Genomic DNA, 225738 nt, shown 5'->3' with positions numbered 1-225738 from the left:
GTGGTGGCGGCCGCCGGGGTGATGAACCCGTAGCCGATGATCTCGGCGTTCGGCGAGGTCGCGGTGATCTGCGCGTCGAAGTCGGCGAGGTTCGCAGCGGTGTTCGCCGGTATGGTGCCGACGGGTGCGGAGCTGAGCCAGCGGCCGTTGCCGTCGACGAAGTCGCCGTCACCGAAGTCCGCGGGGCGGAGCGTGGTGAAGTTCGTGTCCGCGCCCGCGGCGCCGCCGGTGTTGAGGAACATCGGGATCTGGAAGTCGACCGAGCCGGTCGACACGAAGTCCGCCGAGGTGACGAGCTCCTGCAGGTCGACACCGGGCTCGCTCGTGGCCGTGAGGAGCTGCGTCGGGCCGGTCAGCGTGACACCGGACGGGGAGAACGCCGGGACGCCGGAGGTCGCCGGAGCGGTGTCGCCCGTGAACCAGCCGGTGGCGGGGTAGCCGGCGGAGGTCTCCTGGCCGAGGTCGGCGGTGGAGTTCACCCACTGCGCGCCGACGGAGACGGGGGCGGCGGTGGCCATGCCGGCCCCGACGAGGGAGGAACCGACGACGACGGCGGAGGCCGCGACGACGGTGATGATGCGGGAGCGCTTCACTGCAGATCCGATCGTGGTGGGAGGTCGGCCCTGGTTCGGGTCGACGGACGGCTCGTCAGGGTGGTGCTGCGAGCGACTCCCCCGAAGATGCTTCCACAGCTGAACCTATACGAATTCGTGGGATCCTCAAAGAGAAGACCCGGAACTCGTCCTCAGCGCACCTGGAACGGGGTGCCGAGGGGCAGCAGCTTCGCGAGCGCGGTGATGTCGGCGTTGTGCATCCGGACGCACCCGTGGGACGCCCCCGTGCCGATGCTGGACGAGTCGTTGGTGCCGTGCAGACCGATCTGCCCCGGTCCGCCGCCGAACGAGTTGAGCACGTTCGAGAACGCCGTCGTGCCGTACGCGTACGGCCCGTAGCCGCCGTTCGTCGGCGCGACGAGTTCGGTCAGCGCGAACCGGCCGGTGGGGGTCGGCGTCCCGCCCGTCCCGGTCGCCACGGAGTAGCTGTGCAGGACCGAGCCGCCCTTGTACAGGTCGAGGGTGTTGGACGCCTCGGTGACGACGATGGCGTACGGCGTCGTCGACAGCTTCACCGCGCTCGTCGGCACCCACCCGGTGCTGCCGTTCGGGCGCTGGGCGAGTTGGACCCGCACCCACCCGTCCTGCTGGTCGACCACGCGGAAGACGAGCGGCGCGCCCGACGACTGCGGGTTCGGCAGCGTCGTGGTCACCGCCCCGCCGGGAGTCGCGCTCACCGGGACGCTGCTCCCCGACGCGGCCGCGACCGTGGTCGACGCCGGGGCGTCCACCGCGTCGGTCGGCCCCGCCGGGGTCGCGGTCGGCGTGCTGGTGGCCGGCGCGGGCGTCGGGGTCGACTCCGGCGAGAGCGTGCCGGCGGCGACGGTCATCGTCGGCGACGGTGTCGGCGCCGGGGACCGTGTGCTCAGGCCGAGGGCGACGACGCCCCCGGCGCAGACGGCGGCGAGGACGCCGGCGATCACCGCCACGCGGCGCCGGGGATCGGTCGGCAGGAACGGCATCGGGTCAGCCGGTGAACGTGGCCTTCGCGGGGACCGCCACCGCGACGGTCGCGAGGTCCGCGGTGATGGTCAGGTCCGCGGCGGCGCGCTGCGCGGACGACTGGCCGAGGAGCACCAGGCGCTGGGAGCCCGGGACGGCGAGGTCGGCGGGGAGCACCACGGTGCCGGTGACCGTCCCGGTGGCGTCGGCGACGAACGTGACCCCGGGGACCTCGTCGGCGGAGTTCCCGGCGCCGATGCCCACGGAGACGGTCTCGCCGGGGGCGAAGCCGGTCCCCGAGACGGCGACGCCGGTGGTGGTCGCCCGCGTGACGCTCACCGACGCGCTGCCCAGGGACAGCGCTGCCGTCGGCTGCGGCGTGAGGTAGGTCGTGGTGTCCGCGAACGTGATGCTCGCGATGCTGGCCGGGGCGGCGGCGACCGCTGCGGGGGCGGCGGCCGCGTCCTCGGCGGCGGGCGCTGCCAGCGTGGAGAACTGGTCCGCGGCGTCGTCGGACGGCGTGGACTCGTCGGTCGGGGTGGACTCGTCGGTCGGGGCCACCGACTCCTGCCCGGCGGTGCTGCCCTCGATCGACAGCCCGAGGTACTCGCCGTAGCCGACGACGGTCGCCCCCTGCTGCTCGAGCTGCGCGACGAAGTCCGCCGTGGTGTTCTCCGTGCCGTCCGGGCCCCAGAGCGTGTCGACCCCGTCGAGACCGGAGGGGACGTCGGACTGCGCGAAGCGCGCGAGTGCCTCGTCGGAACCCGGGTACTGCACGAAGACGGCGAAGTTGGTGTTCCCGGTGGCGTCGACGTGCGCGTCGCGCAGGGCGGCGGGCAGGGCGGCCGGCTGCAGCGGCGTGTCGAAGCCGTGCGCCAGGGCGACCGGCGCCTGCTGGTCGAGGGTGAACCCGTCGGGTCCGAACGTCCCCGCAGCGTCCACGGGTGCGGTGGTGACCGTGCCGTTCCCGTTGAACGCCGTGTAAGCGGCGCCGTACCAGCGGTTCCCGAGCGCGTCCGCGGTCGCGGTCGCGGGCAGGGCGGCGAAGTCCGCAGCGCTGTCGGTCCACAGCACGGTGCTGCTCGCAGCCGGGACGGTGGCCGCCGGAGCAGCGGAGGAGACCGACGGGACGAGGGCTGCGGAGAGCCCCAGGACGGTTGCGCCGACGGCGGCCGCGGCGATGCGGGAACGAAGCACGGGGGCTGGATCCATTCGAGTGTGGGCGCAGGGGACCCTGCGTCCCCGCTCCTGAGTGGTGCTCAGTGCAACGAACCTAGCAGCGTCAGACGTCGAGGTGGTCGACCAGCTCGTCCGCCAGGCCGGTGTAGGTCGCCGGTGTGAGGTTCGTCAGTCGTGCCTTCGCGCCGTCCGAGATGTCCAGGCCGTTCACGAACGCGACGAGGTCCTGCTGCCCGATGCGCTTGCCGCGCGTGAGCTCCTTGAGCATCGCGTAGGGGTCCTCGATGTCGGACTGCCCGGCGGTGACCTCGGCGCGGATGACCGTCTGGATGGCCTCGGCGAGCACCTCCCAGTTGCCGTCGAGGTCCTCGGCGAGGCGCTCGACGTTCACCGCGATCTCGCCGAGGCCGCGACGCAGGTTGTCGAGCGCGAGCAGGGAGTGCCCGAACGCGACCCCGACGTTGCGCTGCGTGGTGGAGTCGGTGAGGTCGCGCTGCAGCCGGCTCGTGACGAGGGTCTCGGACAGGGTGGAGAACAGCGCCGTCGAGATCTCGAGGTTCGCCTCGGCGTTCTCGAACCGGATGGGGTTGATCTTGTGCGGCATCGTCGACGACCCCGTGGCACCGGCCACCGGGATCTGCGTGAAGTACCCCATCGAGATGTAGGTCCACACGTCGGTCGCCAGGTTGTGCAGGATCCGGTTCGCGTGCCGGACCCGGTCGTACAGCTCGGCCTGCCAGTCGTGCGACTCGATCTGCGTCGTGAGCGGGTTCCACGTCAGGCCGAGGCCCTCGACGAACTCCCGCGACAGCGTGGGCCAGTCGGCCTCGGGGTCGGCGGCGAGGTGCGCCGAGAAGGTGCCCGTCGCGCCGGAGAACTTGCCGAGGTACTCGCTGCCCTCGATCTGGGCGAGCACGCGCTCCAGGCGGTACACGACCACCGCGAGCTCCTTGCCGAGCGTGGTCGGCGTCGCGGGCTGACCGTGCGTGTGGGAGAGCATCGGGACGGCGCGGAGCTCGGTCGCGACCTCGCGCAGCCGGGCGACGACCGCCGTGAACGCGGGCAGCCAGACGTGCTCGGTCGCGTCCTTGATGGTGAGCGCGTACGAGAGGTTGTTGATGTCCTCGCTGGTGGCGGCGAAGTGTGTCAGCTCGGCGATGGCGTCGAGCCCGAGCTCGGACAGCCGGCGGCGGACGAAGTACTCGACGGCCTTGACGTCGTGACGGGTCGTCGCCTCGATCTCCGCGAGTTCGGCGATCTGCGCCTGGCCGAAGTCCGTGACGATGGCGCGGAGGGCGGCCTTGTCGTCAACGCTCAGCGGCGACGTGGTGAACATCGCGTGGTCGGTCAGGAAGATCAGCCACTCCACCTCGACGGTGATGCGGGCACGGTTCAGGCCGGCCTCGGAGAGGTGCTCGCCCACCGTGTGCACGACCGGGTAGTACCGCCCGTCGAGGGGGCTGATCGGCTGCGGGGGAAGGGGGGTCATGGTGCTCCCTGGCGGACGGCCGGTTCGATCTGGTGGAAGAGTGCTCGGCAGGCCCGTTCGACCGTGCTGAGGACCCGGTCGAACTCGTGGCGGTCCGCGTAGTACGGGTCCGGCACGTCGGCCTGCTCTGGCCAGGCGTCGTCGTACCGCAGCAGGAGCGTCACCTTGGCGGCGTCGTCCATCGTGGGTGCCCACGATCGCAGGATGCGTTCGTGGGAGCGGTCGAGTGCGACCACCAGGTCGAGGTCCGGGAACCGGTCCGGGTCGAACTGTCGGGCGCGATGCCTGCTGCCATCGTATCCGCGCGCCGCGAGTGCTGCGATCGTGCGCTCGTCCGCGGGTTCGCCGACGTGCCAGTCGCCGGTGCCGGCGGACTGCACCTGGAAGCGGTCGGTCATCCCGGCGTCGTCGACCATGCGCTGGAAGACGATCTCCGCCATCGGGGAGCGGCAGATGTTGCCGCTGCAGACGAACGACACGCGGAAGGGCGACGGGGCGCCGACGTCCGTGGTCATCTCCACATCATGACGCATCGACGCGCCGCACCGCTGCCCGGTGCGTGCACGCCCCGCCTCACGCGCGCGGGCGGTTCAGCACGGGCCGGGCCACCAGCCCGATCAGCCACGCGAAGACGGCGAGCACGAGTGCGCCGACGATGCCCCAGCCGAAGGACGCCACGTCCAGGCCGAAGCCGATGGCAGAGGAGATCCCGGCGACGATGAGCAGCAGGATCGCGTTCACGACGAGCGAGATGAGCCCGAGCGTCAGGATGTAGATCGGGAACGCCACGATCCGGATGAGCGTGCCGATGACGGCGTTCACGAGCCCGAAGACGAAGGCGACGAGCAGGTAGGTGAGGACGGTCGCGACGGTGCCGCCGTCCCCGAAGGCCGTGACGGAGACGCCGCTGACGATGAGCGTGGTGAGCCACAGCGCGACGGCGTTGATGACGAGGCGGACGAGGAATCGCATGCCCCCATGATGCCCGTCGGGCCCGGGCGGCGTGCGGATACGCTTGCACCGTGACTGAGCAGCCCGTGCACATCCGGCCCGAGATAGCGGTCCTCCCCGCCTACAAGCAGGGCCGGCAGGCGGAGGCGTCCGCGTTCAAGCTGTCCAGCAACGAGAACCCGTTCCCGCCGCTGCCCGGCGTGATCGAGGCCGTGCAGGCGCAGACCGCGTACAACCGCTACCCCGACGCCACCGCCCTCGCGGTGCGCGCCGTGCTCGCGAACCGGTTCGGACTCACGGTGGACGAGGTCCACGTGGCCCCCGGCAGCGTCGCGATCCTGCACGAGCTCGCGAAGGCCACCTCCGGCCCCGGCGACGAGATCGTCTACGCCTGGCGCTCCTTCGAGGCCTACCCCGGCGTCGTCACCGTCGCCGGTGCGACGAGCGTCCAGGTCCCGAACCGCGCCGACGGCGGTCACGACCTCGACGCGATGTCCGCCGCGGTCACCGAGCGCACCCGCATGGTGATCGTCTGCACCCCGAACAACCCGACCGGGCCGATCGTCACCGGCGCCGAGTTCGACGCCTTCATGGCGACGGTGCCGAGCACCGTCCTCGTGGTCCTCGACGAGGCCTACGCCGAGTTCGTCACCGACGTCGACGCGGTCCGCGGGGCCGCGCTCCTCGAGCGGTACCCGAACCTCGTCGTGCTCCGGACGTTCTCGAAGGCGTACGGCCTGGCCGGCCTCCGCGTCGGGTACGCGCTCGGACCGGCATACGTCCTGGACGCCGTCCGCGCCTGCGCCATCCCGCTCAGCGTCACGGCGCAGGGACAGGCCGCAGCGCTCGCCAGCCTCGAGCGCGAGAGCGAACTGCTCGCCCGCGTCGCCGAGCTCGCTGCACTCCGTGACCGCATCGTCGCCGAGCTCCGCGGCCAGGGCTGGGCCGTCCCGGACGCGCAGGGCAACTTCGTGTGGCTGCCGACCGGGGAGCACACCGCGGCGGCGGCCGAGGCGTTCGAGCGCGCCGGCATCATCGTCCGGGCCTTCGCACCAGAGGGGATCCGCATCTCGATCGGCGAGCACGAGGCTGTCGAGAAGCTCCTCGAAACCGCGCGTTCGCTTGTCGGGGGACTCACAACGACCGCTGACGCCCGGCCGATACGCTGACCCGCATGTCCTTCCACGCCGCGGCTCCCGCGACGACCATGATCCGGCTCCTCGACTCCGAGGGCCGGTTCGTGGAGACCGACGAGAACGCCGAGTTCGCCGCCGCCGCGCGGGCGATCCCCGACGAGACCCTGCTCGCGATGCACCGCAGGATGGTGATCACGCGTCGGTTCGACCACGCGGCGCACAACCTGCAGCGCACCGGCCAGCTCGGGCTCTGGGTGCCGAGCCACGGACAGGAAGCCGCGCAGGTGGGTTCCGTGTTCGCGCTCCGCCCGCAGGACCACGTGTTCCCGTCGTACCGCGAGCACGCCGTCACCATGACCCGCGGCGTCGAGCCGATGGAGATCATCAGCCTGTACCGCGGGCTGACGCACGGCGGCTGGGACCCGGACGAGCGCGGCAACACCCACATCTCCACGCTCGTCATCGGGTCGCAGACATTGCACGCCACCGGGTACGCGATGGGCATGCGCCTCGACGGCGACGTCGGGACCGGTGACCCGGACCGCGACGCCTGCTCGATCGTGTACTTCGGCGACGGTGCGACCAGCCAGGGCGACGTGAACGAGGCGTACGTCTTCGCCGCGTCCTACAAGGCGCCCGTCGTCTTCTTCCTGCAGAACAACCACTGGGCGATCTCGGTCCCGGTGTCCGTTCAGTCGCCGACCCCGCTCGTCGACCGCCCGCGCGGCTTCGGGATCCCGAGCATCCGCATCGACGGCAACGACATCCTGGCGTCGTACACGGCGAGCGTCGTGGCGACCGACCACGCGCGCTCCGGCCAGGGCCCCGCGTTCGTGGAGGCCGAGACGTACCGCATCGGCGCGCACACCTCTTCCGACGACCCCACCCGGTACCGCGGCGACGACGAACTCGCCAGCTGGGTGGAGCGCGACCCGATCGCCCGATCTGAGGGCTACCTCCGCAGCCGCGGTGTCACCGACGCCCAGCTCGCCGAGTTCGAGGAAGAGGGAGAGGCCGTGGCCGCGGACATCCGCACCCGGACGCCGCAGCTCGTCGCCCCGCCGATGGACCTGATGTTCGACAACGTCTACCGCGAACCGCACCCCCGGATCGACGAGCAGAAGCAGTGGCTCGCGAACTACGAGGCCGACCAGGACGGAGCTGCCGACGCATGAGCACCACCGAGCAGCTCTTCGACTACACCCTGCGCTCCCACCCGGGCGCCGGGCAGGTCCCGACCGACCCCACCCCCACCCTGCCGATGGCGAAGGCCCTGAACGCCGGCCTCGCCGCCGCGATGGAGTCGGACGACAAGGTCCTGCTGATGGGCGAGGACATCGGCCGTCTCGGCGGGGTCTTCCGCATCACCGAGGGCCTGCAGGAACGCTTCGGCGACACCCGCGTGATGGACACCCCGCTCGCCGAGTCGGGCATCATCGGCACCGCGATCGGCCTGGCCCTGCGCGGCTACCGCCCGGTCGTCGAGATCCAGTTCGACGGGTTCGTCTGGCCCGGCTTCGACCAGATCACCTCGCAGCTCGCGAAGATGGCGAACCGCCTGCCCGAGCACATGTCGCTGCCGATCGTCATCCGCATCCCGTACGGCGGGCACATCGGCGCCGTCGAGCACCACCAGGAGAGCCCGGAGACGTACTTCGCGCACACCCCGGGCCTGCGCGTGGTCAGCCCGAGCACCCCGAACGACGCCTACTGGATGATCCAAGAGGCGATCGCGTCGAAGGACCCCGTGATCTTCATGGAGCCGAAGTCGCGGTACTGGCCGAAGGGGCAGGTCGACCTGGTCGACGGGCACGTCCCGATGCACACCACCCGCGTCGCGCGCACCGGCACCGAGGTCACCCTCGTCGGCCACGGCGCGATGGTCGCCACGCTCATGCAGGCCGCCGAGCTCGCCGAGTCCGAGGGCACGTCGTGCGAGGTCGTCGACCTCCGTTCGATCTCGCCGATCGACTGGGAGCCGCTGCTCGCATCGGTCCGGAAGACCGGCCGCCTGGTCATCGCACAAGAGGCCTCCGGCTTCGTGAGCGTCGGCAGCGAGATCGCCGCGACCGTCGCCGAGAAGTCCTTCTACACGCTGCAGGCACCGCCCCTGCGGGTCTCCGGGTTCGACATCCCGTTCCCGGTCTCGAAGCTCGAACACCTGCACCTGCCGGACGCCGACCGCGTCCTCGAGGCCGTCGACCGCGCCCTCGCCTACTGACCACGGTCCACCAGGACCACCCCCACCACAGACCGACCGAACCGCCGAAGGAGCCGACGTGGCCGTCGCCGAATTCCCCCTCCCCGACGTGGGTGAGGGCCTCACCGAGGCCGAGATCGTCCAGTGGCGCGTCGCGATCGGTGACGACATCACCGTCGACCAGGTCCTCGTCGAGATCGAGACCGCCAAGTCGCTGGTCGAACTGCCGTCGCCGTTCGCCGGCAAGGTCACCGGGCTCCTCGTGTCCGAGGGCGACACGGTCGAGGTCGGCAAGCCCATCATCCGGGTCGAGTCCGATGCGCACGTCGCCTCAGCACAGCCGGGAGGCCCGGCTCCCGTCGCCGACGCCGCTCCGGTCTCGCCTGACGTCACCTCCACCGCCCCGGTCCAGCCCGCCCCGCCGGTCGCGTCCGCGACGCCGGTCCCGCCCGCCGTCGCCCCGAAGCACGTGGCCCCGGCTGCCGTGGCCCCGGCATCGGCCCCCGCACCGGCCGAGGTCCCCGCGTCGCTTCCCGCGGCCGAGGGCGTCTCCGTCATCGGCACCGACGAGTCCTCCGGGGCGGTCCTGGTCGGGTACGGCTCCGCGACGAGTGCACCCTCGCGCCGGAAGCCGGGTGCCCGCCGGGCCGCAGCCGCCGCGGCGGAGGCGAGCCGGGCCTCCAGTCGGGAGGCCGACCTCGACATGGTCACCGACGACGGCGAGGCGAGCACCGCCGACGCCGTCGCCGAACAGGGGAAGCGCCCCGCGCGCCCCTCGACCGTCCCAGCCTCGCTCGCCCTGCCGGTGATCGCGAAGCCGCCGATCCGGAAGCTCGCGAAGGACCTCGGTGTCGACCTGACCACCGTCGTCGCGACGGGCCTGGCCGGCGAGGTCACCCGTGACGACGTCATCCGGCACGCCACGCAGGCCACCGTCTTCCGCAACATCGAGACGCCCGAGTGGGGCGACGTCCGCCAGGAGACCATCCCGGTCAAGGGCGTCCGCAAGGCGATCGCGACCGCGATGACCACTTCGGCGTTCACGGCGCCGCACGTCTCGCTCTTCGTCGACGTCGACGCGACCCGCACGATGGAGTTCGTCAAGCGGCTCAAGGCCTCGCCGACGTTCGCCGGTGTGAAGGTGTCGCCGCTGCTGATCATGGCGAAGGCCGTGATCTGGGCCGTCCGCCGGAACCGGTCGGTCAACTCGTCGTGGACCGACCGCGAGATCATCGTGCACCACTTCGTGAACCTCGGGATCGCGGCGGCCACCCCGCGCGGCCTCATCGTGCCGAACATCAAGGACGCGCAGGACATGTCGCTGTTCGAGCTGGCGAAGGCCCTCGAGCAGATGACCCTGACCGCGCGTGACGGCAAGACCAGCCCCGCCGAGATGGCCGACGGCACGATCACCGTGACGAACATCGGTGTGTTCGGCATGGACACCGGGACGCCGATCCTCAACCCGGGGCAGGTCGCGATCGTCGCGATGGGCACGATCAAGCCGAAGCCGTGGGTCGTCGACGGCGAGGTCCGGTCGCGCATGGTGACGACCATCGGCGCCTCGTTCGACCACCGCGTGGTGGACGGCGACGTGGCGTCGCGGTTCGTGCACGACGTGGCCTCGGTGCTCGAGGAGCCGGCGCTCCTGCTCGACTAGCCGCGCCTCGGCCGGCGCCGCTGTGCCGGGTGGCGCCGCCGTGTCCGCTCGGCGCCGCCGTGTGCTCGAGACGCCCCCGGATTCGGCGGCGTCTCGGCGTCCGAGCGGTGTCTCGCGGGGAGAACGGCGCCCGCGGGGCGAACGGATCCGCCCGGATGTCGCGTGGTGTTCACGCGGATGTCGGTGGTCGGCGGCATGATCGGTGCATGGTCCACCAGCTCCTGATGCCGCCGCAGGAGATCCGAACGGGTCGCCTGGTGCTCACCCCCGTCACGCCCGCCGACATCGACGCCGCGCACGCCCTGTTCTCCGACGCGCGCACGTGGACGCACCTGCCCGCCGGCCGGCACACCGACCGCTCGGAGACGCAGGACCTCGTGCAGCGCAAGATCGGCGGCCGGGTCCGGCACGGCCTCGGCTCCTGGGCGATCCGGGTCGCCGGTGCTCCGGAGCTCATCGGCATCGGCGGCGTCGACATGACCGCCGGCGGGGTGTGGAACCTCGGGTACCGTCTGGCACCGAGTGCGTGGGGCAACGGCTACGCGACCGAGACCGCACGGGCCGCAGTCGCCGCCGCGCACGACGTCGCGCCGACCGTGCCGGTCACGGGTCGCGTGCTCACGAACAACCCTGCCTCCGCCGCCGTGCTCGCCCGGGTCGGCCTGTCGCTCGTCTGGCAGGGCACGACCGCGGCAGCGACGCCCGACGGTGTCGAGCGCCAGGTCTGGGCAGACCGCGCGCTCACCACCGAGCAGCACGACTGGCTCGTCGCCAACGCCTGACCGACGACGCGCCGCCGCTCGTGGCGGTGCGGTCAACGCCGTCGTGCCCTGACCATCGCGGCGAGGACACCGGCGACGGGCACGCTGAGCAGCAGCGGGATCGCAGCGACCCAGCACACGTCGGCCGTCGCGAACGTCAGCAGCAGGGTTGCCACGAGCACGACGACACCCATCGTCGCGAGTCGGATCGAGGTCATGCCCCCATCCCAGTCGGATGCGGCGCGGCACGCATCGGCCGCAGGGATGAAGCGTCACAGACATCGACGTCACGAGTGCGACTCGCTAGTGTGATGGGCACTGGTCATGTCCGCCCATGACCAGCGGACGAACCACGCCATCCCAGAGCGACGGAGCACGAGGAACCGATGACGACCCGCATCACCGAGGGAGCCGAGCCCAAGCACCAGCAGCTCCGACGCATCCTCCTCGAGCTCGCCACCGTCCGCCTGGCTCCCGGGTCCGCGATCCCGTCCGAACGCCAGCTCATCGCCGAGTACGGCGTCTCCCGGATCACCGTGCGGGAGGCACTCGGGCAACTCGTGAACGAGGGCTACCTCGAGCGCGTCCGCGGCAAGGGCACGTTCGTCGCGCACCGTCCGGTGCAGTCCACGCTGCACCTGGCGTCCTTCACCGAGGAGATGCGGGCGATGGGGCACGTCCCGACGACGGTCGTGCTGGTGCGTGAAGAGCGCGTGCCGCCGTCCGACACCGCCGCAGCGCTCCGGCTCGACCCCGACGTGACGGCCTTCCACGTGAAGCGTCTCCGGATGGCCGACGGCGCACCGGTGTCCATCGACGACGCCTGGCTCGTCGCGGACGCGTTCCCCGGGCTCCTGGACCACGACCTGTCCGGCTCGGTGTACTCCATCATCGCGTCGGAGTACGGCACCCCCATCGACCGCGCGCAGCAGACCGTGGCGGCGAACCCCGCGGCCGACGACGTCGCGACCCTGCTCGGCACGAAGACGGGTGCGCCCGTCCTCGAGTTCGACCGGGTGTCCTACGCGGGGGACCGCCCCGTGGAGCACACGCGCAGCTGGTACCGGTCGGACCGCTACCGCGTGCAGATGGAGGTCACGGCGACGAAGGCGGTCGCGTAGCGCTGCCGTCGCGTGCGCTCGATGCGCGCGCAACGAGCGACACCCCGCTGCCGTCTGCGTTGCGCGGACGGCCGCGGGGTGTCGCTCCTGGCGGGCCGTCGAGGGCCGAGCGCGTCAGACCTCGAAGAGGGTGTCCCCGGCGGCGACCGTGGTGCCGACCGTGCCCTGCGCGATCGAGTCCGGCGCGGACCCGAGCACGACGACGGGGCACACGGGGGAGTAGCCCGCCGCGAGGATCGTCGCCGGCGTGAACCGGACGACCGGGTCCCCGGCGGCGACGGCGTCACCCTCGGCGGCGAGCAGCTCGAAGCCCTCGCCCGCCATCTTCACGGTGTCGATGCCGACGTGCACCAGGACGTCCGTGCCCGCCGAACCCTGCAGCGCGAACGCGTGCGGGTGCAGCTTCACGATGGTGCCGTCGACCGGCGCCACCGCGGTGATCGACTCCGTCGAGGCGGTGGGGTCCACGGCGACGCCCGCACCCACGAGCTGCCCGGCGAACACCGGGTCCGGGACGTCGGCGAGCGCGACGACCGGGCCCGCGAACGGGGTGAGGACCGCCGTCACAGCTCGTCCTGGATGTCCTGCGCGAGGTTGTCGGCGATCGGTCCGACGATGACCTGCCAGCCGGTGCCCCCACCGACGACGGCCTGCGCGCCGGCGGCCTGGAGCGCGCCCTTGTCGACGAGGTCACCGTCCTCCACCTCGACGCGGAGCCGCGTGATGCAGCCCTCGACCTCTTCGATGTTGTCGGCACCGCCGAGCGCGGCGATGATGTCGGCAGCCTTGATGTCGGCCATCTGTTTCCTCCTCGTTGCGGGTGCGCGTCCAGGTTGACATGCCGTGCGCGGTCATCGACACTACGTACTGGTCATGACCGGACAGGACCGGACCTGGCGATACCGCCGAGGTTACCTGCGCTGGCTGGACGACTCAACTCACCCCGACAAGCTCCACCCAATGACGAGAGGAACTCCGATGAGCACGACTGCTGCCACGGATGTGCCGGAGAAGAAGACGCCGAAGAAGCAGAGCCGGCTCTTCGCCAACGCCCAGCGGCTCGGCCGGAGCCTGCTGCTCCCCATCGCGGTCATGCCCGCCGCGGGCATCCTGCTCCGACTCGGCCAGTCCGACATGCTCGGCGCCATCCCCGGCTTCGAGAAGGGCGCCACGATCATCGCGGCCGCCGGCAACGGTGTGTTCACCTGGCTGCCGCTCCTCTTCGCGGTCGGCATCGCGATCGGCTGGGCGAAGAAGTCCGACGGCACGACGGCGCTCGCCGCGGTCGTCGGCTACATGGTCATGTACCAGGTCTTCGCGGCGATGTCGCCGATCGTGCTCGCCGGGGTGAAGGACGCCAACGGTGACCAGGCGACGATCAACTTCGGTGTCCTCGGCGGCATCGTGATGGGTCTCGTCTCGGCGTGGCTCTGGCAGAAGTTCCACCGCACGAAGATGCCCGACTTCCTCGGGTTCTTCTCCGGTCGGCGCCTCGTGCCGATCCTGACCGCCGTCGCCGGTCTGATCATCGCCGTGCTCATGTCCTTCGTGTACCGCTACTTCGACATCGCGCTGACCGCAGCCGGCCAGGCCGTCGCGGACAACGCCGTCATCGGTGGTGGCATCTTCGGGTTCGTCAACCGCATGCTCATCCCGATCGGCCTGCACCAGCTGCTCAACTTCTTCCCGTGGTTCCAGCTCGGCAGCTTCACCACCGATGGTGTGACCTACCACGGTGACATCGCGCGCTTCCTCGCGGGCGACCCGACCGCCGGCATCTTCCAGACCGGCTTCTTCCCGATCATGATGTTCGCGCTGCCGGCCGGCGCGCTCGCGATCTGGCGCAACGCCAAGCCGCAGAACCGCAAGCTCGTCGGCGGCATCATGCTCTCCGCGGCGCTCACCTCGTTCGTGACGGGCATCACCGAGCCGCTCGAGTACTCGTTCATGTTCGTGGCGTTCCCGCTCTACGTCATCCACGCGGTGCTCACGGGCACCTCACTCGCCCTCGTGAACGCGCTGGGCATCCACGACGGGTTCTCCTTCTCGGCTGGTGCGATCGACTTCGTGCTGAACTTCGGCAAGGCGGACGGGGCGATCTGGCTCATCCCGATCGGCCTCGGCTACGCGGCGATCTACTACTTCCTGTTCGGCTGGGTGATCAGGAAGTGGAACCTGCGCACGCCCGGTCGTGAGGAGGACACGATCGCGGAGAACACGATCGAGGCGGCCACCAAGGCCTGACGCGACCACGTGACGGACGGGAGGCACGGTGCCAGCTGGCACCGTGCCTCCCGTCCGTCTGTCCGCACCATCCGTCGGACTGATACCGGTTTTGACAATCGTTATCAACAACGACTACCGTCGAGGACATGCACAACCGCCTCATCGCCCTCCCGCTCATCGCGGGTGCCGCCGCGCTCGCCCTGACCGGCTGCGCGACCTCCTCAGCGTCCACGAACGACAGTGACGGCACGATCAAGGTCGTCGCCTCGACGAACGTGTACGGCTCCCTCGTCGAGACGATCGGCGGCGACCACGTCGACGTGACGAGCATCCTGAACGACCCGTCGCAGGACCCGCACTCGTTCGAGTCCAGCGCGAAGACGCAGCTCGCCGTGTCGAAGGCCGACCTGCTCATCGAGAACGGCGGCGGCTACGACGACTTCATGACGACGCTCGCGGACTCGTCGAGCACGAAGGCCGACACCATCAACGTGGTGAAGCTGTCCGGTCTGGACAAGGGCGGCGACGCCGAGTTCAACGAGCACGTGTTCTACAGCTACCCGACGATGGTGCAGCTCGTCGCCGACGTGTCGAAGCGACTCGGCGCCCTCGACAGCGCCGACAAGGCGACCTTCCAGGAGAACGCCGACGCGCTGACGACGAAGCTCGAGGACCTCGAGTCGCAGACCGCCGCGCTCAAGAAGCAGTACGACGGAGTGAAGGTCACGTACACCGAGCCGGTGCCGGGGTACCTGTTCGACGCGATCGGGCTCGACAACGTGACCCCCGAGGACTTCTCCGAGGCGATCGAAGAGGGCGACGACGTCCCGCCGGCCGCGCTCAACGACACGCTCAAGCTCTACACCGGCGGCACGGCGAAGCTGCTGGCGTACAACACCCAGACGTCGAGCCCGGAGACCGAACAGGTCAAGAAGGCGGCCGAGGACAACGGCGTACCGGTGGTGGGTGTCACCGAGACGCTCCCGAAGGGGAAGAATTACGTCTCGTGGCAGCAGGCGAACATCGACGCGGTGTCGGCGGCACTGGCGAAGTGACCACCGTCCAGGAACCGACCCGGACCGCCACCGCCCCTGGCGGTGGCGGTCCGGCCGTGCTCGCACTCCGCGACGCGGGCCTGTCGTACGGCGAGCGGAAGCTCTGGGACGGCCTGGACCTCGACGTCCGGCCCGGCGAGTTCCTCGCCGTGCTCGGCCCGAACGGGGCGGGCAAGACCAGCCTGCTGAAGACCGTGCTCGGCCAGCAGCGCCTGACGAGCGGCACGATGTCGTTCCTGGGGCAGCCGATCCGCCGCGGGCACCGCCGGATCGGGTACATCCCGCAGCAACGCCTGATGGAGTCCGGCACGCCGCTCCGCGCCCGGGACATGATCGCGCAGGGCGTCACCGGCCACCGGTGGGGTGTCCGTCCCGAGCGGAAGGCCGAACGGGAGCGCATCGACCGCATCATCGACGAGGTCGGCGCCACCGCGTTCGCGAACGCCCCGGTCGCCGAGCTCTCCGGTGGCGAGCAGCAGCGCACCCGCGTCGGGCAGGCCATCGCCGCGGACCCGTCGCTGCTCCTCTGCGACGAGCCGCTCATCTCCCTCGACCTCCGGCACCAGCGGGGCGTGACCGAGCTCATCGACCGCCAGCGCCGGCAGCGGGACGCCGCGGTGCTGTTCGTCACCCACGACGTGAACCCGATCCTCGACGTCGTCGACCGCGTCCTCTACATCGCGGGTGGTCGCTTCCGGATCGGGTCCCCGGACGAGGTGCTCCGTGCCGACGTGCTGAGCGACCTGTACGGCACGCCCGTCGACGTGGTCCGCACGATGGGCCGGATCGTCATCGTCGGCGCGAACGAGGCCCACGAGCACCACCACGGCGAGGTCGACCCGCACGTGACCACGCCGGACGAAGGGCGCATCTGATGGACGTCTGGTCGACGATCTTCTCGTTCCAGGACTACGGCGAGCTCGTCGCACTCGTGCAGAACTCGATCTTCGCGGGCGCGGTGCTCGGCATCGTCGGCGGGCTGATCGGTCCGTTCGTCGTCGCCCGGAACATGCCCTTCGCGGTGCACGGCATCAGTGAGCTGTCCTTCGCCGGTGCGAGCGCCTCGCTGCTCCTCGGGGTGAACGTCGTCACGGGCTCGCTCGTCGGGTCCGTGATCGCCGCGCTCCTCATCGGGCTGCTCGGCTCCCGCGCACGGGACCGCAACTCGATCATCGCCGTGCTGATGCCGTTCGGGCTCGGCCTCGGGATCCTCTGCCTCGCGCTCTACAAGGGCCGCGCGGCGAACAAGTTCGGGCTGCTCACGGGCCAGATCGTCTCGGTGGACAACCCCCAGCTGACGTTCCTCGTCGTGATCAGCGCGATCGTCGTCGTCACGCTCGTCGTGATCTGGCGGCCGCTGATGTTCGCCTCGGTCGACCCGGACGTGGCCGCTGCCGCCGGCGTCCCGGTGCGGACCCTGGCGCTCGTCTTCATGCTCGCGCTCGGGCTGGCCACCGCCGTGTCCGTGCAGATCGTCGGCGCCCTGCTGGTGCTCTCCCTGCTCGTGACCCCTGCCGCCGCCGCACTCCGCCTGACGGTGCACCCCGTGCTGGTCCCGGTGCTGTCGATGGTCTTCGCGGTGGTGTCCGTGGTCGGTGGCATCCTGCTCGCACTCGGTGGCGGGCTGCCGATCAGCCCGTACGTCACGACGATCTCCTTCGCGATCTGGGTGGTCTGCCGGATCGTCGGAGCACGGAAGGAACGACGCGGCCGGGACCGGGTCGCGGTCCGTGACCAGCACGTCACGACCGGCACGTCCGAACGGCAGCAGGCAGGAGCCACAGCAGCATGACCGCACCGGAGAAGCACGCCGCGGCCTCGAAGCCCAAGCGCAACACCTGGCAGCGAGAGGCCGTCCGTGGTGCCCTCGACGGCACCGAGGGCTTCGTCAGCGCCCAGGCACTGCACGCCCACCTGCGCGAGGGTGGCTCCACCATCGGCCTCGCGACGGTCTACCGCGCCCTGTCGGACCTCGCGACGGAGGGCGACGCCGACTCCCTCCAGCAGGACGGCGAGTCGCTCTACCGGGCGTGCACGACCGACAAGCACCACCACCACCTGATCTGCCGGAACTGCGGTCGCACCGTCGAGATCCAGGCCGACCCGGTGGAGCGCTGGGCGCAGCAGGTCGCCGCGGAGCACGGGTTCACCAACGCCAGCCACGTCGTCGACATCTTCGGCGAGTGCGCCGACTGCACGGCCGCACGGGCCGACGCGTAGAGTCCCGGCCATGCACGTGATCCTGGTGCCGGGCTTCTGGCTCGAAGCGGACGCGTGGGACCAGGTCGTCCCGGTCCTCCGCGATGCCGGGCACTCCGTCGAGGCACTGACCCGCGACGGAGACACCCTCGACGAACAGGTCGCCTCGGTCGTCGCCCGCCTGGACGACGTTGCCACCCCAGAGGATCCGGTGGTCCTGGCCGGACACTCCGGTGCCGGCCCGATCGTGTACATGGCAGCCGACCAGCGTCCGTCGCTCGTCGCGCACCTGCTCTACGTCGACACGTTCCCCGGCCCGACGGGCGGGTGCGTCAACGACGAACTCCCGGTCGTGGACGGCGTCGTCCCGCTGCCGAGCTGGGACTTCTGGGAGCCGGCGACGCTCCGCGGCCTGACGGACGCCGACAGGCGCGCCTTCGAGCACCGCGCCGTCCCCGAGCCCGCCGCGCTGCCGAGCGACCGGTTCCACTACGCGGACGCGGCGCGGCACACGATCCCGGCCACGATCATCTCCTGCGAGATCCCGGCCCCCGAGCTCGCCACGATGGTGGCCGACCACCAGGCGTGGGCGACGGAGCTGGTCGCGACCGAGGACCTGGCCATCGTCGGCCTCGACACCGGCCACTGGCCGATGTTCACCGCACCGCGGGAGCTGGGTGCGCTGATGGTCCAGGCCCTCGCGCCGCGCCCGTCCGTCGGTCACTAGCGACACACCCGGTCTGGAGGCCGGACCCGCGTCGTCGACGCGTGTCCGGTGCTGCAGGTGGCCGTCTCCGGGGCCGCGCGTGCGGTGCGGGGGCGAGCCCGGCCTCCAGGCGGGTGTGGACCGCGCTCCGCGCGTCCGGTGACGAACCGTGGGGGCTGTGGGGTTTGCGACACGCCCGGCGTTCTTGTAGTGTGGGTGGCTGGCCCGCGTCTGCGCGGGCCCGTTGTTCAGCCCTCCGACCGTCGCGAACGCCGCGGTTGCGCGGTGTCCGGGTTCCCTTCGACAGGGTCCACGGGCCTGGGCGGTGTGCACAACCCCCTCGCGACGTGGTCGCGCGTGTGCACCAGGCAAGTGAACTTGGGTGCGGCCGTCCGGTCGCACGGTACCTCAGGAGGAAACCATGGCAGCAGTGTGCCAGGTGACCGGAGCCACCCCCGGCTTCGGACACAACATCTCGCACTCGCACCGCCGGACGAAGCGTCGCTTCGACCCGAACGTGCAGAAGAAGACGTACTATGTGCCCTCGCTTCGTCGGAACGTCACGCTCACGCTCAGCGCCAAGGGCATCAAGGTCATCGACGCACGCGGCATCGAGTCCGTCGTCAAGGACCTCCTCGCCCGTGGGGAGAAGATCTGATGGCCAAGAAGGGTCAGGACGTTCGTCCGATCATCAAGCTCCGCTCGACGGCGGGCACCGGGTTCACCTACGTGACCAAGAAGAACCGTCGCAACAACCCGGACCGTCTCGTGCTGAAGAAGTACGACCCGGTGGTCCGCAAGCACGTCGACTTCCGTGAGGAGCGCTAAGCATGGCGAAGAAGAGCAAGATCGCGAAGAACAACCAGCGTGCCGTCATCATCGCGCGCTACGCCGAGCGTCGTCTCGAGCTGAAGAAGGCCCTCGTGGACCCGAACGGCACGGACGAGTCGCGTGAGGCCGCTCGCGTGGGGCTGCAGAAGCTCCCCCGCGACGCCTCGCCGATCCGCTACCGCAACCGCGACGCCATCGACGGCCGCCCCCGTGGCCACCTCGGTGAGTTCGGCATCAGCCGTGTCCGTTTCCGCGACATGGCGCACCGTGGCGAGCTCCCCGGCATCACGAAGAGCTCCTGGTAAGCATCCGCTTCCCCGAACGCCCCGTCACCCTCACCGGTGGCGGGGCGTTCGTCGTGTGCGGCGTTGGTCGTGTGCGGGTGTTCGTCGTGCGCGGGGGACAACTTCGTCACTTTGTTCACATTCGTCACTCCTCTCCCTCGACAACCCCGGAAATCCGGGCGAGTCGGCAGGTTTCGCCCCACCCGGCTGGTAGTTTCAAGTCCGGTTCCGCTGGGCTCCGGTCCGCTGATCCGATGCACCGGGCACCCGCCCGGAACACCGGACGCCTCGTGCGTCCGACCGATACGCAAGAAGTCCGAGGAGGACATCCAATGGCTGACAAGTCACTGAACCGCACCGAGCTCGTCGCTGCCGTCGCCGCCGAGTCCGGCCAGAGCCAGGCCACCGTCAACGGCGTCGTCGACGCCCTCTTCAGCGTCGTCTCGGGCTCCGTTGCCGACGGCACGAAGGTCACGATCCCCGGTTGGATCGCCTTCGAGAAGACGCACCGCGCCGCCCGCACCGGCCGCAACCCGCAGACGGGTGAGGCCATCGAGATCGCCGCGAGCGACTCGGTCAAGGTCAGCGCCGGCTCGAAGCTCAAGGCTGCGGTCAAGTAAGACTGCTCCACTGCACGGAGGGGACGGCTTCGGCCGTCCCCTTCGTCGTTCCCTCGCCGTTCCGCTGTCCGTTCGGCTGTCCGTTCCGCTGTCCACAGGGTGGGCCGGACGATTCTGCTGGCGCGGGAGCAGCGCCTAGGCTTGACGGGTGAACCGGATCGCGCGCATCGCCGGGCCAGCAGTCCTGGTCCTCGCCGCGTTCGTGTCCCTCCTGATCGCGCTCGTGATCGGCGGTGGGGCGAACGCCGCGCTGATCGCCGACCCCGGAGCCGCCGTGCGGTTCGGCCTGCCGATCGCCCGCGTCGTGGTCGACCTCTCGGCAGCCGCCACGATCGGTGGGCTCGCCCTCGCGACGATCGGCCTGTCGCGGACCGCGCCGGAGTGGAACCGTGCCATCGACGTCGCGGCTGCGGCCGCCGGGGTCTGGACGGTGGCGTCCGCCGTCACGACGTTCTTCACGTTCCTCAGCGTCGCGGGGTCCAGGGTCTCCCTCGACGAGCAGTTCGGCCAGTCGATGGGCGTCTTCCTCACCGGCACGGACCTCGGGCTCGCGTGGCTGGTCACCGTCCTCGTCGCGGCAGCCGTCACGGTCCTCTGCTTCGCCGTCCGCTCGCGGGGCATGGTCGCCCTGACCGCGGGCGTCTCGATGATCGGCCTGATCCCGCTCGCTCAGCAGGGGCACGCGGCGGGCACGGCCAGTCACGATGCCGCCGTCACCGCGCTCGGTCTGCACCTGATCGGCGCCGCGCTCTGGGTCGGGGGGCTCGTGATGCTCGTGCTCGTCCGTGGCGTCGTCCCGGGGGACCGCCTGGCGCTCGTCGTCAGCCGGTACTCGAGCATCGCGCTCGGCTGCTTCGTCCTGGTCGCGGTCTCGGGCGTCGCCTCGGCGCAGATCCGCGTCGGGGCGCTGTCGAACCTCTTCACCCCCTACGGCGTCCTGATCCTCGTCAAGATCGGTGCGATCGTCGCGATGGGCGTCCTCGGCGCGGTGCAGCGTCGGCGGGCGATCGTCGCGCTGTCCGCGGCTCCCGCCCGGCACCGGCCGTTCTGGACCCTCATCGTGCTCGAGCTCGCGGTGATGGGCGTGGCGTCCGGCTTCGCGGCGGCACTCGGGCGGACGGCCACCCCGGTGGACCAGATCGCCCTGAGCAAGACCACGAACCCCTCGCCGGCCGAACTCCTCACCGACGACACCCTGCCGCACGCACCCGGTGCATGGGGGTGGCTCACGCACTGGAACATCGACCTCTTCTGGCTGATGGCCGCCGTGCTCCTCGCCGCCACGTACGTCGCCGGGGTGGTCCGGCTCCGGCGGCGCGGCTGGTCCTGGCCCGTTCGCCGGTCGGTCGCCGCCGCCCTCGGGATCCTGTGCCTCGTCGTCGCCACCTCGGGTTCGCTCCACGACTACGACCGCTTCCTGGTGTCCGCCAACGTCGGGGCGCACGTGCTGCTCGGCCTCGTGGTGCCCGCGCTGGTCTGGGCCGCGGCACCCGTGCAGCTCATCCGCGCTGCGGTGCACCCGCGCGACGACGACAGCACCGGGGTCCGCGAGTGGACCGACGTCCTCGTCGAGAACCCCACCGTGCGGTACCTCGTCCAGCCGTTCCCGTCGATCCTGCTGCTCGCGGCGGTGTGGTGGGCGTTCTACGGCACCCAGGCCGTGCGCTGGTCCGTCAGTGACTCCATCGGCCGGACGGTGATCGACGCCGTCTTCCTGCTCGTCGGGCTGCTCGCGCTCCCCACCCTGTTCACCCCGATCGCCGCCGGTGCCCGGGCGGCTTCGCGGGCGGCGTTCCTCGTCCGGGTCGTCGGCGGCCTCGTCGTCGCTGCCGGCACGGTCTCGCTCGGCATCGCCATGCGGGGACCGCTCGGGCTGCTGCAGGCGTCGTGGTTCGGGGCGATGGGACGCACCTGGGGACCGGACCCGCTCGTCGACCAGGCCCGCGGGGGCACCGTGCTCGTGGTGGCCGGCGTGCTGCTGTTCGTCGCCGTGGTCGTCGTCGGTGCCGTGCGGCTCCGTCAGGGCGCGGACCCGGCCGGGGTGGCGCCGGCCGCCCCCGCTCCGGGCCCGACCGCGCACCAGGACGACCGCGACCAGGTCAGCGTCGACGCCGCCGGCTCCGGGGCGAGCACCTCGTGAGCATCGAACTCAGCGCCGAGCAGCGCGCCGTCTTCGAGTACATCGAGTCGACGCGCGACCACGTGTTCATCACGGGCCGTGCCGGCACCGGGAAGTCCACGCTGCTGAACCACCTGTCGTGGAACACCGAGAAGCAGGTCGTGATCTGCGCCCCGACCGGCGTCGCCGCGCTCAACGTCGGCGGACAGACGATCCACTCGCTCTTCCGGCTGCCGATCGGGCTCATCGCGGACGCCGAACTCCGCCAGGGCCCGGAGACCCGGAAGCTCCTCAACACGATGGACACCCTGGTGATCGACGAGGTCTCCATGGTCAACGCCGACCTGCTCGACGCGATGGACCGCTCACTGCGCAAGGCCCGCGGGCGGCAGTTCGAGGCGTTCGGCGGCGTCCAGGTCGTCATGTTCGGCGACCCGTACCAGCTCCCGCCGGTCCCCGGAGACGCCGACGAACGCGCGTACTTCACCGACCACTACCGCTCGCTGTGGTTCTTCGACGCGAAGGTCTGGCTCGAGGCCGAGCTCAACATCATCGAACTCGCGACCGTGCACCGGCAGCGCGACGACGCCTTCGCCGCCATGCTCACCGCCGTGCGGCACGGGCGGGTCACGGCGGACATCGCCGACCGGCTGAACGAAGCCGGCGCCCGGCCCGCGCCCGACGACGCGATCACGCTGGCCACGCGGAACGACACCGTCGCGCGCATCAACAAGGCAGCGCTCGAGCGGCTCCCCGGCAAGCTGAAGACCGCGCGCGCCGACGTGAACGGCGACTTCGGCGGCCGGAACTTCCCCGCCGACGAAGCCCTCGAGCTCAAGCCGGGCGCGCACGTGATGTTCCTCCGCAACGACCCGGACCAGCGCTGGGTGAACGGCACGCTCGGCATCGTGCAGACCATCCGCGACACCGTGTGGGTGGACGTCGACGGCGAGTCCTTCGAGGTACAACCGTCGGTCTGGGAGAAGTTCAAGTACTCCTACGACGCGGACAAGAAGGAGCTCAAGAAGGACACCGTGGGGGAGTTCCAGCAGTTCCCGCTGCGCCTGGCCTGGGCGGTGACGATCCACAAGTCGCAGGGCAGCACCTACGACCGGGCGGTGATCGACCTGGGGAACCGGGTGTTCAGCGCCGGCCAGACCTACGTCGCGCTGTCGCGGCTGACCTCACTCGACGGTCTCTTCCTGACCCGGCCGCTGCGCCCGTCGGACATCATCGTGGACCTCGACGTCCGGCGCTTCATGTCCGAGGCGCCTCGCGTCGTCGCCACCCAGCTCGAGGCGCCCAAGCCCGACGCCTGAGGCCCGCAGTCGCGCTGCGCTCGCGCTGGCGCCGGCGCGCTGCGTGCGTCCGCAACGTTCGACACCGCAGAAGTCGATCGACTCGTGCGGTGTCGAAGCCTGCGAATGCATCGGATGCGTTCGCAGAGTTCAACACGGCAGAAGTGGATCGACCGCTGCGGTATCGGAAACGCCATGCGACCGGATCGGACCGGCCGCGGCGCGCGTCAGGCGCGCGCGGCTCGCAGTGCGCGGATGTTCTGCTTGTCGGCGCCGAGTGCGGTGAGCAGCAGGACGACGCCGACGATGGCGTTGAAGACGTTGTCGGTCGTGTTGAGCGCGAAGACGTTGGCCGAGGTGTTCACGAACACGAAGCCGTACACCGCGAGCACCACGAGGACGATCCCCACCAGGACGTTCACGTTGCGCGACCCGATCGTGTTGCCGAGCCCGACGATGAACAGCGCCGCGGCGAGCAGGGTCCAGACGGAGGCGAGCGCCGGGTTCACCAGGAAGGCGTTCCACAGCAGGCCGCCGCTGTCACCGAAGAAGGCGTGCCCGTTCTCACCGGCGAAGAAGAAGCCCAGGATGCCCCAGATGGCGAGCAGGGTGCCGACGGTCAGCGCGAGCGCACGGTTCGGCGAAGCGATGATGCTCGGTTCCTTGACGGCCACGTCGGTCTCCTCCTGTGGGGCCACGTCCTGCGCGGCGACTGGTGTGCTCCGAGCGGGCCTGACGCTCCGCTGGACGAGGCCGATCGGGCCCTGGTTCCCAGGATTCGACCGGCCGCCCAACGGTATCGTGTCGGACCCCGAGCGACCCAATCGAAGCGCCGTCACCAGGCGCACGACGAGGCCGGCGACGACGACACCGAGGAGGACGATCCCCGTGACCCGCACGCCCGATCGCAGCGCCCTGCCCTCGCGTGACGACGCACGCGGGCCGAGCGTGTCCCGGCGGCTCCGGTGGGGGGTGCTTGCGGGTGTGGGGTTCGTGATCGTGCCTCTCGTCTACGCGGTCGCGGTGCTGACGCCGTTCGGGCAGCGGCTCGAGGACTCCGCACTCGGCGGGGTCAGGGAGACCGACCTGTTCGGGTCGGACACCGCGCTCAACGTCATCTCGGTCCCGGTGATCCTGTTGCTGGTGGTCGTGATCGCCGCCGTGGCCTTCGCCCGGAGGCGGCTCGCCGTCGGACTGGCGGCGGGTCTGGTGGTGCTCGCCTCGGCCGGCACCTCGACGCTGCTCAAGCGTATCGCCGTGCGCCCGGAGATCGCCCAGTCGACGACGCCGAACTCGTTCCCGTCCGGCCACGCGACCATCGCCCTCGCCGCGCTGTTCGCCGTCCTGATGGTCACCCCGCGTCGTTTCCGACCCGTCGTCCTGCTCATCGGGGCGGCCTACGCGGTCTTCGTCGCGAACCAGACCGTGGTCTACGGGTGGCACCGGGTGAGCGACATCGTCGGGGCCTGCGCGATCGCCCTGTTCTGGCTCGGCATCGTCCGGGCGTTCGGGCCCGCCGTGGACCGCGGCGCCCGGGGTGACCGGGACGGCCGTCGCGGCCCGCGCCGAGTGGTCACCGCCGTGCTGCTGGTGTCCGTCGGGGTGGTGCTCGCGGTCGGCGTGACCGCGCTGGTCGTCGCCCTCGCGAGCGGGTACGGGTCCGGCAGCTACGACCACGACGCCCTCCTCGTCGCCGGGCGGATGGCCTCGTCGGCGGCCGTGCTCGTCGTCGTCACCGTGGTGTGGCTCGCGGACGGCATGCACCACGCGGCTGCGACGACGGACACGAAGGGTGTGCCTGCGCCGGCATGAGCCCCCGGTGACAGGAGTGTGACGGCCGCGGACGGGGGCTCGTCAGCGCGAGGGTGACGTCGCTTCCGGGTCTGCGTCGCCGGCGTGCATCGTCCGGAGGATCCGGCGGGCGATCCGAGCCTCCTCGTCCGAGCCGACCTCGTCGCGGACCGCTCGGACGGAGAGCCCGAGGATCTCCGCGATCTCCGACGGCGCCACGTGCAGCTCGGTGAGCCGCTCGACGAGCGCCTCACGATCACGGGCGACGGAGTCCTCGAGCGCCCGCGCCGCCGCCCGCATCGCCCGGGCCCGCTCGCTCGCGTCCCGGACGGCCGCGATCCGGGCCGCAGTGGACTCGTCCCCGACGGCGAACTCGATGCGCGGGAGCGACCCCGCGAAGTCCTGCACCATCGTGCGGTGCCGAACGACGACGTCGTCGAGCCAGGCACCGTGGTGCTCGATGGCGGGGTAGTCGACGCAGCGGAGCACCCACTCGTCGTCGACGAGCGCGGCTGTCGAGGAGATGGTCGGCACGGTGGAACCTCCGCGGAGTCCTGATCGGTGAGCCTGGTGAGGGTTCCACGGCAACGCTACGCGTGTTGCTCAGGAACGGCCGTCGGCACTTCGGTGGACGTCGCGGAATAGTCTCCGGTGCGTTACGTTGTACTCGTCAGTTCGATGCAAACGCATAGAACGATCACGCAGGAGGCGGACACCATGCAGTTCGGTATCTTCACGGTCAGTGACGTCACGACCGACCCCACCACGGGAACCACGCCGGACGACACACAGCGCGTCCGCGACATCCTCACCATCGCCGAGCACGCGGACCAGGCCGGCCTCGACGTCTTCGCCACGGGCGAGCACCACAACCCGCCGTTCGTCGCGTCCTCGCCGACGACGATGCTCGGGTACCTCGCCGGTCGCACGAAGAACATCACGCTCTCGACCTCGACGACGCTGATCACCACGAACGACCCCGTGCGCATCGCCGAGGAGTACGCGATGCTCCAGGTCATCTCCGACGGCCGCATGGACCTGATGATGGGTCGCGGCAACACCGGCCCGGTCTACCCGTGGTTCGGGCAGGACATCCGGCAGGGCGTCAACCTGGCGATCGAGAACTACGCGCTCGTCCGCCAGCTCTGGGAGAACGAGGTCGTCAACTGGCAGGGCAAGTTCCGCACGCCGCTGCAGGGCTTCACGTCGACCCCGCGTCCGCTCGACGGCGTCGCGCCCTTCGTGTGGCACGGCTCGATCCGCACCCCGGAGATCGCCGAGCAGGCCGCGTACTACGGCGACGGCTTCTTCCACAACAACATCTTCTGGCCGATCGAGCACACCGCGCAGATGGTCGGGCTGTACCGGCAGCGCTTCGAGCACTACGGGCACGGCACCGCGGACCAGGCGATCGTGGGCCTCGGCGGGCAGTTCTTCGCCCGGAAGAACTCGCAGGACGCGATCGACGAGTTCCGGCCGTACTTCGACAACGCCCCGGTCTACGGCCACGGACCGTCGATGGAGGACTTCACGCAGCAGACCCCGCTCACGGTGGGGTCCCCGCAGCAGGTCATCGACCGGTACGCGGCGATGAAGGATAGCGTCGGGCACTACCAGCGCCAGCTGTTCCTGGTCGACCACGCGGGGCTGCCGCTCAAGACGGTGCTCGAGCAGATCGACATCCTCGCCGAGGACATCGTCCCCGAGCTCCGCAAGATCAACGACGAGGGCCGTCCGGCGGGCGTGCCGTCGAACCCGCCGTCGCACGTGGAGCGCGTCGCGGCCGCCCGTGCGGCAGGTACGGCCGGCGCCGACCACGTCGCCGCGGTCGACGAGTGGACCGGCGCGTCGGTCTGAATGTGACCCGGCGAGGGGTGGTTTCCACCCACGCCGCGTGACGGGAGGGTGGAATCGCGCGTAGGGGGTCGGAACTTCTGACCCACTACGCGCGATTCGACTGCCTACGCGTGATCGCGCGCGGCGCCGGGTGCGGCAGCGCGCGGCGCTCGCGGCGCTCGCGGCGCGCGCGCCGGCAGCAGCTTCAGGCCGACCACGCACCCGACGATGCCCGCGATGAACACCAGGCGGAGCACCGTGACCGGCTCGGCGCCCGTCGCCATGCCCCAGAGCACCGTGAGGGCCGCCCCGGTCCCCGTCCACACCGCGTACGCCGTGCTGATCGGGATGTGCCGCAGCACGTACCCGAACGCGACCAGGCTGATCACGATCGTGATCGCGAAGACGATCGTCGGCTGCAGGCGGGTGAAGCCCTGGCTCTCGCCGAGCGCGGTCGCCCAGACGGTCTCGAGTGCGGCGCTGACGAACAGCACGATCCAGGCCATCTCAGTTCACCACCTTGAGGCCGACGACGCAGGCGACCAACCCGAGGACGAGCGCCACCCGGCCGAACGACGCTGCCTCCTGCTTGCGGGCGATCGCGACGAGCACCGTCAGGGACGCGCCGATGCCGACCCACACCGCGTAGGCCGTCCCGACCGGGATCGCCGTCATCGCGAACGCCAGGCCGGCCATGCTCGCGGCCATGCCGACGACGAAGACGATCGTCGGCACCACCTTCTTGAACCCGTTCGACGCGCCGAGTGCGGTCGCCCACACGGCTTCGAGCACGCCGGACATGACCAGGACGATCCACGTCATGCTGTTCCTCCCGACTTGTGTTCGCACGACTGTGCGACAACGATCCCAGTTCTAGCACGAAGTCGTACAGTCGTGCCAGAATGATCGGGTGGCTCGCAGCATGAACGTCGAAGAGCGCCGCCGGACCGTGTCCGAGGCGGCGTGCCGTGTGCTCGCGCGCGACGGCCTCGGCGCGCTGAGCGTCCGGAACGTCGCCGCCGAGGCAGGGCTGCCGCCGAGCACCGTCCGCTACACGTTCCCGACACAGGCCAGCGTGCGGGAACACGCGCTCACCCTGGTCTTCGACGGCACCGCGGCGCGCATCGACGCGCTGCCGCCCGACCTCACCGGGACGGCCTACGCGCACGCCGTCCTGGTCGAGCTGCTGCCCCTCGACGACGAGCGGCGCATCGAGCTCGACGTCTACCTGGCGCTCGGGACTGCGGCGCTGACCGACGCCGAGCTCCGCCCGTTCCACGACCGCGTCGTCGAGGAGATGCGGCAGTGGTGCGCGCGGATCCTCGGGGCGCTCGGGGTGCCGGCGGCCGACACGGAGTACGAGACCCAGCGGCTGCACGCCATGGTGGACGGCCTGGCCCTGCACGTGGTGCGACTCGATCCTGGCGGGGACGCGAGCTGGGCGATCGACCTGCTCGACCGGCACGTCGCAGGGCTCGCCCAGGGCTGACGCCGGAGCCCGCCACCGGCGTCGCCTATCCTGGCCCGGTGACGACGCGCACCACGACGCCGCCGCAGCAGCGCACCCGGAGCCGCACCGGCCCGGGACTCGTGCTGCTGGCCGTCGTCGTCCTGCTCGGGATCCGCCTGGCCACACCGAGCATCGGCAGCGCCGGGCTGCCGGACGTCGTGCAGGACTTCCTGACGCTCGCGATCAGCGTCGTGGTGGAGTCCCTGCCGTTCGTCGTGCTCGGCATCGTCCTGTCGATCGTCGTCGAGGTGTGGGTCCCGCAGGGCGCACTCGAGCGGGTCCTGCCGAGCCGCCCGATGCCCCGTCGCGCCGTGATCTCCCTCATCGGCATGCTCTTCCCGGTCTGCGAGTGCGGCAACGTCCCGCTCGCCCGCGGCCTGATGCTCCGCGGCTTCACCCCGGCCGAGGCGGTCACCTTCCTCGTCGCCGCCCCGATCCTCAACCCGCTCGTCATCGTCAGCACCGCGCAGGCCTTCGGGTGGTCCGGGTGGATCCTGCCCGTCCGGATCGTGGGCGGCTTCGTCGTCGCCAACCTCGTCGGCTGGATCGTCGCCGCGCACCGTCGCCCGACGGACCTGCTGCTGCCCGCGTTCGAGGCCCGCTGCCGCGCCGCGGTGGGTGCCCCCGTCGGCCGGAACCGGTGGCGGGAGAGTGCTGCGCAGTTCGGCGGCGAGACCGCGACGATGATGCCCGCCCTGTTCGTCGGGGCCGGGCTGGCTGCCGCGATCCAGGTCGCCGTCCCGCGGAGCACCCTCGTCGCGATCGGCAGCAACCCCGTGCTCTCGGTGCTGGCGATGATGCTCCTCGCGATGACGGTCTCGCTCTGCTCCAACGTCGACGCGTTCTTCGCGCTGTCCTTCGCCTCGACGTTCCTGCCGGGTGCGCTCACCGCGTTCCTCGTCATCGGCCCGATCATCGACGTCAAGATGATCGCCCTGCTCCGCACGACGTTCCGCACCCGGTTCCTCGTGCTGCTGAGCGTCGTCTGCGTCCTGTTCGCCGCCGCTGTCGGGTTGGTGATGAATGTCCTCGTCTGAGCACACGGGTCGCCGCCGGGCCCTCCTCGGCCTCGGGTCGGTCCTCGCCGTCGCCGTCTGTACCCTGTGGCTCGCAGCCGCGGGGCACCTCGACCTGTACATCAACCCGCGGTACTCGGTGTTCACGGTCGTGCTCGCCGCCGTCGCCGTGCCGGCATCGATCGCCGGCCTCGTCGTGACCGCACGGGGAGCCGGCCACACGCACGACCACGCGGGTCCGGACGACGAGACGGTCGCCTCCACCAGGACAGGAGGCCCCACTCGCCGCATCGGGTCGGCCCTCGCCGGCGCGGCGGCGCTGGTCACGGTCGTGGTCACCGTGGCGATGCTGGTCCTGCCCCCGACGACCCTGTCCGCGCGGACCGCGCAGCAGCGGGCCGTCGACTCCGCCACGCTGTCCGACGCCACCGGGTCCGCGGGTGTCTCCCTCCTCGGCAGCGACTCGGTCGACACGTCCGGCTACGGCGTGAAGGACTGGGCGGCGCTCATCCGGCAGACCACGGACACGTCGTCCCTCGTGGGCAAGCGGGTCACCCTGACCGGGTTCGTCGTGCCGGGGAACGACGGCTCGTTCACCCTGACGCGCTTCGTGATCAGCTGCTGCGCGGTCGACGCCCAGCCGGTCGGCCTCGGGGTGACCACCGACGAGACCCCGCCGGACGAGAACCAGTGGGTGCGCGTGACCGGGGCGCTCGCGGCGAACCCGGACCAGTCCTCGGACGCGCGGATCGTCGTCAAGGCCGCCGCCGTGCAGCGGATCGCACAGCCGGAGGACCCGTATGAGTACTGACACGGGACGACCATTGGCGACACGCTTCCGCCGGCGCTTCGTCGCCGTGGTGCTCGTGCTCGTCGTCGTGGCCGCGCTCGCCGCGGTCGTCGGGTCGCAGCAGGGGCCCCGGCTGCGCTCGGTGTCGTACGACGCGACCGACATCGTGTCCCGCCCGGCGCAGCGCGTGATCCTCACCGCGAACCAGGCGCTGCAGCGCGTGTCCGCCGGGGACGTCCGGGTCAGTCCGGCGGCCGCGCACACGGTCACGTCGAGCGGCAACACCGTCGCGGTCGAGTTCGCCGGACCGCTCGAGTACGACCGCGCCTACACGGTCACGGTCTCCGGGGCTCGGGCGCCGGGGCAGGCCGCGACCGCCGAGCTCCGCGCGACGATCCGCACCGGCACGACCGACGTGCTCGCGCTCGTGCCGGGTACCGGCGGGACGACGGACCGGATCGTGCGCCGCGCGATCGACGCCTCGGGCGCGACCACCGTGTACCAGGGCAGCGGGATCGCCGAGTACGTGCGACTGAGCCGGTCGCTCGTGGTGCTCCGGAACTCCGGCGCCGGGAACTCCACGATCGACATCGTGTCCCTGCGCGACGGCGTGGAGGACCAGGACGCCCCGGTCGAGCACATCACCCTGCCGAGCAGTCGCGGGCACGCGTCGGCGCTGCACGCGTCCGACGACGGCGCCTCGTTCGGGTTCGAGTACGCCGACACGTCCACCGGGGAGTCCCGGGACGTCGGGCTGTACGTGGTCGACATGACCGGCACCCACCTGCCGCAGCCCGTCACGGCGGACGGCGGGCCGACGACCGGTGCCGTCCCGATCACGGTGAGCCAGTGGGCGTACGTGCCGCGCACCGAGAGCGCGCTCGTCCGGACGGGCACCGACGAGCTGTTCCTCATCGACATGAGCGGCACCGTCGACCCGATCCGGCTGGGATCCTCGACGTACCTGCACGGCTTCGTCGGGACCGGTACGACGGCCGTCGTGGAGTCCGGCACGGGGATCGAGCGCGTCGACCTCACGGACGGGGAGCGGACCCCGATCGTCGCACCCGCCGGGAGCACCGATGCGCCGTACCTCGGGCGGATCGCCCAGCTGACGGACGAGACGTACCTGCGGACCGTGGGGGAGGTCCGTGCAGACGGGACGATCGCCAGCCGCATCGTGCGTGTGGACGGCAGCCGAGCCTCCCGGCTGCCGGTGACCATCCCGGCGGACGCGACCCTGAACGCCCTGTGCCCGTCACCCAACGGACAGTTCGTCGCCGTCGTGACGAAGTCCGACGGCGGCGCCCTCGTCAGCATCGTCGACGCGACGTCCGGTGCGCTCGAGGCGAGCCTCACCGGCGAGGCGATCGACTGGTGCGGAGCCCTCCCGAGCGGCGACGAGGTCAGCTGACACCGGCGCAGGACGACGAATCGCGCGTCGACGGTCGGGATTCCCGACTGCCGACGCGCGAAACGACCCCCTGGTTGGCCCCGGTGTGGGACTACGCCAGCGTCGCCGCGTCGATGACGAAGCGGTAGCGCACGTCCGACTTGAGGACGCGCTCGTAGGCGTCGTTGATCTCGTCGGCGCTGATCAGCTCGGTCTCCGGCAGGATCCCGTGCTCGGCGCAGAAGTCGAGCATCTCCTGGGTCTCGCGGATGCCGCCGATCGCCGAACCCGCCCAGCTGCGACGGTGTCCGATGAGCGCGAACGCCGGGACCTCGAGGGGCTCGGACGGTGCGCCGACGTTGACGATCGTGCCGTCCACGGCGAGCAGGCCCAGGTACGACCCCATCGGGATCTTCGCCGACACCGTGTTGATGATGAGGTCGAACGAGCTGGCGAGCTCCTCGAACGTCGCGGCGTCCTTCGTGGCGTAGTGCGCCTTCGCGCCGAAGCGGAGCGAGTCCTCCTGCTTCGAGGTGGTCTGCGACAGGACGGTGACCTCGGCGCCGAGCGCGACCGCGATCTTCACGGCCATGTGGCCGAGGCCGCCCATGCCGACGACCGCGACGCGGGTGCCGGGGCCGGCCTTCCAGTGGTGGAGCGGCGAGTAGGTCGTGATGCCGGCGCAGAGCAGCGGCGCGACCTTCTCGATGTCGAGCGACTCCGGCACACGGAGGACGAAGTCCTCGTTCACGACGACGGCCTGGGAGTAGCCGCCCTGCGTGATCGTGCCGTCGGCGGGGTCGACGCCCGCGTAGGTCTGGATGTTGCCCTTCAGGCAGTACTGCTCCTCGCCGGCGACGCAGTTCACGCACTCGCCGCAGGAGTTGACCATGCAGCCGACGCCGACGCGGTCGCCGACCTGGTGCTTCGTGACGTTGGCGCCGACGGAGGTGACGTGGCCGACGATCTCGTGGCCGACGACCTGCGGGTACTGGATCTCGCCCCATTCGCCACGGACGGTGTGGATGTCCGAGTGGCAGATGCCGGCGTAGGCGATGTCGATCTCGACGTCGTTCGGGCCGACGTCACGACGGGTGATGGTGGTCTTGACGAGCGGCTCGGTCGCTGACGGTGCCGCGTACGCGTTGACGGTGCGCAATGATCTCCTCGTGGGGTCGCATGTGGGCCGGATCCGGCCCGCATCCATCTTGCTGGAGCGCTCCCGTGTGTGGGAGGCACCATCAGGGCACCCCGGGGAACGCGTCGAGCGGTCCGGTTCGCGCATTCGCTTTGGCGGCGCGGGTCGGCCGACTTACGGTGGGTGAACCGAGTCGACACCGAATCCGTCGCCACGATGCCGTCCGCGCCCTGCGGATCCCTGGCACAGCGGAACGACACGGGCAGCACGGGCTTCGCCGCCCACGAAGGGCTGGTCCTCATGACCGCCGACAACGTCACTGTCCACCCGTACGAATGGCACCGCCGGGGCCTGCGCTCACCGGCCGAGATCCAGGCGCTCGTCGAAGCCCGTCTGGTCCACCACACCGATCTGCACGAGCCGACCTACGCCGACTTCCTCGGGGAGCAGGTCGCCTGACCCCGGCTCGTCACTAGCTCCTGGGTGTCCTCGCGAAGAACAGCGCGAGTGCTCCGAGTGCGATCGCGGCCACGATGAGCACCCATGCGACGGCGCCGACCGCCCCGTCCCACGGGCTGATCAGCAACCCGATGCCGACGAGCAGGAGCACGAGCGCCCCGACGAGTGCGAGCACGTGCGGTCTGCCGGTCCAGGTACGTGCCATGGTCATGACGCTACGCGCCGCTCGATGTCGTTCGCACTGGTTCGGACGTACCCCGTCAGTCTCCGGCGCGGGCCGCCAGACGCTGCCCGGCGATGCGGGCGAAGCGCATCGGGTCGGCGAGCGCGTCGGACGGCTCCCCGGTCGTCTGCGTGGCGATGACGGTCAGGGACGCTGCCGCGTCGAAGTCGTCGACCGGCGCGTCGATCGCCCCCGCGACGAGCATCCTCCGGCGCCCGGCGGCGAGTGACCCCACCACGGTCGGGACCTTGCCGGCCGCCGTCTGTCCGTCGAAGCGCCCCTCGCCGGTGACCACCACGTCCGCGGTCGCGAGCACCGCTGGGAGCCCGAGGACGTCCGCGACACCCGTGGCACCCGGCGCCAGCGTGGCACCCCACACGAGCAGGCCGAACCCGGTGCCACCCGCCGCACCGGCACCCGGGGTGGTCGGGTCGACGTCGGGGAACCGGGCGGCCCAGCCCTCGAGTCGTGCCTCGTGCGTGGCCAGGCGGTCCGGCGCGACGCCCTTCTGCGGCCCGAAGACGGCCGCGGCACCGGTCGGACCCAGCAGGGGCGACGTCACGTCGGTGAGCACCGTGACGCCGAGCGGCGGCAGTGGCCGCACGGTGGCGACCGAGACCGTGGTGACGTCGTCGAGCAGCGACCCCGCGGCGGTCGGGGCCACGCCCGTCAGCCCGAGCGCGCCGAGCATCCCCGCGCCACCGTCGGTCGATGCGCTCCCACCGATCCCGAGCACGAGTCCGGTCGCGCCGGCGTCGAGTGCGGCGGCGATCGCCTGGCCGAACCCGGTCGTCTGTGCGCGATCGGGCTCGGGTGCGTCGAGCAACGGGAGGCCGCTCGTCGCCGCGAGCTCGACGACCGCGCGACCGTCCGGCAGCGACAGCCACCACGTGGCGACGGGCGCACCGGCGGGCCCGGTCACCGTGACGGGGACCCGGCGGGCGTCGGGGAACGCCGTCGCGAAGGCGTCGAGCGTGCCCTCGCCGCCGTCCGCCATCGGCATCAGGGTCAGGGTGTCGAGCGGCCGTTCGGACTGCCAGCCCGCGGCGATCGCGGTCGAAACCTCGGCGGCGGTGGCCGTCCCCTTGAAGGAGTCGGGCGCGATCACGACGTGCACGCCCCCACGCTAGCGGGCCGCCGTGGCACCGCCCGCCCGTCGAGACACCGCGGTCGCGCCGAGACACCGCCGAAAACCGCGGCGCCTCGAGCACACGGCGGCGCCTCGGACGGACGGCGGCGCCTCGGACGGACGGCGGCGCCTCGGACGGAGCGCCCGGCGCGACGGAGCGCGTCAGCCGGGGAGCGCGAACCGCGGGTGCGGCGCCCCGCCGGTCGCCAGGTCGGCCAGCATCTCGCCGAGGAGCGGCGCGAACTTGAACCCGTGCCCGGAGAACCCGGTCGCGACGGCGACCGGGCCGCGTCGGTCCATCACGAAGTCGTCGTCGGGGGAGTTGTCGTAGAGGCAGCTGATCGGCTCGGGGGCGGTCTGGTCGACCCCCGGCACGAACCGCGCGGCGTACGCCTGCAGCCGCTCGAGCTCCTCCGGCACGGAGGTGAAGTCCCGCGCGTCGGGGTCGACCACCGGCCCGGTCCCGTGGAACCCGACCTTGACGCCCTCGCCCGGCGTGAGGAGCCCGTACACGTCGGGTCCGTCGAGCTGCCAGTGCACGAAGCTCGGCCATGCCCCGTCCGGCAGGTGGCTCGGGAAGTGGGCGGGCTGCTCCTGGGTGACGCGGATGGCCGGGAGGCTCGCCCCGCGTCCCCGGAACAGGTCGCCGACCAGCGTGGGGGCCCACGAGCCCACCGCGGCCACGACGCCGGCGGCGGTCACCGACGTGGTGCCGTCCTGGCCCTCGACGGCCAGCGTCACCGAGTCGCCGTGGTCCTCGACGGCGGTCACCCGGGTGTCGAAGCGGAGCTCGGCGCCGTCCGACGCGGCCAGGTCGAGGAGTGCCTCGATCGTGTCGGCGGAGCGGATGCGGCCGGCGGACGGGTGCGTGAGGACGTGTCCCTCGAAGGCCAGCCCGGGCCAGCGCGCGGCGGCCTCGTCGGTGTTGAGCAGTTCGTGGTCGATGCCCGCGCGGGTCAGTGCGGCGTGGATCGCCGCGATCTGCTCCGGTCGGCCGTGGTCGACCGCGCCGGTGAGGTCGAGGAGCGTCCGACCGCTCGCCCGCTCGAGTGCCCGCCAGGCGTCGAACGCCCGAAGGCAGAGCGCGACGTACTCGGCGTCCGCGTAGCCCATGCGGAAGATGCGGCTGGCACCGTGCGAGGAGCCCCGGTCGTGCCCGCGCGGGTGCTGCTCGACGAGCAGGACGCGTTCCCCACGGGCTGCGAGTGCGCGGGCCGTTGCGGCGCCGACGACCCCGCCCCCGACGACGACCTGGTCGAACACAGTGGACATCACGCGATCGTACCGGCGTCGCGCGACTGGGGGAAACGGAGCGAGTGACGGGAATCGAACCCGCGCTACCAGCTTGGGAAGCTGGAGTTCTACCATTGAACTACACTCGCGTGCCCGCTCAGCGGGACTCGACAACCATACCGGATTCTCGCTTGGAAGCCAGCCGACCGCGCGCCGAGCGCCGACCGTCGGAGCCGCCCCGAGCCTCCCGTGTCTCTTCTGTGAGCCGCGCCGCCTGACGGACAGGTGTCGGGCGTGTGTGTACCGTCCAGGGAGTTCCAGCGACCCCGACCCGAGGAGGACACGGATGGTCAGACATCCCCTCATCGACGACGTGGTCGGCCGCGCGATCGTGGTCGACTCCGGCTCGCAGGTGGTGTGGCTGACCGAAGCGCTCGGCTCGCTGCTGCGGCGTGCTGCCGCCTCCGACCGGATGGTCGTCCTGCGGACCGGCCCCGACGCCGCGATCACGCCGGCGCTCCGGCACGCGCTCGGTGCGCACGGTGCCGCGTGGGCCGTGACCGACGCGGACGGCACCATGCGCGACGGCCGCACGGGCGTCGTCGCCGACGGGATCGACGACTTCGTGCGCAACGGACCCGAACTCCTCGGCGTCCCGTCTCCGGGCCTCGATGTCGCCACGCAGTCCGTCCGCCAGATCAGCATCGACCTGACGCTCCGGCACCACGCCGAGCGGGCGGTCGACATCGGTTCCGCGATCGAGGCGCTGTGCCACACGGTCGGCACCTGCCCGGATCGCTGGGGCACCGCCGAGCCGCTCGCGCTCCCGTGGGACCGCTGGGTCGTGACGCAGTACGCCAAGCACGAGTCGCCGGGCATCAGCACCTCGTACGCCGTCGGCGACGGCTTCTCCGCGACCATGACCGCGCACCTCGACGACGGTGTCGTCGTCGAGACGATGTCGGCCGTCCTGACCGTGCCCGACGAGGGCACCGACCCGCGGCTCGCCGAGCGGATGCTCGAGGCCGTGCACCGTGTCGCCGAGGACGTCGTCCCCGTCTTCGGGGTCGTCATGCAGCGTCGCGGCGATGCGGACCACCTGGTGCGCGCGGTGGCCCACGCCGAACCGTCGCCGCTCGCCGTCGTGGTCGGTCCGGAAGCCGTGTCGTTCCTCGACCGCGGCGACGTCTGGCCGCCGCCGCACACCTCGACCTCCCCGTTCGGTGGTCGCGGGCTCGCCCCGGGCGACGCTGACGACCAGGGGCTCATCGTTCGGCTCGAGGACGGCTGGACCGCGCTCGAGTCGTTCCTCGACCGCATCGACGAGGACCGCTTCCTGCAGCTCGTCGGCGGTGCCCCGCTCGACCCGGCCCACGACGAGGGCACGCTCGACGGACACGTCGCGGCGGGATCCCACGGTGGTCACGGTGCCGCGTGACGTGACCCTGCTCTGCCGCGGCGAGGTCGAGGTCCGGGAGATCGCCGAGGCGCTCCTGCTGCACGACGACGCCTGGGGCGTGCGGGCACTCGACGACGGCCCGATGATGCAGGTCTGCCGCGACGCGACCCACCCGGTGATCACCGTGCTCGGGGTCCGGCGGGTCGACACCCTGGAAGAGATCGAACGGATCCTGCCGGAGGCCCCGGCGCTCGCGACCCCGCTGTGGTGGGTCGACACGGTGACCCCGGCCGGCGCGGACGGGGAGTCCGGCATCGCCGCCGCACTCGAGGCAGCGCTCGACCTCGACGCGGTCTGCATCGTCCACGGGGACTGAGCCCGTCTCTTCGGAGATCCTGTGGGAAGCCCTTGTCCCCGGACCGCCGGGCGTGTCCCCAGTTGTGGTGCAAGCCGGTCCTCCCACCCCCGACGAGGGGATACCGGCCAGTACTGTGTGAGCACCCGAGCCGCGTGAGCAGGGCGCGTGCGCCCCTCCCCGGCAACACCTTTCACTGAACAGGGCTCCAGTGCGAACACCACTCATCGGGCGCGTTCCCGCGCGCTCTCGCTTCCTCCTGTCCGGCCTCGTGGCCGTGGGCATCGTCGGCATGGCGCTGGCCGGCACCGGCGCGACCGCCGCCGTGGCCGACGCTCCGGCGCAGACCACCTTCGTGCAGGAGGGCTTCACCGGCACCACCGCCGGCACCAGCTACATCCTGCCGTCGACGCAGTCCGGCGCCGCCAACGTCGCCTGCCTCACCGCGAAGGGCGCGGCGAACACGGGGACGATCCCGACCTGTGCCGGTGCGACGGACGCGGCCGGCAACGGTGCGCTCCGCCTCACCCCGGCCGACAACAACGCCGCCGGCGGTGTCGGTGCGGTCCAGTCCGTCCCGATCACCAAGGGCATCGACGCGACGTTCAACAGCTACCAGTACAACGGCACGGCCGCTGACGGCATCGTGTTCTACCTCGCGGCGACCGACCCGTACAACCCGACGGTCCCGGAGAAGATCGGGTACCTCGGCGGCTCGCTCGGGTACAGCGCGAGCACGGCGAACAACGCACAGGGACTCTCGCACGCGTACCTCGGCATCGGTCTCGACCGGTACGGGAACTTCGCGAACCGTCAGTTCGGCGGCTCGGGCTGCGACACCGACCAGGGGACGAACGGCACGCTCGTCAAGGACGCCGTGACGGTCCGTGGGCCTGGGAACGGCACCGTCGGCTACTGCGTGCAGTCCAAGACCACGGTGAACGGCACGCTCAGCACGACCGGAGTCACCGATCGCGCGGCCGCGAACGTACCCGTCGAGATCGTCATCAACCCGACGGCGTCCGCCCTGTTCGCGCAGCAGAACTCGTCCGTCTCGGTCGCCGCCGGGCACTACGCGGTGATCTTCACCTCGATCGGGGGCACCCAGCAGGTCGTGGACGGGACGTTGCCGAAGCTGACGTCGAACAACGCGGCCGCGATCGATCCGTCCTGGATCGACCCGGCGACCCAGTACCCCTACAAGCTCACCTACGGATGGGTCGCGGGGACCGGCGGACAGAACGACGTGCACGAGGTCAACTACCTGAAGACGACGACGGCCGCCGGTCCGGTGCCGGTGCTGTCCGCCCGGACGGGAGGCTCGGCGAGCGTCGCGCACGCCGGCAACGGCAAGTACACGGTCACCCCGACCGTCTCCGCCGACGGCGGCTCCGAGTCGCAGCCGATCCGCACCACGACGACGTTCCCCGCGAACGTGACGCCGCAGGTGCCGGGTGGCACGGACGTCGGGACCGGCTGGTCCTGCACCGTCGCCGGACAGGTCGCCACGTGCGACTACACGCCGACCACGACCATCGCCGCCGGCACGGTCCTGCCGACCCTGTCGATCCCGTACTCGGTCTCCGGCGCCGCTCGCACCGCGACGGTCTCCACCGTCGTCGCCTCCACCGACGCCGAGGCCGTGACGGTCACCGGTGCGGTCGTGGTCGAGCAGCAGAAGACCGCGATCGCGACCTCGGACGTGACCGCCGTCGTCGGGACGACCGCGAAGTTGACCGCAACGGTCTCGTCGACCGAGAAGACCGGCGCCACGGTCCCCGGCGGCACCGTCCAGTTCCGGAGCGCTTCGGCGTCGAACGAGCTGCTCTGCACGGCGACGCTCGTGAACGGCACGGCGTCCTGCGACGTGCCCGCCAGCACCGTCGGCACCAGCGGCTTCGTCGTCTCCTACGCCGGCGACGCCGACCACGCCGCGGCTGCGGACGCCTCGGGTGCGCTGGTCGTGACGAAGGTCGCCACGGCGATCGCGCTGTCCGCCTCGCCGTCCCCGTCGACGTACGGCTCGCCGGCGACGCTCACCGTGTCCGGCCTGCCGTCCGGCGCGACCGGCACGGTCCGGTTCCGCGAGGGCGACACCCTCCTGTGCACGGCGACGCTGAGCGCGACGAGCTGTGACGCCCCGGCCGGGCTCGCCGCGGGGACCCACACGCTCACCGCGGTGTACTCGGGCGACGACACGCACGACGGCGCCACGGCGGCCGACGTGTCCCTGACGGTCCAGAAGGCGACGGCGTCCATCGGGACGGGAACCGGCACCGGGAACGGCGGCGGCTCGGGCGGCGGCTCCGGCGACGGCTCGGACCAGGGCGGGTCCGACCCGGACACCACCGTCACCGTGACCCACGGCGAGTCCACCACGCTCGACACCCCGAACGTGCCCGAGGACGCCACCGGCACGATCGAGTACCGGACCGAGGACGGCACCGTCCTCTGCACGGCCACCCTGCCGGACACCACGTGCGCGGTCCCGGACGACCTGGCCGGCGGGGAGTACGTCGTCCGGGCGTACTACCTCGGTGACGACAACTACGAGCCGTCCGCGGGCGACCCGTTCGACCTCGTCGTCGCGGCCCAGCCGACCGAGCTCGTGGCCGGCACCGACACCACCACCGCGACCGTGGGCTCGAAGGTCCGGCTGACCGCCTCCGGCATCCCGACGGGCGCCACCGGCACGATCACCTTCACGAACGCCGACGGTGACGTCCTCTGCACGGCCACCCTGCCGGAGACGAGCTGCGAGACCGACGCGCTGCCGGTCGGCTCGAACGAGGTCACGGTGACCTACGACGGTGACGCCTCCTTCGCCGCGTCGAGCACGACGCTCACGGTCGACGTCACGAAGCGGCCGACGACGCTCGCCGCACCGACGACGGCACCCACCGCGGTCGTCGGGTCGAAGGTCCGCCTGACGGCGACCGGCCTGCCCGAGGGCGCCACCGGCACGGTGACGTTCACCGCCGCCGACGGCACCGTCCTCTGCACCGCGACGCTGCCGGAGACGAGCTGCGAGACGGACGCGCTGCCCGTCGGGTCGAACACGGTGACGGTGTCCTACAGCGGTGACGACACGTTCGCCGCCGCGACCACCACGCTCGAGGTCGTCATCACGGCGGCCCCGGTCGCCGACGAGGACCCGACGCCGACGGCCTCCGCGACCGCCACGCCGGTCGCCGGCACGGGCGGGGAGCTCGCGTTCACCGGCGCTCCGATCGCCATGGGCACGGGCATCGCCCTCGCCCTGGCGCTGCTCGTCGGTGGCCTGGTGCTGCTGGTGGCACGTCGCCGCGCGGCCCGCACGGCAGCGCCCACGCAGGAGTAGCCACGCACGACCAGCACGACCAGCACGACCAGCACGACACGAAACACCCCGCACCACGGGATCCCGTGGTGCGGGGTGTTTCGTCGTGTGTGGAGGACCGCCGCGTCAGTCGCGCTCGCGCATCGCGGCCAAGCGGTCGTTGTACGCCTTGAGTTCCGCGTCACCGTCGCGCTCGGCCTGGCGGTCCAGGCGCTTGGCGTCACGGGTGTCCGACTTCACCCAGTTGCGGACCACGAGCAGCGCGACGAAGACCATCGGCAGCTCCGACGCGCCCCACGCGATGCCGCCGCCGGTGTGCTGGTCGTCGAGCAGCGCGGCGTCGTTGGTCTGCCCGAGGGCGTGGAACCAGTCGATGGCGTACACCGACTCCGAGGTCATCACCGCGACGCCGAAGAACGCGTGGAACGCCAGGGTCGCGAGCAGGGCGATGATCAGGATCGGGTACTGCGGCCGCTTCGGCCCAGGGTCGATGCCGACGAACACCCAGAAGAACAGGTAGCCGCTCAGCACGAAGTGCACGACCATCACGACGTGCCACTCGTGGGACTGCATCGCGAACTGGAACGCCGGCGTGAAGTAGAACACCACGAGGGACCCGGCGAAGACCACCCCGGCGACGGCCGGCTTCGCCATGAACTGCATGTACCGGGAGTGCACGAAGAGCATCAGCCACTCGCGGGCGCCCCGTGAGCCGTCGTTCCGGACCGGCAGGGTCCGCAGGGCGAGGAGCACCGGGCCGCCGAGGACGAGCGGCAGCGGCACGAACATCATCAGCAGCATGTGCTGGATCATGTGCGACGAGAAGTGGATCATCCCGTAGACCGACGGGCCGGCCGAGGTCGTCCAGATGAACACGGCGCAGCCGAGCAGCCACGAGATCGTCCGTCCGACCGGCCACTTGTCGCCACGCTTCCGGAGCTTCCTGACGGCGAACAGGTACCAGCCGGCACCGACCACCGCGAGCGCGAGCCACACCCAGTCGATGTGCCACTGCGTCAGGAAGGTGTGCAGCGTCTGCGTGGGCGGATACGGGTACCCGATCAGGCCGGAGCGGGTGTCCTCGCCGGTCTCCGGTGTCTGCGGGATCGGCGGCTGGCTGCGCGAGACGGCCACGGAGACGCCGATCGCGACGGCCATGAAGACCACCTCGGCCAGGGCGAACCGGGTGAAGGAGCGGCGGTCGAGCGGTGCGCGGAGCAGCGCCGGCACGAGCTTGCGGCGCTGGACGACCCCGGCCAGCCCGAGCAGGATCAGGATCGACGCCTTGACGGTGATGAGCCACCCGTACGTCGTCGTGAACAGGTCGAGCGGGCCGGTCAGCCGGAGCGACGCGTTCACGATCCCGGAGAACGCCACGGCCGCGAAGGACCACCCGGCGAGCGTCGAGTAGCGGGCGACCACGCGTCCGGTGGCGCCCTTCGTCCGGGTGCGCAGGAGCAGCACGGCCACCAGGCCACCGGCCCACACGCACACACCGAGCAGGTGGATCGCGAGCGAGTTCACCGCGTTGGCGTGCTCGAGCGAACCCGCGGCGTGGCCGGAGAGCGCGAGGGGCAGCAGCGCGAAGAGCCCGAACACGGTGGCGACGGCGAGCGTGGTCACCCGGGTGGCGAACGCGGCGAGCACCGTGGCGATGAGGATGGCCGCGGCCGAGACGACCAGGGACTGCCCGATCTCGACCTGGAACGCGAAGAGCATGAAGTTCCGCGCGAACAGCGGCGACGTGATGGACGAGCCGAGCGTGTTCGCGCCGGTGAACACGATCCCGACGACGGCCGCGAGGAACCAGATCGCCCCGGTCGTCGCCGCCCACCGCACGGCTCGGTGCTGCACGCTCGACATCGCGCCGTGGTCCTTCTTCTGCGCGGGGAGCGCGAACGCGGCCACGATGAGCAGCCCGACCGTCAGCGCCGCCATCCCGTCGTGCACGGCGCGCGCGACCGGCAGGCCGTACTGCACGAGGTCGCCCGCGGACACGAGCTGCTGGTCCGCGGAGAAGGCACCGGTGACGGTCATGCCGAGGATCGAGCACGCGACCGCGAGCGGCAGCGCGATCGCGAGCACGGTCGCGACGGTGGACGTGCGAGCGGTGACGGGCGCGGATTCCGGCGCCGGGCCTCCGGACTGGGCCTGGGCTGGATCCGGCAGGGGGGACGTGACGGTCATCAACCTTGTTCCAGGGACGATTCCGTCCGCGAGTCCGCGGACCCTCCATGGTAGGCGCCTCCGTCTGGTCAGATCCTGCGTTCCCAGATGCCCTCGCTGCCGACGGGGACGAAGCCGACCGCCTCGTTGACGTCGAGCATCGGCCGGTTCTCCTCCGCGTTGAACGTGATGATCGACGGGTGCCCGGGGTGGTCCCGCTCGATGGTCTCGATGCCGACCACCTTCAGGAGCCGACCGAGCCGGTGCCCGCGGTGCTCCCGCAGCACGAGCGTGTCGCCCTGCATCACCGGCTGGGCGACGTCGTGCGGCACCGCCAGCTGCGTGAAACCGGCCAGAGTGTTGCTCGAGACGTGTTCGACGGCGATCGTCACCATGGTCCGCGGCGACTCCGCCAGGTGTGCTTCGTGCTCGGCCAGGCGTTCGACGGTCCAGACGTCCTCTGGCTCCTCCATGTCACCATCGGGGGCGTCCGTGCTCATCCGCGTCTCGAGCAGCGCGATGCCCGCGCGCCACTCGGGCGGGGTGGGGCCGGCCCAGGCGTGCACGCGGTGGTCCGGACCCGCGGCGGCGGACGCACGGTGGTGCAGGTCCGCGACGACCGAGGGGTCGGCGGGGAGCGTCAGACGGCTGATCCGGTTCACCTGGCCGAACCGCCATCCGCGGCCGGTGAGGAACCGGACGGCCGCCTCGTCCTCGGGTACCGCGCCGTACCCGGTCGGCGCCGGCCGGTACCCGTCGCCGACGGCCGGGCCGACCTGCCGGGAGACCGCGTACGTCTTCCACTGGGTGCGCCCGTCCGCGCGCGCGATGCCCTCGAGGTGGTCGGCGAGGAGCGTCCCGAGCCCGCGGCGCTGGTGGTCCGGGTGCACGGCGACCGAGATCCAGCAGTTCGGGGTGTCCGGCGCCTGCTTGGTGTCGTACGACCCGGCGGCGACGATCGTCCCGTCCGGCGAGCGGAGGGCGACGAGCCGGCTCGGCGCCTCCGGGTCGAGCAGGTAGGGGAGCTGCTCCTCGGGCGTCCACAGCAGCTCGGGCAGGCCGGTGACGGCGACCTCGGCGGCGTTCTGCACCGCGACCCATTCGCGGAACGCCTGGACACCGGCCGGGTCGGCGTCCATCGTGGCGGGCACGTCGACTTCGATGACGCGGTACACGGTCGTCCCTCCGCCGCCGAGCACGGTGCCCGGGCAGCCGAGCAGCATATCGGGACCGTGCCCGCTGCCGCTAGGATTCCGTACCGTGCTGCTCTCCGACCGCGACATCACCGCCCAGCTCGCCGCAGGCCGGATCGGCCTCGATCCCCACGACGCCTCGCTCGTCCAGCCCTCGAGCATCGACGTGCGACTCGACAAGTACTTCCGGCTGTTCGACAACCACAAGTACCCGCACATCGACCCCGCGACCGACCAGCCCGACCTCACCCGCCTGGTCGAGACCGACCCGGACGAGGCCTTCGTGCTGCACCCGGGGGAGTTCGTGCTCGGCTCCACGTACGAGGTCGTCACGCTCCCCGACGACATCGCCGCCCGCCTCGAGGGCAAGAGCTCCCTCGGCCGGCTCGGTCTCCTGACGCACTCGACGGCCGGCTTCATCGACCCGGGCTTCTCCGGGCACGTGACGCTCGAGCTCTCGAACGTGGCGACCCTGCCGATCAAGCTCTGGCCGGGCATGAAGATCGGCCAGCTCTGCTTCTTCCAGCTGTCGAGCCCCGCGGAGAAGCCCTACGGCTCCGCCGAGTACCAGTCGCGGTACCAGGGCCAGCGCGGCCCGACGCCGTCGCGTTCGGCGCAGAACTTCCACCGGGCGGACGTCTCGCAGCGTCCGTGACCTGACTCGCCGCCGCGTCTCGTCACAGAACCTTACGAAATTTCGCATGTTGTGTATCGTGGCGACATGTCTGGAGTCATGTCACGGCCCGCGCCGATCCTGTCCGCGGCCGAGCTCATCCGTGACGCCCGCCACCGGGCCGAGCTGACCCAGGTCCAGCTCGCGCAACGGGCGGGTGTCACGCAGAGCGTCATCAGCACGTACGAGAACGGTCGCCGTGAGCCGTCGCTCGCCGCGTTGCAGCGACTCCTGTTCGCAGCGGGGTTCCTGACGGTGATCGACCTCGAGCCGGTCGCCGACCCACCGTCACTGCGCGACCGTGTCACGGCGCACCGCGACGAGCTGCTCGAGGCCGTCGTCCGGCTCGGCGGCCGCAACCCCCGCCTGTTCGGCAGCGTCGCCCGCGGGGACGACGGCTCCGACAGCGACGTCGACCTGATGGTCGACCTGCTGCCGGGCCTCGGCATCTTCGCGCTGATGCGCATCCAGGACGCGGCCGAGCAGGTCCTCGGCGTGCGGGTCGACGTCGTGGCCGCGGACGGCATGGCCCCGGAGGTCGTCCGGACGGCGGTGCCGCTGTGAACCGGGACCTGGGGGAGCGACTCGACGACGTCATCCGGGCGTGCGGGGTCATCGCCCGCTACGTGTCCGAGCCGTCCCTGCCGGAGGACCTGGTCTACGACGCGGTCCGGATGCGCCTGGTCGAGATCGGTGAGGCGGTGCGGATGCTGCCCGTGGCGGTCACGGCGGCCGAGCCGGGCATCCCGTGGTCCCGTGTCTCGCTGCTCGGGGAGCGGCTCACGCGACGCTACTTCGACACGACGCCCGCGATCGTCCTCGGGACGGCCCGCGTCGACGTCCCCCACCTGTGCGACGCTGCGCGGCGCTTGCGCGCGCGGCTCGCGTAGCGCGCACCCACCGGTCCGGAGGCTCGGTGCGGGCCCGACCCGAGCCTCCAGGCCGCAAGACGGGCCCGTCTGCGCGAGACGCCGCTCGTTGCGCGAGACGCCGCTCGCTGCGCGAGACGCCGCCGAAAGCCGCGGCGCCTCGCGCACTCTGGGGCGCCTCGCGCGCCGCCGCGCCGCCCACCAACGGGAGAGGGCCCCGTCCGCGATGCGGACGGGGCCCTCCTGAGGGTGACGCGAGGGTCAGCTGCCGGCCTTGGCGAGCTTCTCCAGGGTGTCGTTGCCCTTGTAGGCCTCGACCGCGTTCTCCTTCGTGACGAGCACCGGGGTGAGCTCGATCGCGGGGACCGTCTTCACGCCGTTGTAGTTGTTCGTCTTGTCGATCTTCGTGTCGGGCTTGTTGCCCTTCGACAGGTCGGTCACCAGGTCGACGGCCGCCTGGGCCTCTTCCGTGGTGTTCTTGTAGATCGTCGAGTACTGCGTGCCGGCCATGATCAGCGGGATCGAGGCGGTCTCGGAGTCCTGACCGGTGACGACGGGGTTCTCCTTGCCGGCGGCCTTGGTGGCCGTCAGGATGGCGCGGGCGAGCGTGTCGTTCGGGGAGAGGACGCCGTCGAGCTTGGTGTCACCCGAGTAGTACTGCGAGATCAGGTCGGTCATGCGCGACTGGGCGTTCTGCGCGAGCCAGCCCTTGGTCTGCACCTTCTGGAAGGTGGTCTGACCCGAGACGACCTTGATGGTGCCGTCGTCGATCTTCGGCTGCAGGACGTTCATCGCACCGTTGAAGAACACGGTGGCGTTGGCGTCGTCGGCCGAACCGGCGAAGAGCTCGACGTTGTACGGTCCGTCGCCCTTCTTCTCCTTCAGGCCCTTGAGGAGCGCCTGGGCCTGCAGCTGGCCGACCTTGTAGTTGTTGAACGCGACGTAGTAGTCGACGTTCTTGGTGTTCAGGATGTTGCGGTCCCAGGCGATGACGACGGCGCCCGAGGACTTGGCCGACTTGACCTGCGAGGTGAGCTGCGAACCATCGGCGGCACCGATGATGACGGCCTTCGCACCCTTGGTGATCATGCCCGAGATCTGCGACTGCTGGTCCGGGACGGGGCTGCCGGCGTTCGCGTACTGGATGTCGGCCTTGAAGCCGGCGTCCTCGATCGACTTCTTGAACGCGGCACCTGCGAGGACCCAGTTCTGCGAGGTCTTCGCGGGCAGTGCGACACCGATCAGGTCGCCCTTCTTGATGGTCGCGTCCGAACCGCTGCCGGAGTCGGAGCCACGGGACGAGCAGCCGCTGAGGGCGAGGCCCGCGATGAGCGCCAGGCTGAGGCCGGCGACGATCTTCTTGCGCATGTGATTGCTTTCTCTTCGTTGAGGAGGGGTGGGGCCGGAGCCCCGCTGTGGGAGGTGAGGACTAGGGGAGGGTGATCTTCTCGGGCTGGTCTTCGATCGACCGCGGCTGCTGGGCGGCCACCGTGTTCTGCTCGGTGTCCTTCCGCTGGAACTGCCGCATCATGCCGCCGATCAGGGACGGACGCCCCTGCGACTTCGAGTAGACGTCGAAGGCCACGGCGATGAGCAGGACCAGACCGCGGATGATCTGCACCTTGTTGGACTCGAGGCCCATCAGCTGCAGGCCGTTGGACAGCAGCGCCATCACGAGACCACCGATGATCGACCCGGAGATCGTGCCGACACCACCGGCGACCGCTGCACCACCGACGAAGACGGCGGCGATCGCGTCGAGCTCCCAGCCGGTGCCGTCTGCGGGGCCGGAAGCACCGGAGTAGGCGACGAACACCATGCCGGCGACGGCGGCCAGGACGGACATGTTCATCATGACGAAGAAGTTGACCTTCTTCGCGGAGACACCGGACAGGACGGCGGCGCTGGAGTTGCCACCGACGGCGTAGACCTGGCGACCGAAGATCGTGTTCTTCGTGACGAAGCCGTAGACGATCGTCAGGACGCCGAGGATGATCGCGACGATCGGGACCGAGGTGCCGACCGGGCCGGCACCGAAGAGGTACGTGGCGACGAGCGTCACGGCGACCAGGATGCCGGTGCGGACGACCGAGACCCACAGCGGCGGGACCTCTGCCTGCATCTTGCGACGACGGGCACGGCCGCGGGCCTCGATGATGATGAGCGCGGCGATCGTGACCAGGCCGATCAGCAGCGTGCCGTTGCTGTAGCCGAAGTCCGGGCCGAAGTCGCCGAGGAAGCCGGCGCCGATCGGCGTGTAGCCGTTCGGGACGGGAACCGACGTCGAGTTGCCGATGATCTGGTTCACACCGCGGAAGATGAGCTGACCGGCCAGCGTCACGATGAACGCGGGCACCCGGACGAACGCCACCCAGAAGCCCTGCCAGGCGCCGATGACGGCACCGACGGCCAGACCGAGCAGGATCGCTCCCCAGACCGGGAAGTGCCAGACCGCCATGGACTGCGCCACGATGATGCCGACGACCGCGGCGACCGAACCGACCGACAGGTCGATGTGGCCGGCGATGATCACCATGACCATGCCGAGCGCCAGGATCAGGATGTACGAGTACTGCAGGAACAGGTTGATCACGTTGGTGGGCTGCAGGATGAGCCCGTTCGTGGTGAACGCGAAGAACGCGAGCAGCACGACGAGTGCGATGACCATGCCGTACTGGCCGATGCTGTTGCCCTTGCCGAACAGCAGTTTCAGGTTGTTCATGAGACGGTGGCGCCCTTCCGCGCGGAGGTCATGCTGCGCATGAGCGATTCGGGATCGGCCTGGTCGGCCGGCAGGTCAGCGGTGATCTGACCCTCGAAGATGGTGTAGATGCGGTCGGAGAGACCGAGGAGCTCCGGCAGCTCGGAGGAGATCAGGATGATGCCCTTCCCCTCGGCGGCGAGCTGCTGGATGATGCCGTAGATCTCGAACTTGGCGCCCACGTCGATGCCGCGGGTGGGTTCGTCGAGGATGAGCAGGTCGGGGTCGGTGAACATCCACTTCGACAGGACGACCTTCTGCTGGTTCCCGCCGGAGAGCTTCCCGACGTTCTCCTCCACCGTCGGCACCTTGGTGCGGAGCATCTTGCGGTACTTCTCGGCGACCGAGTACTCCTCGAGCGAGTCGACGACGCCGCCCTTGGAGATCTTCTTGAGGTCGGCCGACACGGTCGAGCGCTTCACGGTGTCGAGCAGGTTGAGGCCGAGCGCCTTGCGGTCCTCGGAGACGTACCCGATGCCGGCGTCGATCGCCTGCTGGACGTTGTTGAGCTTGATCTCCTCGCCGTCCTTGAAGACCTGACCGCCGAGGAATGTGCCGTAGGAGTGACCGAACAGGCTCATCGCGAGCTCCGTGCGACCGGCGCCCATCAATCCGGCGAACCCGACGATCTCGCCACGCTTGACGTGGAAGTTCGAGCCCTTGCAGACGAGCCGGCTCGAGTCGAGCGGGTGCTGCACGGTCCAGTCGCGGACCTCGAAGAACGTCTCGCCGATCTTCGGGGTGCGGTCCGGGAACCGGGACTCGAGCGAGCGCCCGACCATGCCGCGGATGATCCGGTCCTCGTTGACGCCGTCCGCCTTGACGTTGAGCGTCTCGATGGTCTTGCCGTCACGGATGATCGTGATGCTGTCCGCGATCTGCTCGATCTCGTTGAGCTTGTGGCTGATGATGATGCTCGAGATCCCGCGCGCCTTGAGCCCGACGATCAGGTCGAGCAGGTGCTGCGAGTCGTTCTCGTTGAGGGCCGCGGTGGGCTCGTCGAGGATGAGCAGCTTGACGTCCTTGTGCAGCGCCTTCGCGATCTCCACGAGCTGCTGCTTGCCGACGCCGATGTTCTTGATCTGCGTGTCGGGGTCGTCGGCGAGGCCGACGCGGGCGAGCAGGTCCTGGGCGCGCAGCTGGGCCGTGGTCCAGTCGATCGCCCCGAAGCGGCTCGGCTCGTTGCCGAGGAACAGGTTCTCGGTGATCGAGAGCTCCGGGATCAGCGCGAGCTCCTGGTGGATGATCACGATGCCGGCCTGCTCGGACTGCTTGATGTTGGCGAAGCGGACTTCCTCGCCCTCGTAGACGATCTCGCCGGTGTAGGTGCCGTACGGGTAGACGCCGGAGAGGACCTTCATCAGGGTCGACTTGCCAGCGCCGTTCTCGCCGCAGATCGCGTGGATCTCGCCGGCACGGACGTTGAGTGACACCTCGGACAGTGCCTTGACACCAGGGAACTCCTTGGTGATCGACCGCATCTCGAGGATGGTTTCGGGTGCGGTGATCGACCGGGTCTCGAGTCCGGTGTCGATCGGGGTTGACGCCACGGTGCATCTCCTTCTGCCGCTGCGATGCGGCAGTCCTTCGGGTGGTTCTGCTGCGGCAACGAAGGGCACGGGAGGCTGTGCGGACTTCGTTGTCGGGTCCGGTGTCCCCGCCGGTGTGACGGTGATGTGAACGGTCACATCGGCTGGAACGGAGGTAATACTACGCACGGCGTCGGCACGGGTGTCAATTCCGTATGGTCGCGTTTCGGTAACGGACCGCATCTCCGCACGGATGGGGGTGTCCGGTGGCCCCCGGGCTGGGGTCGCGTGGCCCGCGTGTCGGCCGCTCCCGGGGTGGGCGCCGTCGCCGCGGCGTACGGGTGGCGCCCCAGTCCCGGCACGGCGCCCGCGTCCTCGCGAGGCGCCCCCGTTTTCGGCGGCGTCTCGCGCGGCGAGCGGTGGTTTGCGCGGCGGGCGGTGTTTCGCGCAGCGAGCGGCGTCTCGCGCTGTGGGCGGCGTCTCGCCGAGACGCCCCCGCTCACGGGACGGGAGGCCCGGGTCGGCCCCGCACCGAGCCTCCCGTCCGCCCCGTGGGCACCCTGCCCAGGCTCGTTCCCGCTCCCCACGCACCTTTGTTCCCATCGCACCCGCGCTGAAAAGTCGAATCGCGCGCAGGAGGTCGGAAGGAACGACCTCCTACGCGCGATTCGACCTCCTCCGCGGGAGAGGGCACCAGCCCGGGGTCAGCCGCGGGTGCGGGGAGCGCCCGTCGAGGCACGGACCACCAGCTGCGGCACGATCTCGACGGGGCGGAGCAGGTCGTCCTCGCGGGGGAGCAGCAGGTCCACGCAGCGTCGCCCGAGTTCGGCGAAGTCGACCTGCACGGTGGTGAGCGGTGGCCAGAAGTGCTTCGCCTCGGGGATGTCGTCGTACCCGACGACCGAGAGGTCACCCGGCACGTCGAGCCCGTAGGACCGGGCGGCGTGCATCACCCCGAGCGCCATCGCGTCGTTCGAGCAGAACACCGCGGTGCAGTCGCGCCACCGCAGGAGCTCGCGGCCGGCGTGATACCCGAAGTCGGCCGTCCAGTCCCCGAGGATCGGCGGCTGCACCGGCATGTCGCGGTCGGACATCTCGCGCAGGAAGCCCTGCATCCTGGCGTCCGCCTCGATCCAGTCCTGCGGCCCGGCGATGTGCCGGATGTACTCGTGCCCGAGGTCCAGCAGGTGCGCCGTGGCCAGCCGGGCGCCCTCCATCTGGTCCACCCAGAGCGCGGTCGGGTCCTCGTTGATGCTCGAGCGCAGCGTCACGTACGGGGTGCGGACGCCGAGCTCCTCGATGAGGTCGAACACGCGCTGCTGCGGGGCGAGCACGATGATGCCCTCGACGTCCTGGTCGAGCAGGTGCCCGAGGCCGTCCCGCACCGCGGTGTCCGTCGGTTCCGCGATGTTCGCGGTGGTGACGGAGTACCCGCGACCGACGGCGGCGTCCTCGATCGACTGCAGCGTGACCGCGGGGCCGTAGTGCGACCGTCGGGCGGTGAGCACGCCGATCGTCCGCGTCCGGCTGGTGACCAGTGCCCGCGCGGCCCGGTTCGGTCGGTACTGCAGTTGCTCCATCGCGGCGACCACCCGGTCCCGCGTCTCGGCGCGGATCGCGTCCGAGTTGTTGAGCACCCGCGACACGGTCTGGTGCGACACGCCGGCGACCCGCGCGACATCGCGGATGCTGGGCGATCGCGGTTGCTGTGCCCGCGTCGACGCCATTGCTGCTCTCTTCCGCCCGGGACCACGGCACGCCCATGTGCACGTTCACATTCCGAGCCAGATCATTATGCACGTCCGCCGCCCCGACACCAGCTGAGTGCACCGAACCCGACGGCTGCCGAGACACCGCTCCGCTGCCGAGACACCGCCGGATCCCCGAGGCACCGCAGGAAACTGCGGCGTCTCGGCCAGACGAGGGCGCCTGGTGCCCCGAGGGGCGCCTCGTGCACAGAGGGGCGCCTGGCGCACCGAGGGGCGCCGGGGCGCCGGGGCGACGCCGGGGCGGCGCGGCCCCGCGCGCCCGTGCGCTACAGCCAGTCGCGCTTCCGGAACACGACCCAGAGCACCCCGGCCAGCGCGAACATGCCGGCGATCGCCGCCGGGTACCCGTACCGCCAGTGCAGTTCGGGCATGTGGTCGAAGTTCATCCCGTACACGCCGGCGATCAGCCCCGGCGCGAAGAGGATCGCGGCCCACGACGAGATCTTCTTCACCTCCTCGCCCTGCCGGTGCGCGGCGCGCGCGAGCTGCCGGCTCTCCTCGCCCTGCGCCAGGCTCGCGCTGGTCATCCGGCGCATCGCCTCGTTCTGCTCCTGGGAGACCAGCGTCGAGTACAGCGTGAGGGCGTTCTCGAGCAGCGCCCGGAACGAGTCGACGCGTTCGGTGACCCGGAGAGCGTGGTCGAGCACGTTGCGGAGGCGGTGCTGCACCTCGTCGTCGACGCCGTACTTGTCGGCGCCGCGGAGCAGCCCCTTCACCATCGCGGGCACCGGCTTCGTGGCGCGCTGGAACGCCAGCACCTCGCTCAGCAGCTGGTAGATCCGCTTCGAGACGTCCGCCGCGACGTGCCCCGCGAACAGCTGGTCCTCGATCTCGTCGATCTCGTCCTGCAGCACCTCGACGACGGGCGCGTAGCCGTCCACGACCTCGTCGAGCACCGCTGCCGTGACGGCTTCTGAGCCCTTCGCGAGGAACTCCGGGTCCGCCTCGACACGGGCGCGCAGGGCGGCGAGGTCCGGCCGGTCGGCGTGCCGGACGCTCACCACGAACCGGTCGCCGACGAACAGGTGCACTTCGCCGAACTCGACCGTGCCCTGGTCGGCGTCGTACCAGGCCGGACGCAGCACCACGAAGAGCGTGTCGCCGTAGCGCTCGAGCTTGGCGCGCTGGTGGCCCTTCATCGCGTCCTCGACGGCGTTCTCGTGCAGGTCGAACTCCGTCGCGACGGACTCGAGCTCGCGCGGATCCGGGCGCAGCAGCCCGATCCACGCCAGGTCGCAGTCCCGTCGTGCATCGAGCGACAGGTTCGATGACGACTCGACGCGACGTCCGTCGACGTAGATCGCGTTGTCGATCATTGCCATGCTGTGCTCCTCGTGGTCGGGAGCAGGCAGGCGCGAGTCCGCGAGGCTGTGCCGTCGCGGGGGCGGTTCAGGACACGGGCGCGGCGACGACCTGCAGGGGCAGCCGGCCCGCACGAGGATGGTCACCCGACATCGCGCCTCACCTGCCCAACTGGTTCGTCCTGCGGCGCGGAGTGCGCCGTCGTCCTGTGGCGCGATGCGCGCCGGGCGGCGCCGTGGCGCAGCCGATCGCCGAGCGTACGCCTCACGAACGCGATTCCCAAACCGGGACCGGTGTGATGGTGTTCCAATGTGACATTCGGGTCACATGGATCGAAGGAGATCGAATGAGTGCATCACGAGTCCGGGTCGGGATCGTCGCGTCGGCGCTGTCGGCGGTCCTGCTCGCAGGGATGGCTGCGGCGCCGGCGTCAGCGGCACCCGCTCCGAACGCCACCGGCAGCTTCGAGGTGAACTGCGGGAGCCCCGGCGGCGGCGCGAAGGTGTCGTGGGAGCGGAACGGCACCACCTACCGGGCGACCATCGACCAGTACCGGCTGACCCCGGCGCACGGTGACACGAACACCAACGGCGAGGTCACGTTGCAGGTCAACGGTGGCGCCTACGTCCAGAAGACGAAGCTGACGTCCGACGGCGGTTGGCACGCCCTCGGCGCGGTCGTCACCGCGAACGTGCCCAGCGGAGCGTCGATCGAGAACGTGTTCACCTTCGTGTACCAGGGGTTCCCGAGCTACCCCTCGTGCACGGCGACCAAGTGGCTCTGAGACCGTCGGTGGTGCCCGGGGCGCGAGCCCCGGGCACCACGTCGTCCGGGGTTCGCGGACCTCGGTCGACGGATCAGTCCAGCGCGCGCACCGGGAGTTCGGCGAGCTGCCAGCCGAGCCACGGGCTGAACGCGAACGGCGCTGCCGAGACCGCGGCGCGGAGCTTCTCCTCGGAGAGCCACACCCACTCGGACACCTCGTCCGCCGCGGGCTCGGGGTCGTGGTCGGCCACCGCGCGGAACACCGGGCAGACCTCGTTCTCGACGATGCCGGACGCGTCGACGGCGCGGTACCGGAAGTCGGGGAGGACCTCTTCGATGGCGTGCACCGTCAGGCCGAGCTCGCGTGCCGCTCGGCGGGCGATGGCGTCCTCGAACGACTCGTCCGGACCGGGGTGGCCGCAGAACGAGTTCGTCCAGACGCCGGGCCAGGTCTTCTTCGCGAGCGCGCGACGGGTCACGAGGATGTCGCCGTCCGCGTTCGTCACGTGGCAGCTGAACGCCAGGTGCAGGGGCGTGTGGTCTGTGTGCACCGTGAACTTGTCCGCCGTACCGATCGGGGTACGGTCATCGGCCAGAAGCACCACGGTTTCCGGGAATTGGCTCATCTGTCTCGATAGATTAGGCCAATGACGGACGAAGCGGCCACCGTGGCGCACATCGACCTCGCCCTGGTCGACGAGTGCCTCGAGCGGTTCTTCGCCGTGTCCTCGGCCCGGGCGCAGGCGTTCGGACGCCCCTCGGAAGAACTCTGGCGCGTGCTCCGCAAGGCGAGCATGGGCGGCAAGCGGTTCCGCCCGCGCATGGTCATCACGGCGTACGCCGGGCTCGGCGGCTCTGACGTGCACGCCGCCGTCAACGTCGCCGCGGCCTACGAGCTGCTCCACACCGCACTCGTCGTGCACGACGACGTCATCGACCGTGACTGGTCGCGCCGCGGCATGCCGAACGTTGCCGGGTCCTTCCGCGACACCGGCACGACGGGCGGCCTGCCGCTGCCGACGGCCGAGCACCGGGGGATGAGCGCCGCGGTGATCGCCGGGGACCTCGCGCTCGCGGGTGCACCGCGCTTCATCGAGTCGAGCGGGGTGGACGGCGAACGTCGCACCCGGCTGCTCGACCTGTTCGACGACGCGGTGTTCGCCAGCGCCGCCGGGGAGATGGCGGACGTCGACCTGACCCACGGCGTGATGCCGACCGTCGACGAGGTCCTCGCGATGGAGCGCGCGAAGACCAGCGTCTACTCGTTCGAGGCGCCGCTGCAGTCGGGCGCCGTGCTCGCCGGGGCCCCGGAGCCCGTCGTCGCCGCACTCGGTGCCTTCGGCCGGGAGATCGGCATCGCGTACCAGGTCGTGGACGACCTGCTCGGGGTCTTCGGTGACGAGGCCGCGACCGGCAAGACCGCGATCGGCGACCTGCGCGAGGGCAAGCGCACGATGCTCATCGCCTACGCCGCAACGACCGCGTGCTGGCCCGACCTGGCCCCGTACCTCGGCGACCCGCACCTGACCGAGGAACGCGCTGCCGAGATGCGTCGCCTCCTGGTGGAGTGCGGCGCGCACGATGCCGCGCTCGCCCGCGTCCAGGAGCACACGGCACTCGCCCGAGCCGAACTCGCCGCGCTGCCGTACGAGCTCGCGGACCGTCTGGAGACGCTCGTGTCCGAGCTGGTGGAGCGCGTCCGGTGAACTCCAGCACCCCGGGGAGCACGCACACCGCGCGGCTCCCGCTCTACGACGCCACCGCAGAGGCGGCGTCCTCGGTCGTCATCGAGCGGTACTCGACGTCCTTCGGCTTGGCGAGCCGGCTGCTCACCAAGGACACCCGTGAGCACATCCGGAACGTCTACGCCCTGGTGCGCGTCGCCGACGAGGTCGTGGACGGCCCCGCGACCGAGGCCGGCCTCGACCCCGCACTCGCCCGCACCGTCCTCGACGAGCTCGAGCAGGACACCGAGCGGGCGATGGCCCACGGCTTCTCGGTCAACCCCGTCGTCCACGCGTTCGCCCGGACCGCGCGGACGACGGGCTTCGGCGCCGAGCTGACGCGGCCGTTCTTCGCGTCGATGCGGATGGACCTCGACCAGACCGAGCACGACGACGCCTCGTTCGACACGTACGTGTACGGCTCGGCCGAGGTCGTCGGGCTGATGTGCCTCCGGGCGTTCGTGTACCGCGCCGGCCGGCCGTCCTTCGACGACGCCGTGCTGGTCGACGGTGCCCGCGCGCTCGGGGCGGCGTTCCAGAAGGTGAACTTCCTCCGTGACCTGCACGCCGACTTCGAGGTGCTCGGTCGCTCGTACTTCCCGGGCGTCGACGTCCGGAGCTTCGACGAGGCCACGAAGGACCGACTCGTCGCGGACGTGCAGGCCGACCTCGACACCGCCGCCCGGACGGTCCCGCTGCTGCCGAAGGACGCCCGCCACGCGGTCGGCCTCGCACACGCCCTCTTCCAAGAGCTGAACGACCGCATCGCGGTCACCCCGGCGAGCCGCCTCATCACCACGCGCGTCCGCGTCCCGAACCCGGTGAAGGCCAAGCTGGCCGCACAGGTGCTCGCCGGGCGCGCGCCGCTGCGGTCCCGCACCGCGACCAAGGACCACACTGGAGGCTCCTCATGACCCCGCCACGAGCCTCCAGTCCGAAGGTCCAGCAGAGCACCCGCAAGGTGCCCGTCCGACGCGCCGTCGTGATCGGCGGCGGCATCAGCGGACTGGCGTCCGCCGCGCTGCTCGCGCGGGACGGCTTCGCCGTCACCGTGCTCGAGCAGCGGAGCCAGCTCGGCGGCCGCGCCGGGTCGTGGGAGCGGGACGGCTTCCGGTTCGACACCGGCCCGTCGTGGTACCTCATGCCCGAGGTGTTCGATCACTTCTTCCGGCTGCTCGGCACCAGCGCCGACGAACAGCTCGACCTGGTCAAGCTCGACCCCGGGTACCGCGTCTACAGCGAGGGCTACGACGAACCCATCGACCTCCGGGCCTCGCGCGAGGACAACCTGGCGCTCTTCGAGTCGATCGAGCCGGGTGCCGGCAAACGGATGGCGAAGTACCTGGACTCCGCGGCGGAGACCTACGACATGGCCGTCCGCCGCTTCCTCTACGGCACGTTCCAGGACTTCCGGAAGCTCGCAGCGCCCGACGTGCTGCTCCGGATGGGCAAGCTCGCACGCCTGCTCATCGAGCCGCTGTCCACCTTCGCCGAGAGCGCCGTCCGGGATCGTCGGCTCTGGCAGGTCCTCGGCTACCCCGCGGTGTTCCTCGGGACGAGCCCGTATGCCGCTCCGAGCATGTACCACCTGATGAGCCACCTCGACCTGGCCGACGGGGTGCTCTACCCGAAGGGCGGCATCACCGAGGTGATCGGTGCCGTCGAGCGGGTCGCCCGGGCCGAGGGCGCGCAGATCATCGCCGGCGCGAAGGTCGAGCGCATCGTCGTCGAGGGCGACCACGTCACGGGGGTCGTGCACCGGGACCGCCGTGGCGTGCAGCACGTCGCGCCGGCGGACGTCGTCGTGAGCGCCGCGGACCTCCGGCACACCGAGATGCAGCTCCTCGACCGTGAGCACCGCACGCACGGCGAGTCGCACTGGAAGAAGCGCGACCCCGGCCCCTCCGCCGTGCTCGTGTACCTGGGGATCGACGGACCGGTGCCCGGCCTGCTCCACCACACCCTGGTCTTCACCGCGGACTGGAAGGCGAACTTCGGCGCGGTGTTCGGCGACGACCGGCACGTGCCGGACCCGGCGTCGATCTACGTCTGCGCGCCGTCGGAGACCGACCCGACGGTCGCGCCTCCCGGGTCGAGCAACGTCTTCGTCCTGGTGCCGCTGCCCGCCGACGTCGGCATCGGCAAGGGCGGCATCGACGGTGCGGGCGACTGGGAGGTCGAGCGCATCGCCGACCGCGCGATCGACGTCGTCGCGGAGCGGGCCGGCGTGCCCGACCTCCGCGACCGCATCCGGGTCCGCCGCACGGTCGGCCCCCGGGACTTCGCGGACGACTTCAACGCCTGGAGCGGGTCCATGCTCGGGCCGGCGCACACCCTGAAGCAGAGCGCGTTCTTCCGAGAGGGCAACGCCTCCGAGAAGGTCGACGGGCTCTACTACGCCGGCTCCTCGACGATCCCGGGCATCGGTCTGCCGATGTGCCTGATCTCCGCCGAGGTGCTGCTCAAGCGCATCCACGGCGACACCTCCACGGAGCCGCTCCCCACGCCGCTCGAACGCGCCGCCGGAGCACCGCCGCTGCCGGCGAAGCGTGCGCCCCGACGGACGACCGCGGCCGCAGGCTGATGCCGGGGCTGTACCTGCTCGGGCTGCTCGTGGCCCTGACCGGCATGGTCGTCCTGGACCGACGGTTCACGCTCTTCTTCTGGCGGGCACCGTGGCGAGCGGCCGCGGTGATGGTGATCGGCGTCGCGTTCTTCCTGCTCTGGGACGCGGTCGGCGTGGGGCTCGGCATCTTCTTCATCGGCGGGACGCGCCTGCTCACGGGTGTGCTGCTCGCGCCGGACGTCCCGCTCGAGGAGCTCTTCTTCCTGCTGCTGCTCTGCTACACGACGATGAACCTGTTCGGCTTCGTCCGGCCCCGGGTCGCCCGTGCTGCCGACGTCGCCACGGATCGGGCAGACCGGTGACGGGCCCCGGCGCGTACGCGCTCCTCGCCCTGCCGTTCTTCGCGGTCGTGGCCGTCGTCGGCGTCGTCGCCGCGGTCGTCGGCGCACGCCGGGCCAGGGGGACCGGGCGCTCGGTGCACCGCACCCGACGGATCGGGCTGCTCACCGGACTCGTGACCGGGGTCGCGCTGCTCGTGATGACGATCGTGTTCGACAACGTGATCGTCTCGCTGCGGATCGTCGCCTACGACCCGTCGCTCATCAGCGGCGTGAAGATCGGCGCGATCCCGATCGAGGACCTCGCGTACTCGATCGCGGCGGTCGTCCTGCTGCCGGCGCTCTGGGTGCTGTTCAGCCGCGACCACGCGGGCCCGCCCCGCGACCCGGCGGACCTGCCCCGCGACTCGGCGACCCTGCCCCGCAACTCGGCGGGCCTGCCCCGCGACCCCGCGGGCCTGCCCCGCGACCCCGCGCGGTCGGAACCCGACCCCGCGACCCGCATCGTGTCCGAGAACCGGCCACGTCCCCGACCGGAGGACCCGCGATGACGGCGACCCCTGCCTCCCGGCAGTCGACACTCGGCGCGCTCTTCGTGTCGTCCCGACCCATCAGCTGGGTGAACACCGCCTACCCGTTCGGTGCCGCGTACCTGCTCGGCAGCGGCGTCGGCGTGGACGGCGGCGGCGGGTTCTCGATCGCGGCGTTCCTCATCGGCGTCGTGTACTTCCTGGTGCCCTACAACCTCGCGATGTACGGCATCAACGACGTCTTCGACTACGAGTCGGACCTGGTCAACCCGCGGAAGGGCGGGGTCGAGGGCGCGCTGCTCGACAAGAGCGTGCACCGCACCACGCTCTGGGCGGTCGTCGTCACGAACGTGCCGTTCCTCGTCGCGCTGGTGCTGCTCGGCGGCCCGTGGTCGTGGCTCGTGCTGGCCATCAGCGTCTTCGCGGTCATCGCGTACTCGGCTCCGGGGCTCCGCTTCAAGGAGAAGCCCTTCCTCGACTCGCTCACCTCGAGCACCCACTTCGTGTCGCCGGCGGTGTACGGCCTCGCGCTCGCCGGGCCGCACTGGACGGGGCAGCTCGTCGCGGTGTGCATCGCGTTCTTCCTCTGGGGCGTGGCCTCGCACGCGTTCGGCGCCGTGCAGGACGTGCTCGCCGACCGGGCCGGTGGCATCGGCTCGGTGGCGACGGTGATCGGCGCACGGGCGACGGTCCGGCTCGCCTTCGTGGCGTACGTCGTCGCCGGTGTGGCGCTGCTGTTCTCCGCGTTCCCCGGACCGATCGCCGCCGTCGTGGTGATCCCGTACGCGCTCAACGTGCTGCCGTGGTGGAACGTCACCGACGCGGGCGCGGAGTCGGCGAACGCGGGGTGGAAGCGCTTCCTCTGGATCAACTACCTGGCGGGGTTCATCGTCACGATGGCCCTGATCGCCTACGCCTTCACGCACTGACGCCGGCGCCGAGGCAGTCGAATCGCGCGTCGGTGGTCGGAACTTCCGACTGCCCACGCGCGATTCCTCTTCCCACTCCGCACGCAATGGGAACGAAGGTGCACCTCCCTGACAGACTGATCGCGCGCAACGACCAGCGCAGTCGAACACGAAGGAGTGCACGCATGACGGTCCGCATCATCCACGTCGGTCTCGGAGGGTGGGGCGGCAGCTGGGCCCGCGTCGCACTCCCCGCGGTGTCGGAGGTCGAGGTGGTCGGGATCGCCGACCCGAGTGCCGCGACGCTCGAGGCCGTGCGGACGGACCTCGGGCTCCCCACGACCGCCGCGTTCCCCTCCCTGACCGAGGCGCTCGCCGGCGTCGAGGCCGATGCCGTCGTCATCACGGCGCCCGCCGTCACCCACGTGCCGCTCGCGCTCGAGGCGCTGGACGCCGGCAAGCACGTGCTCGTCGAGAAGCCGTTCGCGAACTCCGCTGCCGAGGCGGCCGAGGCCGTGCACCGCGCCGAGGAACTCGGGCTCGTGCTGCAGGTCAGCCAGAACTACCGCTTCTACCCGGCGCCCCGCGTGGTGCAGGACCTGCTCGCAGCCGACGCCGTCGGGGAGCTCTCCGCGATCAACATCGACTTCCGCCAGTGGGACAACGACCGCGCGTTCGAGGACCACCCGCACTACCGGTTCCCGCACGCGATGATCAACGACATGGCGATCCACCACTTCGACCTGCTGCGGATGGTCACCGGCAAGGAAGCCGTGCGGGTGTTCGCCAAGGCCACCTACCCGTCGTTCAGCAAGTACCAGGACGAGGCGGTCGCGTCGATGCTCATCGAGATGGAGGACGGCCTGGTCGTCAGCTACCGCGGCAGCTGGCTCAGCCGCGGGGAGCACACCCCGTGGGCCGGCGAGTGGAGCATCCAGGGCGAGGACGGCGAGCTCCGGTTCACCAGCCGCGGCGGCGAACCGGGCGACGTCAGCTGGGACCTCGTGACGGTCCGTCGTCCCGGCGACACGAGCGAGGCGCCCGTCGAACTGCCGACCGCGGAGCACCACGACCGGCAGGGCGGGCTGCAGGCCTTCGCCCGGGCGGTGGCCGGTGGGCCCGCGCCCGAGACGAGCGGTCGCGACAACCTGCGGAGCCTCGCGCTCATGGAGGCGGCGACGCGCTCTGCGGCCTCCGGCTACCCCGAGGACGTCGTCGTCCCGGCATAGCGGGACCAGCGGCCGGCCCGGCGGCGGAGCCGGCGGCGGGACCGGCCGCGAGCCGGGCGCAACCGACGGCGGACGGGAGGCCCGTGGCGGGCCGGCACCGGGCCTCCCGTCCGGCCGTGGTCGCCACCACGGCCGGACCGGACCGGTCCCACGCCCGGCGAGCCGGGTGTGCGCCGGGCCGCGAGCGTGTACGAACGATGTATGGCGAACGACAGTCTCCCCGAGCTCGAGCTCGCGAACGTCCGCACGCGCGAACGCATCACCGACACGGTCGAGCGGATCCGGCACAAGGTCGACGTGCCCGCACGCACGCGCCTCGCCGTCGCGAGGACGAAGCAGCGCTGGCACCGCGACCCGACGCCGCTCGTCGCGTTGGCGGCCACCGCTGCCGCCGGCGTCGCCGCGATCGTCGTGGGCATCCGGATCCGCAACCACCCCGGCGCCCGCCTCGACGCCCTCCGCACCCCCGCGCCCGTCCCGGTGTTCAAGCCCGTGAAGGTGGGCAAGGACGGCAAGAGCAAGGGCGTCCCGGCGTTCTCGCGCAAGGACGACAAGCACAACCCCGTCCTGCAGGACCAGCAGGCCGCCGAGAAGCGCCGCAAGAAGGTCCAGCAGCAGGCGAAGAAGGCCGGCAAGCAGGCAGCCAAGCGCGCGAGGAGGATCTGAGCATGGCACGCGACCAGTCCAAGCCCGCCCCGGACGACCCCCGGAAGCCGGACAGCCCGACCGACCTCACGAAGCCGTCGGTGGTCTACACGCTCAAGAAGACGCTCCGTGAGTTCTCGAGCGACCAGTGCACCGACCTGGCCGCGAGCCTGACGTACTACTCCGTCCTGGCGCTCTTCCCCGGCCTGCTGGCGGTGGTGTCGATCCTCGGTCTCGTCGGCCAGGCGGACACGACCATCAAGACGCTCCTCGACATCGTCGGGAACATCGGGTCCCCGCAGGTCGTCGAGCTGATCCGCGGGCCGATCGAGAACCTCGTCCGGTCGCCCGCCGCCCCGGTCACGTTCATCGTCGGTATCGTCGGCGCGATCTGGTCCGCCTCCGGCTACGTCGGAGCGTTCGGCCGCGCGATGAACCGCATCTACAACGTCCGCGAGGGCCGTCCGATCTGGAAGCTCCGCCCGACCATGCTGGGCGTGACGCTGTTCACGGTGGTCCTGCTGGTGCTCGGCCTGCTGGTGCTCGTCAGCGGTCCGCTGGCCCGGAGCTTCGGGGACGTCATCGGCCTCGGTGACGTTGCGGTGACCGTGCTGTCGATCGTCCAGTGGCCGGTCCTGCTCGTCATCGCGATCGTCGTCGTCGCGGTGCTCTACTACTGGTCGCCGAACATCAAGCAGCCGAAGTTCACCTGGGTCAGCGGCGGGTCGATCCTCGCGCTCCTCATCTGGATCATCGCGAGCGTCGGCTTCGGGTTCTACGTCGGGAACTTCTCGAACTACAACGCGACGTACGGATCCCTCGGTGGCGTGATCGTCTTCCTGCTGTGGATCTGGATCACGAACAACGCGCTGCTGTTCGGTGCGGAGTTCGACGCCGAGCTCGAGCGCAGTCGCCAGCTGCAGGCCGGCATCCGCGCGGAAGAGGACATCCAGCTGCCCGAGCGTGACACCCGGCAGATCGAGAAGCAGGACGAGAAGCACGCCAAGGACGTCCTCGAGGGCATCAAGATCCGACAGAGCTCGGGCAGCGACTGATCGGTTACGGTTCGGGGGTGCCCTCCTTCATCGAGGGGCTCCCGTTCCGGTGGCTCGTCCTGTCGCTCTTCGTGATCGTGTTCTGCCGCGCGCAGGCCACGTACTGGATCGCGCGCGGAGCCGTCGCGGGGGCGTCCCGGTCGCGGTGGGGTCGGTGGCTCGACTCGGGGGCAGTCCGGCGTGGTTCGGCACTGCTCGACCGGTTCGGCCTGCCGCTGCTCACGCTGAGCTTCGTGACGGTCGGACTCCAGACGGTGATGAACGCGGCGGCCGGGCTCGCCAGGGTGCCGTGGTGGCGGTACCTGGTCGCGATGGTGCCGGGCTGCGTGGCCTGGGCCTTCCTCTACGCCACCGTCGGGCTCGCCGTGTTCTGGGCCGTGGTCGCCGCCCTCGCGGGCTCGCCGTGGGGCATCGCCGCGGTCGCGGCCCTGGTGGTGCTGCTGGTGGCGACGGTGGCGGTTCTCCACAACCGCAGGAACCGGTCTGGAGGCCCGGCTCGCCTTCCGTAGGCTGACTCGCGTGACGCATGCACAGCCTCCAGCCCGTCCGGTCGCCCTGGTGACCGGAGCCACCCGCGGCATCGGCCGCGCGATCGCGGCCGACCTCGGCCGCACCCACCACGTGCTCGTCGGCGGGCGCTCCGCGGACGCGGTCGCCGCCGTCGTGGCGGCGCTCCCGAGCGCGGCGCCGTTCGTCGGCGACCTCGGCGCCGGTGACGTCCCGGACCTGCCGGACCGCCTCGACGTCGTGGTGCACTCCGCCGGTGTCGAGCAGGGCAACCGGATCGCGGACACCCCGCGCGCCACATGGGAAGCCGTCTTCGCGACGAACGTGTTCGCCGTGGCCGAGCTCACCCGCCTCGCGCTGACGGCGCTCCGGGCATCGCGCGGGTTGGTCGTGACGATCAACTCCGGCTCGGGGTTCCTGTCCGGGCCGGGTGGCGGCGTGTACGGCGCCTCGAAGTTCGCCCTCCGCGCGCTCACCGACGCCCTGCGCGAAGAAGAGCGTGCCAACGGCGTCCGGGTGTCGAGCGTGCACCCGGGGCGTACCGACTCGGACATGCAGCGGGCGCTCACCGAGAAGCTCGGGGAGTCCTACGACACGGCGTACTTCCTCGCCCCGCAGGACGTCGCCGACGCGGTCCGCACCGTCGTCGACCTGCCGGAGCGCGGCACGATCGAGACGCTGTCCATCCGTCCTACTCGCAGGCGTGAGTCAAATATGTAATGTAAAATACGGCATGATGAAGGTTCCCCGTCCAAGGAGTCCTCGTCATGCGTTTCCCCCGTCCGAAATCGGCGCTCGCCGCGGTGTGTGTTGCCGCGGTGGCCACCAGTGCCCTCCTCTTGACCCCGGTTGCGATCGCTGCCAAGGCCGACGACGGGATGATCACCGGCCCGCTGCAGAACCGGTCGAAGACCACCTTCGTGGGACTCTCCGGCAACTCGTGGCGGGACACCATCGCCACCCCGTCGGACGTCGAGTACCCGGCTCCGGGCGAATCCGGCGTCGTCACCGTCGACGGGACGTGCGTTTCCCGCACCACGTCCCCGAGCGACGCCGCGCTCGCTGCGATCCCCACCGGTGACGGCAGCGGCTGCCTCGTCTTCAGTGCGAAGATCACCTCGGAGGGCTTCTTCACCTTCGTCGTCGACACCCCGGGGGCCCCGGCGAACGGTCGGTACCTCGGCGACGGGAGCGCTGGCGGTGTGCTCGACCTCATCGCCTCGACGCCGCTCGTCCTCTTCGCCATCCCCGAGCGCCCCGACGGCACCGCGGATCTCAGCGGAACGATCACGGACACCGACGACGACGGCCGGATCGGTGCCGGCGACGAGCTCGTGTGGACGGTGACGCTCGAGAACTCGGGCAACGTCCGGCTCCGCGACCTGCAGTCGACGCTCGCGGACGGCAGCCCGGTCTCCTGCTCCGCGCCGGACATCGACGCGGGCAAGACGCTCGAGTGCACCGCGCGCCGGGCGCTCACCCAGGCCGAGGTCGATGCCGGGTCGGTCTCGACGACCCTGACGGCCACGGCGAAGACCCCTCGGGGGACTGCGTTCGACCTGGGCACCGCGGAAGCCGAGGTCTCGGTGACGGGTGCCCGAGGTGTCGGCGCCTCCGTGACCTCCGACCTCGGCGCGGCCCCGGCCTCGGGCGACACGGTGACCTACACGGTCCCCATCACCAACACCGGGACCGTCACGCTCACGGCCCTCTCCGTCACGCCGTCGGTCGGCCGTGTCGACGGCTGCGACGACGTCGTGCTCGCCCCCGGCCAGTCGGTGTCCTGCCGCGTGGTCCGAACCCTCACCCAGGCCGAGGTCGACAGTGGCAAGGCCGCGTTCTCGGCCGACATCACCGGTGCCACCGCGAACGGTCCCGATGCGAAGACGCGCGTCGCGCTCGAGCAGGACATCGCCACGTCCGCGACGGCGTCCGTCGCGACGACCTCCGACGCCGGCGCCTCGGTGCAGGTCGGCCAGACGATCCGCTACACGACGACCGTCACGAACACCGGGACGGTGACGCTCTCGGGCCTCGCCGCCCAACCGGCCATCGGCACGGCGGCCGCCTGCGAGCAGACCTCCCTCGCCCCCGGCGCGTCGACGACCTGCGCCGTGACCTACACCGCGACCCGGGCCGACGTGGACGCGGGCGCGGTCGAGCAGTCCGTGGCCGTCGTCGGCGCAGCTCCCGGCGCGGATGCGGCACGACTCGGCTCGGCCGACGTCCGCGACGTCGCCGTGGCCGCGCCCGACGTCGACGCGTCCGTCGTGACCGATGCGGCGGATGTGCCCGCCGTGGGCGACGTCGTCACCGCGACCGTCACCGTGACGAACACCGGCAACGTGACGCTCTCCGACGTGACCGTCGACCCCGCCACCGGCGACCCGGTGACCTGCGTCGACGCCACCCTGGCGCCCGGCGCGACGACGACCTGCACCGTGGTCCGCGCTCCGCTGACCCAGGCGGACATCGACCGCGGTGCCGTCGACTTCTCCGGGGACGTCCTCGCGACCACTCCGGCCGGTGTGCGATCCGTGCTCGGCGGGGTCCGTGTGACCGACCCGGTGCCGGCGACCCCGTCCGCCACTGCTTCGATGACCTCCGACGCCGGCCCGACGCCGAAGGTGGGGCAGACCGTGAGGTGGACCACCTCGGTCACGAACACGGGCAACGTGACCCTGAGCGAGGTCGTGGTGGACACCGCGGACGGCACGGGAGTGTGCGACGTCGACGGCCTCGCCCCCGGCCAGCGCGCGACCTGCACGACGTCCGCCGAGGTCACCCAGGCCGACGTCGACCGGGGTACGCTCGACCGCCAGGCCATCGTCAGCGCCGCCGCGCCCGGCGCCGCCCCGGCAGAGGTCACCCGCGCCACGAGTTCGGACCGCATCGCGCCGGTTCCGGCCCTCTCGACGTCGACAACCTCCGACGTCACGGAGCGCACCGGCGCCGGCGACCAGGTGACGTGGACGACCACGGTCACGAACACCGGGAACGTCACGCTGTCGGCGCTCGAGATCGGGGCCGGTACCTGCGACACCGCGGTGCTCGCACCCGGGGCCGAGACCCGCTGCGTCGTGAGCCGCGTGCTCACCCAGGCCGACGTCGACGCCGGTGTCGTCCGGGTGGACGAGGCGGTGTCCGCGACCACGCCGGCGGGGGTGGCGTCCGGCCTCGCTCGTGCCACCGCCGAAGCACCGATCGCCCAGCACCCCGGTCTCACCGCGACGAGCACGTCCGACGCCGACGAGCAGCCCGCCGTCGGGGACGTCGTCACGGTCGTCGTCGCGATCGAGAACAGCGGCGACGTGACCATCCGCGACCTGGCACTCCGTCCGGACCGCGGCGACGTCACCGACTGCGCACCGGCACCGCTCGTCCCCGGCGCACGGACCGAGTGTGTCGTGACCACCACCCTCACGCAGGCGGACGTGGACGCGGGCGGTCTCGACCTCGGCACGTCGGTCCTCGGGTCGACGCCGACCGAGGAGGGCGTCGACCTCGCCGAGACCTCGGTCCGGGTGGACGTCCCGGCCGAACCCGCGGCCACGCTCGCGCTCGCCGCGGCGGTGCGGGAGCGGCTCGACCCGGGCGTGGAGCTGCGGGTCGAGGCGACGGTGACGAACACCGGCAACGTGACCCTGTCGGACGTCGAACTCGGCGCGGCCGCCGACCAGCAGGTGACGTGCCCGGACGGTGCGATCGCACCGGGCGAGTCCGCCACGTGCACGATCACCGTGACGGTGACCCAGGCCCACGTCGACGCCGGCGGGATCGAGTTCCACGCGGACGGCACCGCCGCGGTCCCGTCCGGAGCCCGTACGACGATCCCGACCGCGGACCTGACGGTACCGATCGACGCCGAGCCCGGTGCCACGCTGACCCTGGAGGTCGAGCCCGGAGCCGATCTGTCCGTCGGCGGCACGGTCGGGTTCCGCGCGACCGTGGCGAACACGGGGAACGTCACGCTGAGCGACCTCACGGTGAGCCGGTTCGTCGCGTTCGCGGCGAAGCGTGGCGACGCCGAGGGCCCCGCGGCACCGGAGTGTGCGGACGAGACCGTCCCGGTCGGTGGGTCGGTGGTGTGCTCGTTCGAGCGGACGCTCACCCAGGCCGACCTCGACAGCGGCTCCGTGCGCGAGACCGTGACCGCGTCGGCCGAGGTCCCGTCCGGTGACGACCTCGCGGTCGCTCCGGCGTCGGTGACCATCGCCGTGCCGCGGGCTGTCCAGGGCTCCACCGCGCTGTCGGCGAGCACCGACGGTCCGGTGTCCGAGGGTGACCGGGTGACGCTGACCACCACGGTCCGGAACACCGGTTCCGTGACGCTCCGCGATCTCGTCGCTCGTGAATCCGACGACGGTGATCAGGAATGCCGTGCGACCGATCTCGCCCCAGGCGAGGAGACCAGCTGCGCGAGCGAGCGCACGGTGACCGCCGCCGACGTGGAGCGCGGTGCGTTCGAGGCCGTCGTCACGGTGACCGCGACGGATCCGCAGGGCCACGGGGTCGACCTGCCGGACGCCTCGGTGAAGATCGCGGCGACGGCACCGGCGGAGCTGGCGTTCACCGGTGTGCAGGGGATCGCGCTCACCACCGCGGTCGCCCTGGCGCTGCTGTCGCTCGGCGTGTTCGCGATGGTGCTCACGGGCCGCCGTCGCCGGGCGGAGACCGGATCGCACTGACCGGCTCGGTCCCGGTTCGGCCTGTCGTCCTCGCTCACCGCGACGGCGACAGGTCGAGCCGCGTGTCGGGGCCCAGTCGATCCAGGAACGCCTCGTCGTGGCTCACGACGACGACCGCGCCCCGGTAGGTGCGCAGCGCGTCGACGAGCTGGTCGACGCTCGTCATGTCCAGGTCGTTCGTCGGCTCGTCGAGCACCAGGAGCTGGGGCGGTGGGTCGCTCAGGACCAGGCTCGCGAGCGCCACCCGGAAGCGCTCCCCGCCGGAGAGCGACCCCGCCACCCGGTCCACCGCGTCGCCGCGGACCAGGAACCGGGCCAGGCGGTTGCGGAGCACGGCGTCCGCGACCTGCGGAGCCCCGCGCCGGACGTTCTCGAGCACCGTCAGGTCGTCGTCGAGCGAGTCCTTCCGCTGCGGCAGGTAGGCGACCTGCTCGACGTGCGGCTCGGCGTGCGTGCCCGGGAGCGGGTGATCGCGCGCCGTCGGCGAGCCGACGAGCTGCTCGAGCAGGGTCGTCTTGCCGACGCCGTTGTCCCCGCCGACCGCCACCCGCTCGGGCCCCTGCACGATGGTGTCCCGGTCGCGCACGGTGATGGTCGCGATGCGACGCGACGCCGGGACGTGCGGATCGGGCAGTTCGACGGAGATGGACTCGTCGTCCCGCAGGTGCTGCTCGGCCTCGCGGATCGCGGCCAGGGCGTGGGCCTCGTCACCGGCGGCACCGCGTCGGAGTCGCCCGGCGGTCTCCTGCGCCTTCTTCCGCTGCTCGTTCGCCAGGATCTTCGGCATCGAGCGGCCGGCCTTCTCGCCCGCCTTCGCACGGCGGGCGATCTTCGTCTCCGCCTCGATGCGCTGCCGCTTCTCGGTGCGGTGCCGCTGTTCGGCGACCCGGACCTCCCGCTCCACCGCGGCCTGCTGGACGCCGACGTACTCCTCGTACGCCGAGAACGTGCCGCCGAACACGGTCATCGCCCCGGTCCGGAGCTCGGCGACCTCGTCGACGTGCTCCAGGAGCTCCCGGTCGTGACTCACGACGACCACGGTGCCGCGCCAGCTGTCGACCATGTCGAGCAGCATCGTCCGCGCCCGCCGGTCGAGGTTGTTCGTCGGCTCGTCGAGGAACGCGATCGGCAGCCCCCGCAGCCGGATCCCGGCGACGGCGGCCAGGACGGCCTGCCCGCCCGAGAGCGTGCCGACGGGACGGTCGAGGTCGAGCCCGAGCGGGTCGACGGCCGCAGTGGCCCGCTCCTCGACGTCCCAGTCGTCCCCGAGCGCGTCGAAGTGCGCGGGGGACGGGTCGCCGCCGAGGATCGCGCGCAGGGCCGTCAGTGCGTCGCCGACACCGAGCAGGTCCGCCACGGTGTCGTCCGCGCCGGTCTGCAGGCGCTGGGGGAGGTGGTCGACGGGACCCGACGTCGTGATGGTGCCCGACGTGGGGGAGAGCCGACCGGTGACGAGCCGGACCAGCGTGGACTTCCCGGCCCCGTTCCTCCCGACCAGGCCGGTCCGGCCCGACCCGAAGGCGGTGGTGATGTGGTCGAGCGCGACGACGCCGTCGGGCCAGGTGAAGCTGAGGTCGTGCAGGACGACCGAGGGGTTCGCGGGCATGGAGGTGCCTTCCGGTGTGATCGTGCGGGCGCACGACACCGGACAGCCGCGGGAGCGGCAGGTGCCCACTCGACGGCGGGCGTGATCACGGTGTCAGCGCAGGGGCAGCTGCTGCGAGGACGCAGTACCGGTGATCACGCGCAAGGCGACTTCTTCCGTCGGTTGACCCCCGTTTCCGTGACCCGAGCCGGCGGTCGGTCTCCCGCCCCGCTGCTCCGCGGTCACGACGGAGTGACGTCCACGGTAAGCCCGTTCCCAGACCGCCGCAAGGGATGACAGGGTGGAGGCATGCCCGAGAACCTGCTGCCGACCCCGTCGTCGAACCCCGAGACCCTGCTCCCCGCCGACCCGGAGGTCGACGCCGCGCTCGCCGCGGACGCCCCCGTCGCGAGCGTCGTCGTGTCGCACCCGTCGTCGAGCCTGGCGTGGGCGCTCCTCGCCGACGAGGCCTGGGACCGTGGCGCCACGCTCGAGTCCTACGCGTACGCCCGCGTCGGGTACCACCGCGGGCTCGACTCGCTCCGCAAGGCCGGCTGGCGGGGGGCCGGTCCGGTCCCGTGGTCGCACGAGCCGAACCGTGGCGTGCTGCGCTCCCTGTTCGCGCTCCGGCGCGCTGCCCAGGCGATCGACGAGCCGGGCGAGCCCGAGCGCCTGACCGAGTTCCTGAACGGCGCGGACCCGGCGGCGCTCCCCGCGCTCGAGGCGTAGCGCGGAGCGCGCCCGCGGCGCCCGCGGCGCGGCGCCCGCCTGCGGCGCGCCCGCCTGCGCCTGCGGCGCGCCCGCCTGCGCCCGCGGCGCGAGCCGGCACCGCACAACCGAAACCGGCTCGCACCACGGAAGTCCGTGGTGCGAGCCGGTTTCGGTTGTGCGACGCCGATCGGCACCAGCCGCGGCGCGGCGCAGCCGCGGCGCGGCGCAGCGGCGCCGCGGCGCCGCGCTCGCGGCGTCACGCCAGCAGCACGCTCCACGTGGTCGTCGCCGGCCACAGCTGGTGCTCCGGCAGCACGTCGAGCCCGCAGGCCCGCGAACCGAGGCCGTGCTGCGCCGCGTCGAGGTACAGGTACGTCGCGTCCGGCGTCGGTAGCTCGTACGGGTGCCCCGCCCGCGCCACCTGCTGCGCGGTCCACGGCGACAGGGTGAACCCGGTCCGCCTGACACCGACCGACGACACCGTGAACGGCCCCACCGTCAGCGTCCGGAGCCCGGGACGGTGGCCGGTCTCCTGCGGCCGCGAGTAGTTCACGGTGAGCAGCGACACCGGGGAGCCGAACCGCCCGACGTGCGCCGCGTGCGACGAGTCCGCGTACGACTCCAGCGGCCCGGTCCCGAACCACTCAGCGGACTCCGACAGCAACGACGCGGGCAGGTCGATCCGCACGCCGATGCGCGGCCACGTCACCTCCCAGGCGCCGAACGGGATCGCAGTCGTGTCGAGCAGCAGCCCGGCCTCGGTCAGGGTCCAGCGGTGCGTGACCTCGACGCCGGCCCCGCTGTTGGCGGCGGCGACCCGGACCCGCTGCACGAGCCCGTTCGCCGTCCGCTCGACGTCGATCAGCCGGTGCGTGAGCCGGTCGAGTCCGGCCCGCTCCCACTTCGTCGCCGACGCCGGCGCGTCCGGGTCGCCGACGCCGTGCGTGAGCACCGGGTCGGCAGTCTCGTACCCGCCCTGCGACGCCAGACGGTCGTTGTCCGTCGGCGCACGCCACAGCTCGAGCCGCGGTCCGGCGACGGGCAGCCCCTTCCAGCTGGACAGGTCCCCGCGCTCGGTGAAGGTCGCCTCCCCGAGGCGGTCACCCTCCCACCCCTGACTGGAGGCTCGCATCGCCTCCGCAGGTCGGCTCGCGACGAGCGTCTGGGTGCGTGCGACGACGTGGCCGGTGTCCGCCCACGCCGTCGGCCCGGCGAGCTCCGCCACGATGTCGAGCCAGAGCTCCTCGCCGGGGGCGATCGGGCCGGCGGCGGCCTCGAGCACCTCCTTCGGGACCGGGACGGTCGCGGACTCCCGCGCGGCGACGACACCCGGTGCCAGGCGTCCGGTCGCCTCGGGGGCGCCGTTGCGCGTCAGGGTCCAGGTGAACCGGAGCCCGGCGGTCGACGCCGAGTGGTACCGGTTCTCGACCAGGACCGTGCCGCCACCGGCGACGACCGACACGGCCAGGCGGATCGGGGCGACAACGGCCGCGAACTCCGCGAGCCCCGGTGTCGGGACGTCGTCGGGCAGCACCAGCCCGTCCATCACGAAGTTGCCGTCGTGCACGACCTCGTGGAAGTCCCCGCCGTAGGCGTAGTAGGGCGTGCCGTCCGGGGTGTGCGCGAGCAGCCCGTGGTCGCGCCACTCCCACACGAAGCCGCCGTGCAGGCGCGGGAAACGGTCGACGAGCGCTTCGTACTCGGCGATCTGCCCCGGACCGTTGCCCATCGCGTGCACGTACTCGCAGTGGATGAACGGCTTCGACCGCTGCCGCGCCGCTTCGGCCGGACCACACCCGAGCAGCGGCGTGGGGGTCCCACCACCGATCGACTCGGTCTCCTGCAGCGACGGGTACATCCGCGAGTACACGTCGGTGTACTCGCCCGTGTAGTCGCCCTCGTAGTGCACCGGGCGTTCCGGGTCGCGGGCGTGCACCCACGTCGACATCGCCGCGAGGTTCCGCCCGGTGCCGGACTCGTTCCCGAGCGACCACATCACGATCGACGGGTGGTTCTTGTCGCGCTCGACGGTCCGCGCGATGCGGTCCAGGTACGCGTCCTCCCACGCCGGGTCGTCGGAGGGGTTGCCCTGCCAGTCGAGGAACACGAAGCCGTGGGTCTCGAGGTCGCACTCCAGGATCACCCAGAAGCCGAACTCGTCGGCCAGGTCCAGCACGCGCGGGTGCGGCGGGTAGTGCGAGGTCCTGATGGCGTTGACGCTGTGGCGCTTCATGAGCGCCATGTCCGCGCGGGCGTGGGCCTCGTCGAACACCCGGCCCCGCGACGGATGGGTCTCGTGCCGGTTCACCCCGTGGAACACGACGCGCTCGCCGTTGACCAGGAACCGGTCGCCCTCGATCGAGACCGTGCGGAACCCGAGCCGGAGCGACACCGTCTCGCCGCCGGACGTGCCACCGGCGTCCGTCCCGGTGGACACCGTCGCGTCGTACAGCCGGGGGAGTTCGGCGCTCCACGGTTCGACGCCCTCGACCGCGATCGGCTCCACGTCGGAGGCCGACGCCCACACCACGTCGACGCCCAGGTCCGGTACGGCGAACCGCACCGGGAACACCGCGTCGAGCGTGGGGAACGAGATCGTCCCCGACCCGGTCGACGGCCGTCCGGACGCCGCGGTCCCCGCGCTGGCGGCCGAACCGAGCGTGGCGGACCATCCGGCACGGACGAACACGTCGTCGACCGGTGCGGTGGGCCGCGCGAGCAGCGTCACGTCCCGGAAGATGCCGGGCAGCCACCACTGGTCCTGGTCCTCCAGGTACGAGGCGGCGGACCACTGGTGCACCCGCACCCGGATCTCGTTCGGCCCCGGGCGGAGCACACCCGTGACGTCGAACTCCGTCGCGAGCCGCGACCCGGTCGACCATCCCACCAGCGAGTCGTTCACCCACACCCGGAAGTGCGACTCGACACCGTCGAAGCGCAGCAGCACCCGGGCCGCCGCGTCGAACGACGACGGCACCGAGAAGGTGCGCCGGTAGTCGCCCGTCGGGTTCTCCTCCGGCGGGTGCGGCGGGTCGATCGGGAACGGGTACTGCAGGTTCGTGTAGCTCGGCGCGCCGTGTCCGTGCAGGACCCAGTGCGCCGGGACGGGCAGCGTGCCCCACCCGTCCTCGTCCTCGAAGGACGCAGCCGCCGCCACCGGCGACCAGCGGAAGTCCCACTCGCCGTCGAGCGACAGCGCGGGTGCATCGGTGTGCAGCCACGCGCGGGGCGCCAGGCGGGACGCCGAACCCGGCGCGGTGGAGTGCAGGTCGTCGATGGCGGTGGAGGTCAACCCTTGACCGATCCTTCCGTGAGGCCCCCGCGCCAGAAGCGCTGCAGGACGATGATGGCGATGACGAGCGGGATGACCGAGACGAGCACCCCGCCGGTGGTGAGCTGGTAGAACTCCGGCAGCCGGTCGACCTGTGCACGCCAGTTGTTCAGCCCGAGCGTGATCGGGTAGAGCTTCTGGTCGGCCAGCATGATCAGCGGCAGGAAGAAGTTGTTCCAGATGCCGACGACCTGGAACAGGAACACCGTGACGAGCGCCGGCGTCATCTGCCGGAGCGCGATGGTGTGGAAGATCCGCAGCTCGCTTGCACCGTCGAGTCGCGCGGACTCCATGAGCGCCGTGTCGATCGACGCCGCCGCGTACACCCGGCAGAGGAACAGCCCGAACGGGGAGACGAGGCTCGGGATGAGCACGCTCCAGTACGTGTCGGTCAGGCCGAGCGTCGAGAACAGCAGGAACAGCGGCAGGGCCGTCGCGGTCCCCGGCACGAGCACGCCGCCGAGGATCGTGCCGAACACGAGCTGGCGCCCGCGGAACTCGTACTTCGCGAGCGCGTACCCACCGGCTGCGGCGAAGTAGGTCGCCAGGACCGCGCCGACGCCGGAGTACAGCACGCTGTTCGCGATCCAGCGGACGAAGATCCCGCCGTCGTACGTGAACACGTCCGCGATGTTCGAGAACAGCGAGAACTCGCCGCCGAACCAGAACCCGTTCGTCGAGAACAGCGCTCCGGTGGTCTTCGTCGCGGCGATCACGACCCAGTACAGCGGGACGAGGAAGTACACCGCGACGATCACCAGGATCCCGGTCACCACGATCTGCGACTTCGGGGAGCGGTCGAGCTTGCGGCGCTGGTGCGCCGAGATGGACGTGGTGTCGACCGGGACGGCCGACTTCGCCGTGGCCGGCGCTTCGATGGCTTCGCTGGTCATCGGTCTGTCCCTTCGGTGGTCGCGATGCGACCGGACGGGAGGCCCGGGTCGGCTTGGGTGGTGACCGTGCGGACGGCGGATGCGCGCGTCTGGAGCGCACGCCGGGCCTCCAGGCCGTCCTTCTTGGCCCGCTTGCGCTGGTCGCGCTCGTTCTTCGGAGGCCGGTTCGTCAGCGCGAGGAACGCGAACGACAGGATGAACGCGGCCAACGCGATGATGACCGCCTGCGCACTCGCGACGCCGTACTCGTTGAACGCGAACGCGTTCGTGTATGCGGCGTAGTTCGGCGTGTACTCGGTGTCGATGGCGGGGGCGACCGTGGACAGGATCTGCGGCTCCGCGAAGAGCTGGAGCGTGCCGATGATCGAGAAGACCGTCGTGAGCACCAGGGCCGGTGCGATGAGCGGGATCTGGATCCGCCACGCGACCTGGAACGGGCCGGCGCCGTCCATCTTCGCCGCCTCGTAGATCTCACCGGGGATCGACTTCAGCTGCGCCACGATGATGAGCATGTTGTAGCCGGTGTAGGTCCACGTGACGATGTTCGCGATCGACCACAGCACGCTGTTGGCGCCGAGGAAGTCCGGCTGCAGCCCCATCGACTGCAGCAGCGACACGATCGGCGACAGGCCGGGGACGTACAGGAACGACCAGAGGATCGTCGCGATGACGCCGGGGACGCCGTACGGCATGAAGTAGATCGCCCGGAAGAAGCCCGGCCAGCGGGCGCTCGCCGACTCGAGCAGCAGCGCCAGGATGGTGCAGGCGATGATCATCACCGGCACCTGGACGATGCCGAACAGCAGCATCCGCCCGATCGAGGCGACGAAGCCGTTGTCGCTCAGGGCCGTGACGTAGTTGTCGAAGCCGGCGAAGCGGCCGGTGACGCCGTCCTCGCCGAAGAGCCCGGCTCGGTCGACGGTCGTGAAGCTCTGGAAGAGCGCGCTGATGATCGGGATGATGAACGTCAGCACGAAGAGCGCGAGGAACGGGGCGAGCAGGATCCACGGGGCGCGCTTCTGCGCCCGGGTGGCCTTGGTGCTCGTGCGGAAGGTGGTCGGCTGGCTCATCGTGCCGTCCTGACGCTGAGGCCCTTGTCCTTGAAGGACTGGACGATCTCCCGCTGTGCGAGCTCGACGGCGTCGCTCAGCTTGAGGTTGCCGGTGATCTTGCGGCGGAACTGGTTCTGCAGGGACGTGAACGCCGACTGCGTGACCGGCGACCAGGACCAGTCGATGTTCTGCTCCTGCGATGCCGGGACGAAGACGTCCTCGTTGTAGTTCTGCCCGGAGAACCACTTCGACGGCTGCTGGCGCTGCTTGCCGATGTAGTCCTTCGCCGGCGACCAGCCGATGCCGCAGTACTTGATCATCGCGTCGATGCCCTCCTTCGAGGTGGTCATCCACGTGATGAAGTCGAGCGCTTCCTTCGGGTGCTTCGCGTTCGCGAGGACCGCCGCCGTGGACCCGCCGATCGCACTCGAGCCGAAGCCCGTGTCACCCCAGGTCTGCATCTCGGCGACCTTCCACTTGCCCTCGCCGCCCTGCACGGACTCGATCAGGGCGTCGCCCCAGCTCGCGCTCGTGACGGCCGCGATCTTGCCGCTCGCCGCCGAGGCGTACCACCCGGGGGAGTAGGCGCCGGCGCTCGTGTCCACCAGCTTGTCGTCGATGCAGCCGTCGAAGAAGTCGGCGACCATCATCGTCTTGTCGTCCGTCATGTCCACGACCCACTCGTCGCCGTCGACCTTGAACCACCGCGCGCCCGCCTGCTGCGCGTACGCGGCGAACGGCGAGGCGTCGGCGACCGGGAAGACCTCGAGGTAGTTCTGGCTGCCCGTCTTCCGGACCTTCTCGGCGAGCTCCTTCCACTCGTCCCAGGTCTTCGGCGGTTCGCCGCCCGCCTTCTCGAGGAGCTCGGTCTGGTAGTAGAACCCCATGGGGCCGGTGTCCTGCGGGATGCCGTAGACGCCGTCGACGAACGACACCTGGGCCCACGCGGCCTCGTCGTACCGGTCCTGGTACGACTTGGCGCCGTAGCGGGCCAGGTCGACCAGGCCGTTCGCGAGCATGAACTCCGGGATCTGGCGCAGCTCGACCTGACCGATGTCCGGGCCGCCGCCGGCCGCCAGCGCGGAGTACATCTTCTGGTACCCGCCGCTGTTGCCGCCGGGGATCCAGTTCGCCTGCACCTGGACCTTCGGGTTCTTCGCGTTCCAGATGTCGCAGACCTTCTGCAGGTCCTTCAGCCACGCCCAGTACGTCAGCGTGATGGTCTCGCCACTCGCGGCGGCGGGGATGACGGCGGCACGGTTCACGTTGGTCGAACCGGGGACCGCGCAGCCGGCGAGGAGGCCGGTGGCTGCCGCGCCGATCCCGAAGCCGAACAGCTGGCGTCGTGTGATGGGGCGTCGTGGTGATGGGGGCGTCATTGCCTGCACTCCGGTTCGTCGTTGGATCGGGGTTGCGCTTCAGCCAACCACAAAACCGAGCGTCAGTACACTTTCGCGCGCGGTCTGGGCGTTCGCTCCGATCTGCGAACGCGATCTCCGGTCGCGGTGAATGGTGGGGTCCACGTGAGAGCGCAGGGGCTCGACCGAGCTCCGGTGATTCGCCTTCCGAGAGGAGCTGCCATGACGTCGACCAACGTCACGAACGAACTGCACCGGGTACTGGGACAGCGGCTTGAAGGTGGTGGGACGTGGGCGTGGGCCTACGTCGACGCCTCCGCCAACGTCGAGGACCCGCGCCGCCAGGCCGCGCTGAAGCTCCGCGCGGTCGAGGAGGCGCTCCGGGCGCAGGGCTCCGATCTCGACGCGGTCGACGTCATCGCCGGTGAGCTCGAGGACACCCCGGGGATCCCGGCGCCCGTGGCCCGCTACGTGCTCGTGCACGACGGCGAGCTCGTCCTGAGCGAGGTACTCCCGGGCCCGATGCACGCGGCCGAGTCCATCGGCGCCGGAGCCGTGCCGGACCTGGTGCCGCTCGTCGCACACCGGCCGATCGACCTGCCGTTCCTGGTGGTCCAGGTCGGCAAGGACGGTGGCGGCTACCGGGCGTACAAGCTCGGGCACCCCGGGAACTCGGACGACGAGGAACGCATCCAGGGCGAGACGTTCGACCAGCACAAGGTGAAGGGCGGCTTCGGCGACTGGAAGCAGCCCCGCTGGCAGGGCCGCACCGAGGAGATCTGGCGGCAGAACACCACCGAGGTCGCGAGCGCCATCGACAAGGCGGTCGAGCGGCTCAGCCCCGCGCTCATCGTGGTGTCCGGTGACCTGCAGGCACGGCCGATGCTCATCGACCGGCTGTCGTCCGACGCGCGTCGACTCGTCAGCGAGGTGCCGGGCGGCGGGTTCGACGAGGCCGTCGTCGGGGACCACGTGCGCGTCGCGCTCGCCCGGGTCATCGCCGGGCACCGGCACGACCTGGAGGACTCGCTCCGCACCCACGTGGGACGCGGCGACAACCAGGCGGTGACCGGGCTCGGCCCGGTGGTGGAGGCCCTGCAGCAGGCGCAGGGATCGACCATCGCACTGGACGCCGTCGCGATCGGCGACCGGACCCTGCTCGCGCTCGGGACGGCCCCGTGGGTGGCGACGGCGCCCGAGCAGGCGGCCGGTGCGCCGGTGATCGGGCCCGTGCCGGCGGTGTGCGCGCTCGTCCGGGCCGCGGTCCTGACGGACGCCGAGCTCGTGCTCGTCAACGCCGCGTCGTTGCCCGGTGGTGCGGCCGCTGCTGCGCTGCTGCGCTGGCCGGTCGGCCCGACCGTCCCGGCCTGAGTCGCGGGCGCGGGCCGCGGGTTCGCGCGGGTTGCGTGGGTGGGTTGTCGAATCGCGCGTAGGTGGTCGGAAGTTCCGACTGCCCACGCGCGATTCCACTTTCCAGAGCGGCTGCTGTGGGAAGGATCGCGCGTCAGTCGTGGGAACGATCGGCGTGCGGGACCAACGGCAGCGCCAGTAGGGGCAGCACCGCCACGATCCCGAACGACGCCGCGAAGCCGAGTGCCCCGACGAGCGCGCCGATGCCCGGGCCGACGGCGCTCGCCGCGATGAACTGCCCGGTGTTCTGCGCGCCGAGTGCGCGGCCCGACCAGAACGGTCCGGCCGCCTCGGCGACCGAGGTGTAGGCCAGGCCGTTGTCCGCCACGGTCACACTCGTCGCGATCACCAGGAACACCGCGGCCCCGGCGAGGTGCGACACGTCGACCAGGGCCAGGACGGCCATCACCACCGCAGCGCTCACGGCGACGATCCGCAACGGCCCGACGCGGGAGCCCGCTCGGTCGCTCCACACGCCGACCAGGATCCGGCCGATGGCGCCGACGAACTGTGACGCGCCGACGAGGAGTCCCGCAGCCGGCGTCGACCACCCCAGTCCGACGAGCCACACCAGCCCGTACGTCGAGAGCGTGAACTGCGGGACGACGAGCAGGATCGACACCGCGTGGATCCGCCACAGGAACCCGTTCGCCCGGTACGGGTTCGCCGTGACGGCCTGCGGCGCGGTCGATCGTGCCGGACGCGGCGGGTTCGCGATCCCGATCGCGCAGAGCACGGCGAGCACCGCGCACAGCACGATCGGCAGGACGAGCGCCGCCCGGATGCCGGACGCCTCGGCGAACTGCGGGACCGTGACCGCGGCGAGCGTCACCCCGAGCGGCTGCGACATCTGCCGGATCCCCATCGCGAGGCCGCGCCGCTCCTTCGGGAACCACCCGACGACCACGCGGCCGCTCGCGGCGTTCGTCGAGGCGCTCGTCATCCCGCCCGCCAGGAATGCGAGCCCGAGCAGCACCGGGTTGCCGGCCGCTGCCCAGGCGCCGACGACCGCCAGCGTGGTGAGGACCAGGCCGCCGGCGATGACGACGCGCTCGCCGAAGCGGTCGGTGATCGCTCCCCAGGCGATCAGCGTCAGGACCATGCCGAACGTCGGTGCCGCCGCCAGCACCCCGGCGAGCGTGAGCGAGGTCCCCTGGGCGTGCAGGTAGGGGATGAGCAGGGCCGGCGCGGACACGACGAGGGTGCCCGCCGCCTGCGCCGCGACACCGAGCGCGAGCATCGTCCAGGCGCGGGCGGTGATCGCGGGGGCGGGTGCAGGTGCTGTCGTCGTCACGGGGATCGTTTCGTCTCGGAACTGATTGGTATACCAAAACGGTATACCATCTGGGACCCCGCGCCGATAGGGTGGTTGGCCGTGACCGATTCGATCGACGCAGCAGCACCGGTGTCGCAGACGGCGCAGCTCTACGACAACCTCCGAGCCGCGATCCTCACGCTCGACATCGCCCCGGGTGAGCGCATCTCGGAGCGCGGACTCGAGGCGCGGTTCCACGCGTCGCGCACTCCCGTCCGTGCGGCGCTGTCCCGGCTCGAGCGCGAGGGGCTCATCCTGCACGAGGGCCGCTCGTGGACGGTCACCCCGATCGACCTGGACGAGATCGCGTCCCTCGCTGAGCTCCGCGGCGTGCTCGAGCCCGCTGCCGCCCGGCTCGCGGTCGCACGCGCGTCGGTGGACCAGCTCGCCGAGGTCCGGGCGCACCTCGACACCCTGCGGCCGACGCCGGACCAGCAGTCCGGCATCCGGATGGGCTCGACCTTCCACCTGGACCTCGCCGCGCTCGGCGGCAACCGGTTCATCACCGAGGCCATCGCCGACGCGCTCACCCGACTCGAGCGCACGCGGTGGATCGAGGTGCGCACGCCAGAGGCGCGCGACGCCGCCTGGGCCGAGCACAGCGAGATCATCGACGCGGTGCAGTCCGGCGACGCCGATCGCGCCGCCGAACTGCTCGCCGCGCACGTCGCCGGGACCAACGACCGCCTGCTCGCCTGGATCGCCCAGGAGCGCCGTCGCCTGCGTGGTGCAGGCATGGCGATCGTCGGCGCGACCGACCGCTGAGCCGAGCCTGCTCGCAGTGGTGAGCCGGGCCTCCGGTCCGAGACCGCGTCAGCGGCTACTCGAGGCGCTCGCGCCCTTCTGCGGCGTCCAGCTGGGCGAAGATCCAGCCGTTGTACTTCTCGTCCGAGTGCTCGAGGAGCGCGTCGCGCACCTCGGCCTCGTCGCGGTTCAGGCGGTGCGCGTCACGGCGCCCTGACTGCGTCGACTGTGACATCTGGTCGTCCTTCCCGAAGGCGGGCCGAGGCCCGCGATGACGCGGACACCGTCCGCTGGTTGCGCTTCCCCACGGGACGTACTGAGGTCGCCCCAGTGTGGTCCGGCCCGCCCGCCGAACGCAAGGGTCGGTGCCGGTCTGTGGAGAAGTGTGTCGGGGACCGGTGCCTAGGATGGTCCGCTGTCGGGGCGGCTCACGCCCGGCGTCGACGAACACGCGGACAGGAGGCCGGGTTGAGCGAGCAGCGCACGGCACCTCCCACGGTCTACGACGTGGCCTCGGCGGCGGGTGTCTCCATCGCCACCGTCTCGCGGGTGCTCCGCACGCCGGACGCCGTCCGGGAGGGCACGCGGGACCGCGTCCAGGCCGCGATCCGGACGCTCGGGTACGTGCCGTCGGGCAACGCCAGGGCGCTCGCGGGGAAGCGCACCGGCGTCATCGGACTGCTGCTGCCGGGGTTCGACGTGGTCCCCGACGAACGACCGGGGCTCGTGACGGACGGCGGGGTCCGTGTGGTCGACGACCGTCGGCACGTGACGCAGCCGTTCGCCTCGAACCTGTACTTCGACGAGGTCCTGCGCGGCGCCGAGACCGAGGCGTGGCAGCGCGGCCTCGCCCTCATGGTCGCCGCCGGGCGGGGTCCCTCCCGAGACGTCATCGTCAACGACGTCGCCGGCCGCGTGGACGGACTCGCGGTCCTGGCCCAGACCGTGCCCGACGAGTTGCTCGAACACGTCGCCCGCCGGATCCCCGTGGTGGTGCTCGCCGACGACCGGCGCTCGCACGGCTTCGACTCGGTCAGCGTGGACAACGCCGCGGGCATGCGCACGCTGGCGTCCCACGTGATCGGCCGGCTGGGCATCCGCTCGATCGCGTACGTCGCCGGGCCGATCGACTCGCCGGACGACATGGAGCGGGCCACGGGGTTCGCCGCGGCGCTGGCGGACCACGGTGTCGCCGCGTCGTCGGTCCGGACCGTGCACGGCGACTTCGGCCGGGTCCGGGCGCGGGAGCTCGCGACGGCCCTGCTCGCCGACGCCGCACCGCGGGCGATCGTGTGCTCGAACGACCAGTCGGCGCTCGGGGTGCTCGACGCGATCGCGGCGCGGGGGTTGCGCGTGCCGGAGGACGTCGTCGTGACCGGCTTCGACGGCATCGACGCGGGGCGGTTCTCGTCGCCGCGCCTGACGACCGTGCACCAGCCGATGGGGGAGCTCGGGCGTGCGGCGGTCGCGGCGATCGTCGACCGGCTCGAGCGCACCGAGGGCCCGCCGCGCGCGATGCGGCTCCCCGTCGAGGTGCTCCTGCGGGAGAGCTGCCCCCCGGCGCTGTAGCGCGGCGCGGGCGGGCGCGCGGGCGCTCGCCGACGTGTGGTGAGTTGTTTCGCGCGTAGGAGGTCAGAACTTCCGACCACCTACGCGCGTTTCCTCTTCCCACAGCGGGCGCGATGGGAAGGATCGCGCGTGGTCAGTCGTACCGTCGGGCCACCGCCCGCCCGCAAAGGCCCCCGCCCGCCCCTGCCGCAAAGGCCCGACCGCCCGCAAAGGCCCCCGCCCGCACACCGCGCCCGGCGCCCAGTTGCAATGCGCGATGTAAGCGCATACATTGTCCCGGTACCCACTCGACACGGAGGTCGACCGAGCAATGACGCTTCCCCCACAGCGCACGCGCTCCCCGCGCGTCCCCGGCTCACGCCGCGGCCGGCGCGGACGCCTGATGGCGGCCCTCGCCGGGCTCGCCGTCGTGGCCCTCACGGCCACCGGCTGCAGCATCCAGGTCCGGTCCCAGCCGGACCCGAGCATCGGCAAGGACACGATGCTCATCAACGCGGACCACGGCAACCCGCTGTTCGACCGCAACTTCAACCCGTACATCGCCAACGCCCGCACGGCGTCGAAGTGGATGTACGAGCCCCTCATCGAGGTGAACCCCCTCGACGGCAAGCGCAACCCGTGGCTCGCGAGCTCGTGGACGCAGCCGGACGCCAAGACGATCGACATGACGATCCGCAGCGGCGTCAAGTGGTCCAACGGCGACGCGTTCAGCGCGAAGGACGTGGTCTTCACGTTCGACCTGCTGAAGAAGTTCCCCGCGATGGACGTCAAGGGCGCCTGGCAGCACATCGCCAGCATCGAGCAGCAGGGGCAGCACGTCGTCTTCCACCTGAAGTCGGACGACGTCCCGAGCCTGACGATCATCGGGCAGACGTACATCCTCGGTGAGCAGCACTGGAAGGACGTCAAGGACCCGACGACCTACCGCGACCCGAACCCGGTCGGCACCGGCCCGTTCGTGCTCGGCAACTACACCGACCAGCAGTACTCGATGGACAAGAACAAGTCCTACTGGCAGGCCGACAAGATCGCCATCAAGCACCTCATCCTGCCGGCGACCAACACGCAGCTCGACACGGTCACACGCGGCTACGACTGGGCGTACGCGTTCATCTCCGACGTCCAGGGCACGTGGGGCGCCGCGTCGAAGACGAACACGTACTGGTTCCCGCCGGGGGGTGTGATCGGCCTGATCCCGAACCTGACGAAGGCGCCCTACAACGACGTCAACGTCCGCCGTGGCATCTCGCTCGCGCTGAACCGCGACGACATCGCCGAGACCGCGACCGAGGGCAACCTCAAGGCCGCGGCGCAGACCGGGCTGATCCTGCCGAACCAGGAGCAGTACGTGAACGAGCAGATCCCGAACAGCGGCGTCGTCACGCAGGACACGAAGGCCGCGATCGCCGCCTTCGAGAAGTCCGGCTACACGGTCCAGGGCGGCAAGATCGTCAAGGACGGCAAGCAGCTCGAGATCAACATCATGACCGCGAACGGCTACTCCGACTGGCTCCGCGCCGCACAAGAGGTCCGCCGCAACCTGACGGCCATCGGCATCAAGGTCACGATCAGCGCACCGCAGCCCGCCGGGTACCAGCAGAACATCAACAACGGCACCTTCGACATGGCGATGGGTGGCATGGGCAACGGCGACGTCTACCAGGCGTTCAACTCCCTGCTGAGCTCCGACTTCTACCAGCCGGTCGGCAAGTCGACGGTGAACAACTACGAGCGGTACAAGAACGCCGACACGCAGAAGCTCCTCGACGAGTACAAGGCGACGACGGACACCGCGAAGCAGCAGGAGATCCTGGACCAGCTGCAGGAGATCGTCTACGACGACCTGCCCGTCATCGGCATGTACTACGGCGGCCTCTGGGGTCTGTTCAACACGAGCAAGTTCGTCGGCTGGCCGAGTGCGGACGACCCGTACATGGCGCCGCAGAACTACGACTCGGCTCCGCTGCTCATCTTCTCCAAGCTGCGTCTGCGCGACAGCGCCGCCGGCCAGGAGATCCTGAAGGAACAGGACGAAGCCAAGTGAAGTACATCCTCCAGAAACTCGTCCTCTTCGTCCTGACCCTCTGGGCCGCGATCACGCTGAACTTCGTGCTCCCGCGCCTCATGCCGGGCAGCCCGACCGACGCCGCCCTGGCGAAGCTCAGCCAGAACGGCCCGGTCACGGACGCCACCAAGAAGGCCATCGAGGCCCAGCTCGGCGTCCCGACCGGCAACCTCTGGGACCAGTACGTCAGCTACCTGCACCAGGTCGTGACGCTCGACTTCGGCGTGAGCTACACGTTCTACCCGCAGAACGTCGGGGACCTCGTCGCCAGGGCACTGCCGTACACGCTCATCCTGGTCGGCCTGGTCACGATCATCGCGTTCGTGCTCGGCACCCTGATCGGCGTCGGCGCCGCGTGGAAGCGCGGCACCTGGCTCGACTCGCTGCCGACGCTGTCCGGCTCGTTCATGTCGACGTTCCCGTACTTCTGGACGGCGCTCCTGCTGCTGTTCTTCCTCGGCTACGTCCTGCACTGGTTCCCGACCACCGGCGCGTACTCCGCGACGACGACCCCCGGGCTCAGTGGAGCGTTCATCGGTGACGCACTCCAGCACGCGATCCTGCCGGCCGTGACGATCCTCGTGACGAGCCTCGGTGGCTGGATCATCGGCATGCGCAACGCGATGATCAACACCCTCGGCGACGACTACGTGACCTTCGCCGAGGCGAACGGCCTCCGTGGTCGCACGGTCGCCGTCCGGTACGCCGCCCGCAACGCGATCCTGCCGAACCTGACCGGCTTCGGTCTGGCCCTCGGTGGTGTCGTCGGCGGCTCGGTGCTCGTCGAGCAGGTGTTCGGGTACCCGGGCATCGGCTACCTGCTGTTCAACGCCGTCATCGGGCAGGACTACCCGCTCATGCAGGCACTGTTCCTGATGATCACCGTGTCGGTGCTCATCGCCAACTTCATCGTGGATGTCCTCTACGGCATCCTGGACCCGAGGACGCGTCGATGACCACGATCGCAGTACGTACCCAAGAAGAAGCCCAAGCACCGTCACGGTGGAAGAGTGCAGCCCGCCAGTTCGGCGTCGTCTGGGGCAACACCAAGGCCCGGATCGGCATCATCATCCTCGCGGTCTTCGTGATCGTGGCGGTCTTCGCGCCCCTCCTCGCCCCGTACGGCGCGAGCCAGAACGGCTTCGCCCGGTCCGCCGACGCGACCGCCGCCCACTGGATGGGGACGACCGCCGCCGGCGAGGACGTCCTCTCCCAGATCATCTACGGCGCCAGGATCTCGGTCCTGGTCGGCGCGGTCGCGGGCATCCTGTCCACGCTCGTCGCCGTCGCGATCGGCCTCAGCTGGGGCTACGTCCGCGGCTGGATCGCCGAGGTCATCGGGTTCATCGTGAACCTGTTCCTCGTCATCCCGGGCCTGCCCCTGATGATCGTCATCGCGGCCTACCTGCAGAACGGCGGCATCGCCGTCATCATCGCGGTCATCGTGGTGACCGGCTGGGCGTGGGGCGCTCGCGTGCTCCGCTCCCAGACGCAGTCGCTGCGCGGTCGCGACTTCGTGACGGCAGCGCAGTTCTCCGGTGAGGGCGCGACCCGCATCGTGTTCCGCGAGATCCTGCCGAACATGACCTCGCTCATCGTCGGCTCGTTCTTCGGTGCCGCGACGAGCGCGATCCTGGCAGAGGCCGGCCTGGAGTTCCTCGGCCTCGGCGACTCCTCGATCGTCAGCTGGGGCACGATCCTCTACTGGGCGCAGAACTCCAACGCGCTGCTCACCGGTCAGTGGATCCTGCTGTTCGCACCGGGTCTCTGCATCGCGCTCCTCGCGATGAGCCTGACCCTGATTAACTTCGGCGTCGACGCCGTGTCCAACCCGCGACTGCGCGAGGGCGCGCGGCCCCGTAAGGAGCGAAAGAATGCCTGAATCCACCCTGGAGGCCCGGCCCGACTCCGCCCCGCAGGCTGCGGACGTCCTCCTCGACGTCCGCGACCTGTCGGTCGTCTACGAGTCGGCCGGCCAGACCGCGGTCCAAGCGGTCGACCACGTGTCGTTCTCCCTGAAGAAGGGCGAGTTCGTCGGTCTGGTCGGTGAGTCCGGCTCCGGCAAGTCGACGCTCGGCTACGCGCTGACCCGACTGCAGAAGCCGCCGGCCCGGACCAACGGCGGCAGCATCGTCTTCGCGGGCAAGGACATCCGCGACCTCGACGAGGAAGCGCTCCGGCAGCAGCGCCAGGGCGGCTTCGCCATGGTCCTGCAGTCCGGCATGAACGCGCTCAACCCGGTGCGCACCGTCCGGAACCACTTCATCGACATCTTCAAGGCCCACGGTCACGTCCCGCGCGAGCGCTGGGACAGCCGGATGCGGGAGCTCGTCGGCAAGGTCAAGCTGCCCGACTCGATGCTGGCCCGGTACCCGGGCGAGCTCTCCGGCGGCATGCGGCAGCGCGTCTCGATCGCACTGGCGCTGTCCCTCGAGCCGCAGCTCATGGTGTTCGACGAGCCGACCACGGCGCTCGACGTCCTGGTGCAGCACGCGGTGATGGACACCATCATCGAGCTGCAGCGGTCCGAGGGGTTCACCGCCGTGCTCATCTCCCACGACCTCGGCATCGTGCTCGAGGCCACCGAGCGCGTCCTGGTGATGCACGAGGGCCGGATCGTCGAGGACGGTGGTTCCCGCGACATCCTGCGCGACCCGCAGGACGAGTACACGCAGATGCTGCTCTCGCACTACGCGGACCCGCGCGCCGAGGTCGTCTCGCTGCCCGGGTTCCCGGACCGCTCCCTCCGCGGGGCGTCCGGTGCCAGCCGGCAGGAGACGACGACCTCGCACGCGACCGTCGGGACGCGCGAGCGCACGGCCGCGAAGAACCCGATCGTCGTCGAGGGCCTGGTGAAGACCTACGCCCCGCCGCGTCGTGGCGAGGACCCGGTCCGCGCCGTCCTTGACGTGTCGTTCACGCTCGAGCCGGGGCAGTCTCTCGCGCTCGTCGGCCAGTCGGGTTCCGGCAAGTCGACGATCGCGAAGATGCTCACGGGCGTCGAGAAGCCGACGTCGGGCACGGTCCGCTTCGGTGACCTCGACGTCGCGAAGCTCGGGCGCCGCGGCCTGCGGGACCTGCGCTCCGAGGTGCAGATGGTGTTCCAGGACCCGTACGCGGCGCTCAACCCGCTGCACACCGTCGAGTACACGCTCACCCGCCCGGTCGTGAACTACACGGGCCTGCGCGGGAAGGACGCCCGACGTCGGGTGCTCGAACTCCTCGAGACCGTCGGCCTGTCCCCGGTGGAGCAGTTCGCGCAGAAGCTCCCGCACCAGCTCTCCGGCGGGCAGCGGCAGCGCGTCGTGATCGCCCGGGCGCTCGCGAGCGACCCGCAGGTGATCATCGCGGACGAGCCGGTGTCGATGCTCGACGTGACGCTCCGCGCCGGGGTGCTCGCGCTCCTCGAGGACCTGCGCGAGCAGTGGGGCGTCTCGCTCCTCTACATCACGCACGACCTGTTGAGCGCCCGGCTCATCACCGACGACATCATGGTGCTCCACGACGGCGCCGTGGTGGAGCGGGGCCGGACCGCGGACGTGCTGCAGCACCCGCAGGACAGCTACACGATCGACCTGCTGGACGCGGTGCCCAACCCGCGGAGAAGGCTGACCGCATGAACCTGCACGCGTTCCCCACCGTCCCGCCGTTCGGCCACCTGCCCACGCCCGAGGGCGTCGACGTCGTCGGCATCGACGTCCCCGTCGGCCGCCTGACCGCCTACCGCGTCGTCCCCGAGGGTGAGAGCAAGGGCGTCGTGCTGGTCGTGCCCGGGTACACCGGCTCGAAGGAGGACTGGCGCACCTTCATGCCGCTCCTCCGCGACGCCGGCTGGACCGCCGTCGCCATCAGCCGGCGCGGCCAGGCGGACTCGGCGGCACCCGACGCGCCGCGGGACCACACGCTCGAGGAAGAGGCCGCGGACGTCGTCCGGGTCGCGAGGCTCCTCGACGACGGTGCCCCCGTCCACCTCATCGGTCACTCGCTCGGCGGGGTGATCGTCCGCGCCGCCGCGATCCAGGACCCATCTGCGTTCCGCGACGTCGTGCAGTTCTGCTCCGGTCCGTACGGCTGGCCCTACCGCAAGGTCGCGGAGCTGACGATCCTGCACGACACCGCCGGGGACCTGCGCCAGCTGTTCGACGCCACGAACCCGCTCTGGGCACACCGCCCCGACGAGGAGCTGCCCGACGACGTCCGGATGGTCCGCGACCGGTTCGGGGCCACCAGCCCGCTGAGCGTCGTCGCCGGCGGACACATCCTCGAGGACCACACCGACACCTCGGACGAGCTCCGCGCGACCGGGCTCCCCGTCCTCGTCACGCACGGGGAGTGGGACACCGCGTGGCCGATCCCGTGGCAGCGGCAGATGGCCGAGGACACCGGCGCCGAGTACGTCGTCATCCCGCACAGCTACCACGGCCCACAGGTCGAGAACCCCGCCGGGACCATCGAGGTCTTCGACCGGTTCCTGGCACAGCACTGAAAGGCACCATCATCACCACGCTCAGCTTCCCCGACGGCTTCCTCTGGGGCGCGGCGACCGCCGCACACCAGATCGAGGGCAACAACGTCAACAGCAACTGGTGGGTGCACGAGCACGAGCCGGACACCACCATCGTCGAGCCCTCCGGCGACGCCGCGGACAGCTACCACCGGTACCGCGAGGACATCCGCATCGCGGCCGAGCTCGGGCTGAACTCCTACCGGTTCAGCATCGAGTGGGCGCGCATCGAGCCCGAGCGCGGGTTCGTCAGCCGCGCCGAGATCGACCACTACCGGCGCATGGTCGAGACGTGCCACGAGTTCGGCATCGAGCCCATCGTCACGCTCATGCACTTCACGGTGCCGCGCTGGTTCGAGCGCGACGGCTTCTGGCGCGCCCCCGACGCAGCGGACCTGTTCGCCCGCTACACCGAGGCCGCGCTCCCCGTCGTCTCGGACGGCGTCCGCTACGTCTGCACCATCAACGAGCCGAACATCGCGGCGATGCTCGCCGGAGGCGAGGACGCCCGGAACCTGGTGGCCTACGGCCTGCCGAACCCGGACCTCGGCGTCGCCGACGCCCTGCTGGCCAGCCACCAGCGGTCGCGAGCGGTGCTGGGACAGGTGTCCGGCCTCCGGTCCGGGTGGACCGTCGCGACCCAGGCGTTCCGCTCGAACGGCGAGCCCGGTGCGGACGAGATGCTCCGCGAGTACGGGTACCCGCGCGACGACTGGTACCTGGAGAACGCCGCCGGCGACGACTTCCTCGGCGTGCAGGCGTACACGCGCACGTTCATCGGGCCGAACGGTCCGCTCCCCGTCGCCGACGACGTCGAGACCACCCTGACCGGCTGGGAGTTCTACCCGGAGGCCTCCGCCGACGGACTCCGCAGCGCGTGGGAGCTCTCCGGCCACGTGCCGCTGATGATCACCGAGAACGGCATCGCGACCGCGGACGACACCCGTCGCCGGGCGTACACGCAGGGCGCCCTGGAGGGGATCCACCGCTGCATCGAGGACGGCATCGAGGTCCTCGGGTACCAGCACTGGTCGCTCCTGGACAACTACGAGTGGGCGTCCGGCTTCCGGCCGACGTTCGGGCTGGTGTCCTGGGACCCGGTGACGTTCGAGCGCACCCCGAAGCCGTCCGCGCACTGGTACGGCGGAGTCGCGAAGGCGAACGCGCTGGAGTCCTGACCCGCCGGCTGCCCGTCACCGGGCAGCCGGCGCGCTCCTGGTGTCCGCCGGGATCGTGAACAGCCGGCTCGTCTCGGTCCGCCCGTTCGCGGTCTGCTCGATGGCGAACCGGAACTCCGTCACGCCTGCCGGGACGGTCAGGGCGAACGCCCACGTGCCGTCGGCCAGCACGGCGTGTGCGCCTGGGGTGATCGGATCGCCGGCGGCATCGAGGACACGGAACGTCGCGTGGGGTGTCGCGGTGCCCGTGAACCGGTTCTCGAAACCCGGCTGCACGGTTGCCGGACCGGTCACCGTGACCGGGTCGAGCGCCGGCGGGTCCAGCACGACCCTCAGGGGCACCCGGTCGTACTCGACGCCGTTGATCTTCTGGATCGCGATGAGCGGGTTCGTGCCGATGGACAGCCCGGCGACCGTGATGGACCACGTTCCGGTGGTCGTGTCGACGGCCGTCTCCTGACCGCCGATCGACACGCGAGCACCCTTCGTCGCCGTGCCGGCGATGACCGCGGACCTCGAGATGAGGTCGACCGATCGGATCTCGGCGATCAGCTTCGTCCGCGCGGGGCCCGGGCGACCCACGTACGGATCGCCGCCGCCCCACCGCTCCACCCGGCCGCCGTTCCGGCCGTACGCGACCGAGGTGAAGCGGACCGTCATGTACTCGCCGGGTTGCACCCAGGACGGCCAGGGCTGGGTCCCGATCGCCAGGGGGCGGAGTTCCCTGCTGCTCGGCGTCACACCGGCGGCGGTGACCTCGCAGCGGATGGCCTCTTGGCACTCGGGCGTCGCGGTGACGGTGACGGTCGTCGCGGTGCCGGACACCTTCTTGTCGATCGGCGGGTAGGCGAACGGGCCGGCCAGGACCGAGCCGCCAGCGTCGTTCGGGATGTCTGCCGCTGCACGTGCCGGGCTCGCAGCGGCGAGTCCGCCGGCGGCTGCCACGACGAGCGTGGTGGCGAGGACGGTCAGGAAGCGTGATCGCGTCGTCGAGGAACCCATGTGCTGGACAGTAACCGATGTACTGCATCCAGAACAGGAATATCGACAAGCCGGTGTGGTCAGGCTCCGTCCGCGAGGACCTGGGCCACGGTCGGCTCACGGAGCAGGTCGGCGCGGTCTGCGGCGGTCGAGCCCTCGTCGTCCTGGGCGTCCCGGTCCACGTCGAGGTCGAGCGCGGCACGCACCGTGTCGACGTCCCCGGAGTCGACCGCGGCGATGAGCAGCGTCGCGCCGCGCGACCCGCGCACACCGGGGTCCGCACTCGCCTCGGCGAGGGCACGCACGATGGCCGCGTGGCCACCCCATGCAGCGCGGACGATCGGCGTGTTGCCGTCGGTGTCCCGGGCCTCCAGGTCCGCGCCGGCAGCGACGAGGACCGCGACGGCACGACGCGCGTCGCGGTCGATGGCCAGCGTCAGCGGTGTGCGGCCCTCGACGTCGAGCAGCTCGAGGGAGGCTCCGCGGCCGATGAGCTCCTCGAGCATCTCCGGCCGGTCGAACCAGGCCGCGGCGTGCAGCGGGGCGAAGCCCCACCGCGGGTCCAGGTCGTCGACGTCGCTGGCGTCGTCGGCGAGGTGCAGGCCGCCCAGGTCGCCGTGCGCTGCGGCGCGGACCACCTCGTCCGCCCACTCCACCCAGCCGTCCGGCACCGGGCCGTGCCAGCCGCGTGCCGGACGCGACTCGAGGTCGGTGAAGTCTTGTTCGTTGACGCTGCGGACCTCGATCGTGACGTCCGTGAAGCGGATCGCGACCTCGCCGATGGGGGAGACGAGGAGCCGGAGCTCCCAGGCGTCCCGACCCGCGTGCTCGATCTCACCGCGGATGACATGCGCGTCACCGGCGAGGAGGGTCGCTGCGTCGAGGAGCGGCGGCTCGATCACGGCGTCGTCGAAGCGGACACGGACGCGGGCGTGGTTCCAGCGGCGCCAGAGCCCTTCGGGAGTGTCCAGCACCTCGTCGTTGCGGACCAGCACGTCCGCGTGCAGGACCACGGGGTCCGGTTCGCCGTGATCGGGCAGGGCCGCGGTGTCATCATCCGCGGGCGCCTGGTGCCGGTGGCCGGCCTCGACCGTCCACCTGGCGATGCGGGAGTCGGTCCACCGGACCGTGGCGAGGGCGGCGACCGGCGGGGGTGCGTCCTGCACCAGCCGGGCGAGGTGGTCGGTCTTGCCCTCGAAGTCCTCGAGCGACACGTAGCCCACTGACGGCCAGTTCACTCGACTCCATCGCACGGGGTCGAGACTAGCCGAAGTTGCGTCACTCAGACGCAACTTTCAGCTCCCGGAGTTGACGTGCCTCCAGTCCGGAGTAGAGTTGAGTCCATCGGACGCAAGTCCGCAGACTTCAGCAGCATCCGCACCAACAGAAGGAGCACCAACACATGGGACGTGCAGTAGGCATCGACCTCGGAACCACCAACTCCGTCGTCTCCGTTCTCGAAGGCGGCGAGCCCACGGTCATCGCGAACGCCGAGGGCATGCGCACCACGCCGTCGATCGTCGCGTTCACGAAGGACGGCGAGGTCCTGGTCGGCGAGACCGCCAAGCGCCAGGCCGTCACGAACGTCGACCGCACCATCGCCAGCGTCAAGCGCCACATCGGCACCGACTGGACGACGGACATCGACGGCAAGAAGTACACGCCGCAGGAGATCTCGGCGCGCATCCTCGGCAAGCTCAAGCGCGACGCCGAGCAGTACCTCGGCGAAGACGTCACCGACGCGGTCATCACCGTGCCGGCGTACTTCAACGACGCCGAGCGCCAGGCCACCAAGGACGCCGGTGAGATCGCCGGGCTCAACGTCCTCCGCATCATCAACGAGCCGACCGCGGCCGCGCTGGCCTACGGCCTCGACAAGGGCAAGGAAGACGAGCTCATCCTGGTCTTCGACCTCGGTGGCGGTACGTTCGACGTCTCCCTGCTCGAGGTGGGCAAGGACGACGACTTCTCCACGATCCAGGTCCGTGCGACCTCCGGTGACAACCGCCTCGGTGGTGACGACTGGGACCAGCGCATCGTCGACTACCTGATCAAGAAGTTCAAGGACGAGCACGGCGTCGACCTGTCCACGGACAAGATCGCCAAGCAGCGTCTCAAGGAAGCCGCTGAGCAGGCCAAGAAGGAGCTCTCGAGCCAGCTGAGCGCCAGCATCCAGCTGCCGTACCTCACGCTGACGGCCGACGGCCCGCTGAACCTGGACGAGACCATCTCGCGCGCCCAGTTCGAGCAGATGACCTCCGACCTGCTCGACCGCACCAAGAAGCCGTTCAACGACGTCATCAAGGAAGCGGGCGTGTCGGTCAACGACATCGCGCACGTGGTCCTCGTCGGCGGCTCGACCCGCATGCCCGCCGTGGCCGAGGTCGTCAAGTCGCTGACCGGTGGCAAGTCGCCGAACCAGGGCGTCAACCCGGACGAGGTCGTCGCCGTCGGCGCCGCACTGCAGGCCGGCGTGCTGAAGGGGGAGCGCAAGGACGTCCTGCTCATCGACGTCACCCCGCTGTCGCTCGGCATCGAGACCAAGGGCGGCCTGATGACGAAGCTCATCGACCGCAACACCGCGATCCCGACCAAGCGGAGCGAGACCTTCACGACCGCTGACGACAACCAGCCGTCGGTCGCGATCCAGGTCTTCCAGGGCGAGCGCGAGTTCACCCGCGACAACAAGCCGCTCGGCACGTTCGAGCTCACCGGCATCGCGCCGGCTCCCCGTGGCGTCCCGCAGGTCGAGGTCACCTTCGACATCGACGCCAACGGCATCGTGCACGTGTCCGCGAAGGACAAGGGCACCGGCAAGGAGCAGTCGATGGTCATCTCCGGCGGCTCCTCGCTGCCGAAGGAGGACATCGAGCGCATGGTCCGCGAAGCCGAGGAGCACGCGGCCGAGGACAAGGCCCGTCGCGAGGCCAACGAGCGTCGCAACCAGGCCGAGCAGCTCGTCTACTCGATCGAGAAGCTCATCAAGGAGAACGACGAGAAGCTCCCCGCCGACGTCAAGTCCGAGGTGCAGGCCGACGTCGACGCCCTGAAGTCCGCCCTTGCTGGTGAGGACGAGGACGCCGTCAAGACCGCCTTCGACAAGCTCAACGAGTCGCAGGGCAAGCTCGGCCAGGCGATCTACGCGCAGCAGGACGCGGGTGCGGCCGCCGGTGGCGACCAGCCCACGGACGAGCAGCCGGCCGACGACGAGGACATCGTCGACGCCGAGGTCGTGGACGACGACGAGAACGACAAGAAGTAGCCGATGACGGACTCCACGAACGACGACAACGTCGAGAACAACGAGGAGCCCCAGGTCGAGGGCGACGCCACGAACGCGGCGGAGCCCGAGGACCTGATCGAGGCCGAAGGCCCCGACGTCGAGGTGCCGACCGACGCGGCGAACGACCTCAGCCCCGAGGACGAAGCGCTGCTCGCCGACGCGGCCCGCGGCATGGCCGAGGACAAGCTGTCCACGGCCGACCGCGACCTCGTCGCCGAGATGCGGGCGGACATGCTCCGTGCGCAGGCCGAGCTGGTGAACTTCCGGAAGCGCGTCGAGCGCGACCGTGAGGCCAACCGAGAGGTCGCGATCGCCGAGGTGGTGCGCGCACTCCTGCCGGCCCTCGACGACCTGACCCGCGCCGAGGCACACGGCGACCTCGCCGAAGGTCCGATGCTGGTCATCGCGCAGAAGATCCGTGGCGGCTTCGGCAAGTTCAAGCTGGAGCAGATCGGCGAGAAGGGTGAAGCCTTCGACCCGAACATCCACGAGGCGATCGTGCAGCTCCCGACACCGGGCGCCACCGGCCAGACCGTGGCGGACGTCGTCGAGCCGGGCTACAAGCTCGGTGAGCGTGTCCTCCGTGCGGCCAAGGTCGCGGTGGCGGTCCCGGCCTGATCCGGGCAGGAAGGTAGGTATCCGTGGCCAGTCAGGACTGGTTCGACAAGGACTTCTACAAGGTCCTCGGCGTGTCCAAGGACGCGTCCGAAGCCGAATTGAAGAAGACCTACCGGAAGCTCGCGCGGCAGTTCCACCCGGACTCCAACCCGGGTGACACCGCGGCCGAGAACCGCTTCAAGGAGATCAGCGAGGCGTACTCAGTGCTCTCCGACAAGGAGCAGCGTGCCGAGTACGACCAGGTCCGCGCCATGGGCTCCGGCGCTCGCTTCACGGCGGGCGGCGGAGGCCAGGGTGGCGGCTTCGAGGACGTCTTCGGAGGGATGTTCGGCCAGCAGGGCGGTGGCGGACAGCGTGTCCGCTTCGGCCAGGGTGGCGGTGGCGGCTTCGAGGACATCCTCGGCGGCATGTTCGGCGGCGGTGCCGGGGGCGGCTTCGGTCAGCCCTCCGGCGGCTACCGCGGCTTCGGCGGTCCGACGAAGGGGCGCGACGTCACCGCGACGACGACGCTCGACTTCACGACGGCCATCGCCGGCGACACCGTCAAGCTGTCGCAGGGCAACGGCCGTCCGGTCAACGTCCGGATCCCCGCGGGGGTCGCGGACGGCCAGAAGATCCGGCTCCGCGGTCGCGGTGAACCCTCGCCAGACGGCGGCGAGTCCGGTGACCTGGTGGTGACCGTGCACGTCCGCAAGCACCCGGTGTTCGAGCGCGACGGGCAGAACCTGCGCCTGGACGTCCCCGTGACGTTCGTGGAGGCAGCGCTCGGCGCGACCATCCAGGTGCCCACCCTCGGCGGCGACCCCGTCAAGCTCCGGGTCGCGCCCGGCACGCCCTCCGGTCGTGTCCTGCGCGTCAAGGGACGAGGCGTCGCGACCAAGAACGGAACGGGCGACCTGCTCGCCACCGTCCAGGTGGCGGTGCCGTCGCACCTGTCGGACAAGGCGAAGGAAGCCGTCGAGGCACTCGCGGCGGCCCTGCCGGACGAGAACCCCCGCGAGGACCTCCTCGCCAAGGCGCGCAGCTGACGCTGCGCACACATGCAGTAGACCCGGCCTGGAGGCTCGGCGCGGCTCCGTCAGGAAGCCGACCCGAGCCTCCAGGCTGTTTCCAGACCACGCGGACGACGGAAGGAGCACTCGATGACCGACATGGACGAGAACTCGCCCGTCTTCGCGATCGCGGTCGCGGCGGAACTGGCCGAGATGCACCCGCAGACGCTGCGGCAGTACGACCGGCTCGGCCTGGTCGTGCCGGGGCGGACCCGAGGCGGGTCCCGCCGGTACTCGATGCGCGACATCGCGCAGCTGCGCGAGATCGCGCGACTCGGTTCCGAGGGGGTGTCGCTGGAGGGGATCCGGCGGGTGCTCGAGCTCGAGAACGAGAACAAGGAACTGCGCGACCGGGTGCGTGAGCTCGAGACGGCCCTGGCCGACCAGCTCATCAACCGGCCGGGCGCCCGGGTGTTCGCGGCCACCACGACGGGAGCGGCGGTCTCCCTGCGAGCCGGTGCACGGCCGCAGCGGAACACCCAGATCGTGCTCTACCGCGGGCCGCGCTGACCGGGATCTGAGCGCCCGACCACGACGAACTCCCCGGACCGACGTGAAGTCCGAAGCGTTCCGTATGCAAAATACGAAAATCTGGTACTGAAGTACTGGTTCCCGATACGCTTCCCACGACGGCAGGGGCCGTCGTGGGAAGCGGGGACATGCACATGTGCGAACACCAACCGGGACGGGGTCCGACGGCGTCACAAGCCGCGGCGATAGCGCCCACCGCCTCGATCGGCCCGGGCGTCCGGGTCTGGGACGGCAGTCACGTCGAGGCGGACGCGGTCGTCGGTGCGGAGTCCGTCGTCGGCCGTGGCGTCACGATCGGGCGCGGCGTCCGCATCGGTGTGCGGTGCAAGATCCAGAACGCCGCCCTGGTCTACGGTCCTGCGGTCCTCGGTGACGGGGTGTTCGTCGGCCCCGGCGTGGTGTTGACGAACGACACGGTGCCGCGAGCGGTCCTCCCGGACGGCACGGTCAAGTCCGGAGACGACTGGCAGGCATCAGCGGTCGTGATCGACGACGGTGCGTCGGTCGGCGCGGGGGCGGTGTGCGTCGCCCCGGTCCGGATCGGGCGATGGGCGATGGTCGCAGCCGGCGCCGTGGTCACGAGGGACGTCCCGGACCACGCACTGGTCGCGGGGGTGCCCGCGCGCCGGATCGGTTGGGTCGGCCGCAGCGGTGTCCGGTTGGTCGAGGGCACAGACGCCCTGGTGTGCCCGCGCACCGGTGAGCGCTACACGGTCCACGGCGACGTGGTCGGACTGCTGCGATGAGCGTCGAGACGGTCGACGTGATCCCGGCCGCACGGCCGCTCATCGGCGTCGAGGAGCGCCGCGCCGTCGACGCCGTCCTGGCGAGCGGTCGTCTGACCCAGGGCCCCGAGGTCGCGGCGTTCGAGCGGGAGTTCAGCACCACGCTCCTCGACAGGCGGCCGGTGGTCGCGGTGAACAGCGGCACGGCGGCACTGCACCTGGCACTCATCGCGCTCGGCGTCGGACGGGGGACGAGGTCCTCGTGCCGTCGTTCACGTTCGCGGCCACGGCGAACGCGGTCCGGCTCGTCGGCGCGACACCCGTCTTCGTGGACGTGGATCCGGACTCGTTCTGCGTCGCGCCGACGGCACTACAGCGTGCGGTGACCGCGCGGACGCGGGCGATCGTCCCCGTCCACCTCTACGGACACCCCGCTGACATGACGGCGATCGCGGCCGTCGCCAGGGAGCACGACCTGCTGGTGGTCGAGGACGCCGCGCAGGCGCACGGCGCACGGTGGGCCGGCCGGCGCGTCGGGACCTTCGGGGATGCCGGGGCGTTCAGCCTCTACCCGACCAAGAACATGACGGCGGCGGAAGGCGGCATGGTCGCGACGGCGTCACCGTCGTCGGAGCGCGTGCTCCGGCTGCTCCGCAACCAGGGGATGGCTGAGCGGTACGCGAACGAGATCGTCGGGTTCAACGCGCGGATGTCCGACCTGCACGCCGCGATCGGCAGGGTGCAGGTGCGCAAGGTGCGCGCATGGACCGCGCAGCGGCAGGCGAACGCGGCGTACCTCGACGGAGAAATCCGCGGCGTCGTCACGCCGATCGTGCACGCCGAGGCGGAGCACGTGTTCCACCAGTACGTCATCCGGGTGCCGGACGACCGCGACGGCTTCGTGGACGCGCTCCGCGACGAGTACGGGATCGGTGCAGGCGTCTACTACCCGACACCGGTGCACCGTCTGCCGTCGTTCGCCGACGCCGCGGTGTGCGGATCCGACCTGCACGAGACCGACCGTGCCGCCGCAGAGGTGATCGCCCTGCCGGTCTACCCCACGCTCACCCTCCGTGAGCTCGACCGGATCGTGGCCGCCGTGAACACGCTCGCCGCGGCCGGGGGCTCCCGGTGACGCGGTCGCTGCGCGTCGGCGTCGTCGGCCTCGGCATGATGGGCCGGCACCACGCCAGGGTCCTGCGCGACCTCGGCGGTGTCGAGCTCGTGGGCGCGGCCGACGCGCTCGGTGACGTGCACGGAGCCGCTGGCGGGGCGCCGGTCGTCGCCTCCGTGGCGGAGTTGCTCGACCTCGGGCTGGACGCCGCGGTCGTCGCGGTGCCGACCGCCGCCCACGAACCCGTCGCCATCCGGCTCGCGGAAGCGGGCGTGCACGCGCTGATCGAGAAGCCGGTCGCCTCGTCCGCCGCCGGCGCGGCACGACTGGTCGCCGCGTTCGCGAGCGCAGGACTCGTCGGCGCGGTCGGCCACGTCGAGCGCTACAACCCCGCACTCCAGGAGCTGCGCAGGCGGCTCGACGACGGGCAGCTCGGCGAGGTCTACCAGATCGCGACGCGACGGCAGGGCCCGTTCCCGGCACGCATCGCGGACGTGGGCGTGGTCAAGGACCTCGCGACGCACGACATCGACGTCACGACGTGGCTCGCGCGGTCGCCCTTCGCCCGGCTCGCCGCGTTGGCGTGCCACAGGAGCGGGCGTCCCCACGAGGACCTGGTCACCGTGACGGGCGAACTGGAGGACGGCACGCTGACGACCCACCTGGTGAACTGGCTGACGCCGTTCAAGGAGCGCGCCGTCGTGGTCACCGGTGAGCACGGCACGTTCGTCGCGGACACGGTGAGTGCTGACCTGACCTTCCACGAGAACGGCACCGTCACGACCGGGTGGGACCAGGTGGCTGCCTTCCGCGGTGTCGCCGAGGGGCCGAGCACGCGGTTCGCGATCCAGAAGCGCGAGCCGCTCGTCGTCGAGCACGAGGCATTCCGTGACGCCGTGCTCGGGAAGCCGACGGACATCGTGTCGCTCCGCGAGGGGCTCGGGATCGTGCGGATCGCCGAAGCGGTGCTCGAGTCCGCCCGGACCCGCAGGACCGTCGAGGTGACGGCATGAGGGTCGCCGTGGTCGGGCTCGGCAAGATCGGCCTGCCGCTGGCGGTGCAGTACGCGTCCTCGGGGGTGCGGGTGACCGGCCTGGACGTCGACCAGCGGGTCGTCGACGCCGTGAACGCGGGGCACGAGCCGTTCCCGGGCGAGCACGGTCTGGGCGAAGCCCTGACGGCCGCGGTCGGGGCCGGGGCGTTGCGGGCGACGTGTGACCCGGCGTGCGCGATCGAGGACGCCGAGGTGGTGGTGGTCGTCGTCCCGCTCGTCGTGACGGGGGACGGCGAGCCGGACTTCCGGGCGATGGACGCGGCGACCGAGTCGGTCGGCCGCGCACTCGCGCCGGGGACCCTCGTCGCCTACGAGACCACGCTGCCGGTCGGCACGACGCGTCACCGGTGGGTACCTCGCCTCGAGGCCGCGTCCGGGCTGGTGCAGGGGGACGACTTCGACGTCGTCTTCTCGCCGGAACGAGTCCTGACCGGCCGGGTGTTCGCGGACCTCCGTCGGTACCCGAAACTCGTCGGCGGGCTGTCGGCGCGTGGCGCGGACCGGGCTCGGGCGTTCTACGAGCGCGTGCTGCAGTTCGACGACCGGCCGGACCTCGGGCGTCCGAACGGCGTCTGGGACCTCGGGACCGCAGAGGCGGCCGAGCTCGCCAAGCTCGCGGAGACCACGTACCGCGACGTCAACATCGCCCTGGCGAACGAGTTCGCGGTGTTCGCGGGACGGAACGGCATCGACGTCGACGTCGTGATCGACGCGTGCAACTCGCAGCCGTACAGCCATCTCCACCGCCCCGGCATCGCGGTCGGTGGGCACTGCATCCCGGTGTACCCGCAGCTCTACCTCTGGAACGACCCGGATGCCTCGGTCGTGTCGACCGCTCGCCGGCGCAACGCGGCGATGCCCGAACACGCCGTCGACGTGCTGGAACGGTTGCACGGTGACCTCGCCGGTGAACGGGTGGTCGTGCTGGGGGCGTCGTACCGCGGGGGTGTGCAGGAGACGGCCTTCTCGGGGGTCTTCGGCACGGTCGTGGCTCTGCGCGCGCGGGGTGCCCTCGCGTCCGTGTCCGACCCGCTGTACACGGACGCCGAGCTGGTCGGCCTCGGGCTGGTCCCGCACCGCGCGGGCGCGCCGGTGGAGGCGGTGATCGTGCAGGCGGACCACGCGGAGTACGCGACGCTCGGCGAGGACTCGTTCCCCGGCGTGCGCACACTGCTGGACGGGCGGCGGGTCATCGACACGGCGCGCTGGCCGTCGACGACGGTCGGGTCGATCGGCGCTCCTCCGGTTCGCCCCGTGCAGCGCCCGTGATGGAATGCAACATGTGAAGAACTGGTGATCTGCGCGCGGAGGCACCTAGCGTCGCAGCATGCACTCCCGCCCTCGCCCGTTCGACATCGTCCACGTATCGAGCGCACACCCCTGGACCGACAACCGGATCCACACCCGGGCGGCCACGACCGCGGCACACGCCGGGTACCGGACGGCGCTCGTGGCGGTCGACACCGGCGGTGGCAGCGCCGAGCGGGCTCCGGCCGACTGGGATCGCCCGGACGAGCGGAGCGGCGTGTGGGTCCGACGCCTTCCGCGGCGCGGGCGGCCCGGACGCCTGGTCGTCTCGACCGTCCAGGCGGTGCTCGCCGCGTTGTCGTCCCGGGCACACGTCGTCCACCTGCACGATCCGGAGCTGGCGTGGGCCGTCCCGCTCCTCCGCCTCGCGCGGCGCCGCGTCGTGTACGACGCGCACGAAGACCTGCCGGCGCAGGTCGCCGGCAAGGAGTACCTCGGGCGGATCCGCAGGGTCGCTGTCCCGGTCGCCCGTGGCGTCGTCCGGCTGGCCGCCCACGCGGACGCCGTCGTCGCCGCGACCCCGACCATCGCGTTGCGGTTCCCGGCTGCTCGCACGACGGTCGTGCAGAACCTGCCGGTGCTCCGGGAGTCGGACGCCACCCTGGCGGATGCGTCCGGACGTCCGCCGATCGCGGTCTACCTCGGGGCGCTGAGTCATGACCGCGGCATCGGCGTCGTCAGCGGCGTCGCCGGGTCGCCGGCGCTGCCGTCGGGGTGGCGCGTGTGCACGGCCGGGCCGATCGACGGGGCGGTGGATCGCCGCGCGTTCGATGCCCTCTGCGGCACCGGTCGGATCGACCACCGCGGCGTCCTCCCGCCGGACCGGGCACGGGACCTGCTGCAGACCGCGCGGGTCGGACTGCTGCCCCTGCTGCCGACGGTCGCCTACGCGTCGTCCATCCCCACCAAGCTCTTCGAGTACCTGGCTGCCGGCCTCGCGGTGATCGCGACGGACGTCCCGTACTGGCGGGAACTCCTGGACGACGCCGAGTGCGTGACCTGGGTGCCCGCGGGCGATCCAGACGCCGTCGTCCGGGCACTGCAGCGGTACTCCGCCGATCCCGATCTGCTCGACGCGCACGGGCGCGCCGGCCGTGCGCTGGTCGATGCGCGCTTCCGGTGGGACCACGAAGCGCCCGAGCTGCTCCGGGTCTACCGACGGCTCTGCGGTGCGGCACCGTTCGACGGGTACCTTCCCAGTTCGTCGTCGGACGCCGACCAGAATGTAGTATCCAAGTGACCGCTCACTGGCCCTTGAACCTCACGAACGGCGGGTACCGTGCGCCGACCCCGACCCCGACCCCGACCCACGCGGGCGATCCTCACGATCCTGTTCGGGACGCTGCTCGGCCAGGGCCTGGTCATCGTCGTCTCGCCGCTGTTGACCCGGCTGTACGCCCCGACGGATTTCGGCGTGCTCGCCGTCGTCACCGCGATCGCTTCCGTGCTCGGAGCGGGAGCGACCATGGGGACCGATCGCGCACTCCCCGTGGCGCAGGACGCCACGATGCGCCCGCTCGTGCTGATCGGCATCGTCTCGACGGCGTTCGTCAGTGGTGCGACGGCAGTGGCCACCTGGCTCGCGCGCGATGCGCTCGCTGCACAGTTCTCGGCGCCGACGTTCGCCGACCTTTGGTGGATCGTCCCGGTCTCGACCGGGGTGGTCGGACTCCACCGGGTGGCCACCGCAGTGCTCGCCCGGGCCCAGCGTCACGGCTCGATCGCGATCCGGAACGTGTGCCAGGGCGTGGGGCAGACCGCGTGGAACCTCGTGATGGCCTCGACCGGAGCCCTCGGGCTCGCCGGTGGACTGGCTGCCGGGCGACTCGCGGCACTGCTCGGGATGTTCCGTCCGGCGTCGCTCCGAGCCAGCCCGTCACCGTGCTCCGTCCGGGCCGTGCTGTCGGTGCACCGGCGCTTCCTCTGGATCACCCCGTGGTCCTCCATGCTCAACGTCGTCGGGCAGCAGGCACCGGGGGTGCTCATCGCCGCGGCGCACGGCAGTGCGGCGGCGGGACTGGTGGCCCTGACGATGCGGGTCCTCGGCTCACCGGTCGGGATGCTCGCGGACGCCGTCGCGCAGACGGTCGCCGGGGCGATGGGACGGCGGATCCGCGCCGGAGCGTCGGTACGAGATCCGCTCCGGCGGGTCGTGGGTCGTCTGCTGGTGCTCGGGGCTGCTGCGACCGTCGTCGTGATCGTGTCCGGGCCGTCGGTGTTCGGTGCGGTGTTCGGGCCGGACTGGACACGGTCGGGCGAGTACGCCCGCATCCTGGCGCCGGCGTTCGCGCTGCAGGTCGCGGTGTCGCCCGTGAGCCAGGTACTCGGGATGCTCGGTCGACAGTCCTCGCAACTCGCCTGGGACGCCGGACGCTTGGTCCTGACGTCCGGTGCGGTGGTCGTGCCGACGCTGCTCGGTGCGCCCGTGCCCGTGATGCTGGCGGGGCTCTCCGGCGCGATGATCGCGGCCTACCTCGTGATGCTCGGGCTGGTGGTCGCCGCGACCCGGTCCGTCCGCGACTGACGGACTCGGACCAGTGCACGGCCCGGTGCGACGGACGGACGGGGTCCGACGATGCGCATCGGTGACGCCACCCACACCCTGACCCGGCGCGCGGCGCTGTTCGGCGCGGCAGCGGCTCCCGGCGCGGTGTTGATCGGACGCACGCCCTCCGCCCGGGCTGCGTCCGTGCCGCCGCCGACGTCGGCGCCACGGTCCGCCTCGGACATCGACGCGACACGGCTGCAGGACGTCCTCGACCAAGCCCGCCCGCACGCCGTCGTCGACGTGACGCGTCGGTGGACGCTCGCGGAACCACTGGTCGTCGACCAACCGCTGACGCTCCGGTTCGCTGGGGGATCCGTTGCCACGGACCGGGACATCGACCTCGTGCACATCCGGTCGAGCCTGGTGCGCGTCGTCGACGCCGTGCTCGACGGTCCCGGCGCGGAGCACTCGGGCCTCGGCCGGGGCGTCCGCGCGACGGGCACGGCGAAGGCGCCCCTGCGGGACGTGCACGTCACGCGTGCACGCATCCACGGGTTCCCGCACGACGGTGTCCTGCTCGAACACTGCGACGGGTTCGTGGTCGACGACTGTGACATCGCGGACGTCGGGTACGCCGGGGTGCTCATGTTCTCGTGCGTCCGCGGTTCCGTCACCGGGAACCGCATCCGCCGTGTGACCCAGCCGGCGCCGTACCCGAACTCGTACGGCATCGAGGCGGTCCGCGCCACGACGACCGGGCTCGACGACTCCCCGCGGAGCAGCCGGATCCTGATCGCCGACAACCACGTCTCGGGCGTCCCGCACTGGGAGGGCATCGACACACACGGCGGCTCGTCCATCGCGATCGTCCGGAACCGTGTCGAGGACTGCCGGGTCGGCATCGCCGTGGTGCCGTCGAAGGACGAGGCCGACGCATCGGCGACGAAGTACGCGCCGCTCGACTGCTCGGTGGTCGACAACGTCGTCTCGCGCTCGACGCAGGGGCCGGGCTCGGGCATCGTCGTGCGCGGTGCGGGCGAGACCGTGGGGTCGGCCGCGGAGCGCGCGACCGGGATCGTGCTCCGGAACACCGTGACCGGGTACGGCGATGGTGATCGTGACGCGGGGATCCTCGTCTACCTGACCCGCGGCGTCGTGCTCGCGCACAACCGGTGCACCGACGGCGTCCGACGGGGTGTCTCGCTCTACCACTCCAACGAGGACCTCACGCTGATCGGCAACGTGGTGGCCGGCCTCCGACCGCAGGGGACCGCCACGTCGGTCGCCGTCGACGTCCGGGCGACGGTGAACACGGTCGTCCTGCTCGACAACCGGTACACCGCGGGTGCGACCGCTCCGCCGGTGTACGGCGTGCAGTGCCGACAGGCCGACAACGACGTGGTGCTGGTCGCGAACGACTGGCGGGCCACGACGACGCCCGTCGTGGCGACGGGCGGGGCGGTGACGCGCTACCGAGAGGAGTGAGGCGCCACCGGCGGAGCGACGTCCGGACGCCCGACCGGCGCGGCCCCGGCGGCGCAGGGCGCGCGCCCAACCCCGGCCGAGCGCCCAACCCCGTGCGCGCGCCCAACCCCGTCCGCGCGGCCGGCCCCGTGCGTGCGGTCCCACCCGCTCCGCGGGGCGATCGCGAGCACGATCGTCCCGACGAGCAACCCGTGCGAGAGCATCGCCGTGAAGATCGACGTGTTGCTCAGCATGATGCTCGGCATCACGACCGCCATCGCCGCCACCCGGAGCGGCAGTCCCCGGGCGGCGAGGTCGAGCCCCCGGAGCCACAGCAGCAGCGCTGCCGCCGCCACCGGGATGCCCGCCCACCCGAGGTTCGCGAACCCGTCGGCGAACAGGTTGGCGTTCGCGTAGCCCGTCGACCCCGGCACGAGGAAGTCCGCGATGCGCTTCGGTGGCGGCAGGTCGTACGGGTAGTCCACCCAGGCCCGGAGGAACGAGTACCCGTACCCGGCGACGGGGTTGTCCGAGAAGTACTGCACGTACACCGAGCTGAGGAGTCCTGGCGTGAGCATGAACCGTCGCGTGAACACCGACGTCCACGTGATCCCGCCCTGGACCTCGTCGGCGACGGCGGACACGATCATGATGGCGATCGGTGCGACCAGGAGCGGGGTCGATCCGCGCGCGGTCCGACCCCGGAAGAGGACGGCCATGCCGAGCACGGCGACGAACGAGAAGAGCACGGCCTTGAACCCGGTGCTCGAGTACAGCAGGAACTGCCCGACGACCGCGGCGGCGACCAGGCTCGGACGCCGTCGTGCGAGTCCGCGGGCGAGCACGAGCGGGTTGATCACGTACGCCTGCCCGGTGAGCAGGTAGCCGAGCGTCCCGCCCGTGCCGACGTCCGCTGCGTACTCGGCGCGCACGTCGTAGATGTCGTCGAGCGCGAGGAAGCGGACCTGCAGCCCGACGGTCGCGACCATCACGCCGTAGGTCGCCGCCGAGTACACGCCGCACACCGTCCAGGTCAGTGCCCCGCGGTCGATGCCGCGCGCCCCGAACGGGATCCGGTCGACGCCGCTCACCGCCGGTGGGGCCGGTGCCCGCGGCGTCGCGATGCAGACCAGCGCGAACGACACCCCGACCGCGGCACTCAGTGCGAGGGCGGTGTCGGTCGGCAGGTACCCGGTCGAGGGGCTCATCAGCATGGTCGGTGCGACGCACACCACGAAGATCGTCCAGAGCACCACGTGCGACGGCCTGCGCACGACGGCGGGCAGCGCCAGGGCGACGGCCGCGGTCAGGGCGGTCACCACCACCCGGAGCTGCCACGGTGCGTCGACGTGCGTGAACCCGCTGTACGAGAACAGCGGCGCCACCAGGTTCGCCGCGATCCAGTCGGTCGTGACCCCGAGCACCGCGACCGCGACGCACACCACGACCACGCGGCGGAGCAGCGCGACGAGGAGCGACCGCTCAGCCGCCGTCAGCGACGCACGCACGGCAGGAGCTCGTCGTACATCGCGACGAGGCGAGCAGCCTCACGGTGCCACCGGAACCGCTGCGCCACTCGCCGCGCCTCCGCGCCGTGCCGGAGCAGCAGGCCCGGATCCTCGGCGTAGCGGCGCACGGCACCGGCGATCGCGGCGGGGTCGTCCGGGGGCACGAAGGTGACGCAGTCGGAGCCATCGAGCAGCATCCGCAGCAGCGGGGTGTCCGTCGCGATCACGGCGAGGCTCGCCGCGAGGTACTCGAACAGCTTCGTCGGGAAGATCTGGTCCGTGACGGGCGTCCGCCGGAAGGGGATGACGCCGATCCGCGCGCCGAGCAGCAGGTCGCGCGCCTGCATCGGGCCGACGACCCCGCCGTGGCGGAGCCGGCCGCTCGACTCGGCGTCGCGGAGCGCCGTCGTGTCGGTGGCGGCGTCGATCGCCCCCACGAGTTCGATCCGCCAGCCCGGCGGGAAGTCCGGCTGGCCCGGGACGGCCGCGACCACGTCGATCCCACGGTCGTGACTCAGGACGCCGACGTGCGCGACCACGGTGGGCCGAGCCTCCAGTCCGGTCTGCGCATCGTCGGCCGCGCGCCGCAACGGGTAGTTGTGGATCGCGATCCGCCGCGCCGCCGGGAACCGGCGGCCGGTCCACTCGGTCGCGGTGACGACGCGGTCCGCGGTGCCGGCGAGCCGGAGCAGGCCGTGCGACAGGGCCGAGAGGACCGCCCGCTGCCGGTACGACAGGTAGTCCTTGCCCCAGATCTGGTCGGGCAGGTCCTCGTGCGCGTCGTACACCACGATCCGGCCAGCGGCGCGGAGCACGGGGATGGTCCAGATGAGTTCCGGGTCGTGGAGATGGACGAGCCGCGCCCGCGACCGCAGCGCCAGCACGAGCGCTTGCGTCGTGGAGACGAGCATGCGTCGGAGGCGGCGCCGACGCGGGATCCGGACGACCTCCACGGCGGTGGGCGGAGCGTCGAGTGCGCAGTCGACCGCGATCAACTGCACGCGGTACCCGGCATCCGCCGCCGCAGCGGCTTCGCGGAGGTGCACGCGGTTGTCCACCCACGGATGGGCGCTCGAGACGTGCACGATGTCCGGCGTCATGCGGCGCTCGCCGCGGCGTCGAGCGCGCCGGCGTACCGGCCGGCGAGCGCCCGGTAGTCGTTGTCGCGGAGGACGTGCGCGCGACCGCGCGCGCCCATGGCGTCGCGGTCCGGAGCCGGCATGGCGGCCAGCGCCAGCATGCCCTCCGCGAGCGCGGCCGGGTCGTCCGGGGCGACCTGCAGCCCGCAGCGCGCCGCGGCGACCGGCGCCAGAGGCACCGGAGCGGCGACCAGCAGCGGCCGCCCGGTGAGCATGTACTCGTACTGCTTGTTCATCGAGACCCCGTACCGGTAGAGCGGCAGGTCGTGCATCGTGACGGCGAGGCAGTCGGCCTGCTGGCCGATGCGGCGGGCCTGGTCCTGCGGCACGCGTCCGTCCCAGATCACGTCGGGGGCGGACGGGAGGCTCGACACGCGTTCCCGGAGTGCGCCCACGTCGGCGCCGTCCCCGACCATGCGGAGTCGGAGCTGCGGTCCGCCGGCGGCGTGGGCACGGCCCGCTGCGAGGACGAAGGCGTCGAGGAGGGTCTCGAGGGCGTTCGCCGGGCCCATCGACCCGATGTACGCGATCGTGAACGGAGCGGACCCATCGGCGCCGGGTGCGTCGGCTCCTGTGCTGGTCTCGTCGGCTGTGCTGGTCTCGTCGGTCTCGTCGGTCTCGTCGGTCCGTACGCCGTTCGGTACCCACGTGAACGTCCGGGGCTGGCCGCGCTCGGCGTAGTACCTGCCGACGCCGTCGAGGGGGGACACGAGGTGCGCGGCACGGTCGACGGTGCGCCGTTCGACCGACCGGAGCACCCGGACGAGCGGATGGCGTTCGGCGAGCCCGGCGAGCCCGATCGCGGACTCCGGCCACAGGTCGCGGGGCTCGAACACGAACGGCACGCGGAACCGGCTGGCCAGGACCGACGCGGCCCAGGCGGCGAGCGGGTGGAACGAGCTCCCGACCACGACGTCCGGTCGGGGGAGCCTACGGAGCGTGCCGGGGAGGAGGAGCAGGAGCGTGAAGGACACGATGTCGGCGAGGCGCCTGGTGGTGCGCCGGAGTCCGGCGCCGCGGTGGTCGACACCGCGGAGCCAGCAGAACTCGTAGCCGGCGCCCACCCACCGCTCGCGGAGGCGGCCTCGTCGCATGTGTGCTCGTCCGGTGGGGTGGTCGGTTCCGGCGGCGACGACGACGGTGCGCCAGCCGTGGGCGCCGAGGTGCTCCGCGAGCAGCTGGTGACGAGTGGCGCGACCGTCCCGCTCGTGGTGGTGGGCGTAGTGGTTGACGATCCACACGATGCGCTGCCCGGGCATCACGTGCTCGTCCCGGTGAACGCCTCGCTCGTCGCGTGGCCCGGCGTCGTGATGCCCTCGCGGCGGAGCACGACCCCGATCGTCCGCAGCAGGATGCGGGCGTCGAGGGCGAGCGACCTGGTGTCCACGTACTCGAGGTCCGAACGCAGCCGATCCGGCCACGGCAGCGCGTTGCGACCCCGGACCTGCGCGAGCCCCGTGAGGCCGGGGCGGACGTCGTGTCGCCGGTGCTGCTCGGGTGTGTAGAGGTCGAGGTAGCGGCAGAGGCTCGGCCGCGGCCCCACGAAGCTCATCTCGCCGACGAGTACGTTCCAGAGGCTCGGCAGCTCGTCGAGGCTCGTCGAGCGGAGCCAGCAGCCGAAGGGGGTGAGGCGATCGGCGTCGTCGACGGTGCCGGCGTCTGCTGCTGGTTCGAGCATGGTGCGGAACTTGACGATGGTGAACGTCGTGCCGTGCAGTCCGGGCCGGTCCTGGCGGAAGAGCACGGGGCGGCCGAGGCGCACCCCGACGAGCACCGCGAGCCCGATGAGCAGTGGGGACAGGCCGACGAGGGCGAGCGCTGCCCCGATGGCATCGAGCGCGCGCTTCACGATGTGGTCCTGAGGGCGATCGGCGCGGACGTGGTGGTGCCGGGGCGTGCGTAGTAGCCGTCGGCCACCGGTCGTCGCGACTTCGTCAGGACGACGCCGTCGACCCGCTCGCCGACACGGGTCAGCGCGGTGACCGCGAGCCGGACGTCCGAGCGCTTGGTCTGACCGGCCGCAGCGACGAGGAGCGTGGTGGAGACGAGTGTGCTGACGAGCGCGGCATCGGTCACCGCCAGGACCGGCGGTGTGTCCACGAGCACGACGTCGAACCGCTCGGTGAGGTCCGCGATGACCTGTTCCATCGCCGCCGAGCCGATGAGTTCGCTCGGGTTCGGCGGGATCGTCCCCGCGGGGAGCACGCTGAGCGCGTCGAACCCCCATTCCTGCAGGACGTCGTCGAGTTCGGCACGGCCGACGAGCAGGTCGGTGAGGCCGACGGCGCCCTCGAGGTCCAGGGTGCTCGCGACGTTCGGGCGTCGGAGGTCCGCGTCGACGACCACGGTGCGGACGTCGCTCTGGGCCAGGGCAATCGCGAGGTTCAGGGTCGTGGTGGTCTTGCCCTCGGCAGGACGCGGGCTCGTGACGGCGATCGTGGACACCCCGCCGGTCCGCAGGAACTGCAGGTTGGTGCGGAGGCTGCGGAACGCCTCCGCACGGGTGGTCGTGCCCTCGTCGCGGGCGATCAGCGGCTGCCGGGAGGCCTCCGGGTCCATGCCGATCTCGCCGATCAGCGGGACGTCGGCGTCGATGTCCTCCGCGGACCGGACACGCGTGTCGGCCGCGGCGCGGAGGAGCGCGAGTCCGGTTCCGGATGCCAGTCCGGCGGCGAACCCGAGCGCGAGGTCCGCGGACGTCCTCGGGGCGATCGGTGCGGTCGGGACCGATGCCTCCGACACGCGTTCGAGACGGACGGACGGTTCGCCGGAAGTGGTCCTCGGCTCGATCTCGGAGACGACCTCGGCGAGGACCCGACCCGTTGCGGCCGCGATGCGCGCCGCGCCCCGGGCATCGCCGTCGGTGACCGAGATCTCGATGATCACCGTCCCGGTGCTCACCACCGAGGTCACACGGCGTCCGAGCGCCGCGGGGGTCGTGTCGAGCCGCAGCGCGGCGATCACCTGCTCGAGGACGCGCGGTGACGACGCGAGCACCGTGTACGACTTGATCTTCTGCTGCGCGGCGGTGGACCCCTGCGCGATCTCACCCGCGGAGGCGCTCTCCTGCCCCGCCACGGAGACGTAGTACGACGTCGACGCGCGGAACGTGGGCGGTGTCGTGCTCGTCACCAGGAGCGCGACGCCGCCGCCGGCGATCGAGACGGCGAGCACGATCCACCATCCGGAGAGGAGGGCTCGTGCGACGACGAAGTGGTTCATGCGGGGTCCCCGGTCGCCGTGTCAGTTCCGGGTGTCGGCCGGCACCCGGAAGAGCTGTGACGTCTCGGTCTGGCCGAACGCGGTCTGCCGGATCGCGAACGCGTAGTCCGTGGCTCCGGCCGCGACCTCGGCGGTGAACGACCAGTCGCCGCGGTCGTCGACGTCGAACGGGCCACCGGGGACGATGACCTCGCCCGCAGCGTTCACGACCTGGTACGTCGCTCCGGGGGTCGCGGCCCCGGTGAAGGTGTTCGTCGTCCCGGGAGCGACCGTGTCGGGCCCGGTGCGGGTGACGGGGGAGAGCGTGCCGGCCTCGATCCGCACGGGCGTCGTCGCGGACGCTACGAGCGATCCCTGCGGCGCGGAGCCGGCGACGGACATCCGCAGCTCGCCGGTGCCGGCGGCGTTGCCTGGATTCTGCACCGGGACACCGAACCGGACCTCTTGCCCCGCGGTGAGCTTCCAGCCGGCGTTCCCCGGCGCCCACCGGAAGGTGACCGATCGACCGTCGGCCGAGACCGAACCGTCGACGAGGTTGTCCGCGGCGAAGTCGGTCCAGTCACCACCTGTTGCCGGACGCTGCTGGCCCCGGACCGTCGTCAGGTCGCTCGGGAAGGTGGTGCCGGCCGGTGCGGTGAACGTCACCCTGGCGTCGGCCCCGGGGGTCGTGATCTCCGCTGCCGCACGGAGCTGGCCGAACACCGTGGCTGTCGACCCTGCGGGCAGCGTGGTCGTCGTGCCGTTGATCCCCGTCAGGAGCTGCCTGGGGGCGAAGACCACGTCCACGGAGGTCTGGTCCTGGTAGGTGTTGTCGACGTACTGCTGGAACGTGAGGGTGTTCCGTCCCTCGTCGAGCCCGCGGATGACGGCGCTCCACGTCCCGCTCGCGTTCGCGGTCGCCACGACGGTGCCGTTCCGGCGGATGGACGCGTTCGGGGTCGAGGTCCCGGTGACCGATGCGGATCGCACGCCGTCGTCCTGACTCGTCACGCGCGCGGTGATCGGCCGGACCGCGTACGGGCGCGTGATCGACCCGAGCGACGTGGTCGCGGTGCTGTACCAGCCGTTCCCGAAGACGTCACGCCCGTAGGAGTGCACGTACCCGGACGAGATCGTCTCCCCCTCGCGCCAGCTCGACGGCCACGGCACCAGGATGCCGTTGGTCGTGTCGACGTCCTTGCGATCGATGCCGAACGCCGGGATCCGGACCCATGATCGGCAGGACCGCCATCCGCTGCAGACCGGGGTCGCGTAGATGTACATGCCGTTCTCGCTCGCCGAGACTCGGACGTTGCGCGGCGCCCCGAACGAGCCGTACGGGGTGATGGTCGACCGAGCGCCCTGGTGCGCGCCGGGGTGGGGATCCGGGCTGGCCGCCGCCGCCGGGGACGCCCCGGCGGTGAGGGCTCCGGCGGTGAGCAGTGCGACGAGGACGGCTGCCGGCGCTCCGGCGCGGTGGTGCTTGGTCATGGCTTCCTTCCTGGAGGTGGCGAAGAGGGGGGCGGGGCAGCCGACGTCGGATCGGCTGCCCCGCCGGTCGGTCCGTGTCAGCGGGTGTTCGCCGACACGGTGAACAAGGGCGTCGTGTAGCTGGCCCCGTTGATCGTGATGTGCAGCTTGAACTTGAAGTCGCGCTGACCAGCGGACACGATCCGCTCGAAGGACCACGCGCCGTCGTCACCGATCTGGAAGCGGCCGGGCACGATGGAGTTCCCGGACGCGTTGAGCACCTCGAACGTGGCGCCCTTCGGGCCGGTGCCCGTGAAGGTGTTGACCTCACCTGGACGGACCGTGCGGGTGTCGAGTGTCACGGGTGCGAAGCCCTCGTTCGCGGGGAGCACGAACAGCTCCGACGTCTCGGTGATGCCGTCCTTGGTCTGCCGGATCTTGAAGCGGAACTCACGGGCATCGGCGGAGATCACCCGGTCGAAGGTCCAGTTGCCGTCGGGGTCGACCTGCAGCGTGCCCGGCACGACCGGGGTGTCCGACACGTTGAGCACCTCGTACGAGGCATCCGGCTCGCCCTTGCCGGTGAACGTGTTCGTCACGCCGGGCGTGACGGTGTCCGGCTGTTCCAGGGTGATCGGCGCGAGCTTGCTCGTCGAGCCGGGGTTGACCGTCACCTCGGCGATGGTGGTGTTCGCGCCCTTCGAGTACTGCACGACGCGGAGCACGTGCTCCGAGCGGTCGAGGGCGTCGGTGTCGACGGTCCATCGTCCGTTCGGGAGCACCCCGTCCTGGCTCCGGCCGACCACCACGTCACCATTGCTCGTGTCGCGCACCTCGATGCGCGAGTTCGCCTCGCCGCGACCCTCCATGCGCAGCGACCCGCCGGGCTGGACGGACCCGTCCGCGGGCGTGGTCACCGTCACCGCGGCGCCGTAGTCGACCCCCTTGGTGACGTCGTGCACCGAGTCACGGAGTTCGTTGAGGAACTGGGCTGCGGTCACGGCGTAGGAGCCGCCGGCATCGGGCGCGGGGATCGTCGTCTCCCAGGCGCCGGTGACGGCGTTCGCTCGGACGGTCGACCCGATCTGACGGTCGTCCGGCCCGAACAGGCGCACTTCCGCGCCCGGCTGGGCCCGGCCGGATGCGCGTACCGGCGCGTCGATGGACGGTGGGAAGGTGGCGTCGAACGTCAGCGCCGCCGCCACGAGGTCCGCGGTGACCGTCGTCTCCCCCGTCTTCTGCGTTCCCTCGTACTGTTCGAGCGTGATGCGGTTCGTGCCGAACACCAGCGACCCCACCGAGGTCGACCAGGTCCCTCGCTCTCCGACGGTCACCGGGGTGGTGCCGTTCACCAGGACGGTGGCGCCGGGGGTCCCCGTCCCGGAGATCTGAGCCACTCGCGCGAGGACGTCGATGCCGTCGACGCGAGCGGTGAACCCGGTCACGAACTCGTCGATCGTCGGGACGCGGTCGGCCACCGTCCGGGACTGGAGTCGCATCACGTCGTCCTTGTTGAACAGCCCGAGGTAGCCGTCGTTGTACGTCGACTTGATGCCGGTGCCGATCGGGTTGTTCGATCCCGTGTTGGCCGCCTGGGTGAAGAGCTGTGCCGGGTCGCCGGCGACACAGTCCTCGAGCGTGACCGGGGACGAATTGGTGATGGACCGGCTCTCGGCGGTCAGGCAGAGTCCGGGATCGGACTGGGGGCGGACGGTCGACGTCGATCCGGCCGCGGGGACGAACCAGCTGGCTGCGGCAGCCCGTGCCTGGGCCAGGGTCGCGGCACGGTTCGCGGGGACCGGCTGGCCGGCGCGTCCCGCTGACGGTGCACTGAAGGCGAGCGCCCCTTCGAACGATGACGTCTCCGTCACGAGCGGGCCGACGAGCTGGGCGTCGTCGAGGGTCGATGCTGCCCAGGCGTTGGTGCTGGTGAGGCTCGCGGTCACCGTGGTGAGTACGAGCATGCTCGCACCGAGGGTCCGTTTCGTCCGGCCCGTGCATTGCGACTTCGGCATTGCTGCCCTTTCTGTCGAATTGAGGAGTGAAACGGAAGATATCAGATACAGGTGACCTTGTGGGTACGAAATGCAACATTCACAAACGCACTTATTCCCGTGATATCGACCATTTGTGTATGCCCTTCCCAGGGTCGTGTGCGCGAGTATTCTGATATCCGAGGAAAGAGGACCGCGATGGATGAACCACAGCCCCCGACGCGTCGTTCCGTCGTCATCGCCGCCGCCGCCGGTGTCGTCGGCGTCGTCGCTGCCGTGGTGGTCGCGACGTGGGGCCGCGGTGGGAGTGCGGACGGGGAGACGGGTGCTCCGGATGCGCTGCAGGCCTCGCTCGACGCGCTGCCGGTCGGCGGGACGCTGACCATCAGCGAGCCGGTCGAGCGATCGACGTCGCTGACGGTCGTGCGCGCCGTCACGATCCGGTTCACCGGCGCGGGGGCGATCCGGATGACCGCGGACCAGGACGCCGTCGTCGTGCGTGCGTCCGACGTCCGGATCGTCGCGCCGGAGATCACCGGGGTCGGAGCTCCCAGCGGCGGCCGGTCGAACGCGATCACCGTGCGCGGCAAGCGATCGACGCCCCTGTCCGACGTCCGGATCTCGGGCGGTCACCTGCGGGACGTCCCGCGTGACGGCGTCCACGTGGAGTACGCGGACCGTGTCGTCGTCGAGCGCGTGTCCGTCGCCAGGGTGGGGTACGCGGGGGTGCTCCTGCTCGGTGTGACGGACTCCGTGGTGCAGGACAGCGTGGTCTCGGACGTCCGGCAGCGTGCGGACGAGGTGAACTCCTACGGCATCACGGTGACCAGGGACGCCACGGCCGGCACCGCGGTCACCCGGCGGTCGTCGGGCGTCCGGGTCCTGCGCAACCGCGTCAGCGGCGTCCCGGCGTGGGAGGGCATCGACACCCACGCGGGTGACCGGATCGAGATCCGGGACAACGTCGTCAGTGGATGCCGGGTCGGGATCGCGGCGGTCCCGAGCAAGTCGGCGACCGACCGTGGCACCACGGACGTCGCACCGACCGGCCTCGTGATCGCCGGCAACCGCGTCACGCGGACCGGTGCCCTGGCTGCCGGGTCGGGGATCGTCGTCAGTGGAGCCGGTACCACGGTCGGGTCGACTGCACCGCGGGCAACGGGATCCGTCACGGGCAACACCGTCACCGGTGCCGGCGGCACCGACGCGGGCGGGATCCTGGTGAAGCTGACGCGCGGCCTCACCGTCGCGGACAACACCATCGTGTCGAGCGTCGACGACGCGATCGCGGTCGAGCACTCGAACGCCGCCCTCACGGTGCGCGGGAACCGGATCACCGGCGTCTCCGGCGACGCGGTCGCCATCGACGTCCGGTCCGCCGCGAACGACGGCAGGATCACGGGCAACCGCGTGGACCGGACGACGCCACGGGTGCGCGTCGGGTTGCGGTTCGGCGATCGGGGCAACCGCTTCGTGGTCAGGGGGAACTCGTTCGGCGGGGCGACCGTCCACGTGTCGGACGGGGGTGCCCACATCACACGATGACCGATTCCGCGCCGGTCGGGAGCCCGACCGACTACGCTGCACCGGTGCCCGCGTTCGACTTCGCCGACCTCTTCCGACGGACGCCCGACGACGACGGGCCCGACCTGCTCGCGATCGACGGCACCGACCGCTTCATCCTCGACGAGGCGCCGCACGTGCACGGCGACGCGCTGCGGCAGCCCGGAGCGGTCGCGATCGTGGACGACCAGCGCGGCGTCCTCACGATCGGCGTGATCGCGGTCCACGGGGCCACGAACGTCCGCGTCGTGCAGGACTCGCTCGTGTCGCAGCGTGCCCTGCAGGCGAACGCCGGCACGTTCGGGCACCGGGGTTTCCACCACCCGGACTCCCTCGAGGACGCGTTCCGGGACGCCCGGCTCGTGCTGCTCCGCCTGACGAAGTCCCTGGACCGCCTCGACGAGATCGCCAGGGCCGTCGCACGCTTCGCCGCACCGGACGTCGTGCTGCTCTGCGGCGGCCGGACGAAGTTCATGACCCTGTCGCAGAACGACGTCCTCCGACGGTCCTTCGGCGAGGTCGTGGCGTCCCGCGGGCGTGCGAAGTCGCGGCTGCTCGTCGCGCAGGACCCCCTGACCGCGGCCGCGAACCGTGCGGCCATCACGGCACCCTGGCCGCGCGTGGTGCACAACGACGAACTCGGGATGTCCATCGCCGCGCACGGCGGGGTCTTCGCCGGTTCCTCCCTGGACATGGGCACCCGGGTGCTCCTCGACGCGATGGACGACGCCGTGCCGACCGCCAGGGTCGCCGTCGACCTCGGCTGCGGGAACGGCGTGATCGCGACGGCGATCGCCCAGCGACGGCCGGGGATCCGCGTCGTCGCGACCGACGTCTCGCACGCGGCGGTCGCGAGCACCCGCGCGACCGCCGACCGCAACGGCGTCGGCGACCGCGTCACCACCGTCCGGAGCGACGCCGGTGACGAACTCGACGAGGGGTCCGCCCAGCTGGTCCTGTGCAACCCGCCGTTCCACGCGGACACCACCGTGAGCACGGACGCGGCCGAGGCGATGTTCCGGAACGCGGCCACGATCCTCCAGTCCGGCGGCGAACTGTGGTGCGTCTGGAACTCGCACCTGCGCTACCGGCCCGTGCTGGAGAAGGTCGTCGGACCGACCCGTCAGGTCGTCCGCACGGACAAGTTCACCGTGACGGCGTCCCGCCGGGCCTGACGAGCCGGCTCGCCAGGCGGGCCGAGGTCACAGTCCCCGGCGGACTTGCGCGCGGAGACGACGAGTGCGCATGCGGGCGCGCGTGCAGTCGTCGGGAACGCGTGCAGCAACAGGTGACAAGTGACGGGCAACGGGCAACGGGGAACAGGCCGCGGTCGACTGGCGAGCGCGTCAGTGGGTCGTCGGGACCCCGGCGGCGCGGAGGGTCGCCGCCACGAACGGCACCGAGCGCAGGTCGTGCGAGGTCAGCCGACGGAGGGCTCTGACCTCGGGGAGCGCGCGGATCCAGTCCTCGCGGGTCTTCTCGGCGATGACGACCTGCTCCGGGGTGCGGCCGTCGCGCGTCCGGGCATCGCGGTACTTCACGGCGCCGTCGTACTCGACGACGACGCCCTGGTCCGGGAACCAGAAGTCGACGAGCGCGCGGAGACCGTCGGGGGAGCGGAACTCGTGCTGGAGCTGCGGCCGCGGGGCTCCGGCCTCGTGGAGGACGACCCGGGCGAGCGACTCGCCGACCGAGTCCGACCGGTGATCGGCGAAGTCGAGTGCGGCGTGCGCCCGGGCCGCGCCGCGTCGGGACCCTGGTGCCAGGGCCGCGGTGATCTCGTCGCGGGGAACCCCTCGGCGGAGCACCTGGTCCAGCACGACGACCGCGTCACGGAACGGCATCGACCGTGCCGTGGCGGCCGCCGCGCCCGCCAGGCCGAGCACCGGGACGTCCTCCGGGCCGAGGCGGACGGCGTCGAGCGCTCCGGGCGGCATCGGGTGCGACTCGACGAGCGGGGAGCGCCGGTCGACGCGCGTGCGACACGGTTCGGCGACCACGACACGGACCTGCGGGGGACCGAGCAGCCGGATGCCGTGCAGGAGCAGGGCGGTCTCGTGGGCGAACACCGCGTCGCCGGGCAGCCGGGGGAGGACGGCACGGACCCGCACGAGGTGCCGTGCCCGGTCGTCGAGCGCGAGCCACTGCGCGCGGTCGACGTACAGTCCGCGTCCGATCCGCACGAGGTCGGCGCCGGCACGGCGCTGCACGGCCCGCGCGACGGACGGCGGCGTGCGGTCGTCGACGCGCACGATCGGGCAGTCCGGGAGCAGGATCACGCGCCCATCGTGGCGGGAGTGGGGCGAGCCTCCCGGCCTGTCCACAGGCGCCCGCGTGACGTGCGCGTGGAAACGACAAGTGCGCATGCGGGCGCATGCGCACTTGTCGTCAGGACGAGCAACGGGACGGACCGAACAACCGGAACCGGAACGGACCCCGCCCGGCCCCCGCCTACTCCGGCACGTAGTCGAACGTGTCCGGGTCCGGACCCGTCCGGTGGCCCTTGTCGAGCGTGGTGATGTCGGTCATGTCCTCGTCCGAGAGCTCGAAGTCGAAGATCGCGAAGTTCTCCTCGACGCGTGCGCGGGTGACGGACTTCGGGAACACGATGTCGCCGCGCTGGATGTGCCAGCGGAGGACGACCTGCGCGGGGGACTTCCCGACGGACGCGGCGATGCGGGTGATCGTCGCGTCGTCGAGCACGAGGCCCTGCGCGATCGGGGACCACGCCTCGGTCGCGATGCCGAGCTCGCGGTTGACCGCACGCAGTTCGTCCTGCGCGAGGTACGGGTGCACCTCGATCTGGTTGACGGCGGGGGTGACGGTGGTCTCCGCGATGAGGCGACGCAGGTGGTGCGCGTTGAAGTTCGAGACACCGATGGACCGGGCGGTGCCGGCGGCGTAGAGCTCCTCGAAGGCCTTCCACGTCGGCACGAAGTCCGACACGGTGGGGAGCGGCCAGTGGATCAGGAACAGGTCGGTGTAGCCGCCGAGCAGCTCGGCCGACTTCTTGCCGTTCTCCAGCGCCGCTTCGGGTGCGTGGAAGCCGTTGTTGAGCTTCGAGGTGACGAAGATCTCGGACCGGGGGATGCCGGACTCCGCGATGGCCTCGCCCACCTCTTTCTCGTTGCCGTACATCTCGGCGGTGTCGATGTGGCGGTAGCCGACCTCGAGCGCCGTCAGCGTCGCTTCCTTCGTCGAAGAGGGGTCGATCTGGAACACACCGAAGCCGAGCTGCGGGATGGTCTTGCCGTCGTTGAGGGTGATGTTCGGAACGGTCATGAACCCAGACAACACCCGAGCGGCTCCCAGGCATTCCGGGTCCTCCCAGCCCGGGACCGGCCCGGGCGTGTCAGGCCAGGGACGCCTCGATGTACGCGGCCAGCGCCTCGCCGTACGCGATCGCCGGGTCCGCGGCAGCGAACGAGCGGTCCGCCCCGGCGATCACGGCGGTCACGGTGTGCACCACGCGGTCGCCGGCAGCGACCCGGATCAGCCCGACGAACGCCGGCCCGAGGAGCTCCCGGAGCTGGTCCTCCCGCGGGAGCCAGAGCGACTCCGCCGCGGTGACGGAGTCGAGCGCCCACTCGGTCGTGCCGTTGAACCCGAGGATGGTGCCGCTGGGGTGGTCGTGCCGCTCCACGGTCATCTCGGAGACGGTGTACACGTCGTCGTCGACGCCGGGCTTGTCGATGACGAACCGGTCGCCGGTGGCGGGGTTCCAGCGGAGTCCCGCGTCGCGGAGGGTCTTGGCGAGTTCGACGGTGATCACCACCCCAACCTGCCACGCGCACCCGCGCATGGGTTCCGGAAAGCAACCCGTACTAGCATCGCGGGGCACCCTCGTGCGCGGATCGCCCGACGTCCCGCGCGCGCGACGCGACGACGCCCGGACGACCGGTGCCGTGCCTCCAGGCCGTACGAACCGGCCCCCGCACGGACCGACGGCCGGGCCCCGACCACGGTGGACCACGGACCGGCCCGCCCAGAGAAGGACCCGCATGACGCTCGAACGCGAGGAACTCCGCGACGCCTGGACCGTGGCGATGGTCGAGGAGACCGCGCCCACCGGCGCACCGGCGGAGGCGGCTGCCCGCATCCCCGCCACGGTCCCCGGCCAGGTCCACACCGACCTGCAGCGCGCCGGCCTGCTCGCGGACCCCACCCTCGACCGCAACGAGGACGCGGCGAAGTGGGTCGGCCGCACGGACTGGACGTACCGGCGCTCCGTGGACGTGGACCCCCGCGGCCACGAGCGCGTCGACCTGGTCTGCGACGGCCTCGACACCGTGACGGAGCTCACCCTCGACGGCGTGCAGATCGGCGCGACCCGGAACATGCACCGGCGCTACCGCTTCGACCTGCGCGACGTGACGGACGGCAGCAACGCGCGCACCGAGCGCGACCTGGAGATCCTCTTCGAGTCGCCGTACCGCGAAGCCGGCCGCGTCGCCGCCCGCGCGGGCGCGATGCCGGGACCCTACGACGAGCCGTTCCCGTACGTGCGGAAGATGGCCTCGAACTTCGGCTGGGACTGGGGCCTCACCGCCGTCACGAGCGGTCCGTGGCGTCCCGTCGCGATCGAGCGCTGGTCCACCGCCCGGCTCCGCGACGTCCGCCCGCTCGTCGACGTCGAGGCCGGCGAGGGCGTCCTCGACGCGCACATCGCGTTCGAGCGCTCCGGCATGAACGACCTCGACCAGGACGGCGAGGACGACGACCTGGTGCTCGTCGTCACGGTCGCGGGGGAGACCGCGGACGGCACGAAGACCCGGCAGCGGTCGCGCGCGCAGGTCACCCCGAAGGAGGACGAGACCGTCGTCACGGTCCGGATCCCGGAGGCGCGGCTCTGGTGGCCGCGTGGCTACGGCGACCAGCCGCTGTACGACGTCTTCGTGGAGCTGCAGACGGTCGAGGGCGAGGTCCTCGACCGGCAGGCCTTCCGGACCGGCTTCCGCTCGACGCGGATCGACACCGCGGTCGACGACATCGGCCGGCCGTTCAACGTCCACGTCAACGGCACGCTCATCGACGTCCGGGGCGTGAACTGGATCCCGGACGACGTCATCGTCTCGCGCGTGGACCGGTCCCGCTACGAGGACCGTCTGCGGGCAGCGGCGTCGCTCAACACGAACATGGTCCGCGTCTGGGGCGGCGGGGTCTACGAGTCGCACGACTTCTACGAGGTCTGTGACGAGCTCGGGCTGCTCGTCTGGCAGGACTTCCCCTTCGCGTGCTCGGCGTACCCCGAGGACGAGCCGCTCCGCAGCGAGGTCGTCGCCGAGGCGCGGGACAACGTCGCACGGCTGTCCCGCCACCCGTCCCTGGTGCTGTGGAACGGCAACAACGAGAACATCTGGCTGCACGACGCGGACGGCTGGGGCGACGTCCTCGGCGAGCGGGGATGGGGGCTCGACTACTACCTCGACCTGCTGCCGACGATCGTCGACGCCGTCGACCCGTCGCGCTTCTACACGGTGGCGTCGCCGTGGTCGGGTTCGGAGTCGCTGTTCGCGAACGACGTCGACCACGAGACGCACCACTCCTGGGACGTCTGGAACCGGCTCTCCGACGACCACTACCGCGATTCCGTCCCCCGGTTCGTCTCCGAGTTCGGCTGGCAGGCCCCGCCGGCGTGGCGCACGATGCGCGACGCCGTGTCGGACGAGCCGATGACGCCGACGTCCCCCGGCGTCGTCCACCACCAGAAGGCCGCATCGGGCATGGAGAAGCTCGCGACCGGCCTGGCGCCCCGCTTCGGCACCGGCTGGGACGCGGACTTCGACCGCTGGCACTACCTGACCCAGCTGCAGCAGGCGCGCGCGATCGCGACCGGCGTGGAGCACTGGCGGACGCACTGGCCGCGCAACACCGGTGTCATCGTCTGGCAGCTCAACGACCTGTGGCCGGTCTCGTCGTGGTCGGCGATCGACTCCGCGGGGCGGCTGAAGCCGCTGGCGCACGAGCTGCGTCGCCTCTACGACGACGTGCTGGTCACGATCCGACCGGCGTCGGACGTCCGGGTCGCGGTGGGCGGTCCGGTCGCGGACACCGCGGGACGGACGGGAGGCTCGGAGCAGGTGACCGCGTCACTCCCCGTCCCCGACGTGGTCGGGTCCGGCACCGCGGGTGACGCCGCGGGCGACACCGCGGTCATCGACACGTCCGGCGCATCGCCGATCGAGGTGGCGGTGCGGTCCACGCGGCGCGGCCTGGACAGCGTCGTGCGGGTCCGCCGGGTCGACATGGCCGGGCGCACCCTCGCCGAGGTCGAGCTCCCCGTGCACCTCGACGCCGCCGGGGTCGCGGTCGTGGCGCTGCCGGCGTCGGTCGGCGTCGTCGGCGACCCGACCGCCGAGCTCGTCGTCGCCGACATGGACTGGCGACGAGCGGTCTGGACCCCGGCGCCGGACGCGGACATGCGGTGGGAGCCGGCGCACTACCGGGCGGCGTTCTCCCCGGCGGCGGACGGCGACGGGCTGGACCTGGTCGTCGAGGCCGACTCGCTCGTGCGGGACCTCCTGCTGCAGCCGGACCGGGTGCAGCCAGAGGGCACGGTCGACCGCGGGTTCATGACGCTGCTGCCGGGGGAGCGGGTGTCCTACCGGCTGCACGGTGTCACCGAGGCGGACGTCCCGCGTCTGACGGGGTCCGCGGTACTGTGGAGCCTGGACCGCGTCCTCGACGACCGAGGGTGAATTCCTGAGCGAACGGTGTCGGTTCCGGCGTCCGGCCTGGGCATCCCGGCCGGTGCGAGTTACGATGGGACGACCTCGGCTTCCGCCGGGCGGATCGACGACGACCCGCTGACGGCGACCACTTCCAGAATCAAGGAGTCATGATGCTCGGAAACCTCACCGGTGTGCACCTGCTGATCATCCTCGGCATCGTCGTGCTGCTGTTCGGTGCGACCAAGCTCCCGGCCCTCGCGAAGGGGCTCGGCCAGTCGATCAACATCTTCAAGAAGGAGATGGACACCGACGACAAGAAGGCCAAGGGCACCGACACCACGGTCCAGAACACCGCCGCGCCGACGGTCCCGGCCGAGCCGGTCGTCAACCAGGCACCCGTCGTGAACCCCGGCCCCTCGGCCCAGCCGAACGCCACCACCGACCACCGGAGCTGATCCGGTCCCGCCCCGTCACACAGCCCTCGGGCTGGAAGCCCCCGTGATCCCACACGGGGGCTTCGTCGTGTGGGGCGTGCTCGGAGAGCGCATGATGGGCGCATGTCCGCTCCCGTCCACACCGCGCCGCTCCGGGACGACCGCCGTGTGGTGCTCGTCGTCGCGATCCTGGCGTCGTTCGTCGTGGGGCTCGACTCGAGCGTGGTGAACGTGGCGCTCCCGGCGATCCGGCAGGAGCTCGGCGGTGGGCTCGTCGTGCAGCAGTGGACCGTCGACGCGTACCTGGTGACGCTCGGGTCGCTGATCCTGGTCGCCGGGTCGCTCTCCGACCTGTTCGGGCGGGTGCGGATCATCCAGTGGGGACTCGTCGTCTTCGGGGTCGCCTCCGTGGTGTGCGCGATCGCCCCCACCGGCGAGGTGCTCATCGTCGCCAGGGCACTCCAGGGGGTCGGCGGCGCCCTCGTCACCCCGAGCTCGCTGGCGCTCATCATCGCGGCCTACCGGGGAGCGGCGCAGGCGAAGGCGATCGGGTCGTGGACGGCCTGGTCGAGCGCCGCCGTGATCGTCGGGCCCGTCGTCGGCGGCCTGATCGTCGACGGCATCGGGTGGCGCTGGATCTTCGTGCTGACGGCGATCCCCATCGCGGTGACGATCCCCCTGGTGCGGCGGATCTCCGGTGACGTCGTCGCGGGGGACCGCCCACGCGTGGACGTCGTCGGCGCCGTGCTGGCCGTGGTCGGCGTCGGGGGTGTGGTCCTCGGACTCATCGAACAGGAGCGGCTGGGATGGGGCTCGCCGGTCGTCGTCGCGGCGCTCGTCCTGGGTGCAGCGGCGCTCGCGGCGTTCGTGCCGTGGGAACGCCGCGTGACGCGGACGACGGGCGCGCCGCTGGTGCCGCTCGCACTGTTCCGCGCCCGGAACTTCGCGGTCGGCAACATCGCCACGCTCTCGATCTACGGGGCACTCGGGATGGTCGGCTTCGTGGTGACACTGTTCCTGCAGGAGGTCTGGGGCTTCCCGGCCTGGCTCGCCGGACTCGCGACACTGCCGCCGACCGTCGTGCTCCTGCTGCTGTCCACCACCGTCGGGAGCTTCGCCGGACGGTACGGTCCGCGTTGGTTCATGGCCGCCGGACCCGCGATCGCCGCGATCGGCGCCCTGCTGATGGTGACCGTCGGCAGCCGACCGGACGGCTACTGGTGGGCGGTCTTCCCGGGCCTGGTGCTCATCGGCCTCGGGATCACGCTCATGGTCACGCCGCTCACCAGCGCCGTCCTCGGATCGGTGCCCGAGACCGAGGCGGGGGTCGGGTCCGCGGTGAACAACGCGATCGCCCGCATCGCGAGCCTGGTGATGGTGGCGCTGGCCGGGGTGGTCCTCGGCGGGGAGATGAGTGTCGCCGGCCTGCACCGCGCGGTGGTCGTGATGGCGCTGCTGCTCCTCGCAGGAGCCGTGGTGAGCGCGGTCGGAATCCGGAATACACCCCACCCGACGTAAGTTGAGTGCAGTAGACTCAAGTACCGGACCAACGCAAGGAAAGGACATAACGCATGGCGAACCTCCAGGGCGCTCCTGACTCTGCGGAGCAGCAGAAGACCGCCCTCGAGCAGTACGGCATCGACCTCACGGCGATCGCCCGCAGCGGCAAGCTCGACCCGGTGATCGGCCGCGACGCCGAGATCCGGCGCGTCAGCCAGGTGCTGACCCGTCGCACCAAGAACAACCCCGTGCTCATCGGCGAGCCCGGCGTCGGCAAGACCGCCGTCGTCGAGGGACTCGCGCAGCGCATCGTCGCCGGGGACGTCGCCGACTCGCTCAAGGACAAGCGGCTCGTGTCGCTCGACATCTCCGCGCTCATCGCCGGGGCGAAGTACCGCGGTGAGTTCGAAGAGCGGCTCAAGGCCGTGCTCAAGGAGATCAACGAGTCCGACGGCCAGGTGATCACCTTCATCGACGAGCTGCACACGCTCATGGGCGCCGGCGGCGGCGAGGGTTCCGTCGCGGCGTCGAACATGCTCAAGCCGATGCTCGCCCGTGGCGAGCTGCGGCTCATCGGCGCGACGACCCTCGACGAGTACCGCGAGTACATCGAGAAGGACGCCGCACTCGAGCGCCGCTTCCAGCAGGTCTACGTCGGGGAGCCCAGCGTCGAGGACGCCGTGGCGATCCTCCGCGGGCTCAAGGAGCGGTACGAGGCGCACCACAAGGTGACGATCAACGACAGCGCGCTCGTTGCGGCGGCGAGCCTGTCGAACCGGTACATCTCCGGTCGGCAGCTGCCGGACAAGGCGATCGACCTCATCGACGAAGCCGCCTCCCGCCTGCGCATGGAGATCGACTCCAGCCCGGTCGAGATCGACGAACTCAAGCGCAACGTCGACCGCCTCCGTGTCGAGGAGTTCGCGCTGAAGCAGGAGAAGGACGACGCCTCGAAGGCGCGCCTCGAGACCCTGCGGAACGAACTGCGCACCCGCGAGCAACGGCTCAGCGAACTCGAGGCGCGGTGGCAGGCCGAGCGGGCGTCCCTGAACCGCATCGGTGAGCTCAAGCAGCAGCTCGACGACCTCAACATGCGCAGCCAGCGCGCCCAGCGCGAAGCCGACTACGCCACGGTCTCCCGTCTGGAGTACGGCGAGAAGCCCCGCATCGAGGCCGAGCTGGCCGCCGCCGAGCAGGCCGAGTCGGCCGACCGGATGGTGAACGACAGCGTCACCGACGAGGACATCGCCGCCGTGATCGCGCAGTGGACCGGCATCCCACTCGGGCGCCTGCTGCAGGGTGAGACCGAGAAGCTCCTGCACCTCGAGAGCGAGCTCGGCCGCCGGATCATCGGGCAGCGCACCGCCGTCGGCACCGTGTCGGAAGCGGTCCGCCGCACCCGCGCGGGCATCTCCGACCCGGACCGCCCGACCGGTTCCTTCCTGTTCCTCGGGCCGACCGGTGTCGGCAAGACCGAGCTCGCGAAGGCGCTCGCCGAGTTCCTGTTCGACGACGAGAAGGCCCTCGTCCGCATCGACATGAGCGAGTACGGCGAGAAGCACTCGGTGTCCCGGCTGATCGGCGCCCCGCCCGGGTACGTCGGGTACGAGGCCGGTGGTCAGCTCACCGAGGCGGTCCGGCGTCGGCCCTACTCCGTGATCCTGCTCGACGAGATCGAGAAGGCGCACCCGGAGGTCTTCGACGTCCTGCTGCAGGTCCTCGACGACGGACGGCTCACGGACGGTCAGGGCCGGACGGTCGACTTCCGGAACACCATCCTGGTGCTGACGTCGAACCTCGGCTCCCAGTTCATGACCGACATGTCCCTGACGGACACCGAACGGGAAGACGCCGTGCGCGAGCTCGTGCAGCAGGCGTTCCGTCCCGAGTTCATCAACCGGCTCGACGACATCGTGGTGTTCCAGGCGCTGACCGCGGACGACCTCGGGCAGATCGTGTCGCTGTACGTGGACCGGCTCGCACGGCGTCTCACCGACCGCCGTCTCGAACTGGCGGTCACGCCGGAGGCCCGCGGATGGCTCGCCGAGCGCGGGTACGACCCGGTCTACGGTGCGCGTCCGCTCCGCCGGCTCATGCAGCGGCAGATCGACGACCGCCTGGCGCGGGCGATCCTGTCCGGTGACGTCCGGGACGGCGACACCGCCCGGGTGGACGTCGCCGCCGACGGCGACGGCCTGACGGTCGAGCCGTTCGAGCTGGCGGAGATCGTCGAGGAGTAGGCGACACGCGGACCTCGGTCCGGAGGCCCGGTGCTGGTTCCTGAGACCGGCACCGGGCCTCGCGGCCTAGCGTCCACGGCATGCCCGAGATCCGTGCGCTCCGCCGCATCACCGATTCCATCGAGGGCGCGAGCGTCCTCGACAAGGCCGTGGACTTCGACCGCAAGCTGGTCGACGCGGTCGCCGGACCCCGATCGCTCCGCCGCCTGCTGCACGGTGTCCCGTTCGGGCACCCGATCCACCCGCTGATGGTGCAGGTGCCGCTCGGTGCCTGGATCTCCGCGGCGGTGCTCGACCTGGTCGGCGGGAAGGGCAACGCGAAGGCCGCGAAGACCCTGGTCGGCGTGGGACTCGTGTCCTCCGGCAGCGCGAGCGTCGCCGGGTACGTGGACTGGTCCGAGCTCGACCGCGAACAGCTCCGCACCGGGTGGGTGCACCAGGCCGTCAACTGGGTGGGCATCTCGCTCTACGGGCTGTCCTGGCTGCAGCGGAAGCGCGGGAACCACGGCGCCGGCAAGCTCCTCGGGTTCGCCGGCCTGACCGTCGTGAGCGTGGGCGGGTACCTCGGCGGTCACCTGGCGTACCGGCAGCGCGCCGGTGTCAGCGACGCGGGCGAGGTGCCGTTCGACCGCTGACACACAGCTGACACACTGGTACATCACATTGAGTACCGGTGTGCGTGTACTCGTGGTGGACGACGAGATCCCCCTGGCCGACCTGATCGCCAAGGGCCTCACCCGGCAGGACATGGCCGTGGACGTGGCCTACCGCGGCGACCACGCGGACGAGCTGCTCGCGGTGAACGACTACGACGTCGTCGTGCTCGACCGCGACCTGCCCGGAGTCCACGGCGACGAGGTCGCTCGTCGGCTGGCGGCGCGTGGCAGCCTCACCCGCATCCTGATGCTCACCGCGGCGACGGCCCTGACGGACCGGGTGCACGGACTCGAGCTCGGCGCGGACGACTACCTGCCGAAGCCCTTCGAGTACCCCGAGCTCGTCGCGCGCGTGCGGGCACTCGGGCGGCGGGCCGTCGCCCCGGTCGCACCGGTGCTGGAACGGGACGGCATCGTCGTGGACACGAACCGGCGGGTGGCCACGCGGGACGGGCACCCGCTCGACCTGACCGCGAAGGAGCTCGGCGTGCTCGAGGTCCTGCTCCGGGCCGACGGCCGCATCGTGTCGGCCGAGGAGCTCCTCGAGAAGGTCTGGGACATGAACATCGACCCGTTCACCACGGCGGTGCGGGTGACGATGTCGAAGCTCCGGAAGAAACTCGGCGACCCGGATCCGATCCGGACGGTGCCCGGAGCGGGCTACGCGCTGTGAACCGGTCGCTCAGCATCCGGGCCCGGACGGCGCTCGTGTTCGCGGTGACGTCGATGGTGCTCACCGCGGCCGTGCTCGCCTTCGTGAACCTGGCGTCACAGCGGTCGTTCGCCGGGATCGACCCCGGCGCCGGCGGTCCGGTCGCCACCCCGCTGGACCCGGACGCGATCGTCACCCGCGGTCGCCTGTCGATCGTCGCCGAGGTCGCGACCCTGCAGTGGCAGTGGTCCGCCGTCGGCATCGTCGTGGCCGGCCTGCTCGCCGGCGCGCTGGGGTGGTTCGTGAGCCGGAGGATGCTCCGGCCGATCGACCGTATCACCGAGGCCACGACCCGGATCTCCGCGTCGAACCTGCACGAGCGGATCGCCCTCGGCGGCCCCGACGACGAGCTCAGGCGCTTGTCACGGACCATCGACGCGTTGCTCGAACGGCTCGAGGGCGCCTTCGAGAGCCAGCGCCGGTTCGTCGCGCAGGCGTCACACGAACTGCGGACCCCGCTCGCCGTGCAGCGGGCCGCGATCCAGATCGGGCTCCCGGACGACGCTTCCGCAGCGGAGGTCGCCGTCACGCGCGAGGAGCTCCTCGACCAGAACCGGCGCACCGAGCACCTCGTGGAGAGCCTGCTGGTCCTCGCCGAGGCGGAGCGGGGACTCGACGCGCGACGTGAGCCGCTCGACCTGGCGACGATCGCGGCGGAGGTGACCAGTGGGGTCGCGGATGCAGCACGCCTGGCGGACGTGACGGTGACCTGCGTGACCGACACCGAGCCTCCGGACCGTCCGGCTGCCGCCGTGACGGGCGAGCCGGTCCTGGTGCGGCAGCTCCTGGCGAACCTCGTCGACAACGCGGTGGAGTACAACGCCCCCGGCGGGTCCGTGCGCCTGCGCGTCGACGCGCTCGGCGTGACCGTCGAGAACACCGGCGCGGTCGTCCGGGAGGACGAGGTCTCGGCGCTGGCCGAGCCGTTCCGTCGCGGCCCGGACGGTGGCTCGCACCGGCACAGCGGTCTCGGTCTCTCGATCGTCGCGGCGATCGCACGGGCGCACGGGTGGCGTCTCGACCTCCGTGCGCGCCCCGAGGGTGGCCTGTGCGTGCGCGTCGGCGTCTCGCCGGGGTGACCGACGGGCTCACACCGGCGAAACACCGACCGTGATGGTCTGGTGACATGCAGAACATCACCGACCCCACCAGGACCACCAGGACCGCCCGACCACTGATCGCCCTCGCGGCAGCCGCGCTGCTGCTCCCCGGACTGCTCGCCGCGTGCTCCGCGGGCGAACCGGAGCGTGACGCGACGACCGCCGCCGGGACGGCGGAGAAGGGCTCGTCGCTCGCAGCGTGCATGCGCGACAAGGGGTACGACATGGCCGATCCCGACAGCGCCGAGGGCGAGGCGAAGCTCGGCGCGCCGGAGGGGGTCGACGCCGACGTGTACATGGCGGACCTCAAGGAGTGCCTCGGTGACGGTGCCGTCGGATCCGGTGAGGCGGCGAAGCCGATGGCGGGGAGCGAGGAACGGGCTCGTGCCGCGGCGGAGTGCATCCGGGCGGGCGGCTTCCCGGACTTCCCCGACGACGACGAGGGCAAGGCGCAGTACCGCCCCGTCGACCCGGACGCCTTCGACGACGTGGCCCGTGCCTGCGACGAGCAGGTCGCCACCGATGCCGAGACGGCCGCTCCGTGACCGGCATCGGCACCGGCCGCAGGAGGGCACTCGTCCTGGCCACGTGCGTGATCGCGGCGGTCGCGATCGGCGCGGGCAGCTGGGCGATCGTCGACGTGCAGCGCGGCGGGTCGGCTGCGGCGTCGTCGAACGACGACCGGAGCGTCCGTTCCGGGGCGACGGCGACCGTCACCAGGGGCGACCTCACCGACTCGAAGGTCTTCGCCGGCACCCTCGGCTACGGCACGACCGCGGGCGTCCCGGGCGCAGCGACGGGCACGCTCACCTGGCTGCCGAAGCCCGGCCAGGTCGTCCACCGGGACGAGTTCCTCTACGCGGTCGACGAGCGCGGCGTGCGGTCGATGTACGGCACGGTGCCGCTCTGGCGGACGCTCGAACGCGGACGCGAGGGCACCGACGTGCGGCAGCTCAACGACAACCTGGCGGAGCTCGGCTACGACGTCGCCAGGGACGACGTCTTCGGACCACGGACCCAGCGAGCCGTGGAGCGCTGGCAGCGGGACCGCGGCCACGAGGTGACCGGCGTGATCACGGCCGACGACGTGGCCTTCGTCGACGGTGCGGTCCGCGTCGCGTCGGTCGACGGACGACTCGGGCAGCCCGCAGCGGGCGACGTCGTGCAGGTGACGAGCACGGAGCGCGTCGTCACCGCGACGGTCTCCCAGCGCGACGCGGAACGTCTCGCCGTCGGCACGGCGGTCTCCGTCCGGGTGAACGGGGCCGGGGCGCCGATGCGTGGCGAGGTCGCGGACGTGCAGCCGGCAGCAGCCGACGACGCCAGCGGCAAGGTCGACGTGTCGGTGTCGTTCGAGGCCGGCGACCGGCGGCTGCCGGCAGCGGCATCGGCGCAGATCGACGCCGAGGGCAGCACCGAGCGGAACGTGCTCTCCGTCCCGGTGTCGGCACTCGTCGCGTCCGACCGGGGCGCCTACGCGGTCGACGTCGTCCGACGCGACGGCACGCGGAAGCGTGTCCCGGTGGAGCCGGGTTTCACGGCCGGGGGGCGCGTGGCCGTCACCGGCGACGTCGCCGAGGGTGACCGCGTGGTGGTGCCCGGATGAGCGCCGTCCTGGAACTGCGTGGTGTGACGAAGACCTACGGCGACGTGCACGCACTGCGCGGTGTGTCGCTCGACGTCGATCCCGGTGAACTCGTCGCCGTGGTCGGGCCGTCGGGATCGGGCAAGTCGACCATGCTCAACATCGTGGGCACGCTCGATCGACCGAGTTCCGGGTCGATCACGATCGCCGGGAACGACGTCGCCACGATGCCCGACGACGCGCTGTCCCGGCTGCGTGCCGAGCACATCGGCTTCGTCTTCCAGCACTTCCACCTGCAGGCCGGCGCAACCGCGACGGAGAACGTCGCCGACGGGCTGCTGTACACCGGCTCCGGCCGTCGGGATCGCCGTCAGCGCGCGGTCGCGGCACTCGACCGGGTCGGCCTCGGCCACCGGGTGGACCACCGGCCGAACCAGCTCTCCGGTGGCGAGAAGCAGCGGGTCGCGATCGCGCGGGCCATCGTGAGCGAACCGACGATCCTGCTCGCCGACGAGCCGACCGGCGCGCTCGACAGCGTCTCCGGATCGGCCGTCCTCGAGCTCCTCCGCGAACTCAACGACGGCGGGACGACGGTGATCGTCATCACCCACGACCTGGACCTCGCCGCGTCCCTGCCACGACGGGTCCGGATGCGGGACGGGGCCGTCGAGCACAACAGTGCTCCTCGGGGCAGCGGTCCGCGCGGCGACGCGCTCGCCGTCCGGGGCGCCCGGTGAGCGCCCGCGGCGGACTCGCCGCCGCCGACCTGGTGCGACTGGGTGTGTTCGGGCTCCGGACCCGTCCGGGGCGCGTCGTGCTGTCCGCGCTCGGCATCGCGATCGGCATCGCCGCGATGATCGCCGTCGTCGGGATCTCGTCGTCGAGCAAGGCGAAGCTCGACCAGGTGCTCGACGCCCTCGGCACGAACGTGCTCACGGTCACGAAGGCGCAGGGGTTCGGGGAGAACCCGCCGCTCCCGTCGACCGCGCTCGACTCCGTCGTGCGCCAGGACGACGTCCGGGCAGCCGCCGCGGTCGGCACCGTCCCCGGCGGGAACGTGTACCGGAACCCCTACGTGCCGGAGGCGGAGACCAAGGGCATCGGGGCCGCGGCGGTGTGGGGTGACGTCCCCTCGGTCCTCGGTGGGGCGGTCCGCTCCGGGAGCTGGGTCGCCGACGCGTCCGATGCGCCACCGCAGGCGGTGCTCGGTGCGGCCGCGGCGGACCCCCTGGGGATCGACGAGGTCCGGCCGGACACCCGGGTCTGGATCGGCGGGCAGTGGGTGCAGGTCGTCGGGATCCTCGCGCCGATCGCGCTCGCCGAGGACCTGGACCACCGCGTGTTCGTCCCGCGGGGGTTCGCCGAGCAGCTCGGGTTCGACGGCGACCCGACGGCCGTCTACACCCGGGTGGACCCGGAGCGCGTCGAAGCGGCGCGGGACCTCCTCGCCCGGGCGATCCGACCGGGTGCACCGCAGGACGTCGGCGTGACCCGGCCGTCGGACGCGCTGGCGGCGAAGGACGCGACCGACGACTCGTTCACCGGGCTGCTCGTCGGCATCGGCGGGGTGGCCCTGCTGGTCGGCGGGATCGGCGTCGCGAACACGATGGTGATCACGGTGCTGGAGCGTCGTGCGGAGGTGGGCGTCCGACGCGCGCTCGGTGCGAGGCGCCGGAACATCCGGGACCAGTTCCTCGTCGAGTCGCTCCTGCTGTCGTTGCTCGGTGGTGTCGCCGGCGTCGCGATCGGGGTCGCCGTGACCATCGCCTTCGCGCTCGGTCAGGGGTGGCCGGTCGCGATACCGGTCTGGGCCGTCCTCGGCGGACTCGGAGCGACGGTCGTCATCGGTGGCGTGTCCGGGCTGTACCCGGCGGCGCGCGCAGCGCGCATCCCGCCCACCAGCGCGCTGGCTGCGGTCTGAGCGCCACGCGTCGGGTCCTGGACAGGAGGCCCGGTGCCGGTCTGCGAGACCGGCACCGGGCCTCCTGTCGGTTGCGTCGGCTGCCACGAGGCGGACCGGAGAGCATGCCTGGTCATGACCAGTTCGTCAAGGCTTGTTCCTGATCTGTTCGGCATCCGTGATCCCCCGGAAACACGCGGATCGAAAGTCTCCACAGGGACCGATCCAACGGTTGACAAGGTGCCTCCGAAGGTCTTCTATTGCGAATACGCAACGTCCTTTCATAAAGGTCGGACCAAGGGAGTCAACGTGACACGCACGCGATTCGCCGCACTCGGTGTGCTCGGCCTGGCGGCCGCGCTCGCCCTCACCGGGTGCTCCGCCGGAAGCAACGGAGCTTCCGACAGCGGGACGAAGTCCATCGGTACACCCGATGGCAAGGGCAAGACCATCACCGTCTGGATGATGAACGGCGACCTCAGCGACAAGGTGCTCAGCGCCGCCGAGCAGCAGTTCACCAAGGCCACCGGCGCGAAGGTGAAGGTGCAGCTCCAGCAGTGGGACGGCATCACCACGAAGCTGACCACCGCGCTCGCGCAGAAGGACGCCCCGGACGTCGTCGACCTCGGCAACACGCAGGTGCCCGTGTACGCGGCGACCGGCGGGCTGATGGACCTGACGCCGTACGAGAAGGAACTCAAGGGCGGCCAGACCTGGCTGTCCGGGCTCGAGGGCCCGGCAACGGTCGACAGCAAGCTCTACGGTGCTCCGCTGTTCGCCGGCAACCGCGCCGTCGTCTACAACAAGAAGGTCTGGGCGGACGCCGGTGTCACCTCGGCACCGACCACCTACGACGAGCTCACCGCGGACCTCGACAAGGTCAAGGCGAAGAACCCCGCCAGTGACTTCTCCGCGTTCTACATGCCCGGCCAGTACTGGTACGGCGGCCTGCAGTGGGTCTGGGACGCCGGTGGGCAGATCGCGACGGAGAAGGGCGGCAAGTGGACGGGCACGCTCGACTCCACGGACGCCGTGCAGGGCCTGACCGCCTGGAAGGACTTCCAGAACGCGTACTCGGCGAAGTCGACGCAGGACATCAACACCGACAAGCCCTCGCAGAGCGACGTCTTCGCGCAGGGCAACACCTCGGCGTTCCTCGGGTCCGCGTGGGAGATCGGCTCGGTGACCACCGCGAAGCCGGAGCTCAAGGACCAGATCGGCACCTTCCCGATGCCGTCCGCGTCGGGCAGCGGCACGCAGCCGGTGTTCCTCGGCGGCTCGGACCTCGGCATCCCCGCCAAGGCGGCGAACCAGGACCTGGCGCTGTACTACCTGAAGATCCTGACCTCGAAGCAGTTCCAGCAGGACCAGGTGTTCGGCGTGGACGGTTGGGAACCGAACTCGACGCAGCTGCTGAGGTCCGTCGCCGGTGACGTCGACGAGCTCCACAAGCCGTACTTCGAGGCCGCCTCCACCAGCCGTCCGACCCCGGCGACCCCGGGCTGGGCGACCATCGAGGGCGACGCGAGCTTCCAGTCGATGTTCGCGGACGTCGCGACCGGCCGGAAGTCGCCGAAGGAGTCCGCCACGGACTTCTCGAAGCACCTCACCTCGGCGCTCAACGCGAGTCTGTAGTCGATGACGTCCACCGCTGACACGGCGACCGGTTCGGCTGCGGCCGGGCCGGTCGCCGGCGCGGGGCAGCCGCCCGTGGCCGGCCAGGTCCCCCGACCCGGCCGGCCCGGGCGGGCCGGGCGTCCGCCCCGCCCGCGTCGCCGCACCGTCGGGACGTCCCGTGCGCCGCTCGTGCTCCTCGCGCCGGCCGCCGTCATCCTGCTCGCCCTCGTCGTCTACCCGCTGGTGCGGCTGGTCGTCATCTCGTTCCAGGAGTACGGCCTCCGCGCGATCTTCACCGGTCAGGCGGGCTTCGCCGGGTTCTCGAACTACACGAACGTCCTGACCGACGCCAGCTTCTGGCCGGTCATCCTGCGCACGATCGTCGTCACCGCGTCGATGGTGCTCGGCACGCTGGTGATCGGCATGGCGGTGTCGCAGCTGCTCACCCGGCTCGGCGTCGTGATGCGCACGGTCGTCAGCGTGGTGCTCGTGCTCGCCTGGGCGATGCCGAACGTCGCGTCCAGCCTGGTGTGGCAGTGGCTGTTCCAGCCGTTCTACGGCGTGCTGAACTGGCTGATCACCTCGGTGCGGGTGTTCGGCGACCACACGCAGGACAACTGGGCGTCGCACCCGGGGCAGGCGTACACGATCGTGCTCACGCTCGTGATCTGGCAGGCGGTGCCCTTCGTGGCGCTGACGCTCTACGCGGCGCAGTCCCAGATCGCGCCCGAGTACTACGAGGCCGGGGCGCTCGACGGCGCCTCCACGTGGGCGATGTACCGCTCGATCACGTTGCCGGCGCTCGCTCCCACGCTCCTCCTGGTGACGATCCTGTCGGTGATCTGGGACTTCAACGTCTTCAACCAGATCTGGCTGCTCACCAGGGGCGGCCCCGAGGACACCACGCTGACACTCGGCATCTGGACCTTCGTGAAGTCGTTCGTGTCGAACGCCTACGGACAGGGCGCGGCGATCGCGGTCATCTCGACGGCGATCCTCGGCGTGCTCACCAGCTACTACATCCGCCGGCTCATCCGGAGCGGGGAGGAAGACCTGTGACGACTCCTGCTGTCCGTCCGTCCGCGGCGACGCCCGTACGCCAGCGCAAGCGCAAGCCGCGGGTGCTCGCCAACACCCTGGCCGTGCTCTTGTGCCTGGTGTGGGTGTTCCCGATCTACTGGATGGTGAACACCGCGTTCAAGCCCGCGGACGAGGTCACGACGATGACCCCGATCTGGTTCCCGCTGCACCCCACGATCGAGAACTTCACCCGGGCGCTCACGCAAGAGGGCTTCCTGGTCTACCTCCGGAACTCGGCGATCGTCGTCGTGGCGGCCGTGCTGCTGTCGATCGTCGTCGGCTTCCTGGCGTCGGCGGCGCTCTCGCGCTTCCGCTTCCGGGGCCGCCGGGCGATCCTCGTGGGCATCCTGTTCGTGCAGATGATCCCGTCCGGGGCGCTGCTCATCCCGCTGTTCCTGTCGTTCCAGTCGCTCGGGCTGCTGAACAGCTACATCGGGCTGATCCTGGCGTACGTCGCGAGCGTGCTGCCGTTCTCGATCTGGGTGATGCGCGGGTTCTTCGTCGCGGTGCCGGTGGAGATCGAGGAAGCGGCGAAGACCGACGGCGCGGGGACCTTCCGCATCCTGTGGAGCGTGCTGTTCCCGCTCGTGATGCCGGGGGTGATCGCCACGAGCGTGTTCGCGTTCATCGCCGCGTGGAACGACTACCTCACCGCGTACGTGATGCTGAAGGACCAGGGGATGTACACGCTGCCCGTGTGGCTCGCCGGGTTCTCCACGAACAAGGGGACGGACTTCGGGGGGCTGATGGCGGCGAGTGTGCTGTTCAGCCTGCCGGTGGTCGTGTTCTTCCTCATCGTCCAGCGCCGTCTGGTGTCCGGCATGACGGCCGGCGCCGTGAAGGGGTAGCGCCGGGCGGCCGTGGGCCGCCGCCCCCGCCGAGATCGCACTTCGTGTCGCCTGCCTCCGGGGAGGACCGACACGGAGTGCGATCTCGGCGTGTGCGGGGCGTGTGCGGGCTTCTTCGTGTGTGTTGGTTCCGGGGTGGAACGGTTGCGAACGTGTGGGTTTGCGTCGTATCGTTCTCGAAACCAACGGGAACGAAGGAGTTCGGGCATGTACGCAACGGAGCGCCACGATGCGATCGCCGCGCAGCTGCACAGCGCCGGCCGGGTCTCCGTCGCCGACCTCGCCGAGCACTTCGACGTCACCACCGAGACCGTCCGCCGCGACCTCGACCAGCTCGAGTCCGCCGGGGTCCTGCGCCGCGTGCACGGGGGAGCGGTCCCCGTCGGGCGCTCCAGCGTCGTCGAGCTCAGCGTCGCCGAGCGCGAGGGGCAGCACGGCACCGCCAAGTCCGCGATCGCCCGCGCCGCGATGCGCCTGGTCCCGCCGACCTTCACCGGGTCGATCGCACTGGACGCCGGCACGACCTGCGCCGCCGTCGCCACCGAGCTCGCCGCATGGGAGCCGTCCGAGCCCGGCGCGACGATCACCGTCGTCACGAACTCCGTCCCGATCGCCGCGACACTGCAGCACAGCGCGCACGTCGAGCTGCACCTGCTCGGCGGACGGGTCCGCGGGGTCACGAGCGCCGCGGTCGGGACCGCCACCGTCGAGCAGATCGGCGCGCTCCGTCCGGACATCGCGTTCGTCGGGACGAACGGACTGTCGGCCGGCTTCGGGCTGAGCACCCCGGACGAGTACGAGGCCGCGGTGAAGGGCGCCTACGTCCTCGCCGCCCGTCGGAGCGTCGTGCTCGCCGATGCCGCCAAGCACGGGGTCGAAGCCCTGATGCGCTTCGCCCGGCTCGACGAGATCGACACGATCGTCACTGACCAGGAGCCGCCGGCGGACCTCGCCGGAGCGCTCGCCGACGCCGACGTCGAGGTGGTCGTCGCATGAGCGCGAGCACCAGCACCGGCACCGGCACGAGCACGCGCATCGTCACCGTCACGCCGAACCCCTCGCTCGACCGCACGATCGAGCTCGCCGGTGAGCTGCAGCGCGGGTCGGTCCAGCGCGCGACGCGCTCGACGGCCGAGCCCGGCGGCAAGGGCGTCAACGTCTCCCGGGTCGTCGTCGCCAGCGGTGGCGACACCGTGGCCGTCCTGCCCGGTGACGAGCTCGACCCCGTGCTGCTCGGCCTCGCGACCCGGGGGATCCCGACCGCCGCGCTGCCGATCGGCGCCCCGCTGCGCTCGAACGTCACCGTGACCGAGCCCACCGGCACCACCACGAAGCTCAACGAGCCCGGCCCGTCGCTCGCCGGCCGCCTCGAGGACCTCGCCGCCCTCGTCGCCGACGCCGCGGACGTGACCCCCACCGGACCCCGAGCCCGCTGGGTCGTCCTGGCCGGCTCGCTGCCGCCGGGCCTCCCCGACGACGCCCTCGCGGTCCTGGTCCGCGCCGTCCGTGCTCGCCACGGCGACGACGTGCGGATCGCGGTGGACTCCTCGGGCGTGCCGTTCACGGCGCTGCTGCAGTCCGGGGAACGCCTCGACCTCGTGAAGCCGAACGCCGAGGAGCTCGCCGAGATCGTCGGCGGGGACCCGGACGAGTACGAGCGCGACCACGAGCTCGCGGCGGCGGCGGCCGAGCGGCTCCGCGACCGCGGCGTCGAGACGGTCCTGCTCACCCTCGGCAGCGCCGGCGCCATCCTGATCGGGCCCGAGGGCTCGTTCTTCGCGGCGGCCCCGCGGATCACGGCCCGCTCGACGGTCGGCGCGGGGGACTCCGCGCTCGCCGGGTACCTGCTCGCCGAGGTCGCCGGATGCCCGCCGGCAGAGCGCCTCGCCCAGGCCGTCGCCACCGGGGCCGCAGCAGCGGCACTCCCCGGGAGCGACGTGCCCTCCCTCGACCAGACCGACCCGGACGCCGTCACCGTCGTCCGCCTCACCACGACCTCCACCCCCACTGCGTCACTGCAAAGGAGCACACCATGACCGCTGAGCGCACCGCGAGCCCGGGCCTCATCAGCGTCCCCCTCGTCGGCCTCGACGAGGACCTCGGGGCCACGTCCGCCGACGTCATCCGCGTCCTCGCCGACCGCGTCGCCGCCAGCGGCCGCGCGGCCTCTGGCGAGACCCTCGCCGCCGACGCCATCAAGCGCGAGGCCTCGGTCGGCACCGGTGTGCCCGGGGGCATCGCCATCCCGCACGCCCGTTCGGCGTCCGTCACCGAGCCGACGCTGGCGATGTCCCGCCTGGCCCGGAGGGTGCCGTTCGGCGCACCGGACGGCGACGCCGACCTGGTCTTCATGATCGCCGTGCCCGGGGGAGCGGACAAGGACCACCTCACGGTCCTCTCGACGCTCGCCCGGGCGCTCATCCGCGACGACTTCACCGCCGCGCTCCGTGCCGCCACCACCCAGCAGGAGATCGTCGACCTGGTCGACCGCGAGGTGACCGGCGAGGTCGCCGACGCAGGCGTGACGGGCGCGCCCCGGGCCTCCAGTCCGGCGGATCCCGCTGCCGACGGCGGACGCAAGGTCATCGTGGGCGTCACCGCCTGCCCGACCGGCATCGCGCACACCTACATGGCGGCCGACGCCCTGGTCGCAGCGGCCCAGCGGGCCGGCGCGGAGATGCACGTCGAGACGCAGGGGTCCTCGCAGGTCGAGCCCCTCGACCCGGCGCTCATCGCCCGCGCCGACGCCGTCGTGTTCGCGGTGGACGTCGACGTGCGCGACCGCTCCCGGTTCGCCGGCAAGCCGCTGGTGTCCGGCCCGGTCAAGCGCGGCGTGGACGAGCCCGACGCGATGATCGCCGAGGCGCTCCGGGCCAGCGAGGACCCGAACGCCGCCCGCGTCTCCGGCACCGTCGGCGAGACCGGCGAGAGCAGCGCGAAGAACGAGCACTTCGGCCAGTCGCTGAAGCGCTGGCTGCTCACCGGCGTCAGCTACATGATCCCGTTCGTCGCGGGCGGCGGTCTGCTCATCGCGCTCGGGTTCCTGCTCGCCGGGTACGGCATCGCGCTGACCCACGGCGACTCGGGCCAGAACAACGCCGTCTACACGCTGACGAACTACACGCTCCTGAACCTGCCGCCCGAGGGCCTTGCGTACTACCTCGGTGCCGCCGCGTTCCAGATCGGTGGCGTCTCCCTCGGCTTCCTGGTCGCGGCGCTCGCCGGGTACATCGCGTACGCCATGGCCGACCGCCCGGGCATCGCACCCGGGTTCGTCGCCGGGTCGATCGCCGTCTTCATGAACGCCGGGTTCCTCGGCGGTCTGGTCGGTGGCCTCATCGCCGGTGCGGCCGCGTACTGGATCGGGCGCATCCCGGTCTGGCGCTGGCTCCGCGGCCTGATGCCGGTCGTGATCATCCCGCTGTTCGCGTCGATCATCGCCTCGGGGCTGCTGCTCCTGGTGCTCGGCGGTCCGATCGCCTGGCTCATGACGCAGCTGACGGAGTTCCTCAACTCGCTGTCCGGTGCCTCCGCGATCCTGCTCGGGATCATCCTCGGCCTGATGATGGCGTTCGACCTCGGTGGTCCGGTGAACAAGGTGGCGTACGCGTTCGCCGTCGCCGGACTCGGTGCCGGGACCGCGACGAACGTGGTGCCGTTCGAGATCATGGCGGCCGTGATGGCTGCGGGCATGGTGCCGCCGCTGGCCCTGGCGCTCGCGTCGACCGTGCTCTACCGCAGCGGGTTCACGAAGCCCGAGCGTGAGAACGGCAAGGCCGCGTGGCTCCTCGGTGCGTCGTTCATCTCCGAGGGCGCGATCCCGTTCGCCGCGGCCGATCCGCTGCGGGTGATCCCGGCGTCGATGGTCGGTGCCGCGGTGACGGGTGCGATCTCGATGGCTGCCGGGGTCACTTCCCGGGCGCCGCACGGCGGGATCTTCGTGTTCTTCGCGATCGGGGACGTGGGGATGTTCATCGTCGCGATCCTGTCCGGCACGGTGGTGTCCGCGCTGGTGCTGGTCGCGCTGAAGAAGTGGGTGCGCCGGGCGCCGGCGGCGGATGCCGCTGCGGACGCGGCGGGCGTGCCGGCCGACGGCCGGGTGCCGGTCGCCGCGTAGCGGCGGGGCGCCGCGGCGGCGGGGCGGCGCGGCGCCGCTGCTGCGGCGTGACGCCTCCATGTCCGCGAGACGCCGCCGGATTCGGCGGCGTCTCGTGCCGTGTGCGGCGCCGCACGAGACGGGAGGCGCCACGAGCAGGCGACCCCAGGACGGACGGGAGGCACGGTGCCAGCTGGCACCGGGCCTCCCGTCCGTCCTGGGGTGGCCTGGGCTGGCGCCGCCTTCGCGCCGAGACGCCTCAGGGTGCCCGAGACACCGCCGGATTCGGCGGCGTCTCGCGGGGGCAGCGGCGTCTCGCGGGGGCGGCGGCGCCGCGCGCGCCCGCGGCGCCGCGCGCCCGCGCGCCGCGCCGCGCGCGCCGCGGCGCCGCGTCACGCGGCCAGCAGGAGCGGCGGCGCGTCGAGCGCCGAGGGCGCGAGCGGCGGCACGGAAGCGTGCGAGATCTTCGGGTGCACCGGGCGTCGCTCGGTCTCGTCGCAGCCGATGAGGTCCTCGTGCAGCTTCTCGCCCGGGCGGAGCCCCGAGAACACGATGTCCGACGTGCCACCCATCGCGGACACCATCCGTCGTGCGATGTCGAGGATGCGGACCGGCTGCCCCATGTCGAGCACCAGGACCTCGCCGGGCTGCGCGATCGCCGTCGCCTGGATGACCAGGTGGCACGCCTCGGGGATGGACATGAAGTACCGGGTGGCGTCGGGGTGCGTGACGGTGACGGGTCGTCCGGCGCGGATCAGGTCCGCGAAGAGGGGCAGCATCGACCCTCGGCTGCCGAGGACGTTCCCGAACCGGACGGACACGTAGGCGCGGCCTGTCGCCGCTGCCGTCCAGGCCGTCAGCCGCTCCGCCGTCCGCTTGGTGGCGCCGAGCACGCTCGTCGGGTTCGCTGCCTTGTCCGTGGAGATGTTCACGAGCGTCCCCACGCCGGCCTCTGCCGCGGCGGCCAGGACGTTCCGCGTGCCGAGCACGTTCGTCTTCCAGCCCTCGTCCGGGTACTGCTCGAGCATCGGGAGGTGCTTCAACGCCGCCGCGTGGAACACCACGTCGGGGCGCCGGTCGAGCATGACCTGCCGGATCGTCTCGGCGTCCCGGATGTCGGCGAGGACGACGTCCCTGGTGTCCAGCAGACCGTGGCCCGCCACGGCGACCTGTACGCGCTGCAGTGCGGTCTCGTCGCGGTCCAGCATGACGACCTCTGCCGGGTCGAAGCGCATCAGCTGCGTGCACAGCTCGCTGCCGATCGAGCCGCCGGCCCCGGTGACGAGCACCGACTGCCCCCGCACGAAGTCGACGCCGAACTCGGGCTCGTCGTGCCGGGGACGACTGCCCAGGAGCGACTCGATGTCGATGCCGTCGAGGGCGGGGCTGGACGCGGAGGACATGGCCCCGACCCTACGACACCGATACATCAGATGTCGAGCACTTCACTCCACGATGTTGGCGGTGACCGCGTCGATGTAGGCGGCTCGTTCCTCGCGCGAGTGCGGACGACCCGGCACACCCGGGCGCTCCTGCCACGGGAACGGTCCGGTGTCGTGGCGGTACTCGACACCCATCGCCTCGAGTCGGGCGAGGTGCTCCGCGAGCCGCCCGTGGAAGTCGGCGAGGTCGCGCGGCCCCGTGACGTCGGCGGACCAGAGCGCCTCCGACAGTGCGGCCACGCGGGGGAAGAGCTGGTAGTCGAGCTTCCGGACGGAGTCGACGTGCTCGCACCACATGTTGCCCTGGCCGCCGATGACGTGCGCCCGCTCGGCGTCCGTCAGGCCGCCGGGGACCGGGTCGAACCGGAAGACGTCGTCCACGGTGAGGACGATCGACACCGGGATCGGCTCGTTCGGCAGGTCGCTCTGGCGGTAGTCGAGGTACACCTGGTCGTCCGGCGAGGAGATCACGTCGTGTCCCCGCTTCGCCGCGGTGGTGGCACCGCGGAGGCCGCGCCACGAGACGACGGTCGCGGACTCGGAGAGGGTCCCGCCCTCGAGGATCTCGTCCCAGCCGAACGCCCGACGGCCCTGCGACTCGATGTGTGCCGCGAGCTGCCCGATGATCCAGGCCTGCAGCTGTTCCTCGTCTGCCAGGCCGAGCTCCCGGATGCGCTCCTGCGTGCGGGCGTCGCCCTCCCACTGGACCTTCGGGCACTCGTCGCCGCCGACGCCGATGTACGCCGACGGGAAGAGCGCGATGACCTCGTCGAGGACGTCCTTGAAGAAGTCGATCGTGGTGTCCTCGGCGTTCAGGACGTCGTCGGCGATGCCCCACTCCGTCCAGACCTCCACCGGCTGCTCCGGCGTGACGCCGAGCTCCGGGTACGCGGCCAGCGCGGCGCGCACGTGTCCGGGGCTCTCGATCTCCGGCACGACCGTGACGAACCGGTCCGCGGCGTACGCGACGATCTCCCGGATGTCGTCCTGCGTGTAGTAGCCGCCGTGCGGACGGCCGTCGAAGCCCTGCGGACGGAGCACCCCGTCGGCGTCGGCGACGTGGGCACCGACCTGGGACTCGCGCCGCCACGACCCGACCTCGGTGAGGCGCGGGTGCTTCCGGATCTCGATCCGCCAGCCCTGGTCGTCGGTGAGGTGGAAGTGCATCGTGTTGATGCGGTGCGCGGCGAGCTGGTCGATCACGCGGAGCACCTCGGCCTTCGTGCGGAAGTGCCGGACGACGTCGAGCATCACGCCGCGCCACGCGAAGGCGGGCGCGTCCTCGACCTGCTGGGCGGGCACGGTCCACGGCCCGGCGTCGACCCGGCCCTTCCGGTACACGTCCGCCGGCAGCAGCTGGAGCAGGGCCTGCACGCCGTAGAAGACCCCGGCTGCGCCGCCCCCGACGACCTCGACGCCGTCGGTCGTCACCGTGAGCCGGAACGACTCCGCGACGGAACCAGCCGGACCGGCCGGGAGGTCCTCGGCGCCGACCCGCAGCGCGATGGTGTCGGGTCCGGCGGACTCGGCGTCGCGCACGGGCAGCCCGGTCGACCCCCGCAGGGTCTGCTGCAGGTACAGTCGGACCGACTCGCTGGCGTCGTCTGCGGCGATGCGGGTCGTCGGGGTGATCTCGAACGAGCCGACACCGGGTGTAGACAGGCGCGGGCGGGGGATGAGCATGTCGGCGTCCACCATTCCTCAATGATCTTTCGTAATGTGGAGGCTATGGCTGTGAGCGAGACCCTGTCAACGATCCCGAGCGGGGTCGTGGGAAGCTCGCCCGGCACGCTCAGGCTGATCAACTCCCGGGCGATCCTGGACGAGCTGTTCCGTGGCGACGGCGCGTCCGCCACCGAGACCTTCACCGTCACCGAGCTCGCCCGGCTGGTGGGGCTCTCCCGGCCGACCGTCGAGGCGTCCCTCGCCGACCTCGTCGCCGAGGGCTGGGTGCAGGAGGCCGAGGCGATCGCGACCCCGAACAAGGCCGGTCGCCGGGCGAAGCGGTTCCGTGCCGATGCCGCCGCCGGGTCGGTCCTCGGGGTCGCCCTCGGCCTGCACGGCATCGTCGGGGTGCTCGCGGACCTCCGCGGCGAACAGATCGCGCGGGTCGACGAGGTCTACCCGAACCTCGCCTCGGCGGACCAGGCCTGGGCGAGCGTGCAGGACGTCGTCGCCCGCCTGACCTCGACGCCGGGCGCCGGCGGGCTCCTCGCGGCCACCTTCGGCGTCCCGGCCGTCGTCGACCGGGACGGCTCGATCGACTACACGATCGCGGTGCCCGAGTGGGTCGAGGGCCGCATGCCCGGCCGCATCCAGGACCTCTTCCCGACGGCGACGACGTTCTTCGACAACGACGCCAAGCTCGCCGCCGCCGCGGAGACGATGTGGGGGTCGTTCCGTGGCGTGCGCGACGCGCTCTACCTGGTGATGGGCCGGCAGATCGGCGCTGCGTTCCTGGTCGACGGTGTGCTCGCCCGCGGTGCGCGCGGCGCAGCGGGTGAGGTGGGCGGCCTGGCATCGACGGGCTGGCCCGGCGCACCAGCCCGCCTGGAGGCCCGGATCCCGTCCGGCGCGGACCTCGAGTCCGTCATGGTGTCGGCCGGGCAGGGCGACGCGGCCGCCGCGGACATCGTCCGGTCGCTCGCGGCGGACGTCGCGACCGGCGTCGCGCAGCTCGTCGCGACGATCGACCCGGAGGTCGTGGTCGTCGGGGGCGAGGTCACGCCCGCCGCCGAGGTGTTCTGCGCCGCGCTCGCCGAGGCGGTCGGACCGCAGCTGCGCCACCCGGTCACGATCGTGCCGTCGACGCTCGGCCGGGACGCGGTGGCACGAGGGGCGCTCGCGCGCTCCCTGACCCACGTGCGCGCGACGCACATGGGGCTCGGCGGCTGATCCCCAGCACGCTCTGCGGAGTCTGTCAGGCCGCTCAGGGAACATGACCGGATGACGACTGCCCTCGCTGCCGCCGCCGCACCCGCCGACACGGAGATGGGCGGCCTGTCGGGGATGGTCCTCCGGCTCATCGACGCACTGGGCGAGTGGGGCGTCGCGCTGATGCTCTTCGTCGAGACGGTGTTCCCGCCGATCCCGTCCGAGGTGATCCTGCCGCTCGCGGGCTTCCTCGCCGGCGCCGGCCGGATGAACCTGGTGCTCGTGCTCGTCCTCGCCACCCTCGGCTCCTACGTCGGGGCGCTGGTGCTGTACTGGCTCGGTCGGGTGATCGGGTTCGACCGGACGGTCCGGTGGCTCGGGAAGCTCCCGCTCGTCGACGAGGACGACTTCCGCACGGCCGCCGCGTGGTTCCACCGCCACGGGCGCAGCGCCGTGCTCTTCGGGCGCCTGGTGCCGATCGTCCGGAGCCTGATCTCGCTGCCCGCCGGCGCGGACCGGATGAACCTCGCGTCGTTCTCGCTCTTCACGATCATCGGGTCCGGGGTGTGGAACAGCCTGCTCGTCCTCGGCGGGGCGGCACTCGGCACGCAGTACGAGCGGATCGAGGGCTACACCGAGTGGATCGACCGCGGGATGTACGCGGCCATCGCCGGCGTGCTGGTCGTCTTCGTGGTCCGGCGGGTCCGCAGGGCCCGGGCGGCGAAGGCCGAGCGGGCACGGACCGGCGTCACGCCTTCGTGAGTGCCGACTCCTTGTGCGCTGCGCGCTTGCCGGACTTCTCCGACTCGACGATCCAGTACGGGTCGTCGTCGGTCGGCTTGAACGTCTGACCGTCGAACTCGAAGTCGCTCGTGCGCTTCTGCACGAGTGTGCCGGTCGTCGTCCCCTGCGAGGTGTTCCAGTGCACCTCGTCGCCCTTCGTCAGTGCCATGAGTCATCCTCTCCGGGTGATGTGGGCAGAGCCTAAACCCCGATACATCCGCATGAACACAGGGATGTACCCCTGATCACGAAGCCATAACACCCGCGCTTTCGCCCTCGCGAACGCGTACCGTACTGGATGAGTCACCGCGCGAGCAACCTTCGCATCTCCTGGCTCCCGACGGAACGACACGCACGATGACCCTGGTCGACAACCCACGGACCGAGACGGTGCTCTCGGGCCGGTACCGGCTGTCCCGGCTCATCGGCACCGGCGGGATGGGCTCGGTCTACGAAGCCCGGGACGAACACACCTACCGGCTCGTCGCCGTGAAGCTCTTCGCGACCCCACAGGCGATGACCACCGCCGACCGGGTGCGGCAGGAACGCGAGATCCGGCTGCTCAGCATGCTCTCGCACCCGGGGCTGATCCCGCTGTACGACGCCGGCACGCACGACTTCTCCGACGGTCCGCACCGGTACATCGTGATGGAGCTGATCGCCGACACGACCCTGCTCCGTCGTCTGGCCGAGGGCGCGCTGCACAACTACGAGGCGGCGGACCTCGGGGCGCAGCTCGCCGACGCCCTGGCGTACGTGCACTCCCGCGGGATCGTGCACCGGGACGTGAAGCCGGCGAACATCCTGATCAGCGACCACGGGTCGTCCGGGTTCGCCCGCACCGTGAAGCTGACCGACTTCGGCGTCGCGCACTTCGTCGACGGATCCCGGCTCACCAACGACGGCACCATCATCGGGACCGCCGCCTACCTCAGCCCCGAGCAGGTCGCCGGGGAACCGATCAGCTACGCGACCGACGTGTACTCGCTCGGCCTGGTGCTGCTCGAGGCGCTCACCGGCAAGCAGGAGTACTCCGGCACCCTGGTCGAGGCCGCGCTGGCACGGCTGCGCCGGAGCCCGGAGATCCCGGACGCCGTCGGCCCGGACTGGCGGGACCTGCTGCTGCGGATGACCGACCGCGACCCGTCTCGACGGCCGACCGCGGTCGCCGTCGCCCGAGCGCTCCGCGGCGGGTCCACCCAGATCACCGGCCCGGTGCCGCTCGGCCCGCAGCGGGTGGCGCACAAGCGCGACCACCGCATGCACCGTGCGGCGCACCGGCACGCCAAGCGCGGCACGTTCGTGGCCGTGCGGCGGTGGCGCCGACGGAACATCCTCACCGGGTCGTTCGCGGCGGCGGGCGTCCTGCTGGCCTGTGCACTGAGCTACGTCGCCGGCACACTGCACTGATCGCGCCGGGCGGACGCGGCCGTCGGTCCGGTCGGGCAGGATGGAACGCATGAGCACCGACCAGCGCTGGATCAAGATCTGCGGACTGTCGACGCCGGACACCGTCGACGCCGCCATCGACGCGGGCGCCGACGCGGTCGGGTTCGTCTTCGCCGCGGGCAGCCCCCGGACCGTCACGGCCGACCTCGCGAAGGAGCTCGTCGAGCGCGTGCCAGAGGGCATCGACGCGGTCGGGGTGTTCCGCGACCAGGAGATCGACGAGGTCGTGGGCATCGCCTCGGCCGTCGGGCTGACCACGCTGCAGCTGCACGGCGGCGAGTCCGCGACCGACTTCGCCCGCGCGCGGGACGCCGGCTTCTTCACCATCCGAGCCGTCGCCGCCGAGGACTACCTGCGCGAGACGCCGGAGCAGCGCGGGTCCTACGACCACGACCTGCTGCTGCTCGACGCGGCCGTGCCCGGCAGTGGCCGCCTGATCGACCCCGCGGTGATGGCCGACGGCATCGACGAGGCCTGGATCCTCGCGGGCGGGCTCACCCCGGCGAACGTCGTCGCGGCGGTCGAGCGCCTCGACCCGGACGGCGTCGACGTGTCGAGCGGTGTCGAGTCCGAGCCCGGCGTCAAGGACGCGGCGAAGATCCGGGCGTTCGTGGAGGCGGTCCGCAGCATCGGCTGACGGACCCGCACCGGGCCTCCTGTCCGGGTGCGGGGCGACCGTCAGGCGGACGCGTGCCCGAGTGTCGGGATCAGCCCCGTGAGGAACGCGTCGGTGTCCTCCCAGCCCGCCACCGCGTGGCACGGGACGCCGAGCGCCTTGACCGGGTAGTCGTTGCCCTCGGGGTCGAGCCGGTCGCCGACGAACAGCATGTCGTCGAGCGCGATGCCGGTGAGCTCCGCGAGGCGCTGCATGCCGTACGCCTTGTCGATGCCCTTGCGGGTGATGTCGACGCTCGTCGAGCCGCCGGAGCGCACCTCGAGGTCGGGCAGCTCCGCCTGGACGCGACGGCGCAGGTCGTCCTTCTTCGCGCCGGTCGGGTCCCACGCCTTCTTGGCGTCCACCGGGGCGGCCTGGCCGAGGGCGGAGAACGTGATCTGCGAGCCACGGTCCTCGAGGATCGGGCCCCAGGTCTCGGACTCCCAGTAGCCGGCGGCCTTCGCCTGCGCCTCGACGACGGCGAGCGCGCGGCCCTTCTGGTCGTCGGTGAGGTCCTCGGCGTACTGCAGCGCCCAGTCGTCGCCGGCCCAGCGGTAGTAGCGCGTGCCGCAGGTGGGCAGCAGGTGCAGGTCGTCCAGGGTGAGGCCGTCGCGGTGCCGGAGCGGGGTCACGAGCTGCGCCTCGAACTGCTCGAAGTTGCCGCCGGAGATGACCGCGACCGGGACGACCTCGAGCAGGGCGGCGAAGGTCTCGAGCATGCGGGGATCGAGCGAGGACTTCGACGGGGCGAGGGTGTCGTCCAGATCGAAGGCGACGAGGCGGGGTGCGGTCATGTCCCCGATTCTGTCAGGCGGTTGCTCGGAGACCCCGACCGCCCGCACGGCTTCACGCGATGTGTGCGGGAACCCGGTCGCGCGCGTAGGTGATGTCCGTGTACCCGTGCGGCGCCGGGTTGCCGTCGGCGTCGAGGTTGACGAACACCACCTCGTCGATCGTCAGGATGCTGCGGTGGGTGAAGAGGTTCCGCGCCTCGGCGCGCATCGTCAGGGACGTGCGGCCGAAGCGCGTGGCCACGAGGCCGATCTCGACGATGTCGCCCTGCTTCGCGGAGGAGACGAACTCGATCTCCGACATGTACTTCGTCACGACTCCGCCGTTGCCGAGCTGGATGATCGCGTACACGGCGGCTTCCTCGTCGATCCAGCGGAGGAGGCTGCCGCCGAAGAGGGTCCCGTTGGCGTTGAGGTCCTCGGGGCGCACCCACTTGCGGGTGTAGAAGTTCATCTCGGGTCCGCCGTGCTGCTGCTCCATGTCACGACATTCTACGCGTGCGCCTTGACGAGCTACTCCTTGACGAGGACGACCTCGTCGAGTGCGATCCGGGAGCGCGGAGCGACCTCGCGCTCTGCGGCCTTCTCGTCGAGCTGCGACGGGTCCGCGACGGTGCCGATGGCGGTCACCGTGAACGGGACGAAGCGCTCCGGCAGGTCGAACGCGGCGGCGAGGCCGGCGGCGTCGATGCCCGCCATCTGGTGCACGTGCAGGCCCTCGGCGTGCGCCTGCACCGTCAGCGCGGCGATGGCCTGGCCGAGGTCGTACTCGGCGAAGCGGCGGACGTCGCCCTCTTCCGACTGCGTCTCGAGGACGCCGACGACGAGCGCGCTCGCGCGGAAGGCCCAGCCGGCGTTGAAGCCGATGAGGTTGTCGTTGATCTTCCGGAAGGTCTCGGTGCCGCGGCGACCCGCGATGAACCGACGCGGCTGGAAGTTGTTCGCCGACGCTGCCCAGCGAGCCGCTTCGAGCACGGCGTCCAGCTGGTCGTCGGAGACCGTCGCGGTCTCGTCGTAGGAGCGCGGGCTCCAGCGCTCCTCGAGGAGGGGGACGAGGGGCTGGCTCGAGTCGGTCGAACGGGTGAGCGTCGTGGCGTTGGTCATGATGCCGTCAACGCTATTCGATGCGTTCGCATTTCCGTCCTGAACGACGTCACATGTCGCGCACTCCTGACAGGATGGGTCCGATGGGTGGCGTACTGATCGGCTTCGCGATCATCGGCGCGATCATCGCGGCCGGGTACGTCGTCGGCCGCGCCGGGCTCCTCGGGCCGCACGCCCAGTTCGTGATGAGCCGGCTCGCGTTCTTCGTGCTGATGCCGTGTCTGCTGTTCCACACCATCGCCACGGCGGACATCGCGTCCCTGGTCTCGCCGATGCTCTGGGTGTCGCTGCTCAGCGCCGTCCTGGTGGCGGTCGGCACGGCGCTCGTGTTCGCCCTGGTGCTGCGGCGCTCCGTGACGGTGACGACGGTCGGCGCCCTCGCCGCCAGCTACGTCAACGCGAACAACATCGGGCTGCCGGTCGCGGTGTACGTCCTGGGGCAGGCCACCGCGGTCGTGCCGGTGATCCTGCTGCAGCTGGTGGTGATGGCACCGATCGCGCTGACGATCCTGGACGCTGCGACCGCGTCGGGCGGTGGGTGGCGGCGCCGGGTGCTCGGACCGGTCACGAACCCGCTCATCATCGCGTCGCTGCTCGGACTCCTGTGCTCCGCCCTGCACGTGCAGCTGCCGGACCCGGTGCTCGAGCCGTTCGCGCTCGTGGGGGCGGCGGCGGTGCCGGTCGTGCTGCTCTCCTTCGGCATGAGCCTGCACGGCTCGGCGCCGCTGCGGGACCCGTCGATCCGGACGGACGTCATCGTGGCGTCGTCGATCAAGCTCGTGGTGATGCCGGCCGTGGCGTTCGTGCTCGCGCGGTTCGTGTTCGGGCTCGACGAGCAGCAGGTGTTCGTGCTGACGACGCTCGGGGCGCTGCCGGCAGCGCAGAACGTGTTCAACTACGCCCAGCGGTACGACGCCGCGGTGCCCGTGGCGCGGGACGTGGTGCTCATCTCGACGCTCGGCGCGGTGCCGGTCCTGGTCGCGATCGCCGCGTTGCTGCACCCGTAGCGCGCGGGGGCGCAGGGCGCGGGCGGCCGTGAGATCGCCTTCGTGTCAGATGCGGCCGCCGCGAGGCGACACGGAGTGCGATCTCGGCGGGGTCTGGACGTGCGCGGGACGCGGCGGGACGTGCGCGGGGTCGGCGCCCGGCTCAGAAGATCATCGGGCGGTCGTCGTCGAGCGACGTCTCGAGGTCGAGGTCCACCGCCACCGGGACGTGGTCGCTCGGGGCGTCGCCCTTGCGCTCGTCGCGGTGGATCGTCGCGCCGGTCACCACGTCCGCGAAGCCCTGCGAGCCCATCACGAAGTCGATGCGCATGCCCTCGCCCCGGGGGAACCGCAGCTGCTTGTAGTCCCAGTAGGTGTACCCGGTCGGCACGAGCGGCCGGACGACGTCCTGCAGCCCGCGCTCCTCGAACGCCCGGAACGCCGCACGCTCGGGCTCGGTCACGTGCGTGTGCCCCTCGAAGACGCGCACGTCCCAGACGTCCTCGTCCAGGGGCGCCACGTTCCAGTCACCCATCAGTGCGAGCTTGAGCGACGGGTCCGCGGCCAGCCACTCCGACGTCCGGTCGGCCAGCTGCGCGAGCCAGTCGAGCTTGTACGTGTAGTGCGGGTCCCCGACCTCACGACCGTTCGGCACGTAGAGGCTCCAGAGCCGGACGTCCTCGACGGTGACGCCGATGGCGCGGGCCTCGACCGGCAGGTCCGGTCCCTCGTGGCCCTTGAGGAACCCGGGCTGCCCCGGGAAGTCCCTGGTGACGTCCTCCATCGGCAGGCGGCTGGCGAACGCGACGCCGTTCCACTGGTTCAGGCCGTGCGCCTCGACGTGGTACCCGGCCGCCTCGAACGCCTCGACCGGGAACTGCTCGGGCTTGCACTTGATCTCCTGCATGCCGAGGACGTCGACGTCCTCGCGGACGAGCCAGTCGACGACCCGGCCGACCCGGGTGCGGACGGAGTTGACGTTCCATGTCGCGACGCGCATGGGATCGAACCTACCGGTCGGTGCTCCGGACGGCTTCCGGGCTGATGGTGTTGCCTGGTGTCAGCAGACAGTGCAGATGTGAGGAGCACCACCATGGCATCGACGAGCAACCGCGTCGACGGCACCGCGTCCACCGGCACCACGACGACGCAGGTCACCAGCGCCGGCAAGACCGTCATCGACGACCAGGTCGTCGCGAAGATCGCGGGCATCGCCGCCCGTGACGTCCCCGGCGTGTTCGCCCTCGGCGGGAACGCCGCGCGGGCGTTCGGCGCCATCCGCGACGCGATCGGCTCGAGCGCGCTCGGCCAGGGCGTCCGCGTCGAGGTCGGCGAGACCCAGGTCGCCGTCGACCTGACCATCGTGGTCGACTACCCGACGCCGATGATGGACGTCGCCTCGGCCGTCCGCGCGGCGGTCACGGAGTCCGTGACGGAGCTCGTCGGACTCGAGGTCACCGAGGTCAACATCGCGATCAACGACGTCAACATCCCGGCACTCAACCAGGCACCCGACGAGGCCGAGGGTCGCGTCCGGTGAACGCCACCGTCGTCGGGATGGGGGTCGGCGCCCTGCTCGCGATCGTCGCGGTGACCCTCGGGTTCTGGGCGTTCGTCGTGGTCGCCGTCTGCATGCTCGTCGGCGGCGTGGTGGCACGCATCGTGACCGGCGACATCGATCCCCGTCGACTCCTCGACGTCCTCCGCGGCCGTCGGAGCTCGTCGTGAGCGCTGCCGGCCCCGACCCGTCGGCGCCCGATCCGTCGGCCCCTGCTCCGTCGGCCTCCGCTCCGCGGGTGGGCGGGTACGACCGGATCGGCACGTCCGCGCTGGTCCGGACCGCGCAGGCGGTCGCCGCGGAAGCGCTCCGCGCACCCCTCCGGGAGGTCCGGGCCAGGGTCGCCGACGACGGTCGCGGAGCGCTCGCGGTCACCGTCACGGCCCCGCTCGCCGTGCCCGTGCTGGGCTCGCACGCGGTCCCCGACGAACCGGTGGTCCGGACGGCGCACCGCGCCCGCACGAGGATCGCCGAGCGCATCGGGACCATCACCGGCCGCAAGGTCGAACGGGTGGACGTGACGTTCTCGTCCGCCGTCATCGACACCCCGAGGAGGGTCCGGTGACCTCCGAGCACGATGCCCTCCACCGCCGGGTGCTCCGGCGCGAGACCCACGTGTCCCGGTCCGGCACCGTCGTCCTCGCGATGATCGTCGTCCTGGTCGTCGCCGCTGCCGCGGTGTTCGCAGCGGTGCTCGTCTTCCTGGACCAGAACGTCGCGGGGATCGACCCCCGAGCCGTCGTCGACGCCGCCGCAGCCGCTCCCCGCGGCCTCGTCGACGCGGTCGTCATCGGTGTCGGAGCGGTCGTCGCGTTCATCGGGCTCGTGTTCCTGCTGCAGGGTGCGCTGCCCCAGCGCCGTCCGCGACACCAGATGTCGTCGCGCCGCCTGGCCGTCGTGGTCGACGACGAGGTCCTCGCCTCCGCTGCCGCTCGAGCCGCCCGCGGAGCGACCCGGCTCGGCCCCGACGCAGCGGTCGGCACGGTCGGCCGCCGGACGGTCGACGTCGTGCTCCGTCCCGCCGCCGGTGTCGACGTGCCTGCCGTCGCCGCGACGGAAGCGGTCGAGCGCGAGTTCGCCGACATCGACACCGTGCCGCCGGTGACCGCGCGGGTCCGGGTGCAGCCGACCGGACGGGTGGACGGATGAACGCCACGAACCGTGCGCTCGGCCGCATCGCGCTGCTCGTCGTCGGGGCCGCACTCCTGGTCGCCGGGCTGGCGGCCGTCCTCGTGCAGACCGTCCCGCAGGCCGCCGACATCTGGCACGACGCCGCACGTGCGGCCCTCGGCGACCTCGGCGTCGACGCATCGCGGGGCGCGTCGATCGCGGCGTGGTCGTGGGTCCTCGCCGGCGCGGTCGTGCTCGGAGTCCTGGCGCTCGTCGTCCTGACCACGCTGGGCGGCGGTCGGATCGACACGGTCGTCGAGGACGACGGTGCCCCGGACAGTGTCCCCGGCGGGGTCCGCATCGACGCCGCCGCGGTGCAGCACGCGCTCTCCTCGGCGATCGGCGACCTGCCGCAGGTCGCCTCGCTCGCGGTCGACGTGTACCGCGTCCGCCGTCGCCGGGCCGTCCGGATCAAGGTCCGGCCGCGCAAGGGCGCCGCACCGCGGGAGATCACCGAACGGGTCGAGGAGATCGTCGGCGACCTCGACGCACTGCTCGGCGAACCGCTGCCCGTGCTGCTGGAGATCGCGCGCGGCGGTGCCGGTTCCTCCCGCCCGGACCGCGTGCACTGAGGTGGACTCCGTCGGCAGCAGCATCCCGTCGCCCGACGCGCACGTCCCGGTGCCGGCGGCGCTCGACGCGATCGCGGCCGGCCGGCGGCTCGTCCCGGTGTGGGTGAACGCGATCGGTGGGACGACCTTCCGGGTCGGCGGCTCCGGCGGCGCGGACACGGCGGAGGAGTACCTGAAGTGGGTGCCCCGTCGGTACGCGGGGTGGATCACGGCCGAGGCCGATCGGCTCGCGTGGGCTGGCCGGTGGCTGCGTGTGCCCGAGGTGCTCGACCGGGGTGCCGACGACGACGGCGCCTGGCTCCGTACCCGAGCTGTGCGGGGGTGGAGTGCGGTCGACCCGCGATGGCGCGACGAGCCCCGCACCGCGGTCGTCGGCATCGCCGAGGGCCTGCGCGCGATGCACGACACGCTGCCGGTCGCGGACTGCCCGTTCGCCTGGTCGGACGACTCCCGCCTGCGCCGTGCACGGGCGGCGGGTGTGGACGTCGACGTGATCGGGCCCGCCCCGACGCCGGACCTGGCGGTGGTGTGCCACGGGGACGCCTGCTCGCCGAACACGTTGCTCGGCGCGGACGGCCGGTGGGTCGGGCACGTCGACCTCGGCGCGCTCGGGGTCGCGGACCGCTGGGCGGACATCGCGGTGGCGACGATGGCGCTCGGGTGGAACTACGGGCCGGGGTGGGACGGGGTGTTCCTCGACGCGTACGGCGTCGAGCCCGACGAGGGCCGGACCTCCTGGTACCGGGCGCTCTGGAACCTCGACGTCGACGAGGTCTGAGGCGTCCTGCCCGGCCCGGGCCTCGCACCGTGCGAGGTCCGGCGCGTGTCCCGGGTGCAGTGTGCGAGGTTCCGGGCAGTGTGCGAGGTGCCCGGGGTCGCACAGTGTCCGCAAGCTCGCACACTGCGGCGCGCCCGCGGCGCGGCGCGCCCGCGGCACGCGCCGGCGGCGCGGCGCGCCCGCGGCGCGCCCGCGGCGCGCGCCGGCGCGGCCCGGCGGCGCGCGGGGCTAGAAGCTGACGCCGCGGGCCGCCATGAACGACACCGGGTTGGTCGTCCCGCCGCCGACGTGGGTCTCGTAGTGCAGGTGGCAGCCGGTGGAGTTGCCCGTCGAGCCGACGAGGGCGACGAGCGTGCCCGCCGCGACCCGCTGCCCCGGGGCGACCCGGAACCCGCCGCTGACGATGTGGCCGTACGCGCTCTTCACCCCGCCGCCGTGGTCGATCCGGACGTAGTTGCCGTAGCCGCCGTACCACCCGACGTACTCGACCGTGCCGGCCGCCGCCGCGACGATCGCCGTCGAGCAGCCGCTGCCCAGGTCGATGCCGTCGTGGAACGTCACCGCGCCCGTGATCGGGTGCACGCGGGAACCGTACCCGCTGGTGATCCAGCCCCCGGCGGGCCGCACCCACCCGGACCCCGACCCGGAGCCGACCGCGCCGGAACCGCCGCCGCTGCCGCCACCGCTGCTGCCCCCACCGCTGTTGGCGGCTGCTGCTGCGGCTGCCGCGGCCGCCGCGGCCTGACGGGCGCGGGCCTCGTCCGCCTTGCGCTTGGCCTCGCCCTTGGCGAACTCTGCCTCGGTGCGGACACGGCCGGACTTCAGCGTGGCGAGCTGGGCGTCGAGGCGGGCCTTGTTGTCCTGCTGCTCGTCGTACGCGCTCTGCGCCCGGTCGGACGCGGCCTGGGCGTCGGCCATCCGGGCCTCGGCCTCTGCCGCGAGCTCCGCGAGGGCCGTGGCCGCGCGGTCCGCCTGCTTGGAGAGCGCCCGGGCGACGGCGGCGTCCGCGCTCGCCACGGCCTCGACCCGTTCGGCCTGCTCGGAGAGCTTGCTCAGCGCGCCGAGGTCGTACAGCAGGTCTCGAGATTCCTCGCCCCCGGTGAGCACGCTCGTCGTGACGTCGGCGCCACCGGAACGGGCCATCTGCGCGGCGAACTGGCCGGCCTGCGCGGCGCTCTGCGCGGCGATCTCGGCGTGTTCCTCGGCGTCGGCGCGCAGGGCCTGCTCGGTCTCGGCGGCGCGCTGGGCCTTGCGCTGCGCGGTCGAGTACTCGTTGCCGCGCGCCTCTGCCTCGGCGACGGCGGCGTCAGCCTTCGACGCGAGGTCGCCGATCAGGGTCTCGATGTCGGCGATCTGGTCGTTCTTCGCCGACTCCTGCCCGCGGGCGGCCAGCACGTCGTCCCAAGAGGGGTACGTGGCGGCCAGTGCCGGGGGAGCGTCGAGGACCAGCGCGCCGGCGAGTCCGACCAGCGAGAAGGCGGCGACGGCGAACCGGAACCGCACGGCGAACGGCGACCGCGCGGACGGACGGAGGCGCGAGGAGCGGGCGGCGGAGCGAGTCATCCCGGCGAGCCTATACATCCACACAGGAACGACGCGATGCCGACGCACCCCTGTGCAGAACTCTCTGCGGAACGGACCCCGGTCACGGACCGGCGGCGAACCCGCGTTCCCGCAGGACGGCGGCCGCGCTGCCGCCGACGTCCCGCCGGAGCACGTCGGCCCCGTCGGTCCCCGCGTAGTCCCAGATGTCGAAGCCGGTGCAGTGGGTGACCGACACCGGAGCGCCGAGGGAGTCCTCGACCGGGGTGGACCAGACGTCGCCGGAGCCCACCACCACGAACGTCGGCGCGGCATCGCGGTAGGCGCCGAGGTCGACGAGCCACGGGTAGACCTGGAACGTGTCACGGACCTGCAGCACGTCCACGTTCGTCGACGCGTAGGTGGCGAGCGGCCGGACCGTCCAGAACTGTCCGACGCCGACGACGTCCCGCCCGTCCGCCCAGCGGTCCAGGCAGTCGGCGGGCGCGTACGCGGCCGTGCGGACCGTGCGGATCGTGCTCGGGGTCACCGCGACCCCCGCGGCGAGGACCACGGCGGCACCGATCGCCAGCGTCACGCGGACGCCCCGGAGCGGCCGGTGCACGCGGGTCTTCCGGACGGCGGAGCGGGTGAGTTCGCACACCGCGACCAGGGCGAGCAGCGGCGCGACCACCACCGGCTCCAGGTACCGCGGGGTCTCCGACCCGGCGGCGACGACGCCGACGGACACGGCGACGACCGTGACCACCGGCAGGAAGGTCGCCACGAGGACGGTCCGTGACGTGCGGACCCGCCACGCCCACACGGTGCCACCGACCGAGAGCAGGACCCCGACCAGCATGAGCACCAGGCCCGCGTCACCGGCGGCCGTGCCCGCGCGCACGTCCGTCAGGGACGCGAAGAAGCCGAGCGTGGTGACCGCGTGTTCGGGGTGCACGTAGGTCGACGGGTCGAGCGACACGAACGGCCGGAGCGGGATCCGGACCAGGTAGCCGACGACGGCGCCCGCGACGACCACGCCGGAGAGCCACAGCGCCGGCCGCCACGGGACCCGACGTGCGAGTGCCAGGAGCGCGAGCGTGACGACGACGGGTGCGCCCGACCACGGGACGTAGAGCGGGTTCGAGGCCGTCGTGCACGCCGCGACGAGGCCGAGCACGACGAGCACGGTGACCGACGCGCGCCCGGTCCGGACGGCCCGGAGCACGAGCACCGCCGTGCCGAGCAGGGCCAGGGCGACGCCGTAGTAGTACGTGGTCGTGAGCAGCAGGGACGCGAGCTCGAGCGAGGTCGCCGTGGCGCTCGACTCGGTCAGGACCACGAGCGTGAGGAACCCGAGCGCCACCGCGGACACCGCGATGCGCGCCGGTCGTCCCGCCGCCGGCATCAGCTCGTTCGCCGCCGCCCGCAGCAGCGCGTACACCGCGACGAGGACCAGCACGCCGTTCAGTGCGAGGGCCTGCTGCGGGGTCCCCGTGACGACCGAGCAGAGCAGGTACACCGGGAGCTCGGGGAAGAAGAACAGCGCGGGCGACATCGCCCACTCGAAGGGCTCACCGGCCTGCATCGACCGTACGACCATCGGCAGCAGCACCGAGTCGCCGTCGTACCAGAGCAGGGAGACCCGTGCCGTCGCGATCACGTGGCGGAGCGCGATCACCGCCAGGGACAGCGCCACGAGGCCGCCCAACGCCTCGTGCCCGAGCGAGCGGAGACGGGCGGAGGGCATGGACGGAGCGTACCGAGCGCGGCTCCGGACGTACCCGATGAGCGCCGACGAGGCCGGACCGGCTACCCTTGTGCGCTGTGACGGACGCGCGCGAGCAGTTGATCGACCACATCAAGGCCGAGGCGGTGTTCCACGGCGACTTCACCCTGACCAGCGGGAAGAAGGCGACGTACTACATCGACCTCCGCAAGGTGAGCCTGGACCACCGGGTCGCGCCGCTCATCGGGCAGGTCATGACCGAGCTCGTGGAGCAGGTCCCCGACGTCGTCGCGGTGGGCGGGCTCACGATGGGCGCCGACCCGATCGCCAGCGCCGTGCTGCACCAGGCAGCCGCGCAGGGCAAGGCCTACGACGCCTTCGTCGTCCGCAAGGAGCCGAAGGACCACGGCCGCGGCAAGCAGGTCGAGGGCCCGGACCTCGCGGGGAAGCGCGTCGTCGTGCTCGAGGACACCTCCACGACCGGCGGCTCGCCGCTGAAGGCCGCCGAGGCGCTCGAGCGCGAGGGCGCGATCATCGCGGCCGTCGCCGTCGTGGTCGACCGCGACACCGGTGCCAAGGAGACGATCGAGGCCGCCGGTTACCCGTACTTCGCAGCCATCGGGCTGGCTGATCTGGGGCTGACCGCGTGACCGGGGAGCGTCCGGACGACGCGCGCGAGCCCGATGACGCCGCCCGCCCCGCAACGGGGGCAGACGGCCAGGAGGCCCCGCCCGCGTCCGCCTCGGACGCTCACTTCCCCGGTCTCCGCAGCGCCGCCGACATCTTCGGTGCGCCGCGGACCGCCGACGAGTGGCCCTCCCGCCGTGAGCGCCGGGAGGCCGAACGCGCCGCCGCCGAGACCGGTGCGCCCCTCCCGGAGCCCTTCGAGCCGCCGGCGGCACCGTCCGTGCCCGAGACGCCCGCGGCGCCCGCGGCGCCCACAGCGCCTGAACCACCTGCAGCCCCGGAGCCGTCGGCGCCGGTCGACGAGTCCACCCAGGCGATCTCGATGCCCGAGGAACTCGCCCGCCCCTCGCAGCCGGCGCAGCCCGCGTCCGACCCGGACCGCTCGCTCCTGGGCAGCCGCATCCCCGCGGCGGCACCGGTCCCGCCGACCACCACCGCTCCGCACCCGAGTTCGATCGTGCTGCCCACCGCGCAGGCGCACCGAGACGAGCGGGCGGCCCAGACCCGGGCGATCGAGGACGAACGCCGCCGGACCGACCCGCGCGGCGAGGGCCGCGACGACGTCGACTGGCTCGGTCGTGCCACGGGTGCACCGCTGCCGCCGTCCGGCATCGGGGACGTCCCCGCGCCGACGGGGCCGATCGCGCAGCCGGTCGGCGTGTCGAACGCGCTGCCCCCGACCGAGGAGCCGCCGAGCTTCACCGACCTGCTCCGCGTCGCGCCGACGGTCGAGCCCGTGCAGGTCGACCGACCGTTCGACTGGGCGGTCCAGGACGACCTGACCGGCGAGGTCCCCACCACCCTGACGTCGAACCCGTTCGACACGACGACGACCGCGCTGCCGCTCGGGCAGGCGGACGCCCCCGAACCGACGCCGGAGCCGACGCCGGAGCCGACCGCGGCGACCGACAGCGGCAGCTGGTCCCTCGTCGACGAAGCAGTCCGCACGGGCGAGACCCCGTGGTGGGCCGAACCCGACGCGACCGCCCCGCCGACCGCGGCACAGCCGGTCCCGGCGACCCCGGCACAGTCGACCCCGGCCCCGCCGCTCGTCGAACCGGCGGCACCGGCACCGGCCCCGTCTGCGGACGCACCCGCACACCTGCCGCCCGCGGTCGGGCAGGACCTCGACGCGGTCCTCGGCATCCGCGGCGACGCGGACCCCGACCAGGTGGACACGCCCCTGCCGCGGAGCGCGCCGGACGACATCGACCAGTCCGAGTGGGACGGCCGCGAGACCAGCGACACGAGCGCCATCAAGGACCTCTTCGGCACGCAGGCGGTGCACCAGCTCGGCGCGACCGACTACGACCCGAACGACACCGGCACGCGGATGATGCCGGCGGCGATCGCCCCCGCGCACGCCCCGGCCGCCGGCCGCTCGGCGGACACGGCCGGGCCGCCGGTGCCGCCGGACGCGGACGGCGGCAACTTCATCAACGAGGGCTTCGCGAAGCTCCGCGGCGAGGGCAAGCGCGGCAAGCAGCTGCTCATCGGCGGCGCGATCGTGATCATCCTCCTGATGCTCGTCGCGGTGTTCGCCCTCACCAGGTGGATCGTGGGCAACACCATCGAGGAGCACACGACCCCGACGAAGTCGCCGGCAGCCGCGTCCGCCTCGATCACCACGAAGGCGTCCGAGGCCCCGGTCGCAGCGCCGACGCCCGCCTCCGCCCCGACGATCACGTTCGGGACGACCGCCGCGTCGGCCGGGAAGCACGCCTGGTACGAGCTGGCCGGTGGCGAGTGCCTGACGCCGTTCGAGAGCGCCTGGGCCGAGGACTTCACCGTCGTCGACTGCTCGGCGGCGCACCTCGCGCAGCTGACCAGCCGCGGTGCGATCGAGGCCGATGCCTACCCCGGCACCGCCGAGGCGCAGCGCATCGCCACGGACCAGTGCCAGTCGGACGGCGCTTTGAACGTCACCGCGGCGTCCGCCTACGGCGACGTGCAGGTGCAGAGCGTCTACCCACCGGATGCCGCCGCCTGGCAGGCGGGCGACCGGTTCTGGTCCTGTTTCGTGACCCGCTCCGGCGGCGGCACGATGACGGGATCGCTCGCGCCGTCCGCGTAGTCACCACGTGACGGACGGGAGGCCCGGTGCCAGCTGGCACCGGGCCTCCCGTCCGTCAGCGGTCGCGACTCAGGCCGCGGCCGGGACCTTCGCCGACGCGTCCGAGAGCGTCCGGAGCTCGTCCGCCGTCAGCTCCAGGTCGGCCGATGCGAGGAGCGCGGGCAGCTGCTCGGTGTTCCGCGCCGAGGCGATCGGCGCGACGACGTCGGGCTGCGCCTGCAGCCAAGCGAGCGCGACCGTGGCGATCTCGGTGTCGTGCGCACCGGCGATGGTGGACAGCGCGTCCACGACCGCCAGGCCCTCGTCCGTGAAGTAGCCGGACACCTGCCCCTCGCGGTCCTTGCCGGCGAAGTCGTCCTTGGTGCGGTACTTGCCCGTCAGGAACCCGGCGGCGAGCGAGAAGTAGGGCACGATGCCGAGACCGGCCTGGTGGGCGAGCGGGGCGATCTCGGACTCGTACGGCTCGCGCGTGACGAGGTTGTAGTGCGGCTGGATCGCCACCGGCTTCGCCAGGCCGTGCTCGTCGGCGATGCGGATCCACTCCGCCGCGCGGCCCTTCGAGTAGTTCGAGATCGCCGTGTACCGGACCAGGCCCTCGCGGACGAGCTGGTCGAACGCGCGGACGGTCTCCTCGAGCGGCGTGCCCTGGTCGTCGAAGTGCGCGTAGTACAGGTCGATGCGGTCGGTGCCGAGCCGCTGGAGGCTCGCGCGGGCGGCCTTCGCGACGTTGTCCGCGGACAGGCCGGGGAACTCCGGGTGCTGCGAGACCTTCGTGGCGATCACGACGTCGTCGCGCTTGCCCGACTTCGCGAACCACGAACCGATGACGGTCTCGGACTCGCCGCCGGAGTTGCCGTCCCCCCACGCCGAGTAGACGTCGGCCGTGTCGACGAAGTCGCCGCCGGCTGCGGTGTAGGCGTCGAGGACCTGGTGCGAGGTGGCCTCGTCCGCGGTCCACCCGAAGACGTTGCCGCCGAGGGCGAGGGGGAAGACGGTGAGGTCGCTGGTTCCGATGCGGGGCATCCGGATTCCTTTCAGATCGGTACGGTTCCGGTCTCACGCTAGGCCTCGACCCTTGGCATGATCGGAACATGACGTCACTGGTCACGTACCTCGCCGACCCCCGCGCCACCGTGCGGCTGCGGGCCGTGATGTCCGCGGGGACGACGCCGTCGACGGACGACCTCGAGGTGCTCGTCGAGCAGTGCGCGACCGAGCCCGACCTGCAGGTGCGCGAGATGCTGACGTGGGCGCTCATCCGGCTGCCGGCCGAGGTCGTCGTGCCGCGGGTGCTGCGGGAGCTCGACCGACCAGTGGCGCAGGCGCGCAGCCAGGCGCTGCACACGCTCTCGAAGATCCACGACTCGTCGGTGTACCCGCAGGTCGCCGCCCGGCTCGAGGACCTGGACCCCGGTGTCGTCCGGACGGCCTGGCGTGCGGCGGTCGTGCTCGTGCCCGACCCGGCCCGGGCCGATCTCGCACGGTCGCTCGCCGTCCAGCTCGGGCAGGGCGACCCCGAGACGCGGCTGTCGCTGAGCCGGGCGCTCGTCGGGCTCGGCGCGGACGTCGTCGAGCCGGTGCTCGCCGCGGCGGGGTCGCACCGGAACGAGGCCGTCCGCGCGCACGCCGCCGAGACCGAGCGGCTGCTGCGGGACCCGTCGGCCGGGTCCGAGCTCGCGCGGGAGCGGGCGCGTCGCGAGGTCGCGCTCGGTCGGACGCGGTCGGCGAAGGGCTGAGCCGGCGCGTCCGGCGGTCGAGCTACTCCGCGCACTGCCGGGGCGGGCCGTCGACAACCGGAATTCGGGTTCCCGAACAGGCCCGATCGGCTTGCGCATGCCGATCGGAGCGCGCCAAGGTGGGTGTCGAAGGGGAGTAGCTCCCAGCGCGTGCATCGACACACTGGCCATCACGACGATCGGCCCGGTGCACCACCACGAACGGCCCGCTCGGGTCGGCCGGGGCGAGCGAGACCTTCGGCCGTTCCGCCATGGCCGAAGCCGCTCGAAGTGTGTGTGCTGCGTCATGGCTCGACCACGAGGACCACCATGACCGACACCATCGCCGTGCAGTCGCCCGCTCCCGCGGCGCCTGCTCCCCGCATGGGCGCCAGCGCCTGGGGCCGGGTCGCGATCTGCATCGCCATCGCCCTGCCCGCCGTCGTCTTCCGCGTGACCGGGTTCGCGCCGAACCCCGTCGTCGACCTGCTCGTGTTCGGCGCGGCCGTCGTCGCCGCGTCGTTCCTGCTCGCCTGGGCCGCCGAGGCAGCGCAGAAGGACATCGCCGGCGCGCTCGCCATCGCGATCCTGGCGCTCATCGCCGTGCTGCCCGAGTACGCCGTCGACCTGTACTACGCGTTCCGCTCCGGGTACGACCCCGCGTACGAGCAGTTCGCCGCCGCCAACATGACCGGCTCGAACCGGCTGCTGCTCGGCTTCGGGTGGCCCCTCGTGGTGATCATCTCGCTGCTCGTCGCGCGGCGGTTCGTGCGCTCCGGTGCGATGCCCCCGATCGCCACGAAGGTGCTCGAGCTCGAGCGCTCCGCACGGCTCGACGTCGGGTTCCTGGCGCTCCTGGCGCTCGTGGCGTTCCTCATCCCGCTGATGGGGTCGATCCCGATGTGGTTCGGGTTCGTGCTGCTCGCCGCGTTCGTGCTGTACCTCTGGCGGGCATCGAAGGTGCCGGACGACGGTGACGACGAGGAGCTCGTCGGCATGGCCGGGAACATCGCGTCGATGTCGCAGACCTCCCGGCGGTGGACCATCGTGGCGCTCTTCGTCGTCGCCGCGGCCGTGATCCTGTCCTCCGCCGAACCCTTCGCCGACGCGCTCGTGCAGTCCGGCGGCGCGCTCGGCATCGACAGCTACTTCCTCGTGCAGTGGCTCGCGCCGCTCGCGACCGAGGCGCCGGAGTTCATCGTCGCGGCGCTCTTCGCGCTGCGCGGGATGGGCGGCGCGGCGATCGGGACCCTCATCGCGTCGAAGGTCAACCAGTGGTCGTTGCTCGTCGGGTCGCTGCCGATCGCGCACGTGCTCGGCGGTGGTACCACGGGCGGGCTGCCGCTCGACGGCCGGCAGGTCGAGGAGTTCATGCTGACCGCGTCGCAGACCCTGCTCGGGGTGGCGATCATCATCGCGCTGCGGTTCCACCGGTGGTCGGCGATCGCCCTCGCGGCGCTGTTCGCGGTGCAGTTCTTCGTCACGGACACGAACGGGCGCTGGGTACTCAGCATCGTGCACGTCGTCGCGGCCCTGGTGGTGTTCTGGATCAACCGGCGCGACATCCTCCCCACGCTCGCAGCCCCGTTCCGCCGCCCGGCGGCCGCGCGCTCGCGCTGACGCGCCGGGCGGGCGCGCCGCTGAGATCGCACTTCCTGTCGCTCGCGACAATCGGGAGGCGACACGAAGTGCGATCTCAGCGCCGGTCCGGGCCACGTACCGGACTGGAGGCTCGGCGCGGGTCCGCACCGAGCCTCCAGTCCGGCGTGGTGCCGGGATGCGCTCCGCGACTGGTGAGATCGCGCTTGGTGTCGCCTTCGGCGACTGCGAGGCGACGCGAAGTGCGATCTCAGCGCATGCGCGCGCCCGCGCGCCCGCGCGCCGCGCGCCCGCGCGCCGCGCGCCCGCGCGCCGCGCGCCCGCGCGCTCAGTCGGCGTCGGGGGCGAGCCAGATCGCGTCGGCGGCCGCGGCGGGCAGGTCGACGAGGGACTCCGTCCCGTCGGGGGCCCGCCGGGACACCGCGATGACGCCCGCGTAGTCGCGGACCCGCTCCACGCGCAGGTGCGTCCCGAGCCCCACCCCGAGCTCGTCGAAGTACCGCAGCAGCGAGGGGTCGTCGTCCGAGACCCGGTCGACGGTGCCGCACGACCCGGGCGTGATCGTCCCGAGGAGCGCCCCGGGGGAGTCCGGCAGGGTGCCGTCCGTGCGGGGGATCGGGTCGCCGTGGGGGTCGTGCGTGGGGTGCCCGAGGTCGGCGTCCACGCGGTCGAGGAACGTCTCCGACACCGCGTGCTCGAGGGCCTCGGCCTCGGTGTGCACCTCGTCCCACGTGTAGCCCAGCCGGGACACCAGGAACGACTCGATGAGCCGGTGCCGGCGGACCATGGCCACGGCGACCTGCTGGCCGAGCGGGGTGAGCACGACGCCGTAGTACGGGGTGTGCTCGATGAGGCCGTCGCGGTCGAGCTTCCGGAGGTTGCCGGACACCGTCGAGGCGGAGACCTTCAGCGACGCGGCGATGTCCCGGGTCGCGATGCCGGTGTCGCCGCGCTCCCGCGCCTTCCAGATGAGCTTGACGTAATCCTCCGCCATTGTGGAGAGCGAAGGAAGGCGCATGTGCCAATGGTACAAACAGGCATGACCGAACAGAGACGGCGCTGGCCCGTCCCGCCGTCGCTCCTGGTCGGCCTCGCCCCGATGGTCGTCTTCGCCGCGATCAGTGCGTGGCGTGCACGACCGAGTGACGACTACCCGTCGCTCGGCCTGACGGTCGACAGCGTGGTGCGGGCCCTCGTCATCCCGGAGGGCCTCGCGGCGCTCGGGCTGGCCGTCGTCGTCACGGGGCTCGGCTGGTGGCGGATCGCGACGGTGGACCCGACCCGAGGACGTCCGCGGTGGACCTGGACCGCCCCGGCGTTGATCCTGGTCGTCTGCCTGGCACGACTGCCCCTGGTCGACTGGACCGCGCTGCCGTGGCACTACTTCGCGCTGCTCGGGGTCGGCGTGCTCTTCGTCGGGGTCTTCGAGGAGCTGATGACCCGCGGCGTGCTCCTCGTGGGGCTCCGTCGGCGACTGCCCGAGTTCGGCGTGTGGATCCTGTCGTGCGTGCTCTTCGGGCTGCTGCACCTGCTCAACGCCCTGGCCGGCGCCGGCATCGGCCCGACGCTCATCCAGGTCGTGTTCGCGGCGTCCTTCGGCTCCGTGCTGTACGTCGCCCGTCGGCTCACCGGGAACCTGCTCCTGCCGGTGCTCCTGCACGCGGTGTGGGACTTCGGTTCGATCGCGGTGTCGGCGACCTCGGACCGCGGCCTCGGCACGATCGCGTTCGCCGGGCTGATCGGGCTCCTGGCGTTCGCGGTGCTCGTGCTCGGGATCGTCGCCGGCGGCGTGATCGCGTGGCGGGACGACCGGCCCAGGCGGCTGCGGCGACGCTGGCGGGACGTGCCACCCAACGACGCCCCCGCCGACGCCCCCGTCAACGCCATGCCCGACGTGGCCCGGCCTGACGCAGCCCAGCCCGACGACGTCGCGGACCCGGCCCAGCCCGACCCGGCCCAGCCGGACGCGCGCCAACCCGTTCCGGACCGGTACGACCTGCGAGAGTCCACAGACACCCCGTCCGGTTCACCTTCCTGACGCTGGCCGTTCGCCGGACCGACACCGAGCCTCCTTACCGTCACACCGTTCTCGTCAGCAAATGACGGTCGGTACACAGAGAGGAGCGCCGCCCGCGTCCCGGGCGGCAACCACGCATGCGCACATCCGCACGCGCCGTGGCCACGGGGGCGACCGTCGCGGCGATCGCGACGTCCCTGGTCATCGGCACCCCGCTCGCGGCGACCGCCGCCGGCTACCCGAGCGACACCACCAAGCCGGACCTGACCTCGCTGCTCAGCGGCTACGACTCGTTCTGGAAGTCCAGCGGCGTCAACGACCTGCACGGCACGGTCCTGGACGCCGCGACGCTCGCGAAGAACGACGAGCTCGCCTCCTGGATCAACCAGAACGCGACGCCCGCGCAGCAGTTCCGGGCGCTGCAGGACTCCGAGTACAACAACGCCACGAACACCGCCTACGACCAGTCGTTCACGGTGTCGCAGGGCCTCGGCGCCGCGCTCGAGAAGATCTACGTCGACGGGCGCACCGACGGCGACCTCCCGCTGACCAGCGCGCTCATCAACAGCTCGAACGGCACCACCGGCGCGTACGTCAGCACCGGTGACGCGAAGGCGCACTACAGCTACCCGCGCCCGTACCTGCCGGCGACCACCACGGCGATGCTGCCCGCCGGCGACGACCAGACCGGGTGCGCGCCGACGAAGGTGAATGCCTCCTCGGTCACGCCGAACCGGGTCGGCAAGTCCTACGCCAGCGCCGACGGCACGCTCGACATCACCCGCGTCGCGCCGCAGACCGACACCACGAAGGAGTTCTCGCCGAACGACGTCGTCCTCGACGCCGGGTACGGCACGGCCGGCATCTGCACGGGCGGCTCCTACCCGAGCGGGCACACCACGACGGCGTACCAGGCCGGCATCACGCTCGCCACGCTCGTCCCCGAGCTCGCGCCGGAGATCCTCGCGCGCACCTCGGAGAACGGCAACGACCGGATCGTCCTCGGCGTGCACTACCCGCTCGACATCATCGGCGGCCGCATCGACGGTGAAGCGGCCCTCGCCGCCCGCTGGTCGGACACGGCGTACCGCACGGAGGTCCTCGAGCCGGCCCGCAAGGAGCTCGTCGACTACCTCGAGGCGAAGTGCGGCGACACGCTCGCGAACTGCATCGCGGCCGAGTCGCACTACGAGAACGACCCCTACGGCGGCAAGGCGATCCCGGGCGGCACCGCGCAGGTCATCACCGACCGTGCCTCGGCCGTCAAGGTCTACGAGGAGCGCATGACCTACGGCTTCGCGGCGACCGGCCAGACCGGCCTGGCACCGTCGGTGCCCGCCGGTGCGGAGAACCTCCTGCTCACCACCTTCCCGACGCTGACCGACGCGCAGCGCACCGCGGTGCTCGCGCAGACCGAGATCGCCTCGGGCTCCCCGCTCGACCAGTCCGGCACGTCGGCCGGTTCGTGGCAGCGCCTCGACCTCGCGGCCGCGACGAGCGCGACCGTCGCGGTCGCCTCGGACGGGTCCGTGCGGGTCGTCTCCACCGGCGGCACGGCGAAGGTCGTCACGGGCGTCCTCACCGCGCCGCACGGCACGAGCGTGCAGGCCGGCGCGGAGCTGGCCCTGGCCGGCACCGGCTTCACCGCGGGTGCGCGCTACCAGGTCGTGCTGCACAGCGACCCCGTCGTCGTCGGCACGCTCACCGCCGACGCCGCGGGTGACCTGTCCGGGAGCGTCACGATCCCCGCAGCGACCGCCGCAGGCTCGCACACGATCGACGTGGTCGACGCCACGGGCGCCTCCGCACTCGTCGACCCGCTGACGATCACGGTGACGGCAGCGGCCGCCACCGGCGGCACCGGTACCGGTTCCGGGACGGGCACCACCGTCGTCCCGACGACCGGCATCCACCTGCCCGTCGTCAGCGGCTGACGTTCCACCTCCGGCCGACCGGCGTGCACGTCACGTCGGTCGGCCGGTCCCGTCCCACCCGGCCTGGAGGCTCGTCTCGCCTCCGCCCCGCTCCTCCCAGAAAGACGGTCCCCACTTGCGCAAGCGCACACTCTGGACCTCCGTCAGCATCGCGGCGGCGGCCGTCGTCGCCGCGGGTGCACTCGCCGTCCCCCTGCTCGGGAGCACCCCGACGGCGCCGGTGGCCACGTCATCGGCGTCCGCGTCCGCCGCACCCGTCCCGTCGGTGCCGTCCGTCTCCGCCGCTGCCCTCGCCGCGCTGCCCGAGGCCCAGTACTCCGCCGTCATCGGCGGGCTGATGCCGTTCGGGCGCACGGTGACGACGGACACCGTCTTCCACCTGCGCGCCGACGCCCCGCTGTTCGGGTCGGACCGACGCGCGCCCGTCGCCCGCTTCGCTGCGAAGGACTTCCTCGAGCAGCCGACCACCGTCGTGGGGCTCCGCCGCGAGGGGCCGTGGGAACTCGTGTTCACCCCCGCGCGCCGGCAGCTGCCGTCCGCTGCCGGGACGGCCGGGGCCGCCGCGCAGACCTCGGCGTGGGTGCCGGTCGCCTCGCTGACGACCGTGTCGACGCCGACGTCGCGCGTGCGGATCTCCACGAAGGACCAGACCGTGTCGATCGTGACCGCGTCCGGAGCCGTCCAGAAGAGCTTCTCGGCCGGGGTCGGCACGGCGGACACCCCGACGCCGACCGGTGTGACGGGGTACCTCGAGCAGCGCTACGTCGACCCGACCCAGGGCACCGGCGACCACCCGATCCAGCTCACCTCGCTGCACTCTGCGGCGGCCGACGAGCCGTACGGCGGCCACGACGGCGGGCTCATCGGCATGCATTGGAACGCCGCGACCTCGGGTGCGGTCTCGCACGGGTGCGTCCGGCTCGACGCCGACGCCGTGGCCGCGATCGACGCCCTGCCGCTCGGCACCCTGGTGACGGTCGAGTAGCGCGCGCCGCGCGCCGCGCGGCGCGCGGCCGCGCGGCCGCGCCGCGCGCGCGTCAGCGCTTGCGCGCGACCGCGAAGACGCGGCGGAACGGGTAGACCGTGCCGTGCGCGCCCGCCGGGTACGCGTGCCGCAACCGCGCCGCGTAGGTGGACTCGAACTCCGACGTCAGCGCTCCGGACGGGTCGGCGGCATCGAGCGCGGCCAGTGCCGGCCGCAGCCCCGTTCCCCGGACCCAGTCGAGCACGGGGTCCTCACCATGCAGCAGCTGCGCGTACGTGGTCTCCCACGCCGACGCCCGGAAGCCGTTCGACTCGAACAGGTCCAGGTAGCCCGCCGGATCCAGCATCGGATCGGCCCGGAGCACGCCGGACAGCGCCGAGGCCCACGGCCCCTCCGCAGCGACCTCCCGCATCAGCGCGTGCGAGGGCGAGTCGAAGTTGCCGGGGACCTGCATCGCGAACCACGAGCCGGTCGGCATGGCGGCCAGCCACCCGGGCAGCAGTGCCGTGTGGGACGGGACCCACTGCAGCGCGGCGTTCGTGACCACGACGTCGTCCGACGCGGTGGGAGCCCAGTCCTCGATGGCGCCGCGCTCGAACGACAGGTTCGGGTACCGCGCCGCCAGCCCAGCGGCATCCGCCAGCATCTCGGCCGAGGAGTCCACCCCGACGACGCGGGCCGACGGCCAGCGCTCCGCGAGGGTGGCCGTGAGGGTCCCGGGACCGCAGCCCAGGTCGACGACGCGACGTGGGGCCTCCAGGCCGACCTGCGCGACCAGGTCGTGGAACGGACGCGATCGCTCGTCGCTGAACGCGGCGTACCGCGACGGGTCCCAGCGCACGCCTACATCTCGACTTCGACGGGCTCCGTGCGCACCAGCTCGTGGACGCCGGAGATGACCTCGCTCGGCCGGAACGGGTAGCGGTCGATCTCGGCCTGGTCGCTGATGCCGGTCATCACGAGGACCGTGTGCAGCCCGGCTTCGATGCCGGCCTGCACGTCGGTGTCCATCCGGTCGCCGATCATGCCGGTGTTCTCCGAGTGCGCGCCGATCCGGTTCATCGCCGAACGGAACATCATCGGGTTCGGCTTGCCGACGACGTAGGGCTGCTTGCCGGTGGCCTTCTCGATCATCGCGGCGATGGCGCCGGTGGCCGGCAGCACGCCCTCGGCGCTCGGGCCGGTCGCGTCCGGGTTCGTGACGATGAACCGGGCGCCGTCGCGGATCAGTCGGACGGCCTTGGTGATCGCCTCGAACGAGTAGTTCCGGGTCTCGCCGACGACCACGTAGTCGGGGGCGGTCTCGGTCATGATGAAGCCGGCCTCGTGCAGGGCCGTGGTCATGCCGGCCTCGCCGATGACGAACGCCGAGCCGCCGGGCATCTGGGACTTGCAGAAGTCCGCCGTGGCGAGCGCGCTCGTCCAGATGCGGTCCTCTGGCACCTCGATGCCGGACCAGCGGAGCCGGGCGCTGAGGTCGCGCGGCGTGAAGATGGAGTTGTTCGTGAGGACCAGGAACTCCGTGCCCTCGTCGAGCCACTGCTGGATCAGCTCCGGTGCTCCGGGCAGGGCCTGGTTCTCGTGCACGAGCACGCCGTCCATGTCCGTCAGCCAGCACTCGACCTCGTCGCGGGATGCCATGGCCTCACCCTAGTGCGCGCGCACGGCGGCCCGGCCCGGGGTCACCTCGGAAAGGGCCGGGAGGCTCCGATCGGCTCTTGCGCGCCGCTCGCGGACCCGAGATGGTCGAGACACCGAACGCCACTCGGCTTTGCCCTAGGCTTTTCGGGACACGTACCGCAACCAGGAGGCCACCCGTGCTCGTCGAACCCGGAAACCCGACCGTGCCACCCCGACCGGCCGCCGCCGAGGGTGCCGTCGAGGCGCCGCGACGCCGCCGGGGACGACCGAACGTCCTGAGCCGTGAGCAGGTGATCGATGCGGCCACGGTGATCGCGAACGAGGACGGGCTCGAGCGGCTGTCCTTCCGGGCACTCGGGCAACGGCTCGGGGTCGCGCCGATGACGGTGCACCGGACGATCGGCGGCCTCGACGACCTGCACGCCGAGATCGTCCGGCGCACCGTTGACGAGTTCGCGTCGACGTTCGTCTGGCCCTCGGAGTGGCAGGCGGTGGTGCGGACCTTCGCGACGACCTTCCGCGACCTGATGCGCACCCACCCGCTCGTGCTCGAGTCGCACAGCCGCCGCGGGCCGCTCGTCTCGGACGAGTCCGACGGCGTGGTCCGGACGGTGGTCGGCGCGCTCCGGACGGGCGGACTCCCCGACGCCGAGGCGATGTACGCGTTCTTCGTCGTGTACGACTTCGTGGTGGGGCACGCCGGGGTGCAGGTCGGTCGTGGCGACTCCGAAGCGGGGCGACCGGAGCGGCACGCGCTCGTCAGCGAGCTCGTCGGGGCGCACTCCTACGAGGACCGGTTCCAGCTCGGGCTCGACGTCCTGCTCGCCGGCATCGAGTCGCGCGTGCGCTGAGCGGACCTACCCTTGTCGGTGTGACCGACGAGCCCGCCCCCGCGCCCGCGCCCTCCCACGAGCGGACCACGCACGGTGTCGGTCCGCACCCGCGGCCGTGGCCCGCCGATCCCCGGCTCGACCCGGAGCTGCTGGAGCACGGCGACACCCGCAACGTCGTGGACCGCTACCGGTACTGGTCGATGGCGGCCATCGTCGCGGACCTCGACACGCGCCGGCACGGGTTCGACGTGGCGATCGAGAACTGGCAGCACGACCTCAACATCGGGTCGATCGTGCGCAGTGCGAACGCGTTCCTGGCCGGCACCGTGCACATCATCGGGCGTCGGCGCTGGAACCGGCGCGGGGCCATGGTCACCGACCGGTACCAGCACGTGCGGAACCACCCGGACGTGGCGTCGTTCCTGGCGGCGATGCGTGCCGAGGGCCGTCCGGTGATCGCGATCGACAACACCCCGGGCGCGTCGATGATCGAGACCGCCGAGGTGCCGGAGCGCTGCGTGTTCCTGTTCGGGCAAGAAGGCCCGGGGCTCACGGACGAGGCCGTCGCCGGCGCGGACGGGCACCTGGAGATCGCGCAGTACGGGTCGACGCGGAGCATCAACGCCTCGGCTGCGGCCGCCATCGTCATGCACACCTGGATCGTCCGGTACGCGGCGCCAGCACGCTGAGCCGCTTCCCGCCCGAGGCGCCTCCGGATGCTCGAGGCGCCGCAGGATCCGGCGGTGTCTCGAGCCGACGGGGGTGTCTCGGCCGCAGGGCGGTGCCGCGCCACGCGCGCAGCCGGGCGTGCGTGGCGGAGGTGCGCCGGGCCTCCTGGCCGGGTGGGTGTCAGCGCCTGGCGGTCGTGCGCCGGGCGACCAGGCGGGGCTCCACCAGGGTCTCCGTCGCCGGGGAGTCCGGATCGGCGATCCGGGCGAGCAGGCGCTCCCCGGAGCCGCGGCCGATCTCGACGCTGCGGTCGTCGATGCTCGTGAGTCCGACGTACCGGGTGGCGGCGATCGGGGTGTCGTCGTAGCCGATCACCGAGACGTCCTCGGGGACGCGGAGCCCGCGCTCGGCGAGGGACGACATCGCGCCGAGCGCCATCACGTCGTTCGCCCCGAAGACCGCGGTCACCTCGGGATGCTCGTCGAACAGGGTGGTGGCGGCACGGGAGCCGGCGTCCTCGGTGAGTTCCCCCGGCAGGGTGGACACGTGCACGGTGCCCGCTTCGCCGACGCCCGCGCGGAACCCGGCGAGGCGTTCCGTTGCGGCGGCCGAACGGGCGCCGACGAACCCGAGCTGCGTGTGGCCGAGGCCGAGGAGGTGTTCCGCGGCCATCCGGCCTCCGGCGCGGTCGTCGTTCGCCACGGTGTCCGCACGGGGGATCGAGACCCGGCCGCCGGCGATGACGAGGGGTGTGGACGCGGGGATCGCGAGGTCGGTGTCGGGCTCGCCCGCGATGACGATGCCCTCGACGCGCATGGAGAGGAAGCCCTCGACCGGGGAGACGTCGAGGCCCGTGTTGAGGAACCGGTCCGCGACGACCAGGCGGTGGCCCTGGTCCTGCAGCGCCTCGCGCAGGCCGGTCAGCAGATCGACGAACCACTGGTTGCGGAAGTCGTCGAGCACGACGCCGATCGTCCGGCTGCGGGTGCCCGCGAGCGAGACCGCTGCGGTGGAGGGTCGGTAGTCGAGTTCCTGGATCGCCGTGAGGACGGCCGCCCGACGCTGTTCGCTCACGCGCGGGGAGCGCTGCAGCACGAGCGAGACGAGCGACTTCGACACCCCCGCCCGGGCAGCGACGTCGTAGATCGTCGCGGGTTTCGCGTCTCCCATTGTCAGCATCGACCTCCGGCTTGCGTCCCCCGATCGTAGCGGGACGGGCCTGGGGTGCGGTGTCAGTCGCGCGGGTGGCCGAGGGGCATGTCCGCCATGCCGCCGCCCAGGTGGTCCATGTCCTCGGGCGGGAGCGCCGCGCGCTCGTCGGCGTCGAGCACGGCGGACGCGTCGTCGACGGGGTGGAAGCCGATCCGTTCGCCGGCCGCGTGGTCCGCGGGCGTGCCGCTGTTCCGCGACACCGCCCACACGACGTGGTGCCCGGGGTCGGTGAGTGCCACCGTGGCCGACACCAGGCGTGTCAGGTCGTCGGGCGAGCTCCACATCAGCAGTGCCCGCCGGGAGTCCGGACGGATCCCGAAGGCGCCGATGCGCGCGGAGACGATCGACATCGCGTACCGGTCGGCGAACAGGCTGCCGAGGAGCTCCATCGCCGCCTTCGTCACGCCGTAGTACGTGTCCGGGCGGGGGATCCGGTCGCCGGGGACGCTGCCCGGTGCGGCGGTGTCCTCGGGGACACGGCCGACGGCGTGGATCGACGAGGCCTGCAGGACGCGGAGCACCCCGGCTGCGGCAGCGGCCTCGAGGACGTTCTTCGTCCCGGTGACGTTGGCGTCGAGGAGCGCTTCCCAGGTGTCCTCGGTCGGGATGCCCGCCAGGTGCACGATCGTGTCGACGCCGGGCAGTGCGGCCTCGAGCGCGGCGCGGTCGTTCACCGACCCGGGGACGAACCGTTCGCGGGTCCCGACGGGTGGGTCCGGCGGCCGCTCGTCGAGCAGCACGAGGTCGTGTCCGGCGTCGAGCAGCCGGGGGCGCAGCGCCGTCGCGATGCGTCCGGCCGCTCCGGTGATGAGCAGCGTCGCCATGTCCGCGACGGTACGCGCGGGGCGGCGTGCGCGCGCGGCGCCGCGCCCCGGCCGCGGTGCCGACGGGGTTCGCACAACCGAAAGCACTCCGCACCATGGGATCCCGTGGTTCGGAGTGCTTTCGGTTGTGCGGCGGTGACGCGGACGCCAGCCCGCCCGCCCGCCGGCGCCCGCGCTACCCGATCAGGCTCGGGCGCAGGTCGCGCAGCGTCCGGGAGCGGCCCTGGCGGGCGGCCACCACGAAGGTGACCAGCAGCGCGCCGAGCAACCAGCACGCGAGCACCCCCGCGTCCGACCACGCCGCACCCGCGGACCCGCCGTACATCGTCTGCCGCAGGGCGTCGACGGAGTACGTCATCGGCAGCGCGAAGTGCAGCGCCGCCAGCGGCCCGGGGAGCGTCTGCCAGGGGAACGTGCCACCGGCGGTGACGAGCTGCACCAGCATGAGCACCAGGCCGAGGAACTGTCCGACGGACCCGAGCAGCACGTTGAGCGCCATCAGCACCGCCGCGAACGTCGCCGACGCCAGCACCATCGCCCCGATCGTCGCCCCGGCGTGCACCACGTTCAGGTCGAGCGCGAACCGCACGATGAAGAACAGCGCCACCATCTGCACGATGCCGAGGAGCACCGGCGTGAGCCAGCCTCCGAGGACGATCGACAGCGGCTTCCGCACGGCCGTGATCGCCCGCTTCGAGATCGGCTTGAGGATGAGGAACAGCGCGTACATGCCGATCCAGGCCGCGAGCGAGATGAAGAACGGCGCTAGACCGGCCCCGTAGTTGTCCGCAGCGGCCACGTTGTCGTCGCCGACCTTCACGGGGTTCGAGATCACGGACGCCTGCGATTCGCGCTCGGACGCGCTCGATGCCGGGATCTTCGTCCGGCCGTCGTCGAGCTTCGACTCGAGCGTGGAGGCACCGGACGACAGTGTGTGCAGCCCGCTCGCCAGCGACTTCGCGCCGTCGTCCGCCGAAGCGGTCCCGCTGGCCAGGGTCGCTGCGCCGTTCGACAGTGTCGGCGCGGCGGCGGCGAGCGTCGCGGTGCCGGACGCCACCTGGGACGCCCCGCTCGACAGCGTGGACGCACCGGTGGCCGCGGAGGAGATGCCGTTGGTCAGTTCGGGTGCTGCGGCAGCGAGCTTCCCGGTGCCGGCGGCGAGTGCGTCCGACCCGTCGGAGAGCTGCTGGACGCCCGACGTCAGCTTCGGCGCGGCGGTGGCGAGCTTCGACGCGCCGTCGGACACCTGCGCACTGCCGGTCTGCAGCTTGCCGAGCGCCGACGACAGGGTGGAACCGCCGGTCCCGAGCTGCGCGCTCTGCTGCTGGAGCGTGTCCAGGGTGGCGAGGAGGCGGGTCTTCTCGTCCGCCGTCAGGACGGTCGACGTCTCCACGACGGGCTTCAGGGTGGCGACGAGGTCCGGCGAGTCGGCAGCGAGCTGTTCGACACCGTCGATGAGCGGCTGCGCGTCCGTCGCGAGCGTCGCGTTGCCGGAGGCCACCGCCGCCGCACCCGTGGCGAGCTTCTCCGTGTCGGCGGGCAGGGTCGCGGTCTGGTCGCGCAGGTCGTGCAGCCCGCTCTGCAGCTTCGTGGCCCCGTCGTTCAGCTGCGCGGTCTGCGACGGCAGTGACGCCGTGGACTGCTGCAGGGTCGACAGACCGGAGGACAGCGAGCCGGCACCCGTCGCGACCTGCTGCGCCCCGTCGTTCAGCTTCGTCGTCTGCGCCGGGAGGTCGGCGGTGCCCGATGCGAGCTTCGCGGCGCCGGCCTTGAGCTGCGTCGTCCCGGAAGCGAGCTGGTCGGCGCCGTTGGACGCCGTCGTCGCCCCGGACGCCAGCTCCCCGGCTCCGTCGACCGCGTCGCCGAGGCTGTCCCGCACGTCGGCGAGCCCGACGAGCAGGGTCTTCGCCGCCTTCTTCCCGACCTGTTCGGCGACGGCGGTGCGCATGGTCTTGCCCGCCTGCTCCGCGATGGTCGATGCGAGGTACGAGTTCGTGTCCGCCGTCGTCATCACGAGTTCGGCGCGCTTCGGGTCGTTCGTCTGCGCCGACACCAGGGACTCCGAGAAGTCGTGCGGGATCGTCACGACGAAGTCGTAGGTGCCGTTCCGGACACCCGACCGGGCATCGGCCGCGGTGGTCGTCGACCACTTGAAGTCGGCGCCGTCGATCGCGCGCTTCGTGACGTCCTTGCCGTAGTTCACGGTGTCGCCGTCGAGGGTCGCCCCGGCGTCCTGGTTCACGATGGCCGCTGGGACCTGGTCGAGCTTGGCGTACGGGTCGCGGTTGGCCCAGAGGTACGCACCGCCGTAGAGCAGCGGGACGACCATGAGCGCGATGAACGCCAGGCGGGCGAGCGGGGTCGCGGTGAGGCGCGCGAGTTCGGCGCGGACGAGCGAGGTGGTGGTCACGAGCGGGTCTCCAGGGGAGCGGTTGCGTCGGTTGCGGTGTCGGCCTGGAGGCCCGGTGCGGGCTCCGTGGGCCGGGTCGCGTCGTCGGGACCCTCGGGTTCGGACGTGCCCTCGGCGGGCAGGTCGTCGGTCGGTGCGGGGATGGTCGCCAGCAGGCGCTCCGCGGTCTCCGCCGCGGCCTTCGACGTGACGAGCAGCACGGTCACCCCGCGCTGCGCGACGTCGCGGACGACGGCGAACCAGCTCTCGACGGAGCCGCCGTGGCGCTCCGGGGAGGTGATCACGAGGCCGGTGACGCCGTCCCGGAGCAGGGCGAGCTCGACGAGCAGCCGGACCCGGACGTCGGTGGGGACACGCTGCACGGCGGTGTCGGCGTAGGCGCTCATGCCGAGCTCGTCGAGCACCGTGTCGACGTGCTCGCGCGACGGACGCTGCTCGGCGAACGCGAGCTCTTCGCGCACGATGCGCCGGAGCGTCATCACCGGGAACGGCTCGGCGACGCCGGGGGTGTCCACGAGCGCGAACGAGCGGCGGAGCGCAGCGGGGTCGTCGTGCCCGTCGAGCAGCACCCTCCCGCGTTCGGGCTTCATCCGGCCACCGGCCACCAGGGACGCGAGCACGGGTGCCTGTTCGGTCTCGACGGCGACGATGCCCGGGCGGTGCGGCCCGGCGACGGCGGAGACGATGGGCAGGGCGGCTCCTGGTTCGTCGCCGATCCCGGCGGTGTCGATCTCGAGCGTGCTCATGCTGGTGCTCCCTGGGCGGGGTCGGCGGGGTCGGTGAGTGCGGCGGTACGCCAGTCGATGCCGGCCATCCCCAGTGCGGAGAGGACGACCATGCGCCGGCCGGCCCCGTCCGGGGTGCCGGAGCGGGTGGCTTCGTCGAGGACGGCGATGCACGCGCCCTCGACCAGGCGTCCGAGTGTGGCCGCGTCGACGTCCGAGCGCATCGAACCGTCCGCGATCCCGAGTGCGCACGCGTCGCGGACCTGGGCCCGGAGCGGCGCGAAGACCTGCGCAACGGATTCCCCGTAGGGGCTGCGGACGGCGATGCGGGCCATCGAGCGGACGTGGGAGACCTCGGACCAGAGCGTGACGGCGATGGCCGCGATGCGCGCTGCCGGGGGCAGTCCGCCGAGGTCGGTCGGGGTCGGCATGGCCGCCGCGACCCGGGCGGCGCCCGAGGTGACGACGGCACGGACCAGGTCGTCGCGGGAGGGGAAGTGGCCGTAGACCGCGCGGCGGGAGAGTCCGGCTTCGGCCGCGATCGTCTCGAGCGAGGCGTCCGGATCCCGCTGCAGCACGGTCTTCGCCGCGTCGATCAGGGCAGCACGGTTCTCGGTCGCGTCACGTCGTGGCGCGCGTTGGGGTGTCTCGGAGGTGCGCACGCCCCCATCGTAATAACCTGCACAGCGGTGTGCAAGTTAGATCGTGGTCGTCAGTGACCGCTCTGGCGACGCGTCCGGTCGCGCCGCATGAGGACCCACTGCGCGATCAGCAGGACGCCGATGCCCACCGGGATCCACACCGGGACGGCGCCGGTCGACAGGAGTGGTCCGACGACGAGCCCCAGGACGATGCACAGGACGGCGATGACGAGGACGGTCGTCTCGCTCGGAGTGGTGTTCTTCATGGTGTTCCCTTCGTGTCCGTCGCGTCGATCACGGCTCATGTCAGCACCATCTCGCCCACGGATGGCCGATTCCACACGAGCGCTCAGACTTCGGGGTACACCCCCGAACGGGGGTGGTCCGCACAAGTGCCGACTGCCGTTGCTGTACGGCCGCCCATAGGTTCAGAGGAATTTCTCAACTTCGGCCGAGCAGGAGCGCATCCGTGCAGCATCACCCGAAACGAGCACCATCCGTCATCGTGTCCATCGTCGCCGCCGCGGCCCTCGCCACCGGAGGTCTCGCCTTCGGGGGAGCGGCTTCGGCAGCGCCGGCCGGTGTCGGCTCCGCGGACCTGAAGCTCTCCGCCCCGCTCCGGACCGCGAAGCCGCAGACGACCATCGCCGCCTTCGTCCGGACTGCGGGCGAAGGTGCACTCGCCGTGGACGCGAAGGCGAAGGGCGGCGACCTCACGAAGTCGAAGACCCCGTCGAGTGCCGCGAAGCAGCGGGTCTCGGCGATCCGGTCGACCACGACGGACGTCCGCGAGGCCGTGCAGTCCGCCGACGGCGACGCGACCGAGCTCTACACGACCGAGTACACCGTGCCCGGCGTGGCCGTCGTCGCCGACGTCGCCGCGCTCCGGGAGATCGCGGAACGCTCCGACGTCGAGAGCATCATCCCGCTCACCCCGAAAAAGATCGTCGACCCGAGCGTCAGCGACAGCGCCGACGCCGCCCCGAGCGGTGTCGACCCGGACGCCGTGCAGCCGGGCGCCGACGGCGTCAGCCCGAAGAACGCGGCCAGCGACGTCTACACGCGCTCCCTCGACGCGTGGCAGCAGACCGGGCACACCGGCAAGGGCGTGAACGTCGCCGTCCTGGACACCGGCCTCGACTACACCCAGGCGGACTTCGGCGGCCCCGGCACCGCGGCGGCGTACCAGCAGGCGCTCGCCAGCACGAGTGCTCCGGCAGCGGGTTCGTACGACCCCGAGAAGTTCCTCGGCGGCTACGACTTCGCCGGTGCGACCTACAACGCCGACCCGAGCGACCCCGCGTACGACCCGACGCCCGCGCCCGACGCGAACCCCATCGACGGCAAGGGCGGCGACCACGGCACGCACGTTTCCGGCACGATCGCCGGGTACGGGCTCGACGCCGACAAGCAGACCTTCGACGGCAACTACCAGAAGCTGACCACCGAGCAGGTCCAGGACATGTGGATCGGTCCGGGCACCGCCCCGGAGGCGGGTCTCTACGCCCTCAAGGTCTTCGGTGACGGCGGCGGCTCGACCGACCTCACCGGTGCCGCGCTCGACTGGGTCGGCCAGGCCCTGACCGAGGGGAAGGACATCAACGTCCTGAACCTGTCGCTCGGCTCCGACTACGGCGCACCGGACGACCCCGACAACGCGAAGATCGACGCGCTCACCGCACGCGGTGTCCTGCCCGTGATCGCCTCGGGCAACGCCGACGACTTCACCGACATCGGCGGCTCGCCCGGCAACGCCGAGGGCGCCCTGACGGTCGCCGCGAGCGCCACCGGCCAGAGCCTCTACGACGGTGTCCAGGCGACCGCCCCTGCGGACGTCGCGAAGACCTGGCGTGCGCAGTACTCGCAGAACTACCAGGGCGAGCTGCCGGTGGAGGGCGACGTCGTCGTCCCCACGACGAACGTCGACGGCTGCGCCGCGTTCAGCGCTGACGAGGCCGCGAAGATCGCCGGCAAGGTGGTCTGGCTCAAGTGGACCGACGCCGCGCTCGAGTGCGGCTCCGGTGTGCGCTTCACCAACGTCGAGGCCGCCGGCGGTGTCGGCGTCCTGCTCGCCGGGACGATCAACACCTTCGATTCCGGCATCGCCGGCAACGCGACCATCCCGGGTGCCGAGCTGACCGCGGACAGTGTGTCGAGCCTCCAGTCCGCTGCCCAGGCCGGGACGCTGCACGTGCGCTTCGCCGACGAGCTCAAGGGCTTCGAGCTCGCCACCGACGCCGAGGCGGTGAACACGCTCGCGCAGTTCACCAGCCGGGGTGTCCACGGTTCGTACGACGACATCGTCAAGCCGGACATCGCCGGCCCCGGGGTCAACGTGATCTCCGCGGCCAACGGCACCGGCGACGGCCGCCTCTCGATGAGCGGCACGTCGATGGCGACACCGGACGTGGCGGGCATCGCCGCACTGACGTTCCAGTCGCACCCGACCTGGTCGGCCCCGGACGTCAAGGCGACCCTGATGAACACCGCGACGCACGACGTGCTCGACGGTGACGGCAACGCGACCCTGCTGCGGCAGGGGACCGGTCGTGTCGACGCGCTCCAGGCGGTCACGGCCGGCACCACGGTGCGGAGCATCGAGAACGACCAGCTCGTCACGGCGTCCTTCGGCGTCGTCGAGGTCGCATCGCCGACCACCGAGAAGCGCACCCTGCAGATCAAGAACACCGACGGTCGGCCGCACACCTACGACGTGGCCTACGAGTCGCGCGTGGCCCAGGCCGGCGTCGCGTTCTCGGTCGACAAGAAGCGCGTCACGGTCGTCCCGCACGGCACCGCCACGGTCACCCTGACGATGCGGATCGCCGACCCGACGAAGATCGGCCGCACGATCGACCCCACCCAGGAGTCGACCGAGCTGGGCTACCAGCGCGAGTTCGTCTCGGCGGCCACCGGCCTGGTGACCTTCACGCCGACGGACAAGAAGCTCAACCCGCTGCGACTCGGCACCTACGCCGCGCCGAAGCCGGTGAGCGCCGTGCACGGTTCGGACGTGACCTTCCCGGCCTCCGCGACGACCGCGGACATCGCGCTCGCCGGACGCGGTGTGACCGGTGCGCTCGTGGCACCGTTCGTGCTCGGTGGGACGGACCCGCAGGAGTCGTTCCCGGACGGCTCGGCGAAGCAGTCGCTGCAGGCCGCCGACATCCGTGCCTACGGCGCGAACGTCGCCGACGGCACGCTCGCGTTCGGTGTGCAGACCGCCGGTCCTGACGCCAACCCCGGCGCCGTGACCAACGTCGAGGTGCTCATCGACGCCGACCGCGACGGCACGCCGGACTACCTGGTGTACGACGCGAAGTCGGCGACGGTGGACGCGACGTTCGCGACCACGATCGACCTGGCCACCGGCAAGACGCTCGACTCGCAGCCGCTGAACGGCGGGGCGCCCGGACAGGACGTCAACACGTTCGACAGCGCGGTGAAGGTCCTGACCGTCTCGCAGCAGGCGATCGGCGTCACCGGTGCGTTCGACTACTCGGTGACCACCGAGTCGTCGTACGCCCCGGCCCTCGCGACGAGCGGCTCGTACGTGGTGGACGACACCGCGACGGCGACGTTCGACCCGTCCGCGCCGGCGCTGTCCTTCGGGACGAGCGTGCTGCACCCGGACAGCGGCTCGCTCCAGGTGACGCGAGCGGCTGCCACGTCGAACGCTCGGGTGCTGCTCCTGCACCTGCACAACGCCGCGGGCGACCAGGCGGACACGGTCAGCGCGACCGTGGCCGCGCCGGTCGTGACGCTCCGCGAGGGCAGTGCCGTCACGGTCTCCGGTGTCACGAAGGTCGGCAAGAAGCTGACCGGGCACCCCGGCTCGTGGGACGCCCGTGGGGTCCGGTACTCGTACCAGTGGCTCCGGGACGGTGCGGTCGTCAAGGGCGCCACGTCGGCGACGTACGAGCTCGGCTCCTCGGACGCGGGTCACCGCTTCCAGGTCCGGGTGACCGCGTCGGCGAAGGGGTACCAGGACGGCACCGCGACGTCGGCGGCCACCGCGAAGGTGACCAAGCGGTAGGCGTCGGAGATGCGTCACACGGATAGGTAGTTAGGGGAACTAGTGAAGTTGTGGCACGGTGGGCTCATGCAGAACACGCTGACGCAGCTCCGGCAGAACCCCGCCGAATGGCGCCGCCGCGGTCTGACCCCGCCGGACGTCATCCAGGCGATGGTCGAGCGCCGGCTGGCCGAACCCGGTCACCACGCCCCGGTGGGCGACCCCAGCTACGCGGACTTCTTCCGCGGCTGATCCGAGCGACGTCACCAGACGACCGACGGGAGGCGCGGTGCCAGCTGGCACCGTGCCTCCCATCGTTCCCGGTGTGGGCCCGGCGGCCGGCGGTCCGGTGGCGGCCCGGCGGCCGTCCGATAGACTCGGGTGGACCACCGACCCGACGGTCGCGTGAGGTCCTCCGCCAACGTGAGGAGAACCAGATGCCCGCAGCAGTGATCATCGGCGCCCAGTGGGGCGACGAGGGCAAGGGGAAGGCGACCGACCTCCTCGGCAGCCGCATCGACTACGTCGTCAAGTTCAACGGCGGCAACAACGCCGGGCACACCGTGGTCGTCGGCGGCGAGAAGTACGCGCTGCACCTGCTGCCGTCCGGCATCCTGACCCCCGGCGTCACGCCGGTCATCGGCAACGGCGTGGTCGTCGACATCGAGGTCCTGTTCCAGGAACTCGACGCGCTGAAGGCCCGCGGCGTCGACGTCTCCAAGCTCCGCGTCTCCGCGAACGCCCACGTCATCACGCACTACCACCGCACCATCGACAAGGTGACCGAGCGCTTCCTCGGCAAGCGGCAGATCGGCACCACCGGTCGTGGCATCGGCCCGACCTACGCGGACAAGATCAACCGCGTCGGCATCCGCATCCAGGACATCTTCGACGAGAACATCCTGCGCCAGAAGGTCGAGGCAGCACTCGACCAGAAGAACCACCTGCTCGTCAAGGTCTTCAACCGCCGCGCGATCGACCCGGAAGAGGTCGTCCAGTCGCTGCTGTCCTTCGCCGACCGGCTGCGCCCGATGGTGGCGGACACCGCGCTGGAGATCCACCGCGCGCTCGAGCGCGGCGAGACCGTCCTGTTCGAGGCCGGCCAGGCCACCATGCTCGACGTCGACCACGGCACCTACCCGTTCGTGACGTCCTCGTCCGCCACGGCCGGTGGCGCCGCGACCGGTTCGGGCATCGGCCCGGGCAAGCTCGAGCGCATCATCGGCATCGTCAAGGCGTACACGACCCGGGTCGGCGCCGGCCCGTTCCCGACCGAGCTGTTCGACGAATCGGGGGAGTTCCTCCGCGCCAACGGCTTCGAGTTCGGCACGACGACCGGTCGCCCGCGCCGCTGTGGCTGGTACGACGCCCCGATCGCCCGCTACACGGCGCGCATCAACGGCGTGACGGACTTCGTGCTCACGAAGCTCGACGTCCTCACGGGCCTGCCGACCATCCCGGTCTGCGTCGCGTACGACGTCGACCGCGAGCGCGTGGACGAGGTCCCCGTCTCCCAGTCGGACTTCCACCACGCGACCCCGATCTACGAGGAGTTCCCCGGCTGGACCGAGGACATCACCGGAGCCCGGTCGTTCGACGACCTGCCGAAGAACGCGCAGGACTACGTGCTCGCCGTCGAGGCGATGTCGGGTGCGCGCATCTCGGCGATCGGCGTCGGCCCCGGCCGGGACGCGATCGTCGTGCGGCACGACCTGCTCGGGACCGACGAGTCCTGACCGTGCGGATCCTGTTCGTCTGCAGTGGCAACCTCTGCCGGTCGCCGCTCGCGGAGCAGCTCCTCCGGGCGAAGCTGGGCCCGGCCGACTCGATCGCGGTCGAGTCGGCCGGCACGATCGCCCGAGACGGTGATGCGATGGACGCGCTCGCCGCGGCGCAGTCGGTGCGACTGGGCGGTGATCCGACGGCGCACCGCTCGCGCTCCCTCACCGAGTCGATCGCAGCCGGCGCGGACCTCGTGCTGACCGCGGAGCGATCGCACCGCGCCGACGTCGTGCGGTTGTCGCCGCGGGTGTCGAAGCGGGCGTTCACGATCAAGCAGTTCGCCCGGGTGCTCGACGGGCTCGAGCCGGGCGACCTCGCCGACGTCTCGTCCGCGGGCATGCTGGTCGACCGGGTCGCGCGGTTGCGGGGGACCGTCCCCCCGCCCGCGGAACCGGCCGACGACGACGTGGACGATCCGTACCGGCGTTCCGCCGCGACGCACGCGCGCGTCGCTGACGAGATCGAGCGCGCTCTCGCCACGATCTCCGACGCGCTCCGATCGGTCTCCTAGCGGCGCCCCGCCGTTCGGGCAGGGTCGGTGCGGCGGCCCGAGGGGTCTGTCCGTCGAACGCGGCCGCCGTCGGGGGACGTGTACCCCGGAAGTGCGACGGAACGCCCCGGGATTCCGGGGAGCGTTGGTGACCGGGTTGAGTGGGAGCCGAGAATCTGCGCGGGTGGATGGCGATCGCGCCCATCGAGGCTCTACGGTCATGAGAGCGCACGATGTACCCCGGAACGCGACAGGAGCAGCGCCATGAGCACGACCGCCAGCAGCACGATCACGCAGCGTGAATTGACCCTCGACACCGACACCGTCGACACGATCGCCGTGCTCGAAGCCGAGCAGGTCACCACGGCCCGCCCCGCCCGCGCGAAGCTCACGTGGACGCTGGAAGACGACGGCGAGTGGATCGCCAACTACGGCGGGTACTTCGGTGGCTCCGTCGACAAGCGCAGCGGCCGCTACGTCGCGTCCGACACCTTCGGGCTCGTCGTCGGGGCGTTCGACTCCCTCGAGGACGCCCAGGGGCACCTCGCCGACCGGCTGCACGTCATGCTGCCGCCGGTCATCCGTCCCGTCGACTAGTACCAGGAGAACAGCACCACCATGAGCATCGCCGGAACACATCGTCCCGCGACCCGGGCAGGACTCGACACCGAGACGATCAACGTCATCTCCGCCATCGAGGCCGAAGTCGTCACTGCCACGACCTCGACAGCAGCACGGCTCACCTGGTCGCGTCCGGACACCGGCCTCTGGGCCGCGAACTACGGCGGTTACTACGGGGGCACCGTCGACCAGCAGGGTACGCACTACTTCGTGTCGGACACCTTCGGGCAGTACGTCGGGGACTTCCGAACGCTCGACGTCGCCAAGGCAGCTCTCGCTGAACGACTGACCTCGGTCCTGCCGGACGTCGTCCGACCGGTCGCGTAACCGGAGCAGTCACGCCCCGTCGGTCACCGGCGGGGCGTTCGCACGTCCGTGGGCTCCACGTCGCTGCCCCGGTCCGACACGGCATCCTGACGTCCGTGCGACTCGGTGAGCGCCGGGGTCACCGGGGCCACGTGGCGACCACCGCCACCGCGTTGAAGAGCACGTGCGCCAGGATCGCTCCGCCGATCCTGTCGGTCATCGCCACGAGCGCGCCCGTCAACGCCCCCAGGAGGAACGTCGTCACGACGACCTGGAACCCGCCGACCGGGGTCGACGCCTCGCCGAGCAGCAGGTGCAGGAGCGCGAACAGGAACGCGGTCAGGAGCACGGCGAGGAACCGGGTCCGCGGCGTGAGCTCGGCGGCGAGACGGCGTTGGAACAGCCCGCGGAAGATCACCTCCTCGAGCACCGGGCTGACCAGGACGATCCCCACGGCCGAGACGACGAGGAGTCCGATGTCGGGGGTGCCGAGCGTGGGAGACGGGACGAGCCCGGTGCTCCCGGTGACGGCGATCGACAGGACCACGTCGACGACCCTGGCGATGATCACGATACCGACGGCGAAGACGACGTCCCCGAGATCGATCCGCAGCCGGGCGACCACCGTGGACCTCGTCGTGTGCCGGAGGACCCACCAGGCGCCGACCACCAGTGGGACCCACACGGCCGCGTCGGCGGCCAGTACCTGGGCGACGGGGGACGGGACACCCCCGGAACGCGTGATCGTCGCGACCACCCGAGCGAGGACGACTGCGGCCCCGATCGCGACGAGGAGGACGACGAGGTCGCGCTGGCGCGTCGTGTCACCCTCGTCGATGGGGGTTGCGGTCTCGGAGCGCATGGGGCAACCGTAGAGGACTGGACACCGTCTTCTGCCACAACAGCCGAGGAGCGCTCAAGCGTGTGGCAGTATTTGAGAGCCGTGAGCCGGGATGACCCTGGCGTACCTGTGACGGGACCACAGGAACGGACGTGATCGGGGAAGGCAAGCGCGTGGAACTCCGCGACTACATCACCGTGCTGCGCAAGGGATGGGTTCTCATCCTCGTGCTCGCACTCGTCGGCGTCGCCGCCGCAGCAGGGTTCTCCCTCCTCAAGAAGCCGGTGTACTCAGCTTCCGCGCAGGTCTTCGTGTCGACGGAGACCAGCGGGAGTGCGAGCGACCTCGCCCAGGGCAACACCTTCACGCAGCAGCGGGTGCTGACCTACTCGAACCTGGTGTCCACGCCGATCGTGCTCCTGCCGGTCATCTCCTCGCTCAAGCTCGACATGAACGCCGACCAGCTCGCGACGATGGTCACCGCGACGGCGCCCACCAGCACGACGCTCATCTCCATATCGGTGGACGACACCGACCCCGTGCAGGCGGCGGACATCGCGAACGCGACATCGCAGAGCCTGACCAACGTCGTGCAGGACATCGAGGCGACGGACGCGAACGGCACCAGCACCGTGAAGCTCACCCGGGTCAAGCAGGCTCAGGTCCCGAGCACCCCGGTCAGCCCGAACGTCCCCGTCAACGTGGTCCTCGGGCTGCTCGTCGGTCTCGCCGTCGGTGTCGGCATCGCGGTACTCCGGGAGACCCTCGACAACCGGGTGCGCACCGAGCCCGACGTCGCGAAGATCAGCGACAAGCCGGTGGTGGGTGGCATCGCGTTCGACAACAAGGCATCCGAGCGGCCCCTCATCGTGCAGGTGGACCCGCGGAGTCCACGGGCCGAGTCGTTCCGCACGCTCCGCACGAACCTGCAGTTCCTCGACCTCGGCACCGGTTCGCGGACCTTCGTCATGACGTCGTCGATGCAGTCCGAGGGCAAGAGCACCACGGTCGCGAACCTGGCGATCGCCCTGGACAGCGCCGGGTTCCGTGTCATCCTCGTCGACGCCGACCTGCGCCGCCCGCGCGTCGCCGAGTACATGGACGTCGACGGCAGCGCCGGTCTCACCGACGTGCTCATCGGCCGGGCGTCGCTGGAAGACGTCGCCCACCCGTGGGGCCGGGGCAACATGGTGGTCCTCCCCTCCGGGGCCATCCCCCCGAACCCCTCCGAGCTCCTCGGGTCGCGCGCGATGCAGGACCTGATCGCGACGCTGGAGCAGCAGTTCGACTACGTCCTGTTCGACGCACCACCGCTGCTGCCCGTCACCGACGCGGCGATCCTGTCGAAGAAGGCGTCCGGCGCGATCCTCGCCGTCGCGGCGGGCAAGACCCACAAGGGCCAGCTCGCAGCGGCGGTCGCATCGCTCGAGAACGTCGGTGCGCCGATCGCCGGCTTCGTGATCACGATGATGCCGACCAAGGGGCCGGGAGCATACGGTTACGGCCGGTACGGATACGGATACGGGTACGGCTCCGGCTTCGGTGATGACGACGGCTCGGCGCCGGTCGCGGTCACCCCGCCGAAGCGCCTCGGCAAGAAGCTCGGCGCCGTGCGTCGCGCGGAGCGCTGACGGGGCCGGGGCACATGCGTGTTCGTCGGGGGATCCGGGGCCTCGGCAGATCACTGCCGCGATCGACCTTCGTCCTGATCGCGACGGTGGTGGTCGCGCTGGTCCTGGTCGACGTCGTGCTGGTCGCGATCGCGCTCGGCCGCACGGCACCGGAGCAGCACGGACCGGCGGGCCCGATCCCGACCTTCACCAGCACCCCGTCGAGCACGGAGGTCCCGACGCCGGGCGTGAGCGGCACGCCGTCCGCCAGCGGGGACGGCGCAGCCGCCGTGTCCGGCCACCATCTGCTGTCCGCACTCGACAGCCTGGAGGCATGGCGAGCCTCCAGTGGGTCGTGTTCGGACGCACACGCGGTGCTGGAGCACACCGTGGACGGTGGGGCGACGTGGGTCGCTGTCGCCCTCGGCGACGACGTGCGCGCCGTGCGCGCCCTGCGCGCCACGACTGCCGGGCTGTCGGTCCTGGGCGTGATCGGTGACGACTGCGCGCCCACCGTCCGCACCAGCGTCGACGACGGCGTCACCTGGACCGACGGGAAGAGCGGTGCCGCAGGCGCCGGCATCGTCGACGCCGCGATCCAACTGTCCACCGGTCCGATCGAATCGCCCTGCGACGACCCGGTGGACGCCTACCAGGGGGAGTACACCAGCTTGGTGGCGTGCGAGCGGAAGGTCGAGTGGCGGGGTGGTGCAGGATCCTGGGTGGAACTGCCGCTGCCCGGGGTCCAGGGGATCGCGGACGCGGGCGACACATACACGCTCGCGCGCCTCGGATCGTCGACATGCGACGGCGTGCAGATCGCCAGCCTGCCGGCGGCGCGGTTGGACCCCGGTTCCCAGATCAGTCCGATCGGGTGCTGGAAGGACGGTGGGTCCGACGGTCCCGTCGCGATCGACCTGGCCGGCACGGCGCTGTGGGCATGGGCCGGAGACTCGGTGGCCGTGTCGGCGGACGGCGGCGCGTCGTGGTGAGCGGAGCCCGCCGATGACCGCCGGCGCGATCCGGTCACCCGGGGCGACCGGCGTCGCCGAGGACTGGAGCCGCCGCTACTCGCGCGGGGTGCTGCTCACGGACCTGCTCGCGTTGGTCTGGGTCGTGTTCGGTGTGCAAATCGCATGGCTCGGACTCGGCTCGAACCTCGCGACGAACACCGCGGACCTGAGCCTGAGCTACTTCGGCATCTCCGTCGTCGTGATCATCGTCTGGATGAGCGCTCTCGCCCTGTACGACACCCGTGGTGATCGCGTGATCGGCGTCGGCAGCATGGAGTACCGGCTCGTCGCGGACTCGAGCGTGCGGGTGTTCGGACTGCTGGCGATCGCCGCGTTCCTGCTGCACGTCGACCTGGCGCGCGGGTACGTCCTGATCGCGTTCCCCATCGGCATCCTGGTGCTGCTGCTCTCCCGCTGGATGTGGCGGCAGTGGCTCGTGGCGCAGCGAAAGCACGGCGCGTACTCGGCGAAGGTCCTGCTGGTCGGGTCGCCGGCGAGCGTGCTGCACATCGGACGCGAACTCGGTCGTTCTCCCGAGGCCGGCTACCGCGTCGTCGGGGCAGCCGTCTCGACGGGACACCGCGGGCTGCTGCCGGGCTCCACGATCGAGAGCCTCGGGGGATTCGACGACCTCGGCGATGCACTGCTCGTGACCGGTGCGGACACGGTCGTCATCACCAGCTCGGACGATCTTCCGCCCGAGCGGGTCCGGCAGCTGAGCTGGTCGCTCGAGCCCGGCCGGCAGCACCTGGTCGTCGCGCCGAGCCTGACCGACATCGGTGGGCCGCGCATCCACACACGCCCGGTGCAGGGGCTGCCGCTCATCCATGTCGAGATGCCGACCTATTCGGGCCGGAAGCTCTACACGAAGCGGGCGTTCGACCTGGTCGGATCAGCGATGCTCCTCATCGTGCTGTCGCCGCTCATGCTCGTCCTCACATTGCTCGTGAAGGCCACGTCCACGGGCCCGGTCTTCTTCCGACAGGAACGCGTCGGGCTGAACGGCAGCACCTTCTTCATGGTGAAGTTCCGCTCGATGGTCGTCGACGCGGAGGATCGTCTGCAGGAGCTCAGCGGCCTGGACCGGGCCGAGGGCAACGACGTCCTGTTCAAGATGCGGAACGACCCGCGCGTGACGCGGGTCGGTGCCTTCATGCGGCGATTCAGCTTGGACGAGGTGCCGCAGCTGTTCAACGTCTTCCTCGGCAACATGTCGCTCGTCGGGCCCCGTCCGCCGCTCGCTCGCGAGGTCGAGCGCTACGACGTGCACGTGCACCGACGGTTCCTGGTGAAGCCGGGGATGACCGGGCTCTGGCAGGTCAGCGGGCGGTCGGACCTGTCATGGGAGGACTCGGTGCGGTTGGATCTGTTCTACGTGGAGAACTGGTCCGTCGTCGGCGACGCGGTGATCCTGTGGAAGACGTTCCGTGCGGTGGCCCGGAGTAGCGGGGCCTACTGATGCAGGTGACCAAGAGCGATGGTGGCCATCGTGGGCTTGCCGGCGTGCTCAGCAGCGCTGGAGCAGGGGTTGCCGGACTGATCGCAGGTATCGTCCTGCTTCCGATCGTCATCAGTACGGTCTCTGCCGAGCAGTACGGCATCTGGCTTGTGGTCTCCGCGATCGCGCAGTACCTGAACTACGCAGATCTCGGTGTCGGTACAGCAGTAGTGCATTTCGGGTCGCGCGCGCGGGCCGGCGGGGAACAGAGGACGCTCGGCGAGTTCTTGCAAGCCGGCTTGATCTGGAACACGATGGCAATGGCGGTGGTCGTGCCTGTCTTCGCCGTCATCGCATGCCTGTACCTCTGGTCATCGAAAGCCGAGCGGGTCCTTTCGCCCCACGAATCGGTCGGGCTGCTCGTCATCGGACTGGTGATGTTGAGTGCGCTGCTCCTGAAACCGTTCGGATCGGCCCTGAACGGCGCCGGACTACTTCCCATCGAACGGCGAAACCAAGGCATCGGTGTCGTCGTGCGAGTCGCGCTGACGCTCGTGGCGTGCCTGGTCTTCCATGACATCGTCTTCGTGGCGACAGCGGAAGCGGTCGCGGTACTCGTCCCGGTCTGCCTGTCCTGGGCCCAGGTCCGGAAACGCAAACTGGCACCGATGCGCTGGACAGGATTCCCCTCATCGACGTTGCGGTACATGCTCTCCTACAGCGTCCGCTCCTTCGCGGTCAACGCCGTCGGTGCGCTCTTATTGCAAGCCGGCACGATCGCTGCGGGCGTGACGCTTCGTCCACAGGACGTCACGTACTACAACGCAGCGTTCCGCGTCTACACAAGTGTTCGCCAGCTCATCGGCTGGGCCAACGACCCCTTCCGACCCGCGTTGAGCCGCATCAACGTGGCCGCTCCTGCCGAGGCCGGCAGAGCGCTGATGGCCATTTGTTTCGTGACGCTGTCGCTCAGTGTCGTCGGATGCGCTGTCCTGATGCTCGCCGGACGAGACCTGGTGCGGCTGTGGTTGGGACCGGATGTCCCGGTCGGAGCGATCGCTCTCACCATGGTGGTGCTCTTGGTCGGTTTGATGGTCAATGCGGTCCATCTCCCGCTCATCCCCGCTGCGGACGCTGCAGGAGCGCCTGGCGCTTTCTTCGTTCCGCAGCTCATCTGGATGCTCATGACGGTCGTGGGCTCTCTCTCGTTGGGGGCGCTGCTCGGGCTGCCCGGCATCGCGCTCGGACTGACACTGCCACTCGTCGTGATCGAGCCCTTCTACCTGGTACGCGCTGCTGGAGTGTTGGGCTTCACTGTTCGCGGATGGATGCGAGCAGTCGGGGTCCCCGTCGTGCTGCTGGCAGCTGGTGGAGCCGTGATGACGGGAGCCACCGCGGTGGCCTGCCGGCTCGGTCAGGTGTCGACCTCGGGATTCGCCGAAGCGGTCGCGTTCCTCGTCGGTAGCGGGATCGTGGCCGTACTCATGAGGAAGAAGTTGCCGTGGCAGAGCTTCGTGACGATGGGGAGGCTCGAACTGTGAACTCGCACGGCATCGATGACTGGAGCCCACCGGCGAACCTGGCGGAGCTCCGCGCTGAGACGCGTTCTACACTTTCTTCGCTCTTGGGTGAACACCGGACTGTGGCGCTGCTCGATTTCCCGAATCACCAGAACGTCGGCGACTCGATGATCTGGCGAGGGGAACTCGAACACCTTCATGCGATCGGCGTGCGAGTGAGGTACCAGTCGGATCTCCAGCGATTCTCCCGCGAGCTCCTCCTTCGTGCAGTGCCGAGCGGACCGATCTTGCTGCACGGCGGGGGGAACTTCGGTGATCTCTGGCCCGAGTTCCAGCGATTCCGCGAGCGCATCGTCCGTCTCTTCCCAGGGCGTCCGATCATCCAGTTGCCACAGTCGATCGAATTCCGGGATCCCGAGGCAGCCGAGGCAGCGAATCGGATCTTCGGGCAGCACGGCGACTTCCATCTCCTCGTCCGTGATCGGCAGTCGCACGAACGAGCCCGAGCGATGCTGCCGGATGTTCAGAGCTCCTTCTGTCACGACGCCGCTCTCGGCTGGGAGCCGCGAGCCACGGCCCCCGAAGGCGCCCACGAGCGGGACATCCTGATCCTGGCTCGCCGCGACCACGAGCGCGGTACGGGCATCACCCACTTCGTGCAACCTGTCCCCGGTGCTGATGCGTTGATCGCGGACTGGGGACTCCATGGCATCGACGCGATCCTGTGGCGTTTGGCGAGGTCGCCGCTCGGCATGGCTCGAGCATTCCCGAAGCTGGCGTCTGCGCGCGCGTACTACCCGGCGCTCAGGCTCTCGTACGCGGCGCTGGCGGCGCTGAACATCCGGGCCGGAGTGCGGCTGTTCAGGACGAGGCGGCTGATCGCCACGGACCGTCTGCACGCCCATGTGCTCGCGCTCTTGCTCGACAAGCCGCACGTGGTTTCTGACAACTCATACGGGAAGATCGCCGGGGTGATGGAGGCGAGTACGGGTCGACTGGGAGAGTTCTTGTTCGTTGCCGACGAGGCTGACGTTGTGACCACGACTGCATGGGTCCGGGAGCGGTTGCAACAGGAACCCGCGCCCGAGCGAGGAGGACGGTGATGGCAGCCACCCGGCTGAACGTGGTCTTCGCGCAGGGCCGAGATGTGCCCGCATGGGAGCGACGCCATGCCGACGGCCTCACCCCCGACCGTTGGCCCTATGGCCTGGACGGTCTGTCGAGGTACTTCTCGCGAGCCGATGCGCGAGAAGTCGGGCGGCTCCGTCCGATCCGGCTTCTGCGCGCATTGCTCGTTCGAACGCCCTCCCGACCCCGGGGAGGCGAGATCACCGTGTCCTTGAGCTGGGAAGAGGACGTGGCGCTCCGGATGCTCGAGCAGGTGCCTGCCGACATCACGATGAGCGGAGTCATCTGGGCCACCGACGCCGCGACGACCCTTCCGGCGAAGCTCAAGCGATACCTCTCCCGCCAGGCACTTCGGCGGATGGACCTGGTCTGGACGCTGAGCGAGCCGCAGGTCGAGATCGTCGAGCGATGGCTCGGTACCGATGGGCCGCCCGTGCGCTACCTCCGATTCGGGGTCGATCACGAGTTCTACGCAGAGCAGCCCTTCCCGACACGTCCGATGCTCTTCAGCGCGGGAGGCGATAGAGACCGCGACCCCGAAACGCTGTTCAGGGCTCTTGCGATCGTGCGCAGGGAGCGTCCGGACGTCGAAGTCCTGGTCCAGTCTCGAACCGCCCTGCGGCCACCCGATGGGGTCCAGGTCGTCCCGTACATGACACACGTCCAGCTCCGAGAAGCGTACGGCCGCGCGTCCGTGGTGGCCATCGCCACCCGTCCGAACCAGCACGCCTCGGGCATGACCGTCTCGCTCGAGGCGATGGCGGTTGGGCGTCCCGTTGTGATCACCGACACACCTGGCATCAGTGACTACGTGCGCAACGAAGAGACCGGATACCTCGTGCGGCCTGGTGATCACAGACCGCTCGCGCGAAGGATACTGGCGCTTCTCAGCGACCCAGCAGGCGCTGCTGCCATGGGACGGCGAGCGCGCTGTCGAGTACTCGACGACTTCACCTCTTTCCGGATGGCTGAGGAGCTCGCGGCGCTTGTGAAGTTCGTTCGGCGTGACGGATGACACGCCAGCGGTTCTGCCGAGGTGTGCGTGCGGATGATGGATCGAGCCGACGACCTCGGCCAGGGCAGGTCGGCGCAGGACCGTGATCTTCGGTCCTCGTGCGGATGAGCGAAGGATCTGCCCGCGCCGGTTGCAGCAGCAACGGCGGAAACTGCTCGCCATAGTTGCCGCAGCTGCGTCCATCGTCGTCCCTGGGAGTGTTCGCTGGTCCAGGTCGAGCCGCGATCGTCATCGATCGGCAAGGGCTCCGGCGATCTCCGCGGGGGTATCGGACCTGATCTCTGGGTCAGTGGACGCCACGAGAGCACCCAGTAAACCGCCGAAGAGCAGCGCAGAGTTCGTGCTGAGCGCGACGGGCGCTACGAACGAGACCGCCAGCATCGCGACGAATGCGGCGGCGAGAGCGAGAGTTCTGTCAGTCGGCTGGCGCAGCGATCGCCACAATGGGCTTGCGATTGCCAGAATCAGCATGCCTACGCTCAGCACTCCGCCCTTGACTGCAAGCCACCCGTAAAAGTTGTGCGCGAAATACGGTGCGTAGTCCAGTAGGAAAGTCGCAGTGCCTGCGGATGGTTTGTATGCATATCCAAAGCCGTGCCCGAAGACCGGGGAGGTCACGAAGCTCTGCCAGAGGTAAGCATTCTCCAGCGAGCGGAACTGAATAGAGGGGTCGGCGGCTTGCACAGAGGAGTTCAAGCCGTTGATGACCCGGTCGCTGTAGCTGTGCACCTGCGTGTTGATGAAATCCCCGCCCGGGAGCTGGGCCAAAACTGGTCCCAGGAGTACGAGCAGAGCGAAGGCCGCAAATGTGGAGAAGACGATGCCAGACCCACGCATGAATGCATTGATCGTACGAGTGGCGAGTACCGCAAACAGCACGGCTACCGCGGCGGCGAGGATCGAGTTTCGCGAGAAGCTGAGGATCACGATGATGAGCGCCGGGGTGGTGAGCGCCCAGGAGTCGCGGACGCGAATCCGTCCGGCGATCGCCATGGCGACGACCGCGCAAAGAACCGCCAACGCGGGAAACGTCGCCTCTGTCAATAGTCGGGTTGCAGCACTGGCGTCCCCCGATTGAGAAGTGAGCGAGGCGTCTTCGGTGCGACCGCCGATCTCCAGCCCGGTCGTAGCGCCGGCAAGAGTCACCAGCGCCGAGATCCACAAGACCCACGTGAGCACCCGATAACAGCGGGAAGCAATTGGCGTACCGAGCACACGCGCGGCAACCACGATGGCCGCAGCGCACTCGAGAAGTGGGCGGATGTCGTAGAGGACCTTCGCGAGGGGGTTGTGGAACCCGATCCCGACCAGCAGGGCGATCACGACTGACCCCGCGAACGCAAGCGCGGTGAGGTTCGCACGCCGCGTACCCGGGAGCGCGACAACGGCGTACATCACTGCCACGGCAAGGAACGGCTCGTGGGCATGGAGGGTCAAGCCTGCGACATCGTAGGTGGTCGGCAGAGCAGCAGGAAGCGCGATGCTGGACAAGATCAGCGCCAAGTAGATTGACCAAGCAGGTCTACGCACGAGCAGAAGCACCACACCGACGCCGAGTACAGCGATCAGAGCCACCGGCGACGCGACGATTGCCCAAGCAGCCACCGCTGTCCCGACGACCCCTCCGAATCCGGTGAGGATCTTCTGCACAGCGCGAGACTACAGGTAGCGATATCTCCTCAGTACCCCACGCGGCGTACTGCGCGTCCTCTATGCTTCGGAGCAGCCGACGGAAGGAGCCCGGTTGTCCGTCGAACACACCCGCGAGGGGCGCGAGAACACGCTCGACTTCCTGCGCCTCTTTGCCGCCTCCGTCGTGGTGGTGGCGCATTCGCAGGCCGACTTCCACACCAGCTTTCTGTGGAATTCGTCGCAGCTCTTCGACGGTGTGGGCATGTTCTTCATCATGAGTGGCATGCTCGTGTACCGCTCCGCAGAGTCCACGTGGGCGAGAACTGGCGGATTTCGAGATTTCCTCTGGAACCGTTACCTGCGGGTGGCGCCGGGTATCTACGCATTCGCCCTCCTTGCGCCCGTCGTGCTGGCCGCCGCAGGTGCTGTCCCCGTCCGGAGCTTGTTCGAGCCTTGGCTCGTCGTCTGGCTCGGCTCAGCACTCTTTCTCCTGCCAAACTATGACCCGCCGGTTTGGGAACATGTCGGTACCGGTGTCATCAACGGACAACTCTACACTATCCCAGCCGAAGTCAGCTTTTATCTCGTCGTACCACTGCTCGTACTCGCAGCGCGCAGATTTGGTTTCTTGCGCATGCTCGCGGTATTCGTCTTGTTCGCAGTGGCTGTTGGAGCCTGTGCGGCGTTCTTCGGGGACACTGCCGTCGCGATCGTGCATCACACGTTCATCGAGCGAGCTGGTTTCTTCGCTGCCGGGATGTTCTGGGCGAAGTACCGCCACCGGATACCGGCCAATTGGTGGATGTTCACTGCTGCATGTGCTGTGTACGTTCCGATCAAGCTCATCGCGCTGAATTCAGACGTGCTGGGTCCGGTCTCGCCAATTGTCATTGCGGTCCCGTTGAGCTACATGGTGGTGTTCTTCGGATACCATGGGCCTCGAGTTCTGGGACGTTGGACGAGCAAAATCGGCGACCTCAGCTACAGCACGTACATCTGGCACGTCCTCGTCATCAACCTGATGCTCTGGGGCGGTCTCACCGAGGGGTGGTGGCTCGTGCTGGTGGTCTTGGTGGTGACCTGGGGCATTGCGTGGGCTTCTTGGCGAGCTGTAGAAAGACCAGCGCTTCGACTGAAACGAGTCTCGAGCCGCAAGGCTGGTGATCCCGAGTCGACCGCCGCCTAGTCTGAAGTTCCTCGTGAGGTCGTGGACGGGATCTGCTGCGGTGTGGACGCCGAGGCCGATGTGCGGTCGGTGGTGATCGGAGTAGTGCAGCCAATTCGCGTGGGTCGTGGTTCTGGCTGCATCACGCTTGTCACGGCGGGCGTGAGCCCGCTCGGGGGCGAGGGTCCGGTTGAACAGCTCGACCTTCGAGCGGGTCTGCGGCCGGTGAGCCTGGTGAAGCGGTCCTTGGCGTCGCCGGACTCATCGTCGTAGAGCTCTGAACACGCTAACCGGGTGTAGTCATCGACCGCATGGTGCATGAACCGGTGCCCACGGGCCTTCTGCGCGTGGCACGTGCACGGAGCACGGAGCACGCCCACCCTGCGGTGGTGCATCGGAGCCGGCCGGCGCACCGGCAGCTCGATGGCCTGGTCGATGGGACGCTGCAGCGGCATTCGGGAACGGACACGGAATCCGGTTCACGGCATCGGGCCAGGACCAGCCTCGTTGACCATCAGACGGGCACGACGTTCCCTGGCGCCCGGGGTGAACGAGGCGTTGTCGTTCGTCACGAACACCAACGTGGTCCCTGACGCCTTCGCGCACGTCGCCCGGTCACAATTTCTCGAGGAACCACGCTGAGACCCGCTGACTGCAAGCTCCCCGTGGTCACGAGTAGCCGGCCATCCCTGCCACGTCGTCTGTGGTACGCAGACTCGAACTCGTCGCCGCCAGCGCTCTCTGTGCTCGCCCTTCGGCCGCGACAGTCGGGTGCCCAGCACCGACCCATCGTTGGGGAGGCTGTCACAGCGCAGGGCTCTACAGCCGTGCTGCGCTCCACTCGTCCACCGCTGATTGCCGCATCGACCATCCGAGGTCCCGGACCTCGGACCTGGTGAGTGCGAGAGCTGCTCGTATGGCTCGTGACCAATCAGACGGTGATGAGTCGGCTAGCAGCGCAGGCTGGGATACGAGTGTGTCGTGGAGGGAGCTGTCCCTGGGGCCTACGACAGGCGTCCCGAGTTCGAGGCAACGAACTGCGATCCCGCTCTGGAAGAAACGCCGATAGGGGATCAAAACCACGGATGCACCTCGAATCAACTCATCGAGCTCCTCTTCTGGGACGAAGCGTTCCTCGACCTCCCATCCAGTTACCTCCGGCCACCCCCTCCCGGTGATTGAGTAGACGAGCCCCGGGTTGTCCGCGACGATCGAGCGAAGGAGCGCTAGATCTCGATCGGGCTTGTACTGGCCGAGGACTCGAACCGTCGGCAAAGCCGGCTGTCTGGTACCGTCCGCCGGTTCCAGGGCCGGGTGCGGCAGCACTCGCATCGTCGCTCGCGGGAGCGCGCTGCGCACCTCATCAGCTGCCGCGCGGCTGAGCACGATGACCCTTGCTCTCGATCCGAGGAGACGAGATGCGGCGCGCGCAAAAGCGCCGTAGCCGACCGACCGTACGAGGGGTACCGGGTCATGAACCGTCAGCCAGGCGCCGGGCAACAGGAGCGCCAAGATGATCAGGTCCAAATAGCCCAGCACCGGCCAGGCGATCACCACGCGAATCTCTTCGGCGTCCCCGTTGCGCTGCTGTCTCAGTAGTCGAAGTGTTTTCAGGTATCGCCGCACCCAGCCTGCTCGGGATCCATCGCCGGCTGAAGGCTCCGGGAACTCGACCAATTCCGGGGTCTGTCCCGATGCGTGAAGGACACTGACCAGCTCACGCCGATAGTGCAGCAATGCACCCCCCAGCGGGTTGACCACGATCATCCGGCTCGTCATCGTGCCTCTCGTACGGACAGGGCATGGCCGATCCCTCGAAGGCCATCCAGGATCGGTCCTGCGCTCCGCTGGCGGATGGACTGCGGCAGAACCGCGCGGAACACGGCCAGGGGTGCGAGGGCGAGCGCGAGGTAGTCGTGATTCAGACGGTGAAGCAGCACGAGGTTACGGCCGAAGTAGAACGGGGGTGTTCCTTCGGAAGATTGGTGAACGCGGGAAGACGGAACCCATACGATGCCGAACCCAGCGCGTCCGAGGCGCAGATGCAGGTCGACCTCCTCGACGTACATGAAGAACACCTCGTTGATGCGGTGTTCGGACAGTACTGCCGCCCGGTACATGACGAACGCGCCGTCCAGCCACTGGCGAGGTACAGCATCAGGGAGCTGGCGAGAGAGGAGTTCGTCGGGGTCCGTGCGGTGGTCGTGATGCCGGGGGACCTTCGCCAACCGTGTCCGCGTTCCGCCAGTGGACCAGACCTCGTCCTCTCCGTTGCTCGTGGTCAGGAGTGTCGGGCCGGCTGCGCCCACACGAGGGTCTGACGTCAACGCTCGTTCGAGCGCACTGAGCGCGCCCGGGGTCACTCGGACCTCGTGGGTAGCGACGACGAGGAAGTCGTGCTGCTTCGTACTCTCGAGCACGCGGACACCGTGGTTCACCGCCGCACCGTAACCGCGGTTGGACGTGAAGAGCACAGCGGTGCCAGCCGGGATCGCGGCGCGCAAACGCGTCTTTCCGTCCTCGTCATCACTGTTGTCCACGACGACGATGTCCGTGACGTCGATACCCTCTGCGAGGAGGTCGAGAACCACCCGCCCCACCGTCTCGTAGCTCCGGTGGTGTACGACGATGGCGCCGACGTGTCTGGTCATCGCTCTTCTCCCGATCCGATGTGGAGCCATCTGTCCGCCGCCACACGACCGTCGTCCGCCGGGAGAGCGGCCACCACCACTTGTGCGTCGAGTGGGTGTCGTAAAGCCGCCTCGATCGCTTCGGCCAGCTCTGCGGAACCTTCGTCGAGGACGAAGTGCCCGTGGTCCGCAAGCCACGACGCGAGGCCGGTGTCCGCCGTCGTCACGATGGTGGCCCCAGCGGCCAGAGCCTCCTTGATGGGGAGGCCGACCTGTTCCCGCCAACGCCCTTCCCGACGTGAGGGGGCGACGAGCACGGTGCTGCGCTGAATCACGCGAAGAGCCTCTTCGTGGGGTATCGGACCGCTGAACTTCCGCCGGCGCGGATCTTGTGCAGCCCAGGTTCGGACCTCATCCGCGAGAGAGCCGTCCCCGACGACATGCACCGTACAGTCCGGTATGGCGCGTTCGACGTGTTCCCATGCGGCGCAGAGTTCCGTTATGCCTTTTCGCGCTTCCAATGCTCCGACGAACACGGCTCCGTGTCGCTCGGCCGCAGATGCAGGCACAGCATCCGAGCGCCCGGGCAGTTCCTCGACCAGTCTGCTCGGCACGTGCCGGATGAACGGCAGGGACGTGTATGCCTGCTCCGCGCCTTTCGAGCCGAAGGCGATCGCATCGACCAAGATGCGAGCGGCTGCTCCGACCAGTCCGAGCGCGACGGACACCACCGGTGCGGGCCAGCGCTTCAGGCCGAACAAAGCCGTGCGCGGTGCGTTGTTCTCGATCGCGTAGAACACTCTCCGGCTCTTGCCGCGAGTGCAGCACTTGTGCACGAACAGCAGCGCGAGGGTCCGGGGAAGTTCTCGTGCCCAGAGCAGCTCTGGTACCTCAAGAAGGCTCACGTCCCCGTGAGCAAGGAACCGGAGGCTCGCAAAGGTGGTCATGTGTGTGAAACCGGTGACAGGACGGCCGCTGCCGAGATCGTAATTGCGGCTGAAGTACCATCCGTCTGCGGGGGTCAGGCTGGTGTTCCGCGAAACCTGCGCCGCACGAAGTTCGGGGTAGACGCGAACGGACCGGGAGGGCGACGTCATGAGCGCTTCTGGTTGCTCAATCGAGACAGCGCTGCTTCGTAGGCCTGGCAGACCCCGTCCCAGGAGTAGTCAGACATTGCGCGCTCGCGGGCGTCGTGGGAGAGCTGCTCGGCGTCACCTGACCGCATGAGGCCGCTCACCGCGGTGACGATTGACCCAGGATCCGGCTCGGTGAAGACTCCTGTGTTGGCGAGCGTCTCCCGATTGTAGACGGTGTCTCGTGCCACCGTAGGGGCACCATTCGCCATCGCCTGGACCAGGGCGGGGTTCGTCCCACCGACGCTGTGACCGTGGAAGTACACTCCCGCGTGCTGCCACAAGGACGTCAGACGCTCATCGTCACTGACGTGTCCTAACCAGTGGACGCGCGCTGTAGTCGTGTCGAGCTGCCTTGCACGGGTGTCGAAATCGCCGTGGAAGCCGTCGCTCCCCACGATCACCACCGGCCATGACTCCGCCAAGACCTCGGCCGCGGCGAAGAATTCGTTGACGCTGTTCTCCGGAACGAACCGAGCCACGTACAGGACGTATCCGCGGTGCTCGAGACCCGCTTCGAGCGGAAGGAGCGGGTGCGTGTCGGCCCCGTACGGGATGAACGTGCCTTCCGCATCGAATTCTTTCTTCCAGCGGTCTCCGATAGCCCGGGCGTCGAAGACGAGTTCGTCCGCCCAGCGAGCGGTCATCGCTGCACCTGCGTGGAACACGGCTTTCGCTACCCGGTTCCACTTCGCGCGGTCCCACTCGACACCGTCGACGTTCACCAACGTCGGGATTCCTCTTGCTCGGAGCGCGGGGAGGAAGAACCCGTTGGCCACGTTCATGACCAGAGCGACGTCAGGCCTCCGCACGAGGGCAGAGGCGGATGCAGTGGCGCCGAACGTGAGGGTGCTCAGCGATTTCGAATTGACGCCGCTGGTGTACTTGCTGACGACCGTCGGATCCGCCGCCGGGTCTGATTTCACGACCGAACCTCTTCTGCCGTACACCGTGACGTCCCAGCCCGCCTCGTTCAGATACGGGGCAAGGCGGCGTACTGCCGTCTCGAAGCCCCCGTAGTAACTCGGATACCCTCGTGTGCCGATGACGGCCACAGATCGCCTCACAAGATGCTCCGCTCGATGGTGCAGGGTCGAGGTCATAGTAAGGGGCACGCACTCGTGAGCGTTCCGATCAAGGCGCACGACCGTAGGATCGCCTCATGTCCGACCTGCCCGAGTCGCGACGCACTGCAGCACGCCGGGGGTCCAGGGCCCGGGTCGTCTTGTGGATCGTCCTCGCACTCGTTCTCCTCCTGATCCTCGCCGTCGTCTGGGTGGGGGTCCGCGGCGTACTGGCGAAGGGGCACCTCGAGCGGGCGGTCGGCGACGTCGGAACCCTGCGATCGGAACTCACCAGCGGGGACACCGCGGCGGTGCAGAAGACGGCGAAGACCTTCGAGCACGAAGCGGCATCAGCTCGGTCCTTGACTTCGGACCCGGTCTGGGGCGCGGCGCAGTACGTGCCGTTCTTCGGGACGAACCTGCGGGCGTTCCGGCAGGTCTCGGTCGTCGTGGACGACGTGGCACAGCACGCCGTGCGACCGGTGGCAGGCGTCGTCGACGACCTGGGCGCCGATTCGTTCGCACCGAAGGACGGCAAGGTCGATCTCGACCCGATCGTGACGGCGCAGCCGGCGGTCGCGAAGGCGGCGACGGCGCTGGCGAAGAGCGATCGCGACGCGGCCGCGATCGACACGAGCGCGACGCTGTCGCCGGTGACATCGGCCGTGGGGCAGCTCCGGAACGCGCTGACGTCCGCGTCCTCGCAGGCAGACACGGCCAACCGCATCGTGCAGCTCGCACCGGCGATGCTGGGCCACGACGGCGACCGGAACTACGTGCTGTTGTTCCAGAACAACGCCGAGCTGCGGGCGGGCGGTGGCATTCCGGGTGCTGTGGCACTGCTGCAGGCCGAGGACGGCGCCGTTCACCTGCAGAGCCAGGCACCGGGATCCTCCTTCGGCCCGTACGACGAACCCGTGCTTCCGCTGTCGAAGGACACCACCGCCCTGTACGGAGCGATCACGGGTGAGTACATGCAGGACGTCACGCTGACGCCGAGGTTCGACGTCTCCGCGAAGCTGGCGCAGGCGATGTGGAAGCAGAAGTTCGGCCAGCAGGTCGACGGCGTCCTGGCGATGGACCCCGTGACGCTCGGCTACGTCCTCCGGGCGACCGGGCCGGTGCAACTGGCGACCGGTGACACCCTGACAGCAGACAACGCTGTGAAACTGCTGCTCAGCGACGTCTACGCGAAGTACCCGGACCCGACGGTGCAGGACGCCTTCTTCGCGTCTGCTGCGAGCGCGGTGTTCGACAAGGTCTCGAGCGGTTCGTTCGACACGAAGAAGTTCATCGCTGCCATCAGCGAAGGGGCCGGCGAGGGCCGCATGCGGCTCTGGAGTGATCACGAGTCCGAACAGCGGCGCCTCGCAGGGACCTCGCTCGCCGGCGAACTCCCGTCGGCATCGGCTGCCACTCGGCAGTTCGGCGTCTACCTCAACGACGGCACCGGCGCCAAGATGGACTACTACCTCGAGAAGACCGTGTCCGTCGGCAGTTCGGTCTGTCGGAAGGACGGCCGTCCGACATCGGTGGTGCAGGTCACGCTGAAGAACACCGCGCCCGCCGATGCCGCGACCAGTCTGCCCACGTACGTGACCGGTGGCGGCAACTTCGGCACCGAGCCCGGCAAGATCAAGACGCTCATCGCGGTCTACGCGCCGACGAGCGCGCTGTACCTCGGGTCAGCGCAGGACGGCGAACAGGTCGGTGTGCAGACCACGTCGGATGGCGGTCACCCGGTGGCACAGTTGCAGACGCTCCTGGCGCCCGGCGAGAGCACGACCTTCCGCGTCGCGTTCCTGGGCAAGGCAGAGTTCGCGAACGCCGGTGTGCAGGCGATGTCGACGCCGGGAGTCCGCCAGAGTGCCGCAAGACCACTGTCGTTCGTGTGTTCCGACCCGATGAACGCGGGGTGAGTGCACTCCCGCCAGAGCTCGTTGCATAGCGCACGAACCGTAGCTGAGAGCTGTACGACGCGCTGACCGTCGCCGTTCAGGCTCCGATCGTGGCCCCAAAACGAGGGTGGCGGCGTGAGGTCGTCCTCATCGACGGACGGCCCCCTGGTGTTGGCGAGGCGGCTCGGATTTGCCGCGCCGTGGCTGAACATCGGTATGACCTGGGGTTTTCCGCACATCGTGCTGATGATCGCGTGGCTGCCGGTGTGAGCGGCTCGCCGGATAGCGCATTCGATGCAGGCGGTCGGCGGGAACCTTGCAAAATTCGTGGCAACATCCTGAGAGATTCGGATAGATTGAGCGAACTTCGTCAATCCGACGGTCGCAACCACGGCCGTGCACGGTGGGGAAGCAGCGGGCTCTGGGAGTCAGGGACTGAAGGATCAGATCACTAGGGGAACCACGCCATGAAGAAGCTCATCGTCGCGGTCGTGCTGGCTGGGGCCGCACTGCTCGCAACGCCGGCCGCTGCCAACGCCGCCGGTTACACGCCCGATTCCAACATCACCGTCTCAGGCAACTACGTCGCTGGCGGCGTCGCAGTCGTCAACTTCAGTGCAGGCGCCTTCCAGGACAACGAGACCGTCAACGTCCAGGTCACGGGTGCCGGTGCGGTCACGCTCGGTGCCCTCCCGACGACGACCGTCTCGAAGGCCTACACGGCTTCCTCGACCGGTTCGCTCGTCGTGCGGGTCACGTTCCCGCAGGGCGCGTCGGGCACCTACAACCTGACCGCAACGGGTGCCACCTCCGGTGTCGTCGGCCTCGCGTCGTTCACCGTCGCCCCGGCTGACGCCACGGCAGTCGCTGCCGGTGGTTCGGCCGCCGGCACCGATGGCACCCTCGCCTTCACCGGTGGCACGATCTCCGCGCTGGCCCTCTGGGTCGCCGGCGGCGCTGTCGTCCTCGGTGGTGGCCTCCTGGTGGTCCGCGGGTCGGTTCGCCGCCAGCGCGAGTCCGTCTGACCCGCACAGCACTGACCGAAGCCCCCGGCGCCATCGGCTCCGGGGGCTTCGTCGTGTCCGGATCACGTGGGGGACGATCCGGACCGGGGTCGTGCGACTCGCTCGAGCAGGACGATCCCGATCAGAGCGCCGATCACCGCCCCGCTCGTGTTCGCCAGTACGTCGTCGACCGACGCGTACCGGGCTGGCAGGAACAGCGCTTGCCCGGTCTCGATCGCCACACTGACGAGCAGCCCGGCCATCGCGCCCACCCACCAGCGTCGTCCGCCGAGCATCAGCACCAGGAGCAGCCCGAGCGGGACGAAGAACAGCACGTTCGCCGTGAACTCGAGCGCTCCGTACCCGAACCAGTCAGGCACGCCCAGTCCGTGCGCTGCGGCGAGAGCCCACACGATCCGCGGGTGGGCCCCCGCATCGACGGGTGAGCCGGTGAACCCCACCACGAGGACGGCGAGTCCGTAGAGCACCATCAGCCAGGTGGCGACCCTGCGGCTGCGCCTCGTCGCGCCAGCGGCCCGCCCTCGGCGTGCTGCGAGCGCCAGCCACCCGAGCACCAGACCCACCCCACTCGCGGACACGAGCGACGTCCAGGTCGCACCGGGGTCGTCGCTCCGGAGCGACGCGAGGGAGGCGAGCACGACGACTCCGACGGCAACGATGCCGACTCCCCGGCGCCCAGAGGTCGGAACAGCAACGGCGACGAGTGCAGGTGCCGGGATGGTGACGGCCGTCACCATCGTCGCGGCGACGAAACCGTCCTCGACGGACAGGAGGCCGTGCCCTGCTCCCCGGAACACCGTCACCACCGCGTGGAACAGGCCCGGTGCCGCGGTCGCCATCCAGGGGATGGTCGCCATCACGATCACCACGACGACACCGGCGCCCAGTACGGCGCGTGCGAGCGCGGTGCTGGCCGGCTTGGTCATCCCACCGACGATATCGCTCGTGCTGCTCCGTGATCGCGCGGGAAGGCGGTTTCCCGCATGGATGCGGACAACGCCTCGTCCTGCGCGTCGGACATCCCTACTCTCGGCTTCGTGAGCACTGCTGACGTACCGGGGCGAGGCAGCCTCGGAGCGCGGTTCGACCCGCGCAGGAACTCGCTGAACGCGATCCGGTTGATCCTGGCCGGACTCGTCGTGCTGTCCCACTCGTGGCCGATCGGTGGGTACGGCCCCGACCCCGTGCTCGGGGACCAGGGCCTCGGGAGCTGGGCGGTCGCCGGCTTCTTCTGCATCTCGGGCTACCTCATCACCACGAGCCGGGTGAACAGCCGCTCCCTCGTCGACTTCGTCTGGCGGCGGGTGCTCCGCATCTACCCGGCGTTCATCGTCGCGTCGCTGGTCGTGGCCTTCGGGATCGCCCCGGCCGTCGTCGCGATGTTCCCCGGTGGCGGCACCTGGACGTTCACCGGCGCAGCCGGGTACGTGTTCCACGACGCCTTCCTCTACATCCGGCAGTACGGCATCACCGGAACGCTCGGACACGTCCCGTACCCGAACGCCTGGGACGCGTCGCTCTGGACCCTGTTCTTCGAGTTCCTCTGCTACCTGGGGATCGGCTTCCTGGTGTCGCTGGTGGCCACCCGGTGGCGGACGCCCGCCGTCGTCGCGGTCCTGGTCGTCTGCGCCGCGGTGGTGCTCCTGCAGTCCGCGGGCGTCCTGCACCTGCCCGGTCCGGTCGAGGCGACCGCTCGGCTCGGCGGGTACTTCGGCGGTGGTGCGCTCCTGTACCTGCAGCGCGACCGGGTCCGGGTCTCGTGGTCGCTCGTGCTCCTGGCGGCGGCGCTCGTCGTGGTCGTCGCCGCGTTCGGCGTGTCCGGTGCGCTCGTCGGTCTGCCCATGGCGTACCTGTGCCTGGTCGCCGGGATCGTCCTGCCGCTGCACCGGATCGGCGCCCGCAACGACGTCTCCTACGGGCTCTACATCTACGGCTTCCCGATCCAGCAGACGATGGTGCTCGCGTTCCCGCACCAGCAGCTGCCGGTCGTGCTCTTCGCGGCGATCTCGGTCGTCGCGGCGCTGCCGTTCGCGTGGGCGAGCTGGCTCTTCGTCGAACGGCCGGCGATGCGGCTCAAGCGGGTGTTCGCGCGGCGCCCGGTCGACGCCGAGGGGCACGTCGAGCGCCAGCCGGTGTCGGCTACGCCACCGGTTCGATGAGCTGCGGGCCGTTGTTCTTCACGCTGTTGACCGTGCGCGCGACCTCGTACTGCTCCAGCCCCGCGGCCACGGCGAGCGACTCGTGGTCGAGCAGCGCGAGCAGGTCGTCCGTCCGGAGGTCCCCGCCGAGCCAGTCGCCGTAGCCGTCCGGCGTCAGGAAGGCCGGCATCCGGTCGTGGACCTCTCCCGGGGCGACGTGGGCGTCCCTGGTGATGATCGCCAGCGACAGCCGCCACTTGTCCGGGTCCCCCTCGGGCTTCGTCGGGTCCGGCCACGTACTGACGACACCGGCCATCGCGAGCGCACCGCCGGGTTCGTGCACGAAGTGCGGCTCCTTGCCGTCCTCGCGCACCACCCACTCGTAGTACCCCTGCGCCGGGACGATGCACCGGTTCGTGGCGAAGGCCCGCTTGAACATGCCGCTCGTCGCCACGGTCTCGATGCGGGCGTTGATCGGTTTCGGGCGCTGCTTGACGAAGTCCTTCGCCCAGGTCGGCACGAAGCCCCAGCTGATCTGCGGGAGCTCGCGCTGCCCGTGGCGCTGGCGCACGGCGGACACCGGGTCCGTGGGCGCGACGTTCCAGCTCGGGACGAGGCCGGTGCCGACGACGCCGGTGTCCTGGTCGACGTGCTCGGTGCGATCGGCGAGCTCTCCGATGAGCTCGGGGAGCAGGTCAGCGGTGGTGTCGGAGACGACGAAGCGGCCACACATGCGCCCAGTGTGCCCGGTGCGACCGACAGCCGTCCGTCGCGCGTCGTCCGTCGCCCGTCGTCAGTCGCCAGGCAGCTGGATCTTCGAGCCGTTCGGGCTGCGTCGCCGGGGAGCGCGGGAGTCCGGCGGCACGTCCGGCAGCATCGCAGCGAGGGCCCTGGCACGTTCGACACGACCGAGCCGGAGCACGCTCATCCCGGTCCGCACCGCGGTGATGACCGCGACCCACAGGACGATGCGCGCCGGGACGTCGAGCAGGACGACGGCGGTGAGTGCCAGCGCCGCGGCGACCACGACGACCAGTCCGCGGACCACCTCGGGCAGCACGCCGGCGCGGACGGCCTCGGCGTCACGGAGCACGTCGTCCCGGTCCCGGGGTGCGATCGTCGGGGCGCCCCGGGAACGGAAGTACCGTTCGACGTGGTCCGGCGCCGCCATCTGCGATCCCGTCCAGTACACCCGTGTGCCGCCAGCGGTCCGCGGGTGCACGGGGACCAGGGCCACGGCGACGACGCCGATGCTGGCCGCGAGCAGGACGACACCGATCCACCCGGCGACCTGCCCGAGGTCGGGCCACGGCGCGACCAGCCCGACCACCACGAGGACCACGAGCGCGGCCGCCGCGGCGATCGCGCCGATGCCGAGCGCACGCCGACGCCGGGCCGCGGGGACGTACCGGCCGAAGTGCGCGCGGACGACGTGCCAGCCGAGGGAGTACGGGCTCATGCGGTCACGACCGGTCGCGTCGACTCCGCGGCACGGCGGGCACGTTCCGCGCGCCCGAGCCGCTGGAGCGTCGTGACGGCGTAGCCGACGTAGATGACGGGCCACAGCGGGACGATGCCCGAAGCGCCGAGCAACACGGCGGCCAGACCGGCGAGGAGCCCGCCGACCAACGGCGGCGTGCCCCGGGTGGCGTCCCGGATGAGCCCACGGCGGTACAGCAGGGTGTCGGTGAGGACCGCCTCCCGGTGCTCCGGGCGGACCTCCGGCATCCGTCGGTCCAGGTACTGCTGGACCGACGTCCGGACCGTGCGCGCCGTGTCCGGACGGACCTGACGCCCGTTGATCGTCGCCGCCGGCTCCACCGGGCGTGCGAGCGGGCAGCAGCCGAACGCCGCCAGGCCGACCCCCAGCGACAGCAGCGTGATGGCCGTGGCCGCTCGGGCGGTCCCCGGACCGGCCCAGAGGAACGCGAGGTCGAGCGCCGCCATCGCGGCGGCCGCGACGAGTGCGGCGATCGCGCCGACCAGGACCGCACGGCGAACTCGCGTGACGGAGACGACGTCGGTGACGTGCGCGCGGTACACCTGCCAACCGAGTCGGAGCATGTCGTCCCTCGTACTCCGTGTGGCTGAGCATCGCTCGGACACGCCCGACGCGCGGCGCTCCGGAGGGCACTCGCCCGCGTCAGCGGGCCACTCGTCAGCAATCGTCCAGACAGAGGCGATCACCTGACCCCATGAGTCTCGACATCGTCTACACCGCCGTTGCCCACGCCTCCGGGGGTGGCCGCGACGGGCACGTCCGCAGCGAGGACGACCGTCTCGACCTGGACACCCGTCCGCCGAAGGAGATGGGCGGCAGCGGCGAGGGCACCAACCCGGAGCAGCTCTTCGCCGCCGGGTACGCGGCGTGCTTCCTCGGGGCGCTGCACGCGGCGGGCAAGGAGCTCGGCGTGGACACCACGGACGCCGAGGTCTCGGCCGAGGTCGGCATCGGCGGGAACGGCAACGGCGGCTTCGGGCTGGCCGTGGAGCTGGACGTGTACACGCCGAACGTCGAGCAGGCCAAGCGGCAGCGCGCCGTCGAACGCGCGCACGAGATCTGCCCGTACTCCAATGCCACCCGGGGCAACATCACCGTCACGCTGTCGCTCGTCGACTGACCTCGTGACCCCGACACGGTGCCCCTGCCTCAGCGGCAACGCCTACGACGAGTGCTGCGGGCCGCTCCACGCCGGCGCAGCGGCGCCCACGGCCGAGCGCCTGATGCGCTCACGGTTCTCCGCGTTCGCACTCGGACTGCCCGAGTACCTGCTGCTGTCCTGGCACCCGAGCACCCGGCCGGACTCCCTGGAACTCGACGCGGACCAGCGGTGGACGCGGCTCGACATCCTGTCGACCCGGGACGGAGGCCCGTTCGACTCCGCCGGACAGGTCGCGTTCCGCGCGTGGTGGCGCACCGACACCGAGCGGGGCACGCTCGAGGAGACGAGCGACTTCGTCCGCGAACGGGGCCGCTGGTTCTACGTCGACGGAGTGGTCGCCACCCCGTCCTGACGCACGCCCGCGCATCCTGACGACATCTGTACGGGTGCCACCACGTGCAGTTGTCGTCAGCACGTGCACGAGACCGTACGACCCCGAGCGTCAGGTGCCGATCTGCTCCGGCAGGCCGACGGACACCCGCATCGCACGGCGGACCTCGGCCTCGGTGGGCAGCAGCTCGTCCTCGTCCCCGGTCAGGAAGAACCGGATCTGCCCGATCGCCTGCTCCGTGAGCATGTCCAGGCCGTTCAGCACCCGGCCGCCCGCTGCCTCCCATCGTGCGGAAGCCGCGGTCGGCCAGGGCTCGTACGCCACGTCGAACAGCACGGCGTCGTCGCCGGACGGGGACAGGGACAGCTCGTCGGCAGCACCACCCGGCAGCGTCGAGATGACGAACCCGAGCGGACCCGCCTGTGCGAGGTCGGCGAGGGGGTGCACCTCGAGGGTCACCCCGAGCCGGACCGCGAGCTCGACGAGGTCCCGCGCCTTCGTCGTGTCGCGGAGGAACACCCGGACGAGTCGGGCGCCGAGGCGGAGTGACGCGGTGAGGGCGCTCGCCGCGGTGGCACCGCCGCCGAGGATCGTCGCCTCGCCCGGCACGTGCCCGAGGGCGGCGACCGGGCGGACCAGTCCCTCGACGTCGGTGTTGGCGCCGGCGCGGACCACCCGGCCGCCCTCGGAGCGGAACGCGAGGGTGTTGGCGACCCCGAGCTCGTCGACGAGCGGTGTCGTGCGGTCGAGGAGGGGGAGCACCTCGCGCTTCAGCGGCATCGTCAGGCTGAGCCCGCGCTGCTCCGGACCCAGCCCCGCGATGAACGCGTCCAGCCCGCCGGAGGCGACCTCGTGCCTCCCGTACGTGAACGGCAAGCCGAGGACGTCGTAGGCCGCTGCGTGCAGCGTGGGGGAGAGGGAGTGCGCGATCGGCGAGCCGAGCACGGCGAGGCGGGTGCGATCGGGGTCGGAGTAGCGCTGGGGCATCCGGCGACTCTACCGACGTCCGTGGAATTGCCTCTTGCAACACGTTCCCTGTGAGAACTAACATGAGGCAAGCTCATGAAAGGGGCATGGCAATGCAGAAGAAGCACATGGTCGCGTGGGGGTTGGGGCTCGCGATCCTCGCCGGGGGGATCGCACCAGCGGTGTCCGGGACCACGGAGGTCACGGCACTCACGAAGAACACCCACCGCTACGCCAACGAGAACGCCTGCAAGAACGACCTCGGGATCGCTCGGTTGAAGGGGTACCCCATCACGCAGGGATGCACCTACGCCGGTCCGTACTTCGGGCCGATCAAGACGGCCGCCGGGCCGTACATCGCGGTCTACTGAGCCGTGCGTCGGGCGGGAGGGGGCAGGCCCTCTCGCCCGGCATTGCTTAGGTAGGCTAGCCTACGTGATCCGTTCTTCCTCTCCTGCACCCCGCCGTTTCCGGCGCGTCCTCGCCGCGGCCGGTGCCGTCGTCGCCGCCACTCTCGTGCTCGCCGGATGCGCGTCCGGGTCGGGGACCTCGGACTCGTCGTCGTCCGCGTCCGGGTCGTCCGCGGACGGTCAGTTCCCCGTGTCGATCACGACCGCGCTCGGCACCACGAAGATCGACTCGCAGCCCAAGCGCGTCGTCGCACTCGGGTGGGGAGACGCCGAGACCGCTCTGGAGCTCGGTGTGCAGCCCGTCGGCGCCAGTGACTGGCTCGCCTTCGGTGGCGACGGCGTCGGACCGTGGCTGAAGGGCGCGTACGACAAGTCGCCGAAGATCATCAACACGCTCGAGCCGAGCTACGAGGACATCCTCAAGCTCAAGCCGGACGTGATCCTCGACGTCAAGTCCTCCGGCGACAAGGACCGTTACGCCAAGCTCTCCGCGATCGCGCCGACGGTGGCGATCCCGAAGGGCGCGGAGAACTACCTCGCATCGACCCAGCAGCAGACGACGATGATCGCGAAGGCGCTCGGCAAGGTGACCGAGGGCAAGAAGCTGCTGTCGGACCTCGACAGCGCGTACGCGTCGGCCCGCAAGGCGCACCCGGAGTTCGAGGGCAAGTCCGCTGCGATCGCGGCGTACACGTCGGACGGGTTCGGTGCCTACGCCGCCCGGGACAGCCGTGTGACGTTCATGCGGAACCTCGGGTTCACCCAGTCGAAGAAGATCGACGCCGCAGCGGGCAAGCAGTTCTACGTCTCTCTGTCGAACGAGAACCTCGACCTGCTGAACGCGGACCTGACGGTCATCCTGCCGATCTACGTCGAGGCGTCCCAGGCGGAGGCGGACCCGGCGTTCCAGAAGGTCCCGTCGGTCGAGGCCGGGCACTCCATCGTGGTGGACGACAAGAACGTCTCGACGGCGTTCTCCCTCGGGACGACCGCGGCGATCGAGTGGGCGCTCAAGCGGCTGCCGGACGAGTTCGCCGCGAAGCTCGGCTGACGCGGGCCTGCCGGGGCCGCCGGGGCGCGGGGGCTGCCGGGTTGGCGCCTGCCGGGTTGGCGGGCCCCTGCCGCTGAGACGCCCCTCAACGTGCGAAACGCCGCCGGATCCGGCGGCGTTTCGTCGTGTGTGGGGCGTTCTGCGTGCCGAGCGGCGCCGGTCAGTTCGCGAAGAGCGAGCCGAGGAACGCGAACAGCAGCGTGATGAGCGGCAGCGAGCCCTGAACGAACGCCGAGTTGAGGTACCGACGGCCGGTGCCGGCGAGGATCACCGCGGCGCCGAGCATGCTCGCGGTCGAGAAGACGATGAGCGTCCAGCCGCTGATCGCGCTCCCCGTGACGACGAACACGACCCCGAGCACCGCGCCGATCGCGAGGAACAGGTTGTAGAACCCCTGGTTGAACGCCAGGGTCCGCGTCGCGCGGGCCTCGGCGTCGGACGCGATCCCGAAGATCCGGCGGACGCGGGGGCTGGTCCACGCCACCGACTCGAGGAAGAAGATGTACACGTGGACGAGTCCGGCGAGGACCGCACACACACTCGAGATGACGAGGAGCACCGACATGGGTTCCATTGTCCCAGTTCCGAAGGGGTGCTCAGGTCCCGCTCAGCTTCCGGTGCGCGTAACCGACACCTGGCGGCCAGCCTGTCGCCGTTAGGCTCGGCACATGAGCGAGTACGACGACGCGGCCGTGGCGGAACTGCAGAGCATCCGGCAGAGCATCGACAACATCGACGCCGCCGTGATCCACATGCTCGCGGAGCGCTTCAAGTACACCCAGCGTGTCGGTTACCTCAAGGCCAGCGCGGGCATGCCGGCCGCTGACCCGGACCGTGAGCGCATCCAGGTCGCGCGTCTGCGGTCACTCGCCGCCGAGTCCCACCTGGACCCGGCGTTCGCGGAGAAGTTCCTGAACTTCATCGTCGCCGAGGTCATCCACCACCACGAGCAGATCGCCGAGGAAGAGGCGTGAGCGGACCGGCTCTGCCGACGCTGCTCGTCGGGTCGTACACCGCGACCGGCGGTGGCACCGCGACGGGCATCTCCGCGGTGGAGGGCGGCGTCGCCTCGACCGTCGCCGTGCTGGACGACCCCTCGTTCCTCGCCGTCTCCGGCGACCGGGTCTACGCGGTGTCCGAGCTCGCCGACGGCAGCGTCAGCGCCTTCCGCCGGCACGGCACCGCACTCGAACACCTCTGGGACGCACCGTCCGGTGGCGATGCCCCGTGTCACGTGCGGGTCGATCCGTCGGGTGCCCTCGTCGTCACGAACTACGTCTCCGGCACCGTCACGGCCGTGTCACTGGCCGCCGCCGAGTCGCTCGCGGCCTCCGTCCTGGCGAGCGACGGCGTGGTCGGTGCCCACGGGTCCGGCGACTCGGTCGTGGTACCGGACAGCGCCGTGGACACCGCGGTGCTCCCCGACGCCACCGGTCCGGTCGAGGACCGTCAAGAGGGACCGCACGCGCACCAGTCGATGGCGACGCCGGACGGCACGCTGCTCGTCGCGGACCTCGGCGGCGACGCGCTGCACGAGTTCCGCGTCGACCTGGGCGCCGAGTCCGTCGCGCTCGAAGCGGTCCGGGTGCACCACGTCGCTCCCGGTGTCGGACCGCGACACATGGCCTGGTACGACGGTGACCTCTTCGTCGCGGGGGAGCTCGACGGCCAGGTGCACCGGCTCCGGCGCGACGAGTCCGGTGCGCTCCGGGTCATCGCGTCCGCGCCGACCTTCGACGGACCCGTCGGTGAATCGCTCCTCAGCCACATCGAGGTGGACGAGGACGGCCGCGTCATCGTCGCCGTCCGCGGACGCGACGTGATCGTGGTGCTCGACACCGCCGACGGCGGGCTGACGCTCGTCGGGTCCGCGTCGTGCGGCGGTGTGTGGCCGCGGCACTTCGCCCGGGTGCCCGGGTATGTGCTCGTCGCGAACCAGATGTCCGACGCGATCGCGGTCCTGCCCGTGGAGGCGGACGGCGTCCCGGGGGAGCCGGTCCTGCAGATCCCGGTCGGGACGCCGACCTGCATCATCCCGCTGTAGCGGGCCACGCGCCCGGGTTCGGCCTGCGCGCGCCCACGCGCGCCACCCGCGCCTGCGCGCCACGCGCGCCTGCGCGCCCACGCGCGCCTGCGCCGACTCGGTCAGACCTGGATGAGGTTCTCGAACGTGCGGCCCTCGGCCAGCGCCGCCACCTGACGCCGCATCAGCTCGACGGAGCGCGGCACGCTGAGGTCCGTGTTGCCCCCGACGTGCGGCGTGAGGACGGTGTTCGGCGTCGTCCAGAGCGGATGCCCCTCGGGCAGTGGCTCGGGATCGGTGACGTCGAGCCCTGCGGACAGGCGTCCGCTCGTCAGCTCGGCGACCAGCGCATCGGTGTCGACGACCTTGCCGCGCGCGACGTTGACCACCAGGGCACCGTCCGGCAGCGCCGCGAGCAGGTCGCCGTCGACGAGTCGCTCGGTCTCGTCCGTGAGCGGCGTGATCAGCACGAGGACGTCGGTCGTCCGGGCGAGCTCGGGGAGCTCACTGAACGCGTGCACGTGCCGGCCGTCCTGCTCACGGGCGGTCCGGGCCACCACGGTGACGACGGTCTTGAACGCCTCGAACCGCGTGGCGATCGCGCTGCCGATCGCGCCGTAGCCGACGACGGTCACCCGACGGTCCGCGAGCGACCGGGTCTGCCGGACGTCCCAGACGCCGTTCGCCCGGTCGAACTGGAACTGTCCGAGCTCACGCAACGACGTCAGCGCGAGCCCGACGGCGAGCTCCGCGGTCTCGTCGTCGTGGATGCCCCGGCCGTTCGCCAGCTGCGCGTGTCCGGGCACGTGCGGCACCGCGTGCTCGTACCCGGCGCTCGGCAGCTGCAGGAGCTGCAGGTTCGGCAGGTCGTGCACGTACTGCCAGCGGTGACGCCCCTGGAAGTAGAACGGCAGGAGCGTGACCGCGACCTCGTCGGCGCGCGGGTAGGGCGCCTCGAGGTCCCACACGTCGAGCTCGACGCCGTCCGGCACGGGGCCGAAACGGTCGACGAGCTCGGCGAAGGGCAGCGTGACGATCGACACCGGGTCAGCTGTCGGTGCGCGGCGAGAAGGTGCCGTCCGAGGCGAGCGGGCCACGACCCAGGACGCCCTCGGTGACGGTCTCCTGGATCACGTCGCCGAAGTGGCTGGGCATGGTGGCGCCGTGCGTGCCGCGGAGTTCCTCGATCGACGCCTCGAACGCGCCCTGGACCTCGAGCGCCTGCGAGGTGCCGTCGGTCACGCCGATGCGCAGCACCGGGAAGCCCCGGCCGTTGCAGAGGCCCTGGAAGCGGACGTCGTCCTCGCGGCGGACGGTCACGATGACGCGGGCCGTCGACTCGGAGAAGAGCGCCGTCGCGGTGTCGATGCCGTCGCGGCTCTCGAGCTCGTCGAGCACCACCCGGGCGCCGACGCCGAAGCGCAGCACCGACTCGGCGAGCGACTGGCCGAGGCCGCCGTCCGCGAGGTCGTGGGCGCTCGTCAGCAGCTGCTCGTCGGCGGCGGCGTGCACGAGCTCGGCCAGCGCCTTCTCGCGGGCCAGGTCGACACGCGGCGGGCGGCCACCGAGGTGTCCGTGCACCGTGCCGGCCCACGCCGAACCGTCGAGCTCGAGGTTCGTCGTGCCGAGGAGGTAGATGTTGTGGCCGTCGTCCTGCCAGCCGGACGGGATCCGGAGTGCGACGTCGTCGATCACGCCGAGCACGCCGACGACCGGGGTCGGGTGGATCGGGGTCGAGCCGGTCTGGTTGTAGAACGACACGTTGCCGCCGGTGACCGGGATGCCGAGCTCCATGCAGCCGTCGGCCAAGCCCTCCACCGCCTCGGAGAACTGCCACATGACCTCGGGGTTCTCCGGGGAGCCGAAGTTCAGGCAGTCGGTGACGGCCGCGGGCACGGCACCCGTGACGGCGACGTTCCGGTACGCCTCGGCGAGGGCCAGGCGAGCACCCTGCTTCGGGTCGAGCTGGCAGTAGCGGCCGTTGGCGTCGGTGGCGATCGCGACGCCGAGCCCCGTCTCCTCGTCGACACGGATCATCCCGCCGTCGTCGGGGAAGGAGAGCGCGGTGTTGCCGAGCACGTAGGTGTCGTACTGGTTCGTGACCCAGTTCTTCGACGACAGGTTCGGTGAGCCGAGGAGCTGCAGGAACTGCGCCTTGAGCGCCGGACCCGTCTCCGGGCGGTCGAGCGAGTCCGCGCCGTCTGCCTGCAGGGCGTCGATCCAGGTCGGGTACGCGACCGGGCGGTCGTAGACCGGGCCGTCGACGGCGACCGTGCGCGGGTCGACGTTCACGATCTCCTTGCCCTGCCAGTCGATGACGAGACGGCCGGTACCGGTGACCTCGCCGAGGACGCTGGTCTCGACCTCCCACTTGTCGACGACGGCCAGGAAGGCGTCGAGCTTGTCGGGGCGGACGACCGCCATCATGCGCTCCTGGCTCTCCGACATGAGGATCTCCTCGGCGGTGAGCGTGGGGTCGCGCAGCAGGACGTCGTCGAGCGAGATGTGCATGCCGCCGTCGCCGTTGCTCGCGAGTTCCGACGTGGCGCAGGAGATGCCCGCGGCGCCGAGGTCCTGGATGCCCTCGACGAGCTCCTTCTGGAAGAGCTCGAGGCAGCACTCGATGAGGACCTTCTCGGCGAAGGGGTCACCGACCTGCACGGCCGGGCGCTTGGTCGGGCCGCCCTCGGTGAAGGTGTCGGACGCCAGGATCGACGCGCCGCCGATGCCGTCGCCGCCGGTGCGGGCACCGAAGAGGACGACCTTGTTGCCGGCGCCGGAGGCGTTCGCCAGGTGCAGGTCCTCGTGACGCAGCACCCCGACCGCCAGCGCGTTGACCAGCGGGTTGCCCTGGTACACCGGGTCGAAGTAGGTCTCGCCGCCGATGTTCGGCAGGCCGAGGCAGTTGCCGTAGAACGAGATGCCGCCGACCACGCCGTGCACGACGCGTGCCGTGTCCTCGTGGTCGATCGCGCCGAAGCGGAGCTGGTCCATCACGGCGACCGGGCGGGCACCCATCGAGATGATGTCGCGGACGATGCCGCCGACGCCGGTGGCAGCGCCCTGGTACGGCTCGACGTAGGACGGGTGGTTGTGCGACTCGACCTTGAAGGTGACCGCCCAGCCGTTGCCCACGTCGACGACGCCGGCGTTCTCGCCCATGCCGACCATCAGGTTCTGGGTCATCTCCGGCGTGACCTTCTTGCCGAACTGCCGGAGGTAGTTCTTGCTCGACTTGTACGAGCAGTGCTCCGACCACATCACGGAGTACATCGCCAGCTCGCCCGAGGTGGGGCGGCGACCGAGGATCTCGCGGATCTTGGCGTACTCGTCCGCCTTGAGCCCGAGGGCCTCGTACGGCTGGTCCTTGTCGGGCGTCGCGGCGGCGTCCTGGACGGTGTCGGGCTCGGGGCGCACGAAGGTCGTCACGGTGTTGTCGTTCCCTGCTGCAGTGGAGTCGGTCACGTCGGTCGGTGCCGTCACTTGACGAGCGTCGACTCGATCACGGAGGTGAAGAAGGTGAGGCCGTCCGTGCCGGAGGCCATCGCCGCGGGGGTGTCCGGGCCGAAGCCGGGCTCCGTCGCGTGCTCGGGGTGCGGCATCAGGCCGACGACGTTGCCGCGCTCGTTCGAGACGCCGGCGATGTCGTCGATGGAGCCGTTCGGGTTCACGCCGACGTAGCGGAACACGACCTGGCCGTTGTCCTCGATGCGCTTGATCTCGTCGGCGTCCGCGACGAAGCGTCCGTCGGCGTTCTTCAGCGGGATGGTGATCTCCTGCTGCGCGGTGAACCCGGAGGTCCAGGCGGTGCCGGCGTTCTCGACGCGGAGCTTCTGGTCGCGACGGATGAACTGCTGGTGCGCGTTGCGGGTGTGCGCGCCGGGCACCAGGCGCGCTTCCGCGAGCATCTGGAAGCCGTTGCAGATCCCGAGGACCGGCATGCCCTTGCCCGCGGCGTCGATGACGTCGGCCATGATCGGGGCCTTGGCCGCGATCGCACCGGCGCGGAGGTAGTCGCCGTAGGAGAACCCGCCGGGCAGCACGATGGCGTCGACGCCCTGCAGGTCGTGGTCGCCATGCCACAGCGCGACGGGCTCGGCACCGGCGAGACGCACGGCGCGCTGGGCGTCGCGGTCGTCGAGCGAACCGGGGAACGTGATGACACCGATGCGCATGGAGGTCACTCCGCGTCGGCGACGCTGACCGAGACGACGTCCTCGATCACGGCGTTGGAGAAGATGTCGGCCGCGATCTCGCGGACCTCGGCGAGCTTGGCGTCGTCGACGGGGCCGTCGACGGTCACCTCGAATCGCTTGCCGATGCGGACGTTGGTCAGTTCGTTCTTGCCGAGGCGGGCGAGGGCGTTGCCCACCGCCTTGCCCTGGGGGTCGAGGATCTCGGCCTTCGGCATGACCTCGACGACGATCGTTGGCACGTGTTCACTCCAGCACGGGGGGTCGGGTGGGACTGCATCAGTCTATGCGGCGCGCGCGGCGCGCCCGACCGGTTGTGGAGAACGCGTCGAGCGCGTATATTCCAAGTCGAATAGTCCACCCGGAACATCTGACTGGAGGCTCGTGTGACGTCGCTCACGCCGCTCGCGTTCGCCGCGCTCGGGCTCCTCGCCGAAGGGCCGATGCACCCCTACGAGATGTTCCAGACGATGATCCACCGCAAGGACGACCGGCACGTCAAGGTGCGGCCCGGCACGCTCTACCACCAGGTCGGCCGGCTCACGGAGCTCGGTCTGGCCGAGGTCGTCGGGACCGAGCGGGACGGCAACCGTCCCGAGCGCACCACCTACGCCATCACCGGATCCGGGCGTTCCGCGCTCCGCGACGGGCTCCGACGCATGGTCGCGGAACCCGCCGAGGAGTACCCCGAGTTCCTCCTCGCGCTCGCGGAGATCGAGAACCTCCCCGCACCGGACGCGGTCGATGCCGTCCGGGTGCGGGTCGCGGCGCTCCGCGACGAACTGGCCTTCTACGACCAGAGCCTCGAGGAGATGCACGCGAAGGGCCTCGCGGAACGCTTCCGCCTGGACGTGTCGTACGTCCGTGCCATGCTCACGACGCAGATCGAGTGGCTCTCCGCCACGGCCGACCGGATCGCTAGCGGCGACATCCCCTGGGACGGTCCGGCCGTCCCCACCGACATCACCAAGAACAGCAAGGAAACCACTCGATGACCACCGTCACGCCCCCGCGGACGACCGAGAAGAAGCCGTGGCCCGCGCTCTGGGCGCTCGTCGTCGGCTTCTTCATGATCCTCGTCGACTCGACCATCGTGTCCGTCGCCACCCCCACCATCGCGCAGAAGCTCGACGCGGACATCAACGCCGTGATCTGGGTGACCAGCGCCTACCTCCTGGCCTACGCGGTGCCGCTGCTGATCACCGGCCGCCTCGGTGACCGCTTCGGCCCGAAGGTGCTGTACCAGATCGGCCTCGTCGTCTTCACGCTCGCCAGCCTCTGGTGCGGACTCTCCGGCTCGATCGAGATGCTCATCGTCGCCCGCGTCGTGCAGGGTCTCGGCGCCGCGATGATGACCCCGCAGACGATGTCCGTCATCACGCGGATGTTCCCGCCGCAGAACCGTGGCGCCGCCATGGGCCTCTGGGGTGCGACGGCCGGCATCGCCTCGCTCGTCGGACCGATCGCGGGCGGCCTGCTCGTCGACGGCTTCGGCTGGGAGTGGATCTTCTTCGTGAACGTCCCCGTCGGCGTCGTCGCGTTCGTCCTCGCGCAGCGCTTCGTGCCCTCGTTCGACCGGCACCAGCACCGCTTCGACTACCTCGGCATCGTCCTGTCCGCCGTCGGCATGTTCCTGCTGGTCTTCGGCATCCAGGAAGGCGAGACCTACGACTGGGGCACCATCGCCGGGCCGATCTCGGTCTGGGCGCTCATCATCGCCGGCCTCGTCGTGCTCGCCGCCTTCGTGGTGTGGCAGGGCGTGCAGAAGACCGAGCCGCTGCTGCCGCTCGGGCTCTTCAAGGACCGCAACTTCACGCTCGCGAACATCGCGATCACGGCCGTCGGTGTCGCGATCTCGTCGTTCGCCCTGCCGCTGATGCTCTGGGCGCAGGACGTCAAGGACTTCAGCCCGACGCAGGCCGCGCTGCTCCTGGTCCCGATGGCCGTGCTCTCCGCCGCCCTGGCCCCGCTGGTCGGCAAGAACCTCAACCGCTGGAACCCGCGTTGGGTCGCGGCGTTCGGCCTGGCCTGCTTCTCGGGCGGCCTGTTCTGGTTCGCCGGACTCGTCGCGGCGAACGCCGGCTGGCAGGTCATCCTGCTGCCGAGCGCGCTCCTCGGCATCGCGAACGCCTGCATGTGGGGTCCGCTCTCGGTCTCCGCGACCCGGAACCTGTCCCCGCGCCTCGCCGGTGCCGGCTCGGGTGTCTACAACACCACCCGCCAGATCGGTGCGGTGCTCGGTTCCGCCGGCATCGCCGCCCTGATCGAAGCCCGCATCACGGCGAACTTCCCGTCCTCGACGGGTGGCGCGTCCGCGGGCGGAGCCGAGCAGCAGGTCGGTTCGCTGCCGTCCTTCCTGCTCGACCCGTTCTCGAAGGCGATGGGGCAGTCGTTGATCCTGCCGGCGGTCGTCCTCGTGGTGGCCATCGTCGCGGCGCTGTTCCTGGCGAAGCCGAAGCAGACCGTCGCATGGGCCCAGGCCGGAGCGGTCGCAGCCCAGCCCGGTGCCGAGGACCCGCAGCCGGCCGTCCGGGCGGAACACGGCTCGCACGCCGCTGGTGCCGCCCCGACCAGCCCCGAGGAAGAACTCGCCGCGTCCGACCACCACGGTCGTCACGCCGACGCGTAGTCCGCGGCACCCGGAGCCCCCGCCCACCTCGGTGGACGGGGGCTCCGTCGCGCGCGGCGTCCGGGCCGTTCCGGCAGCGATGCGTCCGCAAGTTCCGACACCGCAGAAGTCGGTCGACCCATGCCGTGTCGACCGATGCGGACGCAGACGATGCGTCCGCACGAGTCGACGCCGCAGAAGTCGATCGACGGGCGCCGTGTCGAACAAGTGGCGCCGTGCGGGCCGGCGGGGCGCGGGCCGGCGGCGCGGGCGCGCGGGCCGCAGCGCGCCGCTCAGGCGCGGCGGGACAAGTGCGCGCGGGTCAGCGCCTCCATCTCCTCGTCGGAGAGGGCGTCGACCGCGCGGGCCTCGCGGCGATCGGTCCGCTGCCACCGCACGAAGAGCGAGATCAGCACGGGGATGTCCGCGACCTCGGCGATGAACCACAGCAGGTCCCCGGCCAGGTGCTGGTCACGCAGGGGCGACGGGAACCACCCCGGACCGACGGCCATCCGCGTCGCCCCGTCCAGCACGTGGTCCGTGATCCGCAGCACGATGCCCGGGATCGCGTCGAGCATGAGCTCCACGAACGCGAGCAGGAACTCCGCCGTGACGAACGTCGACGAGCGCAGCACCCCGGGTTCGGAGAGCGGCGCGAGCAACCCGAACCCGAGCACCGGGACGAGCACCGTGATGGCGATCGCCCAGACCGAGGACGTCCGGATCGCCGCCGACAGCGGGGTGAGCAGCAGGCAGAACAGCGCGAGTGCGACCAGCGGCGAGACGATCGCGTTGCCGAGCACGCGCACCGGGCGTGACCCCATGAGGGCGGAGGCCGTGCTGGCGAGGCGAGCAGGGCCTCCCGTCCGGAGCAACGTGACGGGCGCTGCGAACGCGGCGAAGGTGGGGACCGCGAAGAAGAGCAGCGAGAGGCGCAGCACGAACGCCCACCGCAGGGTCTGGTCGTACACCCCGACGATGCCGAACTGCAGGATCCCGAACAGGACCAGGGCGCCGACGAACGACAGCGTCCGCCACCACGGCCAGGTCGTACCGCGGCGGGACGCGGCGACGACCCACCAGCCGTACGTCACGGCGGCGACGACGGCCAGCACCGCGGCGAGGGGGTCGAGGTGCCAGGTGCTCCAGAACTCGGACGGTGACGGCGTGGGGTGCCTCCTTCGGTCGCGGCACCGTCAATCCTCCGCTCGGGAGGCGGCGGAACGGGCCCGTCGACGGTGAGAACCGGTTCAGGGGCGGAACCGTGTACAGTGGTCTTGTCTTGACTGTTGCAAAAGAAGGGGACCTCATGGACGTCGACGCAGACCTGCTCCGCACGGCCGGTCTCCGGGTCACGACCCCGCGGCTCGCGGTCCTCCGGGCGACCGAGACGATGCCGCACGCCACGGCCGACGACATCGTGACCGCACTCGCGGCTGAGCTCCCGACCACCAGCCACCAGGCGGTGTACGGCGTCCTCGCCGCGCTGACCGGCGTCGGCCTGGTGCGCCGCATCGAGCCGGCCGGCAGCCCCGCCCGGTACGAGCGTCGCACCGGGGACAACCACCATCACATCGTGTGCACCATGTGCGGCACCATCGCCGACGTCGACTGCGCCGTCGGGCACTCGCCGTGCCTGACCCCGTCCGACGCCCACGGGTTCGCCGTCACCACCGCCGAGGTCACCTACTGGGGGATCTGCGAGCAGTGCGCAGCGGCTGAACGCGACGACGCCGAGCCCGTCACCGCCTGACCGCACGAGCACGAACCGGCGTGCGCGCGACCACGTGCGCGACCGCCCCACCGACAACCCGATGCACCCCTGACCGCACAACCGTTCCAACCGAGGAGGACCCGTGTCCGACCAGAACACGACGCCCGGCCAGCCGGCCGGCACCCCGACCACGACCACCAACAGCGGCGCCCCCGTCTCGAGCGACCAGCACTCCATGGGCGTCGGCGCGGACGGGCCCCTTGCCCTCCACGACCACTACCTGGTCGAGAAGCTCGCGCAGTTCAACCGCGAGCGCGTCCCGGAGCGGGTCGTCCACGCGAAGGGCGGCGGCGCGTTCGGCACGTTCACCGTCACGCAGGACATCAGCCGCTTCACCCGTGCCGCGTTCCTGCAGCCCGGCAAGCAGACCGAGATGCTCGCCCGCTTCTCGAGCGTCGCCGGTGAGCAGGGCTCCCCCGACACCTGGCGCGACCCCCGCGGCTTCGCGCTGAAGTTCTACACCGAAGAGGGCAACTACGACCTGGTCGGCAACAACACCCCGGTGTTCTTCATCCGCGACGGCATCAAGTTCCCGGACTTCATCCGCTCGCAGAAGCGCCTGCCGGGGTCGCACCTGCGCGACCACGACATGCAGTGGGACTTCTGGACCCTGTCGCCCGAGTCCGCGCACCAGGTCACGTGGCTGATGGGCGACCGCGGCCTGCCGGCGAGCTGGCGGAACATGGACGGTTTCGGCTCGCACACCTACCAGTGGATCAACACCTCGGGCGAGCGCTTCTGGGTGAAGTACCACTTCATCACCGAGCAGGGGCACAAGACCCTGACGCAAGAGGACGCCGACCGCATCGCCGGCGAGGACGCGGACTTCCACATCCGCGACCTGCACGCCGCGATCGAGCGTGGCGACAACCCGCGCTGGACCCTCAAGGTGCAGGTCATGCCCTACGAGGACGCCGCGAGCTACCGCTTCAACCCGTTCGACCTGACGAAGGTGTGGCCGCACGCGGACTACCCGCTCATCGAGGTCGGCACGATGGAGCTCAACCGCAACCCGGAGAACTACTTCGCCGAGATCGAGCAGGCCACCTTCGCGCCGTCGAACTTCGTGCCCGGGATCGCCGCGAGCCCGGACAAGATGCTCCTCGCGCGCATCTTCAGCTACGCGGACGCGCACCGCTACCGCGTCGGCACGAACCACGCGCAGCTGCCGGTGAACGCCCCCAAGAACGAGGTCCACTCGTACTCGAAGGACGGCGCCATGCGCTTCGACTTCCAGAAGTCCGAGGTCCCGGTCTACGCACCGAACTCGCTCGGTGGCGCGCACGCCGACCCGAACGCGACCGACGACGTCCCCGGCTGGGAGTCCGACGGCGCGCTGCAGCGCTCCGCCGCGACGCTGCACCCCGAGGACGACGACTTCGGTCAGGCGGGCACGCTCGTCCGCGAGGTCCTCGACGACGCCGCCCGTGAGCGCCTGGTCGGCAACATCGCCGGGCACGTCTCCAAGGTGACGCGCGACGACCTGCGCGAGCGGGTCTTCGCGTACTGGACGAACGTCGACGCCGAGCTGGGCGCGCGCGTGCGCGCCGCGGTCGCGCCGAGCGCGCCGGGCTCCAACGAGGACCCGGAGAAGGTCGCGGTCGAGGCGTAGCCCAGCCACGTCTCGGACGGGAGGCCCGGTGCCAGCTGGCACCGGGCCTACCGTCCGTCTGTCGGTCGCGTGTCGGGCGGGCGCGTGCGCGTGCGCGCGGTCGCGCCCGAACTGCGCGTGCTGACGACAAGTGCGCACGCGGGCGCATGCGCACTTGTCGTCCTGCCGCGCAGGAGCCGCGCCGCGGCCGGCGCGGCGGCCGCGCCCGCGCCCGCGCCGCGCCCGCTAGACCTGCTGGCCGTTCAGCCAGATGGGGCCTGCCGGCCAGTCCTCGAGCGCTGCGGCCACCGGCCGCACCATCCAGCCGCCCTGCTCGGTGTTGCTGATGCCGGCGCCCTCGGCGGTGAACGCCGAGAAGGTGCCGACGGCGTCGGGGAACTCGTGCCAGCCGAGGTGGCCGTAGAACGGGATCCGGTTCTCGCCCGCGCCGAGGAACCCGTAGGGGACACGGAGCCCGTCGAGCACGGCGTGCGTGCGCTCCATCAGCTCGCGGCCGACACCGGTGCCCTGCAGCCGCGGCGAGACGGCGACCAGGCCGGTGTCCCCGACCAGGACGTCCTGCCCGCCGACCGTGACGTACATCCGGCGGATCCCCACGTGCGCCAGGACGACACCGTCGGCGTCGCGGGCGATCACCCGGCGCTCGGGCTGCATGCCGGACCAGCTGCGGCCGCCCACGTACCAGTGCGACCAGTCCGGGAAGGCCTGCCCCAGCATGGCCGCGATCGCTTCGTGGTCGGCGAGGGTCAGCGTGCTCTCCTCGACCACCTCCCACCGGATGTCGTCAGTCATGGGTCCATCCTGCACGACCGGTCCGCCGGTGCTCAGCCGCGACCGGGTGCCGTGACCTCGATGCGGTTCGACCACGGGTCCTCGAACGCGACGGTGCGGCCGTCGTCCGCGGTCTGAACGCCGTGGTCCCGCATCCGGGCGGTCAGCGCGCCGAGGTCGTCCGCGCCCGGCACCTCGATGCGGACCAGGCCGAGCCCGAGTGCGAGCTGTCGCCGACCGGCCCCGCGGGAGTTCCAGGTGTTCATCGCCATGTGGTGGTGGTAGCCGCCGGCGCTGACGAAGAGTGCCTCGCCCCAGCCGGCGGTCGTCTCGAAGCCGAGGGTGTCCACGTAGAACTCCTTCGCCGAGGGCACGTCGCCGACGGACAGGTGCACGTGCCCGACGCGGCCGGGGGCTGTGGACGTCGACTCGAGCGCCGAGGACGTCAGGTGTTCCTGCAGGAAGGCGTTCGGGTCGACGTACTTCGTGTCCATCTCGACCATGCCGTGCGTCCACGACCACGCGGTGCGGTCACGGTCCCAGTAGAGCTCGACGCCGTTTCCCTCGGGGTCCGAGAAGTAGAAGGCGAAGCTGACCAGGTGATCGGCGCTGCCGGTGAAGGTCTGCGGGTACTTCGTGGCGACGGAGTACAGGGCGGCAGCGAGGTCGGCCTTCGTGTCGAACAGGATCGCTGTGTGGAACAGCCCGGCCTCGTGCGCGCCGGCGTGTGCGAGCTCGGGAGCGTGCTCGAGGATGACGATCGGGGTGGCGCCCCGACCGAGCACGGCGACGCCGCCCTCGTTCGTGAAGAGCGACAGCCCGATGCCCTCGCGGTAGTAGCCGATCATCCGGTCGAGGTTCGCGACCCGGAGCGTGACGGCGCCCATCCCGGTGTCGGGGGCGAGGAGGTCCTGCGTGTGCATGAGACCAGTGTCCGCCCATTTGGTTGACGCGTCAACCAAATGGGCGCGTTCGGGATCGCACTCGGCGTCCTGTCGGCGGAGCGGGCCGCGGCAGGGCCAAGATGGAGGGATGCCACGCTCACGACGCGCCCCCGACCGCGCCCGACCCATCCGCGGCCGGGGTCCGGACGGGCGGGGTCCGGACGGGCGGACGTTCCCGGTCGCGCAGATGCGGGACCGGATGTCCTCGTACATCTACGGGAACATCACGGTCCTCGCGGCGGCCATCGCGGTCGACCCCGAGGCGATCCACCACGGCTCGGCCGTGTGGGCGGTCCTCGCCACCGCGGTCCTGACGTACCTGGCGCACGTTCTCTCGCACCTCGTCGCGCACGGCATCGGCGACGACGAGACCGACGACGACGCCCGGCGTGAGTCGTTCGTGACCATCGTGCGCAACGCGAACCCCATCGCGACGTCCGGCATGATCCCCGCGGTGCTCTACGCGGCGGCCTGGATCGGCTGGATCCCCGCGCCCTGGGCGCAGACGGCGGCGCTCGTGATCCTGGTCGTCCGCATCGGCATGGTCGGCGTGTTCATGCAGCGCTTCAGCGGCAAGCGTCCGACGTTCCTCGGGCTCTGGGGCGGCATCGTGCTCGCCGCGGTCGCCTTCGTGATCGGCCTCGTGAAGGTGGTGTTGACGCATTGAGCGGATCCCCGACGACCCCCAAGCGATCGAACTGGCG

213 protein-coding genes, 1 tRNA gene and 1 pseudogene (2 of these 215 cut by a window edge) are annotated in these 225738 nt (G+C 71.1%); 132 read left to right on the top strand and 83 right to left on the bottom strand.

Features of this window, described 5'->3' with window-relative positions:
* From ACIPJY_RS06180 to ACIPJY_RS06155, 6 genes are all read right to left on the bottom strand, one after another.
* Window positions 1–593, bottom strand: the 5' portion of a protein-coding gene (locus ACIPJY_RS06180; protein ID WP_400463753.1) for a hypothetical protein. 439 nt of this gene lie to the left of the window's left edge; the window shows 593 of its 1032 coding nt (coding positions 1–593); it begins with the start codon at window positions 591–593; the stop codon falls past the left edge of the window.
* 152 nt (window positions 594–745) lie between these two features.
* Window positions 746–1576, bottom strand: coding sequence for a L,D-transpeptidase family protein (locus ACIPJY_RS06175; protein ID WP_400463750.1), 831 nt, complete (start codon window positions 1574–1576; stop codon window positions 746–748).
* A 4-nt stretch (window positions 1577–1580) separates the two neighbouring features.
* A complete protein-coding gene (locus ACIPJY_RS06170) occupies window positions 1581–2753 on the bottom strand; it encodes a hypothetical protein (RefSeq protein WP_400463748.1) in 1173 nt (390 codons plus the stop codon).
* Between the two features lie 85 nt (window positions 2754–2838).
* Window positions 2839–4224: an adenylosuccinate lyase gene (gene purB / locus ACIPJY_RS06165; protein ID WP_400463745.1), complete on the bottom strand. Its 1386-nt coding sequence runs from the start codon at window positions 4222–4224 to the stop codon at window positions 2839–2841.
* Entirely contained in the window at window positions 4221–4739 is a 519-nt protein-coding gene (locus ACIPJY_RS06160) for a low molecular weight protein-tyrosine-phosphatase (RefSeq protein ID WP_400463742.1), read from the bottom strand. The genes purB and ACIPJY_RS06160 overlap by 4 nt, the downstream gene beginning before the upstream one ends.
* Before the next feature lie 58 nt (window positions 4740–4797).
* Window positions 4798–5196, bottom strand: coding sequence for a phage holin family protein (locus ACIPJY_RS06155; protein ID WP_400463739.1), 399 nt, complete (start codon window positions 5194–5196; stop codon window positions 4798–4800).
* A gap of 50 nt (window positions 5197–5246) precedes the next feature.
* Between ACIPJY_RS06155 and ACIPJY_RS06150 the strand changes: the two genes are divergently transcribed.
* From ACIPJY_RS06150 to ACIPJY_RS06130, 5 genes are all read left to right on the top strand, one after another.
* The gene (locus ACIPJY_RS06150) at window positions 5247–6344 is read left to right on the top strand and encodes a histidinol-phosphate transaminase (protein WP_400463736.1); all 1098 of its coding nucleotides are present in this window, start codon (window positions 5247–5249) and stop codon (window positions 6342–6344) included.
* A 5-nt stretch (window positions 6345–6349) separates the two neighbouring features.
* A complete protein-coding gene (locus ACIPJY_RS06145; protein WP_400463733.1) occupies window positions 6350–7486 on the top strand; it encodes a thiamine pyrophosphate-dependent enzyme in 1137 nt (378 codons plus the stop codon).
* Window positions 7487–7572: 86 nt separating this feature from the next.
* Window positions 7573–8532 (top strand): alpha-ketoacid dehydrogenase subunit beta, encoded by a 960-nt coding sequence (locus tag ACIPJY_RS06140; protein ID WP_123654750.1) that lies wholly within the window; start codon window positions 7573–7575, stop codon window positions 8530–8532.
* A gap of 58 nt (window positions 8533–8590) precedes the next feature.
* Window positions 8591–10171 (top strand): dihydrolipoamide acetyltransferase family protein, encoded by a 1581-nt coding sequence (locus ACIPJY_RS06135; RefSeq protein ID WP_400463730.1) that lies wholly within the window; start codon window positions 8591–8593, stop codon window positions 10169–10171.
* Between the two features lie 206 nt (window positions 10172–10377).
* Complete coding sequence (locus ACIPJY_RS06130; RefSeq protein ID WP_400463728.1) at window positions 10378–10953, top strand: GNAT family N-acetyltransferase; 576 nt, start codon at window positions 10378–10380, stop codon at window positions 10951–10953.
* A 32-nt stretch (window positions 10954–10985) separates the two neighbouring features.
* Here ACIPJY_RS06130 and ACIPJY_RS06125 read toward each other — a convergent pair whose 3' ends face one another.
* Window positions 10986–11150, bottom strand: coding sequence for a hypothetical protein (locus tag ACIPJY_RS06125; RefSeq protein ID WP_400463725.1), 165 nt, complete (start codon window positions 11148–11150; stop codon window positions 10986–10988).
* Window positions 11151–11318: 168 nt separating this feature from the next.
* On the opposite strand from ACIPJY_RS06125, the gene ACIPJY_RS06120 reads away from it, so the two are divergent.
* The gene (locus tag ACIPJY_RS06120) at window positions 11319–12053 is read left to right on the top strand and encodes a GntR family transcriptional regulator (protein ID WP_400463723.1); all 735 of its coding nucleotides are present in this window, start codon (window positions 11319–11321) and stop codon (window positions 12051–12053) included.
* Window positions 12054–12167: 114 nt separating this feature from the next.
* Here ACIPJY_RS06120 and ACIPJY_RS06115 read toward each other — a convergent pair whose 3' ends face one another.
* On the bottom strand, window positions 12168–12620 hold the full coding sequence (locus ACIPJY_RS06115) for a PTS glucose transporter subunit IIA (RefSeq protein WP_400463720.1): 453 nt from the start codon (window positions 12618–12620) through the stop codon (window positions 12168–12170).
* Entirely contained in the window at window positions 12617–12853 is a 237-nt protein-coding gene (locus tag ACIPJY_RS06110) for a PTS transporter subunit EIIB (RefSeq protein WP_144761695.1), read from the bottom strand. The genes ACIPJY_RS06115 and ACIPJY_RS06110 overlap by 4 nt, the downstream gene beginning before the upstream one ends.
* A gap of 178 nt (window positions 12854–13031) precedes the next feature.
* Here ACIPJY_RS06110 and ACIPJY_RS06105 point away from each other — a divergent pair, with 178 nt between their 5' ends.
* The 12 genes from ACIPJY_RS06105 to ACIPJY_RS06050 all read left to right on the top strand — a co-directional run bounded on the left by ACIPJY_RS06105 (window position 13032) and on the right by ACIPJY_RS06050 (window position 23412).
* Window positions 13032–14297, top strand: a complete 1266-nt coding sequence (locus ACIPJY_RS06105; protein WP_400463716.1) for a PTS transporter subunit EIIC — start codon at window positions 13032–13034, stop codon at window positions 14295–14297.
* Between the two features lie 128 nt (window positions 14298–14425).
* Window positions 14426–15334: a metal ABC transporter solute-binding protein, Zn/Mn family gene (locus tag ACIPJY_RS06100; RefSeq protein ID WP_400463713.1), complete on the top strand. Its 909-nt coding sequence runs from the start codon at window positions 14426–14428 to the stop codon at window positions 15332–15334.
* Entirely contained in the window at window positions 15331–16209 is an 879-nt protein-coding gene (locus ACIPJY_RS06095) for a metal ABC transporter ATP-binding protein (RefSeq protein ID WP_400463710.1), read from the top strand. Before ACIPJY_RS06100 ends, ACIPJY_RS06095 begins: the two co-directional genes overlap by 4 nt.
* Window positions 16209–17126 (top strand): metal ABC transporter permease, encoded by a 918-nt coding sequence (locus ACIPJY_RS06090; protein WP_400463707.1) that lies wholly within the window; start codon window positions 16209–16211, stop codon window positions 17124–17126. The genes ACIPJY_RS06095 and ACIPJY_RS06090 overlap by 1 nt, the downstream gene beginning before the upstream one ends.
* A complete protein-coding gene (locus ACIPJY_RS06085) occupies window positions 17123–17554 on the top strand; it encodes a Fur family transcriptional regulator (RefSeq protein ID WP_400463704.1) in 432 nt (143 codons plus the stop codon). Before ACIPJY_RS06090 ends, ACIPJY_RS06085 begins: the two co-directional genes overlap by 4 nt.
* A 10-nt stretch (window positions 17555–17564) precedes the next feature.
* Window positions 17565–18260, top strand: a complete 696-nt coding sequence (locus ACIPJY_RS06080) for an alpha/beta fold hydrolase (protein ID WP_400463701.1) — start codon at window positions 17565–17567, stop codon at window positions 18258–18260.
* A 400-nt stretch (window positions 18261–18660) separates the two neighbouring features.
* A complete protein-coding gene (rpmB, locus tag ACIPJY_RS06075) occupies window positions 18661–18897 on the top strand; it encodes a 50S ribosomal protein L28 (RefSeq protein WP_022903747.1) in 237 nt (78 codons plus the stop codon).
* Window positions 18897–19067: a 50S ribosomal protein L33 gene (rpmG, locus tag ACIPJY_RS06070; RefSeq protein ID WP_056123557.1), complete on the top strand. Its 171-nt coding sequence runs from the start codon at window positions 18897–18899 to the stop codon at window positions 19065–19067. The genes rpmB and rpmG overlap by 1 nt, the downstream gene beginning before the upstream one ends.
* A gap of 2 nt (window positions 19068–19069) precedes the next feature.
* Window positions 19070–19375, top strand: coding sequence for a 30S ribosomal protein S14 (gene rpsN / locus ACIPJY_RS06065; RefSeq protein ID WP_017886455.1), 306 nt, complete (start codon window positions 19070–19072; stop codon window positions 19373–19375).
* A gap of 311 nt (window positions 19376–19686) precedes the next feature.
* Entirely contained in the window at window positions 19687–19974 is a 288-nt protein-coding gene (locus ACIPJY_RS06060; protein WP_022908191.1) for an HU family DNA-binding protein, read from the top strand.
* Between the two features lie 148 nt (window positions 19975–20122).
* Window positions 20123–22114, top strand: coding sequence for a cytochrome c oxidase assembly protein (locus ACIPJY_RS06055; RefSeq protein WP_400463694.1), 1992 nt, complete (start codon window positions 20123–20125; stop codon window positions 22112–22114).
* The gene (locus ACIPJY_RS06050; protein WP_400463691.1) at window positions 22111–23412 is read left to right on the top strand and encodes an ATP-dependent RecD-like DNA helicase; all 1302 of its coding nucleotides are present in this window, start codon (window positions 22111–22113) and stop codon (window positions 23410–23412) included. The genes ACIPJY_RS06055 and ACIPJY_RS06050 overlap by 4 nt, the downstream gene beginning before the upstream one ends.
* A 206-nt stretch (window positions 23413–23618) precedes the next feature.
* Here the strand turns inward: ACIPJY_RS06050 and ACIPJY_RS06045 are convergent, their stop codons facing one another.
* A complete protein-coding gene (locus ACIPJY_RS06045; protein ID WP_400463689.1) occupies window positions 23619–24065 on the bottom strand; it encodes a DUF4383 domain-containing protein in 447 nt (148 codons plus the stop codon).
* A gap of 325 nt (window positions 24066–24390) precedes the next feature.
* On the opposite strand from ACIPJY_RS06045, the gene ACIPJY_RS06040 reads away from it, so the two are divergent.
* On the top strand, window positions 24391–25203 hold the full coding sequence (locus ACIPJY_RS06040; RefSeq protein ID WP_400468149.1) for a phosphatase PAP2 family protein: 813 nt from the start codon (window positions 24391–24393) through the stop codon (window positions 25201–25203).
* Window positions 25204–25245: 42 nt separating this feature from the next.
* On the opposite strand, the gene ACIPJY_RS06035 is transcribed toward ACIPJY_RS06040, so the two are convergent.
* Entirely contained in the window at window positions 25246–25716 is a 471-nt protein-coding gene (locus ACIPJY_RS06035) for a hypothetical protein (RefSeq protein WP_400463683.1), read from the bottom strand.
* Between the two features lie 183 nt (window positions 25717–25899).
* Between ACIPJY_RS06035 and ACIPJY_RS06030 the strand changes: the two genes are divergently transcribed.
* A complete protein-coding gene (locus tag ACIPJY_RS06030; protein ID WP_400463680.1) occupies window positions 25900–27039 on the top strand; it encodes a CE1758 family FMN-dependent luciferase-like monooxygenase in 1140 nt (379 codons plus the stop codon).
* A gap of 104 nt (window positions 27040–27143) precedes the next feature.
* Here the strand turns inward: ACIPJY_RS06030 and ACIPJY_RS06025 are convergent, their stop codons facing one another.
* Both ACIPJY_RS06025 and ACIPJY_RS06020 read right to left on the bottom strand, forming a co-directional pair.
* Window positions 27144–27524: a DMT family transporter gene (locus tag ACIPJY_RS06025; protein WP_400463677.1), complete on the bottom strand. Its 381-nt coding sequence runs from the start codon at window positions 27522–27524 to the stop codon at window positions 27144–27146.
* 1 nt (window position 27525) lies between these two features.
* Window positions 27526–27840 (bottom strand): DMT family transporter, encoded by a 315-nt coding sequence (locus ACIPJY_RS06020; RefSeq protein ID WP_400463674.1) that lies wholly within the window; start codon window positions 27838–27840, stop codon window positions 27526–27528.
* Window positions 27841–27928: 88 nt separating this feature from the next.
* Here ACIPJY_RS06020 and ACIPJY_RS06015 point away from each other — a divergent pair, with 88 nt between their 5' ends.
* The 4 genes from ACIPJY_RS06015 to ACIPJY_RS06000 are packed head-to-tail and all read left to right on the top strand — an operon-like array spanning window position 27929 to window position 31748.
* Complete coding sequence (locus ACIPJY_RS06015; RefSeq protein ID WP_400468147.1) at window positions 27929–28507, top strand: TetR/AcrR family transcriptional regulator; 579 nt, start codon at window positions 27929–27931, stop codon at window positions 28505–28507.
* Window positions 28508–28545: 38 nt separating this feature from the next.
* Entirely contained in the window at window positions 28546–29565 is a 1020-nt protein-coding gene (locus tag ACIPJY_RS06010) for a permease (RefSeq protein ID WP_400463668.1), read from the top strand.
* Entirely contained in the window at window positions 29552–30355 is an 804-nt protein-coding gene (locus ACIPJY_RS06005) for a TIGR03943 family putative permease subunit (RefSeq protein ID WP_400463665.1), read from the top strand. The genes ACIPJY_RS06010 and ACIPJY_RS06005 overlap by 14 nt, the downstream gene beginning before the upstream one ends.
* 13 nt (window positions 30356–30368) lie before the next feature.
* Entirely contained in the window at window positions 30369–31748 is a 1380-nt protein-coding gene (locus tag ACIPJY_RS06000) for a hypothetical protein (protein ID WP_400463662.1), read from the top strand.
* Window positions 31749–31839: 91 nt separating this feature from the next.
* Here ACIPJY_RS06000 and ACIPJY_RS05995 read toward each other — a convergent pair whose 3' ends face one another.
* Window positions 31840–32886, bottom strand: a complete 1047-nt coding sequence (locus tag ACIPJY_RS05995; protein WP_400463659.1) for an NAD(P)-dependent alcohol dehydrogenase — start codon at window positions 32884–32886, stop codon at window positions 31840–31842.
* A 279-nt stretch (window positions 32887–33165) separates the two neighbouring features.
* On the opposite strand from ACIPJY_RS05995, the gene ACIPJY_RS05990 reads away from it, so the two are divergent.
* The gene (locus ACIPJY_RS05990) at window positions 33166–33324 is read left to right on the top strand and encodes a hypothetical protein (RefSeq protein ID WP_400463656.1); all 159 of its coding nucleotides are present in this window, start codon (window positions 33166–33168) and stop codon (window positions 33322–33324) included.
* A 13-nt stretch (window positions 33325–33337) separates the two neighbouring features.
* On the opposite strand, the gene ACIPJY_RS05985 is transcribed toward ACIPJY_RS05990, so the two are convergent.
* From ACIPJY_RS05985 to ACIPJY_RS05970, 4 genes are all read right to left on the bottom strand, one after another.
* Window positions 33338–33529: a hypothetical protein gene (locus ACIPJY_RS05985; protein WP_400463653.1), complete on the bottom strand. Its 192-nt coding sequence runs from the start codon at window positions 33527–33529 to the stop codon at window positions 33338–33340.
* Between the two features lie 55 nt (window positions 33530–33584).
* Window positions 33585–34664 (bottom strand): glycerate kinase, encoded by a 1080-nt coding sequence (locus ACIPJY_RS05980; RefSeq protein ID WP_400463650.1) that lies wholly within the window; start codon window positions 34662–34664, stop codon window positions 33585–33587.
* A gap of 174 nt (window positions 34665–34838) precedes the next feature.
* A complete protein-coding gene (locus ACIPJY_RS05975; RefSeq protein WP_400463647.1) occupies window positions 34839–35948 on the bottom strand; it encodes an FAD-dependent oxidoreductase in 1110 nt (369 codons plus the stop codon).
* A gap of 39 nt (window positions 35949–35987) precedes the next feature.
* A tRNA-Gly gene (locus ACIPJY_RS05970) sits at window positions 35988–36058 on the bottom strand.
* Window positions 36059–36255: 197 nt separating this feature from the next.
* On the opposite strand from ACIPJY_RS05970, the gene ACIPJY_RS05965 reads away from it, so the two are divergent.
* From ACIPJY_RS05965 to ACIPJY_RS05955, 3 genes are all read left to right on the top strand, one after another.
* Window positions 36256–37347, top strand: coding sequence for a DUF6177 family protein (locus tag ACIPJY_RS05965; RefSeq protein WP_400463644.1), 1092 nt, complete (start codon window positions 36256–36258; stop codon window positions 37345–37347).
* The gene (locus ACIPJY_RS05960) at window positions 37337–37684 is read left to right on the top strand and encodes a hypothetical protein (RefSeq protein ID WP_400463641.1); all 348 of its coding nucleotides are present in this window, start codon (window positions 37337–37339) and stop codon (window positions 37682–37684) included. The genes ACIPJY_RS05965 and ACIPJY_RS05960 overlap by 11 nt, the downstream gene beginning before the upstream one ends.
* A 250-nt stretch (window positions 37685–37934) precedes the next feature.
* Window positions 37935–41003 carry an Ig-like domain repeat protein gene (locus ACIPJY_RS05955; RefSeq protein ID WP_400463639.1) on the top strand — a complete coding sequence of 1023 codons (3069 nt, stop codon included), beginning with the start codon at window positions 37935–37937 and terminating at the stop codon, window positions 41001–41003.
* Between the two features lie 105 nt (window positions 41004–41108).
* Here ACIPJY_RS05955 and ACIPJY_RS05950 read toward each other — a convergent pair whose 3' ends face one another.
* Both ACIPJY_RS05950 and ACIPJY_RS05945 read right to left on the bottom strand, forming a co-directional pair.
* Entirely contained in the window at window positions 41109–43169 is a 2061-nt protein-coding gene (locus ACIPJY_RS05950; RefSeq protein WP_400463636.1) for a cytochrome c oxidase assembly protein, read from the bottom strand.
* A gap of 68 nt (window positions 43170–43237) precedes the next feature.
* Window positions 43238–44371: a GNAT family N-acetyltransferase gene (locus ACIPJY_RS05945; protein WP_400463633.1), complete on the bottom strand. Its 1134-nt coding sequence runs from the start codon at window positions 44369–44371 to the stop codon at window positions 43238–43240.
* A gap of 37 nt (window positions 44372–44408) precedes the next feature.
* On the opposite strand from ACIPJY_RS05945, the gene dcd reads away from it, so the two are divergent.
* The 3 genes from dcd to ACIPJY_RS05930 all read left to right on the top strand — a co-directional run bounded on the left by dcd (window position 44409) and on the right by ACIPJY_RS05930 (window position 45904).
* Window positions 44409–44996, top strand: coding sequence for a dCTP deaminase (gene dcd / locus ACIPJY_RS05940; RefSeq protein ID WP_123654616.1), 588 nt, complete (start codon window positions 44409–44411; stop codon window positions 44994–44996).
* A 66-nt stretch (window positions 44997–45062) separates the two neighbouring features.
* Window positions 45063–45578 (top strand): helix-turn-helix domain-containing protein, encoded by a 516-nt coding sequence (locus ACIPJY_RS05935; protein ID WP_400463630.1) that lies wholly within the window; start codon window positions 45063–45065, stop codon window positions 45576–45578.
* Entirely contained in the window at window positions 45575–45904 is a 330-nt protein-coding gene (locus tag ACIPJY_RS05930; protein ID WP_400463627.1) for a DUF86 domain-containing protein, read from the top strand. Before ACIPJY_RS05935 ends, ACIPJY_RS05930 begins: the two co-directional genes overlap by 4 nt.
* 240 nt (window positions 45905–46144) lie before the next feature.
* Here ACIPJY_RS05930 and ACIPJY_RS05925 read toward each other — a convergent pair whose 3' ends face one another.
* From ACIPJY_RS05925 to ACIPJY_RS05905, 5 genes are all read right to left on the bottom strand, one after another.
* Complete coding sequence (locus ACIPJY_RS05925) at window positions 46145–47251, bottom strand: substrate-binding domain-containing protein (RefSeq protein ID WP_400463625.1); 1107 nt, start codon at window positions 47249–47251, stop codon at window positions 46145–46147.
* 61 nt (window positions 47252–47312) lie between these two features.
* The gene (mmsB, locus tag ACIPJY_RS05920; protein WP_400463622.1) at window positions 47313–48605 is read right to left on the bottom strand and encodes a multiple monosaccharide ABC transporter permease; all 1293 of its coding nucleotides are present in this window, start codon (window positions 48603–48605) and stop codon (window positions 47313–47315) included.
* Window positions 48602–50125, bottom strand: coding sequence for a multiple monosaccharide ABC transporter ATP-binding protein (gene mmsA / locus ACIPJY_RS05915; protein ID WP_400463856.1), 1524 nt, complete (start codon window positions 50123–50125; stop codon window positions 48602–48604). The genes mmsB and mmsA overlap by 4 nt, the downstream gene beginning before the upstream one ends.
* Before the next feature lie 752 nt (window positions 50126–50877).
* Complete coding sequence (locus ACIPJY_RS05910) at window positions 50878–51900, bottom strand: LacI family DNA-binding transcriptional regulator (RefSeq protein WP_123654611.1); 1023 nt, start codon at window positions 51898–51900, stop codon at window positions 50878–50880.
* 308 nt (window positions 51901–52208) lie between these two features.
* Window positions 52209–53264, bottom strand: coding sequence for a magnesium and cobalt transport protein CorA (locus tag ACIPJY_RS05905; RefSeq protein ID WP_400463619.1), 1056 nt, complete (start codon window positions 53262–53264; stop codon window positions 52209–52211).
* Window positions 53265–53590: 326 nt separating this feature from the next.
* Here ACIPJY_RS05905 and ACIPJY_RS05900 point away from each other — a divergent pair, with 326 nt between their 5' ends.
* The gene (locus ACIPJY_RS05900) at window positions 53591–54028 is read left to right on the top strand and encodes a hypothetical protein (RefSeq protein WP_400463616.1); all 438 of its coding nucleotides are present in this window, start codon (window positions 53591–53593) and stop codon (window positions 54026–54028) included.
* 73 nt (window positions 54029–54101) lie between these two features.
* On the opposite strand, the gene idi is transcribed toward ACIPJY_RS05900, so the two are convergent.
* A complete protein-coding gene (gene idi, locus ACIPJY_RS05895) occupies window positions 54102–54635 on the bottom strand; it encodes an isopentenyl-diphosphate Delta-isomerase (RefSeq protein WP_400463613.1) in 534 nt (177 codons plus the stop codon).
* Between the two features lie 21 nt (window positions 54636–54656).
* Between idi and ACIPJY_RS05890 the strand changes: the two genes are divergently transcribed.
* From ACIPJY_RS05890 to ACIPJY_RS05835, 12 genes are all read left to right on the top strand, one after another.
* Window positions 54657–55715 carry a polyprenyl synthetase family protein gene (locus tag ACIPJY_RS05890; protein WP_400463612.1) on the top strand — a complete coding sequence of 353 codons (1059 nt, stop codon included), beginning with the start codon at window positions 54657–54659 and terminating at the stop codon, window positions 55713–55715.
* Window positions 55712–56647: a phytoene/squalene synthase family protein gene (locus ACIPJY_RS05885; protein WP_400463609.1), complete on the top strand. Its 936-nt coding sequence runs from the start codon at window positions 55712–55714 to the stop codon at window positions 56645–56647. Before ACIPJY_RS05890 ends, ACIPJY_RS05885 begins: the two co-directional genes overlap by 4 nt.
* Window positions 56644–58317, top strand: a complete 1674-nt coding sequence (gene crtI, locus ACIPJY_RS05880; RefSeq protein ID WP_400463606.1) for a phytoene desaturase family protein — start codon at window positions 56644–56646, stop codon at window positions 58315–58317. Before ACIPJY_RS05885 ends, crtI begins: the two co-directional genes overlap by 4 nt.
* A complete protein-coding gene (locus ACIPJY_RS05875; protein WP_400463603.1) occupies window positions 58317–58661 on the top strand; it encodes a lycopene cyclase domain-containing protein in 345 nt (114 codons plus the stop codon). The genes crtI and ACIPJY_RS05875 overlap by 1 nt, the downstream gene beginning before the upstream one ends.
* On the top strand, window positions 58658–59188 hold the full coding sequence (locus ACIPJY_RS05870; RefSeq protein ID WP_400463601.1) for a lycopene cyclase domain-containing protein: 531 nt from the start codon (window positions 58658–58660) through the stop codon (window positions 59186–59188). The genes ACIPJY_RS05875 and ACIPJY_RS05870 overlap by 4 nt, the downstream gene beginning before the upstream one ends.
* Window positions 59185–60096, top strand: a complete 912-nt coding sequence (locus ACIPJY_RS05865; protein ID WP_400463598.1) for a prenyltransferase — start codon at window positions 59185–59187, stop codon at window positions 60094–60096. The genes ACIPJY_RS05870 and ACIPJY_RS05865 overlap by 4 nt, the downstream gene beginning before the upstream one ends.
* A 164-nt stretch (window positions 60097–60260) precedes the next feature.
* Window positions 60261–61304 carry a Gfo/Idh/MocA family protein gene (locus ACIPJY_RS05860; RefSeq protein ID WP_400463596.1) on the top strand — a complete coding sequence of 348 codons (1044 nt, stop codon included), beginning with the start codon at window positions 60261–60263 and terminating at the stop codon, window positions 61302–61304.
* Window positions 61305–61505: 201 nt separating this feature from the next.
* A complete protein-coding gene (locus tag ACIPJY_RS05855; RefSeq protein ID WP_400463593.1) occupies window positions 61506–61970 on the top strand; it encodes a hypothetical protein in 465 nt (154 codons plus the stop codon).
* A 2-nt stretch (window positions 61971–61972) separates the two neighbouring features.
* Window positions 61973–63004 (top strand): YihY/virulence factor BrkB family protein, encoded by a 1032-nt coding sequence (locus ACIPJY_RS05850; RefSeq protein ID WP_400463590.1) that lies wholly within the window; start codon window positions 61973–61975, stop codon window positions 63002–63004.
* Between the two features lie 17 nt (window positions 63005–63021).
* A complete protein-coding gene (locus ACIPJY_RS05845) occupies window positions 63022–63513 on the top strand; it encodes a DedA family protein (protein WP_400463587.1) in 492 nt (163 codons plus the stop codon).
* 10 nt (window positions 63514–63523) lie between these two features.
* A complete protein-coding gene (locus tag ACIPJY_RS05840) occupies window positions 63524–64231 on the top strand; it encodes an SDR family oxidoreductase (protein ID WP_400463584.1) in 708 nt (235 codons plus the stop codon).
* Window positions 64232–64278: 47 nt separating this feature from the next.
* Window positions 64279–68199: a hypothetical protein gene (locus ACIPJY_RS05835; protein ID WP_400463582.1), complete on the top strand. Its 3921-nt coding sequence runs from the start codon at window positions 64279–64281 to the stop codon at window positions 68197–68199.
* A gap of 34 nt (window positions 68200–68233) precedes the next feature.
* Here ACIPJY_RS05835 and ACIPJY_RS05830 read toward each other — a convergent pair whose 3' ends face one another.
* Window positions 68234–69805, bottom strand: a complete 1572-nt coding sequence (locus ACIPJY_RS05830) for an ABC-F family ATP-binding cassette domain-containing protein (RefSeq protein WP_400463579.1) — start codon at window positions 69803–69805, stop codon at window positions 68234–68236.
* 288 nt (window positions 69806–70093) lie between these two features.
* Between ACIPJY_RS05830 and ACIPJY_RS05825 the strand changes: the two genes are divergently transcribed.
* Complete coding sequence (locus tag ACIPJY_RS05825) at window positions 70094–70513, top strand: DUF3151 domain-containing protein (protein WP_400463577.1); 420 nt, start codon at window positions 70094–70096, stop codon at window positions 70511–70513.
* Window positions 70514–70751: 238 nt separating this feature from the next.
* On the opposite strand, the gene ACIPJY_RS05820 is transcribed toward ACIPJY_RS05825, so the two are convergent.
* The 4 genes from ACIPJY_RS05820 to ACIPJY_RS05805 are packed head-to-tail and all read right to left on the bottom strand — an operon-like array spanning window position 70752 to window position 77150.
* Window positions 70752–73787, bottom strand: coding sequence for a glycoside hydrolase family 2 TIM barrel-domain containing protein (locus ACIPJY_RS05820; protein WP_400463574.1), 3036 nt, complete (start codon window positions 73785–73787; stop codon window positions 70752–70754).
* Window positions 73784–74719: a carbohydrate ABC transporter permease gene (locus ACIPJY_RS05815; RefSeq protein WP_400463571.1), complete on the bottom strand. Its 936-nt coding sequence runs from the start codon at window positions 74717–74719 to the stop codon at window positions 73784–73786. The genes ACIPJY_RS05820 and ACIPJY_RS05815 overlap by 4 nt, the downstream gene beginning before the upstream one ends.
* Window positions 74716–75789, bottom strand: a complete 1074-nt coding sequence (locus ACIPJY_RS05810; protein ID WP_400463568.1) for a carbohydrate ABC transporter permease — start codon at window positions 75787–75789, stop codon at window positions 74716–74718. The genes ACIPJY_RS05815 and ACIPJY_RS05810 overlap by 4 nt, the downstream gene beginning before the upstream one ends.
* Complete coding sequence (locus ACIPJY_RS05805) at window positions 75786–77150, bottom strand: ABC transporter substrate-binding protein (protein ID WP_400463565.1); 1365 nt, start codon at window positions 77148–77150, stop codon at window positions 75786–75788. The genes ACIPJY_RS05810 and ACIPJY_RS05805 overlap by 4 nt, the downstream gene beginning before the upstream one ends.
* Window positions 77151–77351: 201 nt before the next feature.
* Here ACIPJY_RS05805 and ACIPJY_RS05800 point away from each other — a divergent pair, with 201 nt between their 5' ends.
* Window positions 77352–78500, top strand: a complete 1149-nt coding sequence (locus ACIPJY_RS05800) for a Vms1/Ankzf1 family peptidyl-tRNA hydrolase (protein ID WP_400463562.1) — start codon at window positions 77352–77354, stop codon at window positions 78498–78500.
* Window positions 78501–78633: 133 nt separating this feature from the next.
* Here the strand turns inward: ACIPJY_RS05800 and ACIPJY_RS05795 are convergent, their stop codons facing one another.
* Window positions 78634–79779: an MFS transporter gene (locus tag ACIPJY_RS05795; protein WP_400463854.1), complete on the bottom strand. Its 1146-nt coding sequence runs from the start codon at window positions 79777–79779 to the stop codon at window positions 78634–78636.
* Between the two features lie 135 nt (window positions 79780–79914).
* Between ACIPJY_RS05795 and ACIPJY_RS05790 the strand changes: the two genes are divergently transcribed.
* On the top strand, window positions 79915–80619 hold the full coding sequence (locus ACIPJY_RS05790; RefSeq protein WP_400463559.1) for a GntR family transcriptional regulator: 705 nt from the start codon (window positions 79915–79917) through the stop codon (window positions 80617–80619).
* A gap of 55 nt (window positions 80620–80674) precedes the next feature.
* Here the strand turns inward: ACIPJY_RS05790 and ACIPJY_RS05785 are convergent, their stop codons facing one another.
* Window positions 80675–80833: a hypothetical protein gene (locus ACIPJY_RS05785; protein ID WP_400463556.1), complete on the bottom strand. Its 159-nt coding sequence runs from the start codon at window positions 80831–80833 to the stop codon at window positions 80675–80677.
* Between the two features lie 233 nt (window positions 80834–81066).
* Between ACIPJY_RS05785 and ACIPJY_RS05780 the strand changes: the two genes are divergently transcribed.
* From ACIPJY_RS05780 to ACIPJY_RS05750, 7 genes are all read left to right on the top strand, one after another.
* Window positions 81067–82167 carry a LacI family DNA-binding transcriptional regulator gene (locus ACIPJY_RS05780; protein ID WP_400463553.1) on the top strand — a complete coding sequence of 367 codons (1101 nt, stop codon included), beginning with the start codon at window positions 81067–81069 and terminating at the stop codon, window positions 82165–82167.
* 310 nt (window positions 82168–82477) lie between these two features.
* A complete protein-coding gene (locus ACIPJY_RS05775) occupies window positions 82478–84211 on the top strand; it encodes an ABC transporter substrate-binding protein (protein WP_400463550.1) in 1734 nt (577 codons plus the stop codon).
* Window positions 84208–85188, top strand: coding sequence for an ABC transporter permease (locus ACIPJY_RS05770; protein WP_400463548.1), 981 nt, complete (start codon window positions 84208–84210; stop codon window positions 85186–85188). The genes ACIPJY_RS05775 and ACIPJY_RS05770 overlap by 4 nt, the downstream gene beginning before the upstream one ends.
* Window positions 85185–86114 carry an ABC transporter permease gene (locus ACIPJY_RS05765; RefSeq protein ID WP_400463545.1) on the top strand — a complete coding sequence of 310 codons (930 nt, stop codon included), beginning with the start codon at window positions 85185–85187 and terminating at the stop codon, window positions 86112–86114. The genes ACIPJY_RS05770 and ACIPJY_RS05765 overlap by 4 nt, the downstream gene beginning before the upstream one ends.
* Entirely contained in the window at window positions 86107–87852 is a 1746-nt protein-coding gene (locus tag ACIPJY_RS05760; protein ID WP_400463543.1) for an ABC transporter ATP-binding protein, read from the top strand. Before ACIPJY_RS05765 ends, ACIPJY_RS05760 begins: the two co-directional genes overlap by 8 nt.
* A complete protein-coding gene (locus ACIPJY_RS05755) occupies window positions 87849–88718 on the top strand; it encodes an alpha/beta fold hydrolase (protein ID WP_400463540.1) in 870 nt (289 codons plus the stop codon). The genes ACIPJY_RS05760 and ACIPJY_RS05755 overlap by 4 nt, the downstream gene beginning before the upstream one ends.
* An 8-nt stretch (window positions 88719–88726) precedes the next feature.
* Complete coding sequence (locus ACIPJY_RS05750; RefSeq protein WP_400463851.1) at window positions 88727–89914, top strand: glycoside hydrolase family 1 protein; 1188 nt, start codon at window positions 88727–88729, stop codon at window positions 89912–89914.
* Window positions 89915–89929: 15 nt separating this feature from the next.
* Here ACIPJY_RS05750 and ACIPJY_RS05745 read toward each other — a convergent pair whose 3' ends face one another.
* On the bottom strand, window positions 89930–90916 hold the full coding sequence (locus ACIPJY_RS05745) for a hypothetical protein (RefSeq protein ID WP_400463538.1): 987 nt from the start codon (window positions 90914–90916) through the stop codon (window positions 89930–89932).
* A 59-nt stretch (window positions 90917–90975) separates the two neighbouring features.
* Window positions 90976–92148, bottom strand: a complete 1173-nt coding sequence (locus ACIPJY_RS05740; protein ID WP_400463535.1) for an ankyrin repeat domain-containing protein — start codon at window positions 92146–92148, stop codon at window positions 90976–90978.
* 149 nt (window positions 92149–92297) lie between these two features.
* Between ACIPJY_RS05740 and dnaK the strand changes: the two genes are divergently transcribed.
* From dnaK to ACIPJY_RS05685, 11 genes and pseudogenes are all read left to right on the top strand, one after another.
* A complete protein-coding gene (gene dnaK, locus ACIPJY_RS05735) occupies window positions 92298–94157 on the top strand; it encodes a molecular chaperone DnaK (protein WP_400463532.1) in 1860 nt (619 codons plus the stop codon).
* Between the two features lie 3 nt (window positions 94158–94160).
* Entirely contained in the window at window positions 94161–94796 is a 636-nt protein-coding gene (locus ACIPJY_RS05730; RefSeq protein WP_400463529.1) for a nucleotide exchange factor GrpE, read from the top strand.
* Window positions 94797–94819: 23 nt separating this feature from the next.
* Complete coding sequence (locus ACIPJY_RS05725; protein WP_281266773.1) at window positions 94820–95824, top strand: DnaJ C-terminal domain-containing protein; 1005 nt, start codon at window positions 94820–94822, stop codon at window positions 95822–95824.
* Window positions 95825–95947: 123 nt separating this feature from the next.
* The gene (locus tag ACIPJY_RS05720; protein WP_400463848.1) at window positions 95948–96358 is read left to right on the top strand and encodes a heat shock protein transcriptional repressor HspR; all 411 of its coding nucleotides are present in this window, start codon (window positions 95948–95950) and stop codon (window positions 96356–96358) included.
* Window positions 96359–96513: 155 nt separating this feature from the next.
* Entirely contained in the window at window positions 96514–97125 is a 612-nt protein-coding gene (locus ACIPJY_RS05715; RefSeq protein ID WP_400463526.1) for an acyltransferase, read from the top strand.
* A pseudogene (locus tag ACIPJY_RS05710) lies at window positions 97122–98239 on the top strand (DegT/DnrJ/EryC1/StrS family aminotransferase). Before ACIPJY_RS05715 ends, ACIPJY_RS05710 begins: the two are co-directional and overlap by 4 nt.
* Complete coding sequence (locus tag ACIPJY_RS05705) at window positions 98236–99231, top strand: Gfo/Idh/MocA family protein (RefSeq protein WP_400463523.1); 996 nt, start codon at window positions 98236–98238, stop codon at window positions 99229–99231. Before ACIPJY_RS05710 ends, ACIPJY_RS05705 begins: the two are co-directional and overlap by 4 nt.
* Window positions 99228–100541, top strand: a complete 1314-nt coding sequence (locus ACIPJY_RS05700; RefSeq protein WP_400463520.1) for a nucleotide sugar dehydrogenase — start codon at window positions 99228–99230, stop codon at window positions 100539–100541. Before ACIPJY_RS05705 ends, ACIPJY_RS05700 begins: the two co-directional genes overlap by 4 nt.
* Window positions 100542–100599: 58 nt before the next feature.
* Window positions 100600–101820, top strand: coding sequence for a glycosyltransferase (locus ACIPJY_RS05695; RefSeq protein ID WP_400463518.1), 1221 nt, complete (start codon window positions 100600–100602; stop codon window positions 101818–101820).
* A gap of 39 nt (window positions 101821–101859) precedes the next feature.
* A complete protein-coding gene (locus tag ACIPJY_RS05690) occupies window positions 101860–103104 on the top strand; it encodes a lipopolysaccharide biosynthesis protein (protein ID WP_400463515.1) in 1245 nt (414 codons plus the stop codon).
* Window positions 103105–103155: 51 nt separating this feature from the next.
* Window positions 103156–104553, top strand: coding sequence for a nitrous oxide reductase family maturation protein NosD (locus ACIPJY_RS05685; RefSeq protein ID WP_400463512.1), 1398 nt, complete (start codon window positions 103156–103158; stop codon window positions 104551–104553).
* On the opposite strand, the gene ACIPJY_RS05680 is transcribed toward ACIPJY_RS05685, so the two are convergent.
* The 7 genes from ACIPJY_RS05680 to ACIPJY_RS05650 all read right to left on the bottom strand — a co-directional run bounded on the left by ACIPJY_RS05680 (window position 104538) and on the right by ACIPJY_RS05650 (window position 113814).
* Window positions 104538–106040, bottom strand: a complete 1503-nt coding sequence (locus ACIPJY_RS05680; protein WP_400463509.1) for a hypothetical protein — start codon at window positions 106038–106040, stop codon at window positions 104538–104540. The genes ACIPJY_RS05685 and ACIPJY_RS05680 overlap by 16 nt on opposite strands.
* The gene (locus tag ACIPJY_RS05675; RefSeq protein ID WP_400463506.1) at window positions 106025–107140 is read right to left on the bottom strand and encodes a glycosyltransferase family 4 protein; all 1116 of its coding nucleotides are present in this window, start codon (window positions 107138–107140) and stop codon (window positions 106025–106027) included. Before ACIPJY_RS05675 ends, ACIPJY_RS05680 begins: the two co-directional genes overlap by 16 nt.
* Window positions 107137–108438: a glycosyltransferase family 4 protein gene (locus tag ACIPJY_RS05670; protein ID WP_400463503.1), complete on the bottom strand. Its 1302-nt coding sequence runs from the start codon at window positions 108436–108438 to the stop codon at window positions 107137–107139. Before ACIPJY_RS05670 ends, ACIPJY_RS05675 begins: the two co-directional genes overlap by 4 nt.
* Window positions 108438–109028: a sugar transferase gene (locus tag ACIPJY_RS05665; protein ID WP_400463501.1), complete on the bottom strand. Its 591-nt coding sequence runs from the start codon at window positions 109026–109028 to the stop codon at window positions 108438–108440. The genes ACIPJY_RS05670 and ACIPJY_RS05665 overlap by 1 nt, the downstream gene beginning before the upstream one ends.
* Complete coding sequence (locus tag ACIPJY_RS05660; RefSeq protein WP_400463498.1) at window positions 109025–110401, bottom strand: polysaccharide biosynthesis tyrosine autokinase; 1377 nt, start codon at window positions 110399–110401, stop codon at window positions 109025–109027. The genes ACIPJY_RS05665 and ACIPJY_RS05660 overlap by 4 nt, the downstream gene beginning before the upstream one ends.
* Window positions 110402–110422: 21 nt before the next feature.
* On the bottom strand, window positions 110423–111871 hold the full coding sequence (locus ACIPJY_RS05655) for a hypothetical protein (RefSeq protein ID WP_400463495.1): 1449 nt from the start codon (window positions 111869–111871) through the stop codon (window positions 110423–110425).
* 77 nt (window positions 111872–111948) lie between these two features.
* Entirely contained in the window at window positions 111949–113814 is a 1866-nt protein-coding gene (locus tag ACIPJY_RS05650) for a hypothetical protein (protein ID WP_400463492.1), read from the bottom strand.
* A 228-nt stretch (window positions 113815–114042) separates the two neighbouring features.
* On the opposite strand from ACIPJY_RS05650, the gene ACIPJY_RS05645 reads away from it, so the two are divergent.
* Together ACIPJY_RS05645 and ACIPJY_RS05640 are read left to right on the top strand one after the other, a co-directional pair.
* Entirely contained in the window at window positions 114043–115389 is a 1347-nt protein-coding gene (locus ACIPJY_RS05645; RefSeq protein WP_400463490.1) for a right-handed parallel beta-helix repeat-containing protein, read from the top strand.
* Between the two features lie 44 nt (window positions 115390–115433).
* Entirely contained in the window at window positions 115434–116582 is a 1149-nt protein-coding gene (locus ACIPJY_RS05640) for a class I SAM-dependent methyltransferase (RefSeq protein ID WP_400463487.1), read from the top strand.
* A gap of 171 nt (window positions 116583–116753) precedes the next feature.
* Here the strand turns inward: ACIPJY_RS05640 and ACIPJY_RS05635 are convergent, their stop codons facing one another.
* The 3 genes from ACIPJY_RS05635 to ACIPJY_RS05625 form a co-directional block, all read right to left on the bottom strand.
* Entirely contained in the window at window positions 116754–117686 is a 933-nt protein-coding gene (locus ACIPJY_RS05635) for a hypothetical protein (RefSeq protein ID WP_400463485.1), read from the bottom strand.
* 172 nt (window positions 117687–117858) lie between these two features.
* Window positions 117859–118689 (bottom strand): aldo/keto reductase, encoded by an 831-nt coding sequence (locus ACIPJY_RS05630; RefSeq protein WP_400463482.1) that lies wholly within the window; start codon window positions 118687–118689, stop codon window positions 117859–117861.
* Window positions 118690–118759: 70 nt separating this feature from the next.
* Complete coding sequence (locus tag ACIPJY_RS05625; RefSeq protein WP_400463480.1) at window positions 118760–119179, bottom strand: pilus assembly protein CpaE; 420 nt, start codon at window positions 119177–119179, stop codon at window positions 118760–118762.
* 229 nt (window positions 119180–119408) lie between these two features.
* On the opposite strand from ACIPJY_RS05625, the gene ACIPJY_RS05620 reads away from it, so the two are divergent.
* The 17 genes from ACIPJY_RS05620 to ACIPJY_RS05540 all read left to right on the top strand — a co-directional run bounded on the left by ACIPJY_RS05620 (window position 119409) and on the right by ACIPJY_RS05540 (window position 139867).
* Window positions 119409–122105 (top strand): glycoside hydrolase family 2 protein, encoded by a 2697-nt coding sequence (locus ACIPJY_RS05620; protein WP_400463477.1) that lies wholly within the window; start codon window positions 119409–119411, stop codon window positions 122103–122105.
* Window positions 122106–122245: 140 nt separating this feature from the next.
* Window positions 122246–122533: a twin-arginine translocase TatA/TatE family subunit gene (gene tatA / locus ACIPJY_RS05615; RefSeq protein WP_400463474.1), complete on the top strand. Its 288-nt coding sequence runs from the start codon at window positions 122246–122248 to the stop codon at window positions 122531–122533.
* Between the two features lie 102 nt (window positions 122534–122635).
* Complete coding sequence (locus ACIPJY_RS05610) at window positions 122636–124030, top strand: MFS transporter (protein ID WP_400463471.1); 1395 nt, start codon at window positions 122636–122638, stop codon at window positions 124028–124030.
* 53 nt (window positions 124031–124083) lie between these two features.
* The gene (locus tag ACIPJY_RS05605) at window positions 124084–126252 is read left to right on the top strand and encodes an ATP-dependent Clp protease ATP-binding subunit (protein ID WP_400463468.1); all 2169 of its coding nucleotides are present in this window, start codon (window positions 124084–124086) and stop codon (window positions 126250–126252) included.
* An 80-nt stretch (window positions 126253–126332) separates the two neighbouring features.
* On the top strand, window positions 126333–126887 hold the full coding sequence (locus tag ACIPJY_RS05600) for a DUF2231 domain-containing protein (protein WP_400463465.1): 555 nt from the start codon (window positions 126333–126335) through the stop codon (window positions 126885–126887).
* Between the two features lie 40 nt (window positions 126888–126927).
* Window positions 126928–127581 carry a response regulator transcription factor gene (locus tag ACIPJY_RS05595; RefSeq protein WP_400463462.1) on the top strand — a complete coding sequence of 218 codons (654 nt, stop codon included), beginning with the start codon at window positions 126928–126930 and terminating at the stop codon, window positions 127579–127581.
* The gene (locus ACIPJY_RS05590; protein WP_400463460.1) at window positions 127578–128699 is read left to right on the top strand and encodes a sensor histidine kinase; all 1122 of its coding nucleotides are present in this window, start codon (window positions 127578–127580) and stop codon (window positions 128697–128699) included. Before ACIPJY_RS05595 ends, ACIPJY_RS05590 begins: the two co-directional genes overlap by 4 nt.
* Window positions 128700–128746: 47 nt before the next feature.
* The gene (locus ACIPJY_RS05585; RefSeq protein WP_400463457.1) at window positions 128747–129265 is read left to right on the top strand and encodes a hypothetical protein; all 519 of its coding nucleotides are present in this window, start codon (window positions 128747–128749) and stop codon (window positions 129263–129265) included.
* Window positions 129262–130326: an efflux RND transporter periplasmic adaptor subunit gene (locus ACIPJY_RS05580; RefSeq protein WP_400463454.1), complete on the top strand. Its 1065-nt coding sequence runs from the start codon at window positions 129262–129264 to the stop codon at window positions 130324–130326. Before ACIPJY_RS05585 ends, ACIPJY_RS05580 begins: the two co-directional genes overlap by 4 nt.
* Entirely contained in the window at window positions 130323–131042 is a 720-nt protein-coding gene (locus ACIPJY_RS05575; RefSeq protein WP_400463451.1) for an ABC transporter ATP-binding protein, read from the top strand. Before ACIPJY_RS05580 ends, ACIPJY_RS05575 begins: the two co-directional genes overlap by 4 nt.
* Window positions 131039–132226 carry an ABC transporter permease gene (locus ACIPJY_RS05570; protein ID WP_400463448.1) on the top strand — a complete coding sequence of 396 codons (1188 nt, stop codon included), beginning with the start codon at window positions 131039–131041 and terminating at the stop codon, window positions 132224–132226. Before ACIPJY_RS05575 ends, ACIPJY_RS05570 begins: the two co-directional genes overlap by 4 nt.
* A 288-nt stretch (window positions 132227–132514) precedes the next feature.
* Window positions 132515–133840 carry a sugar ABC transporter substrate-binding protein gene (locus tag ACIPJY_RS05565; RefSeq protein WP_400463446.1) on the top strand — a complete coding sequence of 442 codons (1326 nt, stop codon included), beginning with the start codon at window positions 132515–132517 and terminating at the stop codon, window positions 133838–133840.
* 3 nt (window positions 133841–133843) lie between these two features.
* Window positions 133844–134881: a carbohydrate ABC transporter permease gene (locus ACIPJY_RS05560; protein WP_400463443.1), complete on the top strand. Its 1038-nt coding sequence runs from the start codon at window positions 133844–133846 to the stop codon at window positions 134879–134881.
* Window positions 134878–135750, top strand: a complete 873-nt coding sequence (locus ACIPJY_RS05555) for a carbohydrate ABC transporter permease (RefSeq protein ID WP_400463440.1) — start codon at window positions 134878–134880, stop codon at window positions 135748–135750. The genes ACIPJY_RS05560 and ACIPJY_RS05555 overlap by 4 nt, the downstream gene beginning before the upstream one ends.
* Window positions 135751–135957: 207 nt before the next feature.
* Window positions 135958–136746: a DeoR/GlpR family DNA-binding transcription regulator gene (locus tag ACIPJY_RS05550; RefSeq protein WP_400463437.1), complete on the top strand. Its 789-nt coding sequence runs from the start codon at window positions 135958–135960 to the stop codon at window positions 136744–136746.
* Window positions 136743–137786, top strand: a complete 1044-nt coding sequence (locus ACIPJY_RS05545; RefSeq protein WP_400463434.1) for a 1-phosphofructokinase family hexose kinase — start codon at window positions 136743–136745, stop codon at window positions 137784–137786. The genes ACIPJY_RS05550 and ACIPJY_RS05545 overlap by 4 nt, the downstream gene beginning before the upstream one ends.
* Window positions 137783–139867, top strand: coding sequence for a fructose-specific PTS transporter subunit EIIC (locus ACIPJY_RS05540; protein ID WP_400463431.1), 2085 nt, complete (start codon window positions 137783–137785; stop codon window positions 139865–139867). The genes ACIPJY_RS05545 and ACIPJY_RS05540 overlap by 4 nt, the downstream gene beginning before the upstream one ends.
* A 371-nt stretch (window positions 139868–140238) precedes the next feature.
* Here the strand turns inward: ACIPJY_RS05540 and ACIPJY_RS05535 are convergent, their stop codons facing one another.
* Together ACIPJY_RS05535 and ACIPJY_RS05530 are read right to left on the bottom strand one after the other, a co-directional pair.
* Window positions 140239–141249: a UDP-N-acetylglucosamine 4,6-dehydratase family protein gene (locus tag ACIPJY_RS05535; RefSeq protein WP_400463428.1), complete on the bottom strand. Its 1011-nt coding sequence runs from the start codon at window positions 141247–141249 to the stop codon at window positions 140239–140241.
* A 42-nt stretch (window positions 141250–141291) separates the two neighbouring features.
* Window positions 141292–142986 carry a beta-N-acetylhexosaminidase gene (locus ACIPJY_RS05530; RefSeq protein WP_400463425.1) on the bottom strand — a complete coding sequence of 565 codons (1695 nt, stop codon included), beginning with the start codon at window positions 142984–142986 and terminating at the stop codon, window positions 141292–141294.
* 36 nt (window positions 142987–143022) lie between these two features.
* Here ACIPJY_RS05530 and ACIPJY_RS05525 point away from each other — a divergent pair, with 36 nt between their 5' ends.
* Both ACIPJY_RS05525 and ACIPJY_RS05520 read left to right on the top strand, forming a co-directional pair.
* Entirely contained in the window at window positions 143023–144183 is a 1161-nt protein-coding gene (locus ACIPJY_RS05525; protein WP_400463422.1) for an ROK family transcriptional regulator, read from the top strand.
* 51 nt (window positions 144184–144234) lie between these two features.
* Window positions 144235–144924 (top strand): DedA family protein, encoded by a 690-nt coding sequence (locus ACIPJY_RS05520; protein ID WP_400463419.1) that lies wholly within the window; start codon window positions 144235–144237, stop codon window positions 144922–144924.
* Here ACIPJY_RS05520 and ACIPJY_RS05515 read toward each other — a convergent pair.
* Window positions 144911–145114: a DUF2945 domain-containing protein gene (locus ACIPJY_RS05515; RefSeq protein ID WP_400463416.1), complete on the bottom strand. Its 204-nt coding sequence runs from the start codon at window positions 145112–145114 to the stop codon at window positions 144911–144913. The genes ACIPJY_RS05520 and ACIPJY_RS05515 overlap by 14 nt on opposite strands.
* 188 nt (window positions 145115–145302) lie before the next feature.
* On the opposite strand from ACIPJY_RS05515, the gene ACIPJY_RS05510 reads away from it, so the two are divergent.
* A complete protein-coding gene (locus ACIPJY_RS05510) occupies window positions 145303–146355 on the top strand; it encodes a serine/threonine-protein kinase (protein WP_400463414.1) in 1053 nt (350 codons plus the stop codon).
* Between the two features lie 49 nt (window positions 146356–146404).
* Complete coding sequence (locus ACIPJY_RS05505; RefSeq protein WP_400463411.1) at window positions 146405–147031, top strand: phosphoribosylanthranilate isomerase; 627 nt, start codon at window positions 146405–146407, stop codon at window positions 147029–147031.
* A gap of 41 nt (window positions 147032–147072) precedes the next feature.
* On the opposite strand, the gene ACIPJY_RS05500 is transcribed toward ACIPJY_RS05505, so the two are convergent.
* Genes ACIPJY_RS05500 through ACIPJY_RS05490 form a run of 3 tightly spaced genes read right to left on the bottom strand, consistent with a single transcriptional unit; the run spans window position 147073 to window position 148944 of the window.
* A complete protein-coding gene (locus ACIPJY_RS05500) occupies window positions 147073–147843 on the bottom strand; it encodes an HAD-IIB family hydrolase (protein WP_400463408.1) in 771 nt (256 codons plus the stop codon).
* 52 nt (window positions 147844–147895) lie between these two features.
* Window positions 147896–148321 (bottom strand): acyl-CoA thioesterase, encoded by a 426-nt coding sequence (locus ACIPJY_RS05495; protein WP_400463405.1) that lies wholly within the window; start codon window positions 148319–148321, stop codon window positions 147896–147898.
* Between the two features lie 32 nt (window positions 148322–148353).
* On the bottom strand, window positions 148354–148944 hold the full coding sequence (locus ACIPJY_RS05490; RefSeq protein ID WP_400463402.1) for a nitroreductase family protein: 591 nt from the start codon (window positions 148942–148944) through the stop codon (window positions 148354–148356).
* Window positions 148945–149027: 83 nt separating this feature from the next.
* Here ACIPJY_RS05490 and ACIPJY_RS05485 point away from each other — a divergent pair, with 83 nt between their 5' ends.
* Complete coding sequence (locus ACIPJY_RS05485) at window positions 149028–149951, top strand: AEC family transporter (protein ID WP_400463399.1); 924 nt, start codon at window positions 149028–149030, stop codon at window positions 149949–149951.
* 142 nt (window positions 149952–150093) lie between these two features.
* Here ACIPJY_RS05485 and ACIPJY_RS05480 read toward each other — a convergent pair whose 3' ends face one another.
* On the bottom strand, window positions 150094–150930 hold the full coding sequence (locus ACIPJY_RS05480) for an exodeoxyribonuclease III (protein ID WP_400463396.1): 837 nt from the start codon (window positions 150928–150930) through the stop codon (window positions 150094–150096).
* Window positions 150931–151023: 93 nt separating this feature from the next.
* Between ACIPJY_RS05480 and ACIPJY_RS05475 the strand changes: the two genes are divergently transcribed.
* From ACIPJY_RS05475 to ACIPJY_RS05450, 6 genes are read left to right on the top strand one after another with little or no spacing between them, the layout of a single operon-like run.
* Window positions 151024–151470, top strand: a complete 447-nt coding sequence (locus tag ACIPJY_RS05475) for an Asp23/Gls24 family envelope stress response protein (RefSeq protein ID WP_400463393.1) — start codon at window positions 151024–151026, stop codon at window positions 151468–151470.
* The gene (locus ACIPJY_RS05470) at window positions 151467–151658 is read left to right on the top strand and encodes a DUF2273 domain-containing protein (RefSeq protein ID WP_400463390.1); all 192 of its coding nucleotides are present in this window, start codon (window positions 151467–151469) and stop codon (window positions 151656–151658) included. The genes ACIPJY_RS05475 and ACIPJY_RS05470 overlap by 4 nt, the downstream gene beginning before the upstream one ends.
* Window positions 151655–152053 carry a hypothetical protein gene (locus tag ACIPJY_RS05465; RefSeq protein WP_400463387.1) on the top strand — a complete coding sequence of 133 codons (399 nt, stop codon included), beginning with the start codon at window positions 151655–151657 and terminating at the stop codon, window positions 152051–152053. The genes ACIPJY_RS05470 and ACIPJY_RS05465 overlap by 4 nt, the downstream gene beginning before the upstream one ends.
* A complete protein-coding gene (locus ACIPJY_RS05460; protein WP_400463385.1) occupies window positions 152050–152637 on the top strand; it encodes a hypothetical protein in 588 nt (195 codons plus the stop codon). Before ACIPJY_RS05465 ends, ACIPJY_RS05460 begins: the two co-directional genes overlap by 4 nt.
* Entirely contained in the window at window positions 152634–153230 is a 597-nt protein-coding gene (locus ACIPJY_RS05455) for a hypothetical protein (RefSeq protein WP_400463383.1), read from the top strand. Before ACIPJY_RS05460 ends, ACIPJY_RS05455 begins: the two co-directional genes overlap by 4 nt.
* 1 nt (window position 153231) lies before the next feature.
* Window positions 153232–154008: a phosphotransferase gene (locus ACIPJY_RS05450; protein ID WP_400463381.1), complete on the top strand. Its 777-nt coding sequence runs from the start codon at window positions 153232–153234 to the stop codon at window positions 154006–154008.
* Between the two features lie 228 nt (window positions 154009–154236).
* Here ACIPJY_RS05450 and ACIPJY_RS05445 read toward each other — a convergent pair whose 3' ends face one another.
* Together ACIPJY_RS05445 and ACIPJY_RS05440 are read right to left on the bottom strand one after the other, a co-directional pair.
* Window positions 154237–155571, bottom strand: coding sequence for a M23 family metallopeptidase (locus tag ACIPJY_RS05445; RefSeq protein WP_400463378.1), 1335 nt, complete (start codon window positions 155569–155571; stop codon window positions 154237–154239).
* Between the two features lie 82 nt (window positions 155572–155653).
* Complete coding sequence (locus ACIPJY_RS05440) at window positions 155654–157279, bottom strand: hypothetical protein (RefSeq protein WP_400463375.1); 1626 nt, start codon at window positions 157277–157279, stop codon at window positions 155654–155656.
* Window positions 157280–157356: 77 nt separating this feature from the next.
* Here ACIPJY_RS05440 and pyrE point away from each other — a divergent pair, with 77 nt between their 5' ends.
* Together pyrE and ACIPJY_RS05430 are read left to right on the top strand one after the other, a co-directional pair.
* Window positions 157357–157908 (top strand): orotate phosphoribosyltransferase, encoded by a 552-nt coding sequence (gene pyrE, locus ACIPJY_RS05435; RefSeq protein WP_400463372.1) that lies wholly within the window; start codon window positions 157357–157359, stop codon window positions 157906–157908.
* Window positions 157905–160019, top strand: coding sequence for a septum formation family protein (locus ACIPJY_RS05430; protein WP_400463369.1), 2115 nt, complete (start codon window positions 157905–157907; stop codon window positions 160017–160019). Before pyrE ends, ACIPJY_RS05430 begins: the two co-directional genes overlap by 4 nt.
* Before the next feature lie 69 nt (window positions 160020–160088).
* Here the strand turns inward: ACIPJY_RS05430 and ACIPJY_RS05425 are convergent, their stop codons facing one another.
* Window positions 160089–161042 carry an aldo/keto reductase gene (locus ACIPJY_RS05425; RefSeq protein ID WP_400463366.1) on the bottom strand — a complete coding sequence of 318 codons (954 nt, stop codon included), beginning with the start codon at window positions 161040–161042 and terminating at the stop codon, window positions 160089–160091.
* Between the two features lie 68 nt (window positions 161043–161110).
* On the opposite strand from ACIPJY_RS05425, the gene ACIPJY_RS05420 reads away from it, so the two are divergent.
* Together ACIPJY_RS05420 and ACIPJY_RS05415 are read left to right on the top strand one after the other, a co-directional pair.
* The gene (locus ACIPJY_RS05420) at window positions 161111–161755 is read left to right on the top strand and encodes a HEAT repeat domain-containing protein (protein ID WP_400463363.1); all 645 of its coding nucleotides are present in this window, start codon (window positions 161111–161113) and stop codon (window positions 161753–161755) included.
* A gap of 309 nt (window positions 161756–162064) precedes the next feature.
* Window positions 162065–163354 carry a sodium:proton exchanger gene (locus ACIPJY_RS05415; protein WP_400463361.1) on the top strand — a complete coding sequence of 430 codons (1290 nt, stop codon included), beginning with the start codon at window positions 162065–162067 and terminating at the stop codon, window positions 163352–163354.
* 307 nt (window positions 163355–163661) lie between these two features.
* Here ACIPJY_RS05415 and ACIPJY_RS05410 read toward each other — a convergent pair whose 3' ends face one another.
* Complete coding sequence (locus ACIPJY_RS05410) at window positions 163662–164327, bottom strand: metal-dependent transcriptional regulator (protein ID WP_400463359.1); 666 nt, start codon at window positions 164325–164327, stop codon at window positions 163662–163664.
* A 45-nt stretch (window positions 164328–164372) separates the two neighbouring features.
* On the opposite strand from ACIPJY_RS05410, the gene ACIPJY_RS05405 reads away from it, so the two are divergent.
* From ACIPJY_RS05405 to ACIPJY_RS05395, 3 genes are all read left to right on the top strand, one after another.
* Window positions 164373–165371 (top strand): type II CAAX prenyl endopeptidase Rce1 family protein, encoded by a 999-nt coding sequence (locus ACIPJY_RS05405; RefSeq protein WP_400463356.1) that lies wholly within the window; start codon window positions 164373–164375, stop codon window positions 165369–165371.
* Between the two features lie 116 nt (window positions 165372–165487).
* Window positions 165488–167284 (top strand): phosphatase PAP2 family protein, encoded by a 1797-nt coding sequence (locus tag ACIPJY_RS05400; protein WP_400463354.1) that lies wholly within the window; start codon window positions 165488–165490, stop codon window positions 167282–167284.
* 115 nt (window positions 167285–167399) lie between these two features.
* Window positions 167400–168269 carry a L,D-transpeptidase gene (locus ACIPJY_RS05395; protein WP_400463351.1) on the top strand — a complete coding sequence of 290 codons (870 nt, stop codon included), beginning with the start codon at window positions 167400–167402 and terminating at the stop codon, window positions 168267–168269.
* Between the two features lie 52 nt (window positions 168270–168321).
* Here ACIPJY_RS05395 and ACIPJY_RS05390 read toward each other — a convergent pair whose 3' ends face one another.
* Together ACIPJY_RS05390 and ACIPJY_RS05385 are read right to left on the bottom strand one after the other, a co-directional pair.
* A complete protein-coding gene (locus ACIPJY_RS05390) occupies window positions 168322–169110 on the bottom strand; it encodes a trans-aconitate 2-methyltransferase (protein ID WP_400463349.1) in 789 nt (262 codons plus the stop codon).
* A 2-nt stretch (window positions 169111–169112) separates the two neighbouring features.
* The gene (locus ACIPJY_RS05385) at window positions 169113–169910 is read right to left on the bottom strand and encodes an HAD-IIA family hydrolase (RefSeq protein ID WP_400463347.1); all 798 of its coding nucleotides are present in this window, start codon (window positions 169908–169910) and stop codon (window positions 169113–169115) included.
* A gap of 176 nt (window positions 169911–170086) precedes the next feature.
* Here ACIPJY_RS05385 and ACIPJY_RS05380 point away from each other — a divergent pair, with 176 nt between their 5' ends.
* Window positions 170087–170761 carry a TetR/AcrR family transcriptional regulator C-terminal domain-containing protein gene (locus tag ACIPJY_RS05380; RefSeq protein ID WP_400463344.1) on the top strand — a complete coding sequence of 225 codons (675 nt, stop codon included), beginning with the start codon at window positions 170087–170089 and terminating at the stop codon, window positions 170759–170761.
* Window positions 170762–170781: 20 nt separating this feature from the next.
* Window positions 170782–171432 carry a TrmH family RNA methyltransferase gene (locus ACIPJY_RS05375; RefSeq protein ID WP_400463341.1) on the top strand — a complete coding sequence of 217 codons (651 nt, stop codon included), beginning with the start codon at window positions 170782–170784 and terminating at the stop codon, window positions 171430–171432.
* A gap of 160 nt (window positions 171433–171592) precedes the next feature.
* Here ACIPJY_RS05375 and ACIPJY_RS05370 read toward each other — a convergent pair whose 3' ends face one another.
* From ACIPJY_RS05370 to ACIPJY_RS05345, 6 genes are all read right to left on the bottom strand, one after another.
* Entirely contained in the window at window positions 171593–172582 is a 990-nt protein-coding gene (locus tag ACIPJY_RS05370) for a LacI family DNA-binding transcriptional regulator (protein WP_400463338.1), read from the bottom strand.
* A 62-nt stretch (window positions 172583–172644) separates the two neighbouring features.
* A complete protein-coding gene (locus ACIPJY_RS05365; RefSeq protein WP_400463335.1) occupies window positions 172645–173448 on the bottom strand; it encodes an NAD-dependent epimerase/dehydratase family protein in 804 nt (267 codons plus the stop codon).
* Between the two features lie 175 nt (window positions 173449–173623).
* A complete protein-coding gene (locus tag ACIPJY_RS05360; protein WP_400463332.1) occupies window positions 173624–175858 on the bottom strand; it encodes a YhgE/Pip family protein in 2235 nt (744 codons plus the stop codon).
* Complete coding sequence (locus tag ACIPJY_RS05355) at window positions 175855–176604, bottom strand: hypothetical protein (protein ID WP_400463330.1); 750 nt, start codon at window positions 176602–176604, stop codon at window positions 175855–175857. The genes ACIPJY_RS05360 and ACIPJY_RS05355 overlap by 4 nt, the downstream gene beginning before the upstream one ends.
* The gene (locus ACIPJY_RS05350) at window positions 176601–177245 is read right to left on the bottom strand and encodes a TetR/AcrR family transcriptional regulator (protein ID WP_400463327.1); all 645 of its coding nucleotides are present in this window, start codon (window positions 177243–177245) and stop codon (window positions 176601–176603) included. Before ACIPJY_RS05350 ends, ACIPJY_RS05355 begins: the two co-directional genes overlap by 4 nt.
* 50 nt (window positions 177246–177295) lie before the next feature.
* On the bottom strand, window positions 177296–177490 hold the full coding sequence (locus ACIPJY_RS05345; RefSeq protein WP_400463325.1) for a hypothetical protein: 195 nt from the start codon (window positions 177488–177490) through the stop codon (window positions 177296–177298).
* A gap of 239 nt (window positions 177491–177729) precedes the next feature.
* Between ACIPJY_RS05345 and ACIPJY_RS05340 the strand changes: the two genes are divergently transcribed.
* From ACIPJY_RS05340 to ACIPJY_RS05315, 6 genes are all read left to right on the top strand, one after another.
* Window positions 177730–181260 carry a S8 family serine peptidase gene (locus ACIPJY_RS05340; RefSeq protein WP_400463323.1) on the top strand — a complete coding sequence of 1177 codons (3531 nt, stop codon included), beginning with the start codon at window positions 177730–177732 and terminating at the stop codon, window positions 181258–181260.
* A gap of 66 nt (window positions 181261–181326) precedes the next feature.
* Window positions 181327–181491: a hypothetical protein gene (locus ACIPJY_RS05335; RefSeq protein ID WP_165931285.1), complete on the top strand. Its 165-nt coding sequence runs from the start codon at window positions 181327–181329 to the stop codon at window positions 181489–181491.
* A 185-nt stretch (window positions 181492–181676) separates the two neighbouring features.
* Window positions 181677–182975, top strand: a complete 1299-nt coding sequence (locus ACIPJY_RS05330; RefSeq protein WP_400463320.1) for an adenylosuccinate synthase — start codon at window positions 181677–181679, stop codon at window positions 182973–182975.
* 2 nt (window positions 182976–182977) lie between these two features.
* The gene (locus ACIPJY_RS05325) at window positions 182978–183532 is read left to right on the top strand and encodes a low molecular weight phosphatase family protein (protein WP_400463317.1); all 555 of its coding nucleotides are present in this window, start codon (window positions 182978–182980) and stop codon (window positions 183530–183532) included.
* A gap of 243 nt (window positions 183533–183775) precedes the next feature.
* The gene (locus tag ACIPJY_RS05320; protein WP_400463314.1) at window positions 183776–184108 is read left to right on the top strand and encodes a hypothetical protein; all 333 of its coding nucleotides are present in this window, start codon (window positions 183776–183778) and stop codon (window positions 184106–184108) included.
* A 21-nt stretch (window positions 184109–184129) separates the two neighbouring features.
* Window positions 184130–184459, top strand: coding sequence for a hypothetical protein (locus ACIPJY_RS05315; protein ID WP_400463311.1), 330 nt, complete (start codon window positions 184130–184132; stop codon window positions 184457–184459).
* A gap of 118 nt (window positions 184460–184577) precedes the next feature.
* On the opposite strand, the gene ACIPJY_RS05310 is transcribed toward ACIPJY_RS05315, so the two are convergent.
* A complete protein-coding gene (locus ACIPJY_RS05310) occupies window positions 184578–185300 on the bottom strand; it encodes a lysostaphin resistance A-like protein (protein ID WP_400463309.1) in 723 nt (240 codons plus the stop codon).
* 131 nt (window positions 185301–185431) lie between these two features.
* Between ACIPJY_RS05310 and ACIPJY_RS05305 the strand changes: the two genes are divergently transcribed.
* Genes ACIPJY_RS05305 through ACIPJY_RS05280 form a run of 6 tightly spaced genes read left to right on the top strand, consistent with a single transcriptional unit; the run spans window position 185432 to window position 193003 of the window.
* Window positions 185432–186910, top strand: a complete 1479-nt coding sequence (locus ACIPJY_RS05305; protein WP_400463306.1) for a polysaccharide biosynthesis tyrosine autokinase — start codon at window positions 185432–185434, stop codon at window positions 186908–186910.
* A gap of 14 nt (window positions 186911–186924) precedes the next feature.
* Complete coding sequence (locus ACIPJY_RS05300; protein WP_400463303.1) at window positions 186925–187881, top strand: hypothetical protein; 957 nt, start codon at window positions 186925–186927, stop codon at window positions 187879–187881.
* 13 nt (window positions 187882–187894) lie between these two features.
* Window positions 187895–189361 carry a sugar transferase gene (locus ACIPJY_RS05295; protein ID WP_400463300.1) on the top strand — a complete coding sequence of 489 codons (1467 nt, stop codon included), beginning with the start codon at window positions 187895–187897 and terminating at the stop codon, window positions 189359–189361.
* Window positions 189361–190881, top strand: coding sequence for a lipopolysaccharide biosynthesis protein (locus ACIPJY_RS05290; protein WP_400463297.1), 1521 nt, complete (start codon window positions 189361–189363; stop codon window positions 190879–190881). Before ACIPJY_RS05295 ends, ACIPJY_RS05290 begins: the two co-directional genes overlap by 1 nt.
* Window positions 190878–191963 carry a polysaccharide pyruvyl transferase family protein gene (locus tag ACIPJY_RS05285; RefSeq protein WP_400463294.1) on the top strand — a complete coding sequence of 362 codons (1086 nt, stop codon included), beginning with the start codon at window positions 190878–190880 and terminating at the stop codon, window positions 191961–191963. The genes ACIPJY_RS05290 and ACIPJY_RS05285 overlap by 4 nt, the downstream gene beginning before the upstream one ends.
* Window positions 191963–193003 (top strand): glycosyltransferase family 4 protein, encoded by a 1041-nt coding sequence (locus ACIPJY_RS05280; protein WP_400463291.1) that lies wholly within the window; start codon window positions 191963–191965, stop codon window positions 193001–193003. The genes ACIPJY_RS05285 and ACIPJY_RS05280 overlap by 1 nt, the downstream gene beginning before the upstream one ends.
* A 228-nt stretch (window positions 193004–193231) precedes the next feature.
* Here the strand turns inward: ACIPJY_RS05280 and ACIPJY_RS05275 are convergent, their stop codons facing one another.
* Entirely contained in the window at window positions 193232–194653 is a 1422-nt protein-coding gene (locus ACIPJY_RS05275) for an O-antigen ligase family protein (protein ID WP_400463288.1), read from the bottom strand.
* A 94-nt stretch (window positions 194654–194747) separates the two neighbouring features.
* Here ACIPJY_RS05275 and ACIPJY_RS05270 point away from each other — a divergent pair, with 94 nt between their 5' ends.
* On the top strand, window positions 194748–195821 hold the full coding sequence (locus ACIPJY_RS05270) for an acyltransferase family protein (protein ID WP_400463285.1): 1074 nt from the start codon (window positions 194748–194750) through the stop codon (window positions 195819–195821).
* Window positions 195822–196619: 798 nt separating this feature from the next.
* Here the strand turns inward: ACIPJY_RS05270 and ACIPJY_RS05265 are convergent.
* From ACIPJY_RS05265 to ACIPJY_RS05250, 4 genes are read right to left on the bottom strand one after another with little or no spacing between them, the layout of a single operon-like run.
* Window positions 196620–197579 carry a hypothetical protein gene (locus ACIPJY_RS05265; RefSeq protein ID WP_400463282.1) on the bottom strand — a complete coding sequence of 320 codons (960 nt, stop codon included), beginning with the start codon at window positions 197577–197579 and terminating at the stop codon, window positions 196620–196622.
* Window positions 197576–198451 carry a glycosyltransferase gene (locus ACIPJY_RS05260; RefSeq protein WP_400463279.1) on the bottom strand — a complete coding sequence of 292 codons (876 nt, stop codon included), beginning with the start codon at window positions 198449–198451 and terminating at the stop codon, window positions 197576–197578. Before ACIPJY_RS05260 ends, ACIPJY_RS05265 begins: the two co-directional genes overlap by 4 nt.
* Window positions 198448–199527, bottom strand: coding sequence for a glycosyltransferase (locus ACIPJY_RS05255; RefSeq protein WP_400463276.1), 1080 nt, complete (start codon window positions 199525–199527; stop codon window positions 198448–198450). Before ACIPJY_RS05255 ends, ACIPJY_RS05260 begins: the two co-directional genes overlap by 4 nt.
* Complete coding sequence (locus tag ACIPJY_RS05250; RefSeq protein WP_400463273.1) at window positions 199524–200618, bottom strand: glycosyltransferase; 1095 nt, start codon at window positions 200616–200618, stop codon at window positions 199524–199526. Before ACIPJY_RS05250 ends, ACIPJY_RS05255 begins: the two co-directional genes overlap by 4 nt.
* Before the next feature lie 107 nt (window positions 200619–200725).
* On the opposite strand from ACIPJY_RS05250, the gene ACIPJY_RS05245 reads away from it, so the two are divergent.
* Both ACIPJY_RS05245 and ACIPJY_RS05240 read left to right on the top strand, forming a co-directional pair.
* Entirely contained in the window at window positions 200726–202546 is a 1821-nt protein-coding gene (locus tag ACIPJY_RS05245; protein WP_400463271.1) for a DUF4012 domain-containing protein, read from the top strand.
* Between the two features lie 446 nt (window positions 202547–202992).
* On the top strand, window positions 202993–203550 hold the full coding sequence (locus ACIPJY_RS05240; protein WP_400463269.1) for a hypothetical protein: 558 nt from the start codon (window positions 202993–202995) through the stop codon (window positions 203548–203550).
* 62 nt (window positions 203551–203612) lie between these two features.
* Here the strand turns inward: ACIPJY_RS05240 and ACIPJY_RS05235 are convergent, their stop codons facing one another.
* Window positions 203613–204476, bottom strand: a complete 864-nt coding sequence (locus ACIPJY_RS05235) for a VanZ family protein (RefSeq protein ID WP_400463266.1) — start codon at window positions 204474–204476, stop codon at window positions 203613–203615.
* A gap of 111 nt (window positions 204477–204587) precedes the next feature.
* Between ACIPJY_RS05235 and ACIPJY_RS05230 the strand changes: the two genes are divergently transcribed.
* Window positions 204588–205709: an acyltransferase family protein gene (locus tag ACIPJY_RS05230; RefSeq protein ID WP_400463263.1), complete on the top strand. Its 1122-nt coding sequence runs from the start codon at window positions 204588–204590 to the stop codon at window positions 205707–205709.
* Here ACIPJY_RS05230 and ACIPJY_RS05225 read toward each other — a convergent pair.
* From ACIPJY_RS05225 to ACIPJY_RS05215, 3 genes are read right to left on the bottom strand one after another with little or no spacing between them, the layout of a single operon-like run.
* Entirely contained in the window at window positions 205690–206421 is a 732-nt protein-coding gene (locus ACIPJY_RS05225) for an SOS response-associated peptidase (RefSeq protein ID WP_400463260.1), read from the bottom strand. The two genes, ACIPJY_RS05230 and ACIPJY_RS05225, sit on opposite strands and share 20 nt — an antisense overlap.
* A 60-nt stretch (window positions 206422–206481) precedes the next feature.
* A complete protein-coding gene (locus ACIPJY_RS05220) occupies window positions 206482–207147 on the bottom strand; it encodes a hypothetical protein (protein WP_400463257.1) in 666 nt (221 codons plus the stop codon).
* Complete coding sequence (locus ACIPJY_RS05215; RefSeq protein WP_400463254.1) at window positions 207144–207752, bottom strand: hypothetical protein; 609 nt, start codon at window positions 207750–207752, stop codon at window positions 207144–207146. Before ACIPJY_RS05215 ends, ACIPJY_RS05220 begins: the two co-directional genes overlap by 4 nt.
* Window positions 207753–207883: 131 nt before the next feature.
* On the opposite strand from ACIPJY_RS05215, the gene ACIPJY_RS05210 reads away from it, so the two are divergent.
* Together ACIPJY_RS05210 and ACIPJY_RS05205 are read left to right on the top strand one after the other, a co-directional pair.
* A complete protein-coding gene (locus ACIPJY_RS05210; protein WP_132046705.1) occupies window positions 207884–208309 on the top strand; it encodes an organic hydroperoxide resistance protein in 426 nt (141 codons plus the stop codon).
* Window positions 208263–208703 carry a YchJ family protein gene (locus ACIPJY_RS05205; RefSeq protein ID WP_400463250.1) on the top strand — a complete coding sequence of 147 codons (441 nt, stop codon included), beginning with the start codon at window positions 208263–208265 and terminating at the stop codon, window positions 208701–208703. The genes ACIPJY_RS05210 and ACIPJY_RS05205 overlap by 47 nt, the downstream gene beginning before the upstream one ends.
* Before the next feature lie 90 nt (window positions 208704–208793).
* Here ACIPJY_RS05205 and ACIPJY_RS05200 read toward each other — a convergent pair whose 3' ends face one another.
* Window positions 208794–209669, bottom strand: coding sequence for a shikimate dehydrogenase family protein (locus ACIPJY_RS05200; protein WP_400463247.1), 876 nt, complete (start codon window positions 209667–209669; stop codon window positions 208794–208796).
* Window positions 209670–209755: 86 nt separating this feature from the next.
* Here ACIPJY_RS05200 and ACIPJY_RS05195 point away from each other — a divergent pair, with 86 nt between their 5' ends.
* Both ACIPJY_RS05195 and ACIPJY_RS05190 read left to right on the top strand, forming a co-directional pair.
* Window positions 209756–210019: a hypothetical protein gene (locus ACIPJY_RS05195; RefSeq protein ID WP_400463244.1), complete on the top strand. Its 264-nt coding sequence runs from the start codon at window positions 209756–209758 to the stop codon at window positions 210017–210019.
* A gap of 64 nt (window positions 210020–210083) precedes the next feature.
* Window positions 210084–211109 (top strand): iron-siderophore ABC transporter substrate-binding protein, encoded by a 1026-nt coding sequence (locus tag ACIPJY_RS05190; protein WP_400463242.1) that lies wholly within the window; start codon window positions 210084–210086, stop codon window positions 211107–211109.
* 160 nt (window positions 211110–211269) lie between these two features.
* On the opposite strand, the gene ACIPJY_RS05185 is transcribed toward ACIPJY_RS05190, so the two are convergent.
* Window positions 211270–211674, bottom strand: a complete 405-nt coding sequence (locus ACIPJY_RS05185) for a DUF1304 domain-containing protein (protein WP_400463239.1) — start codon at window positions 211672–211674, stop codon at window positions 211270–211272.
* Window positions 211675–211777: 103 nt separating this feature from the next.
* Here ACIPJY_RS05185 and ACIPJY_RS05180 point away from each other — a divergent pair, with 103 nt between their 5' ends.
* On the top strand, window positions 211778–212083 hold the full coding sequence (locus tag ACIPJY_RS05180) for a chorismate mutase (RefSeq protein ID WP_123654425.1): 306 nt from the start codon (window positions 211778–211780) through the stop codon (window positions 212081–212083).
* Window positions 212080–213153 (top strand): lactonase family protein, encoded by a 1074-nt coding sequence (locus tag ACIPJY_RS05175; RefSeq protein ID WP_400463236.1) that lies wholly within the window; start codon window positions 212080–212082, stop codon window positions 213151–213153. The genes ACIPJY_RS05180 and ACIPJY_RS05175 overlap by 4 nt, the downstream gene beginning before the upstream one ends.
* Before the next feature lie 101 nt (window positions 213154–213254).
* Here the strand turns inward: ACIPJY_RS05175 and ACIPJY_RS05170 are convergent, their stop codons facing one another.
* The 4 genes from ACIPJY_RS05170 to purS are packed head-to-tail and all read right to left on the bottom strand — an operon-like array spanning window position 213255 to window position 217567.
* Window positions 213255–214175, bottom strand: a complete 921-nt coding sequence (locus ACIPJY_RS05170; RefSeq protein WP_400463233.1) for a 2-hydroxyacid dehydrogenase — start codon at window positions 214173–214175, stop codon at window positions 213255–213257.
* Window positions 214176–214179: 4 nt separating this feature from the next.
* Window positions 214180–216561, bottom strand: coding sequence for a phosphoribosylformylglycinamidine synthase subunit PurL (gene purL, locus ACIPJY_RS05165; protein ID WP_400463845.1), 2382 nt, complete (start codon window positions 216559–216561; stop codon window positions 214180–214182).
* A 50-nt stretch (window positions 216562–216611) separates the two neighbouring features.
* Window positions 216612–217307: a phosphoribosylformylglycinamidine synthase subunit PurQ gene (purQ, locus tag ACIPJY_RS05160; RefSeq protein ID WP_400463230.1), complete on the bottom strand. Its 696-nt coding sequence runs from the start codon at window positions 217305–217307 to the stop codon at window positions 216612–216614.
* Between the two features lie 5 nt (window positions 217308–217312).
* Entirely contained in the window at window positions 217313–217567 is a 255-nt protein-coding gene (purS, locus tag ACIPJY_RS05155; RefSeq protein ID WP_400463227.1) for a phosphoribosylformylglycinamidine synthase subunit PurS, read from the bottom strand.
* Window positions 217568–217711: 144 nt separating this feature from the next.
* On the opposite strand from purS, the gene ACIPJY_RS05150 reads away from it, so the two are divergent.
* Together ACIPJY_RS05150 and ACIPJY_RS05145 are read left to right on the top strand one after the other, a co-directional pair.
* Window positions 217712–218320: a PadR family transcriptional regulator gene (locus ACIPJY_RS05150; RefSeq protein WP_400463224.1), complete on the top strand. Its 609-nt coding sequence runs from the start codon at window positions 217712–217714 to the stop codon at window positions 218318–218320.
* Window positions 218317–219954, top strand: coding sequence for a DHA2 family efflux MFS transporter permease subunit (locus ACIPJY_RS05145; protein ID WP_400463221.1), 1638 nt, complete (start codon window positions 218317–218319; stop codon window positions 219952–219954). The genes ACIPJY_RS05150 and ACIPJY_RS05145 overlap by 4 nt, the downstream gene beginning before the upstream one ends.
* A gap of 272 nt (window positions 219955–220226) precedes the next feature.
* Here ACIPJY_RS05145 and ACIPJY_RS05140 read toward each other — a convergent pair whose 3' ends face one another.
* A complete protein-coding gene (locus ACIPJY_RS05140; RefSeq protein ID WP_400463219.1) occupies window positions 220227–221048 on the bottom strand; it encodes a cytochrome c oxidase assembly protein in 822 nt (273 codons plus the stop codon).
* A 194-nt stretch (window positions 221049–221242) separates the two neighbouring features.
* Here ACIPJY_RS05140 and ACIPJY_RS05135 point away from each other — a divergent pair, with 194 nt between their 5' ends.
* Complete coding sequence (locus ACIPJY_RS05135; RefSeq protein ID WP_400463216.1) at window positions 221243–221686, top strand: Fur family transcriptional regulator; 444 nt, start codon at window positions 221243–221245, stop codon at window positions 221684–221686.
* Between the two features lie 103 nt (window positions 221687–221789).
* A complete protein-coding gene (locus ACIPJY_RS05130; protein WP_400463213.1) occupies window positions 221790–223319 on the top strand; it encodes a catalase in 1530 nt (509 codons plus the stop codon).
* A 225-nt stretch (window positions 223320–223544) separates the two neighbouring features.
* Here the strand turns inward: ACIPJY_RS05130 and ACIPJY_RS05125 are convergent, their stop codons facing one another.
* A complete protein-coding gene (locus tag ACIPJY_RS05125; protein ID WP_400463210.1) occupies window positions 223545–224111 on the bottom strand; it encodes a GNAT family N-acetyltransferase in 567 nt (188 codons plus the stop codon).
* 32 nt (window positions 224112–224143) lie between these two features.
* Entirely contained in the window at window positions 224144–225013 is an 870-nt protein-coding gene (locus ACIPJY_RS05120) for a VOC family protein (protein WP_400463207.1), read from the bottom strand.
* A gap of 109 nt (window positions 225014–225122) precedes the next feature.
* Here ACIPJY_RS05120 and ACIPJY_RS05115 point away from each other — a divergent pair, with 109 nt between their 5' ends.
* Entirely contained in the window at window positions 225123–225701 is a 579-nt protein-coding gene (locus ACIPJY_RS05115; RefSeq protein ID WP_400463204.1) for a hypothetical protein, read from the top strand.
* Window positions 225698–225738 carry the start of a signal peptidase I gene (lepB, locus tag ACIPJY_RS05110; protein ID WP_400463201.1) on the top strand. 571 nt of this gene lie beyond the right edge of the window, so 41 of the gene's 612 nt are visible here — the first part of the coding sequence; it begins with the start codon at window positions 225698–225700; its stop codon lies beyond the right edge, outside the window. Before ACIPJY_RS05115 ends, lepB begins: the two co-directional genes overlap by 4 nt.

Origin of the sequence: Curtobacterium sp. NPDC090223 (assembly GCF_044746585.1) — a bacterium.
In the GTDB taxonomy this organism is placed as follows: domain Bacteria; phylum Actinomycetota; class Actinomycetes; order Actinomycetales; family Microbacteriaceae; genus Curtobacterium.
Note: the sequence above shows the minus strand (reverse complement) of the source record. Positions and strands in the feature narration are given on the sequence as shown.

Excerpts from the sequence above, each read along its gene's own strand:
- ACIPJY_RS06175 (WP_400463750.1), bottom strand. The coding sequence starts at position 1,576 with ATGCCGTTCCTGCCGACCGATCCCCGGCGCCGCGTGGCGGTGATCGCC.
- purB (WP_400463745.1), bottom strand. The coding sequence starts at position 4,224 with ATGACCCCCCTTCCCCCGCAGCCGATCAGCCCCCTCGACGGGCGGTAC.
- ACIPJY_RS06160 (WP_400463742.1), bottom strand. The coding sequence starts at position 4,739 with ATGACCACGGACGTCGGCGCCCCGTCGCCCTTCCGCGTGTCGTTCGTC.
- ACIPJY_RS06155 (WP_400463739.1), bottom strand. The coding sequence starts at position 5,196 with ATGCGATTCCTCGTCCGCCTCGTCATCAACGCCGTCGCGCTGTGGCTC.
- ACIPJY_RS06145 (WP_400463733.1), top strand. The coding sequence starts at position 6,350 with ATGTCCTTCCACGCCGCGGCTCCCGCGACGACCATGATCCGGCTCCTC.
- ACIPJY_RS06140 (WP_123654750.1), top strand. The coding sequence starts at position 7,573 with ATGGCGAAGGCCCTGAACGCCGGCCTCGCCGCCGCGATGGAGTCGGAC.
- ACIPJY_RS06130 (WP_400463728.1), top strand. The coding sequence starts at position 10,378 with ATGGTCCACCAGCTCCTGATGCCGCCGCAGGAGATCCGAACGGGTCGC.
- ACIPJY_RS06125 (WP_400463725.1), bottom strand. The coding sequence starts at position 11,150 with ATGACCTCGATCCGACTCGCGACGATGGGTGTCGTCGTGCTCGTGGCA.
- ACIPJY_RS06120 (WP_400463723.1), top strand. The coding sequence starts at position 11,319 with ATGACGACCCGCATCACCGAGGGAGCCGAGCCCAAGCACCAGCAGCTC.
- ACIPJY_RS06110 (WP_144761695.1), bottom strand. The coding sequence starts at position 12,853 with ATGGCCGACATCAAGGCTGCCGACATCATCGCCGCGCTCGGCGGTGCC.
- ACIPJY_RS06105 (WP_400463716.1), top strand. The coding sequence starts at position 13,032 with ATGAGCACGACTGCTGCCACGGATGTGCCGGAGAAGAAGACGCCGAAG.
- ACIPJY_RS06100 (WP_400463713.1), top strand. The coding sequence starts at position 14,426 with ATGCACAACCGCCTCATCGCCCTCCCGCTCATCGCGGGTGCCGCCGCG.
- ACIPJY_RS06090 (WP_400463707.1), top strand. The coding sequence starts at position 16,209 with ATGGACGTCTGGTCGACGATCTTCTCGTTCCAGGACTACGGCGAGCTC.
- ACIPJY_RS06085 (WP_400463704.1), top strand. The coding sequence starts at position 17,123 with ATGACCGCACCGGAGAAGCACGCCGCGGCCTCGAAGCCCAAGCGCAAC.
- ACIPJY_RS06080 (WP_400463701.1), top strand. The coding sequence starts at position 17,565 with ATGCACGTGATCCTGGTGCCGGGCTTCTGGCTCGAAGCGGACGCGTGG.
- rpmB (WP_022903747.1), top strand. The coding sequence starts at position 18,661 with ATGGCAGCAGTGTGCCAGGTGACCGGAGCCACCCCCGGCTTCGGACAC.
- rpmG (WP_056123557.1), top strand. The coding sequence starts at position 18,897 with ATGGCCAAGAAGGGTCAGGACGTTCGTCCGATCATCAAGCTCCGCTCG.
- rpsN (WP_017886455.1), top strand. The coding sequence starts at position 19,070 with ATGGCGAAGAAGAGCAAGATCGCGAAGAACAACCAGCGTGCCGTCATC.
- ACIPJY_RS06060 (WP_022908191.1), top strand. The coding sequence starts at position 19,687 with ATGGCTGACAAGTCACTGAACCGCACCGAGCTCGTCGCTGCCGTCGCC.
- ACIPJY_RS06030 (WP_400463680.1), top strand. The coding sequence starts at position 25,900 with ATGCAGTTCGGTATCTTCACGGTCAGTGACGTCACGACCGACCCCACC.
- ACIPJY_RS06025 (WP_400463677.1), bottom strand. The coding sequence starts at position 27,524 with ATGGCCTGGATCGTGCTGTTCGTCAGCGCCGCACTCGAGACCGTCTGG.
- ACIPJY_RS06020 (WP_400463674.1), bottom strand. The coding sequence starts at position 27,840 with ATGACGTGGATCGTCCTGGTCATGTCCGGCGTGCTCGAAGCCGTGTGG.
- ACIPJY_RS06005 (WP_400463665.1), top strand. The coding sequence starts at position 29,552 with ATGTCCTCGTCTGAGCACACGGGTCGCCGCCGGGCCCTCCTCGGCCTC.
- ACIPJY_RS05990 (WP_400463656.1), top strand. The coding sequence starts at position 33,166 with ATGACCGCCGACAACGTCACTGTCCACCCGTACGAATGGCACCGCCGG.
- ACIPJY_RS05985 (WP_400463653.1), bottom strand. The coding sequence starts at position 33,529 with ATGGCACGTACCTGGACCGGCAGACCGCACGTGCTCGCACTCGTCGGG.
- ACIPJY_RS05975 (WP_400463647.1), bottom strand. The coding sequence starts at position 35,948 with ATGTCCACTGTGTTCGACCAGGTCGTCGTCGGGGGCGGGGTCGTCGGC.
- ACIPJY_RS05965 (WP_400463644.1), top strand. The coding sequence starts at position 36,256 with ATGGTCAGACATCCCCTCATCGACGACGTGGTCGGCCGCGCGATCGTG.
- ACIPJY_RS05950 (WP_400463636.1), bottom strand. The coding sequence starts at position 43,169 with ATGACCGTCACGTCCCCCCTGCCGGATCCAGCCCAGGCCCAGTCCGGA.
- ACIPJY_RS05945 (WP_400463633.1), bottom strand. The coding sequence starts at position 44,371 with ATGCTGCTCGGCTGCCCGGGCACCGTGCTCGGCGGCGGAGGGACGACC.
- ACIPJY_RS05935 (WP_400463630.1), top strand. The coding sequence starts at position 45,063 with ATGTCTGGAGTCATGTCACGGCCCGCGCCGATCCTGTCCGCGGCCGAG.
- ACIPJY_RS05925 (WP_400463625.1), bottom strand. The coding sequence starts at position 47,251 with ATGCGCAAGAAGATCGTCGCCGGCCTCAGCCTGGCGCTCATCGCGGGC.
- mmsB (WP_400463622.1), bottom strand. The coding sequence starts at position 48,605 with ATGAACAACCTGAAACTGCTGTTCGGCAAGGGCAACAGCATCGGCCAG.
- mmsA (WP_400463856.1), bottom strand. The coding sequence starts at position 50,125 with ATGCGGTCGATCACCAAGGAGTTCCCTGGTGTCAAGGCACTGTCCGAG.
- ACIPJY_RS05910 (WP_123654611.1), bottom strand. The coding sequence starts at position 51,900 with ATGGCGTCGACGCGGGCACAGCAACCGCGATCGCCCAGCATCCGCGAT.
- ACIPJY_RS05905 (WP_400463619.1), bottom strand. The coding sequence starts at position 53,264 with ATGGCAATGATCGACAACGCGATCTACGTCGACGGACGTCGCGTCGAG.
- ACIPJY_RS05900 (WP_400463616.1), top strand. The coding sequence starts at position 53,591 with ATGAGTGCATCACGAGTCCGGGTCGGGATCGTCGCGTCGGCGCTGTCG.
- idi (WP_400463613.1), bottom strand. The coding sequence starts at position 54,635 with ATGAGCCAATTCCCGGAAACCGTGGTGCTTCTGGCCGATGACCGTACC.
- ACIPJY_RS05890 (WP_400463612.1), top strand. The coding sequence starts at position 54,657 with ATGACGGACGAAGCGGCCACCGTGGCGCACATCGACCTCGCCCTGGTC.
- crtI (WP_400463606.1), top strand. The coding sequence starts at position 56,644 with ATGACCCCGCCACGAGCCTCCAGTCCGAAGGTCCAGCAGAGCACCCGC.
- ACIPJY_RS05875 (WP_400463603.1), top strand. The coding sequence starts at position 58,317 with ATGCCGGGGCTGTACCTGCTCGGGCTGCTCGTGGCCCTGACCGGCATG.
- ACIPJY_RS05865 (WP_400463598.1), top strand. The coding sequence starts at position 59,185 with ATGACGGCGACCCCTGCCTCCCGGCAGTCGACACTCGGCGCGCTCTTC.
- ACIPJY_RS05860 (WP_400463596.1), top strand. The coding sequence starts at position 60,261 with ATGACGGTCCGCATCATCCACGTCGGTCTCGGAGGGTGGGGCGGCAGC.
- ACIPJY_RS05855 (WP_400463593.1), top strand. The coding sequence starts at position 61,506 with ATGGCGAACGACAGTCTCCCCGAGCTCGAGCTCGCGAACGTCCGCACG.
- ACIPJY_RS05850 (WP_400463590.1), top strand. The coding sequence starts at position 61,973 with ATGGCACGCGACCAGTCCAAGCCCGCCCCGGACGACCCCCGGAAGCCG.
- ACIPJY_RS05835 (WP_400463582.1), top strand. The coding sequence starts at position 64,279 with ATGCGTTTCCCCCGTCCGAAATCGGCGCTCGCCGCGGTGTGTGTTGCC.
- ACIPJY_RS05830 (WP_400463579.1), bottom strand. The coding sequence starts at position 69,805 with ATGCCCGCGAACCCCTCGGTCGTCCTGCACGACCTCAGCTTCACCTGG.
- ACIPJY_RS05825 (WP_400463577.1), top strand. The coding sequence starts at position 70,094 with ATGCCCGAGAACCTGCTGCCGACCCCGTCGTCGAACCCCGAGACCCTG.
- ACIPJY_RS05815 (WP_400463571.1), bottom strand. The coding sequence starts at position 74,719 with ATGACCAGCGAAGCCATCGAAGCGCCGGCCACGGCGAAGTCGGCCGTC.
- ACIPJY_RS05810 (WP_400463568.1), bottom strand. The coding sequence starts at position 75,789 with ATGAGCCAGCCGACCACCTTCCGCACGAGCACCAAGGCCACCCGGGCG.
- ACIPJY_RS05805 (WP_400463565.1), bottom strand. The coding sequence starts at position 77,150 with ATGACGCCCCCATCACCACGACGCCCCATCACACGACGCCAGCTGTTC.
- ACIPJY_RS05800 (WP_400463562.1), top strand. The coding sequence starts at position 77,352 with ATGACGTCGACCAACGTCACGAACGAACTGCACCGGGTACTGGGACAG.
- ACIPJY_RS05795 (WP_400463854.1), bottom strand. The coding sequence starts at position 79,779 with ATGCTCGCGCTCGGTGTCGCGGCGCAGGCGGCGGGCACCCTCGTCGTG.
- ACIPJY_RS05785 (WP_400463556.1), bottom strand. The coding sequence starts at position 80,833 with ATGTCACAGTCGACGCAGTCAGGGCGCCGTGACGCGCACCGCCTGAAC.
- ACIPJY_RS05775 (WP_400463550.1), top strand. The coding sequence starts at position 82,478 with ATGACGCTTCCCCCACAGCGCACGCGCTCCCCGCGCGTCCCCGGCTCA.
- ACIPJY_RS05765 (WP_400463545.1), top strand. The coding sequence starts at position 85,185 with ATGACCACGATCGCAGTACGTACCCAAGAAGAAGCCCAAGCACCGTCA.
- ACIPJY_RS05760 (WP_400463543.1), top strand. The coding sequence starts at position 86,107 with ATGCCTGAATCCACCCTGGAGGCCCGGCCCGACTCCGCCCCGCAGGCT.
- ACIPJY_RS05755 (WP_400463540.1), top strand. The coding sequence starts at position 87,849 with ATGAACCTGCACGCGTTCCCCACCGTCCCGCCGTTCGGCCACCTGCCC.
- ACIPJY_RS05745 (WP_400463538.1), bottom strand. The coding sequence starts at position 90,916 with ATGGGTTCCTCGACGACGCGATCACGCTTCCTGACCGTCCTCGCCACC.
- dnaK (WP_400463532.1), top strand. The coding sequence starts at position 92,298 with ATGGGACGTGCAGTAGGCATCGACCTCGGAACCACCAACTCCGTCGTC.
- ACIPJY_RS05730 (WP_400463529.1), top strand. The coding sequence starts at position 94,161 with ATGACGGACTCCACGAACGACGACAACGTCGAGAACAACGAGGAGCCC.
- ACIPJY_RS05720 (WP_400463848.1), top strand. The coding sequence starts at position 95,948 with ATGGACGAGAACTCGCCCGTCTTCGCGATCGCGGTCGCGGCGGAACTG.
- ACIPJY_RS05715 (WP_400463526.1), top strand. The coding sequence starts at position 96,514 with ATGTGCGAACACCAACCGGGACGGGGTCCGACGGCGTCACAAGCCGCG.
- ACIPJY_RS05700 (WP_400463520.1), top strand. The coding sequence starts at position 99,228 with ATGAGGGTCGCCGTGGTCGGGCTCGGCAAGATCGGCCTGCCGCTGGCG.
- ACIPJY_RS05695 (WP_400463518.1), top strand. The coding sequence starts at position 100,600 with ATGCACTCCCGCCCTCGCCCGTTCGACATCGTCCACGTATCGAGCGCA.
- ACIPJY_RS05685 (WP_400463512.1), top strand. The coding sequence starts at position 103,156 with ATGCGCATCGGTGACGCCACCCACACCCTGACCCGGCGCGCGGCGCTG.
- ACIPJY_RS05675 (WP_400463506.1), bottom strand. The coding sequence starts at position 107,140 with ATGACGCCGGACATCGTGCACGTCTCGAGCGCCCATCCGTGGGTGGAC.
- ACIPJY_RS05670 (WP_400463503.1), bottom strand. The coding sequence starts at position 108,438 with ATGCCCGGGCAGCGCATCGTGTGGATCGTCAACCACTACGCCCACCAC.
- ACIPJY_RS05660 (WP_400463498.1), bottom strand. The coding sequence starts at position 110,401 with ATGAACCACTTCGTCGTCGCACGAGCCCTCCTCTCCGGATGGTGGATC.
- ACIPJY_RS05655 (WP_400463495.1), bottom strand. The coding sequence starts at position 111,871 with ATGACCAAGCACCACCGCGCCGGAGCGCCGGCAGCCGTCCTCGTCGCA.
- ACIPJY_RS05650 (WP_400463492.1), bottom strand. The coding sequence starts at position 113,814 with ATGCTCGTACTCACCACGGTGACCGCGAGCCTCACCAGCACCAACGCC.
- ACIPJY_RS05645 (WP_400463490.1), top strand. The coding sequence starts at position 114,043 with ATGGATGAACCACAGCCCCCGACGCGTCGTTCCGTCGTCATCGCCGCC.
- ACIPJY_RS05630 (WP_400463482.1), bottom strand. The coding sequence starts at position 118,689 with ATGACCGTTCCGAACATCACCCTCAACGACGGCAAGACCATCCCGCAG.
- ACIPJY_RS05620 (WP_400463477.1), top strand. The coding sequence starts at position 119,409 with ATGACGCTCGAACGCGAGGAACTCCGCGACGCCTGGACCGTGGCGATG.
- tatA (WP_400463474.1), top strand. The coding sequence starts at position 122,246 with ATGATGCTCGGAAACCTCACCGGTGTGCACCTGCTGATCATCCTCGGC.
- ACIPJY_RS05610 (WP_400463471.1), top strand. The coding sequence starts at position 122,636 with ATGTCCGCTCCCGTCCACACCGCGCCGCTCCGGGACGACCGCCGTGTG.
- ACIPJY_RS05605 (WP_400463468.1), top strand. The coding sequence starts at position 124,084 with ATGGCGAACCTCCAGGGCGCTCCTGACTCTGCGGAGCAGCAGAAGACC.
- ACIPJY_RS05600 (WP_400463465.1), top strand. The coding sequence starts at position 126,333 with ATGCCCGAGATCCGTGCGCTCCGCCGCATCACCGATTCCATCGAGGGC.
- ACIPJY_RS05585 (WP_400463457.1), top strand. The coding sequence starts at position 128,747 with ATGCAGAACATCACCGACCCCACCAGGACCACCAGGACCGCCCGACCA.
- ACIPJY_RS05575 (WP_400463451.1), top strand. The coding sequence starts at position 130,323 with ATGAGCGCCGTCCTGGAACTGCGTGGTGTGACGAAGACCTACGGCGAC.
- ACIPJY_RS05560 (WP_400463443.1), top strand. The coding sequence starts at position 133,844 with ATGACGTCCACCGCTGACACGGCGACCGGTTCGGCTGCGGCCGGGCCG.
- ACIPJY_RS05550 (WP_400463437.1), top strand. The coding sequence starts at position 135,958 with ATGTACGCAACGGAGCGCCACGATGCGATCGCCGCGCAGCTGCACAGC.
- ACIPJY_RS05545 (WP_400463434.1), top strand. The coding sequence starts at position 136,743 with ATGAGCGCGAGCACCAGCACCGGCACCGGCACGAGCACGCGCATCGTC.
- ACIPJY_RS05540 (WP_400463431.1), top strand. The coding sequence starts at position 137,783 with ATGACCGCTGAGCGCACCGCGAGCCCGGGCCTCATCAGCGTCCCCCTC.
- ACIPJY_RS05535 (WP_400463428.1), bottom strand. The coding sequence starts at position 141,249 with ATGTCCTCCGCGTCCAGCCCCGCCCTCGACGGCATCGACATCGAGTCG.
- ACIPJY_RS05530 (WP_400463425.1), bottom strand. The coding sequence starts at position 142,986 with ATGGTGGACGCCGACATGCTCATCCCCCGCCCGCGCCTGTCTACACCC.
- ACIPJY_RS05520 (WP_400463419.1), top strand. The coding sequence starts at position 144,235 with ATGACGACTGCCCTCGCTGCCGCCGCCGCACCCGCCGACACGGAGATG.
- ACIPJY_RS05515 (WP_400463416.1), bottom strand. The coding sequence starts at position 145,114 with ATGGCACTGACGAAGGGCGACGAGGTGCACTGGAACACCTCGCAGGGG.
- ACIPJY_RS05510 (WP_400463414.1), top strand. The coding sequence starts at position 145,303 with ATGACCCTGGTCGACAACCCACGGACCGAGACGGTGCTCTCGGGCCGG.
- ACIPJY_RS05505 (WP_400463411.1), top strand. The coding sequence starts at position 146,405 with ATGAGCACCGACCAGCGCTGGATCAAGATCTGCGGACTGTCGACGCCG.
- ACIPJY_RS05500 (WP_400463408.1), bottom strand. The coding sequence starts at position 147,843 with ATGACCGCACCCCGCCTCGTCGCCTTCGATCTGGACGACACCCTCGCC.
- ACIPJY_RS05495 (WP_400463405.1), bottom strand. The coding sequence starts at position 148,321 with ATGGAGCAGCAGCACGGCGGACCCGAGATGAACTTCTACACCCGCAAG.
- ACIPJY_RS05490 (WP_400463402.1), bottom strand. The coding sequence starts at position 148,944 with ATGACCAACGCCACGACGCTCACCCGTTCGACCGACTCGAGCCAGCCC.
- ACIPJY_RS05485 (WP_400463399.1), top strand. The coding sequence starts at position 149,028 with ATGGGTGGCGTACTGATCGGCTTCGCGATCATCGGCGCGATCATCGCG.
- ACIPJY_RS05480 (WP_400463396.1), bottom strand. The coding sequence starts at position 150,930 with ATGCGCGTCGCGACATGGAACGTCAACTCCGTCCGCACCCGGGTCGGC.
- ACIPJY_RS05475 (WP_400463393.1), top strand. The coding sequence starts at position 151,024 with ATGGCATCGACGAGCAACCGCGTCGACGGCACCGCGTCCACCGGCACC.
- ACIPJY_RS05455 (WP_400463383.1), top strand. The coding sequence starts at position 152,634 with ATGAACGCCACGAACCGTGCGCTCGGCCGCATCGCGCTGCTCGTCGTC.
- ACIPJY_RS05445 (WP_400463378.1), bottom strand. The coding sequence starts at position 155,571 with ATGACTCGCTCCGCCGCCCGCTCCTCGCGCCTCCGTCCGTCCGCGCGG.
- ACIPJY_RS05440 (WP_400463375.1), bottom strand. The coding sequence starts at position 157,279 with ATGCCCTCCGCCCGTCTCCGCTCGCTCGGGCACGAGGCGTTGGGCGGC.
- ACIPJY_RS05425 (WP_400463366.1), bottom strand. The coding sequence starts at position 161,042 with ATGCCCCGCATCGGAACCAGCGACCTCACCGTCTTCCCCCTCGCCCTC.
- ACIPJY_RS05420 (WP_400463363.1), top strand. The coding sequence starts at position 161,111 with ATGACGTCACTGGTCACGTACCTCGCCGACCCCCGCGCCACCGTGCGG.
- ACIPJY_RS05415 (WP_400463361.1), top strand. The coding sequence starts at position 162,065 with ATGACCGACACCATCGCCGTGCAGTCGCCCGCTCCCGCGGCGCCTGCT.
- ACIPJY_RS05410 (WP_400463359.1), bottom strand. The coding sequence starts at position 164,327 with ATGGCGGAGGATTACGTCAAGCTCATCTGGAAGGCGCGGGAGCGCGGC.
- ACIPJY_RS05405 (WP_400463356.1), top strand. The coding sequence starts at position 164,373 with ATGACCGAACAGAGACGGCGCTGGCCCGTCCCGCCGTCGCTCCTGGTC.
- ACIPJY_RS05400 (WP_400463354.1), top strand. The coding sequence starts at position 165,488 with ATGCGCACATCCGCACGCGCCGTGGCCACGGGGGCGACCGTCGCGGCG.
- ACIPJY_RS05385 (WP_400463347.1), bottom strand. The coding sequence starts at position 169,910 with ATGGCATCCCGCGACGAGGTCGAGTGCTGGCTGACGGACATGGACGGC.
- ACIPJY_RS05370 (WP_400463338.1), bottom strand. The coding sequence starts at position 172,582 with ATGGGAGACGCGAAACCCGCGACGATCTACGACGTCGCTGCCCGGGCG.
- ACIPJY_RS05365 (WP_400463335.1), bottom strand. The coding sequence starts at position 173,448 with ATGGCGACGCTGCTCATCACCGGAGCGGCCGGACGCATCGCGACGGCG.
- ACIPJY_RS05355 (WP_400463330.1), bottom strand. The coding sequence starts at position 176,604 with ATGAGCACGCTCGAGATCGACACCGCCGGGATCGGCGACGAACCAGGA.
- ACIPJY_RS05345 (WP_400463325.1), bottom strand. The coding sequence starts at position 177,490 with ATGAAGAACACCACTCCGAGCGAGACGACCGTCCTCGTCATCGCCGTC.
- ACIPJY_RS05335 (WP_165931285.1), top strand. The coding sequence starts at position 181,327 with ATGCAGAACACGCTGACGCAGCTCCGGCAGAACCCCGCCGAATGGCGC.
- ACIPJY_RS05330 (WP_400463320.1), top strand. The coding sequence starts at position 181,677 with ATGCCCGCAGCAGTGATCATCGGCGCCCAGTGGGGCGACGAGGGCAAG.
- ACIPJY_RS05320 (WP_400463314.1), top strand. The coding sequence starts at position 183,776 with ATGAGCACGACCGCCAGCAGCACGATCACGCAGCGTGAATTGACCCTC.
- ACIPJY_RS05315 (WP_400463311.1), top strand. The coding sequence starts at position 184,130 with ATGAGCATCGCCGGAACACATCGTCCCGCGACCCGGGCAGGACTCGAC.
- ACIPJY_RS05310 (WP_400463309.1), bottom strand. The coding sequence starts at position 185,300 with ATGCGCTCCGAGACCGCAACCCCCATCGACGAGGGTGACACGACGCGC.
- ACIPJY_RS05300 (WP_400463303.1), top strand. The coding sequence starts at position 186,925 with ATGCGTGTTCGTCGGGGGATCCGGGGCCTCGGCAGATCACTGCCGCGA.
- ACIPJY_RS05295 (WP_400463300.1), top strand. The coding sequence starts at position 187,895 with ATGACCGCCGGCGCGATCCGGTCACCCGGGGCGACCGGCGTCGCCGAG.
- ACIPJY_RS05290 (WP_400463297.1), top strand. The coding sequence starts at position 189,361 with ATGCAGGTGACCAAGAGCGATGGTGGCCATCGTGGGCTTGCCGGCGTG.
- ACIPJY_RS05280 (WP_400463291.1), top strand. The coding sequence starts at position 191,963 with ATGGCAGCCACCCGGCTGAACGTGGTCTTCGCGCAGGGCCGAGATGTG.
- ACIPJY_RS05265 (WP_400463282.1), bottom strand. The coding sequence starts at position 197,579 with ATGACGAGCCGGATGATCGTGGTCAACCCGCTGGGGGGTGCATTGCTG.
- ACIPJY_RS05260 (WP_400463279.1), bottom strand. The coding sequence starts at position 198,451 with ATGACCAGACACGTCGGCGCCATCGTCGTACACCACCGGAGCTACGAG.
- ACIPJY_RS05255 (WP_400463276.1), bottom strand. The coding sequence starts at position 199,527 with ATGACGTCGCCCTCCCGGTCCGTTCGCGTCTACCCCGAACTTCGTGCG.
- ACIPJY_RS05245 (WP_400463271.1), top strand. The coding sequence starts at position 200,726 with ATGTCCGACCTGCCCGAGTCGCGACGCACTGCAGCACGCCGGGGGTCC.
- ACIPJY_RS05240 (WP_400463269.1), top strand. The coding sequence starts at position 202,993 with ATGAAGAAGCTCATCGTCGCGGTCGTGCTGGCTGGGGCCGCACTGCTC.
- ACIPJY_RS05235 (WP_400463266.1), bottom strand. The coding sequence starts at position 204,476 with ATGACCAAGCCGGCCAGCACCGCGCTCGCACGCGCCGTACTGGGCGCC.
- ACIPJY_RS05225 (WP_400463260.1), bottom strand. The coding sequence starts at position 206,421 with ATGTGTGGCCGCTTCGTCGTCTCCGACACCACCGCTGACCTGCTCCCC.
- ACIPJY_RS05220 (WP_400463257.1), bottom strand. The coding sequence starts at position 207,147 with ATGAGCCCGTACTCCCTCGGCTGGCACGTCGTCCGCGCGCACTTCGGC.
- ACIPJY_RS05215 (WP_400463254.1), bottom strand. The coding sequence starts at position 207,752 with ATGCTCCGACTCGGTTGGCAGGTGTACCGCGCGCACGTCACCGACGTC.
- ACIPJY_RS05210 (WP_132046705.1), top strand. The coding sequence starts at position 207,884 with ATGAGTCTCGACATCGTCTACACCGCCGTTGCCCACGCCTCCGGGGGT.
- ACIPJY_RS05205 (WP_400463250.1), top strand. The coding sequence starts at position 208,263 with ATGCCACCCGGGGCAACATCACCGTCACGCTGTCGCTCGTCGACTGAC.
- ACIPJY_RS05200 (WP_400463247.1), bottom strand. The coding sequence starts at position 209,669 with ATGCCCCAGCGCTACTCCGACCCCGATCGCACCCGCCTCGCCGTGCTC.
- ACIPJY_RS05195 (WP_400463244.1), top strand. The coding sequence starts at position 209,756 with ATGGCAATGCAGAAGAAGCACATGGTCGCGTGGGGGTTGGGGCTCGCG.
- ACIPJY_RS05185 (WP_400463239.1), bottom strand. The coding sequence starts at position 211,674 with ATGTCGGTGCTCCTCGTCATCTCGAGTGTGTGTGCGGTCCTCGCCGGA.
- ACIPJY_RS05180 (WP_123654425.1), top strand. The coding sequence starts at position 211,778 with ATGAGCGAGTACGACGACGCGGCCGTGGCGGAACTGCAGAGCATCCGG.
- purQ (WP_400463230.1), bottom strand. The coding sequence starts at position 217,307 with ATGCGCATCGGTGTCATCACGTTCCCCGGTTCGCTCGACGACCGCGAC.
- ACIPJY_RS05145 (WP_400463221.1), top strand. The coding sequence starts at position 218,317 with ATGACCACCGTCACGCCCCCGCGGACGACCGAGAAGAAGCCGTGGCCC.
- ACIPJY_RS05135 (WP_400463216.1), top strand. The coding sequence starts at position 221,243 with ATGGACGTCGACGCAGACCTGCTCCGCACGGCCGGTCTCCGGGTCACG.
- ACIPJY_RS05125 (WP_400463210.1), bottom strand. The coding sequence starts at position 224,111 with ATGACTGACGACATCCGGTGGGAGGTGGTCGAGGAGAGCACGCTGACC.
- ACIPJY_RS05120 (WP_400463207.1), bottom strand. The coding sequence starts at position 225,013 with ATGCACACGCAGGACCTCCTCGCCCCCGACACCGGGATGGGCGCCGTC.
- ACIPJY_RS05115 (WP_400463204.1), top strand. The coding sequence starts at position 225,123 with ATGCCACGCTCACGACGCGCCCCCGACCGCGCCCGACCCATCCGCGGC.